General features: G+C 66.7%; 199 protein-coding genes, 2 tRNA genes, 1 pseudogene and 1 riboswitch. Of the genes and pseudogenes, 110 read left to right on the top strand and 92 right to left on the bottom strand.

Annotated features, from left to right (window positions below; genetic code table 11):
* Positions 1 to 953 (top strand): GntP family permease (locus tag HTS88_RS02875; protein ID WP_174175314.1); only part of this gene is annotated, 953 nt, incomplete at its 5' end.
* Between the two features lie 104 nt (positions 954 to 1,057).
* On the opposite strand, the gene HTS88_RS02880 is transcribed toward HTS88_RS02875, so the two are convergent.
* Positions 1,058 to 2,647, bottom strand: coding sequence for an alkaline phosphatase D family protein (locus HTS88_RS02880; protein WP_174175316.1), 1,590 nt, complete (start codon positions 2,645 to 2,647; stop codon positions 1,058 to 1,060).
* A 163-nt stretch (positions 2,648 to 2,810) separates the two neighbouring features.
* Here HTS88_RS02880 and HTS88_RS02885 point away from each other — a divergent pair, with 163 nt between their 5' ends.
* A complete protein-coding gene (locus HTS88_RS02885) occupies positions 2,811 to 4,049 on the top strand; it encodes a S8 family serine peptidase (protein WP_174175319.1) in 1,239 nt (412 codons plus the stop codon).
* Between the two features lie 21 nt (positions 4,050 to 4,070).
* On the opposite strand, the gene HTS88_RS02890 is transcribed toward HTS88_RS02885, so the two are convergent.
* Both HTS88_RS02890 and HTS88_RS02895 read right to left on the bottom strand, forming a co-directional pair.
* Positions 4,071 to 4,487: a hypothetical protein gene (locus tag HTS88_RS02890; RefSeq protein ID WP_343044870.1), complete on the bottom strand. Its 417-nt coding sequence runs from the start codon at positions 4,485 to 4,487 to the stop codon at positions 4,071 to 4,073.
* Positions 4,488 to 4,527: 40 nt separating this feature from the next.
* Positions 4,528 to 5,853 (bottom strand): GAF domain-containing protein, encoded by a 1,326-nt coding sequence (locus HTS88_RS02895; RefSeq protein ID WP_174175321.1) that lies wholly within the window; start codon positions 5,851 to 5,853, stop codon positions 4,528 to 4,530.
* Between the two features lie 172 nt (positions 5,854 to 6,025).
* Here HTS88_RS02895 and HTS88_RS02900 point away from each other — a divergent pair, with 172 nt between their 5' ends.
* The 3 genes from HTS88_RS02900 to HTS88_RS02910 all read left to right on the top strand — a co-directional run bounded on the left by HTS88_RS02900 (position 6,026) and on the right by HTS88_RS02910 (position 10,803).
* Positions 6,026 to 7,825 carry an NAD(P)/FAD-dependent oxidoreductase gene (locus tag HTS88_RS02900; protein ID WP_174175323.1) on the top strand — a complete coding sequence of 600 codons (1,800 nt, stop codon included), beginning with the start codon at positions 6,026 to 6,028 and terminating at the stop codon, positions 7,823 to 7,825.
* 15 nt (positions 7,826 to 7,840) lie between these two features.
* Complete coding sequence (locus HTS88_RS02905; protein ID WP_174175325.1) at positions 7,841 to 8,896, top strand: 2,3-butanediol dehydrogenase; 1,056 nt, start codon at positions 7,841 to 7,843, stop codon at positions 8,894 to 8,896.
* Between the two features lie 71 nt (positions 8,897 to 8,967).
* Complete coding sequence (locus tag HTS88_RS02910) at positions 8,968 to 10,803, top strand: gamma-glutamyltransferase family protein (protein ID WP_174175327.1); 1,836 nt, start codon at positions 8,968 to 8,970, stop codon at positions 10,801 to 10,803.
* Positions 10,804 to 10,842: 39 nt separating this feature from the next.
* On the opposite strand, the gene HTS88_RS02915 is transcribed toward HTS88_RS02910, so the two are convergent.
* The 9 genes from HTS88_RS02915 to HTS88_RS02955 form a co-directional block, all read right to left on the bottom strand.
* Complete coding sequence (locus HTS88_RS02915; protein WP_174175329.1) at positions 10,843 to 12,318, bottom strand: multicopper oxidase family protein; 1,476 nt, start codon at positions 12,316 to 12,318, stop codon at positions 10,843 to 10,845.
* Positions 12,318 to 12,587: an SHOCT domain-containing protein gene (locus HTS88_RS02920; protein WP_174175331.1), complete on the bottom strand. Its 270-nt coding sequence runs from the start codon at positions 12,585 to 12,587 to the stop codon at positions 12,318 to 12,320. Before HTS88_RS02920 ends, HTS88_RS02915 begins: the two co-directional genes overlap by 1 nt.
* Before the next feature lie 137 nt (positions 12,588 to 12,724).
* Entirely contained in the window at positions 12,725 to 14,011 is a 1,287-nt protein-coding gene (locus HTS88_RS22395) for a Wadjet anti-phage system protein JetD domain-containing protein (protein ID WP_174175333.1), read from the bottom strand.
* Positions 14,001 to 17,429 carry an ATP-binding protein gene (locus tag HTS88_RS02930; RefSeq protein WP_174175335.1) on the bottom strand — a complete coding sequence of 1,143 codons (3,429 nt, stop codon included), beginning with the start codon at positions 17,427 to 17,429 and terminating at the stop codon, positions 14,001 to 14,003. Before HTS88_RS02930 ends, HTS88_RS22395 begins: the two co-directional genes overlap by 11 nt.
* Positions 17,426 to 18,073 carry a DUF4194 domain-containing protein gene (locus tag HTS88_RS02935; protein WP_174175337.1) on the bottom strand — a complete coding sequence of 216 codons (648 nt, stop codon included), beginning with the start codon at positions 18,071 to 18,073 and terminating at the stop codon, positions 17,426 to 17,428. Before HTS88_RS02935 ends, HTS88_RS02930 begins: the two co-directional genes overlap by 4 nt.
* Positions 18,070 to 19,512, bottom strand: a complete 1,443-nt coding sequence (locus HTS88_RS02940; protein ID WP_174175339.1) for a DUF3375 domain-containing protein — start codon at positions 19,510 to 19,512, stop codon at positions 18,070 to 18,072. Before HTS88_RS02940 ends, HTS88_RS02935 begins: the two co-directional genes overlap by 4 nt.
* 99 nt (positions 19,513 to 19,611) lie before the next feature.
* Positions 19,612 to 20,013, bottom strand: coding sequence for a type II toxin-antitoxin system VapC family toxin (locus HTS88_RS02945; RefSeq protein WP_174175341.1), 402 nt, complete (start codon positions 20,011 to 20,013; stop codon positions 19,612 to 19,614).
* Entirely contained in the window at positions 20,010 to 20,273 is a 264-nt protein-coding gene (locus HTS88_RS02950) for a type II toxin-antitoxin system Phd/YefM family antitoxin (protein ID WP_174175343.1), read from the bottom strand. Before HTS88_RS02950 ends, HTS88_RS02945 begins: the two co-directional genes overlap by 4 nt.
* 49 nt (positions 20,274 to 20,322) lie before the next feature.
* Positions 20,323 to 21,090 (bottom strand): alpha/beta fold hydrolase, encoded by a 768-nt coding sequence (locus HTS88_RS02955; protein WP_174175345.1) that lies wholly within the window; start codon positions 21,088 to 21,090, stop codon positions 20,323 to 20,325.
* Positions 21,091 to 21,346: 256 nt separating this feature from the next.
* Between HTS88_RS02955 and HTS88_RS02960 the strand changes: the two genes are divergently transcribed.
* Positions 21,347 to 21,550, top strand: coding sequence for a cold-shock protein (locus tag HTS88_RS02960; RefSeq protein WP_066274236.1), 204 nt, complete (start codon positions 21,347 to 21,349; stop codon positions 21,548 to 21,550).
* A 398-nt stretch (positions 21,551 to 21,948) separates the two neighbouring features.
* On the top strand, positions 21,949 to 22,797 hold the full coding sequence (locus HTS88_RS02965; protein WP_174175347.1) for an esterase/lipase family protein: 849 nt from the start codon (positions 21,949 to 21,951) through the stop codon (positions 22,795 to 22,797).
* Positions 22,798 to 22,805: 8 nt separating this feature from the next.
* Here HTS88_RS02965 and ctaD read toward each other — a convergent pair whose 3' ends face one another.
* Entirely contained in the window at positions 22,806 to 24,560 is a 1,755-nt protein-coding gene (gene ctaD, locus HTS88_RS02970) for an aa3-type cytochrome oxidase subunit I (RefSeq protein ID WP_174175655.1), read from the bottom strand.
* 98 nt (positions 24,561 to 24,658) lie between these two features.
* Entirely contained in the window at positions 24,659 to 25,396 is a 738-nt protein-coding gene (locus HTS88_RS02975) for a FadR/GntR family transcriptional regulator (RefSeq protein ID WP_174175349.1), read from the bottom strand.
* Positions 25,397 to 25,583: 187 nt separating this feature from the next.
* Between HTS88_RS02975 and HTS88_RS02980 the strand changes: the two genes are divergently transcribed.
* Both HTS88_RS02980 and HTS88_RS02985 read left to right on the top strand, forming a co-directional pair.
* On the top strand, positions 25,584 to 26,129 hold the full coding sequence (locus tag HTS88_RS02980; protein WP_174175351.1) for a gluconokinase: 546 nt from the start codon (positions 25,584 to 25,586) through the stop codon (positions 26,127 to 26,129).
* 42 nt (positions 26,130 to 26,171) lie between these two features.
* Positions 26,172 to 27,575 carry a GntP family permease gene (locus tag HTS88_RS02985; RefSeq protein ID WP_174175353.1) on the top strand — a complete coding sequence of 468 codons (1,404 nt, stop codon included), beginning with the start codon at positions 26,172 to 26,174 and terminating at the stop codon, positions 27,573 to 27,575.
* A gap of 149 nt (positions 27,576 to 27,724) precedes the next feature.
* Here HTS88_RS02985 and HTS88_RS02990 read toward each other — a convergent pair whose 3' ends face one another.
* Positions 27,725 to 28,498, bottom strand: coding sequence for a GAF domain-containing protein (locus tag HTS88_RS02990; RefSeq protein ID WP_174175355.1), 774 nt, complete (start codon positions 28,496 to 28,498; stop codon positions 27,725 to 27,727).
* Between the two features lie 204 nt (positions 28,499 to 28,702).
* A complete protein-coding gene (locus HTS88_RS02995; RefSeq protein WP_174175357.1) occupies positions 28,703 to 29,080 on the bottom strand; it encodes a TfoX/Sxy family protein in 378 nt (125 codons plus the stop codon).
* Positions 29,081 to 29,226: 146 nt separating this feature from the next.
* On the opposite strand from HTS88_RS02995, the gene HTS88_RS03000 reads away from it, so the two are divergent.
* Positions 29,227 to 30,048 (top strand): SDR family NAD(P)-dependent oxidoreductase, encoded by an 822-nt coding sequence (locus tag HTS88_RS03000; RefSeq protein ID WP_174175359.1) that lies wholly within the window; start codon positions 29,227 to 29,229, stop codon positions 30,046 to 30,048.
* Between the two features lie 116 nt (positions 30,049 to 30,164).
* On the opposite strand, the gene HTS88_RS03005 is transcribed toward HTS88_RS03000, so the two are convergent.
* Both HTS88_RS03005 and HTS88_RS03010 read right to left on the bottom strand, forming a co-directional pair.
* The gene (locus tag HTS88_RS03005) at positions 30,165 to 30,782 is read right to left on the bottom strand and encodes an FMN-binding negative transcriptional regulator (protein WP_174175361.1); all 618 of its coding nucleotides are present in this window, start codon (positions 30,780 to 30,782) and stop codon (positions 30,165 to 30,167) included.
* Between the two features lie 4 nt (positions 30,783 to 30,786).
* Positions 30,787 to 31,761, bottom strand: a complete 975-nt coding sequence (locus HTS88_RS03010) for a DMT family transporter (protein ID WP_174175363.1) — start codon at positions 31,759 to 31,761, stop codon at positions 30,787 to 30,789.
* Between HTS88_RS03010 and HTS88_RS03015 the strand changes: the two genes are divergently transcribed.
* Complete coding sequence (locus HTS88_RS03015) at positions 31,760 to 33,175, top strand: aminotransferase-like domain-containing protein (RefSeq protein ID WP_174175365.1); 1,416 nt, start codon at positions 31,760 to 31,762, stop codon at positions 33,173 to 33,175. The genes HTS88_RS03010 and HTS88_RS03015 overlap by 2 nt on opposite strands.
* 9 nt (positions 33,176 to 33,184) lie before the next feature.
* Here HTS88_RS03015 and HTS88_RS03020 read toward each other — a convergent pair whose 3' ends face one another.
* Positions 33,185 to 33,688 (bottom strand): hypothetical protein, encoded by a 504-nt coding sequence (locus tag HTS88_RS03020; protein WP_174175367.1) that lies wholly within the window; start codon positions 33,686 to 33,688, stop codon positions 33,185 to 33,187.
* Positions 33,689 to 33,926: 238 nt separating this feature from the next.
* On the opposite strand from HTS88_RS03020, the gene HTS88_RS03025 reads away from it, so the two are divergent.
* The 3 genes from HTS88_RS03025 to HTS88_RS03035 all read left to right on the top strand — a co-directional run bounded on the left by HTS88_RS03025 (position 33,927) and on the right by HTS88_RS03035 (position 39,443).
* Positions 33,927 to 36,896: an AfsR/SARP family transcriptional regulator gene (locus tag HTS88_RS03025; protein ID WP_174175369.1), complete on the top strand. Its 2,970-nt coding sequence runs from the start codon at positions 33,927 to 33,929 to the stop codon at positions 36,894 to 36,896.
* Positions 36,897 to 37,080: 184 nt separating this feature from the next.
* Positions 37,081 to 38,511, top strand: coding sequence for an amino acid permease (locus HTS88_RS03030; RefSeq protein WP_174175371.1), 1,431 nt, complete (start codon positions 37,081 to 37,083; stop codon positions 38,509 to 38,511).
* Positions 38,512 to 38,675: 164 nt separating this feature from the next.
* Complete coding sequence (locus HTS88_RS03035; RefSeq protein ID WP_174175657.1) at positions 38,676 to 39,443, top strand: IclR family transcriptional regulator; 768 nt, start codon at positions 38,676 to 38,678, stop codon at positions 39,441 to 39,443.
* Here HTS88_RS03035 and HTS88_RS03040 read toward each other — a convergent pair.
* Genes HTS88_RS03040 through HTS88_RS03050 form a run of 3 tightly spaced genes read right to left on the bottom strand, consistent with a single transcriptional unit; the run spans position 39,440 to position 41,461 of the window.
* Positions 39,440 to 40,207, bottom strand: a complete 768-nt coding sequence (locus HTS88_RS03040; RefSeq protein WP_174175373.1) for an IclR family transcriptional regulator — start codon at positions 40,205 to 40,207, stop codon at positions 39,440 to 39,442. The genes HTS88_RS03035 and HTS88_RS03040 overlap by 4 nt on opposite strands.
* A 40-nt stretch (positions 40,208 to 40,247) precedes the next feature.
* Positions 40,248 to 40,982, bottom strand: a complete 735-nt coding sequence (locus HTS88_RS03045) for a cyclase family protein (protein ID WP_174175659.1) — start codon at positions 40,980 to 40,982, stop codon at positions 40,248 to 40,250.
* 14 nt (positions 40,983 to 40,996) lie between these two features.
* A complete protein-coding gene (locus HTS88_RS03050; RefSeq protein ID WP_174175375.1) occupies positions 40,997 to 41,461 on the bottom strand; it encodes a hypothetical protein in 465 nt (154 codons plus the stop codon).
* Positions 41,462 to 41,559: 98 nt separating this feature from the next.
* Between HTS88_RS03050 and mmuM the strand changes: the two genes are divergently transcribed.
* The gene (gene mmuM / locus HTS88_RS03055) at positions 41,560 to 42,525 is read left to right on the top strand and encodes a homocysteine S-methyltransferase (protein ID WP_174175661.1); all 966 of its coding nucleotides are present in this window, start codon (positions 41,560 to 41,562) and stop codon (positions 42,523 to 42,525) included.
* Between the two features lie 42 nt (positions 42,526 to 42,567).
* Here mmuM and HTS88_RS03060 read toward each other — a convergent pair whose 3' ends face one another.
* Positions 42,568 to 42,804: a hypothetical protein gene (locus tag HTS88_RS03060; RefSeq protein WP_174175377.1), complete on the bottom strand. Its 237-nt coding sequence runs from the start codon at positions 42,802 to 42,804 to the stop codon at positions 42,568 to 42,570.
* A 40-nt stretch (positions 42,805 to 42,844) separates the two neighbouring features.
* On the bottom strand, positions 42,845 to 43,396 hold the full coding sequence (locus HTS88_RS03065) for a dihydrofolate reductase family protein (protein WP_174175379.1): 552 nt from the start codon (positions 43,394 to 43,396) through the stop codon (positions 42,845 to 42,847).
* Between the two features lie 210 nt (positions 43,397 to 43,606).
* Here HTS88_RS03065 and HTS88_RS03070 point away from each other — a divergent pair, with 210 nt between their 5' ends.
* Entirely contained in the window at positions 43,607 to 44,077 is a 471-nt protein-coding gene (locus HTS88_RS03070; RefSeq protein ID WP_174175381.1) for a hypothetical protein, read from the top strand.
* 25 nt (positions 44,078 to 44,102) lie between these two features.
* Here HTS88_RS03070 and HTS88_RS03075 read toward each other — a convergent pair whose 3' ends face one another.
* Both HTS88_RS03075 and HTS88_RS03080 read right to left on the bottom strand, forming a co-directional pair.
* Positions 44,103 to 46,319, bottom strand: a complete 2,217-nt coding sequence (locus HTS88_RS03075; protein WP_246255924.1) for a sensor domain-containing protein — start codon at positions 46,317 to 46,319, stop codon at positions 44,103 to 44,105.
* A 173-nt stretch (positions 46,320 to 46,492) separates the two neighbouring features.
* Positions 46,493 to 46,762, bottom strand: coding sequence for a GlsB/YeaQ/YmgE family stress response membrane protein (locus tag HTS88_RS03080; protein WP_174175383.1), 270 nt, complete (start codon positions 46,760 to 46,762; stop codon positions 46,493 to 46,495).
* A gap of 221 nt (positions 46,763 to 46,983) precedes the next feature.
* Between HTS88_RS03080 and HTS88_RS03085 the strand changes: the two genes are divergently transcribed.
* Positions 46,984 to 47,850 (top strand): HAD hydrolase family protein, encoded by an 867-nt coding sequence (locus HTS88_RS03085; protein WP_174175385.1) that lies wholly within the window; start codon positions 46,984 to 46,986, stop codon positions 47,848 to 47,850.
* 22 nt (positions 47,851 to 47,872) lie between these two features.
* Here the strand turns inward: HTS88_RS03085 and HTS88_RS03090 are convergent, their stop codons facing one another.
* Complete coding sequence (locus tag HTS88_RS03090) at positions 47,873 to 49,258, bottom strand: nucleotide sugar dehydrogenase (RefSeq protein WP_174175387.1); 1,386 nt, start codon at positions 49,256 to 49,258, stop codon at positions 47,873 to 47,875.
* Positions 49,255 to 50,412 (bottom strand): glycosyltransferase family 4 protein, encoded by a 1,158-nt coding sequence (locus HTS88_RS03095; RefSeq protein ID WP_343044871.1) that lies wholly within the window; start codon positions 50,410 to 50,412, stop codon positions 49,255 to 49,257. Before HTS88_RS03095 ends, HTS88_RS03090 begins: the two co-directional genes overlap by 4 nt.
* A 259-nt stretch (positions 50,413 to 50,671) precedes the next feature.
* On the opposite strand from HTS88_RS03095, the gene HTS88_RS03100 reads away from it, so the two are divergent.
* A complete protein-coding gene (locus HTS88_RS03100; protein ID WP_174175389.1) occupies positions 50,672 to 51,544 on the top strand; it encodes a PRC and DUF2382 domain-containing protein in 873 nt (290 codons plus the stop codon).
* A gap of 251 nt (positions 51,545 to 51,795) precedes the next feature.
* Here the strand turns inward: HTS88_RS03100 and HTS88_RS03105 are convergent, their stop codons facing one another.
* Complete coding sequence (locus tag HTS88_RS03105) at positions 51,796 to 52,254, bottom strand: DUF4383 domain-containing protein (protein ID WP_174175391.1); 459 nt, start codon at positions 52,252 to 52,254, stop codon at positions 51,796 to 51,798.
* A 154-nt stretch (positions 52,255 to 52,408) separates the two neighbouring features.
* On the opposite strand from HTS88_RS03105, the gene HTS88_RS03110 reads away from it, so the two are divergent.
* Positions 52,409 to 53,728: a cell division protein PerM gene (locus HTS88_RS03110; protein WP_174175394.1), complete on the top strand. Its 1,320-nt coding sequence runs from the start codon at positions 52,409 to 52,411 to the stop codon at positions 53,726 to 53,728.
* A gap of 31 nt (positions 53,729 to 53,759) precedes the next feature.
* On the opposite strand, the gene HTS88_RS03115 is transcribed toward HTS88_RS03110, so the two are convergent.
* Positions 53,760 to 54,191 carry a hypothetical protein gene (locus tag HTS88_RS03115; protein ID WP_174175396.1) on the bottom strand — a complete coding sequence of 144 codons (432 nt, stop codon included), beginning with the start codon at positions 54,189 to 54,191 and terminating at the stop codon, positions 53,760 to 53,762.
* Positions 54,192 to 54,230: 39 nt separating this feature from the next.
* Here HTS88_RS03115 and purN point away from each other — a divergent pair, with 39 nt between their 5' ends.
* Together purN and HTS88_RS03125 are read left to right on the top strand one after the other, a co-directional pair.
* Positions 54,231 to 54,824, top strand: a complete 594-nt coding sequence (purN, locus tag HTS88_RS03120; protein ID WP_174175398.1) for a phosphoribosylglycinamide formyltransferase — start codon at positions 54,231 to 54,233, stop codon at positions 54,822 to 54,824.
* A 321-nt stretch (positions 54,825 to 55,145) separates the two neighbouring features.
* On the top strand, positions 55,146 to 55,901 hold the full coding sequence (locus HTS88_RS03125) for an endonuclease domain-containing protein (protein ID WP_246255925.1): 756 nt from the start codon (positions 55,146 to 55,148) through the stop codon (positions 55,899 to 55,901).
* A gap of 70 nt (positions 55,902 to 55,971) precedes the next feature.
* On the opposite strand, the gene HTS88_RS03130 is transcribed toward HTS88_RS03125, so the two are convergent.
* On the bottom strand, positions 55,972 to 57,324 hold the full coding sequence (locus HTS88_RS03130) for an MFS transporter (protein WP_104185440.1): 1,353 nt from the start codon (positions 57,322 to 57,324) through the stop codon (positions 55,972 to 55,974).
* Between the two features lie 142 nt (positions 57,325 to 57,466).
* Here HTS88_RS03130 and purH point away from each other — a divergent pair, with 142 nt between their 5' ends.
* On the top strand, positions 57,467 to 59,152 hold the full coding sequence (purH, locus tag HTS88_RS03135) for a bifunctional phosphoribosylaminoimidazolecarboxamide formyltransferase/IMP cyclohydrolase (protein WP_174175402.1): 1,686 nt from the start codon (positions 57,467 to 57,469) through the stop codon (positions 59,150 to 59,152).
* Positions 59,153 to 59,400: 248 nt separating this feature from the next.
* Here purH and HTS88_RS03140 read toward each other — a convergent pair whose 3' ends face one another.
* Both HTS88_RS03140 and HTS88_RS03145 read right to left on the bottom strand, forming a co-directional pair.
* The gene (locus HTS88_RS03140; protein WP_174175404.1) at positions 59,401 to 59,610 is read right to left on the bottom strand and encodes a hypothetical protein; all 210 of its coding nucleotides are present in this window, start codon (positions 59,608 to 59,610) and stop codon (positions 59,401 to 59,403) included.
* Positions 59,594 to 60,553 carry a trypsin-like serine peptidase gene (locus HTS88_RS03145; RefSeq protein ID WP_174175406.1) on the bottom strand — a complete coding sequence of 320 codons (960 nt, stop codon included), beginning with the start codon at positions 60,551 to 60,553 and terminating at the stop codon, positions 59,594 to 59,596. The genes HTS88_RS03140 and HTS88_RS03145 overlap by 17 nt, the downstream gene beginning before the upstream one ends.
* Positions 60,554 to 60,884: 331 nt before the next feature.
* Here HTS88_RS03145 and HTS88_RS03150 point away from each other — a divergent pair, with 331 nt between their 5' ends.
* Complete coding sequence (locus HTS88_RS03150; protein ID WP_174175408.1) at positions 60,885 to 63,104, top strand: NADP-dependent isocitrate dehydrogenase; 2,220 nt, start codon at positions 60,885 to 60,887, stop codon at positions 63,102 to 63,104.
* Between the two features lie 167 nt (positions 63,105 to 63,271).
* Entirely contained in the window at positions 63,272 to 65,494 is a 2,223-nt protein-coding gene (locus tag HTS88_RS03155; RefSeq protein ID WP_174175410.1) for a catalase, read from the top strand.
* A gap of 147 nt (positions 65,495 to 65,641) precedes the next feature.
* Here the strand turns inward: HTS88_RS03155 and HTS88_RS03160 are convergent, their stop codons facing one another.
* From HTS88_RS03160 to HTS88_RS03180, 5 genes are all read right to left on the bottom strand, one after another.
* On the bottom strand, positions 65,642 to 66,142 hold the full coding sequence (locus tag HTS88_RS03160) for a hypothetical protein (RefSeq protein WP_343044872.1): 501 nt from the start codon (positions 66,140 to 66,142) through the stop codon (positions 65,642 to 65,644).
* Positions 66,139 to 67,365 carry a serine/threonine-protein kinase gene (locus HTS88_RS03165; RefSeq protein ID WP_174175412.1) on the bottom strand — a complete coding sequence of 409 codons (1,227 nt, stop codon included), beginning with the start codon at positions 67,363 to 67,365 and terminating at the stop codon, positions 66,139 to 66,141. Before HTS88_RS03165 ends, HTS88_RS03160 begins: the two co-directional genes overlap by 4 nt.
* Positions 67,366 to 67,647: 282 nt before the next feature.
* Positions 67,648 to 68,913, bottom strand: a complete 1,266-nt coding sequence (locus HTS88_RS03170) for a hypothetical protein (RefSeq protein ID WP_174175414.1) — start codon at positions 68,911 to 68,913, stop codon at positions 67,648 to 67,650.
* A gap of 86 nt (positions 68,914 to 68,999) precedes the next feature.
* Positions 69,000 to 69,959, bottom strand: coding sequence for a hypothetical protein (locus HTS88_RS03175; RefSeq protein WP_174175416.1), 960 nt, complete (start codon positions 69,957 to 69,959; stop codon positions 69,000 to 69,002).
* A 178-nt stretch (positions 69,960 to 70,137) separates the two neighbouring features.
* Positions 70,138 to 71,208 (bottom strand): Gfo/Idh/MocA family protein, encoded by a 1,071-nt coding sequence (locus HTS88_RS03180; RefSeq protein WP_174175418.1) that lies wholly within the window; start codon positions 71,206 to 71,208, stop codon positions 70,138 to 70,140.
* Between the two features lie 243 nt (positions 71,209 to 71,451).
* On the opposite strand from HTS88_RS03180, the gene HTS88_RS03185 reads away from it, so the two are divergent.
* Entirely contained in the window at positions 71,452 to 72,966 is a 1,515-nt protein-coding gene (locus tag HTS88_RS03185) for a pectate lyase family protein (RefSeq protein WP_246255926.1), read from the top strand.
* Positions 72,967 to 73,036: 70 nt separating this feature from the next.
* Here the strand turns inward: HTS88_RS03185 and HTS88_RS03190 are convergent, their stop codons facing one another.
* From HTS88_RS03190 to HTS88_RS03205, 4 genes are all read right to left on the bottom strand, one after another.
* Complete coding sequence (locus tag HTS88_RS03190; protein WP_174175420.1) at positions 73,037 to 74,134, bottom strand: substrate-binding domain-containing protein; 1,098 nt, start codon at positions 74,132 to 74,134, stop codon at positions 73,037 to 73,039.
* A gap of 50 nt (positions 74,135 to 74,184) precedes the next feature.
* Positions 74,185 to 75,465 carry a multiple monosaccharide ABC transporter permease gene (mmsB, locus tag HTS88_RS03195; protein WP_174175422.1) on the bottom strand — a complete coding sequence of 427 codons (1,281 nt, stop codon included), beginning with the start codon at positions 75,463 to 75,465 and terminating at the stop codon, positions 74,185 to 74,187.
* 45 nt (positions 75,466 to 75,510) lie between these two features.
* Complete coding sequence (gene mmsA / locus HTS88_RS03200) at positions 75,511 to 77,073, bottom strand: multiple monosaccharide ABC transporter ATP-binding protein (protein WP_174175424.1); 1,563 nt, start codon at positions 77,071 to 77,073, stop codon at positions 75,511 to 75,513.
* A gap of 131 nt (positions 77,074 to 77,204) precedes the next feature.
* The gene (locus HTS88_RS03205) at positions 77,205 to 78,395 is read right to left on the bottom strand and encodes an ROK family transcriptional regulator (protein ID WP_174175426.1); all 1,191 of its coding nucleotides are present in this window, start codon (positions 78,393 to 78,395) and stop codon (positions 77,205 to 77,207) included.
* Between the two features lie 202 nt (positions 78,396 to 78,597).
* Between HTS88_RS03205 and HTS88_RS03210 the strand changes: the two genes are divergently transcribed.
* Positions 78,598 to 79,392, top strand: coding sequence for a carbon-nitrogen hydrolase family protein (locus HTS88_RS03210; protein ID WP_174175428.1), 795 nt, complete (start codon positions 78,598 to 78,600; stop codon positions 79,390 to 79,392).
* Here the strand turns inward: HTS88_RS03210 and HTS88_RS03215 are convergent.
* Positions 79,389 to 80,996: a PucR family transcriptional regulator gene (locus tag HTS88_RS03215; protein ID WP_174175430.1), complete on the bottom strand. Its 1,608-nt coding sequence runs from the start codon at positions 80,994 to 80,996 to the stop codon at positions 79,389 to 79,391. The genes HTS88_RS03210 and HTS88_RS03215 overlap by 4 nt on opposite strands.
* 109 nt (positions 80,997 to 81,105) lie before the next feature.
* Here HTS88_RS03215 and HTS88_RS03220 point away from each other — a divergent pair, with 109 nt between their 5' ends.
* A complete protein-coding gene (locus HTS88_RS03220) occupies positions 81,106 to 82,653 on the top strand; it encodes an amino acid permease (protein ID WP_174175432.1) in 1,548 nt (515 codons plus the stop codon).
* On the top strand, positions 82,650 to 84,383 hold the full coding sequence (locus HTS88_RS03225; protein ID WP_174175434.1) for a flavin monoamine oxidase family protein: 1,734 nt from the start codon (positions 82,650 to 82,652) through the stop codon (positions 84,381 to 84,383). The genes HTS88_RS03220 and HTS88_RS03225 overlap by 4 nt, the downstream gene beginning before the upstream one ends.
* A 7-nt stretch (positions 84,384 to 84,390) precedes the next feature.
* Here the strand turns inward: HTS88_RS03225 and HTS88_RS03230 are convergent, their stop codons facing one another.
* Entirely contained in the window at positions 84,391 to 84,912 is a 522-nt protein-coding gene (locus tag HTS88_RS03230; RefSeq protein WP_174175436.1) for a gamma carbonic anhydrase family protein, read from the bottom strand.
* A 103-nt stretch (positions 84,913 to 85,015) separates the two neighbouring features.
* On the opposite strand from HTS88_RS03230, the gene HTS88_RS03235 reads away from it, so the two are divergent.
* Positions 85,016 to 85,594, top strand: a complete 579-nt coding sequence (locus HTS88_RS03235; protein WP_174175438.1) for a DUF2231 domain-containing protein — start codon at positions 85,016 to 85,018, stop codon at positions 85,592 to 85,594.
* Between the two features lie 33 nt (positions 85,595 to 85,627).
* Here the strand turns inward: HTS88_RS03235 and purU are convergent, their stop codons facing one another.
* Positions 85,628 to 86,488, bottom strand: a complete 861-nt coding sequence (gene purU / locus HTS88_RS03240) for a formyltetrahydrofolate deformylase (RefSeq protein ID WP_174175440.1) — start codon at positions 86,486 to 86,488, stop codon at positions 85,628 to 85,630.
* Positions 86,489 to 86,531: 43 nt separating this feature from the next.
* Positions 86,532 to 86,617: riboswitch (ZMP/ZTP riboswitch) on the top strand.
* Positions 86,618 to 86,766: 149 nt separating this feature from the next.
* Between purU and glyA the strand changes: the two genes are divergently transcribed.
* From glyA to HTS88_RS03290, 10 genes are all read left to right on the top strand, one after another.
* Positions 86,767 to 88,062, top strand: coding sequence for a serine hydroxymethyltransferase (glyA, locus tag HTS88_RS03245; protein WP_174175442.1), 1,296 nt, complete (start codon positions 86,767 to 86,769; stop codon positions 88,060 to 88,062).
* A 4-nt stretch (positions 88,063 to 88,066) separates the two neighbouring features.
* Complete coding sequence (locus HTS88_RS03250) at positions 88,067 to 88,990, top strand: bifunctional methylenetetrahydrofolate dehydrogenase/methenyltetrahydrofolate cyclohydrolase (protein ID WP_174175444.1); 924 nt, start codon at positions 88,067 to 88,069, stop codon at positions 88,988 to 88,990.
* A 158-nt stretch (positions 88,991 to 89,148) separates the two neighbouring features.
* Complete coding sequence (locus HTS88_RS03255) at positions 89,149 to 90,129, top strand: ABC transporter ATP-binding protein (RefSeq protein ID WP_174175670.1); 981 nt, start codon at positions 89,149 to 89,151, stop codon at positions 90,127 to 90,129.
* Entirely contained in the window at positions 90,122 to 90,967 is an 846-nt protein-coding gene (locus HTS88_RS03260; protein WP_174175446.1) for an ABC transporter permease, read from the top strand. Before HTS88_RS03255 ends, HTS88_RS03260 begins: the two co-directional genes overlap by 8 nt.
* Positions 90,964 to 91,797: an ABC transporter permease gene (locus HTS88_RS03265; protein ID WP_174175448.1), complete on the top strand. Its 834-nt coding sequence runs from the start codon at positions 90,964 to 90,966 to the stop codon at positions 91,795 to 91,797. The genes HTS88_RS03260 and HTS88_RS03265 overlap by 4 nt, the downstream gene beginning before the upstream one ends.
* 126 nt (positions 91,798 to 91,923) lie before the next feature.
* The gene (locus HTS88_RS03270) at positions 91,924 to 92,484 is read left to right on the top strand and encodes a hypothetical protein (RefSeq protein ID WP_104185417.1); all 561 of its coding nucleotides are present in this window, start codon (positions 91,924 to 91,926) and stop codon (positions 92,482 to 92,484) included.
* A 10-nt stretch (positions 92,485 to 92,494) separates the two neighbouring features.
* Positions 92,495 to 93,328: an exodeoxyribonuclease III gene (locus HTS88_RS03275; protein ID WP_174175450.1), complete on the top strand. Its 834-nt coding sequence runs from the start codon at positions 92,495 to 92,497 to the stop codon at positions 93,326 to 93,328.
* Positions 93,329 to 93,349: 21 nt separating this feature from the next.
* Entirely contained in the window at positions 93,350 to 94,393 is a 1,044-nt protein-coding gene (gene trpS / locus HTS88_RS03280; protein WP_174175452.1) for a tryptophan--tRNA ligase, read from the top strand.
* Between the two features lie 4 nt (positions 94,394 to 94,397).
* Positions 94,398 to 95,117 carry a 2'-5' RNA ligase family protein gene (locus HTS88_RS03285; RefSeq protein WP_246255927.1) on the top strand — a complete coding sequence of 240 codons (720 nt, stop codon included), beginning with the start codon at positions 94,398 to 94,400 and terminating at the stop codon, positions 95,115 to 95,117.
* Positions 95,118 to 95,154: 37 nt separating this feature from the next.
* Positions 95,155 to 96,240, top strand: coding sequence for a YihY/virulence factor BrkB family protein (locus HTS88_RS03290; RefSeq protein WP_174175454.1), 1,086 nt, complete (start codon positions 95,155 to 95,157; stop codon positions 96,238 to 96,240).
* Between the two features lie 59 nt (positions 96,241 to 96,299).
* Here HTS88_RS03290 and HTS88_RS03295 read toward each other — a convergent pair whose 3' ends face one another.
* Complete coding sequence (locus HTS88_RS03295; RefSeq protein ID WP_425515549.1) at positions 96,300 to 98,576, bottom strand: hypothetical protein; 2,277 nt, start codon at positions 98,574 to 98,576, stop codon at positions 96,300 to 96,302.
* Between the two features lie 88 nt (positions 98,577 to 98,664).
* Between HTS88_RS03295 and HTS88_RS03300 the strand changes: the two genes are divergently transcribed.
* Complete coding sequence (locus HTS88_RS03300) at positions 98,665 to 99,966, top strand: ABC transporter substrate-binding protein (RefSeq protein ID WP_174175456.1); 1,302 nt, start codon at positions 98,665 to 98,667, stop codon at positions 99,964 to 99,966.
* Positions 99,967 to 100,014: 48 nt separating this feature from the next.
* On the opposite strand, the gene HTS88_RS03305 is transcribed toward HTS88_RS03300, so the two are convergent.
* The 5 genes from HTS88_RS03305 to sdhC form a co-directional block, all read right to left on the bottom strand.
* The gene (locus tag HTS88_RS03305; protein ID WP_174175458.1) at positions 100,015 to 100,785 is read right to left on the bottom strand and encodes an alpha/beta hydrolase family protein; all 771 of its coding nucleotides are present in this window, start codon (positions 100,783 to 100,785) and stop codon (positions 100,015 to 100,017) included.
* 155 nt (positions 100,786 to 100,940) lie between these two features.
* Entirely contained in the window at positions 100,941 to 101,723 is a 783-nt protein-coding gene (locus tag HTS88_RS03310) for a succinate dehydrogenase iron-sulfur subunit (RefSeq protein WP_066274343.1), read from the bottom strand.
* A gap of 1 nt (position 101,724) precedes the next feature.
* On the bottom strand, positions 101,725 to 103,524 hold the full coding sequence (gene sdhA, locus HTS88_RS03315; protein WP_174175460.1) for a succinate dehydrogenase flavoprotein subunit: 1,800 nt from the start codon (positions 103,522 to 103,524) through the stop codon (positions 101,725 to 101,727).
* Between the two features lie 108 nt (positions 103,525 to 103,632).
* Positions 103,633 to 104,094, bottom strand: coding sequence for a succinate dehydrogenase hydrophobic membrane anchor subunit (locus HTS88_RS03320; protein WP_174175462.1), 462 nt, complete (start codon positions 104,092 to 104,094; stop codon positions 103,633 to 103,635).
* A gap of 3 nt (positions 104,095 to 104,097) precedes the next feature.
* Positions 104,098 to 104,478 (bottom strand): succinate dehydrogenase, cytochrome b556 subunit, encoded by a 381-nt coding sequence (gene sdhC, locus HTS88_RS03325; RefSeq protein WP_074446982.1) that lies wholly within the window; start codon positions 104,476 to 104,478, stop codon positions 104,098 to 104,100.
* Between the two features lie 296 nt (positions 104,479 to 104,774).
* Between sdhC and HTS88_RS03330 the strand changes: the two genes are divergently transcribed.
* From HTS88_RS03330 to HTS88_RS03445, 24 genes are all read left to right on the top strand, one after another.
* Positions 104,775 to 105,908 carry a mannose-1-phosphate guanylyltransferase gene (locus HTS88_RS03330; protein ID WP_174175464.1) on the top strand — a complete coding sequence of 378 codons (1,134 nt, stop codon included), beginning with the start codon at positions 104,775 to 104,777 and terminating at the stop codon, positions 105,906 to 105,908.
* 56 nt (positions 105,909 to 105,964) lie between these two features.
* On the top strand, positions 105,965 to 107,164 hold the full coding sequence (locus tag HTS88_RS03335) for an amidohydrolase (protein ID WP_174175466.1): 1,200 nt from the start codon (positions 105,965 to 105,967) through the stop codon (positions 107,162 to 107,164).
* 101 nt (positions 107,165 to 107,265) lie between these two features.
* Positions 107,266 to 107,700 (top strand): MarR family winged helix-turn-helix transcriptional regulator, encoded by a 435-nt coding sequence (locus HTS88_RS03340; RefSeq protein ID WP_174175676.1) that lies wholly within the window; start codon positions 107,266 to 107,268, stop codon positions 107,698 to 107,700.
* Between the two features lie 50 nt (positions 107,701 to 107,750).
* On the top strand, positions 107,751 to 108,179 hold the full coding sequence (locus HTS88_RS03345) for an organic hydroperoxide resistance protein (protein ID WP_174175468.1): 429 nt from the start codon (positions 107,751 to 107,753) through the stop codon (positions 108,177 to 108,179).
* A complete protein-coding gene (locus tag HTS88_RS03350; RefSeq protein ID WP_174175470.1) occupies positions 108,176 to 109,186 on the top strand; it encodes an NADP-dependent oxidoreductase in 1,011 nt (336 codons plus the stop codon). Before HTS88_RS03345 ends, HTS88_RS03350 begins: the two co-directional genes overlap by 4 nt.
* Positions 109,187 to 109,441: 255 nt before the next feature.
* Positions 109,442 to 110,551 carry a BMP family lipoprotein gene (locus HTS88_RS03355; protein WP_425515550.1) on the top strand — a complete coding sequence of 370 codons (1,110 nt, stop codon included), beginning with the start codon at positions 109,442 to 109,444 and terminating at the stop codon, positions 110,549 to 110,551.
* Between the two features lie 177 nt (positions 110,552 to 110,728).
* Positions 110,729 to 112,312, top strand: coding sequence for an ABC transporter ATP-binding protein (locus HTS88_RS03360; RefSeq protein ID WP_174175472.1), 1,584 nt, complete (start codon positions 110,729 to 110,731; stop codon positions 112,310 to 112,312).
* A complete protein-coding gene (locus HTS88_RS03365; protein WP_174175474.1) occupies positions 112,305 to 113,678 on the top strand; it encodes an ABC transporter permease in 1,374 nt (457 codons plus the stop codon). Before HTS88_RS03360 ends, HTS88_RS03365 begins: the two co-directional genes overlap by 8 nt.
* Positions 113,675 to 115,000, top strand: a complete 1,326-nt coding sequence (locus HTS88_RS03370) for an ABC transporter permease (RefSeq protein WP_174175476.1) — start codon at positions 113,675 to 113,677, stop codon at positions 114,998 to 115,000. The genes HTS88_RS03365 and HTS88_RS03370 overlap by 4 nt, the downstream gene beginning before the upstream one ends.
* A complete protein-coding gene (locus HTS88_RS03375; RefSeq protein ID WP_281358977.1) occupies positions 114,987 to 115,448 on the top strand; it encodes a cytidine deaminase in 462 nt (153 codons plus the stop codon). Before HTS88_RS03370 ends, HTS88_RS03375 begins: the two co-directional genes overlap by 14 nt.
* Positions 115,445 to 116,788: a thymidine phosphorylase gene (locus HTS88_RS03380; protein WP_343044873.1), complete on the top strand. Its 1,344-nt coding sequence runs from the start codon at positions 115,445 to 115,447 to the stop codon at positions 116,786 to 116,788. The genes HTS88_RS03375 and HTS88_RS03380 overlap by 4 nt, the downstream gene beginning before the upstream one ends.
* Before the next feature lie 6 nt (positions 116,789 to 116,794).
* A complete protein-coding gene (locus HTS88_RS03385) occupies positions 116,795 to 117,424 on the top strand; it encodes a DedA family protein (protein ID WP_174175478.1) in 630 nt (209 codons plus the stop codon).
* A gap of 123 nt (positions 117,425 to 117,547) precedes the next feature.
* The gene (locus HTS88_RS03390) at positions 117,548 to 118,276 is read left to right on the top strand and encodes a DedA family protein (protein WP_174175480.1); all 729 of its coding nucleotides are present in this window, start codon (positions 117,548 to 117,550) and stop codon (positions 118,274 to 118,276) included.
* Positions 118,277 to 118,315: 39 nt separating this feature from the next.
* Positions 118,316 to 119,446, top strand: coding sequence for an adenosine deaminase (locus HTS88_RS03395; protein ID WP_174175482.1), 1,131 nt, complete (start codon positions 118,316 to 118,318; stop codon positions 119,444 to 119,446).
* Positions 119,439 to 120,164, top strand: coding sequence for a MazG nucleotide pyrophosphohydrolase domain-containing protein (locus tag HTS88_RS03400; protein ID WP_377086270.1), 726 nt, complete (start codon positions 119,439 to 119,441; stop codon positions 120,162 to 120,164). The genes HTS88_RS03395 and HTS88_RS03400 overlap by 8 nt, the downstream gene beginning before the upstream one ends.
* A 133-nt stretch (positions 120,165 to 120,297) precedes the next feature.
* The gene (eno, locus tag HTS88_RS03405; RefSeq protein ID WP_104185398.1) at positions 120,298 to 121,578 is read left to right on the top strand and encodes a phosphopyruvate hydratase; all 1,281 of its coding nucleotides are present in this window, start codon (positions 120,298 to 120,300) and stop codon (positions 121,576 to 121,578) included.
* A 139-nt stretch (positions 121,579 to 121,717) separates the two neighbouring features.
* The gene (locus HTS88_RS03410) at positions 121,718 to 122,404 is read left to right on the top strand and encodes an FtsB family cell division protein (RefSeq protein WP_174175484.1); all 687 of its coding nucleotides are present in this window, start codon (positions 121,718 to 121,720) and stop codon (positions 122,402 to 122,404) included.
* Positions 122,405 to 122,432: 28 nt separating this feature from the next.
* The gene (locus tag HTS88_RS03415) at positions 122,433 to 123,104 is read left to right on the top strand and encodes a DUF501 domain-containing protein (protein ID WP_174175487.1); all 672 of its coding nucleotides are present in this window, start codon (positions 122,433 to 122,435) and stop codon (positions 123,102 to 123,104) included.
* Positions 123,101 to 124,048, top strand: a complete 948-nt coding sequence (locus HTS88_RS03420; RefSeq protein WP_174175489.1) for a Ppx/GppA phosphatase family protein — start codon at positions 123,101 to 123,103, stop codon at positions 124,046 to 124,048. Before HTS88_RS03415 ends, HTS88_RS03420 begins: the two co-directional genes overlap by 4 nt.
* Positions 124,049 to 124,052: 4 nt before the next feature.
* Positions 124,053 to 125,450 (top strand): S8 family serine peptidase, encoded by a 1,398-nt coding sequence (locus tag HTS88_RS03425; protein WP_174175491.1) that lies wholly within the window; start codon positions 124,053 to 124,055, stop codon positions 125,448 to 125,450.
* A gap of 59 nt (positions 125,451 to 125,509) precedes the next feature.
* Positions 125,510 to 126,991, top strand: coding sequence for an NAD(P)/FAD-dependent oxidoreductase (locus tag HTS88_RS03430; protein WP_174175493.1), 1,482 nt, complete (start codon positions 125,510 to 125,512; stop codon positions 126,989 to 126,991).
* 156 nt (positions 126,992 to 127,147) lie between these two features.
* Positions 127,148 to 128,092, top strand: coding sequence for an N-acetyltransferase (locus HTS88_RS03435; RefSeq protein ID WP_174175495.1), 945 nt, complete (start codon positions 127,148 to 127,150; stop codon positions 128,090 to 128,092).
* Positions 128,093 to 128,112: 20 nt separating this feature from the next.
* Positions 128,113 to 128,186: transfer RNA gene (locus HTS88_RS03440), tRNA-Leu, on the top strand.
* A gap of 210 nt (positions 128,187 to 128,396) precedes the next feature.
* A complete protein-coding gene (locus HTS88_RS03445; RefSeq protein WP_174175497.1) occupies positions 128,397 to 129,752 on the top strand; it encodes an ABC transporter substrate-binding protein in 1,356 nt (451 codons plus the stop codon).
* 69 nt (positions 129,753 to 129,821) lie between these two features.
* On the opposite strand, the gene HTS88_RS03450 is transcribed toward HTS88_RS03445, so the two are convergent.
* The 4 genes from HTS88_RS03450 to HTS88_RS03465 are packed head-to-tail and all read right to left on the bottom strand — an operon-like array spanning position 129,822 to position 133,953.
* Positions 129,822 to 130,595 (bottom strand): ABC transporter ATP-binding protein, encoded by a 774-nt coding sequence (locus tag HTS88_RS03450; protein ID WP_174175500.1) that lies wholly within the window; start codon positions 130,593 to 130,595, stop codon positions 129,822 to 129,824.
* A complete protein-coding gene (locus HTS88_RS03455; RefSeq protein WP_174175502.1) occupies positions 130,592 to 131,683 on the bottom strand; it encodes an ABC transporter ATP-binding protein in 1,092 nt (363 codons plus the stop codon). The genes HTS88_RS03450 and HTS88_RS03455 overlap by 4 nt, the downstream gene beginning before the upstream one ends.
* Positions 131,680 to 132,648, bottom strand: coding sequence for a branched-chain amino acid ABC transporter permease (locus tag HTS88_RS03460; protein ID WP_174175504.1), 969 nt, complete (start codon positions 132,646 to 132,648; stop codon positions 131,680 to 131,682). Before HTS88_RS03460 ends, HTS88_RS03455 begins: the two co-directional genes overlap by 4 nt.
* A gap of 9 nt (positions 132,649 to 132,657) precedes the next feature.
* A complete protein-coding gene (locus tag HTS88_RS03465; RefSeq protein ID WP_397425506.1) occupies positions 132,658 to 133,953 on the bottom strand; it encodes a branched-chain amino acid ABC transporter permease in 1,296 nt (431 codons plus the stop codon).
* A 349-nt stretch (positions 133,954 to 134,302) separates the two neighbouring features.
* Here HTS88_RS03465 and HTS88_RS03470 point away from each other — a divergent pair, with 349 nt between their 5' ends.
* Complete coding sequence (locus tag HTS88_RS03470; protein ID WP_174175506.1) at positions 134,303 to 135,202, top strand: Bax inhibitor-1/YccA family protein; 900 nt, start codon at positions 134,303 to 134,305, stop codon at positions 135,200 to 135,202.
* Between the two features lie 97 nt (positions 135,203 to 135,299).
* Here the strand turns inward: HTS88_RS03470 and galK are convergent, their stop codons facing one another.
* On the bottom strand, positions 135,300 to 136,487 hold the full coding sequence (galK, locus tag HTS88_RS03475) for a galactokinase (protein ID WP_174175508.1): 1,188 nt from the start codon (positions 136,485 to 136,487) through the stop codon (positions 135,300 to 135,302).
* The gene (galT, locus tag HTS88_RS03480) at positions 136,484 to 137,641 is read right to left on the bottom strand and encodes a galactose-1-phosphate uridylyltransferase (protein ID WP_174175510.1); all 1,158 of its coding nucleotides are present in this window, start codon (positions 137,639 to 137,641) and stop codon (positions 136,484 to 136,486) included. Before galT ends, galK begins: the two co-directional genes overlap by 4 nt.
* 100 nt (positions 137,642 to 137,741) lie before the next feature.
* Between galT and HTS88_RS03485 the strand changes: the two genes are divergently transcribed.
* The 4 genes from HTS88_RS03485 to HTS88_RS03500 are packed head-to-tail and all read left to right on the top strand — an operon-like array spanning position 137,742 to position 141,937.
* Positions 137,742 to 138,695 (top strand): aldose 1-epimerase family protein, encoded by a 954-nt coding sequence (locus tag HTS88_RS03485; protein WP_174175512.1) that lies wholly within the window; start codon positions 137,742 to 137,744, stop codon positions 138,693 to 138,695.
* A 39-nt stretch (positions 138,696 to 138,734) separates the two neighbouring features.
* Positions 138,735 to 140,066, top strand: coding sequence for an AI-2E family transporter (locus HTS88_RS03490; RefSeq protein WP_174175514.1), 1,332 nt, complete (start codon positions 138,735 to 138,737; stop codon positions 140,064 to 140,066).
* A gap of 3 nt (positions 140,067 to 140,069) precedes the next feature.
* A complete protein-coding gene (gene ilvA, locus HTS88_RS03495) occupies positions 140,070 to 141,308 on the top strand; it encodes a threonine ammonia-lyase (protein WP_104185384.1) in 1,239 nt (412 codons plus the stop codon).
* A gap of 8 nt (positions 141,309 to 141,316) precedes the next feature.
* A complete protein-coding gene (locus HTS88_RS03500) occupies positions 141,317 to 141,937 on the top strand; it encodes a rhomboid family intramembrane serine protease (protein WP_174175516.1) in 621 nt (206 codons plus the stop codon).
* A gap of 84 nt (positions 141,938 to 142,021) precedes the next feature.
* Here HTS88_RS03500 and greA read toward each other — a convergent pair whose 3' ends face one another.
* Positions 142,022 to 142,516, bottom strand: coding sequence for a transcription elongation factor GreA (greA, locus tag HTS88_RS03505; protein WP_174175518.1), 495 nt, complete (start codon positions 142,514 to 142,516; stop codon positions 142,022 to 142,024).
* Positions 142,517 to 142,698: 182 nt separating this feature from the next.
* On the bottom strand, positions 142,699 to 143,151 hold the full coding sequence (locus HTS88_RS03510) for a DUF4307 domain-containing protein (RefSeq protein ID WP_174175520.1): 453 nt from the start codon (positions 143,149 to 143,151) through the stop codon (positions 142,699 to 142,701).
* A gap of 117 nt (positions 143,152 to 143,268) precedes the next feature.
* On the opposite strand from HTS88_RS03510, the gene mca reads away from it, so the two are divergent.
* Positions 143,269 to 144,174, top strand: a complete 906-nt coding sequence (gene mca / locus HTS88_RS03515; RefSeq protein WP_174175522.1) for a mycothiol conjugate amidase Mca — start codon at positions 143,269 to 143,271, stop codon at positions 144,172 to 144,174.
* 98 nt (positions 144,175 to 144,272) lie between these two features.
* Positions 144,273 to 144,623 (top strand): hypothetical protein, encoded by a 351-nt coding sequence (locus HTS88_RS03520; RefSeq protein WP_174175524.1) that lies wholly within the window; start codon positions 144,273 to 144,275, stop codon positions 144,621 to 144,623.
* Positions 144,624 to 144,717: 94 nt separating this feature from the next.
* Here the strand turns inward: HTS88_RS03520 and trhA are convergent, their stop codons facing one another.
* Entirely contained in the window at positions 144,718 to 145,380 is a 663-nt protein-coding gene (gene trhA, locus HTS88_RS03525) for a PAQR family membrane homeostasis protein TrhA (RefSeq protein ID WP_174175688.1), read from the bottom strand.
* Positions 145,381 to 145,614: 234 nt separating this feature from the next.
* On the opposite strand from trhA, the gene HTS88_RS03530 reads away from it, so the two are divergent.
* Together HTS88_RS03530 and phoH2 are read left to right on the top strand one after the other, a co-directional pair.
* Positions 145,615 to 146,376 (top strand): isoprenyl transferase, encoded by a 762-nt coding sequence (locus HTS88_RS03530; protein WP_310109943.1) that lies wholly within the window; start codon positions 145,615 to 145,617, stop codon positions 146,374 to 146,376.
* 239 nt (positions 146,377 to 146,615) lie between these two features.
* Positions 146,616 to 148,034, top strand: coding sequence for an RNA 5'-3' helicase PhoH2 (gene phoH2 / locus HTS88_RS03535; RefSeq protein WP_174175528.1), 1,419 nt, complete (start codon positions 146,616 to 146,618; stop codon positions 148,032 to 148,034).
* Between the two features lie 97 nt (positions 148,035 to 148,131).
* On the opposite strand, the gene HTS88_RS03540 is transcribed toward phoH2, so the two are convergent.
* Entirely contained in the window at positions 148,132 to 148,779 is a 648-nt protein-coding gene (locus HTS88_RS03540) for a GNAT family N-acetyltransferase (RefSeq protein WP_174175530.1), read from the bottom strand.
* A gap of 42 nt (positions 148,780 to 148,821) precedes the next feature.
* A complete protein-coding gene (locus HTS88_RS03545) occupies positions 148,822 to 149,616 on the bottom strand; it encodes a hypothetical protein (RefSeq protein WP_174175532.1) in 795 nt (264 codons plus the stop codon).
* Positions 149,617 to 149,674: 58 nt separating this feature from the next.
* On the opposite strand from HTS88_RS03545, the gene HTS88_RS03550 reads away from it, so the two are divergent.
* Entirely contained in the window at positions 149,675 to 150,223 is a 549-nt protein-coding gene (locus tag HTS88_RS03550; protein ID WP_174175534.1) for a prepilin peptidase, read from the top strand.
* 67 nt (positions 150,224 to 150,290) lie between these two features.
* A complete protein-coding gene (locus HTS88_RS03555) occupies positions 150,291 to 150,761 on the top strand; it encodes an NUDIX hydrolase (RefSeq protein WP_174175536.1) in 471 nt (156 codons plus the stop codon).
* Positions 150,762 to 150,910: 149 nt separating this feature from the next.
* On the opposite strand, the pseudogene HTS88_RS03560 reads toward HTS88_RS03555, so the two are convergent.
* The 5 genes and pseudogenes from HTS88_RS03560 to HTS88_RS03580 form a co-directional block, all read right to left on the bottom strand.
* Positions 150,911 to 151,099 (bottom strand): annotated as a pseudogene (locus tag HTS88_RS03560) (MFS transporter); the annotation flags it as partial.
* Positions 151,063 to 151,398, bottom strand: coding sequence for a hypothetical protein (locus HTS88_RS03565; RefSeq protein ID WP_309296836.1), 336 nt, complete (start codon positions 151,396 to 151,398; stop codon positions 151,063 to 151,065). The pseudogene HTS88_RS03560 and the gene HTS88_RS03565, both read right to left, overlap by 37 nt.
* Before the next feature lie 96 nt (positions 151,399 to 151,494).
* Positions 151,495 to 152,922, bottom strand: coding sequence for a class II fumarate hydratase (locus tag HTS88_RS03570; protein ID WP_174175538.1), 1,428 nt, complete (start codon positions 152,920 to 152,922; stop codon positions 151,495 to 151,497).
* Between the two features lie 87 nt (positions 152,923 to 153,009).
* The gene (locus tag HTS88_RS03575) at positions 153,010 to 153,624 is read right to left on the bottom strand and encodes a carbonic anhydrase (RefSeq protein WP_104185370.1); all 615 of its coding nucleotides are present in this window, start codon (positions 153,622 to 153,624) and stop codon (positions 153,010 to 153,012) included.
* A gap of 9 nt (positions 153,625 to 153,633) precedes the next feature.
* On the bottom strand, positions 153,634 to 154,314 hold the full coding sequence (locus HTS88_RS03580; RefSeq protein ID WP_246255947.1) for a DUF4245 domain-containing protein: 681 nt from the start codon (positions 154,312 to 154,314) through the stop codon (positions 153,634 to 153,636).
* Positions 154,315 to 154,538: 224 nt separating this feature from the next.
* Between HTS88_RS03580 and glpX the strand changes: the two genes are divergently transcribed.
* Both glpX and HTS88_RS03590 read left to right on the top strand, forming a co-directional pair.
* Complete coding sequence (glpX, locus tag HTS88_RS03585) at positions 154,539 to 155,561, top strand: class II fructose-bisphosphatase (RefSeq protein WP_174175542.1); 1,023 nt, start codon at positions 154,539 to 154,541, stop codon at positions 155,559 to 155,561.
* Positions 155,562 to 155,653: 92 nt separating this feature from the next.
* On the top strand, positions 155,654 to 156,709 hold the full coding sequence (locus tag HTS88_RS03590) for a lipid II:glycine glycyltransferase FemX (RefSeq protein WP_174175544.1): 1,056 nt from the start codon (positions 155,654 to 155,656) through the stop codon (positions 156,707 to 156,709).
* 99 nt (positions 156,710 to 156,808) lie between these two features.
* Here the strand turns inward: HTS88_RS03590 and manA are convergent, their stop codons facing one another.
* From manA to HTS88_RS03610, 4 genes are read right to left on the bottom strand one after another with little or no spacing between them, the layout of a single operon-like run.
* A complete protein-coding gene (manA, locus tag HTS88_RS03595; protein WP_174175546.1) occupies positions 156,809 to 158,059 on the bottom strand; it encodes a mannose-6-phosphate isomerase, class I in 1,251 nt (416 codons plus the stop codon).
* A gap of 42 nt (positions 158,060 to 158,101) precedes the next feature.
* Entirely contained in the window at positions 158,102 to 159,751 is a 1,650-nt protein-coding gene (locus tag HTS88_RS03600; protein WP_174175548.1) for an LCP family protein, read from the bottom strand.
* Between the two features lie 9 nt (positions 159,752 to 159,760).
* The gene (purE, locus tag HTS88_RS03605) at positions 159,761 to 160,345 is read right to left on the bottom strand and encodes a 5-(carboxyamino)imidazole ribonucleotide mutase (protein ID WP_174175550.1); all 585 of its coding nucleotides are present in this window, start codon (positions 160,343 to 160,345) and stop codon (positions 159,761 to 159,763) included.
* Entirely contained in the window at positions 160,342 to 161,538 is a 1,197-nt protein-coding gene (locus HTS88_RS03610) for a 5-(carboxyamino)imidazole ribonucleotide synthase (protein WP_174175552.1), read from the bottom strand. Before HTS88_RS03610 ends, purE begins: the two co-directional genes overlap by 4 nt.
* A gap of 173 nt (positions 161,539 to 161,711) precedes the next feature.
* Between HTS88_RS03610 and HTS88_RS03615 the strand changes: the two genes are divergently transcribed.
* Complete coding sequence (locus tag HTS88_RS03615; RefSeq protein WP_246255928.1) at positions 161,712 to 162,287, top strand: GtrA family protein; 576 nt, start codon at positions 161,712 to 161,714, stop codon at positions 162,285 to 162,287.
* A gap of 48 nt (positions 162,288 to 162,335) precedes the next feature.
* On the opposite strand, the gene HTS88_RS03620 is transcribed toward HTS88_RS03615, so the two are convergent.
* A complete protein-coding gene (locus HTS88_RS03620; protein WP_174175554.1) occupies positions 162,336 to 163,034 on the bottom strand; it encodes a TIGR03089 family protein in 699 nt (232 codons plus the stop codon).
* A gap of 402 nt (positions 163,035 to 163,436) precedes the next feature.
* Between HTS88_RS03620 and HTS88_RS03625 the strand changes: the two genes are divergently transcribed.
* The 3 genes from HTS88_RS03625 to HTS88_RS03635 are packed head-to-tail and all read left to right on the top strand — an operon-like array spanning position 163,437 to position 169,064.
* Positions 163,437 to 163,970, top strand: a complete 534-nt coding sequence (locus HTS88_RS03625; protein WP_174175556.1) for a WhiB family transcriptional regulator — start codon at positions 163,437 to 163,439, stop codon at positions 163,968 to 163,970.
* 29 nt (positions 163,971 to 163,999) lie between these two features.
* The gene (locus HTS88_RS03630; protein WP_174175558.1) at positions 164,000 to 167,377 is read left to right on the top strand and encodes a glycosyltransferase family 2 protein; all 3,378 of its coding nucleotides are present in this window, start codon (positions 164,000 to 164,002) and stop codon (positions 167,375 to 167,377) included.
* Positions 167,370 to 169,064 (top strand): DUF5719 family protein, encoded by a 1,695-nt coding sequence (locus tag HTS88_RS03635; protein ID WP_174175560.1) that lies wholly within the window; start codon positions 167,370 to 167,372, stop codon positions 169,062 to 169,064. The genes HTS88_RS03630 and HTS88_RS03635 overlap by 8 nt, the downstream gene beginning before the upstream one ends.
* Positions 169,065 to 169,109: 45 nt before the next feature.
* Here the strand turns inward: HTS88_RS03635 and HTS88_RS03640 are convergent, their stop codons facing one another.
* Positions 169,110 to 169,622, bottom strand: coding sequence for a metallopeptidase family protein (locus HTS88_RS03640; protein ID WP_174175561.1), 513 nt, complete (start codon positions 169,620 to 169,622; stop codon positions 169,110 to 169,112).
* Between the two features lie 118 nt (positions 169,623 to 169,740).
* Here HTS88_RS03640 and HTS88_RS03645 point away from each other — a divergent pair, with 118 nt between their 5' ends.
* The 4 genes from HTS88_RS03645 to HTS88_RS03660 all read left to right on the top strand — a co-directional run bounded on the left by HTS88_RS03645 (position 169,741) and on the right by HTS88_RS03660 (position 173,321).
* Positions 169,741 to 170,130: a DUF3499 domain-containing protein gene (locus HTS88_RS03645; RefSeq protein ID WP_174175564.1), complete on the top strand. Its 390-nt coding sequence runs from the start codon at positions 169,741 to 169,743 to the stop codon at positions 170,128 to 170,130.
* 76 nt (positions 170,131 to 170,206) lie between these two features.
* Entirely contained in the window at positions 170,207 to 170,443 is a 237-nt protein-coding gene (locus HTS88_RS03650; protein WP_174175566.1) for a Trm112 family protein, read from the top strand.
* 97 nt (positions 170,444 to 170,540) lie between these two features.
* Positions 170,541 to 172,019 (top strand): adenosylhomocysteinase, encoded by a 1,479-nt coding sequence (ahcY, locus tag HTS88_RS03655; RefSeq protein WP_174175568.1) that lies wholly within the window; start codon positions 170,541 to 170,543, stop codon positions 172,017 to 172,019.
* 63 nt (positions 172,020 to 172,082) lie between these two features.
* Entirely contained in the window at positions 172,083 to 173,321 is a 1,239-nt protein-coding gene (locus HTS88_RS03660; protein ID WP_174175570.1) for an Ig-like domain-containing protein, read from the top strand.
* Positions 173,322 to 173,323: 2 nt separating this feature from the next.
* Here the strand turns inward: HTS88_RS03660 and HTS88_RS03665 are convergent, their stop codons facing one another.
* The gene (locus HTS88_RS03665; RefSeq protein ID WP_174175572.1) at positions 173,324 to 174,124 is read right to left on the bottom strand and encodes an RDD family protein; all 801 of its coding nucleotides are present in this window, start codon (positions 174,122 to 174,124) and stop codon (positions 173,324 to 173,326) included.
* 72 nt (positions 174,125 to 174,196) lie between these two features.
* Here HTS88_RS03665 and HTS88_RS03670 point away from each other — a divergent pair, with 72 nt between their 5' ends.
* Together HTS88_RS03670 and HTS88_RS03675 are read left to right on the top strand one after the other, a co-directional pair.
* Entirely contained in the window at positions 174,197 to 175,189 is a 993-nt protein-coding gene (locus HTS88_RS03670) for a stage II sporulation protein M (RefSeq protein ID WP_310109779.1), read from the top strand.
* Between the two features lie 124 nt (positions 175,190 to 175,313).
* Positions 175,314 to 176,420, top strand: coding sequence for a TIGR01906 family membrane protein (locus HTS88_RS03675; RefSeq protein ID WP_174175574.1), 1,107 nt, complete (start codon positions 175,314 to 175,316; stop codon positions 176,418 to 176,420).
* Positions 176,421 to 176,458: 38 nt separating this feature from the next.
* On the opposite strand, the gene HTS88_RS03680 is transcribed toward HTS88_RS03675, so the two are convergent.
* Both HTS88_RS03680 and HTS88_RS03685 read right to left on the bottom strand, forming a co-directional pair.
* Entirely contained in the window at positions 176,459 to 178,288 is a 1,830-nt protein-coding gene (locus HTS88_RS03680) for an AMP-binding protein (protein WP_174175576.1), read from the bottom strand.
* 66 nt (positions 178,289 to 178,354) lie between these two features.
* Positions 178,355 to 180,073 carry a dolichyl-phosphate-mannose--protein mannosyltransferase gene (locus tag HTS88_RS03685; protein WP_343044874.1) on the bottom strand — a complete coding sequence of 573 codons (1,719 nt, stop codon included), beginning with the start codon at positions 180,071 to 180,073 and terminating at the stop codon, positions 178,355 to 178,357.
* Between the two features lie 54 nt (positions 180,074 to 180,127).
* Here HTS88_RS03685 and rsmI point away from each other — a divergent pair, with 54 nt between their 5' ends.
* Both rsmI and HTS88_RS03695 read left to right on the top strand, forming a co-directional pair.
* Entirely contained in the window at positions 180,128 to 181,003 is an 876-nt protein-coding gene (gene rsmI / locus HTS88_RS03690) for a 16S rRNA (cytidine(1402)-2'-O)-methyltransferase (protein ID WP_174175578.1), read from the top strand.
* 185 nt (positions 181,004 to 181,188) lie between these two features.
* On the top strand, positions 181,189 to 182,688 hold the full coding sequence (locus HTS88_RS03695) for an NAD-dependent succinate-semialdehyde dehydrogenase (RefSeq protein WP_174175580.1): 1,500 nt from the start codon (positions 181,189 to 181,191) through the stop codon (positions 182,686 to 182,688).
* 25 nt (positions 182,689 to 182,713) lie between these two features.
* Here HTS88_RS03695 and HTS88_RS03700 read toward each other — a convergent pair whose 3' ends face one another.
* The 3 genes from HTS88_RS03700 to HTS88_RS03710 are packed head-to-tail and all read right to left on the bottom strand — an operon-like array spanning position 182,714 to position 187,812.
* Positions 182,714 to 185,236 (bottom strand): transglutaminaseTgpA domain-containing protein, encoded by a 2,523-nt coding sequence (locus HTS88_RS03700; protein WP_174175582.1) that lies wholly within the window; start codon positions 185,234 to 185,236, stop codon positions 182,714 to 182,716.
* Positions 185,233 to 186,675: a DUF58 domain-containing protein gene (locus HTS88_RS03705; RefSeq protein WP_174175584.1), complete on the bottom strand. Its 1,443-nt coding sequence runs from the start codon at positions 186,673 to 186,675 to the stop codon at positions 185,233 to 185,235. The genes HTS88_RS03700 and HTS88_RS03705 overlap by 4 nt, the downstream gene beginning before the upstream one ends.
* Before the next feature lie 9 nt (positions 186,676 to 186,684).
* The gene (locus HTS88_RS03710; protein WP_174175586.1) at positions 186,685 to 187,812 is read right to left on the bottom strand and encodes an AAA family ATPase; all 1,128 of its coding nucleotides are present in this window, start codon (positions 187,810 to 187,812) and stop codon (positions 186,685 to 186,687) included.
* Between the two features lie 163 nt (positions 187,813 to 187,975).
* Between HTS88_RS03710 and HTS88_RS03715 the strand changes: the two genes are divergently transcribed.
* The 5 genes from HTS88_RS03715 to HTS88_RS03735 all read left to right on the top strand — a co-directional run bounded on the left by HTS88_RS03715 (position 187,976) and on the right by HTS88_RS03735 (position 194,259).
* Complete coding sequence (locus HTS88_RS03715) at positions 187,976 to 188,881, top strand: TatD family hydrolase (protein WP_174175588.1); 906 nt, start codon at positions 187,976 to 187,978, stop codon at positions 188,879 to 188,881.
* 280 nt (positions 188,882 to 189,161) lie between these two features.
* Positions 189,162 to 190,340 (top strand): resuscitation-promoting factor, encoded by a 1,179-nt coding sequence (locus HTS88_RS03720; protein WP_174175590.1) that lies wholly within the window; start codon positions 189,162 to 189,164, stop codon positions 190,338 to 190,340.
* A 220-nt stretch (positions 190,341 to 190,560) separates the two neighbouring features.
* Positions 190,561 to 191,430 (top strand): 16S rRNA (adenine(1518)-N(6)/adenine(1519)-N(6))-dimethyltransferase RsmA, encoded by an 870-nt coding sequence (rsmA, locus tag HTS88_RS03725; protein WP_174175592.1) that lies wholly within the window; start codon positions 190,561 to 190,563, stop codon positions 191,428 to 191,430.
* Positions 191,427 to 192,389 (top strand): 4-(cytidine 5'-diphospho)-2-C-methyl-D-erythritol kinase, encoded by a 963-nt coding sequence (locus HTS88_RS03730; RefSeq protein WP_174175594.1) that lies wholly within the window; start codon positions 191,427 to 191,429, stop codon positions 192,387 to 192,389. The genes rsmA and HTS88_RS03730 overlap by 4 nt, the downstream gene beginning before the upstream one ends.
* A gap of 40 nt (positions 192,390 to 192,429) precedes the next feature.
* Positions 192,430 to 194,259, top strand: coding sequence for an ABC-F family ATP-binding cassette domain-containing protein (locus HTS88_RS03735; RefSeq protein ID WP_174175596.1), 1,830 nt, complete (start codon positions 192,430 to 192,432; stop codon positions 194,257 to 194,259).
* Between the two features lie 483 nt (positions 194,260 to 194,742).
* Here the strand turns inward: HTS88_RS03735 and HTS88_RS03740 are convergent, their stop codons facing one another.
* Positions 194,743 to 195,369: a TetR family transcriptional regulator gene (locus HTS88_RS03740; protein WP_174175598.1), complete on the bottom strand. Its 627-nt coding sequence runs from the start codon at positions 195,367 to 195,369 to the stop codon at positions 194,743 to 194,745.
* A gap of 166 nt (positions 195,370 to 195,535) precedes the next feature.
* On the opposite strand from HTS88_RS03740, the gene HTS88_RS03745 reads away from it, so the two are divergent.
* The 9 genes from HTS88_RS03745 to sufU all read left to right on the top strand — a co-directional run bounded on the left by HTS88_RS03745 (position 195,536) and on the right by sufU (position 207,513).
* Positions 195,536 to 195,607, top strand: a tRNA-Gln gene (locus HTS88_RS03745).
* Positions 195,608 to 195,708: 101 nt separating this feature from the next.
* Complete coding sequence (gene glmU / locus HTS88_RS03750) at positions 195,709 to 197,193, top strand: bifunctional UDP-N-acetylglucosamine diphosphorylase/glucosamine-1-phosphate N-acetyltransferase GlmU (protein WP_174175600.1); 1,485 nt, start codon at positions 195,709 to 195,711, stop codon at positions 197,191 to 197,193.
* Positions 197,190 to 198,170, top strand: coding sequence for a ribose-phosphate diphosphokinase (locus tag HTS88_RS03755; RefSeq protein ID WP_104185336.1), 981 nt, complete (start codon positions 197,190 to 197,192; stop codon positions 198,168 to 198,170). Before glmU ends, HTS88_RS03755 begins: the two co-directional genes overlap by 4 nt.
* A 243-nt stretch (positions 198,171 to 198,413) precedes the next feature.
* A complete protein-coding gene (locus HTS88_RS03760; protein ID WP_174175602.1) occupies positions 198,414 to 199,034 on the top strand; it encodes a 50S ribosomal protein L25/general stress protein Ctc in 621 nt (206 codons plus the stop codon).
* 111 nt (positions 199,035 to 199,145) lie between these two features.
* Complete coding sequence (gene pth / locus HTS88_RS03765; RefSeq protein ID WP_174175604.1) at positions 199,146 to 199,736, top strand: aminoacyl-tRNA hydrolase; 591 nt, start codon at positions 199,146 to 199,148, stop codon at positions 199,734 to 199,736.
* A gap of 123 nt (positions 199,737 to 199,859) precedes the next feature.
* Complete coding sequence (locus HTS88_RS03770; RefSeq protein ID WP_174175606.1) at positions 199,860 to 202,595, top strand: LuxR family transcriptional regulator; 2,736 nt, start codon at positions 199,860 to 199,862, stop codon at positions 202,593 to 202,595.
* 106 nt (positions 202,596 to 202,701) lie between these two features.
* A complete protein-coding gene (locus tag HTS88_RS03775; RefSeq protein WP_174175608.1) occupies positions 202,702 to 205,242 on the top strand; it encodes a LuxR family transcriptional regulator in 2,541 nt (846 codons plus the stop codon).
* A 472-nt stretch (positions 205,243 to 205,714) separates the two neighbouring features.
* The gene (locus tag HTS88_RS03780; RefSeq protein WP_174175610.1) at positions 205,715 to 207,040 is read left to right on the top strand and encodes a SufS family cysteine desulfurase; all 1,326 of its coding nucleotides are present in this window, start codon (positions 205,715 to 205,717) and stop codon (positions 207,038 to 207,040) included.
* Positions 207,041 to 207,063: 23 nt separating this feature from the next.
* The gene (gene sufU / locus HTS88_RS03785; RefSeq protein WP_174175612.1) at positions 207,064 to 207,513 is read left to right on the top strand and encodes a Fe-S cluster assembly sulfur transfer protein SufU; all 450 of its coding nucleotides are present in this window, start codon (positions 207,064 to 207,066) and stop codon (positions 207,511 to 207,513) included.
* 100 nt (positions 207,514 to 207,613) lie between these two features.
* On the opposite strand, the gene HTS88_RS03790 is transcribed toward sufU, so the two are convergent.
* The 3 genes from HTS88_RS03790 to HTS88_RS03800 are packed head-to-tail and all read right to left on the bottom strand — an operon-like array spanning position 207,614 to position 209,888.
* Positions 207,614 to 207,835 (bottom strand): SCO4848 family membrane protein, encoded by a 222-nt coding sequence (locus HTS88_RS03790; RefSeq protein WP_174175614.1) that lies wholly within the window; start codon positions 207,833 to 207,835, stop codon positions 207,614 to 207,616.
* Between the two features lie 3 nt (positions 207,836 to 207,838).
* Positions 207,839 to 208,336 (bottom strand): DUF2505 domain-containing protein, encoded by a 498-nt coding sequence (locus HTS88_RS03795; RefSeq protein WP_174175616.1) that lies wholly within the window; start codon positions 208,334 to 208,336, stop codon positions 207,839 to 207,841.
* Positions 208,337 to 208,379: 43 nt separating this feature from the next.
* Positions 208,380 to 209,888: an SDR family oxidoreductase gene (locus HTS88_RS03800; RefSeq protein WP_174175618.1), complete on the bottom strand. Its 1,509-nt coding sequence runs from the start codon at positions 209,886 to 209,888 to the stop codon at positions 208,380 to 208,382.
* Between the two features lie 268 nt (positions 209,889 to 210,156).
* Here HTS88_RS03800 and mfd point away from each other — a divergent pair, with 268 nt between their 5' ends.
* Both mfd and HTS88_RS03810 read left to right on the top strand, forming a co-directional pair.
* Positions 210,157 to 213,834, top strand: coding sequence for a transcription-repair coupling factor (mfd, locus tag HTS88_RS03805; protein WP_174175620.1), 3,678 nt, complete (start codon positions 210,157 to 210,159; stop codon positions 213,832 to 213,834).
* A gap of 4 nt (positions 213,835 to 213,838) precedes the next feature.
* Positions 213,839 to 214,654 carry a metal-dependent hydrolase gene (locus tag HTS88_RS03810; protein WP_174175622.1) on the top strand — a complete coding sequence of 272 codons (816 nt, stop codon included), beginning with the start codon at positions 213,839 to 213,841 and terminating at the stop codon, positions 214,652 to 214,654.
* A gap of 62 nt (positions 214,655 to 214,716) precedes the next feature.
* Here HTS88_RS03810 and HTS88_RS03815 read toward each other — a convergent pair whose 3' ends face one another.
* From HTS88_RS03815 to nirB, 6 genes are all read right to left on the bottom strand, one after another.
* The gene (locus HTS88_RS03815; protein ID WP_174175624.1) at positions 214,717 to 214,980 is read right to left on the bottom strand and encodes a hypothetical protein; all 264 of its coding nucleotides are present in this window, start codon (positions 214,978 to 214,980) and stop codon (positions 214,717 to 214,719) included.
* A gap of 50 nt (positions 214,981 to 215,030) precedes the next feature.
* Positions 215,031 to 215,756 (bottom strand): deoxyribose-phosphate aldolase, encoded by a 726-nt coding sequence (gene deoC, locus HTS88_RS03820; protein WP_174175626.1) that lies wholly within the window; start codon positions 215,754 to 215,756, stop codon positions 215,031 to 215,033.
* A 121-nt stretch (positions 215,757 to 215,877) separates the two neighbouring features.
* The gene (locus tag HTS88_RS03825) at positions 215,878 to 216,747 is read right to left on the bottom strand and encodes an FAD-dependent oxidoreductase (protein WP_174175628.1); all 870 of its coding nucleotides are present in this window, start codon (positions 216,745 to 216,747) and stop codon (positions 215,878 to 215,880) included.
* Positions 216,748 to 216,974: 227 nt separating this feature from the next.
* Positions 216,975 to 218,135 carry a uroporphyrinogen-III synthase gene (locus HTS88_RS03830; protein ID WP_174175631.1) on the bottom strand — a complete coding sequence of 387 codons (1,161 nt, stop codon included), beginning with the start codon at positions 218,133 to 218,135 and terminating at the stop codon, positions 216,975 to 216,977.
* A gap of 14 nt (positions 218,136 to 218,149) precedes the next feature.
* A complete protein-coding gene (cobA, locus tag HTS88_RS03835; RefSeq protein ID WP_174175633.1) occupies positions 218,150 to 219,184 on the bottom strand; it encodes a uroporphyrinogen-III C-methyltransferase in 1,035 nt (344 codons plus the stop codon).
* Positions 219,185 to 219,186: 2 nt separating this feature from the next.
* Positions 219,187 to 221,832 (bottom strand): nitrite reductase large subunit NirB, encoded by a 2,646-nt coding sequence (nirB, locus tag HTS88_RS03840; RefSeq protein ID WP_174175635.1) that lies wholly within the window; start codon positions 221,830 to 221,832, stop codon positions 219,187 to 219,189.
* Positions 221,833 to 222,102: 270 nt separating this feature from the next.
* On the opposite strand from nirB, the gene nirD reads away from it, so the two are divergent.
* Positions 222,103 to 222,489, top strand: a complete 387-nt coding sequence (nirD, locus tag HTS88_RS03845; RefSeq protein WP_174175637.1) for a nitrite reductase small subunit NirD — start codon at positions 222,103 to 222,105, stop codon at positions 222,487 to 222,489.
* A gap of 3 nt (positions 222,490 to 222,492) precedes the next feature.
* On the opposite strand, the gene HTS88_RS03850 is transcribed toward nirD, so the two are convergent.
* Together HTS88_RS03850 and HTS88_RS03855 are read right to left on the bottom strand one after the other, a co-directional pair.
* Positions 222,493 to 224,253 (bottom strand): phospho-sugar mutase, encoded by a 1,761-nt coding sequence (locus tag HTS88_RS03850; RefSeq protein ID WP_174175639.1) that lies wholly within the window; start codon positions 224,251 to 224,253, stop codon positions 222,493 to 222,495.
* A 93-nt stretch (positions 224,254 to 224,346) separates the two neighbouring features.
* A complete protein-coding gene (locus HTS88_RS03855; RefSeq protein ID WP_174175641.1) occupies positions 224,347 to 225,165 on the bottom strand; it encodes a purine-nucleoside phosphorylase in 819 nt (272 codons plus the stop codon).
* A gap of 106 nt (positions 225,166 to 225,271) precedes the next feature.
* Between HTS88_RS03855 and HTS88_RS03860 the strand changes: the two genes are divergently transcribed.
* The 4 genes from HTS88_RS03860 (at position 225,272) to HTS88_RS03875 (ending at position 228,247) form a co-directional block, all read left to right on the top strand.
* Entirely contained in the window at positions 225,272 to 226,687 is a 1,416-nt protein-coding gene (locus HTS88_RS03860) for an NAD(P)H-quinone dehydrogenase (RefSeq protein ID WP_174175643.1), read from the top strand.
* 151 nt (positions 226,688 to 226,838) lie between these two features.
* A complete protein-coding gene (locus HTS88_RS03865; RefSeq protein WP_174175645.1) occupies positions 226,839 to 227,024 on the top strand; it encodes a PspC domain-containing protein in 186 nt (61 codons plus the stop codon).
* 63 nt (positions 227,025 to 227,087) lie between these two features.
* Complete coding sequence (locus HTS88_RS03870; protein ID WP_174175647.1) at positions 227,088 to 227,639, top strand: flavodoxin domain-containing protein; 552 nt, start codon at positions 227,088 to 227,090, stop codon at positions 227,637 to 227,639.
* A 176-nt stretch (positions 227,640 to 227,815) separates the two neighbouring features.
* Complete coding sequence (locus HTS88_RS03875) at positions 227,816 to 228,247, top strand: hypothetical protein (RefSeq protein WP_174175649.1); 432 nt, start codon at positions 227,816 to 227,818, stop codon at positions 228,245 to 228,247.
* Here HTS88_RS03875 and HTS88_RS03880 read toward each other — a convergent pair.
* Positions 228,248 to 229,370 (bottom strand): FAD-dependent oxidoreductase (locus HTS88_RS03880; RefSeq protein WP_174175651.1); only part of this gene is annotated, 1,123 nt, incomplete at its 5' end.

The following is a 229,370-nucleotide window of genomic DNA, read 5'->3' on the forward strand; positions in this document are numbered from 1 at the left end:
GCCTGGTGTTCACCGTCCTGCTCCTTCCCATTGCCGTGACCTACGCCAAGTGGATGGGACCCAAGCTCGAAAGTTCCGTCACCGAGGAGGTCCGCGAGGCTGTCTACGGCCGCGCCGCGCTGGTGGGTGCCTCCGAAGGATCCCACCACGGTGGCACGTCAACCATCACCGCCGACGACGACGCCGCACCTGCACAGGAGGACCTTCCGGACGATCCCGAGCTGGACCTGGGCACCCCGCCCGAGGGCGCCAAACCGCACCGCGTCGGCGCATTCCTTGCCTCCCTGCCCCTCCTGGTCCCGCTGCTGCTGATTGTGCTGAACACGGTCACGGGAGCCATGGACCAGAACGCCCAGGGCGTTGTGGGCGGCAAGTACGAGCCGTCCGCCTGGGTTGTTCCCTTCGCCTTCATCGGCAACCCGGTGATCGCGCTGATCATCGGCGTCCTGCTCGCCGTCTACGTGCTGCTGCCGCGGTGGACCCCGCGCAGCCGGGTCCAGGGCTGGTTTGCCGAGGCTGCGGCCTCCGCCGGCCTCATCCTGCTGATCACCGGTGCCGGTGGCGCACTGGGACAGGTGCTCCGCAGCTCTGGCGTGGGCGACGCCCTGGCTGAAGCCATTGCCGCCACCGCCCTGCCCGCCTTCCTGGTGCCGTTCCTGGTGGCCACGCTGGTCCGGCTGGCCCAGGGCTCGGGCACGGTGGCGATGATCACCGCCGCCTCCGTTACCGCCCCGCTGGTGGGCACGCTGGGCATCGATCCGCTGGTTGCAGCCATGGCCTGCACCGCCGGTTCCATGATCCTCAGCTACTTCAACGACTCCTACTTCTGGGTGGTCACCCGCTTCACCGGGCTCGAAGGCACCGCAGCGCTCCGCGGCTGGTCCGGCATCACCACCGCCGTGTGGGCCGGATCCATCCCGCTGCTGTTCATCCTGAACCTCATCCTGGGCTGAGCCGCTCCACTCCAGTGGACTGGCTGACCAAGAGCCGTAAGGGCCTGGGCCCGGTTGTCAACCGGGCCCAGGCCCTTACGCAATTCGGTACCAGGCAGGGTGGGCTACCCCCGTGCCTGCAGCCCCGGAACCCCGTCCTGGACGGTGAATGAAGCCTTCGTTGAAACCGGGGCGCCCGGCGTCGTGACGTAGTCCAGCGTCCGGAAGTCCGCGGTCAGCGCGTCCCGCGTGATCCTGGTGTTCACGTAGCCGCGGTTGTCATTGAAGAACTTCAGGTGCGGGTTCCAGGCCATCACGGGGTCCGTGGTGGAACCGGTGCCGTTGCCGGTGGAGGTGATGGACGTGCACACCAGCTCCGAACCCACCACCGGCGAGGCCGGATCCTTGTAGTCCACCTTGAGGTCGTTGGCCCAGTTGCGGTGCACATCGCCGGTGAGGACGACGGCGTTGCGCACCTTCGCGTCCAGCCAGCCCTGCGTGATGCGGCGGCGGGAGGCGGCGTACCCGTCCCAGCCGTCCATGGAGACGTCGTCAATCTCCACAGCCTGGGCCCGGTCCCGCTCGGCGAAGAACACCTGCTGGCCCAGGACGTCCCAGCGCTGGGTGGAGTTCCGGAACCCGTCCAGCAGCCACTTCTCCTGCTCCGCGCCGGTGATGGTCCGGTTCTCCGCGAGGCGTTCGGCCACATTCTTCTTCCAGCCGTCGCCGGCGAGCTGGTCGTCGCGGTACTGCCGGGTGTCCATCATGTGGAAGTTGGCCAGCTGGCCCCACTGGATGGTGCGGTAGATCTTCATGTCGAACCCGGCCGGCACGGAGGACCTCCGCAGCGGCATGTTCTCGTAGTACGCCTGGAACGCGGCGGCGCGGCGCTGGCGGAAACGTTCGGTGGTGTCGTTGAGCTGGCCGGCGTCCCTGTTCTCCGGAATCTCGTCCGCCCAGTTGTTGTCCACCTCGTGGTCATCCCACACCACCAGCCAGGGTGCCACCGCGTGCGCGGCCTGCAGGTCGGCGTCGGACTTGTACTGCGCGTGCCGCTGCCGGTACCCCTGCAGGGTGGTGGTTTCCGGGCCCTGGTGGTCGCGCGGGTTGCCGCCGCCGATCACGTAGCTGTCCTTCTTGTACTCGTAGAGGTAGTCGCCCAGGTGCAGCACCAGGTCCGGGTGGTCCTCGGCCAGGCGCGTGTAGGCGGTGAAGTAGCCGTGCTCGTACTGGGAGCAGCTGGCGAACGCCATGGCCAGGGCGGCCGGCGTCTCATGCGGCGCGGGGCTGGTGAGCGTGCGGCCCACCTGGCTGAGGTGGCGGCCGCTGCGGAAGCGGTAGAAATATTCGCGCCCGGGCTTGAGGCCCTGGAGCTCCACGTGGACGGAGTGGGCGGTTTCAGTCCGGGCGTGTTCGACGCCGCGGGCTACTACGGTGCGCATGCCCGCGTCCTCAGCCACTTCCCAAGCCACGGGGACCGGGCGTGCCGGCATGCCGCCGAGCCCGTCCTCGGCCAGGGGGTCCAGCGCCAGGCGCGTCCAGATCACGAAGCCGTCCGGCCACGGCTCGCCCGACGCTATGCCGAGCATGAAAGGGTCGGTGCGGAGGCCGGCGTCGTCAGCTGTGGACACGGCGACGGCGGCACCCGGCAGGGCGGCGACGAGCCCGGCGCCCAGGCCGGCGGAAATCAGGGATCTGCGGGAGATGTTGTCCATGAGTTCGAACCTAGGGACGCCGGTTGGACAGGTCCTGAGGGGAATGTGAATGAGCAGTTAACTGCGTGACAAGAGATGTCTTTTTGTCCGGAATCAGTCCGCCTTAGACAGCATCTCCCAAAGGGCCCTATCCAGCCAGGGCTGCGAGGAGCAAAATGACGGGATGAAAAGACTCCTTGCTGCCGGTTTCGCGGCGGCGGCGCTGGTGCTGGGCGGGATCACCCTGGCAGCCCCCGGTACCGCAGCCGAACCGTCCCACATCGCCGGGCAGATCATGGTCAAGTTCCGGGACCACGCCGCGGCGGCCGCCGTGCTGCGGGGATACGGACTCAGCGACGGACCCGAAATCGGCGGCACCGGCGCCCACCTGATCAAGGTCCTGGCCGGGAAGGAACTCCAGCTCATCGAAGCGCTGGACCGCAATCCTGCCGTGGACTATGCGGAGCCGGACGAGGTGGTCACGCCCGCGTCAAACGACCAGTACTTCGGCCGCCAGTACGCCCTGAGCAACACCGGCCAGTCGTTCACGAACACCGCCGGCACGCTGACTGTCGGCGCGGGCAAGGCGGACGCCGACGTGGATGCGGCCGAGGCGTGGGGCCGCACCACTGGCGGCGGCGTCATGGTTGCCGTCCTCGATTCGGGAGTCGCCAGCGACAACCCGGACATCGCACCGAAGGTGGTGGCACGGGCGAATTTCAGCGGGGCCAGCACCGGCGAGGACAACTACGGCCACGGCACGCATGTGTCCGGAACTGTTGCGGCCACCTCCGAAAACACCATCGGCGTGGCCGGGGTGTGCCCGGCGTGCAGCATCCTGGACGGCAAAGTCCTCAACGACAGCGGCGTCGGTTCGAGCTCAGGCCTCGCGAACGGGATCAACTGGGCGGTCAATAACGGGGCGAAGGTGATCAACATGAGCCTTGGGGTGCGGGCGTCACGCACTCTCGAAACAGCCGTCAACAACGCGTGGACCAAGGGAGCCGTGCTGGTGGCCGCTGCCGGAAACGGCGGGAACCAGACCAAGATCTACCCGGCCGGGTATGCCAACGTCATCGCCGTCGCCGCCACGGACAACTTCGACGCCAAGGCCTCCTTCTCCACCTACGGGGCAAGCTGGGTGGACATCGCCGCCCCCGGCGTCAACGTCTACTCCACCTTCCCGAACCACAAGTTTTACCTGGGAACACAAAACAACCGCTCGCTGGGCTACGACGTGGGCAACGGCACCTCGATGTCCTCCCCGATTGTGGCTGCCACAGTTGCCCTCGCCTGGAGCGTCAACCCGCAAGCGGGCAACACGGCCATCCGGGAGAAGGTCCAGTCAAGCGCCGACAAGATCTCCGGCACCGGCACCTACTGGGCCAACGGCCGCGTGAACGCGAACAACGCGGTCCGGTAACCGCAGCCCGCGGGTTGAAAGCTAGGACCCGGTTGCCTGTCCGCGGCGGAGGTTTTTCAGGTGGAGGTAGGCCATCAGCACCAGCAGGGGAGTGTGGATGGCCGGCAGGTTGTGGGCGAACCACCGGGGCAGGTAGATGTCCGTGACCGAGCCTGACTCGGCGCCGTACCGCCTGGCCAGGCCGGTGAGGGGGCAGCGGAACCCGTTTCCGGCGAACACCAGGGTTTCGGCGGTGACCACCGTCGCGGCCAGGCCAACCTTTTTATCGGTGCGTCCGGCCAGCCCGGTGATGAGCAGATAAACAACGCATGACTCGATCGACAGCCACGCCAGGGTGTGGACTGCCTTGATGGCGACCACGGCAGCGTGATTCTGTGTGGTCTCCGTCCCGTGGCGGGCAGCGTCATGGTGCCACAGCCAGGGGTGTCTCCTAATCACCTCTGCAACTTCCCATGCGGTCCCCGGGTGCAGAAGTGCCTTAAGTCCCGCCGATGGCGAGGTTTGCCTCCGCCGCTGCCGCTCCCGCGCTGAATGACAAATACCGCGCATCGCTCCTGCCCACGAGTTTCCCCAGCGCCTCCACCGCCTGCATGTCGGCCGAGCCCATGTCCGTGGACAGCCAGCGGATGATCAGCGCAGGGTCCGTGCTGGCACGAACAGCCGCTCCCAGGGCGAGGTCCAGCCGGTCCCGCAGGAGCTGTACCGCCATGTTTCCGGAACGGCTGAGCAGGGGAGCGCGGTAGGCCTCCAGCGCGGCAGCCACGTTGCCCCCGCGGAGCAGCCGCAGGACCCGGCCGGCATCCGACCGCCCGGCGAGCCGTTCCTCCAGCCGGTATGGGTTGGACGCTATGGCATCGCCCAGCAGGGACCGGACCCGGAACATTTCCGTCCGGATGGACGCTGCAATACCCGCATCGCCGTGGAGCTCATAGGCCAGTTCTTCAGCGCTCCAGCCCTGCATCCGCGAATCCAGCAGCGCCAGGATCTCCGCCCGCCGCAGGGTCAGCGGCACCCGGCTGCCGTTCCGGAACACCGCCGCCGGCTGGTCGCCGAGCAATTCAAGAGTCTTAACTGCCGCCGAAGGCCGCACTGCGGATCCGGCCCGGGATGGTGGCCGGGAAGCAGGCGCCAGGGAAGGGGCACCAAGGGAGGCGCCGCCGTCGGACGTCTTCAACAGCGCCTCCGCCATGCTCACGGCGCACCGCACCATCCGCAGCGTGTCCGCAGTAAGGGACTCCAGCGGGCCCGAAACGTCCAGCACGCCCAGCAGCCGGCCGGTGGAAGGATCGGTGATGGGCGCCGCGGTGCAGGCCCACTCGTGGTGCGTGCGGACCAGGTGCTCGGCGGAGAACAGCTGCACCGGACGGCCGGTGACCAGAGCCTCGCTGATGGCGTTGGTGCCGATTCCCGCCTCGGACCAGTCGGCCCCTTCGGAGAACTCCAGCCGGTCCGCCCGCCGGAGCACCTGGGCGCTGCCCACCCGCCACAGGATCTCGCCGGTGGCGTCCGTGAGCACCAGCAGGTGCCGTCCGTCGCTGGAGTCATCGGCCAGCAGCTCGCTGAGCGCCGGCATGACCTGCTGCAGCCGGTGCTCCCGCCGCAGTTCCAGGACCTCGGACACCTCGTGCAGGTGGCGGGGGCTGTGCTGGTCAGGGCTGATGCCCAGCGCCATGGACCGGCGCCAGGAGCTGGCAAGCAGTTCCGGGATTTCGGGCCGCGGAACGCCGGAGATCACCAGTTCATGGGCGCGGCGCAGCACGCGCGAGTACGCCGCCGGGTCCGAGAACTTCAGGCCGTGGTCCATGGCTCCCTTCCACCGCCGTCGCCTTCGCCCGGCGGTGCTGCGTGCAACGCTGCTGTAACCCCCACTGCGTTTCACTGGGGTGACGCAGCTCACGCCCGCCCAGCATATCGCAGGGTGCAGGACGGAAACGGAGCCGCCCCAACACCACGGACCATCACACAAAGGAGTGGACATGACCGAATCACCAACGGCAGCCGCGCAGGCCTGGCTTACGTCACTGGATGACGCCCTGCAGCGGCGCGACGTGGAGGCGGCGCTGGAGCTTTTCGGGGACGACAGCTACTGGCGGGACTTCGTGGCCTTCACCTGGAACCTCAAGACGCTCGAAGGCAAGGCCAGCATCCGGCGGATGCTGGAAGCCACGCTTGACCGTGTCCAGCCCGCCAACTGGGTGCTGGCCGAGGACGCCACCGGCAGCGCCGCCGCCGATGGAACGGTGGAAGCCTGGGTCACCTTCGAAACCGGCGCCGCCCGCGGCTACGGCCACCTGCGGCTGCGGGACGGCAAATGCTGGACGCTGCTCACCACCATGCAGGAACTCAAGGGCTTCGAGGAGAAGAAGGGCCCGCGCCGCGAGCAGGGCGTGGCGCACGAAATCACCCGCGGCCGCCGGTCCTGGCTTGAGCTCAAGGAAGAGCAGGAGGCGCGGCTCGGGTACGAGGAGCAGCCCTACTGCGTGATCATCGGCGGCGGGCAGGGCGGGATTGGCCTCGCGGCGCGGCTGCGGCGGCTGGGCGTGCCCACCATCATCATCGAAAAGAACCAGAAGCCCGGGGACTCCTGGCGCAACCGCTACAAGTCCCTGCACCTGCACGACCCCGTCTGGTACGACCACCTGCCCTACCTGCAGTTCCCGGATGACTGGCCAGTCTTCGCCGCCAAGGACAAGATCGGCGACTGGCTGGAGCACTACACCCGCATCATGGAGCTGAACTACTGGTCCGGCACCGAGTGCGTGGGTGCGGAGTACGACGACGGCACGCAGGAATGGGCGGTCAACGTCCTCCGCAACGGAGAACCGGTGACCCTCCGGCCCAAGCAGCTGGTCTTCGCCCTGGGCGTCTCCGGCTACCCCAGCATCCCCACGTTCGACGGCGCCGAGAGCTTCCTGGGGGAGCAGCGGCACTCCTCCCAGCACCCCGGCGGCGGGGACTGGACGGGCAAGAAAGCCGTGGTGATCGGCTCCAACAACTCCGCACACGATATCTGCGCGGACCTCTGGGAGCACGGCGCCGACGTGACCATGGTCCAGCGGTCCTCCACCCACATCGCCCGGAGTGAATCGCTGATGGACCTTGCGTTGGGCGGGCTGTACTCGGAGAAGGCTCTGGCTAACGGGGTGACCACCGAGAAGGCCGACCTCCTTTTCGCCTCGCTGCCCATGCGGATCCTGCCGGAAACCCAGGTACCCGTGTACCAGCAGATGGCCGAACGGGACGCGGACTTCTACTCCCAGCTGGAGGCCGCCGGGTTCGATCTGGACTTCGGCGTGGACGGCTCCGGGCTCTTCGTGAAGTACCTGCGGCGCGGCTCCGGCTACTACATTGACGTCGGCGCCTCCCAGCTGATCATCGACGGCCGGGTGAAACTGAAATCAGGGCAGGTTTCCAAGATCACCGGCAACGCCGTGGTGATGGCGGACGGCACGGAGCTGGAGGCCGACCTGATCGTCTACGCCACCGGCTACGGCTCCATGAACGGGTGGCTGGCAGACCTGGTCTCTCCCGAGATCGCAGACCGGGTGGGCAAGTGCTGGGGATACGGCTCAGACACGCCAAAAGACCCTGGTCCCTGGGAGGGGGAGCTGCGCAATATGTGGAAACCAACCAACGTCCCCAACCTCTGGATCCACGGCGGCAACCTGCACCAGAGCCGGCACTACTCGTCCTACCTGGCCCTGCAGCTCAAAGCCCGGATGGAGGGGCTGGAGACGCCGGTGTACGAACTGCAGCCCAGCCACCACACCCGCTAAAGGAAGAAACCCATCATGAAGGCAGCACGATTCCACGCCCGCAAGGACATCCGCATCGAGGACATCCCGGAGCCGGACCTCCGCGCCGGGGCGGTGGCCATCGACGTCGCGTGGTGCGGCATCTGCGGCACCGACCTGCACGAATACCTCGAGGGCCCCATCTTCTGCCCGGCACCTGGGCACCCGCACCCGCTCTCCCACGAGGAATCCCCGGTGACCCTGGGACACGAATTCTCCGGGACGGTCTCTGACGTGGGCGAAGGGGTGACAGGCCTGGCGAAGGGGGACAACGTCGTCGTCGAACCCTACTTTGTGGACGGGGACTGCGACATGTGCCAGGCAGGCAGCTACCACCTCTGCCGGCAGATGGGCTTCATTGGACTGTCCGGCGGCGGGGGAGGGCTGAGCGAGAAGATTGTGGTGGACGCACGGTGGGTGCACCCCATCGGCGACATCCCGCTGGATGAGGCGGCGCTGATCGAGCCGCTGTCCGTGGCCCATCACGCCGTGGCGCGCAGCGGCGTGAAGGCGGGAGATACGGCACTGGTGGGCGGGTCCGGTCCCATCGGGCTCCTGACCGCCGCCGTCCTCAAAGGGATGGGGGTAACTACGATCATCAGCGAGCTGACCGCGGCGCGGAAGGAGAAGGCCACCTCCAGCGGCGTGGCGGACCACGTGCTGGACCCGAGCAAGGAGGACGTTCCGGAGCGGGTGCGGGAGCTGACCGGCGGTGCCGGGGCCGACGTCGCCTTCGAGTGCGCCGGCGTGAACGCGGTGCTGGACACCATGCTCGACGCCGTCCGGCCGGGGGGAGTGGTGGTCAACGTGTCCATCTGGGGCGCGCCCGCCACCATCGACATGCAGAAGGTAGTACTCAAGGAGATCGACCTGCGCGGCACCATCGCCTACGTCCGCGACCACCCCGCCGTCATCAGGATGGTGCAGGAGGGCAAGGTGGACCTCAAGCCGTTCATCACCGGCCGGATCGCCCTGGAGGACCTGGTGGAGCAGGGGTTCGACACCCTGATCAACCACAAAGACACGGCCGTCAAAATCCTGGTGCATCCGTAGCGGACCCCGGCCGGGGAGGCGGGCGTGGCGGTCACGGCCGCCTCCCAGCCGGGTCCTTAGGATTGCACTCCATGGCGTACACACCGGCAGGCAGCTTCACCACCCGCCCCACCCTTCAGGGCACGTTCGGCATGACGGCCTCCACCCACTGGCTGGCCACGGCTTCGGCGCAGGCGGTGCTGGAGCGGGGCGGGAACGCGTTCGACGCCGCCGTGGCCGGCGCGTTCGTCCTGCACGTCGTCGAACCACACCTGAACGGCCCCGGCGGGGATATGACGGGCGTGTTCACCACCGCCGGCAATCCCTCGGAACCCGTTGTGCTCATGGGGCAGGGCCCCGCCCCGGCCGCGGCAACCCGGGAGCACTACCTTGCCGAGAGGCTGGAACTGGTGCCCGGCGCCGGTGCGCTCGCCGCTGCCGTGCCCGCCGCCGTCGACGCCTGGCTGCTGCTCCTCCGCGACCATGGCACGTGGGACCTGGCGGACGTGCTGTCCTTCGCCATCGGCTACGCCCGGAACGGGCACCCCGTCCTGGACCGCGTGGCCGGCACCATCGCCTCAGTTGCCGGGCTGTTCAGGGAGCACTGGCCGACGTCGGCCGCCCTCTGGATGCCGGACGGGAACGTTCCGGCAGGGGGAGACATCGTGAAGAACGTGGCCTACGCGGACGTCCTTGAGCGGCTCATTGCCGCCGGCCAGGATGCGGAGGCCGACGGCGGCACGCCAGCGCCGCGGCCAGCGCGGATCGACGCCGCGCGGCGGGAGTGGCGGGAGGGCTTGGTGGCCAAGGCGGCGGTTGAGTTCCTGGCCGAACCGCACCGCCACTCGTCCGGCACGGACCATGCCGGCGTGATCACGGAAGCGGACTTCGCGGGATTCTCGGCCGGCTACGAGGCCGCCGCCACGCTGGAGTTCCGCGGCCACACCATTGCCAAGACCGGTCCGTGGGGGCAGGGGCCGGCGCTGCTGCAGACGCTCGCGATCCTGGACGGGTTCGACGACGAGCACCTGGATCCCTCCACCGAGCTCGGCGCGCACACCATCCTGGAGGCGCAGAAGCTGGCCATCGCGGACCGCGAGGCGTACTACGGCGACGCCGCGGTGCCCCTGGACTGCCTGCTGGGCAGGGAGTATGCCGCGGAGCGGCGGCAGCTGATCGGGGAGAAGGCCTCGCACGCGTTCCGGCCCGGCGGGGTTCCCGGCCACACACCCTTCCTGCCGCCGCTGCGCACGGAGTACCTCCCGCCGTCGCTCGCTGCCCGCGGGGACGGTGCGTTCGCGGGCGTGGGCGAGCCGACGGTGCAGCCCACCGGGGAAACCCGCGGCGATACCTGCCACATCGACGTGGTGGACCAGTGGGGGAACATGGTCTCAGCCACCCCGTCCGGCGGCTGGCTGCAGTCCTCCCCGGCGGTCCCCGGGCTTGGCTTCTGCCTGGGAACCCGGCTGCAGATGACGTGGCTGGAGGACGGCGGCCCGTCCACGCTGACCCCCGGCAAGCGGCCGCGCACCACGCTGACGCCCACGCTGGTGCTCCGGAGCGGCCAGGCGGTGGCGGCGCTCGGGTCGCCGGGCGGCGACCAGCAGGACCAGTGGCAGTTGCTGTACCTGCTGCGGACGATTGTGGGCGGATATGAGCCCCAGCAGGCCATCGACGCGCCCGCCTTCCACACCACGTCCATCCCGGGGTCCTTCTGGCCCCGCACCTGGACGCCGGGCGGCGCGGTTGTCGAGGACAGGCTTGGGGACGGGGTGATCGCCGGACTTGAGGCGCGCGGCCACGTGGTGTCCCGGGCGGGGGACTGGTCCCTCGGCCGCCTGTCGGCCGTGGTGCGCTGTCCAAAGACCGGTGTGCTGAAGGCTGCCGCCAACCCCCGGGGCGGGCAGGGCTACGCGGCCGGGCGGTAGCTCGTTGCGGTACCCAACGCTGTGGGACTGGCGCCTGGCTCAGCGGACCTCAATGACTCCCATCATGCCCTGGTCCTCGTGGTCCAGGATGTGGCAGTGGTACACGGAGCGGCCGGTGAAACCCGTGAACCTGACCCGGACCTTCACCTGGCCGTTAGCGGGGATGTTCACCACATCCCGCAAGGTCACCGAGTCCGGGGCGGTCCCTGCCTGCTCCACAACCTGCATCGGCCAGACATGCAGGTGGAAGGGGTGGTCCATGGGGCTGGGGTTGAGCAGCGTCCACTCTTCCACCGACCCCGCCGCCGCAACGGTGTCCGTGCGGTCCGGATCGAAGGTCCGCCCGTTGAGGGTGAACGACATCATTCCCATGCCCATCCCCATGCCCGTCCCTGTGGCGAGGGTCAGTTGCCTGCGGGCTGCGACCACCGCGGTCCGCAGGTCCTCCGGTGCCGGCCGGGCGGGCACCGGCAGCAGCGGGGTTGGCTGCTCGGTGGCCGGGGTTCCGGACACCGAGAACGTTGCCAGCACCAGGTCCCCCGTGCCACCGGCGCCCTGGCCGCGGCCGCCCCGTCCCATCATGCCTGCCACGCTTCCCCGGTTGTAGTAGCCGGACCTGAGGGCGGACACACCGGCGGTGGCTGTTACCAAGACATCGGCACGGTTGCCCGGAGCAAGCAGCACCTCGTCCACCGCCTGCGGTGTGGGGAAACGGGACAGGTCAATACCCAGCAGCTCCCACTGCTGTCCGTCCAGCCGGAGCCGCAGGTAGCGGGCAACGCACGTGTTCACGATCCGCCACCGCTCGCGCTCGCCCGGGCGGGCGGAGAACTCCGGGCTGCTGTGGCCGTTCACCAGGACCAGCCGGCCTTCGCGCCCGAGCATCCGGTCCATTGGTGAGGCCTCCGCCAGGGCACCTGAGCCATCCAGGGTGAGGTCCGAAACCACGAGGGCGCGTTCCCGGCTGACAGCTGGCGCGTCCTCCTCCTCGACGATGATGGCGCCGAAAAGGCCGGCGGAAACCTGGTCTGCCACCATGCCGTGGTGGTGGGGGTGGTACCAGTACGTTCCGGGCGGGTGGTCCGCGGGGAGGCGGTGCTCATAGCTGAACGACTGGCCCGGCGGGACCATTACGAAGACGTTGTCACCATTGCCCTGGGGCGAGACTTGGAGGCCGTGGACGTGCAGGTTGGTGGGGACGCCCAGGTTGTTGACCAGTTCGATCTGGAGTGTGTCTCCGCCCCGCACCCGCAGGGTGGGGCCGGGGACGCTTCCGTTGTAGCCAAGGACGGATGCCCGCAGGCCACCGAGCGGCACCGATACGGGCGAAGCCTCGAGCCGGACCTTCAGTTGTCCCTCAGTGCTGCGCAGCTGCTCCGGCTCGGTGAGCCCACCGCCGGCTTCGGGGGAGAAGCGGGAGGTGGCCGTCCACAAGAGTCCGGCTCCGCCGGCCACCGTGGCCGCCGCTCCCAGGCCTCCCAGTAGCAGCGCCCTCCGCCGGCTGATGGCACGCATCAGCGGCCCTCGCCGAGGACCCTCAGCCGCTCGCGGTATTCCTCCTCGGAGAGTTCACCCCGGGCAAAGCGTTCATCGAGGATCTGCTGCGCCCGGGTCCGGCCGGCCTCAGGCCCCGGCAACTGCCGCGGTTCAGGATGGCGTTCTGACGTCCTCCCGGTGCCTGACAACCGCACGGCCACCAGCACCAGCAGGGCGATTCCCGCCAGCAGGAGGACGCCCCAGAGCCACATCATCCAGCCCATGTTCGAGCCGTAACCCCACATCATGACCGGCGCCCTTTCGCCCGCAAACCGCTGATAGGGCGATACTCCGCCGGTTCCCTCCCGGCCGCCAGAGTCCGAAGTCCTTTGAGGTCCGGCCAACCCACATCCGGCCAACCCAAACCCGGTCAACCCAAACCCGGTCAACCCAAAAGACGTGCCAACGCCCAGTCCCAGCGGATCAGTTCCTGCTCCAGCCGGACCGCGCGTCCATGTGCGTCGTTTTGCAGTTTTTCGTAGAGCGCCGCCTCGCCAGCGGTCAGCCGGTCCAACGCAGCTGTGGACGGTGCAGGCTCGCTGCCCCAAACGTCCCGGTGCGCAAGAAGCGTCGCTTCATCCATCAGCACGCTCACAACATGTGGGTGGACAGCCCTGAGCTGGTCAAGGATCTGGAACCCGTGGGTATCCAGGTCGCCCCAATACACGACTTCGCAGTCCCGCAGCCACGCTGCATCCCGTAGCGACGAGAAACCGTACCCTCCGCCGTAGATCGCCAAGGTTCCGGGCCGTTCCGGAAGGGCCAGGAAGTTCACCAGGTTCTCCGTGATCAGCACTTTCGTGACCGGCAGGCTCATTGTGCTGAACGCGTCAGCCGTCACCGTGACATCCCGCGCGTTGCCCAGCAGCTGAACAGCAGCATCCAGTGAACGGAACCGCACGAGCTCCGGAGGGTGCAGGAAACCATGCCTGGCGGCAAATCGGGCGGCGGGAGTCCGCGGGGAAGGCTGTCCCAGGAGGGAGCCGGCTTCAGTGGCCACGCCAGCCACCTGCTCCACACCAGCCACCTGCTCCACGGCAGCCTCCGGGGCATCGCCGCCCGCCGTTTTCGCGGACAGGGTTCCGAGTAGTTCGTCGATCACTGTCCGGTTGCCCTCGATGAACTTGGTGTGCACGCCGGGTAGGCTCAGTTGGCGGACGTAGACCCCGGGCTCCGGGTTGTCCCGCAGCCACAGTGCAATACGTGCTGCTGTGAGTGCGTCGGCGCCCAGGTCCAGCAGCTTCAGCGGCCGCCGCAGCGCCCAGGCCCGGAACATCGGATCCAGCCCGGCCAGTCCCTCGGCCAGTTCCACGAACCGGGCGGCATCTCCTGCCTTGCCCGCGAACGCAATCTCATCCTGTGCCGAAACGAAGACGACGGCGGACGGCAGATGATTGGCCCCGATGGTGTTGCGCCCCACCTGGGTAGTTTCCAGGGTGAAGGGACCCGCGGCGTCAAACAACCCGGCCGCCCACGCGCGCGCCTCCGCGTAGTCACGCAGGAGGGCCGCCGCCGTCGGCCGCTTCAAAGTACGACGGCGGGGGTAGGCCCCGCTTGGATCCAGCAGTTCGCGGAGGAGGGCGCCGTTGCTCCAGGCCTTCAGCGTCAGGGTGCGAAGGTCCGCAGGCGTGGTCCATCCCTGTGCCCGGCCCGCGGAGCTGTCAGCCGGCACGCCGGTCCCGCTCGTCCCGGTACTCCTGGATGGTCATGTTCCGCAGTTGTGAATCATTGCCATTCGTATTGGCCACGAAGCCCACGTGTGCCACAAACGGCTCAATCACGTGGATCTTCTGCAGGGGAGTGACAATCAGCAGCTGCAGCTTCATGCGCTGGAACAGCTCCAGGCCGTAGCGTGCAGACTCGTCGGAGCCGCGCCCAAACGCCTCGTCGATCACCACAAAACGGAAGCTGCGGCCCTTGCCCTCACTCCTCCCGGCACCGGCAGGAGACGGCTTGGCGCCCAGCCCGAACTGGAACGCCAGCGCTGCAGCCAGGATGGTGTAGGCCAGCTTCTCCTTCTGGCCGCCGGACTTGCCGCCGGAATCGGTGAAGTGCTCAAACTCCTCTCCGGTCTCGGTCCACTTCTCGGAGGCGGAGAACGTAAACCAGTTCCGCACGTCCGTTACTTTCGCGGTCCACCGCTCGTCCAGGGCGGTGAAGCCGTCCCGCCCGCGGAACCGTTCAATCAGGCGCTCCACCTGCAGATACTTCTGTTCGGAGTACTGGTCCTCGTCCCCGATGGTTCCCTCCGAACAGGCCCGCAGGTCCGTTCCGAACTGCCGCACGTCCAGGTCCGTGGTGTTTTGGTGCTCCAGCTGGATGTGCCGGCCGCGGTTGTATTCAATGGTGGCCAGGGACTCGTTGATCTTGTTGATCCGGCTGACGATGTCCTGCCGGCGGCTGTCCAGGAACGCATTGAACGCCACCACTTCGTGGATGGTGTTCTGGTTAAGGGACTCCTTGAAGTGCGCCTCGAACTTGGGCAGATCGTTCTTCTCCAGCTGCTCGAGCAGGCGGCTGTAGTCTCCGGCGGCATCGAGGGACGCGTCGATCTCCGTGGTTTCGTTTGGATACTTGTTCCGAAAATCGGCCATCAGGCGCACCGTGCCGGCCTCCGCCGTGGCCAGGCGCTTGGACAGCGCATCGATGGCCTTTGTCAGCTCCTGCCGCACCGCGCTCTCCACGGCAACGGTGTTCTTATAGGTGAGGATTCTTTCCCCGGGCGCCCCGGCGGCGAGGCCGGCCACGGATGCCAGCAGGCCGGCGTCGTCCGTCAGCGGGTCCTCCGCCAGCACGGCACGGCACTCGGCGATAGCCTCCGCCAGGTTCTCGGTGTCCTTCTCATTGGCTCCGAGCCGCTGCTGGATCTTGCCGGCCCGCTCTTCGAAACGCTGCAGGTCACCCTTCAGGGCAGCCTCCCGGTCCGCAAGTTCCTGGAGGATGTTGCTGGCCGACTCCAGCGCCCGCCGCTCCTCCTTGGACTCCTCGATCCGCCGGGCTGTGCGCTCCCAGCTGATCTCCCCGAAATCCGCCACCGAGCGCAGGGTGCCGAGTTGCTGGTTCTTCCGGCCGAGGTCGCCCAGCTGGCGGTCGACGTTGGCCAGCTGCGTCGCAGCCACTTGGAGCTGGCCCTTTGCCTCCTCCAGCTCGGCCAGGAACCTGTTGATCTTTTCCTGGTTGTCCCAGCCCAGCACGTAGTTCCGCCGGTCCGCGATGTCCTTGCGGTCATCCTTCTCATGCCGTCCCCTGCCGCCCTTGAGCTGCCCGTTGGCGGTGAGTGCTTTGGGAAAGCGCCGGAAGTCGGCCAGCGTGTCACAGCAGACGTAGTCGAACCGGCCGGCCAGTTCCTCCAGCAGGAAGTCGCGGAACGGCGTGCCCTGCTTGATGGCGATCTTGGCAGCCAGGGTTCCGGGTTCGGCGGTCCGGGCGGAGTACGAATCACCCACCTTCAGGTAAACGAGCTTGCCCTTGAGGTTGTTTGTGTCCACCCAGCTGCTGACCGCAGCGTAGTGCTCGGCCGGTACCAGCAGGGACAAGGCGAAGCCCCTGAGGGTCCGTTCGGCTGCGCCTTCCCAGGCGGCTTCGCCGTCGCGGAGGCGCAGCAGCTCGCCGACGAACGGCAGCGCCTTCTCCGGCACGCCGGTTCCCTCGCACAGCCGGCGGCGGATTCCCACCTGGTCCAGCGGCAGCAGGTTCCGCCGGGACTGGAGGCTGGTGAGTTCCGCTGTGAGGTCTGCAGCGCGTGCGGTCCGGACGGTGCGCGTCATGGTCAGCTCGGTGCGCTGCTCCTGGAGGTCCCTGTTCTGTTCCGCCAGCCCGGATTCCACGGCCGCCAGACCGTCCCTGTTGGCGTCGAACAGCACCCGGTCCTCCGGGGCCCGCAGGCCCAGCTCCGCGGCGGCGGCTGCATAGGCCTGGTGCCGGGTACGTTGGACGGCGGCTTCCCGCTCGAGCCGGGCGATCTCTGCGTCGATGGCCGCCAGCCGGCCGCCGCCGTTTGACCGGATGTCCTCGGCAACGGCGCTAAGACTGTGCCGGAGTTCGGTGATGCGGGCGGTGACGGACGCATTGTCCTCGCGGAGCCGCTGGCCGGCGCTGTCCAGCTCGGCGGCATGCTCAAGGCTGAGGATCAGCTTCTGGTTGGTGAACCACGGGTGCAGCTGGTCCCGCTGGTCCCTGGCCTCCTGGTCCTCGATGGTGAGTTTGGCATGCCTGGCAGCGCCCTCACGGATGGGGGCCAGCATGGCGATCTGGTCCTTGGCGCGCAGCACGGCACCGTGGGCCTTCTTGAGGTCGTCGAAGTGGTGGATCAGGTTCTTGATCCGGCTCTCGACGTCGTCTTCGTCCAGCATGTTGGTGCGCACGAAGGAGGTGATGTTCTCCACCTGCTTCATGGACACCGTCCGGTGGAAGAGCTCCATGGCCTGGTTCCCGCTGATCCCGAACTGGCGTTTGAATGCTGCAGCGTAGGGCTCGAAGGTGTCGTGCACCGTGGCGCCGGCTGCCTTGAGCTTCTTCTTCAGTTTGAAGGGGTCCTGGCCGAAGTTGGCGAAATCCGCCGCGATGGTCTGGTCCGTTTCCGCGAGTGAATAGAAACGGTAGGGCTGGCCCGCCTCCTGGACCGCCCACAGCGTGACGGCCAGCGTCACCGACTTGTCCATCACCGCATTGCGGAAGACGGCGAGCACCACCGTAAGCGTTCCCGTACCGCGCAGCGCCACAGGTTTGGAGTTCTCTCCGCCGGTGCTGCGGGTGCTCTTGTGGTATCCCCGCACGTAGGACATGAGGGTGCGTTCCCTCTTCTGGGCACCCGCAGCCTTGTTGTATTCGATCTTGTTTGCCGGCAGCAGGAGCGTGGTGATGGCATCCACCACCGTTGACTTACCCGAACCTATGTCGCCCGTCAGGAGGCTGTTCGCCCCGTCCAGGCGGAACGTCCGCACGCCCTGGTGGAACGTGCCCCAGTTGAGCAGCTCCAACCGGTGCAGCCGGAAGCCCGGGGGAGTGCCGGCGTCGTCCGCGCTGGACCCTTCCGGAGCCTTCGCCGGGTCCTCAAGGCTGAACAGGCTGTCCTGCAGATCGGCGGTCACGGCAGTTCCCCTTCAGTGGTGCTCTGAGAAGTTTCCGGTGGAGCGCCGGAGGGTTCCTCCAAGGACGCCCGGTAGTCAGCGAGCCGCGCGTCGAACTCCTCCAGCCACTGGGCGTCGACATAGGCCTTCAGGATCCTGGCCACCTCGTAGGTGGCGGCCTGGTCGCGGAGCCTGCGGAGGAAGCCGAGCTCAACCACTTTTTTTATGGTGACGCCCAGCTTGTCCAGGATCTTGGCCTGGTTGCTGGAGTCCGGCAGGAACACCGCCACCATATCCACGATTTCCTGCTCCGTCATGATGAGCCGGAGCTCGCTGCTGTTGGCGTCGAACTCAAGCATCCGGCCGCGCAGCAGGGCCAGCAGGAGGCTGACGTCAAAGGTAAGCCGGCGGCGCGGAATCAGCCGGGGCAGGTTGCCCTCAGGGTCCTCCCTTGACCGCAGGAACGCGTAGCCCTCCGACTCGTCCAGGATCAGGTCCAGCCCCAGCACCACCACATAGTCCCGGACCTGGGATTCCAGGGTAAGGAGGGACTGCCACACTTTCTCGTCCGACTCGGCGTAGAGCACGCCACGGAACAGACGGGTCACGACGCCGGGCAGTTCCTCGGGCGTGCGGGCGGTTTCCATCGTCTCACTGGGGTTCATGCCGGCCTCACAAAAATGATCTGGTCGATGGTTGCTTCGCGGATGCTGCCGTCGGCGAGCTTCCACTGCAGCTGCTGCGGAACGTCGTCACGGATGCTGGCCCATTCGGATTCGCTGGCCAGTTGGTAGTAGGCCACGATTTCGGCGAGTCCCTGCTGCAGGGGATGGGCCTGGGTCACTTCAACGAGTGTGGCCTGCTCGGCGCCGGCCAGGACGGCATCCACATTCGCCTGCAGCCGCTCCTTGTCCACGTGGAACTGGCTGAACAGGGCACCGGCGTCCACCTCCGAATCATCGGCGGCCAGCACGGCGTCGTCCACCATCGTCTTCCGGCTTGGCTCGTACAGCGGCCGTTCGAAGGGCAGGGCGACATCCACCGACTGCGCGGCGATCTCCATGAAGACGCCCGACGGCGGCGCCTCCCGGGTGCCCAGCGCACGGGATTCGATGCTTCGCACCAGCCGCATGATGCGCTTGTTTTCGAGGAAGACTTTGTCATCCAGGAGCCGGCGCATCTGTTCGGAGAGTTGGCGGACGGTGCCCTGTGTCTGGTCGACGGCGGGCAGCCAGTCCTGGTGCAGCCTTGTCACGGCGTGCAGGTCCTCCACGCCGGAGAGCGCTTCGATTTCCGTGGCACGCTGCAGCAGGTCCTGCAGTTCGATGCGCAGCTGGGGCGACATCAGATAGTCCCAAAAACCCTGGAACGTGCGGCCCTGGAGGGAACTGCTGATGCCCTGCTGGTTCGCGAAGATGGTCTCCAAAAGTTCGCCCTGGGTCCCGTCCCAGGTGGCGATCTGTTCGCGCACCTGCCGGTCCAGCTTCCGGAAGTTCTGCTCCACCTCCCGGAAATCGGAGAGCAGATCTTTGGCGAGGGTGGTCAGCTGCTGGAAGTGGTCCAGTGCCTCAGGAGCGGTCATCACCCTGATGTTGCCGTCCCTGATCCGCTGCATCTCGGCATCGATGCCGTCCCGCTGGCGCTGCAGCTCGGCGAGCCGGACTTCGGGGTCGGTCTCCGACTGCTGCACCAGGGCCTTCAGGACCGCGAAGATGCTGGTAAGCCTGGACTGGGTGGCCACGAAGTCCCGCCCGCGAAGGTTCTCCACCCACCGGACCACGTCCTCGGCGGCGGGGGTGAGGTCGTAGTGCGGTTCGTCCTGGCCGGGAACGTAATACTTCCGCAGCCAGGCCTTTTCCGGCGCTGCCCAGTCGTCCAGGTACTCCCCGGCGGGCCGGGGGAACTTGTCCTCGCCGTAGACGTCCCGGAGGCCGAACAGGACGTCATCGAGGTGGTCGATGAGCTGCTGCCGGCCGATATCCCGCTGGTTGGGCCCGGTGAAGGCCTTCATGAAGAAGGACAAGGCCAGCGGCGCGTTCTGCGCCCGGAGCAGGGACCATCCGGCGTGGTTCTCACGCAGGCTGTTGATGGCGTAGAAATCCAAGGCGTCCTCAGGGGGCTTCCGGCGGCCGAATGACTTATGTGCCCAAGCTACACGCAGCCGCCGACAATTGCGGAGGAGGAGGGGTGAGTCACGTCCTCGTTACGGCCCGGTCCGCATTCCCGGGGACAGGACGTTGATGCCGGCATCAACCGCTGCGGTGAGGAGTTCGACGTCGTACGAGACAAGAACGTCAACCTGCAGACGGATAGCAGTGGCCAGGTGAATGGCATCCGCGCTGCGCAGCCTGCCCGGCAGAGCCGCTGCGTACATGAGGTCCGAACGTACAAGATCGACCAGGTTGATGCCGCCGAGCGCTGCATTGACCAGTTCGCCGTGTATCGCACGGCGGCGCGCTGCGCAGTGGAGTTCTGTGTAGAGGAGCATGGACGCAACCAGGCTGTGGGTCTGGGAAGCTGCTGACAGGTACGCCGCCAAGGTGGGCGATTCCTGCTCCTCCACCACGAGTTTGAGGACTGCCGATGTATCCGCGTAAATGATCAACGGTCACCGCGAAGGTCGTCCAGAATCTCCTCCGTGCTGGATTCCAGAGTGACCCGGTGCAAGGCGGTGAAGTCGACGGGTCCAGTTGCGGGGCGTACCTGGCCTGCCAGCAGCAACCGTTCAAGGGGGGAAGCTGACGGCGGGATGAGTGTAGCGGCGATTTCGCCATTGTTGGTGACGTCGATTGTCTCCCCGTTCTTCACGCGTTCGAGGATCTTGCTGCTCTCGTTCCGCAGTTCACGGTGTGGAATTGTTGCCATAGCGCACCTCCGTAGCAAGTGTAGCAACCCAGGTGGCCCGGGGGAAGGTTCAGTCGCGTCCTTCCGCTTGCTCCCAGTGCCGCCGCAGCATCTCCGCCAGCCTGACGGGCTCCATCCGGTGGGGCGGGTCGAAGTGGTGGCGCTTGGCGAAGACTTCAAGATGGAAGTCCGGGAAGAAGACCCGCGCCAGCCGGCCGGCAATCTCGCCGTAGTCATCCGGGTTGCTCAGGCCGCCGAGGGCGCAGAACACGGGCGGGCGGAACGCCGCCAGGCGTTCCCGGTCCAGGTCGTAGCTCCGGAAGGTGCGCAGGAATGCCTTGATTCCGGCCGGCCGCCTGGCCATCCACGGCGGCGGGGGACCCGGCGGTGGCGGCGGAAGGACGACGTCGGGCTTGACTCCCAGCCTCATGAAGGCGGGTATGAGCTGCTCCGGAGGGAGGGCCTCCAGCTGTTCGTACTTTTTCCAGATCTCCGCGTGGGCGGGGCTCCAGTCCCAGGTCCCGGCCCAGGCGGGCTCCAGCAGGGCCAGGCTGAGCAGCCGCTCGGGGTGTTTCGCGGCGAAGGCCAGCGCCGCAGCCCCGCCGCCGGAATAGCCCACAAGGTGGAACGTTTCCCATCCCAGGGCATCAGCCTCGCGCAGCACGCCGCTGACCTCTGTGTCCAGGCTCCAGCCGGGCGGAGGCTCGTCCTCCGTGTAAAGCTCCAGGTCCTTGGCCACCGCCTGGACGTCCGGCCCCAGGGCTTCAATCAGAGCGCCGTACGCTTCCTGCGCGGGGAAAACGGCGCCCGGAAGCAGGATGGCCCGCATCGGTTCCATGGCAGAACCATACGCCTGGTGCCGCTGCTCCTGACAGGCCTGTGAAAGGGGACTGGGGTACCTCGGAGGCCGGTTGGTAAATGCTGCGCGCAATCTCCTGTAGTGTTGATCCTGTTGTTGTGTTTATGCAGTTGGTAGTTCAGGCAGTACGCGCGGTCGAAAGTCCGCGTTCTTCTGAAGTAGCGGTTTTGAACACCCCACACCGGAGGGCCCGAAAGTCGGGACTTTCCCTCCACCTTCACGAAGGACAAAAATAATGGCTACTGGTACCGTCAAATGGTTTAACGCTGAAAAGGGCTTCGGCTTCATTTCCCCCGATGACTCCTCACAGGACGTTTTCGCACACTACTCTGCGATCGCTTCCTCCGGCTTTCGCTCACTCGAAGAGAACCAGAAGGTCTCCTTCGAAACCGAGCAGGGCCCCAAGGGTCCCCAGGCCGTAAACATCCAGTCCCTCTAATTCCTTAGAGAAACTGGGGCCTTAGGGTTTCAAAGTTTGAAAGCATGGCCGGTCACTGACCGGCCATGCTTTTGTTTAACCCGCTTGTGCCAGGACAGCCCGCGATGCGGCGGCGCAGGTGCCGGGAGTGAACGTTTGTGCAGCCGCATGAACCGCCGGCCAGGCACGGGCTTTGGTCAGGCCCTCCGCGCACGGCCGCCCATTTAGCTACTGACCAGTAACAACGCCGGCTAAGCGGGCCAGGCGGTCCACATCCCGCTGCTTTGCGGTCTCCTCACACAGCCGCGCACGTCCGTTCACTTCTCGCCGCTGCCGCACCCGGCGTGCCTAGCATGGAAACCGGGCCCACAGCCTGGCTTCCGGCCCTGCACCCGCTGACACAAAACAAAGAGGTTTCCATGTCGCTGCTCACCAGAACCCTGTCCCTTGCCGCCTCCGCTGTCCTGGCCTCATCCCTGGCCGTGGCGCCCGCCCAGGCGGCCGTCGTCGAAATTTCCCCTCCCGGCGCGAATGACTGGTCCTGCACGCCAACTGCCGAACACCCCTATCCGGTGGTCCTGGTGCCCGGCACGTTCGAGAGCATGGTGAAGAACTGGTCCACCCTCTCGCCCTACCTCAAGAGCCAGGGCTACTGCGTGTTTGCCCTGAACTACGGCGAGACGAACGGCGTCTACGCCACGGCACCCGTCGCGGACTCCGCCCAGGAACTCGCCCCGTTCGTTGACGCGGTCCTGGCTTCCACCGGCGCCAGGAAGGTGAACCTGGTGGGCCACAGCCAGGGCGGCATGATGCCCCGCTACTACATGGGCTTCCTCGGTGGGGCCAAGAAGGTCAACCAGCTCATCGGCATTGCCCCCTCCAACCACGGCACCGAGGGCGTGATCATCCCGCCGCCGGAGGTCCTGGAAGACCCGGACTTCACCGCGCTCGGGTGTGCCGCGTGTGCCGACCAGCAGGCCGGCTCCCCGTTCATGCAGAAGCTCAATTCCATCGGTGACACCGTGGCCGGGCCGTCGTACACCGTGATCTCCACGGTCTATGACGAAGTGGTGATCCCGTACAACAGCCAGTTCCTCGCCGGCCCGGCGCGGCAGGTCACCAACATCACCATCCAGGACAAGTGCCCGTTGGACGTCTTCGAGCATGACCAGACACCCAACGACCCCGTGGTCCACCAGATCGTGGCCCACGCCCTGGGCAGGAGCTCAGGCCCGGCGGACCCGGCCTACCAGCCCCGCTGCGTGTAGCCTCTTCGCTACTCGTCCGGGCTCGGGCTGCGGACGTCCTTCTGGCCAATGTCGGCAGCGCCCAGTGCTGCCGCCGCCGGGCCGTGCGTGGTATCGTGCTCGCGGACCCGGAGCTCCGGGTGGTGCAGGTCCAGTGCCGGGCGCTCCGAGCGGATCCGCGGCAGCGACGTGAAGTTGTGCCGGGGCGGCGGGCAGGACGTGGCCCATTCCAGCGAGGCGCCGAAGCCCCAGGGATCATCCACGGTCACCTTCGTCCCGGTCCGCCAGGTGATGTAGACGTTCCAGAAGAACGGGAGCAGGGAAGCTCCCAGGAGGAAGGACGACATGGTGGAGAACTGGTTCATCCACGTGAAGTTGTCCTCCACCAGGTAGTCGGCGTACCGGCGGGGCATGCCCATGACGCCCAGCCAGTGCTGGATCAGGAAGGTGCCGTGGAAGCCCAGGAACAGCATCCAGAAATGGATCTTTCCAAGGCGCTCGTTGAGCATGGTGCCGGTGAACTTGGGCCACCAGAAGTAGAACCCGGCGAACATCGCGAACACCACGGTGCCGAAGACCACGTAGTGGAAGTGGGCCACCACGAAGTAGGTGTCGGAGACGTGGAAGTCCAGCGGCGGGGAGGCCAGAATGATGCCGGTGAGGCCGCCGAAGAGGAACGTGACCAGGAAGCCGATGCTCCACAGCATGGGCGTCTCGAAGGTCAGCGAGCCGCCCCACATGGTGCCGATCCAGTTGAAGAACTTCACGCCGGTGGGCACTGCGATCAGCATGGTCATGAACGCGAAGAACGGCAGCAGCACCGAGCCGGTCACGTACATGTGGTGCGCCCAGACGGTCATGGAGAGTGCGGCTATGGCAATGGTGGCGTAGACCAGGCCTTTGTAGCCGAAGATCGGCTTGCGGCTGAACACCGGGAAGATCTCGGAGACGATGCCGAAGAACGGCAGGGCGATGATGTACACCTCGGGGTGGCCGAAGAACCAGAACAGGTGCTGCCAGAGGACTGCTCCGCCGTTCTCCGGATCGTAGATGTGGGCACCGAAGCGCCGGTCCGCACCAAGCGCGAACAGGGCGGCTGCCAGCGGCGGGAAGGCCATGATCACCAGGATTGAGGTGACCAGGGTGTTCCAGGTGAAGATCGGCATCCGCCACATGGTCAGTCCCGGGGCGCGCATGCAGATGATGGTGGTGATGAAATTGACCGCACCCAGGATGGTCCCGAAGCCGGACAGCGCCAGGCCGAACACCCAGAGGTCACCGCCGATGCCCGGACTGAACGTGGTATCGGAGAGCGGAGCATAGGCAAACCAGCCGAAGGACGCGGCGCCCTGGGGCGTGATGAAGCCGGACATCGCAATCGTGGAGCCGAAGAGGAAGAACCAGAAGGCCAGCGCGTTGAGCCGCGGGAAGGCCACGTCCGGAGCGCCGATCTGCAGCGGCATGATGAAGTTGGCAAACCCGGCGAAAAGCGGGGTGGCGAACATGAGCAGCATCGCAATGCCGTGCATCGTGAACAGCTGGTTGTACTGCTCCTTGGTCTGCAGGATCTGCATGCCGGGCTCGAACAGCTCAGCGCGGATGAGCAGGGCCATCACCCCGGCCAGGCAGAAGAAGGCAAACGACGTGATCAGGTACATGTACCCGATGGTTTTGTGGTCGGTGGTGGTGATCCAGTTGACCACCATGCTGCCCTTGCTGCGCTTCGTGACAGCCGGCGCAGCGGTGGCAGCGAGCCCTTCAGTTGAATGTTCCGCAGTGGCCATCTTCCACCTCACCGAATCTTCCGTATGGCGCGGCAGGTCCTTCATGGGCCCTACTTTGAAGGCTACTCAGGATCATGGCCTCCGGGAAGGGGGTTCGTTCAGCCGCCCAGGCCCATCGCTTCCCGCACCTCGTCCAGGATGTGGTGCATCGCCGACTCCGCCACGGCAGTGTCGCCATTGGCCACAGCTGCCGCCACGTCCTCGTGCGCCTGAAGTGCCTCGTCCCGGGGCTTGAACGGCATGAGCCCCTGCTGGGTCCGGCTGGTCAGCACTTCCGCCACCATGCCTTCCAGCGCCTGGAACATCTCGTTCCCGCAGCTTCGCAGGAGCAGCTGGTGGAACTCGATGTCAGCGGCCAGGAACCCCTGGAGGTCGCCGGCTTCACCGAGCCGCCGCAGCTCAGCCCCGAGGGCAACGAGCTGGGCACGTTCCGCGGCACTGGCACGCCGGGCCGCACCGGCGGCGGCGATGGGTTCGACGGCGATGCGCAGCTCGGTGAGGCTGCTGTATTGGAGTTCGCGCCGGTCTGACGCCAGCCGCCAGCGCACCAGCTTCGGGTCAAAAACGTTCCAGAGCGACCGGTCCTGCACCACAATGCCCACGCGCCGCCGCGAGTAGACCAGGTTCATGGACTCCAGGACCTTCATGGTGTCCCTGGCCACGGTCCGCGATATGCCGTATTCCTGCTGCAGCCCCTCAAGGGTGAGCCGGCTGCCGGGGGCCAGGTTGCCGGAAGCGATGGCAACCCCTACCGCCTCCAGGACCCGCTCATGCATCGCGGGGGAGGCCCCGCCGTCGTGCGCTTCATCCGCGCCCTCATCTGTCGCCGTCGACATTTTGTCCGCCTCTCCTGCGCCGCAGCGCCCTCCAAGAATACCGGGAAAAAGAGCAAAGGTATGACCTGTAACACGAAAAGATAGTATCTTTTGGTCGAAAAGGTGATACCTTATGGCGTAGCCCACTTTTTGAGGGCACGCAGCGAGCTTCTTCGAAAGCCAAAGACGTCTTCTCCGGAGGTATGACATGCAGTATCCCCCCACGCACCTGGTGGTCATGGGCGTTGCCGGATCCGGCAAAACCACCCTTGCGGCGGCCCTTTCCTCGCGGCTGGGCTGGGCCTGCGCCGAGGCGGACGAGTTCCACCCCGAAGCCAACATCACCAAAATGACGCAGGGCATCCCGCTCCAGGACGAGGACCGCTGGCCCTGGCTGCAGGAAATCCGCACCTGGATGACCGCCCAGGCGAACGCCGGCTGCAGCACCGTCCTGACGTGTTCCGCCCTCAAGAAAAGCTACCGCCAGCTCCTGTCCGAAGCGGAGGGCCGCGTCGTCTTCCTCCATCTCGACGGCGGCGCGGACCTGATCAGCCAGCGCATGCTGGGCAGGGAAGGCCACTTCATGCCGCCCACCCTGCTGCCCAGCCAGCTGGCCACCCTCGAGCCGCTCAGCCAGGAAGAGCTCGACGCTGGCAGCCTCCGCCTGGACATCTCCCAGTCGCCTGACCAGCTGGTCGCCGCCGTCGTGCAGGCGTTGCAGCTTCCCGCCGGCCAGGCGCCCTGCGCGCCCTGACACCCCCTAGAACCCCAACAAATACTGTTTCAAAGGAGAACCATGACCATCGAAGGATGGACCCAAACGCTGGGCGCAGGACCCCTGCTGCTCATCGCCGGAGCAGCGATCCTCGTCCTGCTGTTCCTGATCATCAAGCTGCGCATGCACGCCCTGATCGCCCTGATCCTCATCAGCCTCGCCACCGCCTTCGCCACCGGCATTCCGGCCAACCAGGTGGTCCCTGTTCTGATCAACGGCTTCGGCACCACGCTCGGCACCGTGGCACTCCTGGTGGGCCTGGGCGCCATGCTCGGCCGCATCGTGGAAACCAGCGGCGGCGCCAAGGTGCTGGCCGACTACCTCATCGGTGTCTTCGGTGAAAAGCGTGCCCCGTTTGCACTGGGCCTGGCCTCCCTGATCTTCGGCTTCCCCATCTTCTTCGACGCCGGCCTGGTGGTCATGCTGCCCGTCGTGTTCGCCGTGGCCCACCGCCTGGGCGGGGGAGTGCTCCGCTACGGCCTGCCCGCCGCCGGCGCGTTCTCCGTGATGCACATCTTCCTGCCCCCGCACCCGGGCCCGGTCTCCGCATCTGCGTTCTTCGACGCCAACATCGGCCTGGTCACCATCGCCGGCCTTCTCGTCGCCATCCCCACCTGGTACGTCACCGCCTACCTCTTCGGCCTCTACACCGGCAAGAAGCTGGTCCTGCCCGTACCGGAAATCCTGGGCCACGCCTCCGCCGAGGCGGAATCACACCCGCCGCGCTTCCGCACCGTGGTGGGCCTGCTGCTCCTGCCGCTGCTACTGATCTTCATGAACACCGGGCTGAACACCCTGGCCTCATCCGGTGTGCTCGCCGAAGGCGTCAAGGACGAGCAGTGGTACCAGGTCCTCCGGACCCTGGGTGAGACCCCGGTGGCGCTGCTGATCTCGGTGCTGGTGGCCCTGTTCGTTCTGGGCACCAAGCGCGGCAAGGACGCCGGAGCCCTCGAGAAGCTCCTCGAATCCTCGCTCGGCCCGGTCTGCTCCGTCATCTTGATCACCGGCGCCGGCGGCATGTTCGGCGGCGTCCTGCGCACCTCCGGCATCGGCCAGGCACTCGCCGATGTCCTGGGCGACCTGGGCATTCCGCTGATCCTCGCAGGCTTCCTGATCTCCAGCATCCTGCGCATCGCCCAGGGATCAGCAACCGTTGCACTGACCACCACCGCAGGCCTGATCGCTCCGGCTGTGGCCCTGGCCGGACTGAACGGCATGCAGGTGGCCGCCATGGTAATCGCCGTGGCCGCCGGCTCCGTGGTGGTCTCCCACGTGAACGACTCCGGCTTCTGGCTGGTGGGCCGCTTCTTCGGCATGGACGTCAAGACCACGCTGAAGACCTGGACCGTTATGGAAACCCTCATCGGTGTGATGGGCTTCGCCATCGCGGCCGTGATCTTCCTGGTGGCCGGAGTGGCGGGCTAGCGCCCTCCCCAGCCACGGCTGAGTGGACAACAGCGGCGGGGCGGGCAGCAGGAATGCTGGCCGCCCCGCCGTCGTCGTACCCGGAGTCTCTTTGGGCCTGACCGCACGGCCGGGATGGAGCCGTGGGGCGGGCTGGATGGCGGCCGGTGCTACGTGCGGGCGTCGATGTCCTTCTGGACCACGGCGGCGAGCGTGCGCAGCACCTGCTGATCGGACGGGGAGAAGGACCTGGGCTGCTGGTCGATGACGCAGAGCGTCCCAATGTTCCAGCCCCGCGGCCCGTGCAGGGGGTAGCCGGCGTAGAAGCGGATATAGGGCTCGCCGGTGACCAGCGGATTCGAAGCAAACCTGTCATCGGACAGCGTGTCATTGATGACCAGCATCGCGTTCCGCTCCACCGTTTCCGTGCAGAGCGCGAAGATGCGGGGAGCCTCCTCGCGCAACGGCCCGACGGCCGACTTGAAGAACTGGGCATCCTCGGCGATCAGGGACAGCGACGCTGCACCCACGCCAAAGAACTTCCAGGCGGCAGCAACAACGCGGTCGTACACTTCCTCCGGACCGGTGTACAGAAGGTCCGTCTCGTGCAGCGACTTCAGGCGTTCGGCCTCGGCCCGTTCCGGGGAAAGCAGGGATTTGCCGGCGGCCCCCAGGGCGGCAAGCGCGTCTTCTTTGTCAGGCTGGCGGCGGGCCGGTTCCCGGCCCGCGGGCCGTGCCTGGGTCTGTTCTGCCGGGAGGTCCTTCGCCGCATCAGGCCCGCGTTCGATCGCGGGCAGGGCCAGTGCTTCATGCAGGTAGGCGTCCAGTTCGAACGCGGAACAGGGGGACCTGCCGAAGTAGGACGGCCAAAGCTTTTGTGGATCCAAGCCGATCGTGGCGGCGAGTTCGAGCCGCCGCTTCACTTCTTTGTCGATTGCGGCCACCTCCCATGAGACGCGTTTCCGGGGTCCGCGCACTCTGTAGTTGCAAAAGCCATGTTGATAAGCTTACTTAGTAATTGCGGCCCCGGCTACCTGGCATGGTTCCGGGGCTTTCCGGGCCTTCCGGGCGGCGGGGTGGCGGCGCAACTTCGCCGCTGGCGCACCGCAGCCAGGCCGGGGTTTGTGGTGTGGGGCTTTAGTGCAGGGCTACCTGCCTGCGGTACGGCTCTTGGGCGCTTTCGGGGGCAGTCCCGCCACATGTTCATACGCTTTGCGGATCCATGCCCTGGCGCGGGCATCATCGCCGTCGCCTTCCTCATTCCAGATCTCCGGCAGGCCGGTATACTCGCGCATCGGCCGGTCCGCCGGGCCGAACGGGACGGTCCGCTCGCCGCTTTCGAGCTGCTGCCTGTCCCCACTGGAGAGCCGGATGCCGATGGTGGGCCCGAAAAGCCCGGCGAACATGTTGCCGTTGACGAACGCGCCGAGGTTCCCGAACATCGGCTTCACCGACACCTCCGGGACGTCCGGAACCAGCGACCGGAAACGCTCCTTGTCAGCCTCCGTCGCTTTGGGCATCTCCATTGCTTCCCCCTGGGATCGGACGGCTGGTGTGTGCAGGATATGCCCTGCGGGGTGTGCCGGGGAACACCCGCCGGTCCGCCGTCGTTGTGCCGGTAGGCAGCGCGCCCACGCCGGGCGCCGGACGTTCCACAACCGAAGGACACCCCTTGACCCCTCGCACCATCGTGATCACCGGCGCCAGCGACGGCATCGGCGCAGCAGCCGCGCGTACCCTGGCCAGGGCAGGGGACCAGGTGGTCGTCGTCGGCCGCTCGGAGGAAAAGACGCGGGCCATTGCCAAGGAGATGGACGCCGACTACTTTGTCAGCGACTTCTCCGAGCTCGCGCAGGTCCGCACCCTGGCCGCCCAGCTGGAGTCCGACTACCCGCGCATCGACGTCCTGGCCAACAACGCCGGCGGCATCATGGGCAAGCGCACCCTCACCGTGGACGGCAACGAGGCAACGTTCCAGATCAACCACCTGGCCCCGTTCCTCCTCACCACGCTGCTGATGGAAACCCTCGCTGCCAGCAACGCCAAGGTGATCAACACGTCCAGCGGCGCCAACAGCTTCGGCAAGCTGGACCTGTTCGACCTCAACGCCGAGCACGGCTACTCCACCAACCGCGCCTACGGCACCGGCAAGCTCGCCAACATCCTCTTCACGTCCGAGCTGCACCGCCGCTTTGGTGGGCAGGGAATCACGACGGCGGCGTTCCACCCGGGCGTTGTGCGCACCAACTTCGCGGCGGACTCCACCAGCCCGTTCCGGCACGCCTACAAGACCCTGCTGAACCGCTTAATGCTGACCCCGGACCAGGGTGCCGACACCCTGCTGTGGCTGGTCAACGGCACTGCGGGCAAGGACTGGATTTCCGGGGCGTATTACTACAAGCGTGCCCTGGCCAAGGCCAACCGCCAGGCCTACGACGCCGAGCTGGCCCGCCGCTTGTGGGAGCAGAGCGAGGAGCTGGTCAAGGGCTCCTGAGGTCCGCTGCCGGCCGGATGCAACGGAAATGCGTGGCTTTTGGGGTTTGCCAGAGGCGGAGCCCGCGTGTTGTCGGGGCCTGGGCTCCTTGGGAAGCCAAAAGTCACGCATTTGCGTCAGCGGGCGCGCTCTACATCTGCCGCGGCCTCTGGCTGGCCCCGGGCTACCAGGCCGGCCACCACGCCGTCCACGTCCGCTTCCGGCCGGTTCTGGCTCAGCTTGGCCTTCGCCTCGATCCGGGTGATGACCAGTTCCACGCCGACAATTGCCCGCAACTGCCCGGAGATGAAGCGCTCCGGTGCGTCGTCCACGTCCCAGGGATGGTCGAAGCCGGACTCGTGCACTCCGGTGAGCCGCCGGACCTGCCGGTCCAGCCACGCCGGATCGTCATGGATCACCAGCCGCCCGTACACATGCGCCGTGGTGTAGTTCCACGTGGGGACTACGCGTCCGTGCTCGGCCTTGGCGGCGTACCAGGACGGGGAGATGTAGGCGTCCGCGCCCTGGATGATGGCAAGGGCCTCCCCGACGGCGGGCGCGGACCACTGCGTGTTGTTCCGCGCCAGGTGCCCCTGCAGCGCGCCGAACTCCCCGGCGTCGGGCTCGTAGACAAAGGGCAGGAGTGTAGCCACGAGGCCCTGCTGGGTCATGGTGACCAGGTTCGCCGCACCCGGCCCGGTGAGCAGGTGCTGGACGGTTTCTGGGACAGCGGCGAAGTGGGCTGGAATGTACATGGGGCTAGTCCTTTACTGGCTGGAGTGCTGCGGGATGAAGTTCGGAGGACGGGGCAGGCGCGGGCTTGAGCCGAACCCGGACGGCCGCCGCGGCGCACAGGATGACGGCCAGCCCGCCCATGACCGTGGACCAGGCCAGGGCCTCGCCCAGCAGGAGCGCCGCCCAGCAGATGGTGAGGACGGGCTGGATGAGCTGGATCTGGCTGACCCGGGCGATGGGGCCGATGGCCAGGCCGCGGTACCAGGCGAAGAATCCCAGGAACATGCTCACCACGGCGAGGTACCCGAACGCTGCCCACTGCACGGGAGTCGCGGACGGCGGCTGCTGGGAAGCGGACGCGGCTGCCAGGACCAGCATCAACGGCGAGGCGAGGACCAGTGCCCACGAAATGGTCTGCCAGGAGCCCAGTTCCCGGGCCAGCAGGCCACCTTCCGCATAGCCGATCGCCGCGGCGGCCACTGAACCGAGGAGCAGCAGGTCCGCCCAGTGGAGGACGCCAAGGCCGCCGGACTGGGCGGATGCGAAGACGGTCACCGCAAGGGCGCCCACACTGCTGACGAGCCAGAACGCCGCGGGCGGGCGTTCCCGCCCGCGAATGACCGCAGCGGTGGCCGTCGCGGCAGGCAGCAGGGCGATGACAACGGCGCCGTGGCTTGCGGCGGTGCTGGTCAGGGCGTAGGAGGTCAGTAGCGGAAAGCCGATGACGACGCCGGCAGCGACGACCGCCACACGGAGCCATTGCGTCCCGCGGGGGAGCGCCTGCCGGGTGAGTGCCAGTGCGGCACCGGCCAAAACAGCCGCCACTACTGCCCTGCCCGATCCGATAAACAGCGGTGTCAGGCCTGCGACCGCCACTTTGGTGAACGGGACGGTGAGCGAGAATGCCGCGACTCCAAGGAAGCCGAGCCACAATCCAGCTGAGTTGGAATGGGATAACGCGGTGCGCCTCAGAGGAGTAGCGCTACTATTGTCTCTCATGAACAACGATAGCAGTTCGCGGATTGTGGCGCACCTGAAATCCTGGATGGCCACTGCGGCGCCGGGAGCGAAACTGCCTTCCACGCGGTCCCTCGTGGCCGACTACCAGGCAAGTCCCGTCACGGTGCAGAAGGCCCTGCAGACCCTCGCAGCGCAGGGACTCATCGAGAGCCGGCCGGGCGTCGGGACCTTCGTACGGGCGGTCCGGACGGCACGCCCCTCCGATTACGGCTGGCAGACAGCGGCCCTCCGCTCCCCGCTGGCGGCACTGCCACCGGCCTCCTCCACCATGCGGGAGGTGCCGCAGGACGCGATTTCCTTCCATTCGGGCTATCCGGCCAGGGAGCTCCTGCCCGAGCGGCTGGTCCGGGCAGCGCTCACCCGGGCCGCCCGTGGAGACGCCGCGCTGTCCCGGCCTCCCGCCGCAGGGATGCCGGAGCTGCAATCGTGGTTCGCCCACGAGCTCGGCGCGTCGACGCCCGCCGGGATTACCCCGCCCAACCCGAGCGACGTCGTCGTACTCCCTGGCAGCCAGAGTGGACTGAGCTCCATCTTCAGTGCCCTGGTGGGCAGGGGGCAGCCGCTGCTGATGGAGTCACCCTCCTACTGGGGCGCCATCCTGGCGGCGGCGCAGGCTGGTGTCCGTGTTGTACCCGTGCCCAGCGGACCGGACGGACCGGAACCGGGGGAGCTGGCGCGCGCCTTCGACGAATCAGGCGCCAGGGTCTTCTACGCTCAGCCCAACTACGCCAACCCCACGGGCGCGCAGTGGCCAGCGGAGACGCGCGACCAGGTCCTTGACGTGATCCGTGCCAAGGGGGCGTTCCTTGTGGAGGACGACTGGGCGCACGACTTTGGCATCAGCTCCCACCCCGTACCGGTGGCCTCCCGCGACGATTCCGGGCATGTTGTGTACCTGCGCTCGCTGACCAAGAGCGTTTCCACGTCCATCCGGGTGGCCGCACTCATTGCACGCGGTCCGGCGAGGGACCGCATCCTGGCTGACAGGGCGGCGGAATCGATGTACGTCAGCGGGCTTCTGCAGGCGGCAGCGCTCGACGTCGTCACGCAGCCGGGGTGGCAGACGCACCTGCGCAGCCTGCGGCACCAGCTGGAGTCACGCCGGGACCTGCTGGTCACCAGCGTCCGGGAACATATTCCGCAGGCGCACATTGAACAGGTGCCGAAAGGGGGGCTTAACCTGTGGCTGCGCCTGCCCGACGGGACGGACCTGCTGCGGCTGGTCCGGGACTGCGAGACAGCCGGCGTCATCGTCGCCCGCGGGGACGAATGGTTTCCGGCGGAACCGGCGGGTCCGTTTATCCGGCTCAACTTTTCGGGCACGAATCCGGGCGCCTTCCCCGAAGGCGCCCGGATCATTGGGCAGATGCTGGAGCGGAACCTGGCTTATTGAGCCGCCTGGCTAGGGAGCAACAAGTGGGCAGATATTTGTCGCCTGTCCACTGCCCGTGAACATCCCGCCTCGTTCGGAGAAATCACTGTTGAGGGTCCAGCTGACTGTGCCGCTTGTAACGTACACGCCCGCATCATGTCCATTTGCTTCAGGCACCGTTATGACGTTCCTGCCTGTCGCCGTGATGAAGAGTCCATCATCTGATGCGCTCTCGATTCGGTTGGCACCGGTCGCTACATACGTCACCGATTTGCCGGTAGGACCGCTGACCGTGACTCTCAGGTTGGGTGACGTGGTAATGAACCTGCCACCAGGCAAACTAATGAATCCGCCCTTCCCGGTAGGTGTGAGGGTGACCTCAAAGTCGGGGGATCCTGAACAGACGGCCGTAATGGGATTGGGATCGACAGGTCCAGGGACTGCGGGAGCTGCAAATGCCGACTGTGCAGGTGCGACGAGCGCTGCTGCGGCCAGGGCAGCCGGGGCCAGTGTGCGCGCAATTGTGGTTTTCATTCGATCTTCCTTTCAGGTGTACTCAGTGTGAGTGGCTCAACGGTGGCCCCAAGGGCTTAACGGAGCCTTAATCCAACGGCTAACTCTGGATCCAGCACGGGCCTGGGAGCATGATGGGGGTGATGCCGCTCCTCGGGGCGCATTAGGACAGGGCGGGGGCTAGGGGTCGCTGGTCGATAAACGCCACGGGATAGGGCACAGCCCGCTTCCGAGGCCGGTCAGTGAGGGGTGCTCGCCGATGAGCGCACTGTGGATCAGGGCCCTGGGCCCATTACAGGTGATTGCTGACGGCGTCCCGGTTCCAGTCAGCAGCCTCAGCCTGCGTATTGTCCTGGAATGCCTGGCTCTGCGGGCGAACTCGGTTGTAGCAGCCGACTTCCTGGCTGAGGTCATCTGGGACGGCCACCCGCCCGCGCGTCCGGGCCCGCAGCTGCAGGTGTACGTCGCGAACCTGCGGAACCTGCTTGAACCCAACCGCCGCAAAGGGGTTGCCTCGCACCGCCTGGCCAGCAGGCCGGGCGGCTACCTCCTTGCAGTTGAAGACGACGAACTCGACCTGCTGCAGTTCCGCGCACACCTTGCCTCCGGCGAGCGCGCAGTGGAGGCGGGCGAACTCGCCGGCGGCGCGGTGAGCCTGCGCCAGGCCCTGGATTTGTTCGTGTGCCCTGCCTTTCCGGACCTGGCCGACGTCGAGGTTCTGGCGCCGGACCTCGAAGCGGTGGAGGAGGCCCGGCTGGACGCTTACCAGGACCTCCTCGATGTTGAACTGGCACTGGGCCGCCACGCCAACGTGGTGGGGGAGGTGCAGCGGCTGGTATCGCAGCATCCCTTCCGGGAACGCTTGTGGGCGTCCCTGGTGCTTGCGTTGTACCGCTCCGACCGGCAGGCAGACGCCCTTGCCGCTTGCCGTGCGGCCCGGAAAGCCTTTGCTGCGGAGCTGGGCATTGATCCCGGGACGCGCCTGCGGGAGCTGGAAGCACTGGTGCTGCGCCAGGATGCCTCCATTGGGCCGCCAGTCATCAATGACGACCGCCGTGCCAGGCAGCGCCTCGACAACGTGCCCGCCCCACTCACCCCTATGGTGGGCCGGGATACAGAACTGGGAGAGATATGTTCGCTCTACCGTTCGGAGGGATGCCGGCTGGTCACCGTCACGGGGGCGGGCGGGGCAGGGAAGACCCGCCTCGCGATGGCGGCGGCCGCACGTTTGGGCGAGCGCATGCCCGACGGCGCGGGCTGGGTCAATCTGTCCCCGCTTACCCACGTTGAGCAGGTGCCTGGTGCCATTACAGCGGCACTCGGACTGGAAGCGCCGGCAGGCCAGGACCCGCTGAAGATCGCCTCCCGATTTCTCCATGCCCGCCGCCTGCTGCTGGTCCTGGACAACTTCGAGCACCTGGTGGACGCGTGGCCTGTGGTGCTGGAGTTGCTCACTGCAGCCCCTGAACTCCGGATCCTCACCACCAGCCGGAGGCGGCTGGGGTTGCGTCCCGAGTATGAATTCGAACTTGCTCCACTGGAGCTGCCACCCCTCGACCCGCCCCTGCCTCTCCGTCGGCTTCAGGAGGTACCAGCAATGAAGCTGCTCTTGAACCGGGGCCGGACGGTCCGCCCCCGCCTTTCGGTAGACCACGGAAACGCCGCTGTACTAACACGCCTGTGCCATCGCTTGGACGGGTTGCCGTTGGCCATTGAATTGGCTGCGGCCCAGCTGCGGCACCTTACCGAGCACGATCTCCTCGCTGACTTGGAGGTCAGCCTTGCCCCGTTGCGGGGCACCTTCCCGGACCTTCCGGACCGGCAGCAAACCCTCACTGCCACGATCGAGTGGAGTTACCAGCTACTTGCTGACGCAGAACGCGAACTCTTCGGCCAACTGGGTGTTTTCGCCAACGATCCAACCATGGCAGCCATTGAGGCTGTGCGCGGCTCCCTTCCCTCTGGCGCGCCCCCCACGGAAGAACTGCTGTCCGCGCTCGCGGACCACAGCCTGCTGCGGCGCTACACCGACCAGGCCGGACGGCGCCGCGTGTCGCTGCTGCAATCCATCCGGGAGTTTGCCCGTGACCGGCTGGCACTACTTCCTGAGGAACACGAGGTACGCCGGCGGCATGCCGGGCACTATCGTGCCTTGGCCGAGGCCGTAGGCCCAGTTTTGTGGGGCCCGGACCAGGTGGACGCTTTCCGCTTACTGAAGGCTGACGAGCCGGATTTGCGCGCGGCACTGTTGTGGGCAGCCGGACCCGACGGCTCCAAGGACGTGGCGCTGGGCCTGGTGGGGCAACTCTGGCATTACTGGGAGCTGACGGGCGACGTGGCGGAACAGTGCGGGATCGCCCTGAAGCTGCTCGACGGCACCCCCAACGCTCCGCTGGCGCTGCAGGGTCCCGCCCTTAGCGGAACGGCCACGTTGTGCTGGATGCTCGGCCGCGGTGACCAGGCGTCGAGGCTTCATTCCCGAGCGCTTCAGGCGTTCCACGACGCCGGCAACGACCAAGGCGTTGCGTGGGCCAGGATGTGCCTGGCGGTCCAGGCGATGGAGCGTGACGACGCCGCCAGCGCCCAGCGGCTCGCCGCAGGAGTATTGTCGATGCCCCGTGCCACCCCGCGCACAAGGGTTGGTGCTTTGATTCTCCTGAGCATCCTGGCGTACTACGCTGGCGACCATGCCCGGGCCCTGGAACTGCGCCATGCGAGCGTCGAGCTTTCCCGCCCGCTTGGGGATCGATGGTTGCTCGGAATTGCCCTGACCAACCTGGCCGAAAGCACACAGCAGGCCGGCGACAATGGCGTCGCGGAGCGCTTGCTCGTCGAGGCAGTCACCGCGGCGCTTGAGCTCGATGCGCAGGGCCAGGTTGCAGGTATTTTGGAACAAATTGCCGACGTCTACGTCAGCCGGCACCGCGTCGAGCGGGCCATCCGCCTGCTGGCGGCCACTGACAGCTACCGCACTGACCGTGGACTACCGCTTTACCCCGCCGAACAGCATCACATTGCATCCGTCATTACCAGAGCGCGCAATGAAGCCGGCCCGATCCGCTTCGGCCTTGCGTGGGAAGGCGGAAAAGGCCTCAGCCTAAGGGAGGCGGCCTACGAGGTGCTCCAGGGCGCACACTTCACCGGATTGCCGCCTGGCCCTGCCCCGGCATCAACAGGACGGCATCCCTCCACTCCGGAGGGCGCTACCGACCCGGCTCCCTGGACGTGACGCTTACGCCACCGGCACCCGCGTAACAGCGTGCAATATAAACATGACTTCATGCATTTAATGACTAAAAATTCGGCTGCCGTGCTACTTTCAACACTGCCGCCGCGCACTTCTTCGTCGCTAAGGACCGGGACCTGGAGACTGCGCGCGCTCCCATTGCTGAGTCCGACCCTTGGAGACGCCCGTGGAACCCACAACAGACGTGAAGCTGGATGCCCAGCCGGCCAGGCCAGTGGCCGACTCCGGACTCCGCCGGTCCATGGGTCCGCGCCATCTGGTGATGATCGCCATGGGCGGCGTGATCGGCTCCGGCCTGTTCCTCAGCTCCGGCTACACCATCTCCCAGGCCGGACCGCTCGGCGCGGTCATCGCCTACCTCATCGGCGCCTTCGTGGTGTACCTGGTGATGGCGTGCCTCGGTGAACTCGCCATTGCCTACCCGGTCTCCGGTGCGTTCCATATCTACGCCGCCCGCTCCATCGGCCCCGCCACGGGATTCGCCACCGCCTGGCTGTACTGGCTGTGCTGGGCCGTGGCTATCGGCTCCGAGTTCACCGCCTCCGGCCTGCTCATGCAGCGCTGGTTCCCGGACGTGGAGGTCTGGGTCTGGTGCCTGGTCTTCGCGGCCGTCCTCTTCGGCTTCAACGCCGTGTCCTCCAAGTTCTTCGGCGAGTCCGAGTTCTGGTTCGCCATCGTCAAGGTCGCCGCGATCATCGGCCTCATTGTCCTGGGCGGTGCGGCCCTGTTCGGCTTCCGCCCGCTCGGCGGCGGAGGAGAGCACCCGTTCCTGTTCGAGAACTTCGCCACCGAGGGCGGGCTGTTCCCCAACGGCTTCACCGGCGTCCTGGTCACCGTACTCGCGGTCTTCTACGCCTTCTCCGGCTCGGAACTCATCGGCGTGGCCGCCGGTGAAACCAAGGACCCGGCCACCAGCATCCCCAAGGCTCTGCGCACCACGGTGATCCGCCTGCTGATCTTCTTCGTCGGAGCCATTGCGGTCATCGCCGCCACCATCCCGTACAGCGAGGCGGGCCTGGACGAAAGCCCGTTCGTGACGGTCTTCTCAGCGATCGGACTCCCGTTCGCCGCCGACATCATGAACTTCGTCATCATCACCGCACTCCTCTCGGCCGGCAACAGCGGACTGTTCTCCTGCGCCCGCATGCTCTACTCCCTGGCCGACGAAGGCCACGCGCCACGCGCCTTCAAGAAGCTGACCCGCCGCGGCATCCCGCTGGTCGCACTCTCCGTGAGCATGGTGGGCGGGGTGGCATCCCTGGTCAGCAGCGTGGTGGCCCCGGAGACCGTCTACCTGGTGCTCGTGTCCGTGGCCGGGTTCGCTGTGGTGGGCGTCTGGATGTCCATCACCGCCTCGCACTTCTTCCACCGCCGCGCGTTCGTCCGCAACGGCGGCGACGTCTCCACCCTCGCCTATAAGGCCCCGCTCTTCCCCCTGGTGCCCATCCTGGCGTTCTCGCTGTGCGTCGTTTCCCTGGTGGGCATCGCCCTGGACCCCACCCAGGCCGCCGCGCTCTACTTCGGCATTCCCTTTGTGGCTGCCTGCTACGCCTGGTTCCACTTCCGCTACGGCCGCAAGGCCGTGACTGCCAGGTAACCAGGAAGCACGGAGCGGACGACGGCGGCTGCCGGCAAGGTGCGTTGGGGCACCTTGCCGGGCGGGCGCCGTCGTCCTTTCCGGCATGATGCGTGCCCCGCCCAGGGAGGGCGCTGCCCATGGAACAATGGGGCGTGGTGACCGGCCGGGAGGGGCAGATAAGCGTGGATTCGTCCGCTGAGGCGTCGTCAATGGCGCAGGGGCTCCGGATTGTCCGGCTGGTAGCTGACAGGGAGAAGCTGGGCCGCCAGCTGCTGGGCGTTTCACAGCTGGCCGTCGAGCTGGACATGGAGCAGAGCCGCGTCTCCCGCCTGGCGCAGGAACTGTGCGATCTCGGACTGCTGGAGCGCGTGGACCGCGGGCCGTTCCGGACAGGTCCGCGCTTCTTCAGCCTGGCCGCGGCACTGAACACCGGCTGGGTCCGGGAGGCAAGAACCGAACTTGAGGCGCTGGTCGCGGCGCTGGGACTGCGCGCGCGGCTCTCCGTCCGGGACGGCTACCGCGTGACCCTGGTCCGGGCCTCCAGCAACGACGCCGTGCCCGGCAGCTTCGTCAAGCCGGGCATGGTGACTCCGGCCTGGTGCACCGGCGCGGGCCGGGCGCTGCTGTGGGACCTTGACCGGCCGGCACTGGATTCCCTGCTGCAGGACGTGAACTACATCGGCATCGGGGGACCGGGGGCCGCCCACTCTACCGATGGGGTCTGGGACCTCATGGTCCGCGACCGTGGCGCCGGGTTCATCACCGCAGCCGAGGAATTCGAACACGACGTGGTGGAACTCGCGGTTCCTGTCCGCGACGCCGGCGGTGCCATCCTCGCCTCGCTGAGTGTGCTGGGCAGCCGTGCCGGGATCGGTCCGGATGCGGCGGCTGCGGCGGCTGTGCTCACCAGCGCGGCGGAACGGCTCGGATCCCGCGCGGGCGCCCGCTAGTCCAGCGGCCGGTACCCGAGCCGCTGCTCAAGCCACGCTCCCTGGGCCACCAGTGCGTCCGCGCATGCCTTCCGGCGCGGTCCCAGGCGGTCCTTGATGCCAACGATCTGCAGCGCAGCCACCACGTCGCCCTTGAAATCCCGGACGGGGACGGCCAGGGAATAGAGGCCCGGTTCTGCCTCCTCATCCACGATCGAGTAACCCCGCTTCCGGGCAGCTTCACGCCGTGCCAGGAAATCGTCCACGTCGGCCGGTGTGTTGGGGCCGTGCCGCACAAAAGCCACGTCCGCGAAGACGGTACGCACTTCCGCTTCCGAGGCCTCCCACAGCACGGCCTGTCCGGCGTCGCTGCAGTATGCGGGATAGGGCCGGCCCAGCCAGGAGCCCACCAGGTTGCTGCTGGCCGGGACGCTTTCGCCGATGGTCACTGTGCTGTCCCCGTGAAGGACCCCCAGGAAGCAGGCTTCGTCCGATCCTGCGGCCAGCGTGTCCAGGGCGGTGGCGCCGTCCGACTGCAGGCGGCGTTCGGTCAGCAGCTGGGCGTCGGTGAGGACGGACCAGTCCAGGCTGTAGGTGCGCTGGCCGGCCTTCCGGAGGAAACCCTCCTTTTCGGCGCCGCGGAGGTTGCGTGAGACCTGGCTGCGGTCCTTGCCAAGATCGGCGGCGATGTCCGCCACCGTGCCGCCGGGATCTCCCGCTGCATGGCGGGCGCCCACAGCAAAGAGGGCCAGGATTCCGCGGCCCATGCTGGAGGTTTTTGGCATGGTGACGAGTCTAATGGAGGGGCAGGGCCTGGCCGCCCGCTCAGCAGATGGCAAACACCCGCGCCGGGAAGCCGCTGCCGCCCTGGGGTTTTGGCCAGGAAGCGACGACGGCGGCGCCGGATTCCGGGAGTCCGTCCAGGCTGGCCATCAGTTCGATCTGCCAGCGGCCCTGTTCCAGGACATACGTTTCCAGGCTGAAGTCCTGCCGGGAGGTGGCCAGGCCCGGGTCGGTGTCCGTCTGCTCGTGCCCGATGGCGGCCACGGCGCGCTGCTCAACCAGGAAGGAGAGCACCTCCCGGGACCAGCCGGGCGTGTGGCTCAGGCCTTCGCTGTCCCGGTTGGCCATTGCCTCCGGATCGGGCCAGCGGCGGCTCCAGCCCGTACGAAGGGCCACAAAGGAACCCGGTGGGACGGTGCCGTTCCGGATCTCCCAGTCCTGTACGTCCTGCAGGGTGGGTGTGGCGTCCGGGTTGCCCGCCACCCGCTGGCTGATGTCCAGGACCACCAGCGGAAGGATCATCTCCTCCACCGGAATCTGGTCCAGCGTCCTGCCGCCGCGGATGAAATGCGAGGGCGGGTCCACGTGGGTTCCCCACTGGCCCACGATCGTGTAGCGGTGGGCGGTGAAGCCGTCACCTTTGTCCAGGTCGAAGAGGGCTTCGCGCTGCTCATCGGGAAAAGCGGCGAAGTGGGGCTGGCCCGGGTGGAAGGCGTGCGTAAGGTCCACGAACCGCCGGCCCGCGATCACCGATTGGAGGCCCTCCCAGAGGGGCATGGTGCTGGTGTCCGTCACGATGCGGCTGCTCCTTCTGTCATGGGTGCTTCTGCCGTTGGGGCCAGTGCGGTACTGGAGACGCTGATGGGGCCGGTCACTTCGATGACCGGGACTTCCCAGGGATGGATGTCCACGAGGTGGCGCATGAAACGCTCGACGGCGGCGTCCTCCAGTGAGGCGTCGAAATAGGTGGTGAAAACGAAGGTTGGCGAGAGGGTCTGCTCACCCACGCGTCCCAGGGTGGGGTTGGCGCCCTCGGCAGTAGTGAAGCCCTCGAAACCCAGGCTGGACTCAAACACGTGCTTGTAGTTGCCGAAGTCGCCGAGTTCCCGGAATTCAGCCAGGGCCTGCAGCAGGTGCGCGATCCCCGGATCATCCCGGAAGGCGTCCGGCTCGCCCTTTGACAGTTGCCCGAAGGTGGTGCCGCTGATGGGCCAGTGCACGCGCAGCTTGCGTACCGGGTGAAGTTGAACGTCCAAGAACCTTGCCTCTTTCCTTTGCCGGGTGACGGCTGCCAGCCATCGTGACAGAAAGAAATAATCATTACAAGCATAAATAAATGCGTATTATGACTAGTATGCCTTCGACCGTGCAGCTCTCGTCCTTGCTGGAATCCGGGGAACACCTCGTGACCGACGGCGCCCTGGCCACGGAACTCGAGGCCCGCGGCTGCAACCTCGACGATCCCCTGTGGTCCGCCAAAGTGCTTGTCGAAAATCCGCACCTGATCAGGGACGTCCACCGCGACTACTTCTCCGCCGGTGCCCGGATTGCCACCACCGCCAGCTACCAGGCAACGCCGCAGGGCTTCGCGCGGCGGGGGATGAGCGGGCAGGATGCCCTGGAACTGGTGGCGTTGTCGGTCCGGCTGGCGGACGAGGCCCGCCGCGCCCACTTGGCTGCCACCCCGGGCGCGGGCGCACTGCTCATCGCCGGGTCTGTTGGTCCCTATGGCGCCTACCTGGCAGATGGCTCGGAATACCGCGGCGACTACACGCTGCGGAAAGAGGAGTTCATGGACTTCCACCGGCCAAGGGTCGCTGCGCTCGTCGCTGCCGGTGCGGACTTCCTGGCCTGCGAGACGCTCCCGTCGTTCGCCGAAGCCGAGGCGCTGGCGGCACTCATGGACGAGTTCGGCGCCGAATCCTGGTTCTCCTTCTCCCTGCGGGACGGCGCCCATATCAGCGACGGCACGCCGCTCACGGCAGTGGCAGGGCTCCTTGACGCTAACCCCCTGGTGGCAGCGATCGGTGTGAACTGCGTGCCGCTGCACCTGGTCACCCCCGCGCTCGCCGCCCTCCAGAGCGCGACGGCCAAACCGCTGGTTGCCTACCCCAACTCAGGCGAAACCTATGATCCCGTCACCAAAACCTGGGGCCCAACCACGGCACCCGGAGAGGGAAACTGGGACGCACACCCCGTGGACCCCGCCGCCGGCGTCGCCACGTGGCTGGACCACGACGCCCGCATCATCGGCGGATGCTGCCGCACGGCGCCTGCCGACATCGCCGCCGTCGGACAGGCCCTTGCCGCGCAGCGCTGAATCCTAAGGCGCTGAATCTGAAGGCGCTGGACCTGAAGGTCCTCAGCCGCCCTCTTCTTTGGTGTCCTTGTCCCGGGCGTCCTGTTCCTCCGCGTGTTCAGCCTTTTCCCGGGCCTCCTGCTGGTGCTGCTCAAGTTTTGCCTCGGCGTCCCTGCGGCGGTATCCGATCGATCGGGCCTGTTCGGGGGTGGGATGCCGGTGTTCCCGCTCCCAGGCATGGTCATTGACACCGGTGCCGGGCACGGCCTCGTCATCAGGATCAATAATGTCTTCACCCATATCCAAACCCTGTCACAGTCGCGGGACAGTGTGTAGGGCCCTACGCCCCAAGCCGCCCGTAGGTGGTGATCACGTTGCCCTTGCTGGTCCGGGACTGGTCCAGCAGGACCAGACGGGTGCAGGGGTCGCCGTCCTGGAAGAGGCGCCGGCCGCTCCCCGCCACCACCGGATGGGTCATGAGCGTCAGGGAATCCAGCAGGCCGGCGAACAGCAGCTGCCGCGTGACCGAGATGCTGCCGCACACGGCAATTTCGCCGCCCTCACGCTCCTTGAGCGCTGCCGTAAATTCCTCCAGCGGGGCGTCCATCAGGCGCGAGTTCTGCCATTCGAGAGGTTCCGCCAGGGTGCGCGATGCCACGAACTTCTCCACCGGGTTGATGAAGGCGGCAAAGTCCTCGTCCACGGATGCGGTGGGCCAGTACCCGGCCCACTCCTGATAGCTCACCCGGCCCAGCACCACCGTGTCCACGGTGTCCATCATGGTGGTCAGGCCGGCTCCCAGCTCGTCGTCAAAGCTGTCGAACTGGAACTTGTAGGGATCGGACACCACGCCGTCCACGGAGTGGAACAGGCCGGCGGTGACTTTGCGCATGGGGACCTCCTGGAGGGCTTTGTGAGCGGACACGCCTCACGCTAGTGGGCCCCTTGAGCCAGCGGAAGATCCCTGCAACAGCGGACGACGACGGCCGCCCCAGTTACGTTCATCACTCGCCGAGGCGTCTTGCACGGTTTGGCCGATCCTGAGCCCCATACTTGTGGTGAGCGGCTGTTGCCGTGCCCCGGCCAGGCAGGAGGAAAGTGCATGGAAACCCTGAAAAAGATCGTGAGCAACCAGTATTTTCCGGCCGCTGCAGTCCTTACCGCCGTGCTGCTGTTCTGGGCCGTGGGACTCCTGGGCGGGCTGTCCCTCCTGCACAACAACCAGCCCCCGCTGACCACCCTGACCTGGATGCTGTTTGTCTACACCGCTGCGGTCCTCACCCCGCTGGCGGGCATCGTGGCCGCCGCCGACCTGCTCCGCCGCTGGCGCCGCAACCGCGACGCCCGGATGGCCTACGCCGGGCACCCGGAAGACGAGTATTCAGTGGCCCGGCAGGTGGTGCCCGAGCATGCAGCAGAAGCAGGGCCGGCGGAAGCACAGACAGTGGCCCAGCAGGTGGTGCCCGAGCATGCAGGCGAAGAACCGGCAGTCCGGCACGCAGCGCCGCCCGCACCCGCAGCATCCCAGCCGAAGAAATCCGCGAAGCAGGCAGGCCGCAAGCAGGCCGCTTAGCCGGCTCGCGCCGTCGTCGTCCTCCCTACCGTTCCTTCAGCGCAGTAAGGGCTTCCTCCGCCTGCTGCAGCGCGTTTGCCAGCCGACGGCCCGGCTGCGGCAGCGAAAACAGGTATCCCTGCAGCGAATCGCACTCCAGGGCCGCCAGGTAGTCCGCCTGCGCCGCCGTTTCCACGCCTTCCGCGGTGACGGTCAATCCCAGGCTGTGGGCCATGTTGATCATGGAACTGAGGATGGGTAGCCGCTCCGTGCCGGTGCGCACCATGGAGATGAAGGTCTTGTCGATCTTCACCGTGTCCACCGGCAGGTCCTGCAGCCTGCCCAGTGAGGAGTAGCCGGTGCCGAAGTCGTCCAGGGCAACCCTGGCTCCCTCATCCCGCAGCGTGCTGAGCTGTTTGATGAGGCTGCAGTCGGCGTCGAAAAACACGCTCTCGGTAACCTCAAGGACCAGCTGGTAGGCGGCCACGCCGCTGGCCTCCGCCAGCCGGAGGACCGTGTGCGCAAACAGTGGGTCCTGCAGCTGTACTCCCGAGACGTTCACGGCCAGCGACCGCGAAGGATCCTCGCTCAGCCACGGTGCCAGCTGCACCATGCCCAGCGCCATCACTTCAGCACCGATCTCGTTGATCAGCCCCGTGCGTTCGGCCAGCGGAATGAAGACCGACGGCGGGACGCGCCCGCCGTCCCTGTCCCACCGGGCGAGCGCCTCGAACGTGACCACCTGCCCCATGCGGTGCGAAACGATCGGCTGGAAATCCACCGTGATTTCGCCCCGGGCCACGGCCAGCTGCAGGCCGGCTTCCATATGGGTCCGCTGCACCAGGGCCGTCATCATGTCCGGATGGAACCGCAGGAACCGGTTCTTGCCGGCGGCCTTTGCCGCGTACATCGAGATGTCCGCCTGCCGGAGCAGCTCTGAGGCGCCCACGCTGTCCCGGCCCAGGGATGCGAGTCCCAGGCTGAGGCTGGGCCGCAGGACCGTGCCCTGGATGGTGACGGGGACGTGGAGGCACCGGACGATGCACTCGGCGATCGCATCCGCGTCCGGGCAGGCGGTCAGGAGCACCACAAACTCGTCTCCGCCGAGGCGGGCCACAACATCGGCCGTGGGGGCGCAGCCACGAAGCCTCCGGGCCACCTCAACCAGCATGTCGTCGCCGGCCTGGTGGCCAAGGATGTCATTGACTTCCTTGAAGTCATCCAGGTCCAGGAGGAGCACGTCAACGGCCTTGAGCCGCGGTTCCCGCAAGGCACCAGCCAGAGCGTCGTTGAACACGGCGCGGTTGGCAAGCCCCGTCAGCGGGTCCTGGAACGCCATGGCCCGGAGCTTCTCGGCCTGCGCCGCCAGGTCCAACATGGCCTGGTGGGCCTGCTCCTGGGCCTGGCGCCGCGGCGTGACGTCCCGGAAACTCCATACCCGCCCAACAATTCTTTCGCCCACCCGCTGCGGCCGCGAATACCGTTCAAAGGTGCGCCCGTCCGCGAAGTCCAGGACATCATGGCTTTCCGCTGCCTGGTCTTCCTCCAGCGCGCTGATCCGCGCCAGGAAGCCCGCAGGATCCGCCACCTGTGAGATGACGAGCCGCAGGACGGGCTCTTCGCTGTCCCCCTCCATGAGTGCCGGCGGAATGCCCCACATGGTGAGGAACTGGTCATTGAAACCGGCCACCCTGCCCTCGGAGCTCATCACCAGGATGCCGTCCGCGGTGGATTCCAGCGTCGCGGTCAGCAGGGACATCGCTTCCCGCAGGTCGGCGTCCGCGGCCTGGCGGTGGGAAGTGCCCCGGACCGAGAGCAGGAGCAGCGGATGCGCGCGGCTGCCGTCGCCTGGCCCCTGCTTCACGTCCGGAGTCCGCGGAGGTGCCTCGTTCCCCGGAGACGCCGGAGGGAAAAGCGGTGCGGCATCCCACGGCAAGAGTGATCCCGTTGCTTCGGCGGGGAATTCCGTTCCGTCGCTGTGCAGCCCGTAAATTTCCCGGGGCGGCGGGTGGTCCCCGGGGAGGGCGCGAAGCCGGGCGAAAAGCTGGTCCGCTTCGCCGCGGAAGCCTTCAGCGAGGAGTGAGCGGTGGTCCCGTCCGGTGAGGTCACCGGGCCTATAGCCGAACTGCCTCCCGGCTGCGGCGTTGACCAGAACGATGCTGCCATCCGCGGCTATGGCCAGCAGCGCGTCCGGGCTGGCATCAAGAACGGCCCCGAAAGTCTGTGCTGGCGCACTCGTGCTGTGGTTCCAAGAATCAGCCAAGACACCACCCCCCTCGGACATCATAGAGCGCGGGAGCCGAAATGTGACCAGCTGCCGGGAACCGGTTCCGCGCAGACTTCTTCGGCCCGTTGGCGGTCCCTGTCCTGCAAACGCAAAAGCGCTGTCCCCGCATGGGGGACAGCGCTTTTCGGGTTGTCTGAATAAAGGAGCCGCTATGCCCGGCGGGAGCTGCGGTTAGTGACTGCGCCATAAACCAGCAGCACGATGATTGAACCGAGAATTGCCAGCAGCCAGGTGCGGATATCGAAGAATTCGGCCAGCCCGCCGCCGAAGATCAGCGAACCGATCCAGCCGCCCAGGATTGCACCGACAACGCCGAGGACCAGGGTGACCACCCAGCCTCCGCCTTGGCGGCCGGGCAGGATAGCCTTCGCAATGGCTCCGGCGATCAGGCCCAAAATGAGAAATCCGAGAATGCCCATGTTGTCACTCCTTGTCAGTAAGTTGTGCCGGGCCCCCATTTCCGGTTCCATAATTCAATCAGCGTGCTTACTGCTCTGCAAGAGTTTGATTATCACGGGATGACTGTCAGTTTTCCCGGCAGGAGTGCACCACTTTCTCCAGTGCCGGCAAACCCCGCCCGGGCAACGGGGAACGCTTCGATAGGATTGACTGTCCCCGCCACAAACCAAGGAGTCCCGGCATGCGCAGCCAGCAGACCGTCCGGCCGCGTGCCATCTTCCTCGACATCGACGGCACCTACGCCGACCACGGACTGGCGCCTGCCGCGCACGTCGACGCGGTCCGGACAGCACGCCGGCTGGGACACCTGGTTTTCGTCTGCACCGGGCGGCCGCTGTCCATGGTCCCAACGCACATCCTGGATGCCGGCTTCGACGGCAGCATCACCGGCGCCGGTGCCCGGGTGGAGCTTGGGGGAGAAGTCCTGAAGGACACCCGCTTCGCCCCGGACCTGGCAGCGCTCATCGTGGAAACGCTGGACGCGCACGGCGCCGCCTACATCCTGGAAGCACCCGAGGCACTGCACGGCCGGACGGGCGTGGACCGGAGGCTGCGGGAGGTGCTCGGCCCCATTTTCGCCGTGCGCCCGCAGCATGACGGGGTCCTCAGCACCGATGTTGATCCCCTGGAGGACATCCTGGGGCCCATGCAGTACAGCGACGACCTCCGCTCCACGTCCTACGCCAAAATATCCTGCTTTGATTCCCCGGTTCCGCTGACGCAGCTGGTGGCGGGGCTGGGGCCGCAGGTGGGCCTGATCCCCAGTTCCCTCTCCGCCCTGGGCGACCGGGCCGGCGAGATCTTCATGGCCGGGACGCACAAGGCCGTGGGCATCCAGGTGGTGGAGGAGCACCTGGGCCTGGACCGCGCGGACATCGTGGCCATTGGGGACAGCGCCAACGACATCGAGATGCTGGAGTACGCAGGTGTGGGCATCGCCGTGGAAGGCGGGCACCCTGCGGTGCTGGCCGTCGCGGACCGGACCACCGCCGGGCCGGCCGGCAACGGCGTGGCACTCGCTTTTGAAGAGCTGGGGCTGCTGGGCTGACCGGGTTTCCTGGCGCGCGCTGTCAGGAAAGGAGCGGAGCCGGTGCCTGCACGGGCGGGTGTGCCGCAGCCCTGCCGGTGCCCAGGCCGCGCACCGACCAGCCGTTGGCCTGCCAGGCCGCGGTGTCCAGTGCGTTGCGTGCGTCCAGCACCACCCGGCGTCGTACCCGGGCGCCGGCAGCGGCGGGGCAGAGGCGGCGGTATTCATCCCATTCGGTAAGCAGCAGCACCAGCTCGGCGCCCTCGAGCGCCCGTTCCGTTGACGCCTCGAACCGCAGGCGCGGGTAACGCCGCCAGGCGTGGTTTATCGCCTTGGGATCCGTGACGGTCACGTGCGCCCCGGCGGCGGCGAGCCGGTCGGCGACGTCCAGGGCGGGGGAGTCCCGGATGTCGTCGGTGTCGGGCTTGAAGGATGCACCCAGGACAGTGATGGAGCGGCCGGCAACGCTGCCGCCGGAAAGCTCCGCAGCCAGGGCAACGGTGCGTTCACGCTGGCCCTGGTTGACCGAATCCACCAGCTGCATCCACTCGTCCAGGGCCGTGGCCCCTGCATGGGCGGCCTGTATCCGGAAGCTGCGGATGTCCTTGGGGAGGCAGCCGCCGCCGAAGCCCAGGCCGGCGTGCAGGTACCGCCCGCCGATGCGCGGGTCCATGCCCATGGCCTCGGCCAGCTCCGCCACGTCCGCTCCCGACGCGTCGCACAGCCCGGCCACCGCGTTAATGAAACTCACTTTGGTGGCAAGGTAGGCGTTCGCCGCCGACTTGATGAGCTCCGCCGTGGCGAAGTTGCACACCAGGCGGGGTATGCCGGCCCTGAGGAGCGGTTCGTAGACGGCGTCCAGCGCCGCCGTGACCCCCACCGGGGCGCCGCTGCGGGGATGGAACGCGCTTTCGCGTCCGCCGTCCACGCCGTACACCAGCCGGTCCGGCACCAGCGAGTCCTTCACCGCCGTCCCCTGCCGGAGGAACTCCGGGTTCCAGCCCAGCATCACGTCCGGCCGCCGGGCCAGGACACCGCGCAGCATCTCCACCGTGCCCACGGGCACCGTGGATTTACCCACGACGACGGCGCCCGCGGCCAGGTGCGGCAGCAGGGTTTCGATGGCGGAGACTAGGAAGGTGAGATCGGCGGCGTCGGACGTTTTGTCCTGCGGGGTGCCCACGCACAGTAAGTGGACCTGCGCTTCCTGCGCACCGGCGGCGTCGGTGGAGAAGGTGAGCCGGCCGGTGCTCCGGCCGTTCCGCAGGAGTTCGTCCAGTCCAGGTTCGTGGAACGGGGCGGCACCCCGTGCCAGCTGGTCCACTTTGCCAGCGTCGACGTCGATCCCCACCACGGTATGGCCCATGGAAGCGAGGGTGGCCGCATGGACGGCTCCAAGGTAGCCGCAGCCGATCACCGAAATCCTCACTGCGCTGCCCCCGCCCGGAAGCCCGTTGATGCCTTTGCCGATTCGGCTGCAATGACTTGTTCGTAGTGCCGGACCAGCTCCCCGCACAGCACCGGCCACGTCCTGTCCTGCACGGAAGCATGGGCTGCGGCAGCGAACGCGCGGCGTTTGGCGTCGTCGCCCATCAGGTCGAGGACGTGGCTGCGGAGGCCTGACAGATCACCTGGTTCGTAGAGCCAGCCTGTCCGTGAGTTTTCCACGAGATCGAGCGGCCCGCCCCGGCCGGTGGCCACCACCGGAACCCCCGATGCCATGGCCTCCTGGATGGTCTGGCAGAAGGTCTCAAACTCACCCGGGTGCACAAAGAGATCAAAGGATGCGACGGCCCGTGCCAGCTCCTCACCGCCCAGGAAGCCGGTAAAAACCGCGTCGGGCAAGGCCACTTCGAGGGCAGCCCGCTGGGGTCCGTCGCCAACAACCACAAGCCTGGTGTTGGGAATCCCTGCCAGGGCAGCGAGGTCCTCCACCTGTTTCTCCACGGCCAGCCGTCCCACGTAGCCGATGATCCGCTGTCCGCCTGGAGCCACGGAAGCCCGCCAGCCGTCGTCGCGCTTTTCCGGCGAGAACCGTGCCGTATCCACTCCGCGGCGCCACATCTGCACCCTGGGGATGCCGCGGCCGCGCAACTGGTTCAGCGCGAACGTGGACGGCACCAGGGTGCGGGTGGCGAGCAGATGGATGTTGTCAACCCGGTTCCAGGCCCAGTTTTCCAGGAACGGCACGCCGTACCTCGCCGCGTAGCTGGGCACTTCGGTCTGGTAGATGGCCACACTGGGAATGCCCAGCTGGTGTGCCGCCTGTGCCGCCCGCCAGCCAAGGACGAAGGGCGAGGCGAGGTGGACAACGTCCGGTGCGTAGTCGGCAAGGATGCGCTTGACCCGGTACACACCGCCCATCGCCACCCGGACGTTTGCATAGCCTGCCAGCGGCACCGCCGGCAGCCGGAGGACCTCCGCGCCCCGGACACGGCCCGGCGCTTCCCCGTCCAACGTGGAAGGCGCGATCACCAGGACATCGTCGCCCCGGTTCTCGAGGTGCTCCAGCACGCGCAGGATGGAATGCGTCACGCCGTTCATCAGCGGCAGGAATGATTCAGCAACAATTGCGATCCTCACCCCTCCACGGTGGGCGGGCGGCGTTGCCGTGCGGGGGATTGGATGTGACGCCGGGGGAAAGGATGCGTGAACAGCAGGACCCCTGACTAAAAAAATTACTAAGTAGGCTTTGCATATGATGCTAAGCATGCTTAGTGTAGGAGTGCAGCCAACGCAGAGCCTCAAGCAACGGGGCGGAGGCCAGCGCCGGGAATTCCCCGTGCCGGGACATCCACACTGTTGGCAAAGCCCAGCGCAACGACACATCCAAGGAGACGTCATGCTCAACAGGGAAAACATCGAAAACCTGCTCACCAAGGGTGGCAACGTCATCGGTTCAGATGGCGAGAAGATCGGCTCCATCGGACAGCTTTACGCGGACGACGACACGGGCGAGCCCACCTGGGTCACCGTCAAGACGGGCCTCTTCGGCACCTCGCAGTCCTTCATTCCCGTCGAGGGAGCACACAGCCAGGGCGACGACCTGGTGGTTCCCTACACCAAGGAGCACGTCAAGGACGCCCCGCGCGTCGATGTGGACGGCCACCTCACGCCCGAGGAAGAGGACCGCCTGTACACCTACTACGAGCGTGGTGCCCGCACCTACTCGGACGCCCGCAATGACGACGTGGACACCCGGAAGGATGTCGACTTCCAGGGCGATGCAGACCTGAATGCCGGCACCCCCACCGCGGGTATTGGCCGCGGCCACGACCTTGACCGGGACGCCACCGACCGCCACGCGGTGGGCCACGACACGTCCGGTCCTACTACGGACGACGCCATGACCCGTTCGGAGGAACGGCTCCACGTCGGCACCGAGCGTGAAACCACCGGACGGGCACGGCTGCGGAAGTACGTCACCACGGAAAACGTCACCAAGACTGTTCCCGTGCAGCGTGAAGAGGTCCGCCTGGAGCGCGAGCCCATCACCGACGCGAACCGGGGCGACGCCCTGGGCGGCCCGGACATCAGCGAAGAGGAGCACGAGGTCATCCTCCATGAGGAGCGCCCCGTCGTGGAGAAGGAAACCGTTCCGGTGGAGCGGGTCCGGCTGGACAAGGACGTCGTACAGGACGACGTCACGGTCAGCGAGGAAGTCCGCAAGGAGCACATTGACGCGGACGGCGTGGACCGGGACGCGCGCCGCTAGGCTCCACCGCCAACGATTGGGTGCGCCGCCGAGGCGTCTTCGAACGGACAGCCGCTGAGTCAAGCGCACAGCACGCGACGCCGGGAGTCCTCTGACGGGCTCCCGGCGTCGTTGTGCATGCGGAACTTTCTTGAACGCTGGTGCAGTCCCCGCGTACGGCGGCAACTGCACCAGCCAGTAGGACGAATATCTTCAGAACTTAGGGTTCTTCTTCATTCGCGGCTCCTGTTTCCCGGTTTACGGATTCCGGGCTATGGCCTGCGGGCCGCCGTCCTGGAAAACAGCCAGCCGGCAACAATCATCACGACGCCCAGGACCAGGTGTGCCCAGTTGTCCATCATGTTCAGGGCCAGGAAGTTCGCCGCTGAATCGACTCCGACAATGAGCCCGAAAATGGCCAGGACGATGTAAAGTCCGCCTGCCCCCAGGAGGAAGTTCCGTGCCCCGTGTTCAGTCCGGGACATGGCCCAGCCGGTGGCACCGATGGCCAGCTGCACGACGTTAAGCAGCATGGACACCTGGAACAGCCCCAGGAACATGGCGTGCGACGCCGGTCCGAGGAACATCAGTTCGCTGTATTGGGTGGTGACACCCGGGATGAAGCCCAGGACACCGACCAGCATCAAAAGGATTCCCACTCCCATGCCGGCGTTTTGGACGTCTGCCCGGCCAAAATGGACGCCGTGTGCATGTGGGGATGCGGTAGTCATTTCTTCCCTCCAATCCACTCGTTGTGGACAGTTAAATTTTACGGCGGACCACTCCGAAAAGCGCCGGAACAGCGTGCTCCGGACTTCGGCCGATATAGCGGTTGAGCCTGTCGTTCCCCGCCAGGACGCCCCTGCCGTGACACCATGGGGCACGATGAAAATGCGTGCTGACCAGACCGGAGACCGTGGCCTTCCCATGCCCTTATGGCTGCAGGGTGCCCTCGAAACGGCGCAGGCAGCCATCATTTCCGCGCTGGCGGTGATCGCCCCGATCATCGCTGTGTGGGCCACTGCCGGCTTCCAGAACAGCTCCTTCGACGTCCTGGCCCGCCTGGCGGGGCAGTCCTGGCTGCTGGTTCACGGAGTTCCGCTGGAACTCAGCGCCGCAGGTTCGGACGCCGCAGGCAACGGGGAATCCGGCGTTCTGTCGCTGGTTCCGCTGGGCCTTACCTTGCTGCCTTTCCTCCTTGCGTGGCGCGCCGGCCGGCGCCTCGCCCGCGCTTCCTACACCGACCAGCTGTGGCAGGCATTGCTCGGCTCATGGGTTGTCTACGCCGCCTTCGGAACGGCCACCGGCTTCGTCTGCCGTACCCCGGACGTGGGCATCAATCCCTGGTTCGCCATGCTGATCCCGCTTATTCCCTACGCTCTCGGCATGGTGATTGGCGCCCGACGGGAGGCCGGTTCCTGGAGCCGGCTCATCGGCGTCGACGCCGTGGACTGGATTTCCCGCACCAGCCAGCATTCGCGGTGGGCAGGCTCCTACCTTGCTTCCGCCGGCAAGGCCGGCTTTGTGGCCACCGTTTCAGCGCTGGCCTTGGCTGCCGTGCTGCTGGCAGTGGACCTGTTCATCCACTGGAACCTGGTGGTTGCCGTCTATGAGGCGCTCGACGCCGGCGCAGCAGGGGGTGCCGCCCTGACCATTGCGCAACTCGGGTTCCTCCCCAACCTTGCGGTCTTCGCCCTGGCCTGGACGTCCGGGGCCGGCTTTGCCATGGGGATCGGTTCACAGGTGGGGCCCCTGGGGACGGCCGTCGGACCCCTGCCGTCCATTCCGGTGCTGGCCGCCATCCCCTCCGGGCCACTGGACTACGCCTTAGTGGCCCTGATTGTCCCGGTGCTGGCGGGCGTGCTGGCCGGCTGGTGGTTCCTGCGCGAAGGCGAAAACCACTTCGATGAGTGGCTTTCCATCAAGGTCCGTGCCCGCTGGTTCACGGCAACAGTGTCCACCCTGGTGCTGGGGATCCTCGCCGGCCTGGCAGCCGGGCTCCTGTCCTTCGGCCTGGCCTGGCTGGCCCGCGGCTCGGCGGGAATCGGCCGCCTGACGGACATTGGTCCGGACCCGTTCTGGACTGCGGTGTGGCTGGCTGCGGAAGTGGCTGTCGGCGTCGTGATCGGTTACGCGGCCGGGCCATGGCTGGAACGCGAGCAGGCGGCGTCGGTCGAGGACGCGGAACTGGTTTCCCGCGCTTAGGGGCAGCAGTGCCGCATCTGCGTGGGGGTGGCTAGGGGAGCTGCCGGGGCAGTGAGCTTTCCAGTTGCACCCGGCACGCCGACTGCGCCTGGTCCGTGAGCGCCCGTCCCATGCACGCCTGGTACTGGCGCACTTCGTCGAAGAATACGGCGGTGACCAGGATCAGCAGCACCATGATGGCGGACACCACCAGGCCGGAGATGGTGCCGATCAGGACCAGCCTGGATTCTTTCAGCTTCGCGGCCCGTACCAGGAGGACAATGCCCAGGGCCACACTGGCCGCCGTGAGGATCCCGGTCAGCCAGAGGTAGTTGACGTCCAGCTGGTAGACGAAGAAGCCGCCGAGCACCGAGATGACGAACATCCGGAACAGGGTATGGGTCTTGGACAGCGAGGCTTTGGCGGCCTCGCTGAGCGGCGGCCTGGTCCGCTGCTGCCCAGCCGGTTCGGGGGAGGTGTTCATGTTTTCCAGCCTACGCGAGCCTGCCCATAAGCTAGAGCCATGCGCATCGTAGTCCTCGTTTCCGGTACCGGGTCCAACCTCCAGGCTGTCATTGACGCGGTCAGGGCGGGGGAGCTGGACGTGGAAATCGCGGCTGTGGGTGCCGACCGTCCGGGCACCTTCGGGGTGGAACGGTCCGCGGCCGCAGGGATCCCGACGTTCGTGGTTGACTTCAAGGCCTACCCGGACCGGGCCGCCTGGAATGCCGCGTTGACCGACGCAGTGGCCCGGTTCCAGCCCGATGTGGTGGTCTCCTCCGGGTTCATGCGCATCGTCAGCCCGGAGTTCATCGATGCCTTCAACGGCAAGTACCTGAACACGCACCCGGCACTGCTTCCGGCCTTCCCGGGCGCCCACGGGGTGCGGGACGCCATGGCCTACGGCGTGAAGGTCAGCGGCTGCACCGTGCACTGGGCGGACGCCGGGGTGGACACCGGCCCCATCATCGCCCAGGAGGCCGTGGCCATCGAGGACTCCGACACCGAGGAAACCCTGCACGAGCGCATCAAAGTCGTGGAGCGCCGACTGCTGGTGTCCACCCTGGCCTCGCTCGCCGCCGGCCGCCGCGCCGGCGCCTCGAACCTCCCCGCCTGACCCCTCCACCCCACCCAACTAGGTAGCAGCAGATGTCGGAATAGGGGCCCAAACCGACATCTGCTGCTACCTACTTGGGGAGCGGGGGCGCTCCTGTGGATAACTTCGGCAGTCCCGGCCGGAAATTTGCCACGATGAGCCATGAGAACTCCGCGGCCTATGCCGGACCTGCTTCCATCCGGCGCCTTTACTTTCCGGGAAGCGGCCGACGCCGGAGTTACAGTAGGGCGGCTGCGGCACCATTCCCTGGACACACCGAGCCGGGGGATCAGGCAGACGTTTCACCCTCGGCTTCCTGAGCAGGAGTCAATTGTCCGGCCGTTGACACTGGTCACCGGATTCTCTGCAGCCTCCCATGCGACGGCCTTCACGCTGTGGTCCTTCCCAGGGTTCCTCCCTGGGAAGGACGACCCCATCACCCACATCTCCAGGCCGGACACTAAAGCCATTCCGCGCCGAAGCGGAGTCCGGGGACACCGCGGCCAGTTTTTTGCTGACGAGATCGTGACCCATAACGGCCTCCTGATCACCTCCCGGGTAAGGACCTGGTTGGACTGTTCCCGCAAGATGAGCATCGAAGAACTGACTGTTGTTGCCGATCACCTGCTGCGGATCCCGCGGCCGGACTTCGAAGGCAGGTCCGAGCCCCATGCAACCCGGGAGGATCTTGAGGAAATGCTCGACCGGCACAAGGGGACGCCCGGTATCAGGAAGGCCCGGGTTGCGGTTGACCGTTCCCGGATAGGAGCGGACTCCGCGCAGGAAACCAGGCTGCGGCTTGCGCTGGAGGACGCCGGATTGCCCGAACCCCTCCTGAACATGGTCAGGGAGTTTGGTTCCGGCGTCGTCCGCCAACCCGACCTGAGCTATCCGGAACAGAAAGTAGCGGTGGAGTACGACGGTGAAGGGCATTCCGAGGCTGCTCAGATCGTCCGCGATATTGCCCGTGAGGAGGACTTTGCCCGGGCAGGCTGGCTGCTTGTGAGGATCTCGAAGCGGCACATGGAGAACGAGGCGCGGCCCGCCGTCGCCAAAGTCCGTTCGGCGCTGCTGAACCGGGGCTGGTCGCCCAACTAGGTAGCAGCAGATGCCGGAATGCGGGCTCAAAGCGACATCTGCTGCTACCTAGTTGGGGTGGGGAAGGGGGTTACTCGAGGCGGCGCTGCTTGGTCTCCGGGGAGAAGAACGCCATCCACAGCACCGCGATCAGGACCAGCCCGCCGGCGAGGGCGAAGGACGTGGCCAGCCCCAGCTCGGGCCAGAAGTAGTTGGCGAAAATGAGCGGCCCGAAGCCGGCGCCCAGGCGGGAGAAGGTGGATGCCCAGCCGAAGCCGGTGCCGCGCAGCTCGGTGGGGTAGAGCTCGGACACGTAGGCGTACAGCACCGGGATGGCCACCTGCACCACGAACCCGAACACCAGCAGCCAGAACACCGCCGCCGTGGGGATGTCCACCACAAAAGCCACGATCACCAGGGTCAGCGCGGACAACGGGCCGGTGATGGCCAGGATCCATTTGCGCCCAACCCGTTCCACCAGCAGGGCGGCCACAACAACACCCAGAAGCCCCACGGCTGCCATGGACGCCGTGGTGACGAACGCCTTGTACTCTGCGAACCCGGCGCCGATCAGGATCCTGGGCATCCAGGTCAGTGACAGGTAATAGACCAGCAGGATGCTGAAGAACAGGGCCCAGGCCGTGGCAGTAATCTTCCAGTTGAACTGCCAGACCAGCCGCAGCTGGTGCCAGGCGCTGCCGGCCGAGAGCCGGGGCACTTCCTTGGCATCGGGCAGGCTGTAGGCGCGGGGTTCCGCACCGGTCGCGGCCACCAGCCCGTCGATCACCTTGGCCGCCTCCTCACGCCGGCCCTTGCGGATCAGGAACAGCGGGGACTCCGGGACGCTGCGCCGGACCCAGAACACCAGCAGGGCGGGCAGGACCATCACCAGCATGGTGAGCCGCCAGTCGCCGTACAGGGCCACGAGCCCGGCCGACACAAAGCCCGCCAGGGCTGCCCCCACCGGCCACCAGCCGTCCATCGCCGTGAGGACCTTGCCGCGCTGCTTGCGGGGGGTGAACTCACCCACCAGTGCGTAGTCCACCGGGATGCAGCCGCCCAGGCCGAACCCGGCCATGAAGCGGAACACGCAGAACCAGATGAAGTCGGGGGAGAAGGCGCCCAGGACGGTGAAGAGCGAGAAGATCAGCAGCGTGGCCGTGAAGGCCTTCTTGCGTCCGATGGTGTCGGCGATGGTGCCCCACACAAACGCGCCCACGGCCATGCCGATCAGGTTCGAGGTCCCCACCCAGGCCACCTCGCCCGGGGAAAGGGCCCAGTGGGTTGAGAGCAAAGGAATGAGGATGCCGTTGAGCGTCACGTCCCAGGCATCGAACATGAAGCCGAGGCCGCCGATCAGAAAGATCTTGCCCTGGACTTTCCATCGCCAGGGCAGTTCCTGGACCACCTGTTCGCCGCTCGGCACAGTGGTGTAAGTATTCATCGCAGCCTCCTGGGAAAACTTTAGCCGGGCGTACTGGGGTTCACACTCCGGCCGACTCGCGGGGCAACCTCCGCTTCGGGATAAACTGGGCCGTATCCCCACCAACCGCGGCACTGTTCCGCGAGATAAGACGGAGACATTTGTGAGCTTCACGCAGCATGAGCGCGTATCCATCGACCGTGTTCCCATCCGCCGGGCACTGATCTCGGTTTACGACAAGACCGGTCTGGAGGAGCTCGCGCAGGGCCTGCATGCCGCGGGGGTGAAGCTCGTGTCCACCGGCTCCACGGCCAAGAAGATTGCCGCCGCAGGCATCCCGGTCCAGGAAGTCGAGGAAGTCACGGGTTCCCCGGAGATGTTGGACGGCCGGGTCAAGACCCTGCACCCGCGCGTGCACGGCGGCATCCTGGCGGACCGCCGCGTGCCAGCCCACATGGACACGCTCACGCAGATGGAGATCGAACCCTTCGACCTCGTGGTGGTGAACCTCTACCCGTTCGTGGAGACCGTCAAGTCCGGTGCCGCCCAGGACGACGTCGTCGAGCAGATCGACATCGGAGGCCCCGCCATGGTGCGTTCCGCTGCGAAGAACCACGCCGCCGTCGCCATTGTGGTGGACCCGTCCTTCTACGGCCAGGTGGTCACCGCGGCCGCTGAGGGCGGCTTTGATTTGAAGACACGACGCCGGCTGGCCGCCAAGGCGTTCGCCCACACGGCCTCCTACGACAACGCCGTGGCCACCTGGACCGCGAGCCAGTTCCTCGACGAAGACGGCGACGGCGTCATCGACTGGCCCGCCTACGCCGGCCTGTCCCTGGAGCGGTCCGAGGTGCTGCGGTACGGCGAGAACCCGCACCAGCAGGCTGCCCTGTACGTGGACAAGGCTGCCCCGGTGGGCATTGCCCAGGCTGACCAGCTGCACGGCAAGGCCATGAGCTACAACAACTTCGTTGACGCGGACGCCGCCCTGCGCGCCGCCTACGACTTCAGCGAGCCCGCCGTGGCCATCATCAAGCACGCCAACCCCTGCGGCGTTGCCGTGGGTTCCGCAGATGCCGCGGACCCGATCGCCGATGCCCACGCCAAGGCCCACGCCTGCGACCCTGTCTCGGCTTTCGGCGGCGTCATCGCATCGAACCGCACCGTGACCGCGGGCATGGCCAATACCGTCAAGGACATCTTCACCGAGGTTGTCATCGCGCCGGGCTTCGAACCGGAGGCCGTGGAGATCCTGTCCAAGAAGAAGAACATCCGCCTGCTCGCCCTGCCGGAAGGCTACGGCCGCTACCCCACGGAGTTCCGCCAGGTCTCCGGCGGCATGCTGGTCCAAGTCAGCGACAAGGTGGACGCCGACGGCGACAACCCCGCCAACTGGACCCTGGCTGCGGGCGAAGCCGCGGACGAGAAGACGCTCGCGGACCTCGCCTTCGCCTGGACCGCCTGCCGCGCGGCGAAGTCCAACGCCATCCTCCTCGCCCAGGACGGCGCTGCCGTGGGCATCGGCATGGGCCAGGTCAACCGCCTGGACTCATGCCGCCTGGCCGTGGAGCGGGCCAACACCCTCGGCGTGACGGTGGAGTCCGACGTCGAAGGTGCGGGCGGTGCCTCGAACACCAGCGGTGCCTCCGCGCCTGCCCGCGCCCGCGGTGCCGTTGCTGCGTCTGACGCCTTCTTCCCGTTCGCCGACGGCCTGCAGATCCTGATCGACGCCGGCGTCCGCGCCGTGGTCCAGCCCGGCGGTTCCGTCCGGGACGAGGAAGTTATTGCCGCAGCCAACGCCGCCGGCGTCACCATGTACTTCACCGGGGCACGCCACTTCTTCCACTAATCCCCACCGGCACCCCCTGCCTCGCTGCGTCCGCACCGGCTCCCTGCCCTCGCAAGCTCGGGGCCGGGGCCCTCGCCGGGAGCGGCTCCACGGCCAGGAAACCCTGCCGGCGCGGGCCCATCATCGATTGCTCCGTACCTGCCGTTTTCGCATCCGAGAACGTCAGTTACGGAGCAATCGATGAGTTAACGACGACGGCGCCCGCCCCGCGAAGGGGACGGGCGCCGTCGTCGTTTCCAGGCTTTGTCCTACTCAGGGGTGCCGGACCCCTGGCCACCAGCGTCCGCGCCCCTCTGCTTGAGGCGCGGACCCTCCGCCGGAAGCCGCAGCTCCCGGGGCTTGGCCCCCGCCATCCGTTCCGCTGTCCAGTACTCGAGGATCTCCTCGTGCGTCTGGTCCAGTTCGGCGTGGCTGACGGGTTCCTGGCCGGACGGGGTGTCTCTAGGAGGTTGCTGCACTGGCGTAGGTCTGCTGGATGACGGATCCCCAGTACGGGCCGTACATCACAGCGGAGCGGTTGTAGCCATAGCTGTTGACGGAGTTCTGGACGCCCGAAGAGCTGGTGCCGATGAACCACGGGCCGCCTGAGGAGCCGCCGGTCATGTCGCAGGGGATGCCCTGGGTTCCAAACTGCGGGTTGTTGGGATCGTTCGTGGCCGTTCCGGTGCAGCTCTTGAGGGTCTGGCCGTTGAAGGGCGATGCCGCGGGGTAGCCGAAGGACTTGTAGGTGAGCCCGCGGGCCTCGTTGAACGCCACGCCGGATCCGCCGACAACATCGGTGAGGGTCTGGCCGTTCAGCGTGTTCATCACGGCAAAGCCGGTGTCGTAGGCCATGTCCCCGTTGGCGCTCCACTGGGTGGGGGCGTGGAGGGATTTGGCGGTCCACTTGCCATAGGGCTCGGCGCCGTTCTCGTAGGCCGGCACAAAGGCGAAGTTGGTGGCGAAGGCTCCCGGTCCCTCGTTGAGGCAGTGGCCCGCCGTGGACACGGTGCTTTCATTGGCGGAGGTTACGGCGTTGCCGGAGCAGACGTAGTTCGAGCCGGCCAGGGTGAAGAAGACCTTGCCGATGTGCTTGACCGGCGCCTCGCTCTGGGCGATGGTGGGCTTGCCCTTGGTGGCCTTGACCTCAGACTTCTTGCCCTTTTCCACGAGACCGGCGTTGGAGCGGTTGCCGCGTTCCAGGGCCTTGCCCGCGAGGACGTCACCGGGGATGGCGCTCTGCATCCGGTCGGCCGTCCAGTAGTCGGCCACGCCCGCGGCATCCACGACAGTGCTGGTGACGGAAGGGCTTGCCTTGTCCTCCGCCGGAGCAGCGGTGGCTCCGCCGGCGGAGGTGAGTGCCAGAACGGCAGCGGCTGAGAGGCTAAGGAAGCCGGTAGCCAGAGACCTGGTGCGAGTCATTATTGTCCTGTCGTAACGGGGAGATAGCCCCGGAAAGGGGCGGAGTGACCCTGCGAATTTATCGCCATATGACAAGTTTGTAAATAGTAGTGACGTATCATGTATGGCCGTCAGTGGCCTGCCGGGATGCCCAGGTGAGGAAAGCGCGACGGCGGATGGGCGCCCCAGGTGCGTGCCGGCGTCGTCCGTTCTCCATCGCTGTAATCCTGCCCGTGCCGGGGGTAACGCTGCAGTCCCGGTAGGGGTGAAATCCCTGCGCTCGGGTAAGTTGTACATGGTGAAATAGACCGAATTTTCACAACCAAGCCGACCCACAGGGAGACGCCCGCGCATGTCCAAGATTATCTACACCCACACCGACGAAGCGCCGATGCTGGCTACCTATTCGTTCCTGCCCATCATCGAGGCGTTCGCCTCGACAGCAGGTGTGGAGGTGGAGACCCGCGACATTTCGCTCGCCGGCCGCATCATCGCCGTCTTCGGTGACTACCTGACCCCCGAGCAGCAGATCGGTGACGCCCTTGCTGAACTCGGTGAGCTGGCAAAGACGCCGGAAGCGAACATCATCAAGCTGCCCAACATCAGCGCTTCCATCCCGCAGCTGAAGGCCGCCATTGCCGAGCTGCAGGAACAGGGTTACGCCCTTCCGGACTACCCGGACAACCCCTCCTCGGACGAGGAAACCGCCATCCGCTCGCGCTACGACAAGATCAAGGGCTCTGCCGTGAACCCGGTCCTGCGTGAAGGCAACTCGGACCGCCGCGCACCGCTGTCCGTCAAGAACTACGCCCGCCAGAACCCGCACTCCATGGGCGCCTGGACCGCTGACTCGAAGACCAACGTGGCCACCATGGGCCAGGACGACTTCCGTTCCAACGAGAAGTCCGTGGTTGTAGAGTCCGAGGGCACCATCGCCATCCAGCTGGTCCGCGAGGACGGCTCGGTCAAGGTCCTGAAGAAAGCCTTCCCGGTCCTGGCCGGCGAGGTCATCGACGGCACCGTGATGCGCGCCGCCGCCCTGGACGAATTCCTGAAGGCGCAGGTTGCCCGCGCCAAGGAAGAGGGCGTGCTGTTCTCCGCCCACCTCAAGGCCACCATGATGAAGGTTTCGGACCCCATCATCTTCGGCCACGTGGTCAAGGCCTACTTCTCCGAACTGTTTGAGACCTACGGCAAGCAGCTCTCCGCCGCCGGCATCAGCCCCAACAACGGCCTGGCCGCCATCCTGAGCAGCCTTGAGGACCTGCCCGGGGACGTTCGCGAAGGCGTGCAGAACCTCATCAAGAAGGGCCTCGAAGAAGGTCCCGCCCTGGCCATGGTGGACTCGGACAAGGGCATCACCACCCTGAACGTCCCCAGCGACGTCATCGTGGACGCCTCCATGCCCGCCATGATCCGCAGCTCCGGCCACATGTGGGGCCCGGACGGCAAGGAAGCCGACACCCTGGCCGTCCTGCCGGACAGCTCCTACGCCGGCATCTACCAGGTGGTCATCGATGACTGCCGTGCCAACGGCGCCTACGATCCCACCACCATGGGCACCGTGCCGAACGTCGGCCTCATGGCGCAGGCCGCCGAGGAGTACGGCAGCCACGACAAGACCTTCGAAATCCAGGAAGCCGGCACCGTCCAGATCGTGGACGGCTCCGGGAAGGTCCTGGTTGAGCACCAGGTTTCCGAGGGCGACATCTGGCGCGCCTGCCAAACCAAGGACCTGCCCATCCGCGACTGGGTCAAGCTGGCCGTGACCCGCGCCCGTGCCTCCCAGACTCCGGCCGTGTTCTGGCTGGACGAGGAACGCGCCCACGACGCCAACCTCATCGCCAAGGTCAACGAGTACCTGAAAGAGCACGACACCGAGGGCCTGGACATCCAGATCATGTCCCCGGTCAAGGCGATTGCCTTCACCCTGGACCGCATCCGCAAGGGTGAGGACACCATCTCGGTGTCCGGCAACGTGCTCCGCGACTACCTTACGGACCTGTTCCCCATCCTTGAGCTTGGCACCAGCGCCAAGATGCTTTCCGTTGTTCCGCTGATGAACGGCGGCGGGCTCTTCGAAACCGGCGCCGGCGGGTCTGCCCCCAAGCACGTCCAGCAGCTGCTCAAGGAAAACCACCTGCGCTGGGACAGCCTCGGTGAGTTCCTGGCCCTGGCCGTCAGCTTCGAGCACCTGGCCACCACCACCAACAACGCCCGCGCGCAGGTCCTGGCCGACACACTGGACCGCGCCACGGGAACGTTCCTGCTGGAGAACAAGTCGCCCAGCCGCCGTGCCGGCGAGCTGGACAACCGCGGCAGCCACTACTTCCTGGCCCGCTACTGGGCCGAGGAACTGGCCAAGCAGACGGACGACGCCGACCTGGCCGCCTCCTTCAGCTCCATCGCCGGAGAGCTTGCCTCCAAGGAAGAGGCGATCGTCGGCGAGCTGGCTGAGGTCCAGGGCTCGCCGGTGGACATCGGCGGCTACTACCACCCCAACGACGCCAAGGCCTCTGCCGTGATGCGTCCTTCGGCAACACTCAACAAGGTCATCGCAACCCTGAGCTAGGCCTGCAGCAAAGCGGCGTTCCGGATATCCCGGAACGCCGCTTTCGTGTTTTCAGGGTAGACGCAAAGCTTGTGACCGCAGGAATCGTTGCTAGGGTACTAAGTACGCTTAGTATCTCGGTTTGCGCCGATGACTGCTGAGGTTGCCGATCCTGAGGAGAAAAAATCGTGCCAGAAGACAGCAACATCCAGATTCCCGGCGTCCCCGCCAGCGAACCTGCCAGCCTCCAGGAACCTACCACCCCACGCGAACCGCTGCCGCCCAAGCCGGACCAGCAGGCACCGGAGGCTGTGTCGCCGACCGGAAGCCCTACCGGCGCGCCGGCCACTGCCCGTGCCCAGTCCGGACAGTACCTGACCACCGCGCAGGGGCTCCGCCTCGGCGATACGGACCACTCGCTGAAGGCCGGTTCCCGGGGCCCCATCCTGCTGCAGGACCACCACCTGCGCGAAAAGATCACCCACTTTGACCATGAACGCATCCCCGAGCGTGTGGTCCACGCCCGCGGGGCGGGAGCCCACGGTGTGTTCCGTTCCTACGGGACCGCGGCCAACATCACCCGGGCAGGCTTCCTGGCCAAGGACGTGGAGACGCCCGTCTTTGTCCGTTTCTCAACCGTGCTCGGCTCCCGCGGCTCCGCGGACACGGTCCGCGACACCCGCGGTTTCTCCACCAAGTTCTACACGGACGAGGGCACGTATGACCTCGTCGGCAACAACATCCCGGTATTCTTCATCCAGGACGGCATCAAGTTCCCGGACATCGTCCATGCGGCGAAGCCGCACCCGGACCGGGAGATCCCGCAGGCCCAAAGCGCCCACGACACCTTCTGGGACTTCGTCTCCCTGCACACCGAGGCGCAGGCCCACACCATGTGGAACATGTCCGACCGCGGCATCCCGCGTTCGTACCGGACCATGGAGGGCTTCGGCGTGCACACGTTCAGGTTCGTGAACGCCGAGGGCCGGACAACCCTGGTGAAGTTCCACTGGAAGCCCAAACAGGGCGTCCATTCGCTGGTGTGGGAGGAAGCGCAGATCATCAACGGCATGGACCCTGACTTCCACCGCCGCGACCTCGCCGACGCCATCGAAGCAGGCGCCTTCCCTGAGTGGGAGCTGGGTGTCCAGACCTTCCCGGACACCGAGGACCAGATGTTCGAAGGCATCGACCTGCTGGATCCCACCAAGTTCGTCCCCGAGGAACTGGCCCCGGTCCAGCCCATCGGCGTCATGACGCTCAACGCCAACCCCACCAACTACTTTGCCGAAACCGAACAGGTGGCCTTCCACCCGGGCCATCTGGTGCCCGGCATCGACGTCACGAACGATCCGCTGCTGCAGGTGCGGCTGTTCTCCTACCTGGACACCCAGATCTCCCGGCTGGGCGGGCCGAACTTCGCCCAGATCCCCATCAACCGGCCGCAGGCTCCGGTGAACGATATGCTGCGCGACGGCATGCACCAGCAGGCGGTCCACGGTGGAGCGGCCCCTTACCGGCCCAACTCGCTTGACGGCGGCTGCCCGTTCCTGGCCGGGCAGGATGTGGGGGCCTTCATCGACGTGCCGGAGGAACTGGCCGCATCCATCAAGGAGCGGAAGAACCCGGCGTCCTTTGACGACCACTTCAGCCAGGCACGGCTCTTCTTCCGCAGCCTCAGCCCGGTGGAGCGGGACCATGTCATCCAGGCCTACACGTTCGAACTGGGCAAGTGCTACGAGAAGTCCATCCGCGAACGCCAGCTCGCGGCACTGGCCAACGTGGACGCGGAACTGTGTGCCGCCGTCGCCAAGGGACTGGGCCTTCCCGCACCGGAGGCAACCGAACAGGTACCGGACTCGGACCCCAGCCCCGCGCTGTCCCAGATAGGCGGGACCTGGCCGGTTGCCGGCAGGGTTGTGGGCATCCTTGCGGACGCTGACAGCGACCTGGCAGCCGTGAACGCGGCACGGAAGGCGCTCGACGCGGAGGGCATTGTCCCGCTCGTCATCGCCCCGGCGGGCGGCTTCCTTGGACCAGAGAACGACGGCGGAGTCCCCGTCCAGCGGACCTACCTCACCGCACGTTCCACCGAGTTCGACGCCGTCATCGTCGCGGCGTCCGCCGCGCCGGCTCCCGACGCCGCGCCCGGACTCGATGCCAAGGCAGGCGCTCCCGGCGGCGGCACCGACCCGCGGGCAGTGCTGCTGCTCACGGAAGCGTACCGGCACGCAAAGGCAATCGGCACCTGGAATTCCGGCACCGAAGCCCTGGCCGCAGCGGGCATCCCGCAGGACACCCCGGGCATCGTGTCCGCGGACGACGCCGAGTCACTGGTCTCTGAGCTGACCGCGCTGCTGGCCGCCCACAGGGTGTGGGAGCGGTTCCCGGCCTCGGCGGCCCAATCCTGAGCGGGCTGGCCGCTGACGCAGCACCCGGGGCGACGCCGCATTGGCTGACTGGGCTCAGCGGCTGACCCAGGGCACCGCCCGGTAAAGCCATTTTCAGGAGGGGAGCGCCGCCGTCGTTATGACGGGCGCTCCCTTCCGCATGTGGCGTCAGTCGTTGCCTTTGCCCTTGCCCTCGTTGTCCTTCTTGTCGTCGTCCTTCCCGGCCTCCGGCGCCGGCGCAGGGGCAGGGGCCGGCGCCTCGACGGCTGGCGGGGGAGTGGCCGCAGCTGCCTGCTCCGCGGCGATCCGTGCCTCTTCGGCTGCCTTGTCCGCCGCAGCCTTCTCCGCTGCTGCGATGGCTTCGTTCAGGTCTGCACGGACGGCCGTGGCAATCGTGGTGATGCTCCGGCGGCGTTCCTCGGAAATCTGTCCTTCAGACTGGGCCGCTTCCAGTTCAGCCTCAAGTCCCTCCAGCGCCCGCAGGGCTGCGGCGGGATCGTTTTCCGACGACGCCTGGGTAACCTCGAGGACGCGTGCCTGCAGCTGCCGCGCCGCCTCCCGCTCGAGGCCGGCCTCCGTTGTGCCGCAGCCGGTCAGCAGTGCGGCCGCCACGATGGCACCGGACCACGCGAGAACAGACGCGCGCCCAGCGGGGGAGGCCAGCCTCACGGTTCCACGCTCTTCTGGAGTTCCTCGAGGTGCTCGCCCAGGACCCCGGTCACCGTGGGGTAGGGCACGACGTCGGCCGGCGACTGGGCCGACAGGGTCATCAGCGCTGCAGCAACCGCTGCAGCCACCACCACCAGGGCCAGGACTGCCGCCAGCCAGAACCGCTTTGTCCGTTTCTTGCTGTCCTTCGCCCGGTCCTGGTTCAGGGCTTCGTGCGCTGTTCCCGGAACCTGCCCGACAGCGAGGGAAGCATCAGGCCCTGCCGCCTCCCGCAGCTCATCCACAGATTCCTCGGCGGTAATGGACGGCGGATGGAAGGGCATTGCGGGCAGCACCCGGGTGGTCTCCGGCGCAAGTTCACCTGGCGTGGATGCCGGTGAAACCAACGCCTGGCGCAAGGCCGTTTCGATGTCAGCGGCGGCAGGCCGCTCGAGCGGCTCGATGGCGGTCATGGAGCGGATGAGGTCGGCCCATTCAGAGGGCAGGTCCTCGGGGATTTCCGGTGCGCGGTGCAGGCGCGCCACCGCCGATTCCACCGCGCTGCCCGGGTATTCCACGGTGCCCTTGATGCATTCAAGCAGCACCAGGCCGAGGGAGTAGATGTCGGTGGAGGGGCCGAGGGGTTTGCCCAGCGCCTGCTCGGGACTGAGATAAGCGGCTGTGCCCACCATTGTTCCCGTCGCGGTCAACCGGGTTGCGTCCACGATCCTGGCGATGCCAAAGTCGGTGAGCTTGGGCCGCAGCGGTTCACCGGGGCGTATCTGGACCAGCAGGATGTTGCCGGGTTTGATGTCCCGGTGGATGACGCCGAGGCCGTGGACGTAGGCCAGGGCGTCGGCGATGCCGGCACCGATGACTGCCAGTTCCTCCAGCGGCACGGTGCTGTGCCGGATCCGGGCACGCAGGTCCTGGCCTTCCACGAGTTCCATGGTCAGGAAAGGCCTTGGCTCGTCAGGGATCCGGGTATCGATCCCGGCGTCGAACAACGTCACCAGGCCGGGGTGGTTCAGGGTTGCCAGAAGCTGGATTTCCGCTTCCTGGCGCTTGAGTTCATCGGCGTCGGGGGCTTGGGGAGCGAAGAGCTTGAGGGCCACGTCGCGGCCCAGATTTTCGTCGCGGGCACAGTAGACCGACGACATACCGCCGCGGCCAATCACCTCACCCAACCGGTAACGTCCGCCGACCACTTCATTCTTGATGGAGCTAGGCGATTCCGCCACCATGACCCGTTCCTCCCGGTGCGCTGCGGCACTGTCGTACCTCAAATTATACGGGCGGTGGAGTAAAGGGACGATTCACCCGGTGCCTCCGTGCTGCCGCACATCGGTGGTCCGGCGGCAAAAGGTGGGCCTTTCGCCGCCGGACCACCGTTCGCAAGGACATGTGTGCTGAATACATGTTGTGCGTGGTCTTGGTTGGTGTTGTGCGGACCTCCTTTCCTTCAGCCCGCACCGTTGCCGCCGCTTCAGGCGCGTGGTGCAGGCACACTCAGCAGGTGGCCGGCGCTACGACATCCTCCGCTTACGAAGCATCAGGAGTCCTGCCACCAGAAGCAGGAGGGCGAGGGGCGCCAGGGAGGCATCCACACCCGTGTTTGCCAAAGCAGTGGCCCCCTGGGCCGGGGTGCTGCCGGTGCCTGCACGGGTGTCCACAGCAATGGCACCGCCCACTGCGGTGGAACCGGCGGCAGGTGCTGTGGAGTTTCCGTCGGTCAAGGTGCCAGTGCCACTTCCGTTGCCCGTGGTACCCGTAGTCCCCGCGGTTCCGTTGTCAGCGCCGGGATCCGAGGTTCCGGAATCAATGGTGCCGACGCCGTCCGTGGTGCCGTTGCCCGGGTCCGTGGTGCCGGGGTTGTCGGTTCCCGGTGTTGCCGTTCCCGGGTTTTCGGTGCCGGTGCCCGTGCCGCCGATGGAGAGGTCAACGGCGGCATCGATAACGGCGCCGCTGCCGCCGGTAGTGTCGCCGCCGATGGTGGCATCTACGTTGGCGTCGGCGAGTTCCCCGTTACCGGTGGTGGTGTCGCCGCCGATGGTGAGGTCGACGTTGGCGTCGGCGAGTTCGCCGGTGGTGCCCGTGCTGTTTCCGCCGATGGTGAGGTCGATGTTGGCGTCGACAAGTTCCCCGTTACCGGTGGTGGTGTCGCCGTCAATGGCGGCATCCACGTTGGCGTCGACGATCTGGCCGGTGCCGCTGGTTCCGCCGCTGGTGAGGTCGACGTTGGCGTTGGCGAGTTCGCCGGTGGTGCCCGTGCCGCCGATGGTGGCATCTACGTTGGCGTCGACAAGTTCCCCGTTACCGGAGGTGGTATCGCCGCCGATGGTGAGGTCGACGTTGGCGTTGGCGAGTTCGCCGGTGGTGCCCGTGCCGCCGATGGTGGCATCTACGTTGGCGTCGACAAGTTCCCCGTTACCGGTGGTGGTATCGCCGCCGATGGTGAGGTCGACGTTTGCGTCGGCAAGTTCACTGGTGGTGCCGAGCGCAAGGTCGACGACGGCCGCGGCTGCGAGGCCCGTGGGCTCCGTCGTCGCGCCGGTGGCGCCTCCAAGCGCAACGTCGGCCGCGACGGCAGCATCCGCTGAAACGGACGGCGTTGGGTCACCCAGCTGGCCCAACGACGTCGAGTCAACGGACGCCGCCGCCGAGATGAGGGCGGATGCGGAAAGGTCCGATCCACTGGTGGTGTCCGCGGCATGTGCCGCAGTGCAACTGAGGGCTAGGAGCCCGCCTGCAAAGAGGGTGCCGAGCATTCCCCGGCGAAGGTTCGAGTTCATGGTGATGTCTCCTGAAAAGTTGAGTACAGGCTGCTTATCGGCAACCCGGATGGCCGCTTTCTGCCGCAAGGGCAGGCGGACATCAACTAGTCAGGAGATGAACCGGGGTCGAAAGACACCGGTGCGGGGGCATGCTCGGAAAACTCACCGGCAAGGACAACGCCGGTGGTTGGAAGGTTGAGGTCGAGGGGGCTTAGCCACGCCGCGGCCCCGGAGGAAGGGGCAGCAGTTGTGCTGCTTCCTGTGCCGGAGCCAGGGGCGGGAGGAGCCTGGGCAGGGGCGGGCGATGGGTCTGCCGCGACCGGCAGCCCCTCGGCAGCATCCGGTACCAATACCGCAGTTTGAAGTGCCGCGTGAGTGGTGGCTACGTCCACCGGACCCGCTGCGGAGGTGCCGGTTCCCGTGACCTCAAAACTGCCGGTGGCAGCTAGTTCAGCCGACACCGCAGGTGCCGTCGCCATAGCCACATTGGTTGGAGCAAGGGCGTCTACCGCGCCAGGTATAGCTTCAGACGGCACCTCGACAGCCGGTACCGTTACGGGGAGTTCCGGAAGCACTGGCCTGGCGGATACCAGCTCTTCAACGGGCTGCAGGGCCGGCTCCAGGACCGGAAGTACTTCGGCCACAGGTGGAACTACCGCTTCCACGGCTTCCGCCACCGCCACGTCCACAGATTCGGCGATGGGAACGGCTATGACCGACACCGTTCCCGCAGGGATGACGTTGCTGACAACGGGTACCGACGAAACAATCTGGTCCGCGATTCCGGAAACCTCTCCCGCGAGGGGCTGCAGCAGCCCCTCCGACGAGTCCGGCGCCGGTAACGAGGAAGTGGCGCGTGCGGGATCGGCAAGACTGGCCGTGGAAAGGGGCAGCTCTTCCGCCACCGACGATACTGAAGTGGTGACGCCCCCCAACAGGGAAGTTGCATCCTGCAGCGTGTCTGCCGAAGCAGTTGATGCCGATAAGGTCAGCCAGGTGAGGGTGGCGGCGCCTGCAAGGAACACCGGCCGAAAGGCACGCCACGGCGAGCGACTACCAGCCATGCGTACCACCCCCAGTACTGATGCATTCGACGATGGCTACAGCCTAAGACCGAATGTTGCGGGAAGTCTAGGGTCTGCTCAAACAACTCGACAAATCTGAAAACTTCATAGCTCGGGAATTACAGAGCCGACGGAACTCGTCATAACCGACATTTGATCGAAGCTCCCGGGGTGAAGCTCAGTGCCGGTCGTTCGGATAGCTGACCCCCAGCTGCGCACGAACGCCGTCAAAGAGACGCATTGTATTCAGGGTGTCCTCGAGCGGCATCACCGGGCTTTCCGTAAGTCCCTGCTGGATGCAGCGGGTAACTTCGCGCAGCTCGTACACGTATCCGCGGCCCACTGGCTCAAAGGCTTCAGCCCTGCGGGAGTCCCAGCCTGTGGAAACCGTCAGTTCACTGGGATTATTGATGGAGCCCACGCTTTGCAGGAAACCAAGGCTGCCCGCCACTGTGGCGGTCCTGGGGCCATGCGCCAGGAGCGAGGACGTCAGCTGCACCTGCGCACCGTGGTTGTATCCCAATGTCAGCGCGTTCTGGGCGTCCACGCCGTCGTCATTGATGAACCCGCTGGCACTCACTGTCTGCGGGAAGCCCAGGGTGCCCAGCGCCCACAGGAGCGGGTACACCGAAAGGTCCAGCAGCGCGCCGCCGCCGTCCTTCCTGGCCCACAACCTGGCGGTAGGGGAGTACGGGGCCGGGAAACCAAGGTCTGCCGTGACCCAATGGATGTCGCCGAGCTCGCCGGACGCGGCAATCTCGAACGCCCGCTGCATGCTCGGCAGGAAACGGCTCCACACTGCTTCCATGAGGAACAGGTTGCGGGTCCTGGCAACGTCGATGAGCTCTGAGGCTTCCCGGGCGTTGATGGTAAAGGCCTTTTCGCACAGGACGTGTTTGCCGGCGTTGAGCGCTGCGAGGACGATCTCGTAGTGCTGGGCGTGGGGCGTCGCAACATAGACGACGTCCACCTGCTCGTCCGCGAGAAGCCGCTGGTAGCCGGGCACGCCGCCGTCGTCACCGTAGGCCTTTGCGAAGTCGTAGGCCACCGCAAAGGCATCAGCCGTGTCCTGGCCCCGTGAACTGACGGCATACAGCTCGGCATCTGCCAGCAGGGCCAGGTCCTGCGACACCGAGCGGGCGATCCCGCCCGTGGCGATGATCCCCCAGCGCAGGGGAGAACCGGTAGCGGATCGGGGGTCCTGGTCGGACTGGCTGGACAGCCATGGCTTGGCGATGGGGGCACTCATGGTGACCATCCTCTCATTGAGGTGAGCGAGGGTTCAGTTATGACCTGCAGTAAGTGCGAGAGCTTCGGGCAACTTGTGAGAATGCCGGACAGCTGGTTGTGACAAACCCTTGACAGCATTGTCGCGGGAGACATAAGAATAGAGAACCGCCGCTGGAAACCGTTTTCTTGCGCGGCGGCTACCCTCCCATGATCCGCACCCACCTAGGCATGTGGTCTGTTTGGCATGCCGGAAAAAGGGCCAATGACGTCCGCAACACACACCAGACCTACCACCCCAGCCGTCCGGAGCAGGTTCCGCATAGGAGCAGGAGTCGCTGCCTCCGCCTCCGCACTTGCGCTCGCAGCGGGGCTGGCAGTGGCCGCTCCTGCAACCGCGGGTATGGCACCCGCCAGTCCGGCACCGACCGGAGGAGGCGTTATCCGGGCGGACGACGCGGCACCCACGGGGTGGGCCGCCGTCGGCAGCGGTACCGACGGCGGTGCGGGGGCACCCGCTGCGAACCGCTACGAAGTCAGCACGCTCGCCGGACTCAAGGCTGCGCTGGCCAATAACGGCGAGCCCAAGGCGCCCAAGATCATCTACGTCAACGGGACCATTGACGGCAACCAGACGCGCGATGGCCGCGTCCTGGGGGAGCAGGACTACGCGCCGGGGTATGACATCGACAAGTACATATCCTGCTTCGGACCGGAAGGAAAGGTTTGGAGCGACCAGACCCATGAGTACTGCAAGAAGCAGAGGCAGCTCCGCCAGACCGGCAGCAACAACATGAAGCGGCAGATCGAAGTAAGCCTGCCCAGCAACACCACCCTGATTGGCCTGGGTGCCGATTCAGGTTTCGTTGGCGCCAACATCGTGATACTCAGCGCCACCAACGTGGTGATGCGCAACCTCAGCGTCGAGGCACCGGTGGACTTCTTCAGCACCTGGTCCCCCGACGACGGGGACGGTGCCTGGAACGCGAGGTTCGACGCCGTATCTTCCGTTACCTCTGACCATCTGTGGATAGACCACGTTCGGCTGACCGACGGGCGGTTCCCCGACAGCGAGGCGCCCCTCGGTCCCGACGGCAAGCCGGCCAACCGGCACGACGGCCTCCTGGACCTCAAGGACGGCACCGATTACGTGACCATCTCCAACAGTAAGCTTTCCAACCATGACAAGACCATGCTGCTCGGGTCAGGGGACGAACATGTGGACAAGGACGGCGGGAAACTGCGCGTCAGCTACATCGGCAACCACCTCGAAAACATCCAGCAGCGCGGTCCGCGGGTACGGTTCGGGCAGGTGCATGTGCTGAACAACTACTTTGTGGCCAGCACAGAGCACCCGCAATACCCCATGATCAGCGAGGGCCAGGGTGGTAACAGCTACTTCCTGGGTGCAGGCTACGAGTCGCGGATCTACTCCGAGCGCAACGCCTTCGACTACTCCGGACCCGGGGCTGACAAATCAATCATGGTGAGCAGCTACAACGGACACCGTTTCAAGGACATCGGCTCCTGGTTCAACGGTGAGGAGGCCGACCTCAACGCCGTGGCGCAGGCATCCTTCGAGCAGAACCGCGCGGAGGCCCTGGCGGAAGCGGAACTCAAGGGGGAGCCCGCCCCGGACTGGACGGGGTGGGACTTCAGCACCGACGTCGGCTGGGACCCTGCGGATGCATACAACTACAAAGCATTCACAACGCCTCAGGCGGTACGGAACCACGCGCTGCACTTCACCGGTCCGGGGGTCCTCACCGTTAAGCGGTAGAACCGGGACAGCCAGGCACAAGGAAACGCCCGGCCCCCAACAGGGGACCGGGCGTTCTGCTTGCTGACCGCTACTTGGTGATCGGTTCGAGAACCGGGTCGCCTTCGTAAGCGGTCTTGACGTTCGCAGCGGTGACGATGACCGGCTCCAGCAGGTAGGCCGGAACAGTCTTGACACCGTTGTTGTAGGAGTTCTCGTCGTTGATCTCGGGCGTCTTGCCGGCCTGGAGATCCTTCACCATGGTGATAGCGTGCTCAACGAGCTTGCGGGTGTCCTTGTTGATGGTGGAGTACTGCTCGCCCGCCATGATGGACTTGACGGACTCAACCTCGGAGTCCTGGCCGGTGACGACCGGAAGCTCCTTGCCTGCTGCCTTGACGGAGGTCAGGACCGCGCGGGCCAGGGTGTCGTTCGGGGACAGGACGCCGTCCAGGGACTCGCTGGAGTAGCTGCCGGTGAGCAGGGTGTCGGCGCGGCGCTGGGCGTTCTCAGCCTTCCAGCCCTGGGTCACAGCCTGCTCGAAGCTGGTTTGGCCGGAGAGGACCTTGAGCGTGCCGTCGTCGATCTTCGGCTTCAGGACACTCATGGCTCCGTCGAAGAAGACCTTGGCGTTGGCATCGTCCGGGGAGCCCGCGAAGAGTTCGATGTTGTAGGGACCCTCGCCCTTCTTCTCTTTGAGGCCTTCCAGCAGTGCCTGGCCCTGGAGTTCACCCACCTTGAAGTTGTCGTAGGCCACGTAGTAGTCCACGTTCTCGGTGTTCAGCAGCAGGCGGTCGTAGGCGATGATCGTGGCGCCGGAGTCTTTGGCCTGCTTGAGCTGCGTGCCCAGCTGGGAGCCGTCGATGGCACCCACGATGATGACCTTGGCACCCTTGGTGACCATGGCGCTGATCTGGTTCTGCTGCTCGGACACACCGCCGTTGGCGAACTGTACATCGGGCTTGAAGCCGGCCTCGGTGAGGCCCTCATTGAACAGCTTCTCAGCGAGAACCCAGTTCTCACTGGTCTTCTGCGGAAGGGCAACGCCGATGGCGGAGTCCTGCTCAAAGCCGCTGGCGCCCTCGGTGCCGCCGCCTGTGGAGGTCTCCGACCGTCCGCAGCCCGTCAGCGCCAGTGCTGCGATGGCAGCGACCGCTGCTGCCTTTCCTGCTTTACCAATCATTCGCATTGTTGGTTCTCTTTCTCTGTAGTGGTGTAACGCTATTCAGGCCGCAAGGCTCAGGCTTCCCTGGCGATCGCTTCCTTCGTGGAGGTGGTTTCGTCCGGCTGGTTGGGGTTGGAGGGCCCCTGCTTACGGTTGAAGTTCTGGGTGAGCAGGCCGATGATCGACTTCTTGCCCTGGCTCTTGTTGTAGACGTCGAAGGCGACGGCGATCAGGAGCACCAGGCCCTTGATGATCTGCGTGAGGTCGGCGCCGACGCCGAGGAGCTGGAGGCCGTTGTTCAGCACGGCCATGACCAGGCCGCCGATGATGGATCCGACGACGGTTCCCACGCCGCCGGTCACTGCGGCGCCGCCGATGAAGACTGCCGCGATGGCGTCCAGTTCCCAGCCGACCCCGTCAAAGGGTCCCGACGCGGTGGAGCGGCCTACGAAGATCATGCCTGCTAGGCCGGCAAGGATGGACATGTTCATCATGACCAGGAAGTTGACCTTCTTGGACTGGACGCCGGAGAGTTCGGCCGCGTGGCGGTTGCCGCCGACCGCGTAGACGTGGCGGCCCAGGACGGTGCGGGAGGAAATGAAGCCGTAGATCAGGACCAGGACGGCCAGGATCAGGCCGGGAATGGGGAACGAGGTGCCGGGGCGGCCGGTGGCGAACAGGTACGTGGCGTAGAGGATGGCACCGCAGATCAGGACCAGCTTCAGGGCGGTGACCCACATTTCCGGAACCTCGGCGCCCAATGCCTTGGCCCGGGCGCGGGACCGCAGTTCACCAACCACCACGAATGCCGCGGCGGCGATGCCCAGCAGCAGGGTCAGGTTGTTGAACCCTGTGTTGGGTCCCACTTCGGGGAGGTAGCCGGAACCGAGGTACTGGAAGTCGGCCGGAACGGGGATGGTGTTGGACTTGCCGACAAACTGGTTGAAGCCGCGGAACAGGAGCATGCCGGCGAGGGTCACGATGAAGGCGGGTATCCCCACATAGGCCACCCACCAGCCCTGCCAGGCCCCGATCAGCGCTCCGAGCGCCAGGCCCAGGAGCACTCCGGCATACCAGGGGATGCCCCAGTCCCGGATGGCCAGGGCAACCGTGACACCCACGAAGGCTGCAATGGAGCCCACGGACAGGTCAATGTGCCCCGCGATGATCACCAGGACCATGCCGATGGCGAGGATCAGGATGTAGGAGTTGCCGTTGAAGAGGTTGATGACGTTGCCGGGGGTGAGGGTCCGGCCGTCGGTGGCGATCTGGAAGAAGACGATCAGTGCAACCAGGGCGAAGATCATGCCGAATTGGCGGGTGTTTCCGCCAAACAGCTTTTTGAGGGCGTTCATGGTGTCAGTCCTTGTGTCCGGAAGGTTCTGGGATGATCCAGAGGGTCAGGCGGCTTCGGCTTTGCGGGCGGAGGTCATCAGTTTCATCAGGCTTTCCTGGCTGGCCTCGTCTTTGTTCAGGACACCTGTGATGGCGCCTTCGAAAATCGTGTAGATGCGGTCGGACAGGCCCAGGAGTTCGGGGAGTTCCGAGGAAATGACGATGACTCCCTTCCCCTGGTTGGCAAGCTGCTGGATGATTCCGTAAATCTCGTACTTGGCACCAACATCAATGCCGCGGGTCGGTTCGTCCAGGATCAGCAGGTCGGGGTCGGTGAACATCCACTTGGCGAGGACCACCTTCTGCTGGTTGCCGCCGGAGAGCTTGGCCACGCCTTCCTCCACGGACGGGGTTTTGGTGCGCAGCGACTTGCGGTACTGCTCCGCCACGGTGAATTCCTGGTTCAGGTCCACCACCGAGTTGTGGCTGATCTTCCGCAGGTTCGCTGCCACCGTGGTGGTCTTGATGTCATCGAGCAGGTTCAGTCCCAGGGACTTGCGGTCCTCGGTGACGTAACCCAACCCCGCGTCGATGGCCTGGCGCACGGTCTTGAGGGTGATCTCCTTGCCGTCCTTGTAAATGTGGCCGCTGATGAAGCGGCCGTAGGAGCGGCCGAAGACCGAGCGGGCCAGCTCGGTGCGGCCGGCGCCCATGAGCCCGGCGAAGCCGACGATCTCCCCGCGGCGGACGAAGAAGCTGGAGTTCTTGCATACCAGCCGGTCCGCCACGTTGGGATGGCCCACGGTCCAGTCCTTGACCTCAAAAAACACCTCGCCGATCTTGGGCGTGTGTTCCGGGAAGCGGGACTCCAGCGTGCGCCCCACCATGCCCTTGATGATCCGGTCTTCGTCCACGCCGTCGGCCTTGACGTTCAGCGTTTCGATGGACTTGCCGTCACGGATGATGGTGATGGAATCGGCGATCTGTTCGATCTCGTTCAGCTTGTGGGAAATGATGATGGACGTGATGCCCTTGGCCTTCAGGCCGAGCATCAGGTCAAGCAGGTGCTGGGAATCGGACTCGTTCAGCGCCGCGGTGGGCTCGTCCAGGATGAGGATCTTCACGGACTTGTTCAGAGCCTTGGCGATTTCCACCAGCTGCTGCTTGCCGACACCGATTTCCTTGATGGGGGTGTCCGGGTCCTCGCGCAGGCCCACCCTGGCCAGCAGGTCCAGGGAGCGCAGCCGGGCCTCCGCCCAGTTGATGACGCCGCGCTTGGTGGGCTCGTTGCCCAGGAAGATGTTTTCCATGATGGACAGCTCGGGGATCAGCGCCAGTTCCTGGTGGATGATCACGATGCCGGCGTGTTCGCTGGCCCTGATGTCCTTGAACTGCTGCACCTGGCCCTGGTAGACGATGTCGCCGTCGTAGCTGCCGTACGGGTAAACGCCCGAGAGGACCTTCATCAGGGTGGACTTGCCTGCACCGTTCTCGCCGCAGATTGCGTGGATTTCCGCGGCTTTGACCCTCAGGCTCACGTTATCCAACGCTTTAACGCCCGGGAATTCCTTGGTGATGGACCGCATCTCAAGGATGATCGGTTCCGTTTGCGTGGTCTGGGACGTCATGAACCCTAACCCTCCAATGCAATGACTTCTTTGTCCGGCCGGCAAAGCGCAGGGCCGTCTGATCCAAAAGTAAACTGGATCACGCCTATTGTCGTCAAGTCTTTAACGCAATCGGCGGGTAACGAAACGGTCTAGGTTTTGCGTATCCCGGCGTGCTGGAACACCAAAGCGGCCGCCCCGAGGGCCTCGGCGCGGTCGCCCAGGGAGGACATGGCCAAGGTGGTGGTTTCGCCGATCACCGGCACCGCGTGCCTCACCAGGCCGCGCCTGATGGGGTCCAGCAGGATGTCGCCAAGGCCCGCAAGCGGTCCCCCCACCACGATGACTTCGGGGTTGATCAGGTTGGCGACGTTGCCCAATGCCCGGCCGACCGAGAGCCCGGCGTCGTCCACCACGCGGAGCGTTGCGGGGTCCCGGTTGAGGGCTTTCCTGACGATGTCCGCGGGTGTCAGCGGCCTGTCCTCACCCCGGCTGAGGAGCTCGATCATGGTGGTGGTGGAGGCAATGGTTTCCAGGCATCCACGGTTGCCGCAGCGGCACACGAGGCCCTGCTCGTGGATCGTGGCATGGCCTATTTCGCCGGTGATGCCGACGTTTCCGTAGTAGGGGGCCCCGTTGAGGATCAGGCCCGCGCCGATGCCCGATCCGATCTTCAGGAACATGAGGTTGCTGACCCCTGAATGTTGTCCCCACGTGACCTCGGACCAGGCGCCCAGGTTGGCGTCGTTATCAACGAACACGGGGATCTTGAGGGTCTCCTCGAGGTGCTGGAGGATGTTGATCCCCACCCACTCCGGGAGGATGGCGCCTTGTGCCACGGTTCCGGTGCGCCGGTCTATGGGGCCGGGAATTCCGACGCCGGCACCCACCATGGCGCTGCGTTCGATGCCGCTCTCCCGCAGCAGTTTTTCCAGCAGAGCCACGGCGGCCCTGATGCCTTCTTCGGCCTGGTGGCCGAGGGGAAGCATCACGGATTCCTCGGCGATGACGTGGTAGCTCAGGGAGGCCAGTACCACGCGGAGGTGGCGCCGCCCGAAGTCGATTCCGACGGCGACGGCGCCGTTGCTGTTGAGCCTGACGTTCAGGGCCCGGCGGCCGGAACTGGTGATTGGCTCAGCCGAGGCGAGGCCGGAGTCCAGCATGATTTTGACGATGTTGGACACCGTGGCGGTGGAGAGGCCGGTCTGCCTGGCGAGTTCAGCCTGCGTGGCCGGTCCGCCCATCAGCGTTTCGATGATCCGTTGCTGGTTCAGCTGGCGCAGCGCGGACTGCGATCCCGGATTTTTTTGCTTGCTCCTCGTTGAGCGCGGGGTTGCGGACATGCTAAGAAGATTGCCCTATCCCGGCTCTTGTAGTCAAGAAGTTAACGCAAGAGGTGCTTTTGCTCGGGAATCTGGGAACCGGGACAATCTGACCCCGGTGGCGCCCGCAGCAGTGCAAACAGCCCCCAACCCGCCGCCGGAGCCTCGCTAGGCTGAAGGAAGGCCCGTCCCGCGGCCGCTCCAACGAAGGAAGGTGGTAGCAGTGCTGCTGGCACTCCTGCAGGAAAACTCTGTGGTCCTTGACGTGGAGGCCAACTGCCGCGCAATCGACGCTGCCGCCCGGACGGCCGCAGCCCGCGGGGCAGCCGTCCTGGTGACCCCTGAGCTTTTTCCCGTGGGCTATGCTCCCCGCCGGGTGCGTTCCGAACTGGATCCTTCCCTGCTGCCGGAACTCCAGCAGCGGCTGGCCGGCATCGCCCGCGGCAATGGCATCGGGCTGGTCTACAGTCTCCCGCGGGTTACCGGGCAGGGTGACTGGCAGATCAGCGCGACCCTCCTGGACGCCAGCGGCACCGCCCTGCTCAGATATGGCAAGGTGCACCTGTTCGGCGACGACGAGCGGTCGGCGTTCAGCCCCGCCCGGGAGGCCCCCGCCGTCGTGGACTTCAACGGCGTCCCCACCTCCCTGGTGATCTGTTACGACGTCGAGTTTCCCGAAACCGTCCGCGCCGCTGCCGTCAGGGGCGCGGAACTGCTGCTGGTCCCCACGGCCCTGGCGCACGGCTTCGACGACGTGCCGCAGGTCCTGCTGCGGGCGCGGGCACTGGAGAGCCAGCTGACCATTGCCTACGCGAACCACTCCGGGGAAGAGGACGGCTGCAGGTTCCTGGGCGGCAGCGTTGTTGCCGGGCCCGACGGCGGATTGCTGGCCGAGGCGGGCGGGGAGCCACAGCTTGTCTACGCGGAGGTGGACCCGGGCGCCGCCGCCCGTGAGCGGCAGAACGTGCCGTACCTGGCAGAACGCCGCCCTGACCTCTACCGGACCTGGGGTCTCTAGGCAGGTTCGGCCTGCGCGGCGTCGTCCACGTACTGCAGCGCAATCCAGAGCTCGGCCCGGGCCTGGGCCTGCCCCAGGTCAATGCCCAGCAGCTCTGCCACCCCGTTGATCTGGCGGCGGACGCTGTTCCGGTGCAGTCCCAGGTCCTTGGCGGTTGCATCCCAGCTCCCGTGCGCGCCCAGCCAGGACCGGAGCACCCGGAGCTGCGACGCCCTTCGCTCTGCGTCCAGCTCCAGCACCGGTCCCAGGAGGCGGGCCGCGAGGAGGGCGCCGGCATCACTTCCCAGCAGCCCGGTTACCGACCACGTCAGCTCCTCCTCCCGGAGGCTCTTGCGGGCGGTGGCCACGCGGGGGCGCAGCGCGCTGGCGCGCCGGTAGGCGGCGGCCAGCCCAGGCAGTCCCGTGGGTTCGCCCACCACCAAACGCCAGCCCAGCTGTTCCACCTCTGCCAACAGGGATTCATCCACTTTGAGCCGGGTCACGGCCGCGAATCCGTAGTCCGTCAGCTCCACCATCTTGGTGTCGAAGATCCTGCGCCATTGGAGCAGCTCCCGGACCGGACCGTCGGCCAGGGCGGTGGAGGGTTCCGCGCGCACGCCCTGCACCACCCGCACCGGCCCTGGCCTGGTTCCGGAAACGCTCTGGGCCAGCAGGTCCTGGAGGCTGTCCAGCTCGCGGCCGTTGCTCCCGGACAGGCTCTCCGGATGCAGCAGCAGGGCCGTGGCCAGCTGGCTGGGGGCCAGGGAGCCGCTGGTCCGCTGCCGGACCAGTAACTCAAGCAGTCCCACCACGGAGGAAACCACGTTGTTCTGCGCCGGGGTGAGGGGCCTTTCCGTCCCAAGCACCAGGCTTCCAAGGGTGGCGTCGCGCGTGCTTCGCAGCGGGTGGCCGAACACCAACGCCGGCCCTCCGGCTGTTTCCAGGGTTTCCGTTTCCACCCGCGGGCCGCTGCCGCCGAGGAGCTTCTTCAGCAGCGGCTGGAGCTGGGAAAGTCCGACGGCGGTCCCCGCCCGGGCGCGTACCCGCCCGTCCGAGCCCACCAGCACAGCCCACACGGGAACGCGCTGGACCAGCGCCGCCAGCAGTTCATGTTCCGGGCGGGCGGAGAGGACCGCCCGCATCAGGTGGCGGTTGGTCTCTGCCAGCTGCCGGAAGACCTGTGCGTTGCCGGATTCGAGGAGCTTGGAAAATTCGAGCCCCAGCGCAGCGAAGGGAACGCTGGCCGGAACTTCCACCAGCGTGAGCCCGTGCCGCCGGCAGGCCTGCACCAGGTGGTCCGGTACGGCGTCGTAATACGGCTCCAGGCCGAAGCCCAGGGCAGCGACCCCGGCCGCCACGAGCCGCCGGACGTACCCGTCAGCCTTCGCCGCGCTGCTGCCGCTGCCGCGGAAGGGCAGGCCGGCCGTCAGGACGAATTCGCCGTCCATCAGGTAGGGGGTGGGGTCCTCCAGCTCGCTGGGCTCCACCCAGCGCAGGGGGACCTCGGCGGTACCGGCATCGTTCACCACGGAAACTTCAGGAGGAAGCGCAGCGAGGAACTGCCCCAGCGTGACGGCGTCGAGCTGATCCGGGGCGCCGTCCTTGGCTGGTGCATTGCGTCTCATGGATGAACACTATAGGTCATTCTGCACACCGTGAGATGCCGCTCACACCCCTACGCTGGGTGAGGGGAAAACCAGACCAACCAGCCAACGACATGAACGGACGTCAACGATGACTGTGCCTAGACTTACCGGCCCGGCAACGGGCGCCCCAGGCGGAACCCCGTCCCGTCCCGCCCTGGGCGCGCAACTGCTGCGCCGCAAGCCGATCGCCCAGATGGTCAGCGAGGCCGAAAACAACGCCGGCGGCCCCCGCCTGGTCCGGAGTTTCGGTGTGCTGCAGCTGACCATGATCTCCGTGGGCGCCACACTGGGGACCGGCATCCTGGTGATCCTGGGGGAGTCCGTTCCACTGGCCGGCCCGGCCATCTGGATTTCCTTCGCCATCGCCGGCCTTGCCGCCCTGCTGTCCGCCGTTTCCTACGCCGAGATGGCCGGCATGGTCCCGGTGGCCGGCTCCAGTTATTCGTACACCTACGCCACCATGGGCGAGGGCATGGCCTGGATCTGCGGCTGGTGCCTGGTACTCGAGTACGCCGTCTCCGTTGCCGCCGTCGCCGTGGGCGCAGGGCAGTATGTCAACGAAACCCTGGCAGTGTTCGGGTCGGTCCTCCCGGACGCCGTGTCGCAGCCCCCAGGGGACGGCGGGCTGGTCAACATACCCGCCATGGTGATCGTGGTGCTGGCAACCATCCTGCTGGTGCGCGGCGCCAAGGAAAGCGCCTGGATCAACACGTCCATCGTGGTGGTCAAGGTGGGCATCCTGCTGTTCTTCTGCGCCGTGGCGTTCACCGCTTTCAACGCCGGCAACTTTGAGCCGCTGCTGCCCATGGGCGCCGCCGGGGTCTCCGCCGCCGCCTCCCGCGTGTTCTTCTCCTACATTGGATTCGATGCCGCCTCCACGGCAGGCGAGGAAGCCCGCAACCCCAAGCGCGACCTGCCGCGAGCCATCATGCTGTCCATGCTGATCGTCACCACCATCTACGTCCTGGTGGCGGTCGCCGCGATCGGCGCACGGCCGTGGGGCTGGTTCGACGGTACCGAGGCGGCCCTGGTGAAGATCCTCGAGGAAACCACCGGCCAGCCATGGATTGCGCTGGTCTTTGCGGTGGGCGCCGTCCTGGCCATCGCCAGCATCGTCCTCACCGTGCTGTACGGGCAGACGCGTATCCTGATGTCGATGTCCCGCGACGGCCTGATCCCCAGCATCTTCGGCCGCGTTTCCCGCCGCACCGGCACCCCCGTGGCCGGCACGCTCCTGGTGGGAACCGCCGTCGCGCTCACCGCCGGGCTGGTGCCCCTTGGCGCCCTCGCTGACGCCACCAGCATCGGCACCCTGTTCGCGTTCGCCCTGGTCAACGTGGCCGTCATCTACCTGCGCCGCACCCGGCCGGAGCTGGAGCGGACCTTCCGGGTGCCGCTCTTCCCGCTCACGCCCATCCTTGGGGCCGCCATGTGCGCGTACCTGATGGCCAACCTCGGCGCTGACACCTGGGTGGTGTTCGCCGTCTGGATGCTGGTAGGCGTGGCTGCCTACTTCGGCTACGGACGCCGGAACTCCCGGGTGGCTGCCATGAGCAACGAGGAATACCGTGAGCTGTCCGGCCCCCAACGTCCCACCCAGCAAACCCCCGAAACGACGAAGGCAGAAACACCATGACCATCGCCACCGAACTGCCGGCCTCGGACCCGTCCAGCACCTCCGCCGGCCCGGCTGCTCCTGCCACCGCAGGCGGCGCTGCAGCCGGTCCCATCACCATGCTGAACCCGGATTTCCCTTTCAGCTACGACCATTACCTGGCCCACCCGGACGGGCTGGGATCCGTGCCTGCCGAGCTGCTGGGAACGGAAGTCGCCGTCATCGGAGCAGGGCTCTCCGGCCTGGTCACGGCCTACGAACTCATGAAACTGGGCCTGCGTCCGGTTGTCTATGAAGCGGACCAGATCGGCGGACGCCTCCGCACGGCGGCGTTCCCCGCGGCGCCCGGAGTGGTGGCCGACCTCGGCGGCATGAGGTTCCCCGTGTCCGGCAAGGCGTTCTACCACTACATCGACCTGCTGGACCTGGACACCCAGGAGTTTCCCAACCCGCTGTCCCCGGCCACGTCCAGCACCGTGATCGAACTGGCGGGCAAGAAGCACTATGCGGAAAAGCCTGGCGACCTCCCGCCGTTCTTCCGGGAAGTGGCGGACGCCTGGAAGGCCGCAGTCAATGACGGTGCCAGGTTCGTCGAGATGCAGGATGCCATCCGGGCCAGGGATACCGCCCGGATCAAGGAACTGTGGAACGGACTGCTGCCCCTGATGGACGAGCAGACCTTCTACGGCTTCATCGCGGCCAGCGACTCATTTAAGAAGGCGGGGTTTGCGCACCGGGAAGCCTTCGGCCAGGTGGGCTTCGGCACCGGCGGCTGGGATACCGACTTCCCGAACTCGATCCTGGAGATCCTCCGGGTGGTGTACACCGACGCCGACGACCAGCACCGGCTCATCAGCGGGGGAGCGCAGCGGCTGCCCGAGGCACTCTGGCGGCACGCGCCGTCGGGCATGGTTCACTGGCCGGACGGAACGTCCCTGGCGTCACTGCACTCCGGTTCGCCCCGCGGCGCCGTGGGAAAGATCAGCCGCGACCCCGACGGCAACCTGCGCATCCGTGAACGCTGGGGCCGCGAGGCCAGCTACCCCGCGGTGGTAACCACCTGCCAGTCCTGGCTGCTCTCCACCCGGATCCACACCGAGGAGGCGCTGTTCCCCGCGGAGCTGTGGACCGCCATCGAGCGCTCGCACTACATGCAGTCGTCCAAGACCTTCGTGATGGTGGACCGGCCGTTCTGGAAGGACATCGATCCGGACACCGGCAACGAGGTGCTCTCCATGACGCTGACCGACCGGCTCAACCGTGCCACCTACCTGCTGGACAACGGACCGGACCAGCCCGCCGTCATCCTGCTCTCCTACACCTGGAACGATGACGCGCTCAAGTGGCTGGCGCTTGATGCCGACGAACGGGTGGAGCTGATGCTGCACTCGCTGGAACAGATCTACCCGGGAGTGGACATCGCCAGCCACATCGTGGGCCAGCCCATCACCGTGTCCTGGGAGGCCGACCCCAACTTCATGGGCGCCTTCAAGGCCAACCTGCCCGGGCACTACCGTTACCAGCAGCGGCTGTTCACGCACTTCAAGCAGGACGCCCTGCCCGAATCGCAGCGGGGTATCTTCCTGGCCGGCGACGACGTCTCCTTCACCGCCGGCTGGGCCGAGGGCGCCGTGACCACCGGGCTGAACGCGGTGTGGGGCGTGGTCAACCACCTGGGCGGTTCCTCCGCTCCGGGCAACCCGGGTCCGGGCGAACTGCTGGGAGAGTTTGGCCCTATCCCACTGGACTGACCCTGGGCTAGGAGGCGTGCAGGTCCCGGTGGGCGGCGGCCAGCTCGCGGTAGCGGGCGGCGTTGGCCCGGACACCGTCGTACTCCTCTTCGGTGAGTTCCCGGCGGACCTTGCCCGGAACTCCGGCCACCAGCGAGCGGGGCGGCACCACCGTGCCTTCCAGGACCACGGCGCCGGCCGCAACCAGCGAGCCGGCGCCGATCACCGCCCCGTTGAGGACGGTGGCGCCCATCCCAATCAGGCAGTCGTCCTCCACCGTGCAGCCATGCACGACGGCGGCGTGCCCCACGCTGACCCGTTCGCCCACCGTGCAGGGGAAGCCGGGATCCGCGTGCAGCACCACGTTGTCCTGCAGGTTGCTGCCTTCGCCCACAGTGATGGCAGCGGTATCGGCCCGGACGGAAACGCCGTAAAAGGCGCTCGAGTCCCGGGCGAGGGTGGCGTTGCCGATGATCGACGCCGTCGGGGCAACAAATACGGATTCGTGGACTGCCGGGGTGGTTCCGGCGAAAGGGTACAGAGGAGCCATGGGCCAAGCCTAGGACACCGCGAGCACCGGCGTCCGGATGTCCGCTCCCCGGGGGACCTTGGGCCTAATGACGGGGCAGGTCCCGATGGCTACGATGGGCCCCATGGAACTACGGCAAGCGGGAATTCCGGGCCTGCACCTGCGGACGGCCGGGCGTGGCAAAACCAGCCGGTTCCGCCAGCTCATGGGAAGCATCGAGCGGCTCAACGCCCTCGACATACCCGTTGACGCGGCCAGGCCGCTGGCCGGACGGCTCGTGCGGAACGAGCGCCTCCGGAACGTGCTGCACGGCCAGGCCACCGGCATACCGCTGCACCCTATCCTCACCGACGTCCCCTTCGGGGCCTGGTTCATGGCTGTCTTCCTCGATCTGTTCCCGGATGCCGGCACGCAGCGGGCGGCCACCCGCCTTGTTGGACTCGGCGTGATCTCCGCGGTGCCCACAGCGCTGAGCGGATGGGCGGAGTGGGCTCTTGCCGACAGGAAAACGCAGCGGGTTGGCGTGGTGCATGCCGGCTTGAACGCGTCAGCGGTGCTGATCTTCGCCGGGTCCTGGGCTGCCCGGCGGCGGGGCAGGCGCAGGCTGGGTGTCGGGCTCGCGCGGCTCGGGGCAGTGGTGCTGATTGCGGGAGGCTTCACCGGCGGCTACATGGGCAGGGACCGGCAGGAAGACCGGCCATAAGTCCGGCCCGCCTCCCCGCGGTGTACATACCCGTCAGTTAAAGACCACAGTCCGGTTTCCGTCCAGCAGCACCCGGTGCTCCGCGTGCCACTGGACGGCCTGGACCAATGTGCGGCCTTCCACGTCCCGGCCCATCTGGACGAACTGCTCCGGGGTGCGGGCGTGGTCCACACGGATGACTTCCTGCTCAATGATGGGGCCCTCGTCCAGTGCCGCCGTCACGTAGTGCGCTGTGGCACCGATCAGCTTAACGCCCCGCGCGTGGGCCTGGTGGTACGGCTTGGCGCCCTTGAAGGAGGGCAGGAACGAGTGGTGGATATTGATGGCCTTGCCGGTGAGTTCGGTGCACAGCTCGTCGGAAAGGATCTGCATGTAGCGGGCCAGGACGGTCAGCTCGATGTCGTGCTCGGCGATGAGGGCGCGGAGCTTGTCCTCAGCCTGGACCTTCGTGTCCCTGGTGACCGGGATGTGGTGGAACGGGATGCCGTAGAACTCGGCCAGCCCAGCCAGGTCCTGGTGGTTGGAGACGATGGCCGGTATCTCGATGGGGAGCGTCCCGGACCTCTGCTGGAAGAGCAGGTCGTTGAGGCAGTGGGCGGAGGTGCTGGCCATCACCAGGGTACGGACCTTCTGTCCCACCGCGTTCAGGCTCCACTGCATGCCAAAGGCTTCGGCGACCGGCTCCAAAGCTGCCCGGAGCTCTGATGCAGGGGCCGCCGTGGTCACCTCCACCCGCATGAAGAAGTTGCCGGTGGCGGGGCTGCCGTACTGCTGCGAATCCGTAATATTGCATCCCGCGACCAGCAGTGCGCCGGCCACCGCGTGGACGATTCCCGGGCGGTCGGGGCAGGACAGGGTTACTACGTACGCTTGCTTCAGCTGCTCTTCACTCACGCCCTATAGCCTACCCGCGCAGCAGCCCCCGGTTTTGGTACGCTGGGAGGGTCGCAACTGGCGTTGGGTGGCTAACCACCAGGGAGCGGCAATCACGAAGACCACGGATCGTACGCCTGGGCCGAGGGTCATGTCTTGCCGGATTTGGGGCTGCACCTGCGTCAGTACCGCAGCGCCATGCCCGCAGCTTCCACGCGCTGTCATCAGTGCGGCGTGAAGGTGCGCCAGCCGGTAGCCTGACCTTAGCAGTGCCCGTACGCCTAGCCAGGAGTTCTTTCGTGACTACAGCCACCTCCACCACCGCCGTCAGCAACCAGCCGCTGGCTGAGCTTGACCCCGAAATCGCAGCAGTCCTTGACCAGGAGCTCGGCCGCCAACGCGGCACCCTGGAAATGATCGCCTCCGAGAACTTCGCCCCCCGCGCCGTTATGGAAGCGCAGGGCTCCGTCCTCACCAACAAGTACGCCGAGGGCTACCCGGGCCGCCGCTACTACGGCGGCTGCGAATACGTTGACGTGGCGGAGCAGCTGGCCATCGACAGGGTCAAGGCCCTCTTCGGCGCCGAGTACGCCAACGTCCAGCCGCACTCCGGTGCCCAGGCCAACGCCGCTGCACTCTCCGCCATGATCACCCCCGGCGACAAGATCCTGGGCCTGTCCCTGGCCCACGGCGGCCACCTGACCCACGGCATGAAGCTGAACTTCTCCGGCAAGCTCTACAACGTGGCTGCCTACCAGGTGGAGGAAGACAACTTCCGCGTGGACATGGACAAGCTCCGCGAGCAGGCCATCGCCGAAAAGCCGCAGGTCATCATCGCCGGCTGGTCCGCCTACCCGCGCCACCTGGACTTCGCTGCCTTCCGCGCCATCGCGGACGAGGTTGGCGCGCTGCTCTGGACCGACATGGCGCACTTCGCCGGCCTCGTTGCCGCCGGCCTGCACCCCAGCCCGGTGCCGCACTCCGACGTCGTCACCTCCACCGTGCACAAGACCCTCGCCGGCCCGCGCTCCGGCGTGATCCTGGCCAAGCAGGAGTGGGCCAAGAAGCTGAACTCCAACGTATTCCCTGGCCAGCAGGGCGGCCCGCTCATGCATGTCATCGCCGCCAAGGCCGTGGCCTTCAAGATCGCCGGCACCGAAGAGTTCAAGGAGCGCCAGGAGCGCGTCCTGGAGGGTGCCAAGATCATCGCCGACCGCCTCAACCAGGCCGATGTTGCCGAAGCCGGCGTCTCCGTCCTCACCGGCGGAACGGACGTCCACCTGGTCCTCGTTGACCTGCGCAACTCGCAGCTGGACGGCCAGCAGGCCGAGGACCTCCTGCACTCGGTGGGTATCACCGTGAACCGCAACGCCGTTCCGTTCGACCCCCGCCCGCCGATGGTCACCTCCGGCCTGCGCATCGGCACCCCGGCGCTGGCCACCCGCGGCTTCGGCGCCGCCGAGTTCACCGAGGTGGCGGAGATCATCGCCACCGCGCTGAAGGCCGGCACCAGCGCCGACGTGGAGTCCCTGCAGGCCCGCGTGGACAAGCTCGCCGCCGACTTCCCGCTGTACCCGCAGCACGAGCAGTGGTGATCACATGACAGAAATGACCAAGACCGCACGGATCCTGGACGGCAAGGCAGCCGCTGCCGCCATCAAGTCCGAGCTGGCTGAACGCGTGGCCGCGCTTAAGGCCAAGGGTGTCACTCCCGGCATTGCCACCGTGCTCGTGGGTGCAGATCCGGCCTCGCAGCTGTACGTGTCCATGAAGCACAAGCAGTCCGAGGAAATCGGGATGAACTCGATCCAGCGGGAGCTGCCGGCGGACGCCACCCAGGCACAGGTTGAGGCCCTCATTGACGAGCTCAATGCGGACCCCGCCTGCCACGGGTACATCGTGCAGCTGCCCCTGCCGAAGCACCTGGACACCGACGCCATCCTGGAGCGCATCGACCCGGCCAAGGACGCGGACGGACTCCACCCCACCAACCTTGGCCGACTGGTGCTCAACGTCAACGGGGAGATCATTTCACCGCTTCCGTGCACGCCCCGCGGCGTCATCGAGCTCCTGGAGCGCAACGGCTTCAGCCTCGCCGGCAAGCACGTGGTGGTGGTGGGCCGCGGCGTCACGATCGGCCGCTCGATCGGACTGCTGCTCACCCGGCGCGCCGTAAACGCCACCGTGACCCTGACGCACACCGGCACCAAGAACCTGTCGGAGCTGCTGCGGCAGGCGGACGTGATCGTGGGCGCGGCGGGAGCCAAGCACATCGTCAAGGCTGCGGACGTGAAGCCGGGTGCCGCCGTGCTCGACGTCGGCGTCACCCGCGAAGCCGACCCCGAAACCGGCAAGAGCAAGGTCTTCGGCGACATCGATCCCGCCGCTGCCGAGGTTGCCGGGTGGATTTCGCCAAACCCCGGAGGCGTCGGTCCCATGACCGTGGCGCTGCTGATGACCAACGTGGTGGAAGCCGCCGAACGCCAGGCGGCGCAGGCAAGCGGCCCGGCCGCCGCCAGGTAGCCCCGTTTCATCGCCCGACGGCGGTACCGCACCTTGTTGGACAAAGGTGCAGTACCGCCGTCGTCCTTTAAGCGAAAAGCTTGAGCGCAGAAGTGGAAGTCCCCTTCCACCTGCCCGCCGGCTCTACTAGTCTGCGGAGGGTGCACAACAAAGCCACCATGTCCTCCGGCGCAACCGGCGCCGTCCAGCCAGCCGATGAGCCACCCACCGAAGCCCGCCCCACCGTCATCACGGCAGAAAACCTGACCAAGACCTACGGCGACGTTGCCGCCGTGGACGGCATTTCGTTCAGCGTCCCCGCGGGGGAGTCGTTCGGCCTGCTGGGGCCCAACGGCGCCGGCAAGTCCACCACCATGAAGATGATCGGCGGAGTCACCCGGCGCACCTCCGGCGCCCTCCACATCATGGGCCTCGACCCCGACTCGCACGGGCCCGAGGTGCGGGCGCACCTGGGCGTGGTGCCGCAGCAGGACAACCTGGACGAGGAACTTCGGGTCCGCGACAACCTCCTGGTCTACGGCCGGTACTTCGGCCTGCCCATGAGCTACCTGAAGCCGAAAGCCGATGAGCTGCTGGAATTCGCCCAGCTGACGGACAAGGCGAAGTCCAAAGTGGACGCGCTGTCCGGCGGCATGAAACGGCGGCTGACCATCGCCCGCTCGCTCATCAACGAACCACGGATCCTTTTGCTGGACGAACCCACCACCGGGCTGGATCCACAGGCCCGGCACATCCTCTGGGACCGCCTGTTCCGGCTGAAGGAACAGGGCGTCACCCTTATCCTGACGACCCACTACATGGACGAGGCCGAGCAGCTTTGCGACCGGCTGATCGTGGTGGACAAGGGCAGGATCATGGCTGAGGGATCGCCCGCGCAGCTGATCCGCGAGCACTCCACCCGCGAGGTGGTTGAGCTGCGGTTCGGATCCGAGCGGAACACCACCATCGCCTCGGAACTGCAGGGCATCGGGGAGCGGCTGGAAGTCCTCCCGGACCGGGTGCTGATCTATGCGCACGACGGCGAGTCCGCCCTTGAGCAGGTGGCGTCCCGCGGCCTGCGGCCGCTGACATCGCTGGTGCGGAGGTCCTCGCTGGAGGACGTGTTCCTGCGGTTGACGGGCAGAAGCCTTGTTGACTGACGGCACGGCAAGGGAGGCGTTGCGGGCCCACAGCCCGGACATTGCGGCTGCCAGGGCACGGCGGTGGGGCGCGTTCTACTACGCCGAGCAGGTCCTGCGGGTGATGAAGGGCTACGGCTGGTCCATCATCATGTACAGCGTGGGCCACCCGGTGGCGTACCTGTTTGCCATGGGCGTGGGCCTGGCCACCCTTGTAGACGCGCAAGGCGCGGAGGCCTTCGGGGGAGTGGGCTACGTGACCTTCGTGGGCCCGGCGCTGCTGGTGTCCGCGTCTGTCATGACGGCCACCAACGAGTTCACGTTCCCCGTGATGGACGGGTTCAAATGGCGCCGCACCTACTACGGGCCGCACGCCTCGCCGCTGACTCCCCAGCAGATCGCGGCGGGCCACATCATGGCGGTGACCCTGCGCCTCCTGCTGCAGTCCGCCGTCTACTTCGCCGCCGTTGTCCTTTTCGGTGCCGCGCCCGGCGGCTGGGGCTGGGCCACCATCCTGGTGGCAACGCTCGCGGGCCTTTCCTTTGGCCTGCCGCTGATGGCGTACTCGGCCTCCATCACCGAGGACAAGGGCCAGTTTGCGCTGGTGATGCGGTTTATCGTGATGCCGCTCTTCCTGTTCTCCGGGACCTTCTTTCCGCTGGACAGCCTTCCCCTGGCGGTGCGCTGGGTGGGCTGGATCTCGCCCATCTGGCATGGCACCGAACTGGGACGGGTGTTCAGCTACGGGTACCAGCAGCCGCCGCTGCTCACCGTCCTCCACGCGGTGGTGCTCGTGGCCCTGGCGGTGCTGGGCTGGTTCCTGACCCGGCGGCAGTTCGCGGCAAGGATGGGCAAGTGAGCGCCGGGCTGCCGGTGAAAAGCGCGCCGGACCAGGCCCGCAGCAGGACGTTCGGGCCGCTGTATTCGCGCAACGCCAGGGCCGTCATTTCGCGCGGCCTGCTGGCCACCCGGAGCACAAACTGGCTGGTGATGCTCTCCGGGTTCTTCGAGCCGGTCCTGTTCCTCATCTCCATGGGGGTGGGGCTCGGCGCAATCGTCGGCTCCGTCCAGGGCCCAGGCGGCGGGGAGATCAGCTACGCCGCATACATTGCCCCGGCCCTGCTGGCAGTCTCGGCGATGAACGGCGCGGTCTACGACTCCACCTGGAACGTGTTCTTCAAAATGAACTTCGCGAAGCTGTACCAGGGCATGCTGTACACCTCGCTGGGGCCGCTGGACGTTGCCCTCGGGGAGATCTTCCTGGCGCTCCTGCGCGGCCTGCTCTACGCCATGGGTTTCACGGCGGTGATGGGGGTCATGGGATTGATCACCACACCCTGGGCGCTCCTGATGGTGCCTGCCTCCGTGCTGATCGCCTTCGGGTTCGCGAGCATCGGGATGGGGATCACCAGTTTCCTGAAGACCTTCCAGCAGATGGACTGGGTCAACTTCGTGATGCTGCCCATGTTCCTGTTCAGCGCCACCTTCTACCCACTGAGCGTCTACCCGCAGCCCATCCAGTGGCTGATCCAGGCCATGCCGCTCTGGCACGGCGTCGAACTGCTGCGCCAGATCAGCGTGGGCGCCTTCACCGCTGCCACCCCCGTCCACATCGGCCACTACCTGGTGATGACCGCCGCCGGCATGCTGCTCACGACTCTCCGGCTGCGGCAGCTTTTCCTTAAGTAGCCCAACTAGGTAGCAGCAGATGTCGTTTAGAGGGATCTAAAGGACATCTGCTGCTACTCACTTGGGTCTGTTCGCCGCGGGTGGAAGGCGGCGGGAGCATACTCCGGCATTTGAGAGAATGGGTGCATGCAATCTCTGGGCAGTTCCAAGTCATCCTCCAAACCCGCCAGGGGCGGATTCTCCATGTTCCGCATCAGCGGGCCGGGACTGATGGTCCTCGTCACCGCCTTCGTTGTGGCCGTCATCTTCGCGGCCAACCAAAACGACGTCGTGGGCTGGGTTGTTGCCATCATCGCCGCCTTCTGGCTGGCGCTCGCCTGCTTTGTTGTCTTCAGCATCCAGAAGGCCGCCAAGAAGGCAGGAGCCAAGCTGACGGAAGCCCAGAACGCCTTCAGCACCGCTGCAGGGCGCGGCCCGTACGCCTCGGCCGACCAGGGCGGAACCCGGGTGGTTGCCGAGCGCAGCCAGGCGGACGAGGTCCGTGACCTGAAGCTGGACCACTCGTTCAAGATCGTCCAGGTGCAGATCCGCGTGGTGGAAGAGGAGCGCGCCAAGGGCGCCGCTGCCAACCAGGACACCATCAACCGGGCCCTGGAAACCATTGAGATCACGGCCACCAATGCACGCGACATGATCAAGTCCTCGGGCGGCAGTGGAGAGCCGGTCACCGGAACCATCATCGACTAGAGTGGAGCGGGTGATCTCGGCATTGAAGAAGGACCACCTTCGCATCGCGTCCGTTAATGTCAACGGCCTCCGGGCTGCCTACAAAAACGGAATGGCGGCGTGGCTGGAGCCGCGCGGAGTGGACATCCTCTGCCTGCAGGAAGTCCGCGCCCCTGACGCAATCGTCCGGCAGCTGCTGGGCGAAGGGTGGCACATCCTGCACGCCGAGGCTGAGGCCAAAGGCCGCGCCGGCGTCGCAATCGCTTCCCGGGACGAACCCCTGGCAACCCGTAACGGCATTGGCGACGATTACTTTGCCACGGCCGGACGCTGGGTGGAAGCGGATTTCCGTTTCGCCGATGCCGCCGGCCACCCCGTCCAGCTCACTGTTGCGAGTGCCTATGTCCACTCCGGTGAAGTGGGCACGCCCAAGCAGGATGACAAGTTCAGGTTCCTGGATGTCATGACCACGCGGCTGCCGGAGCTGGCCAAGCACAGCGACCACGCCCTGGTGGTGGGTGACCTCAACGTGGCCCACACCCCGCTGGACATCCGCAACTCGAAGGCCAACCTCAAGAAGGCGGGCCACCTGCCGGAGGAGCGCGCCTATTTTGACCGGTTCTTCGGCGAGGAGATCGGCTGGCAGGACGTCCACCGCAACCTGGCCGGCCACGTGGACGGTCCCTACACGTGGTGGTCCCAGCGCGGTAAGGCGTTCGACAACGACACCGGCTGGCGCATTGATTACCACCTGGCCACCCCGGCCCTGGCGGCGGCCGCCATCTCCGCCGTTGTTGACCGGGCACCCTCGTGGGACACCCGCTTCTCCGACCATGCCCCGCTGGTAGTGGACTACCAGCTCTGAGCCCCGAAGGTTTCCCCTCCCATGACTAGCCAGATCTCCCCGGCAACCAAGAAGCGCATCCTCTCCGGCGCCAAGCCCACGGCCGACTCCCTGCACCTGGGCAACTACATCGGCGCCGTCCGGAACTGGGTTGACATGCAGGCGGAGTATGACGCCGTCTTCTTCATTCCGGACCTGCACGCCATCACGGTGGATTTCGATCCCGCTGAGCTGGCCAAGCGCACCCGGATTGTGGCCGCCCAGTACATCGCCGCGGGCATCGACCCGGACAAGAGCATCTTCTTTGTCCAGTCCCATGTGCCGGAGCACGCGCAGCTCGCCTGGGCGCTGAACTGCATCACCGGATTCGGCGAAGCCTCGCGGATGACCCAGTTCAAGGACAAGACCCAGAAGTCCGGCGCCGACGCCGCCACCCTGGGCCTGTTCGCCTACCCCACCCTGATGGCCGCGGACATCCTGCTGTACCAGACCGACCTGGTGCCAGTGGGAGAGGACCAGCGCCAGCACCTGGAGCTAACCCGCAACCTGGCCCAGCGCTTCAACACCCGGTTTGGCCACACGTTCACTGTCCCCGAGGCGACCATCGTCAAGGAAAGCGCCAAGATCTACGACCTTCAGAACCCCAGCGCCAAGATGTCCAAGACGGGGGAGTCCCCCAACGGAGCCATCCAGCTTCTGGAGGACCCGAAGGTTGCGGCCAAGCGCATCAAGTCGGCAGTGACCGATGCCGGAACCGAGATCCGCTTCGACGCTGACGAAAAGCCGGGCATCTCCAACCTGCTGACCATCTACTCGTCCCTGACGGGCAAAACCATCCCTGAGCTCGAAGCCGAATACCAGGGCAAAATGTACGGCCACCTCAAAGTGGACCTCGCCGAGGTGATGGTTGAGTTCGTTACGCCGCTGCGGAACCGCACCCACGAGCTGATGTCCGATCCTGCGGAACTGGACAGGCTGCTCGCACACGGCGCCGAACGCGCCCGCGAGATCGCCTCGGTCACCCTCGCGCAGGTGTATGAGCGCATGGGCTTCCTCCCGTCCCTCAGCCTCGCCGGAGTCCGTTAGCGCCATGTCGTCCAGCAAAGTCGCGGCAAGGGAAGCTGCCCGTGCCACCCACCGGGTGGCGGGGACTCCCGGCGGTTCCCACGCGGGCCCTGCGGATCACCGTGCTGCGGCACCCAGCCCCGTGTCCCGTCCGGAAGACATCAGCGTTGGCGTCATCCTGGGGTTCCCGGCCGACATTGCCGAAGAGCTGCAGCGCTGGCGGGCGTCCTTCGGCGATCCCCTGGCGGACGTAGTGCCGGCCCACATCACGCTGGTCACCACCACCACTACGCGGGACTGGGAGGGCACGCTGGAGCATGTCCGCGAGGTGGCCCGCCAACAGAGCCCTTTCAAGGTCACCATCGCAGGCACGGGGACGTTCCGGCCCGTTTCCCCGGTGGTCTTCATCAACGTGGAGGACGGGTTCGAGGACTGCGTTGACCTCCACGAAAAACTCCAGCAGGGCCCCCTCCACCGTGAGCTGCCGTTTGCGTACCACCCGCACGTCACCATCGCACACGATGTGGCGCCGGAAAACCTCGATGAGGCCGAAACGGTGCTGAGGAACTACAGGGCCACCTTCCCCGTGGTTAGCATGGGACTTTACGAGCACGATGCCAACGGCATCTGGCAGCTACGGGAAGAGCTGGACTTTGGGACCCAAACTGACAACGACGGCACCAGACCCGCGGATTCCGCCCCGGGCACAGCCGAAGCAGGCGGGACAGCAGCCGCTTCCCACTGACCATGCCCACCTGAAGCTGGCCGTCATCCAGAAACGGATGGAATGGAACAGGGCCCGCAGGGCCGGCGGCGGACCCGTGGCCGGTTTAATGGCCATGTCCCAGTGGCTTCTTGCCCGCCTGAACGCGCTCCGCCCCATGCGTGCCTTCCGGCACTACAGCCTCCAGCACGGTCCGCTGATGAGTGCCGGCATCGGGTTCAATATGTTCTTCTCGATCACCGGCCTCCTCGCAACCGGCTTTTCCATCGCCGGGCTGGTCCTGAGGGGACAGCCCGTGCTGCTGGAGACCATTATCGGCAGCGTGGCGCAGAGCGCTCCGGGACTCCTGAAAGTCAACGGCAATGAGGGCTTGGTTGATCCCCAGGACCTGCTGAATCCGGACGGACTGGGCTGGACCGCGGCCATCGCGGCAGCCGTAACCGTCTATACGTCGCTGCGGTGGATTGCCAGCCTGAGGGACGGTCTCCGCGGCGTGATGGAACTGCCCCCGTCACTGGTCAACCCCATCCTCCTCAAACTGCGCGACGCCGGAACCCTGCTGCTGCTGGGCGTGGCACTGGTCATCAGTGCCGGCGCGTCCCTCGTCTTCGGCACGGCCGCGGGATGGGTCGCGGACTTCCTCCGGCTCGACGACGCACTGGCCGGCCCGCTGAGCACCTCCATCAAAATCGGCGTACCGCTTGTTTTGAACTGGGTTACCGCGCTCATCATGTTCCGGCTCGCAGCGAATTTGAAGATCTCGCGCCGCGCACTGCTGGAGGGCACCATCCTGGCTGCGCTGGGCACCACGGTCCTGCAGATCTTCAGTACCGAGCTTCTTGCCGGCGCCGGTCGCAACCCCCTCCTGGCACCCTTCGCCATCATCATCGGCCTGTTGATCTGGTTCAACCTGGTGAGCCAGGTGTACCTCGTTTCCGCGGGCTGGTCTGCGGTCCGCGAGGCTGACCACGGAACCTCATCCACCGGCCACGAGAAGGGAACCTGGGGCGCCCGGCAGGTGCAGCCGGGCAAAGTGCCGGTGCAGCCGGGCAAAGTGCCGGCACAGGCGGAGGCCGGCATGCAGAGCCCGGCCCGTGCCGCAGCTGCCCGGCGCAGGGGCAACGGGCGCACGCGGCAGCGCTGATTCCTGCCGCCCCGGTTGCCGCCCTGGCGCCCGGAATTGGTGCCGGAACGCTGGGGCTGCTAGGGCGCAGCCACCAGTCCTTCCCATGCCACAGTCCAGCCTGCGGGAAATCCGGGGGCATTCCGCTCCGGTCCGCCGTCCCAGCCGGCTGCCATCAGGGCGGCAGCGGCCAGCAGCCCGCCGTTGCCGGGGAGGTACACCGGCAGGGAATCTGTCTGGCGGTTGTGTCCGTTGGCCAGCACCGTGTTCTTCCCGGCGCCCAGCAGGAGGGCGTTAACGGCGGCCTCCGGGTCCTCAAGGCGCGCGGCGGTCATGGCCATCACCGGATAGTCCCAACCCCAGGTGCTGTCCCAATCCCAGTCGGCAAGGACGCTGGCGAGCGTTGCCCGCATGGTCTCCTTGTCGATCAGGTCTGTTTCGGGCAGGACGCCCAGTGCGCACAGCATGGAGGGATGGTCCGTCCGGATGGTGAAGGGCTCCACGTCAATGGCCGCGTAGGAGCCGTCCAGTACCCGTGGCTTCACCAGGTGGCCGGCAACCTCCTGCCACGCCTGAACGGGCTCGAGCCCCAGCCGGTCCCGCCAGGCCGCTGCAACCCGCAGGGCCCACTGCCAATACGCCAGTTCGAAGGTGGGATTGGTGACGGACGCCCGGATGGAGCCGTAACTCTCCTGAGCGGGAATCAGGGGCGGACCCAGCTCAAAGCCCCGCGGCGTCCGGTGCGCGAAACTTGCCATGAATGCGGCCGACTCGAACACGATCTCCGCAAACTCCTCGAGCACCTCCCGGCTGGGGTTGGCACGGTAGGCAAGTTCCGCCAGGTGGATGGGATGCGGCTGCTGCCAGACCAGGAAGGTGCCGATGGGGCTGGGGCTCTCCCTCCCGTCCGGGCCTACCTGCTTGGGCCAGCGGACGCCGTCGAAACCCTGCGCCCTGGCGGTCTGCCGCGCCCCCTCCAGCACGGTGGAGTACCAGCGCAGCGACGGGAGCAGGTGTTCCACCCGGTTCCAGTGGGCGAAGTGGGCGGCGTGCCACCAGTGCATTTCAAGGTGGAAGCGCCCGCGCCAGGAATTGCACACCAGTCCGGTTTCCTGGGGAGGCAGGGACCCGGAGCAGTTGATGGCCGTCAGGTACTGCGACAGGACGATCCTGCGTTCCAGCTCCTTCGCCCGGGGGTCGTCCGTCGCGGCAAGCTCGATGGCACCGCCGGACAGCCAAAAGCCGGGCCAGTACGCCTCCGAGGCAGCTGCCACGCTGCTGCCCGCTGCCGGGCGGGCCGTGCCGGAAAGCACGACGGCGGTCCCGGCTGCCGTGCCGGCGCCCGGCCTGGCGGCGGCCAAGGCGGCACCGGTTGCACCGCGGGGCACGCAGTCCCCCTCCCCGGCGGAGACGAAGGCAACAGCCACGTCCATCACTCCCTGGCTCCCACTGCTGCCCGGGTTGGGGCTTATCCGGAGACGGTGCTGTCCGGTCTGCAGCACGGTGAGGCCACGTCCGGTGATCACAACCTGGTAGCGGGAAGCATCCAGCTCACGGTGGGCGGTCCAGGCGGTGGATCCGGCATGCAGGCCGGAGGCGGCCGGGTCCCCGAGCGTGGTGGTATGGGAGTCCGGGCTGGTCCAGTCCGCGGCGTCGTGCCACGCCTCCGAGCCGTAGGGGAAGTCGATGGTGATGGCCAGGCGGCCTTGGAGGCCCGGGGACTCTACACGGATGCCGAGTTCGTCGCGTTCGGGGTGGCACGCCGTCATGACCGTCACCGGGTGGCCGGCCAGGGTGAAGCGGCTCGTGACTGTCCCCGTCCAGAGGTCGAGCGTCTGCTCGGCGTCGTCGACGTCCCCTTCGGAAAGGGCACGGTCTCCTCCCGCATCCACCAGCCTGAAGCCGATCCGTCCCAGATCCAGGCGGTGCGGGTTGGCCCGCAGCCACGTTTCGGCGGGGGACGTGCCGGTTTCGCGGTCATTGACGATGCCGCCCGCCATGTCCACGTAGGGCACCGGTCCACGCGGCGAGTCGTAGAGGACCGTGGAGCCCGAGAGTTCATAGGCCTGGGCGGGCGGTGTGGCGTGCCATCCCCACTGGGCCTGCGTGCCAAGGAGCGTTCCCGGCGGCAGTTCATCCCTGGCTCCCACCGGATAGGAATCCGGAAGCGACTGGAGGCCGGTGAGGTCCATCGTGAAGGCGAACTCACCGTTACCTACGGACACAGGGCTCCGCGGGTCGAGTGCCTGCTGGCGGACGTTGTGGCGCCGGACGAGTTCCTTCCTGTCAATGGGCCCGCGTGCGGACACCCCGGAGGTCGGGGACGCCGGCTGGTAGGTGCTGTTGGAAATACTCACGGTGCCTGTCTTCCTGGCGTTGACGCTTCGGCAGCATCTTGATACGTTTCACGAAACCGTTTTCTGATGCCAGAAGGAAGCATACCCAATGGAGCGTAGCCTTTTCCGGAAATTCCGTAGATCAGTTGCAGCCATTGCCGCGGTAAGCCTGGTGAGCCTCACGGCGGCCTGTTCCAGCACGCCGACCAACGAGGCGCAGGACGGGCCCGTTGAGATACGTTTCTCCTGGTGGGGCAATGAGGGGCGGGCGCAGCTGACCACCAAGGCCATCGCCGAATTCGAGGCCGCCAACCCGGACATCAAGGTGAAACCCGAGTATGGCGACATCAGCGGCTACTTTGACAAGCTGGCCACCCAGGTGGCCGCCAACGACGCCCCCGACGTCATCACGATGGGCGGCGCCTATCCCGCCGAGTACGCCAACCGCGGCGCACTCCTGGATCTGTCCAAGGTCAGTGGGGCATTGGACCTGTCCGCGATGGATCCGGGAGCGCTGGAAAACGGCCAGGTCCGGGGCACGCAATACGGGGTCTCCACCGGTGCCAACGCCCTCGCCATTGTGGTCAATCCTGCTGTTTTCGCCGCAGCCGGGGTCCCGCTTCCGGATGACAGCACGTGGGACTGGGACGACTTCGCGCAGACCGCCGCGGATATTACGGCCAAGAGCCCCAAGGGGACCTACGGAACAGCCACCGTCCTGACCCACGATTCGCTGGATGCCTTTGCCCGCCAGCGCGGCGAATCGCTCTACACCCAGGACGGCAAGCTGGGCCTGGGGGTGGACACCGTCCAGGACTACTTCGACTACTCCCTGAAACTGAGCGAATCCGGGGCGGCGCCAAATGCGTCCGAGACGGTAGAGAAGTTGAACGTCAGCACCGAACAGACCCTCATGGGCATGGGCCAGGCCGGCATGATGCTCACCTGGAGCAACTCGCTCTCCGCGCTCAGCAAGGCCTCCGGCGCCGACCTGAAGCTGCTCAAACTCCCCGGCGAAACACCCACCGCGGGCATCTGGCTCCAGTCATCGCAGTTCTACACCATCTCGGCCCGCAGCAAGCACACCGACGCCGCGGCCAAGCTGGTGGACTTCCTGGTCAACAACGAGTCCGCCGCCAAGATCATCCAGAGCGACCGTGGCGTTCCCAGCAATTCCGGAATGCGCACCGCCATCCAGGACCTGTTGACGCCGCAGGGGAAGGTGGAGGCTGAGTACATCGACCAGATCGGCAAGATGGACTTCGCCCCCACCTACATCGGGCCCACCGGTTCAACCGCAGTCTCCGAGATCACTGCCCGCATGAACACCGACGTCCTCTTCAAGCGGCTCTCGCCTGGTAAGGCTGCAGAGCAGTGGATCAGCGAAAGCAACGCCGCAATCGGCAAGTAGGCACCGGAACCGGGCAGGAGGCGGCAGCAACCAGCCGGGACAGGACAGCTACTGTCCTGCGTCGAGGTACTGGTCCGCCCAGGCGGCGATGATCCGGGCAGCCCGCGCCGCCTGGCCCTTACCTGTGAGGAGATGGTCGCTTCCCTCGAGGGAAACGAAGTTCCTGGGGTGGCGGGCTGTCTGGAAAATGGTGCTGGCATTCTCGATCCCAACGGTGTTGTCCGTGGGGGAGTGGAGCACCATCAGCGGCTTGTGCAGCTGCTTGATGCAATCCGTCAGGTCCGCGTTCTCCAGGTCTTCCACGAAGTGCTTGCGGATCTCCACCCGTTTCCCGCCAAGGTCCACTTCGGCGCTGCCCTCGCTCAGGATCTTGTCCAGGGCTGCGTCGAAGACGTGCGCCACGTGCTTGGGCGAGAAGGGGGCGCCGACGGTAGCGACGGCGTCGAGCTCCGGGATCTCCCGTGCCGCGGCCAGGACGGCCGCGCCGCCGAAGGAATGGCCCACGAGCAGGGAAATCCGCTTCCCCTCCGCGCGCATGAACTCAGCAGCCTTGACGGTGTCCGCCACCTTGTGGCTGAACGATCCCGCGGACCATTCACCGGCGGAGCCGCCCAGGCCCAGGTTGTCGAACCTCAGCATGCCCACGCCGCTGTCCGCCAGCGCCTTGCACATCCGCGAGGCGGACGGGCTGTCCTTGCCGAGCGTGAAGCCGTGCGAAAACACGCCCCAGCCCTTGACCGGCCCTTCCGGGACATCGATGATTCCGGACAGCGTTTCGCCGGTGGAGCCTTCGAAAGTGACTTTTTCGGAGCGGGACACGGCGTCCCCTTTCGTTTGGTACGAATGGCTGTGGGCCCACGCCCGCCGGGTTCCCTGGCCGAGCTTGCGAGGTCAGGGGGCGGGTGGGAAGAAACAACGACGGCGCCGCATCCCCGGAGTGGGGAGGGGCGCCGTCGTCCGCTGGATCCGTGTGGTCAGATCTTGCGGGAGAGGATTGCCTGCTTGACCTCGGCGATGGCCTGGGTCACCTGGATGCCGCGCGGGCATGCTTCGGAGCAGTTGAAGGTGGTGCGGCAGCGCCACACGCCTTCCTTGTCGTTGAGGATCTCAAGGCGCATGTCGCCGGCGTCATCGCGTGAATCGAAGATGAACCGGTGGGCGTTGACGATCGCGGCAGGACCGAAGTACTGGCCGTCGGTCCAGAACACCGGGCAGGACGACGTGCACGCGGCGCAGAGGATGCACTTGGTGGTGTCGTCGAAACGCTCACGGTCCTCGGCGGACTGCAGGCGCTCCCGGGTGGGCTCGTGGCCCTTGTTGACCAGGAAGGGCATGACCTCGCGGAACGACTGGAAGAACGGCTCCATGTCCACAATGAGGTCCTTCTCCACCGGCAGGCCCTTGATGGGCTCAACGGTGATGGGCTTGGACGTGTCCAGGTCCTTCAGCAGCGTCTTGCAGGCAAGGCGGTTGCGGCCGTTGATGCGCATGGCGTCCGAGCCGCACACGCCGTGGGCGCAGGAGCGGCGGAAGGAGAGGGTGCCGTCCGTTTCCCACTTGACCTTGTGCAGGGCATCCAGGACGCGGTCCGTGCCGTACATGGTCAGGTGGAAGTCGTCCCAGGTGGCTTCCTCGGAAACCTCCGGGTTGTACCGGCGGACGCGCAGGTGCACATCGAACGTGGGGATCTCGCCGCCACCGCCGACGCCGGCAGGCAGTTCGATCTTTGAGGCTGGCTCAGCAAGTTCAGCTGACATCTTAGTACTTCCTCACCATCGGCTCGTAGCGGGTAAAGACGACCGGTTTGGTGGCCAGGCGGATGCCGGCGATTGACTCGGCCGATCCGTCTGCCGGCGCGTGGTCATCCTTGTACGCCATGGAGTGCTTCATGAATTTTTCGTCGTTGCGGTCCGGGAAGTCCTCGCGGAAGTGTCCGCCGCGGGATTCCTCACGGTAGAGGGCTGCAACGGTCATCACCTTGGCCAGTTCCAGCAGGAAGCCGAGCTCAACGGCCTCGAGCAGGTCGAGGTTGAAGCGCTTGCCCTTGTCCTGGACGTTGATCCGCCTGTACCGCTCCTCGAAGGAGGCGATGTCGCGCAGGACCTGGTTCAGGGTTTCGGCCGTGCGGAACACCTGCATGTTGGCGTCCATGGTGTCCTGGAGTTCCTTGCGGATCACGGCCACCTTTTCGTCGCCGGTGCCGTTGCGGGCAATGTCCAGCAGCTCGGTGGTGTAGGCCAGCGGGTTCTCCGGCAGTTCCACGAAGTCGGCGGTCTTGGCGTACTCGGCCGCCGCGATGCCGGCGCGCTTGCCGAACACATTGATGTCCAGCAGTGAGTTGGTGCCCAGGCGGTTAGAGCCGTGCACCGAAACGCAGGCCACCTCGCCGGCGGCATACAGTCCGGGGACCACGGTGTCGTTGTCCTGCAGGACCTCGGTGGTGATGTTGGTGGGGATGCCGCCCATGGCGTAGTGGGCGGTCGGGAACACCGGAACCGGCTCGGTGTAGGGCTCGACGCCGAGATAGGTCCGGGCGAACTCGGTGATGTCCGGCAGCTTGGCGTCGATGTGCGCCGGCTCCAGGTGCGTCAGGTCCAGGAGCACGTAGTCCTTGTTCGGGCCGCAGCCGCGGCCTTCACGGACCTCGTTGGCCATGGAACGGGCAACGATGTCGCGGGGCGCAAGGTCCTTGATGGTGGGGGCATAGCGCTCCATGAAGCGCTCACCCTCCGAGTTGCGGAGGATGGCACCCTCGCCTCGGGCGGCTTCGGACAGCAGGATACCCAGGCCGGCGAGGCCTGTCGGGTGGAACTGGAAGAATTCCATGTCCTCCAGGGGGATGCCGCGGCGGAAGGCGATGCCCATGCCGTCACCGGTGAGGGTGTGGGCGTTGGAGGTGGTCTTGAAGACCTTGCCGGCGCCGCCGGAGGCGAAGACCACGGACTTGGCCTGGAAGACGTGCAGTTCACCGGAGGCGAGGTCGTAGGACACGACGCCCGCGACACGCTTCTGCTTGTAGGGCGTGCCGTCCTCGCGGACAGCATCCTCTTCAACCGTGAGCAGGTCCAGGACGTAGTACTCGTTGTAGAACTCGACGTTGTGCTTGACGCAGTTCTGGTACAGGGTCTGCAGGATCATGTGGCCGGTGCGGTCCGCTGCGTAGCAGGCACGGCGCACGGGGGCCTTGCCGTGGTCGCGGGTGTGCCCGCCGAAGCGGCGCTGGTCAATCCGGCCTTCGGGCGTGCGGTTGAACGGCAGGCCCATCTTTTCCAGGTCCAGGACGGCGTCGATGGCTTCCTTCGCCATGACCTCCGCGGCGTCCTGGTCAACCAGGTAGTCACCGCCCTTGACGGTGTCGAACGTGTGCCACTCCCAGTTGTCTTCCTCGACGTTGGCGAGTGCTGCACACATGCCACCCTGCGCGGCACCTGTGTGCGAGCGGGTGGGGTAGAGCTTGGTCAGTACTGCTGTGCGCGCGCGCTGACCGGATTCGATCGCTGCGCGCATGCCAGCGCCACCGGCACCGACGATGACGACGTCGTACTTATGGACCTGCATACCAGACGCTCTTTCTCTCAAAATTCGCTATAAAACAACGGGCGGGCGTTGCCTGCTCCGCAAAACAGGGCCCGCGGAGATTCCCGCGGGCCCGGGGTGGTGCCGGTGCTAGGCAGGGCAGAAGCCGCCAGGCAGGGGCACGCCGTCGACTACGGGGCAGGGATCGAAGGTGAAGATCACCAGGGTGCCCAGGACGATGATGACGACGGTGGCCGAGTAAAGGACCGTCTTCAGCCAGCGGCGGGTTGAGTCCTTTTCGGCGTAGTCGTTGATGATGGTGCGCACGCCGTTGGTTCCATGGAGCATGGCCAGCCACAGCATTGCAAGGTCCCAGAACTGCCAGAACGGGTCGGCCCACTTGCCGGCCACGAAGCCGAAGTCGATGGCGTGGATGCCTTCACCCACCATGAGGTTCACGAAGAGGTGCCCGAAGATGAGCACCACCAGGACCACGCCGGAGAGCCGCATGAAGAGCCATGCGATCATCTCGAAGTTGCCCTTGCTGCCACCGTGGCGGCGGTACTGGGGTGCGATCCGCCCACTGCGTGGGCTTTCGATGGTTGCACTCATGGCTTAGTGACCTCCCAGGGCGAGCGACAGGTGGCGGATGGAGAAGGCGACCATGGTGACCAGCCAGAGGCCCAGGACTGCCCAGAGCATCTGCCGCTGGTACTTGGCACCCTTCTTCCAGAAGTCAACCGCGATGATGCGCAGGCCGTTGAACGCGTGGAAAACAATGGCGGCAACAAGGCCGGTCTCGCCCAGGGCCATAAGGGGGTTCTTGTACGCACCGATCACGGCGGTGTAGGCCTCGGGAGACACACGCACCAAGGAGGTGTCCAAAACGTGGACCAACAAGAAGAAAAAGATCACTACACCGGTAATGCGGTGTCCTACCCAAGACCACATGCCTTCACGGCCGCGGTACAAGGTGCCAGCTGGTTTTGTCGGCACTGATAAACCTCCCTGCAACACAGCGGCGCTGGCATGAGATCCACGCGGGGGGAACGCCTGCTGCGAGAGCACTCGTAGCTCAGGCCTAAATCTAGGCTCCGCTAACAGCTTATTCAATTTAGGAGCTCCTTGGTGACCAGCAGTGGCGCGGATCTTCCAAAATCATGAGACAAAGGACACACTGCCCGCAGGCCGGTGCTCCGTGCGGGACTGCCGGCTGCCGGCATTCGCGCGATTGTGGCGGCGGAAACCGGCTCCGAAGGCGGCGCGCCGGGGTTCCGCTAAAGTAGGCGGTGATGAGTACAGACAAAGTGACAAGCCCGGCATCACCCCTTGACCGCTTCATTGCGGTGATCCCGGCCGGCGGCGTGGGGACCCGCCTCTGGCCCCTGTCACGCGCCGCAGCTCCCAAATTCCTTCACGACCTCACCGGCTCGGGCAGTACACTCCTGCGCGCCACCTATGACCGGTTGCAGCCGCTGGCCGGACGCAGGGTGCTGGTGGTAACCGGAAAGGCCCACAGGGACGCCGTGTGCCGGCAGCTTCCCGAAGTCCAGGATTCGGACCTGGTCCTCGAATCCGAGCCGAAGGACTCCGCGGCCGCGATCGGCCTTGCCGCGGCCATCCTGCACGAACGCGACCCGGACACGATCATGGGTTCGTTCGCTGCCGACCAGGTGATCAGTCCGGACAACCTCTTCCAGCAGGCCGTCCGCGAGGCCATCCACACGGCCGCCGCCGGCAAGATCGTGACCATCGGCATCAAGCCCACCCACCCCTCTACGGGGTTCGGCTACATCCGTTCCGGCCAGGAACTGCACATCGAGGGCGCGCCCAGCGCCCTTGACGTGGTGGAGTTCGTGGAAAAGCCGGACGAGGAAGTCGCCCAACAGTACGTGGACAGCGGCAACTACGTGTGGAACGCCGGGATGTTCGTGGCGCCGGTGGCGCTGCTGCTCAAGCACCTTGAAGCCAATCAGCCCGAACTGTTCCGGGGCCTGCAGGAAATCGCCCAGGCCTGGGACACCCCCGCCCGTGACGAGGTCACCGCCCGGGTGTGGCCCACCCTGCCCAAGATCGCCATCGACTACGCGGTTGCCGAGCCTGCCGCCGAAGCCGGGGACGTCGCCGTCGTGCCCGGATCCTTCCGCTGGGACGACGTCGGGGACTTCGCCTCCGTGGGCCGGCTCAACAGTGCCAAGGAAGTGGATGACGTCACGGTGCTGGGTGAAGGCGCACGCGTCTTCACGGAGAACTCCAGCGGTGTGGTGGTTACGGACACCAAGCGCGTCATTGCCCTGATCGGCATCCAGGACGTCGTCATCGTTGACACGCCGGACGCGCTCCTGGTGACCACCATGGCAAACTCCCAGCGGGTGAAGGCCGCCGTGGACGCCCTCAAGGCCAGCGGAGACACCGACGTCCTTTGATGTAATCCTGCGACCGTGATGGCCGGTAATCAGCTGACCCTCGCTAGAGTGAAACAGTGCGCAACTACACTACCGAAGCCGAGCCCACCGACCTGGTGGCTCCGTGGCTCGAGCCCCTCCTCCCGGAACTGATCGACTTCCGGCGGGACCTGCACGCGCATCCGGAACTGTCCTTCAAGGAGTTCCGCACCACGGACAAACTGGCCGAGCGGCTCGAAGCCGCGGGACTCACGCCCCGCCGCCTGGAGGGAACCGGCCTCACGGTCGACGTGGGGGAGGGGCCCATCGCCACGGCTCTTCGCGGTGACATTGACGCCCTGCCCATCATCGAGGAAACAGGCCTGCCGTTCGCCTCGAAGAACCATGGCGTCACGCACGCCTGCGGCCATGACGTCCACACCACCACCATGCTGGGCATCGCCCTGGTGCTGCACCGGATGCACCAGGAAGAGCCGTTGGGTGCCACCGTCCGCATCATCTTCCAGCCCGCCGAGGAAACCATGCCCGGCGGCGCGCACGCCTGCATCGAGCAGGGGGTGCTGGAGGGCGTTCCGCGGATCCTGGCACTGCACTGCGACCCGCGGATCGAAGTGGGCAAGATCGGTACCCGCATCGGCGCCATCACCTCAGCCTCCGACACCATCCGCATCGAACTGTCGGGGCGCGGCGGACACACCTCCCGCCCGCACCTGACCGAAGAACTGGTGTTCGCGCTGGCGCAGATTGCGGTCAACGTGCCCGCCGTTCTCTCGCGCCGGGTGGATGTCCGCAGCGGGGTCTCCGTGGTGTGGGGCCAGATCTCAGCGGGATCCGCACCCAACGCAATTCCCGGCACCGGCTACATGGCGGGAACCATGCGCTGCCTGGACCGCGACGCCTGGCACGAGGCCGGCGAACTCCTGGACGAGGTGGTCCACCAGGTTGCGGCACCCTACGGCGTGGACGTCCGGCTCGAGCACACCAGGGGAGTCCCCCCGGTGGTCAACTCCGAGCATGAAACAGCCATCATCGAAGCGGCCGCCCGTGCCGAAATCGGTGAAAGCGCCGTGGTCCTGACGCCGCAGTCCATGGGCGGGGAGGACTTCGCGTGGTTCCTCGCCGAACTTCCCGGCGCCATGATGCGGCTGGGCACCAAGACGCCCGGCGGCGAGGAGTACGACCTGCACCGCGGTGACTACATCGTGGACGAGCAGGCTCTAGGCCTGGGGATCCGGGTCCTGACCGCCGCGGCGCTGCGCACCATCCGCCACGGGTAGGCCCGCGCCGCCCGCCGTCGTCGGGCTTTCACCTCACACCAGACTGTTCGCGTCCTCCACCTAAGTTGTGCACAACTTACTTGTGTACTATCGTTTTCTTCATGACCGATGCACCCAGGCTGGACCACCAAGTCTGCTTCGCGCTCTACTCCGCTTCCCGGGCCGCCACCGCGGTGTACCGCCCGGTCCTCGAGGAGCTGGGCCTCACCTATCCCCAATACCTCGTCATGCTGGTGCTGTGGGAAAACGAACCCCGCGGCGTAAAGGAGATCGGCGAAGAGCTCGGCCTGGACTCCGGCACCCTGTCGCCGCTGCTGAAGCGGCTGGAGGCCCTGGGGCTCTGTGAACGCCGCCGGTCGGGCGAGGACGAGCGCCGCGTCGCCATCCACCTCACCCCCGCGGGGCGGGAGCTGAGCCGCAATGCCGGTGCCATACCGCAGCGGCTCGCCCAGGCCGCGGGGCTTACCGCGGAGGAGCTCGACCAGCTGCGCCACACGCTTGGGCGCCTGACCGCCGCGCTGCACGACGCGCACTGACGGCACCGGCTTCGGAACTTTTCATTCCATCAACAGGACGGATACAACCCGTGAAAACCCTCTACACTGCCGAGGCACTCGCCTCGGGCGAAGGACGCGACGGCACTGCGCGGACCAACGACGGCAAGCTGGATGTCACCCTGTCCAGCCCCGTCGAACTGGGCGGAAGCGGCCAGGGGACCAACCCTGAGCAGCTCTTCGCAGCCGGATACGCCGCCTGCTTCCACTCCGCCCTCCGGCTGGTGGGCCGCAAGGAACAGGCCGACCTGACCGACTCCGCCGTTGCCGCGAAGGTCCACCTGGGCCAGCTGGACGGCGCCGGCTTCGGGCTTGCCGCGGAGCTGGAGATTGCGCTGCCGGCCCTGGACCTGGCCACCGCGGAAGCGCTGGTCGCCAAAGCCCACCAGGTCTGCCCGTACTCCAACGCCACCCGGGGCAACATTTCCGTAGACATCAAAATCCTGGAGTTCGCCGCATGAGCCTCCCATCCGTAACCCGCGAAATCCAGCTGGCCTCCCGGCCCGTGGGCCGTCCCGTTCCGGAGAACTTCCGGCTGGCCGAGTCTCCGCTGCCGGAACTCGGGGACGGCCAGATCCTGGTCCGCAACCTGTTCATCTCGGTGGATCCCTACATGCGCGGCCGCATGAATGACGTGAAGTCCTATTCCGCCCCGTTCGCCCTGGACAAAGCGCTCGACGGCGGCGCGGTGGGCGAGGTGCTGGCGTCCCGTTCCGGACAGCACAAGGAGGGGGACGTCGTCGTGCATTCCCTCGGCTGGCGGGAGTACGCGGTGGTTGAGGGGAACGCGGCCACCAAGGCCGACACCGGGCTGGCACCGGCGCCCGCGTTCCTCGGGGCCCTGGGGATGACCGGACTCACGGCTTATACAGGGCTGCTGAAAGTTGCGGAGTTCGCTCCGGGAGATGCGGTATTCGTCTCCGGTGCGGCAGGAGCCGTGGGCTCGCTGGTGGGCCAGATTGCCAAGGCAATGGGTGCTTCACGCGTTATTGGCTCGGCGGGCTCGCCCGCCAAGGTGGCCCGACTGCTGGAGCTCGGCTTTGATGCCGCCTTCGATTACCACGACGGGCCGGTGCGGGAGCAGCTGGAAAAGGCTGCGGGCCCCGGCGGTATCGACGTGTACTTCGACAACGTGGGAGGGGAGCACCTTGAAGCCGCCCTGGCCGTCCTCAACGTGGGCGGACGCGTGGCCATGTGCGGCGCCATCGCCCAGTACAACTCCACCGAGCCGACCCCGGCGCCCCGCAACCTGATGCTCGCCATCGGCAAGCAGCTGACCCTCAGGGGTTTCCTGGTGGGCGGCCAGCGGCAGCACGCCGCGGAGTTCGCCGGGAAAATGGCGGGCTGGCTGGCCGACGGCACTGTCCGCTACGACGAGACCATCGTTGAGGGCTTGGACAACGCTCCGCAGGCCTTCATGGACCTCCTCGACGGCGCCAACACCGGAAAAATGCTGGTCCGGCTCTAAGGCGGACCGCCCCCGCCCAACCAGGAGGGGTGCCGCATCCCCGCGGCGCCCCTACTCGTTGGTAACAACTTGTAAACAATCTTCGGGATACCCTGCCGCCGTGCTACGGGCACGTGGCGCAGGCCACTAATGTTGGTGCCATCAGTGCGCTCCGGCGCAGTGCTGCGTGCCCTCAGTGAAAACAGAATTTCAGTGCAGAAACGGACACTCATTGAATTCGAGCCGTAGCGCCTCTCTCTTCATCCTGGAGGAAAATTGAAGAACTCACTGCGTGCAAGTTTCAAGCGGGGTTCAATGGCCGGCGTGGCTACCCTCGGTGCTTCGGCGCTTCTGTTGACCGCCTGCGGCGCAGCACCCGAAGCCGGAAGCTCCTCGACGGCCGAAGCCAGCGACTACACCGGCTGCATCGTCTCCGACTCCGGCGGGTTCGATGACCAGTCCTTCAACCAGTCCTCCTATGAGGGGCTGAAGAAGGCCGAGACCGACCTGGGGATCAAGGTCAACCAGGTCGAGTCCAAAACCAACAACGACTTCGAGCCGAACCTGCGCGCCATGGTCAGCGCCGGCTGCGACCTCACCGTCACGGTGGGGTTCCTGCTGGGCGACGCCACCAAAGCCCAGGCCGAGGCCAACCCGGACAGCCACTTCGCGATTGTGGACTTCGGTTACGAAACGCCTATCGCCAACGTCAAGCCGATCATCTACGACACCGCCCAGGCCGCGTTCCTCGCCGGGTACCTTGCAGCCGGCACCACCAAGACCGGCACGGTTGCCACCTTCGGCGGCATCAAGCTTCCCACCGTCACGATCTTCATGGACGGCTACGCGGACGGCGTCAAGTACTACAACGAGCAGAAGGGCAAGGACGTCAAGCTCCTTGGCTGGAACAAGGAAGCCCAGGACGGCAGCTTCACCGGCGACTTCGAGAAGCAGGACGTGGGCAAGCAGCTCACCCAGAACTTCCTGGACCAGGGCGCAGACATTGTCATGCCCGTAGCAGGTCCGGTAGGCAAGGGCGCAGGCTCCGCACTCAAGGAAGCCAAAGCTGCCGGCAAGGACGTCAAGCTGATCTGGGTTGACTCCGACGGCTACCTGACGGCCCCCGACTACAAGGACATCATGTTGTCCTCCGTCATGAAGACGATGGGCGACGCCGTGGAGGCCGTGGTCAAGGATGACAAGGAAGGCAACTTCGACAACACCCCGTACGTTGGCACGCTGGCCAACGACGGCGTCCAGCTGGCACCGTTCCACGACCTCGACTCCCAGGTCCCCGCGGAACTGAAGTCCGAGCTTGAGCAGATCAAGAAGGACATCATCGACGGGAAACTGAAGGTCGAATCCGAGGCAAGCCCGAAGGCCTGATCCCTGCCTGAGCGCCACCCCCGGCCGGTCACCGACTGGCCGGGCGGTGGCGCTTTTTGCTGGCTGCCCCGCACCGGACCGCAGCCCGCGTATACCAGGACTGCACCCACTAGGCTGGTTCTGCAGCCACATATCCCGTCCGGTCGATCACCGGACGCTTCGAGATTGGTCAGAGTTTTGAAACTTGAACTCAGAGGGATCACTAAACGCTTCGGCACCTTGCTTGCCAACGACCACATCGACGTGGTGGTTGAGCCCGGACAGATCCACTGTCTCCTGGGTGAAAACGGGGCTGGCAAATCCACCCTCATGAATGTGCTGTACGGCCTTTACGAACCGTCCGAGGGCGAAATCCTCGTTGACGGCAAGCCCGTCTCCTTCCGCGGCCCCGGTGACGCCATGGAGGCAGGCATCGGCATGGTCCACCAGCACTTCATGCTGGTCCCCGTCTTCACCGTCGCGGAGAACGTGGCGCTCGGCGCGGAGCCCACCAAGGCCGCCGGGTTCCTCAACCTCGACGAGACGCGCCGCCGGATCAAGGAGATCTCCGATCAATACGGCTTCGACGTCGACCCCGATGCCCTGGTGGAGGACCTGCCCGTGGGCGTCCAGCAGCGGGTGGAAATCATCAAGGCGCTGGTCCGCGACGCCCAGGTCCTCATCCTGGACGAACCCACCGCGGTCCTGACACCCCAGGAAACCGACGAACTGCTGGACATCATGCGGCAGCTCAAGTCCGGCGGGACGTCCATCGTGTTCATTTCGCACAAGCTGCGGGAAGTCAAGGCAGTCTCGGACACCATCACCGTGATCCGGCGCGGCAAGGTGGTAGGGACGGCTGAACCGGCTGCTTCCACCACCGAACTGGCGTCCATGATGGTTGGCCGCGCCGTCAGCCTCACCCTGGACAAGGCCCCGGCGCAGCCCAAGGAAAAGACGTTCGAGGTCCGGAACCTTACCGTCATCGCCCCCAATGGCCAGCACGTCGTGGACGGACTCAGCTTTGACATTGCCCGCGGAGAAATCCTTGCGGTAGCCGGCGTCCAGGGCAACGGCCAGACCGAACTGACCGAGGCGATCCTCGGCCTCCAGGAACGCGTCCACGGGTCCATCCTGCTGGACGGGCAGGAACTCCTGGGCCGCAGCGTCAAGGAGGTGCTGAACGCCGGCGTCGGCTTTGTCCCCGAAGACCGCTCCGTTGACGGCCTGATCGGCACCTTCTCCATCGCCGAGAACCTGATCCTGGACCGGTACGATCAGGCGCCCTTCGCCAGGGGCATCAGCATGAGCCCGGCCAGGGTGCTGGAGAATGCCAAGAGCCGGATCGAAGAGTTCGACGTCCGAACCCCGTCGGGTGCACTTGCCGCCGGAACACTGTCCGGCGGCAACCAGCAGAAAGTGGTGATGGCCCGCGAGCTGTCCCGCCCGCTGCGCCTCTTCATTGCCTCCCAGCCCACCCGCGGCGTGGACGTGGGGTCCATCGAATTCCTGCACAAGCGGATTGTTGCCGAACGGGACCAGGGCACGCCGGTGATGATCATCTCCACCGAACTGGACGAGGTCATGGAACTGGCTGACCGGATCGCCGTGCTTTACAAGGGCAAACTCGTGGGCGTGGTCCCGGCAGGCACCAGCCGCGACGTCCTGGGCCTCATGATGGCCGGCATCCCGCCGGAGGAACATGTCCACACCACCCAGGCGGCAGAGGCCGCGGACACCACCACCAGCACCTCCGACGCCGAAGGAGGCGACCATGTCTGAAAAGCAGCCACCCCAACACGCGGAGGGCGAGCCCGCCGGGCGGGCGCAGCAGCCAACCCCCGCGGCGGAGGAAACCGCCGCAATCGTATCCGTTGATACCGCCGGCGGCGCCATGGAACCGTCGGCCGTCCCTGCTACCGCCCAGAGCGGCCAGCTCCCGGGCGGTCCCGACACCCTGCTCCGGAAAATCTTCACCGGCAGCGGCATGGTCTCGGTTCTTGCGGTCCTGCTGGCCCTGATCATCGGCGGGCTGCTCATCGCCAGCACGGACAAGCAGGTGGCCACCACGGCCACGTACTTCTTTGCCCGGCCCACCGATTTCCTGGCGGCCGTCTGGAACGCGGCAACACGGTCCTACATTGCCCTGTTCCAGGGCTCGGTCTTCAACCCCCGGGGGAACGGGCTGGCAGCCCAGTTCGCGCCCTTCATGGAAACCCTCACCATCGCCACGCCACTCATCACGGCCGGCCTGGGCGTTGCCCTGGCATTCCGGGCAGGCCTTTTCAATATCGGCGCGCAGGGCCAGATCATCGTGGCCGGCATCCTGGCCGCCTGGGTTGGGTTCGCGCTCGACCTGCCGATGGGCCTGCACCTGCTCCTGGTCCTGGTGGCGGGGATCATCGGCGGTGCCTTCTGGGGCGGACTGGTGGGTGTTCTCAAGGCCCGGACCGGTGCCCATGAGGTCATCCTGACCATCATGTTCAATTACATCGCACTGTATTTCCTGCGGTACCTCCTGAACACTCCGGCCTTCCAGCGGCCGGGGGAGTCGAACCCCATCTCGCCCATCCTGGATCCCACTGCCGTTTATCCGCAGATCTTCGGCAGCCAGTACCGGCTCCACCTTGGCTTCCTCCTTGCCATAGCTGCCACCGTCCTGGTGTGGTGGCTCCTGAACCGCTCCACGGTGGGCTTCGAGTTCCGTGCCGTGGGGGCAAACCCCAAGGCAGCGCAGACTGCAGGTATCAACGTGTCCCGCTCCACCATCCTGGTCATGGCCCTTGCGGGGGGCCTGGCCGGCATGTCCGGCGTGGCGCAGGTGGCGGGTACGGAGAAGGTCCTTACCGACGGTGTGGCCGCCACCTACGGCTTTGACGCCATCACGGTTGCCCTGCTGGGGCGCTCGTCGCCGTGGGGCACTTTCGCGGCCGGCCTGCTGTTCGGCGCCTTCCGCGCCGGAGCTGTCCAGATGCAGATCCAGACCGGAACCCCCATCGACATTGTCCTGGTGGTCCAGTCCCTGATTGTCCTGTTTATTGCGGCGCCGCCGCTGGTCCGGGCCATCTTTGGCCTGAACCCCCGCCGCCGGAAGCCCGCCCGCCCGGCCAAGTCCCGCGAGGCAGCAACCACCGGAGGTGCAGCATGAGCACGACAGTATCCTCATCCAGGCCCGGCAACCCGCAGCCCGGAAACGCCGGCAAGGATGCTGCCGCCGCCACTGTCTCCGCCAAGCCCGTGGGCTGGAAGACGCCGGTGTTCTTGGCCGCCTTCGCGCTGATCTCACTTGTGTTCTTCGGGCTGCTCGCACCCAACCAGACTGCAAGCTTCGGGATCTCCACGGGCAGCGACTTCTTCCAGCTGCCGGCCATCCAGGTGAACGCCTTCGCCGGCGGCCTGATGCTGTCCATCCTCCTGCTGGGACTGGCGGCCTACGCCATCTACCTCAAGACCAGGGACAAGCCCGTCCCGGGCTGGCTCACCGTGGCGTTCATCGTCCTGTTCGTGGTCGCGTTCCTCATCTGGGTGGTGGGCGGCGCCCGGACGCCCAGCATCTCCCTGGCCGGGCTCATCGCCGGCTCCGTTACCCTGGCCGTTCCGCTGGTGTTCGGATCACTGTCCGGCGTCCTGTGCGAACGGGTGGGCGTGGTGAACATCGCCATCGAGGGCCAGCTGCTGGGCGGAGCGTTCACCGCCGCGATCGTGGCCAGCATGACGCAGAACCCCTTTATCGGGCTGCTGGCCGCAGCCGTGGCCGGTGCCGCGGTCTCCATGGTGCTGGCACTGTTCAGCATCAAGTACCTGGTCAACCAGATCATCGTCGGCGTGGTCCTGAACGTGCTGGTCTCCGGTGTGACAGGCTTCCTGTTCAGCACCGTGATGCAGGCCAACAAGGCCCAGTTCAACTCCCCGCCAGGGCTGGACATCATCGAGATTCCCGTCCTGTCCAGCATCCCGGTCATCGGTCCCATCCTGTTCCGCCAGTCCCTGGTGGGCTACCTGATGTACATCGCCGTCCTGGTGGTCTGGGTAGGCCTCTTCAAGACCCGGTGGGGACTCCGCGTGCGGGCTGTCGGCGAGCACCCGCAGGCCGCGGACACCCTGGGCATCAACGTGAACGCCACCAGGTTCTGGAACGTCACCCTGGGCGGGGCAGTGGCCGGCATCGGCGGGTCCTTCTTCACCCTGGTGGCCATCGACAGCTTCACCAAGGAGATCTCCGGCGGCCGCGGCTTTATTGCCCTGGCTGCCCTGATCTTCGGCCGGTGGAACCCGATCGGGGCCTTCTTCGCCGCGCTGCTGTTCGGATTCGCGGACAACCTGCAGAGCATCGTCACCATCATCGGCACACCGGTTCCCAGCCAGTTCATGGCCATGCTCCCGTACCTGGTAACGGTCCTGGCGGTGGCGGGGCTGGTGGGCAAGTCCAGGGGACCCGCGGCCAGCGGCATTCCGTATGTCAAGGGCTGACGGCGTGGACGTGCCCGCAGGCGTGGGCGGTGCCGCAGATGTCGGCGCGGCCCGGCCGGTTGACTGGGAGGCCCTGAAGGCGGCCGCCGTCGCGGCGATGCGCCACGCCTACGTCCCCTATTCGAAGTTCCCGGTGGGCGCCGCGGCCCTTACCGGCGACGGCCGCCTGGTCAGCGGCTGCAACGTGGAGAACGCCAGCTACGGCCTCACCCTGTGCGCCGAGTGCGCGCTGGTGGGCAACCTGCACATGACCGGCGGCGGACTGCTCCGGGCGTTCTACTGCGTGGACGGGGACGGCAACATCCTGATGCCCTGCGGACGCTGCCGCCAGTTGCTGTACGAGTTCCGCGCTCCGGACATGGAGCTCATGACCACCCAAGGCATCAAGACGATGGACCAGGTGTTGCCCGACGCCTTTGGTCCCCAACACCTGGAGGAAACACCGTGACTGACAAGGGGGCACAGACCCACGCAGTGGACAACCTTGCCGAACCGTTCGACGCCGTCGACATCATCCGCGTAAAGCGGGACAAAGGTGTCCTCAGCCCGGAACAGATCGACTGGACCATCGACGCCTATACCCGCGGTGCGATCGCCGACGAGCAGATGGCGGCCCTGAACATGGCCATCCTGCTCAACGGCATGAACCGCACGGAGATTGCCCGCTGGACGGCGGCGATGATCGCCTCCGGCGAGCGGATGGACTTCTCCAGCCTGCGCAGGCCCGACGGCGGCCTGAAGTACACGTCGGACAAGCACTCAACGGGCGGTGTGGGGGACAAGATCACCCTGCCGCTCGCGCCCCTGGTGGCGGTTTTCGGGGTGGCTGTTCCACAGCTCTCTGGCCGGGGGCTTGGCCACACCGGGGGCACGCTGGACAAGCTCGAGTCCATCCCGGGGTGGCGTGCTTCCCTCAGCAATGACGAGATCCTGGCGCAGCTCCAGGACGTGGGCGCCGTCATCTGCGCCGCCGGGGCCGGCCTGGCGCCCGCTGACAAGAAGCTCTACGCGCTGCGGGATGTCACCGGCACGGTGGAGGCCATCCCCCTGATCGCCTCGTCCATCATGAGCAAGAAAATCGCCGAAGGGACCGGCTCGCTGGTCCTGGACGTCAAGGTGGGCAGCGGCGCGTTCATGAAGGATGAAGCCAGGGCGCGCGAGCTTGCCGAGACCATGGTGGCCCTTGGCAAGGACGCGGGCGTGAACACCGTGGCGTTGCTCACCAACATGGACACCCCGCTGGGACTGACGGCGGGCAACGCCATCGAGGTTGAGGAATCCCTGGAGGTGCTGGCCGGCGGCGGTCCTGGCGACGTCGTGGAGCTGACCGTGCGGCTGGCTGAGGAGATGCTCGCCTGTGCGGGAGTTACCGACGCCGATCCCGCCGCCGCGCTCAAGGACGGCCGTGCCATGGACGTCTGGAACCGGATGATCGAAGCGCAGGGCGGGGACCCGAAGGCCAAGCTGCCCGCCGCCCGCGAGTCCGAAGTGGTGTACGCCCCGGCGGACGGGGTGCTCGTGGAACTGGACGCCCTCGCCGTCGGTGTCGCAGCCTGGCGCCTCGGAGCCGGGCGTGCCCGGAAGGAGGACGCAGTCCAGGCAGGCGCGGGAGTCCGGATGCACGCCAAGCCCGGGGCCCTGGTCCGGGCGGGGGAGCCGCTGATGACCCTGCTGACGGACACCCCGGACCGGTTTGCGCGGGCCAGGGAAGCGCTGGAACATGCAGTCGTCATTGCACCGGAGGGATCCAGGCCGGCACAGCGGTTGATCATCGACCGAATAGCATAGGGATCCATGCAGGCCATCAATGACTTCATCCTTGCCGCCGCCGGACAGCCGTGGGTGCTGTTCGTCGTCCTTGCGTGCTGCATCATTGACGGCTTCTTTCCACCCATTCCCAGCGAATCGGTGGTGGTGGGCCTGTCCGCAGTCGCCGCCACCGCCGACGTTCCAAACCCCTGGCTGCTGATGCTGGTGGCCGCCCTTGGTGCCTTCTCGGGTGACAACATCGCGTACCTGATTGGCCGCCGGGTGGGTACCCGGCGCTGGGCGTGGATGCGCGGGCCAAGGATGCAGAGCGCCTTCCGGTGGGCCGGCAGGGAACTGCGCAAGCGGCCGGCGTCGCTGATCCTGGTGGCGCGGTTTGTCCCGATCGGCAGGGTGGCGGTCAACCTCACCGCCGGCGTAACGCACTACCCGCACCTGCGCTTCGTGGGGCTGACCATCCTTTCGGCAACCCTCTGGGCCGGGTACTCGGTGGGAATCGGGCTGTTCTTCGGCCAATGGTTCGAGGACAACCACCTGCTGGGGGCGGTCATCGCCATTGTGTGCGCGGTGGCGCTGGGGATCGTCGTTGACCTGGTCATCAACCGCGTCCGGCGGCGGCCGCCAATGGTGGAGCGGATGAAGGAACCCGAAGCGTAGGTGAAGCGTTGTTCCAGCAGGCAGGGGCGTAGCGAAGGCGCCCTGGCCATGGGACACTAGAAACGATTTCCGCCTGGCTGGGCCACTGACGGCCACGCCAAATTGCATAGGAGCAAGACCCGCGTGGAGTTTATTAATGAGGCCGTGCTCCATGCAGCGGGTCAGTGGTGGATCTACCCGCTCCTGCTCATGTTCTTCTTCGTTGACGGCTTCGCCATGGTGGTTCCCAGCGAAACCCTGATCGTGGCCCTGGCGGCCTTTTCCCGGCACAGCGGTGAACCGAACCTCTGGATCCTGGGCTTCACCGCCCTGGTTGGAGCCATCGCCGGGGACAACATGGCCTTCATGCTCGGCAGGCGCATCGGCCTGAAACGGTGGAAATGGATGCGGCGCCCCAAAGTGCAGAAGGCCTTCAGCTGGGCCCGCTACGAGCTGGACAAGCGCGGCGCCGTGCTGATCTTCACCGCCCGTTACATTCCCTGGGGCCGGGTTGCCGTCAACTACGTGGCAGGCAGCACGGGATTCCCGCACCGCCGCTTCTTCCTGCTCGACGCTTTCGCCTGCGTCACCTGGGTGGGCTACTCCATCGGCATCGGGCTCCTGGCCAGTTCATTTCCATGGCTGCACCACAATCCGCTCCTCAGCGCCGGCATCGCGGTGGTTTTCGCCATCGTGCTGGGCGTCCTCCTGGACCATGTGCTCCGGCTCTGGCACAAGCACCTCGCCCGGAACGACGCGCAGGAGGTCGACGGGTGGCTCGACGGCGGCCCCGCCGGCGCCCGCAGCCCAGGGAACGGCGGCGCGGCGCACTTTGCTTCCGCGGCCGGGGACGGCGAACCGGCAGCCAAGTAGCGGCTGGCTTTGGGCTCCTGCCCACCCTAAGGTGGGAACGTGACTGAGCCCATTGTTGACGCTGCCCCTGCCATCGATTTCGACCTGAAGAACCTGCCCAAGGTCTCCCTCCACGACCACCTGGACGGAGGACTGCGCCCGGCCACCATCATCGAGCTGGCGGAAGCCGTGGGGCACACGCTGCCTTCCACCGATCCCGTTGCGCTGGGCGAGTGGTTCCGGGAATCCGCCAACTCCGGTTCACTGGTCCGCTACCTCGAAACCTTTGACCACACCGTCGCCGTCATGCAGACCCACGAGGGCCTGTACCGCGTGGCGAAGGAGTTCGTTGAGGACCTCGCTGACGACGGCGTGGTGTACGGCGAGGTGAGGTGGGCGCCCGAGCAGCACCTCCAGAAGGGCCTCTCACTGGATGAGGCCGTCGAGGCCGTGCAGGAAGGCCTGGAAGCCGGCGTCGAGGCCGTGGGGGAGAGCGGACGCGAAATCCAGGTGGGCCAGCTCATCACCGCCATGCGCCACGCGGACCGTGGCCAGGAGATCGCCGAACTTGCCGTCCGCCACCGCAACAAGGGTGCCGTAGGGTTCGACATCGCCGGAGCCGAGGACGGCTTCCTTCCCTCCCGCTTCCGCGACGCCTTCACCTACCTTGCACAGCACAACTTCCCCGCCACGGTCCACGCCGGCGAGGCCGCCGGGCTGGAGAGCATCCAGTCCGCGCTGGTAGACGGCCGCGCCCTCCGCCTGGGCCACGGCGTCCGGATCGCCGAGGACATCATGGTGGAGTTCGAGGACGACGCCGAGGACACCGTTGGCCTGGTCACCCTGGGCGACCTCTCCAGCTGGATCCGGGACCGCGGCATCGCCCTGGAAATCTGCCCGTCCTCCAACCTGCAGACCGGGGCGATTGCCGGCTTCGGCGAGGGCATCGAGAGCCACCCCCTGGACATGCTCTACCAGCTCGGCTTCAACGTCACCATCAACACCGACAACCGGCTGATGAGCGGGGTTACGTTGACGGACGAGTTCGACCTTCTGGTGGAAACCTTCGACTATGACCTCGACGACCTGCTGGAGCTGACCCTCAACGCCGCCGAGGCCTCCTTCCTTCCGCTTGAGGAAAAGGAAGCCCTGGTGGAGTACATCAACGACGCCTACGCCAACCTTGGCTAGCCAGCCGGACGCGGGCAGCATCCCGGCAGGGGAGGTGCAGGAGCTTCTCTATGTGATTGCTGCCCTGCGGGAGCACTGCCCCTGGATGGGGGCGCTCACCCACGCATCCCTCGTGGAGTACCTCCTCGAAGAGGCCTTTGAAGTGGCCGAAACGATCGAGGCCGCCGCGCCCGCCGGAGTGCGGGAAGCGGCCGGGCCGGTGGATGTACAGGGAATCGACGACGACGAGCTGCTGGGTGAGCTGGGCGACGTCCTGCTGCAGGTGGTGCTGCACGCACGGCTCGCCGAGGAACGTGGAGCTTTCACGTTCGACGACGTCGCACGCGGCCTGAGTGCCAAAATGGTCCGCCGGAACCCCCATGTCTTCCGCCGGGACGGCTCACTGCAGGACACCTTTCCCGCAACGGTCCAGGAGATCGTGCAGAAGTGGGACGCCGTGAAGCGGGCCGAACGGCCTGGACGGCGGGACCCTTTCGCGGGGATTCCCCAGGCGCTCCCGGCGCTCGCCCGGGCACAGAAATCCATCGACCGGGCAGCACGGGCCGGAGAAGCCCTGCCGCCTGAGGCTCCCATCCCCGGCACGGAAGAAGAACTCGGGGAGCTGCTGCTCGCCGTCGTGCATTCCGCCCGGACCAGCGGATTCGATGCGGAGCGTGCCCTGCGCGGCGCCGTCCGGCGCTACCAGCAGCGCGTCCCCCAGCAGCACCACCAGGGATAGCCGCGCCATCATGACGTCCGGGCGCTGGATAGGTTTCCGTAACCCGGACCACTCTCGACTACGCTGGTCTGTGACGAGTACGTCGAGTCTTTCTGTTAGATCCCCCCGTTAATCGCCCATAAGGAGCAAATTCATGGCGCTTATCGATGCCATCCACGCCCGCGAGATCCTCGATTCCCGTGGCAACCCGACCGTAGAAGTTGAGGTCCTGCTCTCCGACGGCCAGATCGGCCGCGCAGCAGTTCCCTCCGGTGCTTCCACCGGCGAGCACGAGGCCGTTGAACTGCGCGACGGCGACAAGGGCCGTTACCTCGGCAAGGGTGTCCAGAAGGCCGTTGACGCGATCATCGACCAGATCGCTCCGGCCCTGACCGGGTTCGACGCCACCGACCAGCGCAGCATCGACCAGGCCATGCTGGACCTGGACGGCACCCCGAACAAGGGCAAATTGGGCGCCAACGCCATCCTGGGCGTGTCCCTGGCCGTGGCCAACGCAGCCGCCGCCTCCGCCGACCTGCCGCTGTACAAGTACCTCGGCGGCCCGAACGCCCACGTCCTGCCCGTCCCGCTGATGAACATCCTCAACGGTGGCAGCCACGCCGATTCCGACGTCGACATCCAGGAATTCATGGTTGTCCCGCTGGGTGCCGAGACCTTCTCCGAGGGCCTCCGCTGGGGCGTTGAGGTCTACCACGCCCTCAAGTCCGTCCTCAAGGAAAAGGGCCTGGCCACCGGACTGGGCGACGAAGGCGGCTTCGCGCCGAACCTGCCGTCCAACCGTGCGGCACTGGACCTGATCCAGGAAGCCATCAAGAACGCCGGCTACACCCCGGGCAAGGACATTGCACTGGCCCTGGACGTTGCCTCCTCCGAGTTCTTCACCGACGGTGCCTACCAGTTCGAAGGCAAGTCCCTGACGTCGGCCGAGATGAGCGCCTACTACGCCGAGCTCGTGGCCGATTACCCGCTGGTGTCCATCGAGGACCCGCTGGACGAGAACGACTGGGATGGCTGGAAGACCCTCACCGATTCCATCGGTGACAAGGTCCAGCTCGTTGGCGATGACCTGTTCGTCACCAACCCCTCCATCCTGCAGCGCGGCATCGATACCAAGACCGCCAACTCGCTGCTGGTCAAGGTCAACCAGATCGGCTCGTTGACCGAGACGCTGGATGCCGTCAGCCTGGCCCAGCGTGCCGGCTACACCACCATCACCTCGCACCGCTCCGGCGAAACCGAGGACACCACCATCGCCGACATTTCGGTGGCCACCAACGCCGGCCAGATCAAGACCGGCGCTCCGGCCCGCTCCGAGCGCGTCGCCAAGTACAACCAGCTGCTGCGCATCGAAGAGGAACTCGACGACGCCGCACGCTACGCCGGCCGCGCTGCCTTCCCGCGTTTCAAGGGCTAGTAGCCGCGTAAAACAATCAGCGGTGGCTATGGTTGAAAGACCATAGCCACCGTTGCTGTTTCAGCAGCACGTGTCATAGCAGTACGTGTTCCAGCCCCGATAGTGGCGGCCCAGGCAGGCTGCGTGTTTCAGGAGTGTCATGGCTACCCGCCGTCCCAAAGTCCCCAAGGTTGCCCCAGCCCGTTCCGCACAGGAAGCTTCCGACGGCGCGGACGTCATCCGCGCAGACTTCGGCCCGGGCAAGGACTCCGGCTCTGCGGGGACACCACGGGAATCCGCCGGTGTGCCGTCAGCCGCATCACCGGCAGGACGCCGGGAGCCGCACGGCCGCAAGGACGCCGGGCAGGCAGCCCGCCGCAAGGGGAGCAGCGCCACCCCAGGCACGGCACCACGTGACGGCACCAAAGACGCAGACGAAGCACCGGAAGACCAGCAGCCCGTTCCGGCCAAGGCGTTCTCCGGACGGATGCTCGCACTGGCCGTGGTGATGGTTGCCATCACCATCATGCTCGCGCCCACAGTCAAGATTTTCTTCGACAAGAAGGCTGAGATCGACGCGCTGAACGCCGACATCGCCGCCCGCCAGGCCGAGGGCGACGCCCTCCGGCAGCAGGTTTCCCGCTGGCAGGACCCCAACTACGTGAAACAGCAGGCACGCGACCGCATTAACATGGTTATGCCGGGAGAAACCGGCTACTGGGTTTTCGGCAGCGACCTGCCGGCCGGAGAGACCAGCAGCCAGCCCGGTGCAGCAGCACAAGACCCCGCCGATCTGCCGTGGGTGGATTCCCTGTGGGAGTCCATCACGCGCGCGGCTACAGACTGAACCGCAACAGGAAGGACGGCCCGCCACAGTGGAACACAACACGGCAGCCGCCCGGGACGAATCCCGCCAGCCATCAGCACACGACCTTGAAGTACTGAGCCGCCAGCTGGGACGGCCGGTCCGTGACGTGGTGGAGATTCCTGCACGCTGCATCTGCGGCAATCCGCTGGTGGCCGCCACCGCTCCGCGCCTCAGTAATGGGACACCGTTCCCCACTACTTTCTACCTAACCCATCCGGTCATCACCTCAGCGGTTTCGCGGCTTGAGGCCGCGGGCGTCATGAACGAGATGAATGACCAGCTGGCGGCCGATGAGGACTTGTCTGCGGCCTACCGCTCGGCACACGACGCCTACCTGGCAGCCCGCAATGCCATCGGCGAACGGTCCGGGATCGGGGCGGTCCCCGAGATCGACGGCATATCTGCCGGGGGCATGCCCACCCGCGTCAAATGCCTGCATGTCCTGGTGGGCCATTCGCTGGCCGCCGGCCCGGGGGTAAACCCCCTGGGCGATGAAGGCCTGGACCGGATCAAGGAATGGTGGACCGCTGACAGGTGCTACTGCGAGGGAGCCTGGGACACCGCCGGTGAAGCCCCTTCGCGGGACCTCAGCCGCCATGGACCGCAGGGACTGCCGGACATCGTCGGCCGGCCCGCCCCCGTCCGGAAATCCGCAGCCACCGCGGAGGCCCCGGAATGACGCGCGTTGCAGCCATCGACTGCGGCACCAACTCCATCCGCCTCCTGATCGCAGACATCGAACGCAGCAATGGAGCCACCGCACTCCAGGATGTGGTGCGCGAGATGCGCGTGGTCCGGCTGGGCCAGGGAGTGGACGCCACGGGGGAGCTCGCGCCGGAGGCCCTCGAACGCACCTTCGCCGCCACCGCTGACTATGCGCAGCTGATCCGGGACCATGGAGCTGAGAAGGTGCGCTTCGTGGCAACGTCGGCCAGCCGGGATGCACGGAACCGGGACGATTTCGTGGACGGAATCCGGAACCTTCTCGGCGTGGAACCTGAAGTGATTTCAGGCGACGAGGAAGCAGCACTGTCCTTCGCCGGCGCCAGCAGCGTCCTCCCCATCCTGGATGGCCAGGAAGTGCTGGTGGTGGACCTGGGCGGCGGCAGCACCGAATTCGTGCTGGGCACGGCCAGCGGGGTCACGGCGGCTAAGTCCGTGGACATCGGATGCGTCCGGCTGACCGAACGGCACCTCCGGGACGATCCGCCCACCGCCCAGCAGATAGCAGCGGCGGAAGCCGACGTGGACGCAGCCATCGCCCGCGCCCGCCAGGACGTTCCGCTGGAACGCGCCACCGCCGTCGTCGGTGTTGCCGGTTCCATCACCACCATCACCGCGCATGCGCTCGGACTGGCCGAATACGTGCCCGAAGCGATCCATGGCGCCGAACTGCCCCTGGACACCGTTCGTGCCGCCTCCACCGGCCTCCTGGAAATGCCCAGGGACCGGCGCGCCGCCCTACCCTACATGCACCCCGGCCGGGTGGACGTCATCGGCGCCGGCGGGCTCGTGTGGCGGCGCATCCTTGAACAACTGGGCGAGCTCACCGGCGGCCGCATCACCACGGCCACCGCCAGCGAGCACGACATCCTCGACGGCATCGCCCTGAGCATCGGCTGACCGGATGCACCCCGCCATTTCACGCACCGCCCGCCTGCCCCGCGCCGCAGCCTCAGCTCTGCTGGTGCTGGTCCTTGCGGCGTCCTGTCTGGGCTTTGGCCTCTGCTCCGCCCCCGCCGCGCAGGCGGATGAGTGGCGGGACAAGCAGTACTGGCTTGCCGAGTCCGGCATCACCAAGGCCTGGGAGGTTTCCAAGGGCGCGGGCGTCAAGGTGGCCGTCATCGACAGCGGTGTGGACGCGGAGCACCCGGACCTGAAAGGCGCAGTGGCCGGGGGCTATGACGCGTCCGGTTCGGGCCGGCCGGACGGGCAACAGGGAGTGGGCATCAAGCCGGAACACGGCACCCTCGTGGCCACCATGCTGGCAGGACGCGGCCACCAGCCGGCCAGCCCCAGCCCGAGTCCCAGCGCCAGCCCCACGGCCGCCCCCGCCAACCCGGCGCCCGATGGCATCGTGGGTGTTGCCCCGGAAGCCCAGATCCTCTCCGTGTCCACCTGGCTGGGCTCAACCAACCCCTCGGGCAAGAGCGACCAGGACCAGATCCCCGAAGCCGTCCGCTGGGCCGTGGACAACGGCGCCAGGGTCATCAACATCTCCCTGGGCAGCACCACTCCGCAGTGGCCGCAGAGCTGGGATGCGGCGTTCCTGTACGCGGAGCAGAAGGATGTGGTCATCGTTGCTGCCGCCGGAAACCGGGTGGGCGGCAATATCCAGGTGGGGGCTCCGGCCACCATCCCCGGCGTCCTCACCGTTGCCGGGCTGGACCGCCAAGGTGCGGCAAGCGTCGACGCGTCCTCCCAGGGCATCAGCATCGGCGTGGCTGCGCCGGCAGAGAACCTGCTCGGCGGCCTTCCCGGCGGTGGCTACGCCGAATGGGCAGGCACCTCCGGCAGCACTCCGATTGTCGCGGGCGTGGCTGCGCTCATCCGCTCCAAGTGGCCGTCCATGAGCGCGGAGCAGGTCATCAACCGCATTGTCTCAACGGCCAAGGATGCCGGCGCCCCCGGCAAGGACCCGCTGTACGGCTTTGGCGTGCTGAACGCCGAGGCAGCCCTGAAAGACACGGTCCCGGAGGCTGCCGGCAACCCGCTGGGTTCCATCGCCGAATGGATCCGGGTGCACCGCAGGGGGAACCTCGCCACTCCCGCCCCGCTGCCCACCACGGACGTCCCCAGCGCTGTTCCCACGCTGCCGGAAGCAACGGTGCCGGCAGCGGAGCCGCCGTCCCAGCGCGACAGCGCCATTGGCGCCTCCGTGGTCATCGGTTTTGGTGTGCTCTTCGTCGCCATCGTCGGGGCGGCAGCAGTCCAGCTGCGGCGGGCCGCCAGGAACCCTGCGCTGCCCGGGGAGGACGCAGATACCGGTGCCACAGAGGCGGTGGAAACCGGCCCCAAAACCTAGGCTGCGGGCGTCCCAACCAGTTAGTGAAGATTTTCACAAACTGTTGTATCCTTAAACCCATGGCAACCACCCCAGAGCTCCAGGACCGTCCCAGGGTACTCGTCGTCGGCGGCGGGTACGTCGGCCTGTACGTAGCACTCAAACTGCAGAAGAAGATCGCGAACGCCGGTGGCATCGTCACCCTCGTGGATCCACTGCCCTACATGACGTACCAGCCCTTCCTCCCCGAGGTAGCAGGCGGCAACATCGAGGCCCGCCACGCCGTGGTATCCCACCGCCAGCACCTCAAGCAGACCGAACTGATCCAGGGCCGCGTCACCTCGATCGACCACGCCAACCGCACAGCCGTTGTGGCCCCCGCTGACGGCGGCGCACACTTCGAGGTTCCCTACTTTGACGTCGTGATGGCTGCAGGTGCCATCACCCGCACCTTCCCCATCAAGGGGCTTGCGGACAAGGGCATTGGCCTGAAGACCATCGAGGAAGCCGTTGCGCTGCGCAACAAGGTCCTCGAGCGCATCGAGGTCGCCTCCACCATGACCGACCCGGCTGCCCGTGCACGTGCCCTGACCTTCGTGGTGGTGGGCGGCGGCTTCGCCGGCATCGAGTGCATCACCGAAATGGAAGACCTTGCCCGGGCCGCCGTCCGGAACAACCCGCGCATCAAGCAGGAGGAAGTCCGCTTCGTCCTGGTCGAGGCCATGGGCCGGATCATGCCGGAAGTCACCGCAAAGCAGGCGGAATGGGTTGTGGAGCACCTCCGCAGCCGCGGCATTGAGGTCCTCCTCAATACGTCCCTGGACAACGCCGAGGGCAGCCTGAAGCTCATCAACCTTCCGGACAAGACCCCCGCGCAGGAGTTCGAAACGGACACCCTCGTGTGGACCGCCGGCGTGCAGGCCAACCCCATGGTCCGCTCCACCGACTTCCCGCTGGAGCCCCGCGGCCGCGTCCGCGTCCTGCCGGACCTCCGGGTTGCCGGCGACGAAGGCATCATCGACAACGCCTGGGCAGCCGGCGACGTCGCCGCGGTTCCCGACCTGACCGGCAAGGGCCTCCCGGACGGGACCTGCGTCCCCAACGCCCAGCACGCGCTCCGCCAGGCCAAGCGCCTCGCCAAGAACCTGTGGGCCTCCCGCTGGGACAAGCCGCTGAAGGATTACAAGCACAAGAACCTGGGCGCAGTGGCCGGCTTCGGCCAGTGGAAGGGCGTTGCCAACATCAACCTGGTGGGCAGCATCGGCCTCAAGGGTGCACTCGCCTGGCTGGCACACCGCGGCTACCACGGCATGGCGATGCCCACCTTCGAGCGCAAGTTCCGCGTGATCTTCAACTGGATCATCAGCTTCTTCACCGGCCGCGACACCACGCAGCTGATGGACCTGGACAACCCGCGCGGCGCGTTCGTCGCGGCAGCCACCCCGGCCCCCAAGCCGGCTGCCGCTCCGGCGCCGGCCCCCGCGGGCAGCGGTTCCGGTTCCTCGGCGGTCTCCCCGGCCGCTGCCGAGGCCAAGGAAACGGTCTCGGCGAAGGCCAAGTAAAGGGCTGTACGCCCCCTGCGCTGCAATTGACGACGGCGGCTGTCCCCTGTGCGGGGCAGCCGCCGTTGGCGTCCCCCGGACGCGTGCGTCTCCACCAAGTGCATCCCGCCGCGGCGCTGCCCGCCAACGCCGGTTGCGGCCTTCTAGACTGGCACCATGACTGGCGAAAAAGACCTTGAGGCGCTGCTGGCCGCGATGCATCCGGTGCAGCGGGGCGGCGAATATGTCTATGCCGTCTGGCCGGAGGGAAGGCCGCTGGTGCCGGGCGTCGAGGCAGCGGTCCGCGAGGCCGAGGGCCTGACGGTGGTGTTGCCCCGGGCGGTGGCTGACAGGGAAGGCCTTGGCTACGACTTCGTGGGCGCCTGGATCACCCTGGAGGTCCACTCCGCGCTGGAGGCGGTAGGCCTGACGGCCGCCGTCAGCAAGGCGCTTGCCGAGGCCAGGATCAGCTGCAACGTGCTCGCCGGCTTCCACCACGACCATCTGCTGGTTCCGGTCGCTGACGCGCCACGGGCCCTGGAGGTCCTGGCCGGGCTGTCCGCAGGCAGCAGGCAGGTGCCACGGCCCGAGTTGCTGGTGCGCAGCGAGGCGCCCGAGGACCGCGCGGCCATCCTGGCCCTGACGGCCGACGCCTTCGCGGTCTCCCCGGCCACCGGCCTGAAGGCGGAGGGCGAACCTGTGGAGGTGAGAGTGCTCCGAGGCCTCTTCGAGTCCAAGGAGTACCTGCCCGAATTCAGCCTGGTGGCCGTCCTGGACGGCGAAGTGGTGGGCCACGTCATCAGTACCCGTGGCTGGGTGGGCGACCATGGGCTGCTGGGCCTGGGTCCCCTCGCCGTCACGCCCAGGCACCAGCGGCACGGTGTCGGGTCGGCGCTTATGAAGGAGACCATCCATCGGGCGAACGCGGCGGGGGAGAGCGGCATTGCCCTTATGGGCAGCCCCGAGTATTACTCGCGTTTTGGTTTTGTGCCTGCCACTTCGCTGGGGGTTCTTCCGCCTGACGAGGCGTGCGGCGACTACTTCCAGCTGCTGCCCCTGGCGCTCTGGCCCGGCGGCGTCCACGGCACCTTCCGGTATGCCGAACCCTTCGCACTCACCTGACGGGATACCATTGACCGGGCGCCCCAGTAGCCCAATTGGCAGAGGCAGCGGACTTAAAATCCGCGTGTTGTGGGTTCGAGTCCCACCTGGGGTACGCAGCAGCTTAAAGCAAGGCCAGGAACGGAAGCCGTCCGCACAGCGGGCGGCTTCTTCCATTTAATTCCACATATGCAACTACTGTTATAAGGATGTGACCTCAGTCACTTATCTTCGGCTCCGATTTGCATTAGCTTGAAGCTAAATCAGGAACACCTGATTTTTCGTGTCAAAGGCCGTTCGCACCTTTAGATCGAGGAGCTCGTAAATGACTTTATTCCCCCAGGCGGGAACCCGTGTTGCCAAGCTGACAGCGCTTGGCATCGGCGTCGCCTTTATGGCAACGGCTTGCGGCGGTTCGTCCACACCCACGGCAACCGAATCCTCTGCCACCGCAGAAGCGGCAGGAATTGCCTGCCCCGCAACCGAGGGCAGTGGAGGCGCTGCCGCCAGCCAGCCTGCGGAGACCCCCTCGGTGCCGCCGTCAACCGGCTCTACTGAAACCCCGCTGCGGATTGGTTCGCTCCTTCCCACCACCGGTTCGCTGGCGTTCCTCGGCCCGCCCGAAATCGCCGGCGTCAACCTTGGCATCGACGAAGTCAACAAGGCAGGCGGCGTCCTGGGCAAGCCGGTCGAAGTGATCCACCGCGACTCCGGTGACACCAAGACGGACATCGCCACCCAGTCCACGTCCGCGTTGCTGGGCCAGGGCGTCAGCGCCATCATCGGTGCGGCGTCCTCAGGTGTATCCAAGACGGTCATCAACCAGATCACCGGCGCCGGCGTCATCCAGTTCTCGCCCGCCAACACCTCCCCGGACTTCACCACCTGGGATGACAAGGGCCTGTACTGGCGTACCGCACCCTCAGACGTCCTGCAGGGCAAGGTGCTCGGCAACTACATGGCCACCTGCGGCGCGCAGACCGTGGGCATGATCGTCCTGAATGACGCGTACGGCACGGGTCTGGCATCCAACATCAAGTCGGCTTTCGAGGCGGCAGGCGGCCAGGTTGTGGCGGAGGAACTCTTCAACGAGGGCGACACCCAGTTCAGCAGCCAGGTGGACAAGATCATTGCGGCCAAGCCGGATGCCATTGCCCTGATCACCTTTGACCAGGCCAAGAGCATTGTCCCGCTGATGACCGGCAAGGGCGTCAAGGCCACCCAGATGTTCCTGGTGGACGGCAACACCTCCGACTACAGCAAGGACTTCCAGCCGGGCACCCTGAAGGGCGCACGGGGCACCATCCCGGGCACGTTCGCCCAGGAGGACTTCAAGAAGAAGCTGCTGGCCATCGACCCGGCCCTCAAGGACTACAGCTACGCCGGCGAGTCCTACGACGCCGTGAACCTCATCGCGCTGGCCGCAGAGGCGGCACAGAGCACCAAGGGCGTGGACATCGCGGCCAAGCTCAAGGAAGTCTCTGAGGGCGGTGAGAAGTGCACGTCCTACGCTGCCTGCGTCACGCTGATCAGGGAAGGCAAGGATGCGGACTACGACGGCCAGTCCGGCCCCGTGACCTTCTCCGAGGCCGGTGACCCGACCGAGGCTTACATCGGCATCTACGAGTACCAGGATGACAACAAGTACACCGCTGTGAAGGAAGAGTTCGGCAAGCTGTAAGCGCCGTACCTGAAACACAAGGAAGCCCCCGTCCAGCCGGACGGGGGCTTCCTTGTGTTTGCCCTGGCCTTACTCGACGGTGTCCGCCAAGGTACCCAGGTAAAGCTGGATGACCTTGGGGTCCTTCATCAGCTCACGGCCCGTGCCGGTGTACGCGTCCCGTCCCTGGTCCAGGACGTAGGCGCGGTCACAGATTTGCAGGCAGCGCCGGGCGTTCTGCTCCACCATGATCACGGAGACGCCCGCACGGTTGATCTCGTGGACGCGCAGGAAGGTCTCATCCTGCTTGACGGGGGAGAGGCCTGCGGACGGCTCGTCGAGGAGCAGCACGGCAGGATCCATCATGAGAGCCCGGCCCATGGCCACCATCTGGCGCTCGCCGCCGGAGAGCGAGCCGGCGCGCTGCGCGCGCCGCTTGCCCAGCTCCGGGAACAGGCCGGCTACGAAGTCGAACCGTTCGGCAAAATCCTTGGGCCGCTGGAACATGCCCATCTGCAGGTTTTCCTCGATGGTCAGCGTGGCGAACACGTTGTTCGTCTGGGGTACAAACCCCACACCCCGGGACACCAGCTTGTTCGCTTTCAGTCCGGTGATGTCCTGGCCGCGGACCACCACCGTCCCGGAATGGACTTTGACCAAACCGAACATTGCCTTCAGGAGGGTCGACTTACCGGCACCGTTGGGGCCGATAATACCGATCAGCTCGCCCTTGCGGGCTTCGATGCTGCAGCCATTGAGGATGTTCACTCCCGGCAGGTAGCCCGCCACGAGATCGGTAACCTTGACCACCGAGTCACCGTCGGTGACTGGATGTGCGGCCGCTGCCGCGCTGGTGCTGCTCATTGCCCGTCCTTCTCTGTGCTGCCTGTGTCCGTACTCCCATGGCGGCCGTGCGGGCTCCCGGCCTGATGCCGCCCCGTGCCCCGGCGATCCGGTTCCGCCTCTCCCGCCACAACGTCCAGCGAGATGATTCCGGCGTTCTCGGTTCCCACAATCGATTCCTCGTCCGCCACGAGCTCGGCAGCGAGCTCCTTCAGGCCCTCGGAGTCTCCCAGGTCGACGTCGTGGTGGGCGCCGAGGTAGGCGTCGATGACCGCAGGGTTCTTCATGACCTCGCCCGGCGGGCCTTCCGCCACCACCTTGCCTTCAGCCATCACCACCACCCAGTCGGCGATATGCCGGACCATGTGCATGTCGTGCTCGACGAACAGCACCGTCATGCCCTCGGCCTTAAGGTTCTTGATGTGGTCCAGGAGGGACTGGGTCAACGCGGGGTTGACGCCTGCCATGGGTTCATCCAGCATGACCAGTTTGGGCCGGACCATCAGGGACCGGGCCATCTCCAGGAGCTTGCGCTGGCCTCCCGAGAGGGACGCCGCATAGTCGTCCTTTTTGGCGTCGAGCTTGAACTTTTCCAGCAGGACGTTGGCCTCGTCGGTGATCTGTTTTTCCCGGCCGCCCCACATGCCCTTGAAGAGCGCCTTGGACAGCCGCTCGCCAGGCTGGTTTGCAGCGCCGAGGCGCATGTTTTCCATGACGGTCAGCTTGCCCATGACCTTGGTGAGCTGGAAGGTGCGCACCATACCCATCCGCGCCACCTTGTAGGGGGACACGCCTGCGAGGCTCTTGCCTTCGAACTGCCACTTGCCCGTGTTGGGTGTGTCAAAACCGGTCAGCAGGTTGAAGAGGGTGGTCTTCCCCGCGCCGTTGGGACCGATCAGTGCCGTGATTTTGTGCCGGGGGATCTCGAGGTACTCCACGTCGACGGCGTTGATGCCGCCGAAGCTGCGCGTCACGTTCTCCGCCACGACGATAGGGTCGCGCTTCTTGCAGCCGGGTGCTGCCTCGCCGGCTGCTATGGGCCGGGTGTCGGTCATGTAGTCCACGCCGGCCTCGCCGGAGGTTGCAGGTTCTTCGCTGTGCATGCTCATGCGAACGCCAGCTCCTTCTTGTTTCCAAAGACGCCCTGGGGCCTGAAGATCATCAGCAGCATCAGGGCGACGCCAACCAGGATGTAGCGCAGCTGCCCGGCCTGGACCGTGTTCAGCCACGTGATGGCTCCTGACTCGATCAGGCCGTACAGGATGCCCTGTGTCAGGGACAGGACAACCCAGAAGATCATGGCGCCGATGACCGGACCAAGCACGGTGCCCAGGCCGCCCAGCAGGAGGCAGGTATACAGGAAGAACGTCAGTTCCGTTCCGTAGTTGGCCGGCTGCACCGCTCCACGCGGAAGCGTGAAGATCATCCCGGCGAGCGCTCCGAGGACGCCGCCGATAATAAGGGCCTGCATCTTGTAGGCGTAGACGTTCTTGCCCAGGGACCGGACGGCGTTCTCATCCTCGCGGATACCTTTGAGGACACGCCCCCAAGGGCTGCGCATCAGCAGCCATACCAGGGTGCAGCAGAGGGCGACCAGCGCCCACCCCACCACGCGGATGAAGAAATCGCGGTTGTTCATGCCGAAGTAGGAGCCTTCGGGGAACGGGTTCATGCTGTAGAACCCGCCCTCGAAGGCTGCCAGGCCGTTTGCCGAACCCGTCACGGCTGTGAGCTGGTTGGTGGTCACGATATAGCGGACAATCTCCGCGGCGGCGATGGTCACGATAGCCAGGTAGTCCGCGCGGAGCCGCAGGGTGGGTATGCCCAGCAGCAGGGCGAACACCGCAGAGGCGAGGATGGCGATCAGCAGCCCCACAAAGAAGGGGACCCCGAAGGTGAGGGTGGAGATGGCGAAGCCGTAGGCCCCCACCGCCATGAAGCCGGCCTGCCCGAAGTTCAGCAGGCCGGAATAGCCGAAGTGCACGGCGAGGCCGAGCGCGGCCAGGGCGTAGGCCGCCGTGGTCGGGCTGAAAATTTCACTGGCAGCGCTGGAAAGAATGAATCCAAAGTCCATGGCTGTCTCCTAACCCACGCGCTCGCGCCGGCCCAGGATTCCCTGGGGCCGAAACAGAAGGACAACGATCATGATGAAGAGGGCGCCCACGTACTTCAGGTCCGCGGCGAGGCCGAACACGGTGGTCAGCTCCACGAAGATGCCCACGATGATGGAACCGATCAGGGCGCCAAAGACTGTGCCGAGGCCGCCCAGGGTGACGCCGGCGAAGATGAGCAGCAGGATGGCGGAGCCCATGTCGAACGTTACGCCGGGCCGGTAGTAGGCCCACAGGATGCCGCCGAGGGAGGCCAGCATGCCGCCCGTGATCCACACGATCCGGATGACGGAGTCGACGTCGATGCCCGAGGCCGCCGCCAGGGCGGGGTTGTCGGCTACGGCGCGCGTGGCTTTGCCCAGCCTCGTCTTGAGCAGCACGATGCCGATCAGGGCGATCACCACGGCGCTGATGCCCAGGGACCAGAGGTTGTTGGGCGAGATGGAGACAGGTCCCAGCTGGATTTCGGGGCTCTGTGCGTAGGGAAGCTGCTGGGTGGCGCCGCCGAAGTAGAACTGGATGACGTAACGGACTGCCAGTGCCAGGCCGATGCTGACGATCATCATGGGTACCAGCCCCGTGCCGCGGCGCCGCAGCGGCCGCCACAGCCCTCTGTCCTGGGCGTAGCCGAAGAGGCCGCCGCCCAGCAGGGCCAGCAGGATTGCGAGCCAGAAGGGAAGGCCCAGGGCGTTGAAGGCGAACACCAGCACCGCGCCCAGCGTCACCATCTCGCCGTGGGCGAAGTTGGTGAGCCCGGTGGTGCCGAAGATCAGGGACAGACCCACCGAGGCCAACGCAAGGAGGAGGCCGAAGCTCAGGCCGGCGACGAGCCGGTTGAGCAGGTTTTGCCCGAAGTCCTGCTGCTGCACCACGATGCCCTTGCCGAATGCGAAGATGACCGAGAGGTTCGAGGTCTGGCTGAACGTGACGTCGCGGGGGTTTTCCTGGCCCTCAGCCAGGGCAATGCCCTCAGGCAGGGTGGACTCGTCCAGCTCCACGGTGTAGGTGCCCTGTTCGGGCACCCCGATGTTCCAGGCTCCGTTCGCGGAGGACGTGGCCGTGCCGGTGAAGTCATCCTTCGTGGCCGTGATTGTCACGCCCGCCAGGGGTGCCCGGGTGTCATCACGAAGGAATCCGCTGATGTTGTTTTGGAAGGTCTGATTCGACGGGGATGGTGTCGGAGACGGCGAAGTGGCCTGGGAAGCCGGTGCTGCCACGAGGAGGATTGCCAGGATGGAAGCGCTGATGGCTCCCAGTAATCTCAGCAACCCTCGCCGTGCGCCGGCCGGCGGGCCTTGGGGTGTACTTCTCAAAATGGTAAACCTCCACTTGGGGGCGGTCTCGGCTGCGCCATTGCAGCCGCTGCGAACGGATGCAGGGGTAGGGTGGTGCCATCAGGCCGGCACCCGCCACATATGTGAGTTCCGTCACCCTGCTTGGCTTATGCTACAGCGCGGAAGTACCGGTAAATGCCGAGGTCCAGGCGCCGATGGTAGCGATCGGATAACAACTCCGTGCTCCTGTTTCCGGCGGGGAACTATTGAGGGTGCATTTACGTGAGAATTGGTAGCGTAAACCTTAAGGTTCACAACACATCCCATATGGAGGAATCCCGCAATGGCACTTGGCGGCAACCCGATCTTCAACGGAAAGAGCTTCCGTGGAGCCACCCAGGCACCGCCTGTTCCGCAGGCTCCCTACGGACACCAGCCCTACGGCCAGCAGCCGTATGGCCAGGCACCCTACGGCCAGGCCCCGTATGGCCAGCAGGGCTACGGCCAGCCGCAGAACATGACCGACGAGCAGCTGCGGCAGATGTACAACCAGCCCGCTGCAGGCCCCGCTGACACCGGCCGGATGACGTACGACGACGTCATCATCAAGACCGCCGCCTGCCTGGGCGTGCTGCTCGTCGGCGCCGGCGTCACAATGTTTGTTGGCCTGGGCCTCGCCTCCATGCTGATGATCGTCGGGGCGCTGGGCGGCTTTGTCCTGGCGCTCGTGAACACCTTCAAGAAGCAGCCGTCGCCGGCGCTGATCCTTGCCTACGCAGGCCTCGAGGGTCTCTTCCTCGGTGGCCTCACACGCGTCCTGGACACCATGTATCCGGGTGTCGGGCTCCAGGCCGTCATTGGCACGCTGTCCGTCTTCACCGTGACGCTGCTCCTGTTCAAGAGCGGCAAGGTGCGCGCCACCCCCAAGGCCATGAAGTTCTTCATGATCGCTTTGGCCGGCTACGCGCTGTTCTCCGTCGTGAACCTCGTCATGATGCTGACCGGCCTGACCTCGGAACCGTTCGGGCTGCGCAGCGGCATCATCGGCGTTGTCATCGGCATCCTTGCAATCGGCCTGGCCGCATTCTCCCTGGTCATGGACTTCACCAGCATTGAAGCGGGCGTCCAGAGCGGCGCCCCGCAGCGCTTCTCCTGGACGGCAGCGTTCGGCCTGACGGTGACGCTGGTATGGCTCTACGTGGAAATCATCCGCCTGCTGGCCATCCTGCGCGGCGAAGACTGACACCCGAGCCGGCGCCCGACGTCGGACCTTTTTAACAGCTATGGGCCCCACCTCACGGTGGGGCCCATAGCTGTTAAAACCGCAGCCCGGGCGCGCGCTACGCGATCCGGCGGGCTCCCGCCGCCGGGGACACCGTGAAGATGTCCGGTGCCTTGTACCCGGCATCTGCGAATGACTTGGCGACGGCGTCACGCACCGCCTGCTCCAGTCCCACCGGCGTCAGCGCGATGGCCGCACCACCAAAACCGCCGCCTGTCATGCGGGCGCCGATGGCGCCGCCGGCGCGCGCAGTGTCGACCGCCAGGTCCAGCTCGGGGCAGGAAATCTCGAAGTCGTCGCGCATGGACACGTGGCTGGCGTCCAGAAGGGAACCAATGGCGGCCGGTCCCGCGGTTGCCAGGAGCTCCACGGTCTGGAGCACACGGTCGTTCTCAGTCACCACGTGCCGTACGCGCCGGAACGTGACTTCATCCAGCAGGCCGCTGGCTTCCTCCAGGTCACCCACCTGAACGTCCCGAAGCGCTTTGACCCCAAGCACCTCGGCGCCCAGCTCGCAGGACGCCCGCCGGGACGCGTAGCCGCCGTCGGCATGTGAATGCGAGACCTTGGTGTCAATCACCAGCATCACCAGATCCGCCGGCCGGGTCTCGAACGGAACCAGGCGGGCGTTCTGGTCCCGGCAGTCCAGGAAGACCGCGTGGCCTTCCGCGCCGCGGAGCGAAGCGGACTGGTCCATAATGCCCGTGGGGGCGCCAACAAACTCGTTCTCCGCCCGTTGCGTGGCCAGCACCATGTCCTCGGCGTCGAGCCCGGCGCCGGTCAGCTCGTTCAGTGCCGAGATGACCGCACACTCAATGGCGTGGGATGACGAGAGTCCGGCTCCGAGGGGTACGTTTGAGTCGAGCAGGAGGTCCACGCCCGGAACCTCGATACCGCGCTGTTTCAGCGCCCACATCACGCCGAGGGGGTATTTGGTCCAGCCTTTGGCGGAGCCCGGGCGGAGGGACTCCACCGTGGTGCCCACGACGCCCTGGTCCCCATAGGTGGAGAGCAGCCGTACCGAGGCATCGGGGCGGACCCGGACGGCCACCCGGGCGGTCCGGTCAATGGCGAAAGGCAGGACGAAACCCTCGTTGTAGTCCGTGTGCTCGCCAATGAGGTTGACCCGTCCCGGCGCCTGCCAGATGCCGTCCGGAGCGCCGCCGAACTCCTTCGCGAACCGGGCGGCCAGGTCCTCGGTACCTGCCGGCGCACGGGTGGCCAGGGGGTCGGGTGCGGCGTTCACGCGGGGGCTCCTTCGGGTGTGGCCGCCAGGGCGGCAGGGCGTGCGGCGGGGGACGGAAGGGTGACTTCCCGGAGGCGCTCCGCCACGCTCTCCGGGGTTGTGTCGTTGATGAAAGCGCCCATGGCTGCCTCCGATCCTGCCAGGTACTTGAGCTTATCTGCTGCCCGCCGCGGGGACGTCAGCTGGAGGTGAAGGTATCCGGAGGGACGCAGGACCGGGTCCAGGGGAGCCTGGTGCCAGGCCGAGATATAGGGCGTGGGCGTGGGGTAGAGGGCGTCAACCCGCTGGAGAAGGTTGAGGTAGACGGACGCAAGCTCATCCTTCTCCTCGCCGTTCAGCGCTGCCAGGTCCGGGACCTGGCGGTGAGGCACCAGGTGGATTTCCAGCGGCCAGCGGGCAGCAAAGGGAACATAGGCGCTGAAGTTTTCGCCTTCCAGGACCATCCTGCTGCCGTCTTCCCGTTCGGCGCGCAACAGGGAACCGGTCAGTGTTTCCCGGCCCTCGTGGGCGTCATGGAACTTGCGGGCCGCGGCCCCCAGGACTCCCGCGCGGGGCGTGACATAGGGGTAGGCGTAAATCTGACCGTGGGGGTGGTGGAGCGTCACGCCGATGTCGGCGCCGCGGTTCTCAAATGGGAAGACCTGCTTGATTCCGGGGAGGGCGCTCAAAGCCTCCGTGCGGTGCGCCCAGGCCTCGATGACCGTGCGCGCACGCTCTTCCCCCAGTTCGCTGAAGGAGCCGGTATGGGACGGGGTGAACGCCACTACCTCGCACCGGCCGTAGGCGGGTCCCTTCGTACCCCATGATGTTTCCTCCGGAATCGGGCCCAGCGCAGGCCCCAGCGACGGGAACCGGTTCTCGAACACCACCACGTCGTAGTCCGACGCAGGAATCTCGGATGGATTGCCGGCGGTGGTGGGGCATATCGGGCACTGGTCCGCCGGGGGAAGGTGGGTGCGGGTCTGGCGGTGCGCGGCCACGGCAACCCACTCGTCAGTCAGCGCATCGTAGCGGACCTCGCCGGGCTCACCCCTCGGGGGAAGGCCCCGCTGGTCAGTGGTGAGTTCGGCGGCGCGGGATTTGGGCGCTGCAGCGTCGTCGAAATAGATCAGCTCCCGGCCATCGGAAAGTCTGGTGCTCGTGATACCTGTCATAGAGAGAGTGTGGCATATTCGATCAAAAAAGAATAGTTAACAACAAAAACTCACAGAGTGATGCTGCGTGCCAGGGGCGCCGCGGGGTACGGTATTCCTCATGACTTCACGCTCACCCCAGGAATCCGCGCCGGCACTGCAGGGCTACGCCACCGGCAGGCAGTATGAACTCCGCCGCGGCGACGCCTCGGCCGTAGTGACGGAGCTCGCCGCGGGCCTCCGTTCCTTCAGCAGGGGAGGCACCCTCCTGACGGAGACCTACGGCGACGACGAGATTGCCCCCGGAGCCGCCGGCATCACGCTGGCGCCGTGGGCCAACCGCGTGGAGGACGGAATCTGGTTCCTGAACGGCAAAAAACAGCAGCTGGATATCACCGAGGTTGCCAGGAACAACGCCAGCCACGGACTGCTCCGCAATTCCGCCTACGCGCTGGTGGACGAGTCCGAGCACTCCGTGACGCTGGAGGCAACCATCTTCCCGCAGCACGGGTATCCCTTCCTGGCCCGGCACCGGGTGCAATACGGGATCGACGGCGACCTTGGGCTGGTGGTCCGCCAGACCCTGCTGAACGACGCCAAGGAGCCCGCACCATTCGTCCTGGGCGCCCATCCCTACCTGAGGCTGGGCGATGTTCCCATCGAAGAGCTGGTCCTGACGGTAGCGGCCGAGACACGCCTGGTGGCCGATGACCGCCTTATTCCGCGCAGCTCCGCCCCGGTGCAGGGAGATTCGGACTTCAGGACAGGGCTTAACATCGCTGCGCTGGACGTGGACGTCGCGTTGACGGACCTGCGGTGCGAGGAAGGCAAGGCCCGCCACACACTGGCGGCGCCGGACGGCAGGCAGGTAAGCCTGTGGCAGGACGAAACCTGTCGCTATGTCCACGTCTTTGTCAGCACCCAGTACCCGGGCCGCAGCCGGGCCGTGGCCGTGGAGCCCATGACCGGGCCGGCCAACGCCTTCAACTCCGGTGACGGCCTGCGCTGGCTAAGCCCCGGCGGTTCCTTCACCATCGAGTGGGGCATTGACTACACCCCGGGGGCGGCCGGGTAGCGGTTTCCGAATAAGACTCCGCTGGGGAAGTATTAGGCTATGACGCCAGCAGAGGATGCCGTTACCTCCACCAGCCCTACCCCAGGTCCGCACCGGCCTGACTCCAGCCAGCCTGTCCGGGTCCTCGCAGACCGTGAACTGGACCGGGACATACCCTACGGCGTGCGTATCGCAGCCTCGTGGGCCTGGCGCGTGGGGCTGATCCTCCTGGTGGGAGGTGCGCTCGTCTGGCTGCTGAGCCGGATCAGCTTCCTCATTATTCCCGTCATGGTGGCCGCCCTCCTGGCCGGACTCCTGAGCCCGGTGGTGCGGTGGCTCAAGCGATACCGGGTGCCTGCCGGAGCTGCTGTCGCCATCACCGTCGTGGGCTTCATCAGCCTGATCGGAGGGTCGCTGGCCCTGGTGGGACGGCAACTGGTTTCGGGCTTCGGCGAACTCTGGTCTGAGGCGCTGGCAGGAGTCAAGCAGATCCAGGACTGGCTTTCCGACGGGCCGCTGCACCTGACCGCCGCCCAGATGGACCAGTACCTGCAGGAGGCAACCACTGCGCTGCAGGACAACACCAGCAGTATCGTCAGCGGGGCGCTGTCCTTCGGCAGCACGGCCGGGCACTTTGCCGCCGGGCTCATCCTGGCGCTGTTTATCCTGATTTTCTTCCTGCTGGAAGGGGACCGGATCTGGACGTTCCTGGTCCGGCTGCTTCCCAGGAAGGCCAGGGCGGCAGCGTTCGGCGCCGGGCGCAAGGGCTGGACATCCATGGTCAGCTACGCGCGCATCCAGATGTTCGTGGCCTTCGTGGACGCGGTGGGAATCGGCGCGGGCGCCGCCATTATCGGGGTGCCCCTGGCGCTGCCGCTGAGCGTGCTCGTCTTCATCGGTTCGTTCATCCCGATCGTCGGCGCCCTGGTGACGGGGGCCATCGCGGTCCTGCTGGCACTGGTGGCGAACGGCCCCATCAACGCCCTGATCATGCTGGGCATCGTGCTCCTCGTCCAGCAGTTGGAGAGCCACATCCTGCAGCCGCTGATCATGGGCAAGGCCGTCGCCCTGCATCCGGTGGCAGTGATCCTTTCGGTAGCGGCAGGATCCTACCTGGCAGGCATCCCCGGTGCCCTGTTCTCGGTGCCCATCCTCGCCGTCGCAAATTCCTCCATTCGCTACATTGCCGCCAGAACGTGGGAACATGAACAGGTGCCGGCTTTAGCCGGAGGAGCCTTGGCGGGCGCCGGGCCGGACAACACCATCCGGGACGTCCGGCCGCCGGCGGCACTCAAACGCGGCAAGGGCGCCGCCGCCGGCACCACAGCAGAACTACCTGACGCCCCGCCCACTGCGGAACCGGGCGCAGGGGCCGAATCCAGAGGAGAATAGTCCGTGAACATCCTTGAAACCCTTCCCGTCACGCTGGACGATGTCCTGGAGGCGCAGAAGCTGCTCGACGGGATTATCGCGCGTACACCGGTGGAATCGTCCCGCGCCCTCGGAAAGATGGCCGGCGGGGATGTCTACTTCAAGTGCGAAAACCTCCAGCGGGCCGGATCCTTCAAGGTGCGCGGCGCCTACGTCCGCATGGCGAAGCTTTCCCCCGAGGAGAAAAAGCGCGGCGTGGTGGCAGCCTCCGCAGGCAACCACGCCCAGGGTGTGGCCGTGGCCGCCAAGAGCCTGGGCATCAAAGCCCGCATCTACATGCCGCTGGGCGTCGCGCTGCCCAAGCTGGCAGCCACCCGCAGCCACGGTGCGGAGGTCATCCTGCACGGCCACAACGTTGACGAGGCGCTCGCCGAAGCCCAGCGGTACAGCAACGAGACCGGAACCGTCTTTGTGCACCCCTTCGACAACGTGGACGTCGTGGCAGGCCAGGGAACCCTGGGGCTGGAGATCCTTGAACAGGTACCCACGGTGGACACCATCCTCATGGGCGTGGGAGGCGGCGGGCTCCTGGCAGGGGTCGCCGTCGCCATCAAAGCCCGGGCCAAGGAGCTGGGGCGGGAGATCCGCATCATCGGGGTCCAGGCGGAGAATGCTGCTGCCTACCCGCCGTCACTGGCGGCGGACGCGCTGGTGCCGCTGAAGAAGGTGTCCACCATGGCGGACGGCATCGCCGTCGGCCGGCCCGGGCAGCTCCCGTTCAGCATCATCCGCGAACTCGTGGATGACGTTGTGACGGTCAGCGAAGACTCGCTGGCACGTGCCCTGATCTTCCTGCTGGAGCGGGCCAAGATGGTGGTGGAACCGGCCGGCGCCGTTGGCGTGGCGGCACTGATGGACGGCAAGATCGAAAACCCGGGCACCACCGTGGTGGTCCTCTCCGGCGGCAACATCGACCCCATGCTGATGCTCAAGGTCATCCAGCGGGGCCTTTCCGCGGCCGGACGCTACATGACGGTCCGCATGATGCTCGATGACCGGCCCGGTTCACTGGCCACCATTGCCAGGATCATCGCCGAGAACGATGCCAACGTCACCGGCCTGGACCATACCCGGGTGGGCGGCTCCATCAGCATGGGCGACGTGTCCATCACCGTGAACCTGGAAACCAAGGGCCACCAGCACGGCGAACAGGTCCTCAGCGCCCTGCGAGCCGAAGGCTTCCAGCCCATCGTGGTGCACTAGGACAAGCCATGGCCGGACTGACGGGAAACGGGAGCGTCGGGCAGCGCAGGACCGTGGCCGCCCGGGCCAAGGGCGGCCTGCTGGTGCTGGGCACCTTCGTTGTTCTCCTCTTTGTCATCGAGCTGTTCAACATGGTGATGCTGCGCTCGCTCAACGCGACGTTCGGGCTCCGGCCCAGGAGCGCTGACGGGCTGCTGGACATCTTCACTTTCCCGCTCCTGCACGCGAACCTGAACCATCTGCTGTCCAACAGCCTGCCGCTGATCATCTTTGGGTTTCTGGTGTTCCTTTCGGGCCTCAGGGTGTTCCTGACCGCCCTGGCCTTCAGCTGGCTGGGGTCCGGGCTTACGGTCTGGCTGATCGGCGACGGCGGCGTCACGGTGGGTGCCTCGGGCCTGGTTTTCGGGCTGTTTTCGTTCCTGCTGGTCCGCGGTTTCATCAACCGGAGCTGGCGCCAGATCCTCCTGGCGGTGGTCCTCTTCATGGGCTACGGGAGCATCCTGCTGGGTGTCCTGCCCATCGCTGCCGGCTACATTTCCTGGCAGGCTCATCTGGGCGGCGCGGCCGGGGGAGTGGTGGCCGCCCTGCTGCTGCGGCGCCGCAGCCGCGCCCCCGGCCCTGCGCTGTAGGTATCCGGACCTTAACGTAAAGCGCTGGCCGCCCCTTTCCGGGGCGGCCAGCGCTTTTGGTGTGCTGCTGCGGGCTGGAAGCAATCAGGCGGCGTACGGCTTGGCGGAGAGGATCTCCACCTTGATGTCCTTGCCGTTGGGTGCAGCGTAGCTGAGCGTGTCGCCTTCCTTATGGCCAAGAATGGCCGCACCCAGCGGCGACTTCTCGCTGAAGACGTCCAGGTCCGAGTCGCCGGCAATTTCACGGGAACCGAGCAGGAAGGTCTCTTCGTCTCCGGCGATCCTGGCCACGACGATCATGCCGGGCTCCACGATTCCGTCGTCTGCCGGAGCCTCGCCCACGTGGGCGTCGCGGAGCAGTGCCGTGAGCTGGCGGATGCGGGCCTCGATCTTGCCCTGCTCCTCCTTGGCTGCGTGGTAGCCACCGTTCTCCTTGAGGTCGCCCTCCTGCCGGGCTGCTTCAATCTTCTGGACGATCTCTGCCCGGCCAGCGCCGGAAAGGTGGTCCAGCTCTGCCTTCAGGCGGTCAAAAGCTTCCTGGGTGAGCCAGGCTGCAGCTGCGCTGTTGGTGGTAGACACGGACTTCTCCTCTGGTGGTCCTACATGCAAAAGACCCCGCCACGGTGGCCACTTGTGGAACAGTAACCAGCTCAGCGGGGTAAAGGTATTGCTCCATTGTAGTCAATCCCTTGGACTTAACCCAACAGGGAAGCGGCGCACGTCACAGGGCCCGGCCTGTTTCCAGGCCCGCGCTTCCGGTACTACGTGCCAGCCGCCCAGCAGCTGTCCACCACGCCGGATACCGGCAGTGATTCCGTGCGCACGGCCACGCGCTGGGCAACCGTGCGGCCGCCGTCGGCTGTTTCCGTGGCCTCTGCTGGGGGAATGTCCACAACCTTCCATCCCACCACCGCAAACTTGGAATCCAGTGCCTTGACCGCGCACTTGACGGCGGTTCCGGGCTCGCGGGTGACCTGGAAGTCCACCTCCGCCAGCGTGGCGTCCGTGGTGCTGTAGCCAATGTCCTTGAACGTCACGTCGGACAGGGACTGGGACGTGGAAACCCACGCCAGGAATCCGATTCCTGCGGCCAGCGCCGCCCCGCCAATGACGCGTTTGGCTTTCGGCGTAAGCGTGCGCTTTTTAGCCCCATAGCGATTGGCTAGGCTAGTGTCTGCGGGCGCGGGTTGGGCCGGCTGGTCCGGGGAAGTCACCTCACCAGTTTAGTGCCCTTTCCGGGGGCAGATTGTCAGCAGCCCCGCCAGGCGTCCGCCCGTTCAAGCCATCCGATCAGCAGCCACAGGCAGCAGAGAATAAGGAGCCGTCCTTCGATGACAGCGTCCAGCACCACCCCGGCGCCGCTACGGCTGCTCGCAGTCCATGCCCATCCGGACGACGAGTCCAGCAAGGGCGCTGCGACGATGGCCAAGTATGCGGCCGCCGGCGTCGACGTCATGGTGGCCACGTGCACCGACGGCTCCAGGGGGGACATCCAGAACCCGGCTGTGGAGGGGGAACCGCACCCCAAACGGGATATGGCCGGCGCCAGGCGCCTGGAGATGGAGCGGGCGGCGGCCATCCTTGGCGTCAGCCAGCGGTGGCTGGGGTTCGTGGACTCCGGCCTGCCCGAAGGTGATCCGCTTCCTCCCCTTCCCGCGGGATCATTCGCCACCCTGCCCCTGCAACGCGCTGCGGCGCCGCTGGTGCGGCTGGTCCGGTCCTTCAAGCCGCACGTCATCCTCAGCTATGACGAAAACGGCGGATACCCCCACCCGGACCACATCATGGCGCACCGCGTTGCCGTGGAGGCCTTCGAATCCGCCGGTGACAGTTCGCGCTATCCGGACGCCGGCGAGCCGTGGGAACCCAGCAAGCTTTACTACGACAGGGCCTTCAGCCCGGAGCGCTTCAGGGCGCTCCATTTCGCCCTGGAGGAAGCCGGGCTCCAGTCCCCGTACGCCGAGCGGCTCGCCGCCTGGCTCGAAGCGGACGCGGAGGGCCACACGCCGCCGCCCGCCACGCATCCCACCACCACGCAGGTGGACTGCGGCGACTTCTTCGAAGTGCGCGACGACGCGCTGCGGGCCCACCGCACCCAGGTGGACCCCCTGGGGTTCTTTTTTGCCGTGTCCCCGGAGATGCAGCGCCGGGCCTGGCCGTGGGAAGACTACTCCCTCATCCGCTCCCGGGTTCCTTCCGAACTCCCGGAGCGGGATCTGTTCGCAGGGCTAAGATAGAAACAGCCGGCAATTTCTATGTCGCGTAGAAGTTAGGGCGGGGCTACCGCCGTCCCTTCCGCGATCCCTGCCATCCGCTCCACAGAAGGTATAAAACCGTGCATCACCTGCTCCTCAGCTTGGCCACCACCCCGACGCCCCTGCCGACGCCCACGCTGCGGGAGGGGATATCCGAGGACCAGGTGACGCCCGGCCTGCTGGGCTTCATCATGACGGCGTTCTTCGTGGTTGCCACCGCACTGCTGATCGTGGACATGGTGCGGCGCATCCGGCGCGTGCGTTACCGGGCGCAGGTGGAGGAGGACCGCATGGCTGCCGCTGCTGCGGCGGACGTTGAGGCGGCTGAGGCTGCTGATGCGGGGGCGCCTGGCCAGCAGGCCCGCGGCGGCGCCGTCCAGGGAACGGCCGACGGCGGAACGGACACCGCGCAGGGCGACCAGCGGCACTGACGCATTGACGACGTCCGAAAGGCGCGGCCGGGCCGGTTGCGCCGGCGCCAATTGCCGCCGCGCCGGCTGAGGACAGCCGGAGAGTGCGGTCCTGTCAGCTGAGGACGGCTGTGGCGATGGCTACGAAATGCGTGGCGAAAGCCACCACGGTCAGGGCATGGAACAGCTCGTGGAACCCGAAGTGGTGGTAGCTGAAATTCGGTTTTTTGAGGGCATAGAAGATTGCACCCGTGATGTACAGGATGCCGCCCACGCAGATCAGGACCGCTGCCAAAACGCTGGCCTGGAAGAATTGCGGCAGATAAAACAGCGCGCCGCAGCCCAGGGCGATGTAGATGGGTACGTAAAGCCATCGGGGGGCGTCCGTCCACAGCAGCCGGAACAGTACCCCGAGGATGGCCCCGGACCAGATAACCCACAACAGCAGGACCGCCTGGGGCCTTTCCAGGAGGGTCCAGGCCAGTGGGGTGTAGCTGCCGGCGATCACCAGCATGATGTTGGTGTGGTCCAGCCGTTTCAGGACGATCTTGACCCCGGGTGACCAGTTGCCACGGTGGTAGACGGCGCTGACGCCAAAAAGCAGGACGCCCGTGGCGGCGTAGATGGCGGACGTGATTTTGCGGTCCGCTGTCGGGGCAAGGACCACCAGGATGATCCCTGCCGCGAGGGCAAGCGGGGCTGTGACGGTGTGGATCCAGCCTCTCCACTTCGGCTTGATCATCAGGAGTTCGGCAAGCCGGACCGCGGCGTCGTCCATGGCGTTGGTTGCGGCGCCATTTTCCGGGCCGGCACTGTCCTTCGGCTGCGGCGTCCGGGGGGCCTCCGGGGTGTCGCTGTTCATGGTCCCAGAATAACTTACGGAGCGGTAAGTTACCGAAGAGTAGGTTCTTGGTGGTCTGTGTTCCGGGCAAGTGGAGCGGGCCCCCGGCCTTGTGGACGGTAGCCTAGGATGTGCAAGTACGTACAGCGAGGAAGTCAGGTGAGCGGACGCGTGGAGTTGGCTGGGTTCCTCTATGGCTTCTATGAGCGCAGGCTGCTGAAGGACCTGGCCCGCGACCGCATTCCCCGCCACATCGGAGTGATGGTGGACGGCAACCGCCGCTGGGCCAAGCAGTTCAACGCCCCCACCAGCCAGGGCCACCAGGCCGGCGCCGACAAGATCCACGAGTTCCTGGGCTGGTGCCAGGAACTGGGGGTCAAAGTGGTCACCCTGTACATGCTCTCCACGGACAACATGAACAGATCCAGTGAGGAACTGGACCTGCTGATGGGCATCATCGCCAACACCCTGGACCGGCTGGATGAGGACGCCAATATCTCCGTCCACGCGATGGGTGCTCCGGAACTTCTTCCTGACTACCTGGCCGAGCGCCTCAACAAGCTGACGGCGCGCACCCCGGTGCGGGAGAAGATCCATGTCAACGTGGCGGTGGGGTACGGCGGCCGCCGGGAAATCGTGGACGCGGTGCGCGAGCTCCTCCATGACGCCGTGGCCAAGGGCAAGGACATCGGCAGGCTCGCGGACGAGCTCTGCGTGGATGACATTTCCCGCTTCCTCTACACCCGCGGCCAGCCGGACCCGGACCTGGTGATCCGGACCTCGGGGGAGCAGCGCCTGTCCGGTTTCCTGATGTGGCAGAGCGCCTACAGCGAGTTCTACTTCTGCGAGGCACTGTGGCCCGCGTTCCGGAAAGTGGACTTCCTGCGGGCCCTCCGTGACTACGCGGGAAGGCAGCGCCGCTTCGGCTCCTGACAACTCCGGTTCATCACAAGTTCACACCACTGCAACAGGAATCGCCGCGTAATGGTTGCGGAAATTACCTGGGGTGGATTTACGTTATATCCATCAGCTGGCAAAACCGCCGGCTGATCGGGGAGGCCAGTACATGGAGCGAAACATCGCACCGGTTGTATGGGAGGCCGGACCCGGCCTCCTGGCCGAGCCGCCTCACCAATAACAATTCCGGGCTGGTGCCCGGGGCTGGAGTCGATGTGGCTACTTCTGAACAACTGCCCGAGGCCGTTATGGACCAGGGACAGAAAGCTACCTCTCGCGCCACGCGAGCCACCTCACAAACCGGTTCAGCAGCGGATGCTGCGGCCGGTTTTGCTGTCTCCGGAAGGGAAGCCGCGATTAACACCTTCGTCATCGACACCTCCGTCCTGCTGTCAGACCCCCGCGCCCTGCTGCGCTTTGCGGAACACGAGGTCATCGTTCCGGTCGTGGTGATCACCGAACTGGAATCCAAACGGCACGACCCCGAGCTTGGCTATTTCGCCCGGAAAGCGCTGCGGCTCCTCGACGACCTCCGGGTCAAACACGGCGGACTGAACCAGCCCATTCCCATCGGGGACGACGGCGGCTCCCTCATGGTGGAGCTCAACCACATCTCCTCCGAGGTGCTGCCGCTGGGCTTCCGGAGCGGGGACAACGACAGCCGCATCCTCGCCGTCGCCAAGAACCTCGCCAACGAGGGCAGGAACGTCACCGTGGTGTCCAAGGACCTGCCCATGCGGGTCAAGGCCTCGGCCATGGGGCTCACCGCCGACGAGTACCGCAACGAACTGGTGAAGGACTCCGGCTGGACCGGTGTGGCCGAAGTCGAAGCCAACGAGCAGGAGATCTCAACCCTCTACGGCCACGAGCCGGTGTTTATCCCGGCGGCAGCGGAGATGCCGGTCAACACCGGCCTGGTCCTGCTGTCCAACCGTGGGTCCGCCCTGGGCCGGGTGGGCCCGGACAAGCAGGTCCGCCTGGTCAAAGGCGACCGCGACGTGTTCGGCCTGCATGGGCGCTCCGCCGAGCAGCGGCTGGCCATCGACATGCTGATGGATCCCGCCGTCGGCATCGTGTCCATCGGAGGCCGGGCCGGCACCGGCAAGTCGGCCCTGGCACTGTGCGCCGGCCTGGAAGCCGTCCTGGAACGGCGCGAGCACCGCAAGGTCATCGTGTTCCGGCCCCTCTACGCCGTGGGCGGCCAGGAACTCGGCTACCTGCCCGGCTCCGAGTCCGAGAAAATGAATCCCTGGGCGCAGGCGGTCTTCGACACGCTCGGTGCCCTGGTCAGCCAGGAAGTGGTGGAGGAGGTGATGGACCGCGGCATGCTCGAGGTCATGCCCCTCACCCACATTCGCGGACGATCCCTCCATGATGCCTTCGTGATCGTTGACGAGGCCCAGTCGCTCGAAAAAAACGTCCTGCTGACCGTGATGAGCAGGATCGGACAAAACTCAAAGATCGTCCTCACCCATGACGTCGCCCAGCGTGACAACCTGCGCGTCGGCCGCCACGACGGGATCGCCGCCGTCGTCGAAACCCTGAAAGGACACCCGCTCTTCGGCCACATCACCCTCACCCGCTCCGAAAGGTCTCCGATCGCAGCGCTGGTGACCGAACTCCTCGAAGGCTAGGCGGGGGTGCCCGGGTGCCCCTTTCTGTGCGTGCTGGCTCCTCCGTCGCCTTTGACGCACGCTGCCGGAAGGCGCACCCGGGCACCAAGTCCCGGCACTAGCTGATGTTCAGGAAGTTCGCTGCAGCCTCGTGGCCCCCTACCTTGAGGGTCCAATCGGGGCGTTTGAAGGAGTCCGGCGTGAGGCGGACGTGCTGGACCGTTTCCACCTTGGTGCCCCAGGCCTTTCGGGTGGTTCCGTTCAGCTCGTAGCCGAGGGAGCGGGAGACGCCCAGGGAAGCCGCGTTCCAGTCCGCGGCTTCGGACTCGGCGACTTCTGCGCGCAGCCAGTCGAACGCGTAAAGCGCGACGGCGGCGCGCATCTCCTTGCCAAGGCCGCGGCCCTGCGCGGACTGCTTGAGCCAGGACCCCGTACCGACCGTTTTGAGGGTGGCGAAGTCCTTGGCTCCGACGTCCTGGCAGCCGATGAACTCACTGTTATGCCAAATGCCCAGGAGAAGCGTCCAGGATTCCGGCGTGCACTCGGCGCGGCAGCGCCAGTACCAGCGGGCCATGTTCGGTCCAAGGTCTTCGGCCGGAAGTTCAGTCCATGGAGTGCTGAACGGATTCCTGCCCGGCTCGTGGATACCCGTGCGCGCTGCTGCAACCGCCGCCGGAATCTCATGGTCCTGGATGGGGCGCAGCTCCAGCCGGGGCGTGGCCAGCGTGAGACCGAAGAGCGGCCACACAGCGTTCAGTGAAGTCATCCGCGAAGCCTAGCCGATGGGCGCCGGTTCGGCCTGTCACGGTCAGGCGGGAACGTCCCAGCTGATGTGGCGGCGGACGTCGGTCAGGTTCATGGACTCGGCCAGGAAAAGGTCGTCCAGCATGTATTCGTCCACGGCAATAATCCGCAGCCAGTGGCCGTACTGGTCTGTTTCAGGCTCCAGTGAGCGGCTGGACACACAGACGCCGGTGCCCAGGTCCACCCTGATCCTGGAGCGGCCCGGCATGCACAGGGGAGCGGCGGGGTCCGCCGGATGGTAGGCGGCGGTCGGGGCCACCACTCCCTCGAGCGCCGGCCGGCCTTCATGCTCAACTCGGCGGACATCCTGGACCTCCACCGGGTTGCTCCCGGGAAACTCGAGGGGCACGGGGGCGTTGCCGGCAAGCTCCACCGGATCCAGCGCCGCAGAGAAGCGTCCGTTTCCGAAGCCGGGCTCCCCGTAGGCCGCCTCCGGGCGCCGCCGCACCAGGCCGAGGTCGTCATAAACGGGCGTCACCAGGTGGGGCGGCAGGAGCCAGGATTTCCGGGTGGAGCTGATGTAGAGCCCGTCCCGGGAATCGTTGATCCCCGTGGTGCTGTGGAGGACCAGTCCCTCCGGGCTTTCCAGGCGCAGGGCTCCGGGGCGCCGCAGCCAGGCGCGGACCAGGGGAGCCGCAGGGCTGGGAGCTTCCGCGAAGGGTTCATTCCAGTATTCGAAGCGCAGCGACTGCCATTTCCAGGGAGAGGACCGGCACAGGTTGCGGAACATGGCTGCTAGGTCCGCGGGGGCAGCTCCACTGTCCGGATCCGGCCGGTGCCGGAAGTCCCACGTCGCCATATCCACAGTTTACGCGCGGGCTGTGCGTTGGCGGGTGGAAATCCAGTAGCATCCGAGGGTGATCCATCGACTGGGCGAACTATGGCAGCACACTCCGCCGGCCTTCTGGCTGGTGCTTGCCGCGTGCGCCTATTTCGCGGTGATGGCCGTCCGGCTCACGGTGATCGACGTTCGGCACCATCTGCTGCCGAACAGGATCGTTTTTCCGTCCTATGCCGTGGCCGGCGTCCTGCTCCTGGCGGCGGCAGCCTTCGCCGGGGCGGGCTCCGGCCAGGGTTCTGCTGGTCCTGTCGCAGGCCTTGGGTTCCAGCCGGTGCTCCGGGTGGTGGCCGGGGCGGCCATCCTGTGGCTCTTCTACTTCATCCTCCGGCTGGTGTACCCGCCGGGTATGGGCTTCGGGGACGTTAAACTCGCCGGGGTCCTGGGGATGTACCTCGGCTACCTCGGGTGGGGTCATCTGTTTGCGGGCACGTTCCTGGCCTTCCTCCTGGGTGGCCTCTGGTCCGTCGCACTCCTGGTGGCCCGCAGGGGAACCCTTAAATCGTCCATCCCCTTCGGTCCGTTCATGCTCGCCGGAGCCGCAGCGGCGATGCTGCTTCCGGCCTGACCTTCAGCAGCCAGGATGAGGGAGTCCAGGCAGCCGACGCGGAGAAACAGTTCGATAGGCTGGCTCAATGCCTGCGCCTGACTATGTCCTGAAGCTTCGCAAGAAAATCGGCAATGATCCCCTGTGGGTCCCGGGGGTGCGGGGCGTGGTGGTGGACGCCGCGGGCCGCGTGCTGCTGGCCCAACGGACGGATAACAGGCAGTGGGCCCTGGTGAGCGGCATGCTCGAGCCGGGTGAACAGCCTGCCCGCGGGCTGGTGCGGGAAATCTTTGAGGAAACGGCGGTGGTGGCCGAACCGGAGCGCGTGGTGTCTGTGGGCGCCGTGGGTCCCTTTACTTATCCCAACGGCGATGTGTGCGAGTTCCTGGACGTTGTGTTCCTCTGCCGCTACGTCTCCGGGACTGCCCGGGTGAACGATGACGAGTCAGTGGCCGTCGGCTGGTTTGGAATCGACGAACTGCCCGAACTCATGGCCGGACACCTCACGAGCATCCACCGTGCCCTTGCGCCGGCCGAGGCCGCGCACTTCGAGCCATGACCGAACCATCGCCGCCTTATCGTGAGGAAGCACAACAGGGGCGCCCCAACCCCCAGGATTGCGGCGCCCCTGCCCAGGTGCCTGGCAGCCCTGCTGCGTTATGGCCGGCAGGACGACGGCGGTCAGGTGCGCTGGGGATCAGGCCTGCATATCAGGCCCAGGCTGGCGCCGAAGACGAACAGCTGGACGCAAATGACCCAGATGGATGTGCCCATCAGGCCGGCCATCATGGGCAGCATCAGAAGGCCGGACTCAGCCGCGGAGGAGCCTGAGGACGTTTGCAGGAAGGTGGGCACGAACGCTAGCGCGGAGAACATGCCCAGCCCAGGGGTGAAGCCAGGGCGACATCCCGGGCGAACTGGGCTTCCCGCTGCTCGGCTACTCCGATGATCCGGAGGATCAGCTGCGGCTCCTTCCTGACGACGCCGATGAGCTGGCGGGTTTCCTCCTCCGAGGCGGCCATGTGCTCGGACAGTTTCAGGGAAAGCCGGACGAGGTCCTGGAACAGCGTGGGGGAGATTTCCCCGGCGGGCGATGCGTGCCCGCCCGCGATGAATTCCTCCAGGACGTCTGCGGGAATGTCATCGTCGATGTGGCCAAGGACCGCGTCTTCCTTGGTGGGGAAGCTAAACTCCACAGCACGACGTCGGCCGCCCGCCTTCGCTGGGAAGGTGGGCGGCCGACGTCGTGCTTTAGGTGGGGCCTTTTGCCGGCGGGCCGGCGGTGGAAAGGCTTAGGCCTTGTGGGCCGGAGCCGTCATGGTGGTGACATCCAGGGCCTTGTCCAGGTCCGCTTCCGAAACCTGGCCCTCGCCGTCGCCGACGAAGCCCAGCTTCTCGGTGGCCTGGCGGACGGTCAGGCCCTCCGCCACAGCCGTTTTGGCGATCTTGGCCGCGTTCTCGTAGCCGATGTACTTGTTCAGCGGGGTCACGATGGACGGGGATGCCTCGGCCAGGAAGCGGGCACGCTCCACGTTCGCGGTGATGCCGTCGATCATCTTGTCCGCCATGACCCGGCTGGTGTTGGCGAGCAGGCGGATGGATTCCAGCAGGTTGGACGCCATGACCGGGATGCCCACGTTCAGCTCGAACGCACCGTTCGTGCCGGACCAGGCGATGGCGGTGTCGTTGCCGATGACTTGGGCTGCCACCATGATCGAGGCTTCGCAGATGACCGGGTTGACCTTGCCGGGCATGATGGACGAGCCGGGCTGCAGGTCCGGGATGGCGATCTCGCCGAGGCCCGTGTTGGGGCCCGAGCCCATCCAGCGGAGGTCGTTGTTGATCTTCATGAAGGAGATCGCGATGTTGCGCAGCTGGCTGGACGCTTCGATGAGGCCGTCGCGGTTGGCCTGCGCCTCGAAGTGGTCGCGTGCCTCGGTCAGCGGCAGGCCCGTGTCCGTGGCCAGCAGTTCGATGACGCGCTCGGGGAACCCGGCGGGCGTGTTGATGCCGGTGCCCACCGCCGTGCCGCCCAGCGGAACCTCGGCCACGCGGGGGAGGGACGCGTTGATGCGCTCGATGCCGTAGCGGACCTGGGCTGCGTAGCCGCCGAACTCCTGGCCAAGGGTGACCGGCGTGGCATCCATCAGGTGGGTGCGGCCGGACTTGACCACGTTCTTGAATTCAACGGCCTTGCGCTCCAGCGATTCGGCCAGGTAGCCGAGTGCGGGGATCAGGTCGTTGATCAGGGCGGAGGTCGCAGCAACGTGCACGGACGTGGGGAAAACGTCGTTGGAGGACTGCGAGGCGTTGACGTGGTCGTTCGGGTGGACAACCTTGTCGCTGCCGGCCGCCTTGAGGGCGCGGGTGGCCAGCTCGGCGATCACCTCGTTGGTGTTCATGTTGGAGGACGTGCCGGAGCCGGTCTGGAAGACGTCGATGGGGAAGTCGCCGTCGTACTTGCCCGTTGCCACCTGGTCCGCGGCCTCTGCAATTGCTGTGGCCAGCTCGCCGTCGAGCACACCCAGTTCAGCGTTGGCCTGGGCGGCAGCCTTCTTGACCCGGGCCAGCGCCTCAATGTGCGCAGGCTCCAGGGTCTTGCCGGAAATCGGGAAGTTCTCCACTGCCCGCTGCGTCTGCGCGCGGTACAGTGCGTTCACGGGGACGCGGACTTCGCCCATCGTGTCATGTTCAATGCGGAACTCTTCAGTGGAAGTCATGGGGCTAGCTTAGGACGCCCGGGCGCCGCACCGAAAACCGTGAACTGCTTGCTACACGCCGCCGCCGAAGCCGTTCCGGAAGGCCCCTTAGAGCTCGCCGATTCCGGAAACAAGGTTCGCACGGCCCTCAGCCAGGCTGTACGAAAGGCCGATCACGGCAGCCTTGCCTGACCCGATTGCGTCGGAAATCACACGGGAGCTGTCCACGAGCCGTTCCGAGGTCTGCTTGACGTGCTCCACCACCATGTCGTTGACGTCGGTCTGCTCGTTGCGCAGCGACGTCAGGACGGACGGCGTGATCCGTTCCACGAGGTCCCGGATGAAGCCTGCCGGCATCTGGCCGGTCTCCACGGCCGACTTCGTGGCGCTCACGGCACCGCAGCTGTCGTGCCCGAGGATCACGATCAGCGGCACCCCCAGCACGCCGATGCTGTATTCGAGGGACCCCAGGACGGCGTCGTCGATCACCTGGCCTGCGGTCCTGACGACGAAGACATCGCCCAGGCCGACGTCGAAAATGATTTCAGCGGCGAGCCGGGAATCGGAGCAGCCGAAGATCACGGCGAACGGGTGCTGGTTCTCCACCAGCGAGGAGCGGCGGGACGCATCCTGGTTGGGGTGGGAGGTCTCACCGTTGACAAAACGTTCATTGCCTTCGCGCAGCCGGCGCCAGGCGAGTGCGGGAGTCAGGTAGGTAGTCACGCGCCTACCTTACGGCGCTGCGGCGGGGGAGGGTGAAACTGTGACAGCCGGGTTGCTTTCCAGGGATTTGACGACGGCGTCCGCGAGGGCGGCGAATTCGTCCAGCTGGGCCTCCCCGGACAGAACAACGGTAGTCCCGCGGTAGTCCAGCACCAGGGATTTCTCACCCTTGCCGGTGTCCCGAAGTTCCCATTCCTGCCCGCCGGCGTTCCGGGAGCCGGTGACGGGTGCGTTGCGCGTCTGCTGCAGCAGCCAGGTGGGGTTCGCGTTCCTGGTCTGGACCAGCCCGATGAAGGACTCCTTGGGCGTCAGGTATCCCGCTTCCCAGGTGGGGACGCCGTTGCCGGTGCCGGCTTCCCACCGGGCGTAGTTGGGGCGGAAGCTGTCGCCGGTGTCGGGCGCGACGGGTGTGAATCCTGCCACATCCGTGGCATTCCGCGAGACGGCTGCCACGTCGATGTTCGGCCGGTAGCCATCGCTCCTGGGCAGTGGATTCATGAGGATGATGGGCAGGAACGCGGCAATGCTCACCACCAGGGCGATGATCATTCCGATGACCGAGGCGTTGGCACGCTTGGCGGCAGCAGCCGGAATGACAGGCTTTACCGGCCCATTCCCTGCCGCAGCGCCGGACCCGCCGTTGCCCTCGGATCCGGCCGGCTCTGGGCTGGGACTGGTCTTTTCCTGCATGTCATTCACCCCTCTATAGTCGCCCATGCCGGCAGCCAACTTCCATTTGGGCGCTCCAGGCCCCTGGCCGCCGTCGCCGGTACATTGCGCGGGCGCGTCATCCGCCACCCCGTTGAGCGGCTCGCGACTATGATCGGTAGCAGAGGAATCACCGCGCTGCTGCACCGGCGGGGCGGGTTTTATGATCGCCACTCGAAGAAGAGGTTCACGTGTCACCAGCGTCCATGACCCAGAAGTACTCCACGATCTCCCCGTCGCTTGCCGTAGGCATTGACGAGCCGGACCGCAACCTTGCCCTCGAGCTTGTCCGCGTGACCGAAGCCGCAGCCATCGCCGGCGGCCACTGGGTGGGCTTCGGCGACAAGAACAAGGCCGACGGCGCAGCAGTCGACGCCATGCGCTCCTTCCTCCAGACCGTCCACTTCAACGGCGTTGTGGTCATCGGTGAGGGCGAGAAGGACGAGGCCCCGATGCTCTTCAACGGAGAACGCGTCGGTGACGGCACCGGCCCCGAGTGCGACGTCGCCGTCGACCCCATCGACGGAACCCGCCTGACTGCCCTGGGCATCAACAACGCCCTGGCCGTCCTCGCCGTGGCCGAGCGCGGCTCCATGTTCGATCCTTCCGCCGTGTTCTACATGGAGAAGCTGGTTACCGGTCCCGAAGCCGCGGACATGGTGGACCTCCGCCTGCCGGTCAAGCAGAACCTGCACCTCATCGCCAAGGCGAAGGGCGTCAAGGTCAACCAGCTCAACGTCATGATCCTTGACCGCGACCGCCACAAGCCGCTGGTGGAGGAAATCCGCGAAGCCGGTGCGCGCACCAAGTTCATCATGGACGGCGACGTCGCCGGTGCCATCGCCGCAGCGCGCACCGGCACGGGCGTTGACGCGCTGATGGGCATCGGCGGCACGCCCGAAGGCATCGTTGCGGCCTGTGCCATCAAGTCCCTGGGCGGTGTCATCCAGGGCCGCCTCTGGCCCACCAGCGACGAAGAGAAGCAGAAGGCCATCGACGCCGGCCACGACCTGGAGCGGGTCCTCTCCACCAACGACCTCGTCTCCAGCGACAACTGCTACTTCGCCGCCACGGGCATCACCGACGGCGACCTCCTGAAGGGCGTCCGCTACTCCAAGGACAAGGTCCTCACCCAGTCCATCGTCATGCGTTCCAAGTCCGGCACCATCCGCTTCGTTGACGGCGAGCACCGCGCCGACAAGTGGGAGGGCTACGCCCGCAAGAGCTGACGCCGGCGCGCTTGAACGCCAGGCCCCCGGGAAGTGCGCAAGGCACTTCCCGGGGGCCTGGCCTTTTAAGCCCTTGGTATAGGGTTGAAGCCATGATTCCTGCTGTTGTGCCCTGTACTGACCGCGCCCTCTGGGACGACCACGTTGACCGGTTCCAGGGACATCCGCAACAGTTGTGGGGCTGGGGCGAAACCAAGGCCATGCACGGCTGGACCGTCGACCGCGTGCTCATCAACGAGGCCGGCACCACCATCGGCTGCGCCCAGCTGCTGGTCCGCCGCCTTCCGCTTCCCTTCCGGGCCCTGGTCTACATTCCGCGGGGCCCCATGTGCGCCCCGGAGAAGGCGCAGGCAGTCCTGAACCGGCTCGCCGAGCATGCTTCAGTCCGGCACCGTGGAGTCGCCCTGAGCATCGAACCCGACTGGGACCAGGACTCGGTGTTTGCAGGTGCCGTGGCCGCCGCAGGCTTCCGTCCGTCCGCCAACACGGTGCTGATTCCGCGCACGCTCATCCTCGACCTCACCAGGTCGGACGACGAGCTCATGGCGGACATGTCCAAGTCCACGCGGGCGAACATCCGCAAGGCAATGCGCAGCGACGTGGAGTTCCGCAAGGTGAAGAACGACGCCGAGCTTGAGCAGGTGCTCTCGATCTACCACGAGACCGCTGAACGCGCCGGGTTCGGGATCCACGAGGACCAGTACTACCGGGACATTTTCCGGAACATGGGAGATGGCTCACCCATCATCGGGGCGTTCGACGGCGAGCAGCTGCTGGCGTTCGTCTGGCTCGCCAGGAGCGGCTCCACTGCCTTTGAGCTCTACGGCGGCGTGTCCGCGGAAGGCCAGAAACAGCGCGTCAACTACGGCGTGAAGTGGGCGGCCCTGCAGGCTATGCGGGAGGACGGCTGCCGCCGGTACGACTTCAACGGACTCCTCAACGACGGCATCTCCGACTTCAAGAAGCAGTTCGCCAAGCACGAAAACATGCTCATGGGAACCTGGGAGAAGCCGCTTTCGCCGCTGTACCCCGCCTACGCCCAGGCCATGCCCCTGGCGCGCCGGGGACTGCAGACGGGACGGCGCGTCCTGAAGGCCGCTGCCGGGCGTGTACGCCCCCTGCTCCAACGGCTGCGCCCCGGCAACTAGCGTCACCCACCAGCTGCGCTCAGCAAAAGGGCGACGGCGGCACCCCGCCCGGGTGCCGCCGTCGCCCTTTGCCGTTGCCGCCTGAAGCGCCGCCGACTGCTAGAGGCCGGTGGTCACGGCAAAGGCAAGCGCCTGCTCCGTGCTGCCGGCCACGGGGTGGACGTTGACCGGAGCCTCGGCGTCAGCCAGGAAGGCGCTGCCGCCCCTCGACAGCTGCAGGTCGCCCTTGGGCGAGTCCAGGTAGATATCTCCTGCCACCACGATGACCACGGCCGCCCCGGACTGCGCCAGCGGGACCGGGGCCGCGCCCGGCGCGAGCTCTATGCGCTGGAGCTGGAACTCCTCGAACGGCGGGCGGAACACTTCCTGGTCCAGGGCCGTCCGCTCAGCGGCCAGCATGGGCACCGCAACAGGCTGGAAATCAACGGTGCGGAGGAGCTCGGGCACATCCACGAACTTCGGGGTCAGGCCGCCGCGCAGGACGTTGTCCGAGGAAGCCATGACTTCCACGCCCAGGCCGTGCAGGTACGCATGGACATTTCCGGCCGGAAGATACACCGCTTCGCCCGGCGCCAGCGAGACACGGTTCAACAGCAGGGAAATCAGCACACCCGGATCCCCGGGATACTTCTCGTTGAGGCTGATCACGGTTTTCAGCTCGGCCTCATGCGGGGCCAGGGCGGCTTCGGACAGGAGTGCAGCCACCACCAGCGCCGTATCCTCGGCCACGGACCGGCCTCCGGTGATCAGGCGCTCGAAGGCGTTCCGGAGGGCCTGTCCCTCATCGCTTGCGGCGAGGTCCTCCTGCAGCTCTTCGACAAGGGCGGGGACGCCGGCTTCGCTGGAGCCACAGGCTGCCGCGACGTGCGCCAGGATCTCCCGCGTTTCCGCCACCGGGCGAAACCCGCACAGCGCCTCAAACGGGGTCAGGGCGAGGATCATCTCGGGTTTGTGGTTGTCGTCCCGGTAATTGCGGTTGGGGGCGCCCGCAGGCACCCCTTCCGCGTTCTCGCGGGCAAATCCGGCGCGCGCCTGCTCCAGGCTGGGGTGGACCTGCAGGGACAGGGGCTGGGCTGCGGCGAGGATCTTGGCCAGGAAGGGCAGCCGGGGGCCAAAACGGGCCACGGAGTCCGCGCCGAGGTAATGGTCGGGATCGCTGGAGATGAGGGCATCCAGCGCGGTCCCCGCCGGCCCGTCCCCGGGGACGCGGGCGGTGGACGGTGAATCGGGGTGCGCGCCGATCCACAGTTCGGCTTCCGGCCGGCCCGACTCGGGCCGGCCCAGGAGGGCCGCGATGGCCGTCGTCGAACCCCAGGCATAGTCGCGCAGGACGTTCTCAATCTCGTACAAAACCGGTTCCGTTTCCCTAGGTCTGCTGGATGAAGTGTGCGGCTACAGCGGCGTGCACTGGCCATTGGTTGCCACGAGCTCGGCGATGGCCTGTTCGTTGCCCTCGAGCTTGAGCTGGGTCAGCATCTCTTCCGTGATCAGCTCGCCGTCGGGCGTGGTGGTCACCGGAGTGAAGTCCGACGGCGCGGGTGACTGCTGCGCCCGGACGGCACCGGCGAGGGGGAAACTGCCAGCGGTTCGAGCGGCCGCGGCCTGGACGTGCCCCGGTGCGGCGCCCGCTTCCACCATGGCGTCGTCCTGCACGCCAGCCGCCTGGGCCGAAGACGCGGAAGCCAGCAGCTGGTCCACGCGGTCGTGGATCTGGTCGAAGTCAGGAACCGTGGAGAACGAGGCGTCGAAGTCGGGCGGGCCGATGGTCAGCCGTTTGATGTCCTGGCCCTTGGCCTTCATGGCAAGGTCCACGAAGCTGCCCAGCTGCGAGGAGGAGATGTTGGAGTCCACCACCTTGGTTCCCGCGTCGGCGATGTCCTCGAATTTTGCCAGCAGCGTGGCAGGGTCCAGCTGCTTGAGCATGGCCTGCTGCACGCACTGCTGGCGCTGGATGCGCGAGTAGTCGTCCACATACTCCCGCGACCGTCCGTACCAGAGTGCCTGGTTGCCGTCGAGGGTTTGTTCGCCGGCCGGGATCCAGCCCAGCGGCATGCCGTGGGTCTGTGTGAAGTCGTCAAAGTAACCGCTCATGGGAACCCATCCGCCGGCTTTGATCCTGATGCCGCCCATCGCGTCGATGAGCCTGGAGAAACCGTCCATGTCAACCAGGACGTAGGCCTGCACCGTGAGCCCAAGCGTCCCGGATACGGCTTCCAGGGTGGCCTGCGCGCCGGGGTCGGCCACGCCGGGGTACAGGTCGGCGTACTCGTTCGTCACCTCGGTGTTGATGGCATTGATCAGGCACTCGTCCCCGCAGTCGTAGCCGTCCGGGTAGATGGCCCGCATGGGGGAGTCCTCGCTGAACTGGGCGTTCTGCAGGTTCCGGGGCACGGAGATGATGGCAGTCTGCCCCGACTTGGCGTCCACGCTGAGGACGGAAAGGCTGTCCGGGCGCCTCCCGGTGCGGTCCTCGCCGGCGTCCCCGCCCATCATCAGGAAGTTGTAGCGGCCTTCAACGGGATCGATCGTAGGGCCGGAGGAGAAGATGCTCCCGATCGCATTACGCCCCACATTGAGCAGGTAGGCAGCATAGCCAAGGGACCCGCTGCCCAGGACCATGGCCAGCACCAGTGCTATCCCCACTGCGGGCCGAGCCCGGGGTGCCAGCAGTGTGGGGCGGATGAGCCGGAGGGTGTTGAGGAAGAGCAGTGCCCAGGCAGCGGCCAGGGCTGCCAGCAGGATGACGATCACCAGGGAAGTGACGGGATGGGTGATGATGTTGATCAGCAGGGTCCGGTTGAAGAGCAGCAGGAGCACGGCGGCGGCCAGGGCAGCCCAGACGCCGAGAGTTACGCGCAGCGCGGCGCGGCCGAGTTTGCGGCTGCCCGCCACCACCTGGGCGCTGCCCGGAACCAGGAGGGTCAACAGGATGAGGACAAAGGCCCGTTTCGTGCGCACCTGAGAGGATGCGCTGGCTGGGTAGCGCACCGGGTCGGTCATGGAGGAGCCTGGGGCGGCCTGCCGCAGTTTGCTGCTGGACATACGCGCCGCCTAGCGGCCGCTCCGCAGGGCGCCGTTGCCGTCCGCAAAGACCTCGCTGACTTTCTGCCGCAGGCTGGCACCCTTGCGGGCGGCAACCGCGTTGAGGTCTGCTGCGAAATCAAGGAGGTCCGCGCGAAGCGAAGCTGCGAGCTCGTCCGTGCCCGCAGCGAGCATCCGCACGGCCAGGAGCCCGGCGTTGCGGGCTCCTGCGATGGACACGGTGGCCACCGGAACACCGGCGGGCATCTGGACGATTGACAACAGGGAATCCATTCCGTCCAGGGTTTTGAGGGGGACGGGAACGCCGATGACCGGGAGCGGGGTGACGCTGGCCAGCATGCCCGGCAGGTGGGCCGCGCCGCCGGCCCCGGCGATGATGACCCTCAGACCGCGCTCGTGGGCTGTCTGCCCGTAGCGAATCATTTCGGTGGGCATCCGGTGGGCTGACACGACGTCGGCCTCGAAGGGGATGCCGAACTCCGCCAGCGCGTCAGCCGCAGCTTCCATAACGGGCCAGTCAGAGTCGGATCCCATGACCAGGCCCACCAGCGGGGCGGCCTCCGAAGCGGTGGCGGGGGTGGTTGGGGCGCTCATGACTTCTCCTCGAAAGTGCTTGGCGGTTCTTCTGCCGGGGCCCGGCCGTCGCGGATGATGCTGGCAACCATCGTGGCACGTCGGCGGACGGAATCAACGTCTGCAGTGGATGAACCCACCAGGTTCACATGGCCGATCTTGCGGCCCGGCCGGACGGACTTGCCGTAGCAGTGCACCTTTGCGGCAGGTTCGCTGGCAAGCGCCATCGGGAAGGCGGAGAACAGGTCCTGGTTGTCGCCGCCCAGGAAGTTCTTCATCACCACCACGGGGCCGAGGACATCGGTGGCGCCCAAGGGAAGGTTCAGAACCGCCCGCAAGTGCTGCTCGAACTGGCTTGTCACCGATCCGTCCTGCGTCCAGTGCCCTGTGTTGTGGGGGCGCATGGCGAGTTCGTTGATCAGGAAGCCGGCACCGACGCCGGGGGTCTCAAAGAGCTCAACGGCCAGCACTCCCGTGACGCCAAGTTCGGCGGCAATGCGCAGGGCGGCGTCCTCTGCGGCAGCAGCGACCTCCACCGGGATGTCCAGGGCGGGGGCTATAACTTCATCACACACACCATCCACCTGGATGGTGTGGACCACCGGCCAGGCGCGGGCTTCGCCGTCGGGTGTCCGTGCAACGAGTGCTGAAAGCTCCCGGGTGAATTCCACTTTGGCCTCGGCGAGGAGGGGGCTCATGGCGTCAAACCATTCGGATGTCCCGGCAGCTTCTTCTGCGGAGGCGACGATCCTGACACCCTTGCCGTCGTACCCGCCGCGCGGCATCTTCAGCACAACGGGCCAGCCTGTTTCCTCGCCGAAACTGACCAGGGCCGCCACGTCCGGCACGGAGGCCCAGGCCGGGTTGGGAAGCTCCAACCGGTCGATCGCGGCACGCATGACCAGTTTGTCCTGCGCGTTCACGAGTGCGTCAGGCCCGGGCTGGACGTTGACGCCGGCGTCCTGCAGCGCGCGCAGGTGGTCTGTGGGGACGTGTTCGTGGTCAAAGGTCATAACGTCCAGGCCTTGGGCAAAGTCCAACAGCGTCTGCAGGTCCTTGTAGTCGCCCACCGGCGAGGAGGACACTGCCGAGACGGCCGAGACGTCGTCCCCTTCGGCGAGGACACGGAGTTCGAAGCCGAGGGCAGTTGCGGCAGGGGCCATCATTCGGGCAAGCTGGCCGCCGCCAACTACGCCTATTACTGGAAAAGTCACATGGGCCAGCCTACCGAAGACCGTCCGGTATCCCGCGTTCCGGTCCGGCGGGCCGGGAGTATTTCGGGTGCCGGGCCACCCCTCTCCGCCGGTCGGGAAGGCTGCCTCACAGGTTTGGGGGCTAAAATGGCCTACGGCCCAATGGCCCACAGTTCACACAGCCATGGAGGGCCATGTTCACCACACTTGCAGACCGTATCCGGGGGCTCGCCTCGCTGTTTTGGCGCGAAGTGGCCAAGTTCGGAGCCGTGGGCGGTGTGGCCTTCGTGATCGACAACGGTCTCACGTACTACCTGATGCACGGCCCGATGACCGACAGCGAGGCCAAGGCGCGGTTCGTTGGCGCCTCCATAGCCACGGTCTTCTCCTGGATCGCCAACCGTCTCTGGACCTTCCGGCACCGCCGGCAGGCCAACGTTCTGCGCGAATTCCTGATGTTCGTCCTGATCAACGGGATAGGCATCGGCATCTCCACGGGCTTCACCGCCCTCGCAAAATACGGGCTGGGCATCACGGACAAGAACATGTTGTTCCTGGCCGGCGTGGCGGGCATTCTGGTGGCTACCGTGGTCCGCTTCTTTGCCTACCGGTTCCTGGTGTTCAACCAGGAACTGGACCAGGAACCGGAGTTCTCCCACGACCACGAGCTTATCGAGCGCCACCACCACCACCACCACAAGGGGCAGGGTTCCGGCGTGGAGCACGAAGCGGAGCGCGAGCCTTCGACGGACGGCCGCGCCAAGCCATAGCACTGGACGGCCCGGGGGCGGGGGCCAGGCTGGAAGGCTCCCGCTTCCCTAGCTGCCGTGAATGCGCTCCGCCGTGAGGAGCTTCCCGGTCAGCGCCACCTCCGGATGCGTCATGACCACCGATCCACCGTGCTGCCAGGCGCCCAAGGCATTGGACAGCGCGCCTTCCAGTCCGTTCCCGGCTGGAATATGAAGGCGTACGCCGTCGTCGTGGCGGGCGGCGAAACTGCTGAGCAGGTCCTGGTGCGAGTGCGCCCGGCCATCGCCCGCCACGACGGCGCACCCTGAAGGATCAGGCTCGGCGTGCGGCATGAAGACGTCTCCATGGGAGCGGACCTCGGCAGCGTAGTCCAGGTAGCCGGCGGCAAGCGCACCCGGCCACCGCATGGCCAGCGCGGGCAAGGCCACGGCGATGACGGCGTCGTATTTCCCTTCCACTGCCTCCGGATCCGCGGTGGCAAGGTAGTCCGCAGCACCCCCGTCAAGGACGGTTTGCAGGCCCACCTGCCAGGCGGCCAGTGCCCAGACCATGGACTTCCAGTGCGCGGGCAGGTCCATGCGCAGCCGCATGCCGGGCATGGCGTCCAATTCGTCCTGGAGCAGGTTGCTCGTCTTGGCAACCCAGTTGTCCAGCACCCTGCCGGAGAGCTCCACCCGCTCATCGTCAGGGCCGTACCACGTGAGACGGGGAGCCGTTGAATTGCCCGATCGGAGCGTTGACATGAGTTCAGATAGCGGGTTGCCCATGGCACCATCCTGCCACCGGCGGCGGGGCCAGTCACGGTCGACGTCGGCCCGGCCCGGCCGGTGGAGCCTGCCCGCGCAACGCCGAGTGATATTTATCACAGCTGATACTCAGCCTGCTTGCCATTTCGCGTCGTTGCAGGTATTTTCCGCGCCGTTGATGGCGATTTGGGCCGTTGCCCGGCGGGCTTCGGAGTTCGCTGCGGGCCGCGCCGTGTCCGCATAATAAATTCCCGGGCGTGGCGTACGCCGCGTTCGCCATCCGGAGTGATTATTATCCGGCGGCGGCTTGACTCGTCCTAGTTACACACGTGTAATTAGATAACTAAAGGCAACTGCGTAAATGCCGGCACACAACCGAGTGCCGCGTATCCAGGCAGTAGCTGCAAATCAGGAGGGTCGCCGATGGGGCAAGCAGAGCGTATCCAGGAAGATGCCGTCGTAGCCGGTCAGGCAACGGCAAAGTACCGTGCCCGGGGGGTGCCGAGCGATTGGTACGTGGACCCCGCCGATCCTGATGCTGCCGACCGGTACAACAGGAACGCGCGCGGCATCCTGGAGGACCAGGCCACTGCATTCCTCGCTGCCCACGAAGCGCTGCTTGACGGTGGCCCGGAGGCGGAGGACGACCTCGACCCGCCCATGGAACTGGCGGCCGGTGGCGCAAGCCAGCCGGTGTGGATTGGGCTTCCCTTCCAGCAGGACTTCGATGACGAAGGTGAACTGGGCTGGCAAACTGATGCCTTGTGCGCCCAGACGGACCCCGAGGCATTCTTCCCTGAAAAGGGCGGCTCCACGCGGGATGCGAAAAAGGTCTGCGGGGCCTGCAACGTGCGCTCGCAGTGCCTCGAATACGCGCTGGCAAACGACGAACGGTTCGGCATCTGGGGAGGCCTTTCCGAGCGTGAACGCCGGCGGCTTAGGAAGCGAGCAATCTAATTCACCAGGATGTTCATGTCACTGCCGTTGTGGTCGCCCACAACGGCAGTGCCTATCTGCCCAGGACACTTGCAGCCCTGGCGGGCCAGACCCGGCCCGCGGACTACGCAATCGGCGTTGACGCCGGATCACGGGACGACTCCAAAGTCCTCCTGCAGCGGGCCCTGGGCGAAGCCAACGTCCTCAGCCAGCAGCGCGCCAAGGGCGGCATGGGTGCGGCGGTTTCCGCCGGCCTGGCCGAACTGGCCCCTTGGCGGGGGAGCGCGGCCCCGGACAAAGCGGAGTGGGTCTGGCTGCTCCATGATGATGCTGCACCTGCGCCGCAGGCACTCGCCGAACTGCTCAGCGCTGTGGAGCGGGCGCCGTCTGTCACGGTCGCAGGGTGCAAACAATTGGACTGGCACGAGGAACGAAAGCTTATCGACGTCGGCCTGTCCACCAGCCGGTGGGCCGAACGGCTCACCCTGATCGATGCCGACGAACTCGACCAGGGGCAGTACGACGGCCGCAGTGACACCTTCGCCGTCAACTCCGCCGGCATGCTTGTCCGCCGTGACATCTGGGAGCAATTGGGCGGTTTCGATCCTGCCCTGCCCGGCAGCGGCGACGACGTTGACTTCTGCTGGCGCAACCGGCTGGCCGGGCACCGCGTCGTCGTGGTACCCGCGGCCCGCATGTTCCATGTTGCGCACCGGCCACACGCACTGGGCAACGCGGCGGCGGCCCGGAAGGCCCAGGTCCACCTGCGCCTAAAGCATTCGCCACCATGGATGGTGCCGGTCCACGGGGCCGGGGCGCTCCTGGGCAGCATTTTCAGGCTCGTGCTGAGCATCCTGGTCAAGGACCCTGCGCATGGCCTGTCACAGGTGGTTGCCACCTGCGCGGCCCTCGGACGGCCCCGCGCAGTGGCGAGGGCACGCAGCAGCGCCCGCCGGACCCGGCGCATCCGCCGGTCCGTGATCCGCAAGCTCCAAACCCCCAGGCGCGAGGTCTGGAGCCACCGGCGGTCCCTGATGGAGGCGCTCGGCTCGGACACTTCCCCGTCGGACGAGCTTGAACAGGATCCGTTGGCGCACCAACCCACCGGGGATGCCGCTGACGACTTCGCGGCCTTGGCCACGGCAAAGCGCGGATGGGTGGGCAACGGCGCCCTGGCTGCGGTCATCGTTGCGTCCGTGGCGTCGCTTCTGGCCCTGACCGGGCTCTTCCGCGCCGACGCCGTATCCGGCGGTGCGCTCATCCCTGTCGCTGCCAACCTCGCCGACATCTGGCACCATGCTTCCAGCTGGTGGATCACCCTGGGGGCAGGGCTACCCGGCAGGGGAGACCCCTTCGGCTATGTCCTGTGGATCCTCGGGGTCCTGGGCGGAGGCGACGCCAACCCGGCCATGGCGTGGCTGCTCCTGCTCGCCACGCCGCTTTCCGGGCTCACGGCATGGTTCGCCGCCGGCGGACTGACCGTCCGCCGCCGGCTCCGGCTGGCCGCCGCCCTCCTGTGGGCTGCAGCACCCGCACTCCAGGTCGCGCTCAACCAGGGCAGGGCCGGAGCTCTGATTGCCCACATCATGCTTCCGCTGGTGGTCCTGGCGCTGCTCCGCGCCACCGGCTCAGCAGTGGGCCACGGCCGCTTCACGCTGCCTTCCCCTTCCGAGGCCCGTCCTGGCGAGAGGCCCCCCGTCAGGCCCGGTATCAACGGCACGCCATCCTGGACCGCCGCCGCGGCAGCCGGCCTTGCGCTGGCAGTTGTTGTGGCGTCGGCCCCTTCACTGTTGGTTCCGGCCACCGTGGTAGTCGTGCTCTGTGGCCTCCTGCCCGGACGCCGCGGCCGGACGGCCTGGTGGGCCCTGCTGCCCGCCGCGGCCCTGTTCATTCCTTTCGGACTCTCCGTCCTCGACAGGCCCCGGGCCTTACTGGCAGACCCCGGCCTCCCGCTTGCCTTCGACGCAGCGCCGCTGTGGCAGCAGCTCCTGGGCCAGCCGCTGCGTTTTGACCCGCAGGGCGGCCTCACAGGGCTTCCGTCGTTTACCGGTGGGGCGGTACCCTGGGCCCTGGTGCTGGCACTCCTGGTCGCAGCCCCGGTGCTGGCGCTGGCCGTCGCCGGACTGGTGGTACCCGGGCACCGCGCCGCCATGGCGAGGGGTTTTTGGGTGGCCGGCATCCTTGCCCTTGCCGGCGGCTGGCTGGCCGGCCACGTGGCCACCGGCATCAACGCCCAGAACCTCGTGACCCCGTTTACCGGCCCGGCCGTGTCCGCTGCGGCCTTCGCCCTCCTGGCGGCAGGCATCCTGGGAGCGGAGCATCTCCTGTCCATGGCGCACAGGGGAGCGGCCAGCGGCAGCGCCAAGCGCCGGGCAGCCCTCCGGTCCGCCACCGCCGTCGGCATGGTCATCCTGCTTGCGGGACCCCTGGCCGGAATGGCTGCATGGTCAGCCCAGAACCTGTTGCGCCCCGCCACGGCCGCCGCCGCCCCCACGGGGACCGCCTCTCCGGGCGCCGATGCCGCAGGCAGGCAAACACCCGACGCCGCCGGCCAGCTCGGAACCCCCCGTCTGGTGGAACCCACCAACCCCCGCACCCTGCCTGCCACGGCCATTGACCGCGGAACAGGGCCGGAACAAACACGCACCCTGCTGATCAGTACGCGGGACAACGGGACATTCGACGCCTCACTGATGCGCGGCGCCGGAACCACCCTGGACAGCCTCTCCACGATTGCCGCCGCTCGGAACATCATCGGAAGCCCGGGTGCCGAGACCATTCGCGACGACGACGATGTCACCGCGGCCGTGCGTCGCGTCGTGGCAACGGTCGTCGCCGGCCAGGGCGTCGACCCCCGGAACGACCTCGAACAGCTGGGCGTCGGGTTTGTTGTCCTCCGCTCCGCTGACACAGCTGCCCAGCTGACGGCCAGCCGGATGGACGCGGTACCTGGCCTTGTTGCCGTGGGACAAACCGATGTGGGGTGGCTCTGGCGGATCACCCCCCTGAACCAGCCGGCCCTGCAGGCCGCAGACATTGCACACCGGGTACGCATTGTCGATGGCAGCGGTGCTGCCATCGGGCTGGTTCCCTCCGGCTACAGCGACGTGGACGCCCCCGTTCCGGCCGGTCCTGAAGGTCGCCTCGTGGTGCTAGCCGAACGGGCGGACGCCGGCTGGACCGCCTGGCTTGACGGACGCAAACTGACTGCGACTACGTCCGGCTGGTCGCAGGCCTTCACGCTTCCCCCAACAGGTGGCCAGCTCACCATCCGCTACGACAACCCCTGGGCCCCGTGGACGGCCATTGCACAGATCACGGTGATCGGCCTAACGGTCCTGCTCGCCATACCAATGCCGGCCAGGAGGCCACGGACCGGTATCTCCCGGGACGAGGGCTCCCTGCGTAAGGAACACCAGAATGCATGAGCACACGACGCCGCCGGCAGCTCCGGAGGCTTCGTCCTCCACTGCCGCCGGCAGGCCGCTGGAGGACGCAAGCACAGCAGGCCCGGAAACCCTGGCGGACACCGGGCAGCGGCCTGTAGCGCGGGGACGCAAAACGGCGTTCGTGGGGATGGCGTCCGCGGCAATGATCCTCGCCGGGGCCGGGGCGGTCGTGGCAGGCGGATCACTGCTGCCGCCGCCGGAATCGAGCCGCGCGGTAGCCGCCGCAGCGGCAGCCGTCCCCGCCGGGGCGAGTGTGGGCGTCTGTCCGGGACCGGCCCGGCTGCTGGCGGGGACAGAAGCAGGCACCGACCCCCAGTTCAGTCCGGTGTCAGCCACCGCTGCCAGCGCAGTGACGGGCGCGGTGCTCGGTGCGGCAGGGATCCTGCCTGCCAGCCGCCTGTCCCAGCTGGACGGGACAACCGCCGTGGACATCTCGGAAGGGCCAGGCCAAGGCGCTTCCGCCGGGGCGCCCCAGGAACTTCCGGCAGGCGTGGTGGCGGCCCATCCCGTGAACCAGGTCAGCGTGCTGAGCGCTGACGCACTGGAGAACCAAAAAGCCTCAGCTGCCGCGGCGGTGAAGTTCACCGCCACCGATGGCGACCTCCAGGGTGCTGCGGCCTCCAACTGCCACCAGCCGTCGAATGACCAGTGGATTGCGGGGGCAAGCACTACCGTGGGCCGGGCATCAGTGCTGGTGCTGACCAACGCCTCCACCACGCCCGCCACGGTGAGCCTGGAACTTTTCGGCGCAAAGGGCCAGATCCAGGCACCCGGCAGCAGGGGCCTGCTGGTTGCGCCGGGCAGCTCGCGGGCCCTGGTCCTTGCCGGCCTGGCCCCAGGTGAGGCGCAGCTGAGTGTCCGTGTCCGGAGTGCGGGCGGCCCCGTTGCCGCCGTCATCCAGCAGAGTGTCCTGCGGGGCCTCACGCCAGGGGGAGTTGACTTCATTGCCCCGGGAGCGGCGCCGGCCGTGCGCCAGGTCATGACAGGCGTGGATATCCAGGACCCTGCAGGGCTGGCCCAGTTGACCGGAAAGCCGGGCTACGAGGACGCAAAACCGGCGCTCCAGCTGACAGTCCCAGGACCCTCGGATGCCGTGGTGGAAGTCCGCCTGTACGGGCGTGGCGGACAAGAGGCCCTGCCCTCGGGCGGGGTTATCACCGCAAAGGCAGGCGCCGTCACCGAGGTCTCCCTCGCAGGTGTCCCGGCGGGGCAGTACACGGTGGCTGCATCCTCGGACGTTTCGTTTGTCGCCGCGGCGCGGGTGACCCGCGGGCTCCAGGAAGACCAGGCCCTGGATGTTGCCTGGGCGTCGGCCGGAGTGCGGCTTGGCAGCCAGCACGTCGTTCCCGTTCCGCGGGGCGGGATCCGCAGCCTGGTGTTCGGTGCCCTGGACGCCAGGGCGACCATCACGTACTCCGCCATTACGTCCGACGGAAAAGTCAGGGCTCCGGCCACCGCCGATATTGCCGGCGGAACGACGTCCTCCATCGCAGTACCGGAAAAGGAGGGAGACGCCGACGTCGTGGGATACGTGGTGTCAGCGTCAGGGGACGCCGCCTATGGCTCCGTGCTGGTCCAGCAGGACGGAAGGAACGACATCTCCACACTCGCGTTTCTGGCGGCGGCGGCCGGGCAGGAAACAGTGCCCGTCACCCTCAGTTACTAGCTGCCCTCCAGGCGCTCACGCAACTGCCGGCCGCCGCAACCCGGATCAGTACCGGCGGCGGTAGACCGGGTCCAGGGTTTCCGGCGCCACTCCCAGCATCTCTGCCGTGTGCTCCACCACAACGTCATGGACCAGGTCCTGCAGCTCTTCGGGGCCCGGGCAGCCCTGTTCCACCACGCGACGGTACACCGTGATCATGGGTCCTTCGCCGTCCGCGGCGGGTGTGTAGGAGCCCATGGGCGCCGACGCGGAGTTGGCGGCCAGCTTTTCGAGGTCGGGCGGGATCTCGTCGACGCCGAACCGCACGCCGTCGAGCGTCTTGCCCCAGATGTCATGCAGCCGCTGCGCGGAATCAAGCACCATGTCATCAAACCGGTCCGAGCGTGTCCGGTACCCGGGGTGTGTGGGGAGCATCACCTCGCCGCGGAGCCCGCGTCCGTGACGGTTCCGGCGGCGCATCATGAAGCTTTTGCCGGAGGAGCCGGTGCCCGGATTCCCGGGGGCATCCGGACCAGCCAACCGGACCGTGAAACCTGATTTCTGGTTCGATGACTGCATACATTGACTCTAAACCCGGGGAAACATTTATGCGATACATTCTCCGGGCGGCAGGGACGCGTCGGGTCGGGCGGGCAATGCACGGATTTGGCACGGACAGCGAGTAGTCTGTGATGTCGTGGGAGCTATCCGTCAGTGTTCAAGATCTGCCTGCCGCCAGTCAGCGGTGGCTACGCTGACGTACGTCTACGCCGACTCCACCGCTGTTCTTGGCCCCCTGGCCACCTTTGCGGAGCCGCATTGCTACGACCTGTGCGAGCAGCACGCTGACTCGCTGACCGTTCCGCGTGGCTGGGAAGTCCTCCGGCTTGCCATGCCGTCAACGCCACAGCAGCCGGGCCCCGACGACCTCCTGGCCCTTGCCAACGCGGTGCGGGATGCCGCGGCACTGCCGGCCCAGGGACAGCAGCCGCCGGCACAGCGCGCGCCCCATTCCGCGCTGGAAGCACCGGCCGGCGCAGAAGGCACCCGCAGGGGACACCTGCGCGTCCTGCGTGAACCCTCCTGACATCCTCTGGCGGTAGGCTGGTAGCTGCACACCAGTCCGCTACCGGCGCGAGCGCGCCCGCCAGGGAGCACCAAGAATGCCACATATCAGTCCTGACCTGCTGTCCGTCCTCCGCTGTCCCGTGACGGGGTCGGCCCTGGTGCAGGAAGGCGAGGAACTGGTGGCGGCCGTCGCCGGGGACTCCGGAGTGAAGCCCCGCTACGCCATCGAGGACGGCATTCCGCTCCTCCTGCCACCCGAGCTGCTGGCCGCGGCCACCGCGGCAGGATCGGACCAGCACGATTCAGCGCCCGGAACGGGCCAGGCCACGTAGCAGCGACCGGGCCGGAACGCAGGCACCACGGCCGCCGTCGAACCTTACACAGCAACACCGGAACCAACCGCACTCCGGACAGGACGAAGGATTACCCATGACGTTTGATTACAAGGTTGCCGATATCACCCTGGCGGAAGCCGGTCGGCACCAGATCCGCCTTGCCGAGCATGAGATGCCGGGCCTGATGTCGCTCCGCGCCGAATTCGGCCCCACCCAGCCGCTCAAGGGCGCCCGGATCGCCGGATCCCTGCACATGACCGTGCAGACCGCCGTGCTGATCGAGACGCTCACGGCTCTCGGCGCCGAGGTCCGCTGGGCCTCCTGCAACATCTTCTCCACCCAGGACGAGGCCGCCGCGGCCGTGGTGGTCGGAAACGGAACCGTCGAGGACCCCCAGGGTGTGCCCGTGTTCGCCTGGAAGGGCGAGACGCTGGAGGAGTACTGGTGGACCGCCGAGCAGATCCTTACCTGGCCCGGCGCGGACAGCAACCCGGACCTCGGCCCGAACATGATCCTCGACGACGGCGGCGACGCCACCATGCTGGTCCACAAGGGAGCCGAATTCGAGGCCCTTGGAGCCGTCCCGGCAGCCGCCGATGACGAGTCCGAGGAAGGCCGCGTCTTCCTCGAGGTGCTGCGCGCCTCCCTGCAGGCGGACCCGCAGAAGTGGACCCGGATCGGCTCCCGCCTGCTGGGCGTCACGGAGGAAACCACCACCGGCGTGCACCGCCTCTACCAGCTCGCGGAGCAGGGCAAGCTGCTGTTCCCGGCCATCAATGTCAACGACTCCGTCACCAAGAGCAAGTTCGACAACAAGTACGGCATCCGGCACTCCCTGCCGGATGGCATCAACCGCGCCACCGACGTCCTGATGGGCGGCAAGATCGCCGTCGTCTGCGGGTACGGCGACGTCGGCAAGGGCGCGGCGGAGGCTTTCCGCGGCCAGGGCTCCCGCGTCATCGTCACCGAAATCGATCCCATTTGCGCACTCCAGGCAGCCATGGACGGGTACCAGGTCGCAAAGCTCGAATCCGTCCTCAGCGAGGGCCACATCTTCATCACCACCACCGGCAACAAGGACGTTATCCTGGCCGAGCACATGGCCGGGATGCGGGACAAGGCCATCGTGGGCAACATCGGCCACTTCGACAACGAGATCGACATGGCGGGGCTGGCACGTATCCCGGGCATCCGGAAGGTGGAAATCAAGCCGCAGGTGCACGAATGGGTACTTGACGAGGGAACGGACCGGGAACGGTCCATCATCGTCCTCTCCGAGGGGCGCCTGCTGAACCTCGGCAACGCCACCGGCCACCCGTCGTTCGTGATGAGCAACTCTTTCGCCAACCAGACGATCGCGCAGATTGAGCTCTTCACCAAGAGCAGCCAGCCGGAAGGGGAGCGGGAGTACGGGAACCAGGTCTACGTGCTGCCGAAGATCCTTGACGAGAAGGTTGCCCGGCTGCACCTTGACGCCCTCGGCGTGGAACTGACCGAGCTGTCGAAGGAGCAGGCCGCCTACCTGGATCTCGACGTCGCAGGCCCCTACAAGCCCGAGCACTATCGTTACTAAGAAGTAAAGTGCCCGGGTGCCCAGTGCGCCCGGGCCGTTACTTTCTGCGCCTAGGATCAAAACATGGAGCCCGAAGTCCCGTCCCGCCGTCCCGGTCGAATGAAAAAGATTCTTGTGGTGGCAGCCGTCTGCCTCCTCGCTGCCGTCGGCGGCGTCTTCGCCGCTGTCGCGCCGGATATCGCCCGCGGGGCTATCGAGTCCGAGTCCAGCTCCTCCGTGAGGACGTCCCCGGGAACCGCGATGCCCGTCGTTGCCCCGGTCACGTCCGAGGCCGCACCCGCCAACGGCGCAAAGCAGGTCAATCCCGCAGCCCCGGTTTCCCTCAAGGTCACTAACGGAACCATCGAACGCGTCACCCTGACCAGCACCACAGGTGAGGCGGTCGAGGGGAGCATCGACCCTGCCGGTACCGGCTGGACGGCCGCAGGGCCCCTGAAATTCAACACCGACTACAGCTACACGTACGTGGTCAAGGACGGCGCGGGTCGGGAGACCAGCACCACCCAGGCCTTCAGCACAGTCTCCAGCTCCCATGAGGCGGACGCCGCCATCTATCCCCTGGACGGCATGAAAGTGGGGGTCGGCCAGCCGCTGCAGGTCATCTTCAGCGAGCCCGTGGTTAACCGTGAGGCCGTGGAGAAAGCCATCAGCATTACCAGCAGTGCCGGCCAGGCAGGTGCCTTCCACTGGCACAGCGACACCATGGTCCGGTACCGCCCGGAGAACTTCTGGGCCGCCAACTCCACTATTGCCATGGACATGAAACTTTTCGGCGTGGACCTCGGCAACGGGCAGATCGCCAACTTCAACAAGAAGGTGAACATCTCCATCGGCGACAAGAAGGTGGCGGTGGCCGACTCCGCCGCCCACACGTTCACGCTGAGCGTCAATGACCAGGTGGTCAAGACCCTGCCCGTCAGCATGGGGGACAAGCGCTTCCCGTCAGCGCGCGGTTACGGGGTGCTGATGGAGAAGAAGCGCTACGACCACTTCCGGGCCTCGAGCATTGGGCTCAAGCCCGACGATCCTGCCTACTACGGGGACGTGGACGTGGAGTACACCATCCGCCTCACCCTCAGCGGCGCCTATATCCACCAGGCCCTGGAGTCTGCCTATCCGTTCATCGGCAACGCGAACGTCTCGCATGGCTGCATTGGGTTCGCTCCCGACGGCGCCGCCTGGGTCTTCGACAACATGGGCACCGGCGACGTGGTCCAGATCGTAAACACCGAGGGGGACTACGCCGCCCACGATGACGGGTTTGGCGACTGGAACATCCCGTGGAGCGAGTACGACAACTAGCGTCAGCTGCCGAAGGGGAGCCGCTGCAGCCGTTCTCCGATTTCCGTGTTGCGCCGGCGTGCCTGGGTCAGCCGGGCCAACTCCCTGCTCCGGCGTTCAGCAACGACGGCGGCAAGGTAGTCGTCGGGGCTGGTCCCCGGAGGCGGGGGCGGGGCCACATGGGCGGACAGTTCGGTGGCGATGGAGGCAGCCATACCGGCCCGGGACAGGGGCGCCATCCTCCCGGCCTGCCGGATGAACTGGGAGGCCCTGCGCACCGTCGCATCGGGAATCCTGCCGATGTCGGCGGCCGCTGCCCACGCCCGGAGGCGAGGCGGCACAAACACCGGAACCGGCTGCTCCATCGGCACTCGGGTGCGGACGGCATAGGTTCCGGCCAGCAGGTCACCCAACCGCCGCGACCTGTCATTGAAAAGCGCAACCGTCAGCGCCACACCGCCGAACGTCAGGTAGATCTCCAGGAACCCGGTCAGCCCGCGGATGACGGCGTGCCGGAAGCGGATGGCACCACCGTCATCCCGGACCACCCGGAGGCCGGTGGCCAGTTTCCCCAGGGAGCGGCCGCGGCTCAGCGTTTCAACGGCCACCGGAATGATGACCAGGCAAAAGACGACGCTGGCCAGGGTCAGGGCACGTGCGGCAGCCTCGTCGAGGTCCTCGCCGGCTGCGGCAAGCCCGATCAGGAACGCCACGAGCAGGACGATGTTGAGGGCTGCATCCACGAGCAGCCCGAGCGCACGGGCGGCAAAGGACGCCGGCCTCAGCTCCAGGACTACGGCCTCGCCGGTGATAATCGAACTCACTGTACTTCCCCGTTCCGCCGCCCTCCCGGTGCGGTCGCTCAAAGTCTAGTGTGGTGGCGCTAGGCTGGTCGCGTGGATATGGACGCCTTTTCCGCAACCAACGCGGACAAGTGGGCACGGCTGCATGAGCTTGCCTCCAAGGGCAGGCTCAACGGGCGTGAGGCCGATGAGCTGCTGGCGCTGTACCAGTCCACGTCCGCCCACCTTTCCCTGATCAGGTCAGTCGCGCCCGAGAGCGGATTGTCCGCCTCGCTGTCCGCCACGCTGGCCCAGGCGCGGACGCGCTTTACGGGGGCCAGGTCCAACGTGCCGGCGGACCTGGCGCGCTTTTTTGTGGTGGCCCTTCCGGCCGCGCTGTACCGGTTGACCTGGCTCACGCTTGCCTGTGGTGCGGCCTTTATCCTTATTGGCGCGGCGTACGCGCTGTGGATCGGCACGTCGCCTGAGGCGCTGCGGGCAGTGGCCACCGAGGCGGCGGCCAGGCAATACGTCGAGGAAGACTTCATCAACTACTACTCGGAAAACCCGGCCGCCTCGTTTGCCGGTGCTGTCTGGACCAACAACGCCTGGATCAGCGCGCAGGCCGTAGCGCTGGGGATTACGGGTTTCTGGGTGCCGATGATCCTGTTCAGCAACGCCCAGGGGGTTGGCGTTGCGGCCGGAATTTTCGCCGCCGCCGGCAAGAGCGACGTCTTCTTCAGCTACATCCTGCCGCACGGACTGATGGAACTCACCGCCGTGTTCATCGCCTGCGCGGCCGGCCTTCGGATCTTTTGGGCCATGGTGTCACCGGGCCCGCGGACCAGGGGACGGGCTGTTGCCGAGGAAGGCAGGTCCCTGATCACCGTGGCCCTGGGCCTGGTCCTCGTGCTGTTTGCCTCCGGTCTGGTTGAAGGCTTCGTCACCCCCAGCCCGCTGCCGGTGTGGGCCAAGATCGGGATCGGAGCCGCTGTCCTGGCCGCGTACTGGTTCTATGTGCTGAGGTGGGGCAGGCCCGCCTATCTTGCGGGAGAACGCGGGGACCTGCGGCGCGAAGACGCGGGCTACACGGAAATCGCTGCCTGAATCGTTGTAATTCCGCCGGGGTGGTTCCTCGTCCAGCCCAATGCCCGGACGGTAGGCTCGACACCAGATAAGCGCGCCAGCTGAGCCCGGCCCGGCGCGGAATTTCGACGGAAGTGACGCTGCTGTGAAAGACGAAACACCGGCCCGCGCCAAGAGCGCCGAGCCGCAGCCGGAACCCCACCTGGACACGTCCGGGGACTCCGACGAGCCCGCGTTTTCCTGGCTGAACCCCGCCGGGAAGGGCTCCGGTCCAGCAGCGGGGTCTTCCGCGTCACCCGCTGCCCCTTCGCCTGCTGACAGCCCGGCCGCTGCATCATCCACCGCCGGCGGCGGCTCCACCGTGAACGGGCCCATCCAGCCGGAGAGCAGGGCGGACCGGAAAGCCGCCGAAGCCGCCGCTGAGGCGCCCGGGGAGGACAGTTCCCCGGTTTTCAAGGAACCGCTCCCTACCTCCGCGCTGCAGGTCCGCCCGCCGGAGGAAGAGGTGGAACGCCGCAATGCCCAGCGGGAGAGTGCCGCCAACGCCAAGCCTGTGGCGCCCCGGGTGATGCAGGTGCTGCTCGCCGTCTTCTTCCCGCTGGTCCTGCTCATCCTGGCTGTCAGGGCGGTGACCAGCCCGCTGTTCCTGTGGGTGGAGTACAACCGGCCCGGGTTCCCCGGCGACGGGTACGGGTTCAGCACGGACGACCGGATGACCTACGGCTCCTACGCCGTGGACTACCTGAGCAACTGGTCCGGCCCGCGCTACCTCGGGGACCTGGTGCACCGCAGTGGCGACAAGCTGTTCAAGGACGGCGAGGTGAGCCACATGGCGGACGTCAAACTGGTGATCCTGTCCACGTTCGGTGCCGGCGTCCTGCTGGTCCTGTTCAGCATTGTGGCCATCCTTTACCTCCGCAAGCGAAGCACGGGTGGAGTCCGGAGGGGCCTGTTCGCCGGCTCCATCGTCACCCTGGTCATCATCCTGGGCCTGGGCACCCTGGCAGTGCTGGGCTGGCAGCAGTTCTTTACCGAGTTCCACCGCATCTTCTTCGCCGACGGGTCCTGGACGTTCAGCCTGGACGACACCCTGATCCGGTTGTTCCCCGGCCAGTTCTGGATTGATGCCGGCATGGTCATAGCAGGCCTGGTGCTGCTGGCTTCACTCGTGACCCTGGTCCTCACCTGGCCCACCCGCCGGCGGCGTGGCCTGGCCAAGGACGTGGCAGCACCGGCGGCGGTTGAGGAGTAGGTCCCGCAGCGTTGCGGGCGCGGCCGGGGGACTGCGCCCTAGGAGTAGAGTTTGGCGATCTCACCGGCGTAGTCGCGCACGACGGCGGCCCGCTTCAGTTTGAGGGACGGCGTCAGGTGTCCTGACTCCACGGTGAACTGGACGTCAAGGAGCGAGAAGCTGCGGATGGACTCTGCCTTGGACACGAGCAGGTTGGCGTGGTCCACCGCCTCCTGGACTGCCGCAAGGATTTCCGGATCGCTGACCGCGTCACCCGCTGCAAGGGCGGGCAGGCCGCGTTCGGACCGCCAGTTGTCCACGCCCTCCGGGTCCAGCGTCACCAGGGCCGAGACAAAGGGTTTGCCGTCGCCCACCACCACGGCATGGCCTACCAGCTGGTGGGCACGGATCGTCTCCTCGAGCGGGCCCGGCGCCACGTTCTTGCCGCCTGCGGTGACCAGCAGGTCCTTCTTGCGGCCGGTGACGGTGAGGAACCCCTGTGCATCGAGTTCCCCGAGGTCACCGGTCCGGAAAAACCCGTCAACGAAGGCCTCAGCGTTCGCGGCCCGGTTGTTGTGGTACCCCTTGAAGACGCCAATCCCCTTGACCAGGATCTCGCCATCTCCCGCCACCCGGATGGTGGTGCCCGGGACCGGGATGCCCACTGAGCCCACGCGCGTCCTGGCCGGTGTGTTGGCCGTGCACGGTGCCGTGGTTTCGGTCAGTCCGTAGCCCTCCAGCACGGGGATCCCGGCGCCGCGGAAAAAGTGGGCGTCATCAAGGGACAGGGGACTGGCACCGGATACGGTGTACCCCACCTGCCCGCCCAGGGCCTGCCGAAGCCGGGGATACAGCAGCCGGTCGAAGAGTGCGTGCCGTACACGGCAGAGCAGCCCGGGCCCGTCGCCCTGGCCACGATTGCGCAGGTCTTCTTCCCGCGAGTACTCCATGGCGGTCTCTGATGCAGCCTTGAACAGCCGGGCCTTGCCCGCCAGCGCTGCCTTGTGGGCAGCGGTAGCCCGGACTTTCTCGAAGATCCGCGGCACCACCAGCAGGAACGTGGGGCGGAACGAGCCCAGGTCCTCCAGGAGCTGCGCCGCCCCCGGTGTGTGTCCCAGGGTGGCCCCGGCGGTGAGGCAGACCACCTGCACGGCGCGGGCCAGGACGTGTGCCAGCGGAAGGAACATCAGGGTGCGTGCCTGGTCCTGCAGCAGCAGCTCCGGAAGGAACGCCACGATGTTCTTTGCCACCAGGGCGAAGTTCCCGTGGGTAATCTCGCAGCCCTTGGGATTGCCTGTGGTGCCTGAGGTGTAAACGAGGGAGGCGACATCGTCCAGCCCGGCCTGGCTGCGGTGTCGTTCAAGCTCCGCGTCCGTGACTCCGGTGCCGGCAGCGGCGAGGCTGGCAAGGTCCGGCGCTTCGCCGTCGTAATCCATCCTCACCACGTTGACGAGCCGGTCCCGAAGGAGGTCGGAGCCGGCCAGGACATCGGAGACCAGGGCCACAAGGCTGCGGTCCCCGGCAAAGACGCGGCGCACCCCCGCGTCCTGGATGATCCACTCCACCTGGCGGGCGGAGGATGTTTCGTAAATGGGGACCGTCACCGCGCCGGCGAACCAGATGGCGAAATCGACCAGGGTCCACTCGTAGGATGTGGGTGACATGACCGCCACCTTGTCGCCGGGCTCGATGCCGCCGGCAATCAGGCCCTTGGCCAGGGCGCTGACGTCCTGCAGGAACTTCGCGGCCGTGACATCCACCCAGCCGTTCGGGCCCTTTCGCCGGTACAGGGCATGGGCAGGTTTGGCGGCATGCTGCTCCAGAAGCAGGTCGGTCACGTTGCTGGCGGCGTCAAGCTCAACCAGCAGTTCGGTGCTTGCTTCTCTCACAGCAGGTCTCCGTTCCGCTGCCACGCCGCGGCAGCGGCTCAGTTGGGGGTCTGATGCCATCCTGCCCTAGATCCAGGACGGCATCCACATCCGGACTTTCCAGGCGTCGTAGGGAATGGTTTCCGCGGCCCAGACAGGATAGAAGAATGCCGACAGCAGGATTGCCGCAGCGATGAACAGTGCCACCAGGTACAGCCCTGACCGGCGGCGCCAGGGCGGGTCGGAGGCCCTGCCCAGGACGAGGCCCAGGCAGTACACGAGCGCCAGAATGAGGAACGGCTCGAAGGACACCGCGTAGAAGTAGAACATGGTCCGTTCGGGGTACAGGAACCACGGCAGGTAGCCTGCGCCCACACCGGCCAGTATGGCGCCGGCACGCCAGTCCCGCCGCCCGGCCCACCAGAACAGCAGGACCACCAGGGAAATAACGGCGCCCCACCAGATCAGCGGATTTCCCACGGACAGGATGGCCGAGGTGCATTTTTCCACCGCGCAGCCGGGACTGCCCTGCGGCGGAGTCTCGTAAAAGAACGACGTCGGCCTGCCAAGTACCAGCCAGCTCCATGCGCTTGCCTCGTACGGGTGGTCCGATCCAAGGCCCTGGTGGAAGGTGTAGGCCTCCCGGTGGTAGTGCGCCAGCGAGCGGACGGCGTCCGGCAGCCAGTCCCATCCGGGGGAGGCGTTGCTTTGCGCCCACCGGCGGAAGTAAGCATTCTCGGACCGGAACCAGCCGGTCCACGATGCCGCGTACACCAGCCCGGCCACCGGCACCATGCTGATGAACGCCGGAATCCCGTCCTTGATGATGCCGCCGCTGATCCAGCCCCGGATACCGGCAACCCGCCGGGCGTTGAGGTCCCACAGGACCGTGAGGAGTCCGAACCCGGCAAGGAAGAACAAACCAGACCATTTGGTCCCGACGGCGAGCCCCAGGCAGATCCCCGCCGCCACGCGCCACCAGCGGATCCCCAGCCACGGACCGGACAGCAGCTGTCCCGTCGTCGGACGCCCTCCGTTGTCGGCGGCGGCGCGCGCCAGCCGGAGCGCCAGCCGGCGCCGGCCGCTGTCCCGGTCCAGCAGCAGGGCCCCGAAGGCGGCCAGGACCCAGAACATCAGGAAGATATCCAGCAGCGACGTCCGGGACATCACCAGGTGGTGGCCGTCCACCGCAAGGAGGAGCCCGGCCGCCCCCGCCAGGGGAAGCGACCGGAAGAGCTTCAGGGCAATCAGGGACAGGAGCAGGATGGACAGTGTGCCGGTCAGGGCTGCTGCGAAGCGCCAGCCAAAAGGGTTGTCCGGGCCGAAGATCCCCATGCCGGCGGCGATCATCCACTTGCCCACGGGCGGATGGACCACGTACTCGGGGGAGTCCAGCAGCACACCAGGGTTTCCGGCGTTGAACGCGTCATTGGCTTTGTCCGGCCAGCCGCGCTCGTAGCCGCTGACCAGGTAGGAGTATGCGTCTTTGACGTAGTACGTTTCGTCGAAGACCAGCTTGGGCGGGGCCTCAAGCCGGACGAACCTGAGGATCCCGCCGGCAAGGGCGGTCAGGACGGGGACCAGCAGGAACCACAGCCTCAGCGACGGCGGGTAGTCGCGCCATCCGCGGGCGCTGCCGAGGAGCCGTGCCAGCAGCGATTCGACCGTGAAGGCGTCGGCGGGGCGGCTGACCCAGGGCCGGCGGGGGGAACTGCCCGAACCGCCTGCTGTCCTCCCGGTTTCATCACCGGAGGCCGCGGGGGCGGCCTGTCCGGTCCCGCCCGGCCGCGTCGAGGTCTGCGTCACCAGCCCATGCTACCGTTTGCGGCCGGCGGTCCCCGGCAGCAGTAGGCTGATGGCGTGGACCCTAACCCCAGCACCCTTCCTGATTCCGGCCCGGCACCTGCGGGGCGCATCGTGCTCGCCGCCACCCCGATCGGGAACACCGGTGACGCTTCCGCGCGGCTGGTGGAACTGCTGGGAACCGCGGACATCGTGGCAGCCGAGGACACCCGCCGCCTCCACCGGCTGGTCCAGAGCCTGGGCGTCACCGTGGCCGGGCGGGTCATCAGCTACCACGAGCACAACGAGGCCACCAAGACGGCCGAGCTGCTGGCACAGGTGCAGGCAGGAAGCACCCTGGTCATGGTTACCGACGCCGGGATGCCCTCGGTTTCGGACCCGGGCTTCCGCCTGGTTGAAGGGGCGGTCGCGGCCGGCCTCACAGTGACGGCCGTCCCGGGGCCGTCAGCGGTACTCACCGCCCTGGCGTTGTCCGGCCTGCCCACGGACCGCTTCTGCTTTGAAGGGTTCCTTCCGCGGAAGGCCGGTGAGAGGGCGTCGCGGCTGGCCGAGCTTGCGGGGGAGCGCAGGACCATGGTGTTCTTCGAGGCACCGCACCGGCTGGAGGTGATGCTGCGGGCGCTGCGCGAACGGTTCGGACCGGACCGTCCCGTCGCCGTCTGCCGTGAACTGACCAAAACATATGAAGAGGTCATCCGCGGCACGCTCAGTGAACTATTGGTGTGGGCGGAAAGCACGGAGATCAGGGGCGAGATCGCCGTCGTCCTTGGCGGGGCGCCGGAAAAGGCGCCCGGGACGCCGGAGGACCATGTGGCCGCCGTGAACGAACTCGTGGCCCAGGGCATCCGGCTCAAGGAAGCGGTGGCAGCGGTGGCCGAGGACGTCCGGGTGAGCAAACGGGAACTGTACTCCGCTGTGCTGGCGGCCCGCTGACCGTCCCCGCAAACGATGCCCGATCCGCTGTGCAGCTGCACAGCAGCGCCATGATGCGGCAGTGCGCAACGGCGTAGACCAGCCGGAAGCCGCCGCAGTAGTCTGGCAGTAATTCAGCCTGTATGGGCCCGGTCACTCCGGCCGCCGCCAAGGGCTGCACCAACCCTACTGACGAGGGAGTCATCGTGACTGTCACTGCACAGCCGGCCGTTTCCGCAGACCGCGAAAGCGCCCTTCTGGCCTCTGTCCCCACTGGCCTGCTCATCAACGGTGAATGGCGGGACGCCATCTCCGGGAAGACCTTCGACGTCGAGGATCCCGCCACCGGGAAGGTGCTCTTGAGCCTTGCCGACGCCGGTGCCGAGGATGGCAAGGCCGCCCTGGACGCTGCCGCCGCGGCCCAGGATTCCTGGGCCAAGGTGCCCCCGCGCGAACGGGGCGAGATCCTCCGCCGCGCGTTCGAGCTCGTCACCGAACGCGCCGAGGACTTCGCGCTGCTGATGACCATGGAAATGGGCAAACCGCTGGCCGAAGCCCGCGGTGAGGTCACGTACGGTGCCGAGTTCCTGCGCTGGTTCTCCGAGGAAGCAGTGCGTGCGTTCGGCCGCTACTCGGTGTCCCCGGACGGCAAGTCCCGCCTGCTGGTGACCAAGAAGCCGGTGGGCCCCTGCCTGCTGATCACGCCGTGGAACTTCCCGCTGGCCATGGCAACCCGCAAGATCGCCCCGGCCGTCGCCGCAGGCTGCACCATGGTCCTGAAGTCCGCGAACCTCACCCCGCTGACCTCCCAGCTGTTCGCCGCCGTCATGATGGAGGCCGGCCTGCCCGCCGGTGTCCTGAACGTCATCCCCACCTCTACCGCTGGTGCCACCACCGGCCCGCTGATCAAGGATTCCCGGCTCCGGAAGCTCTCCTTCACCGGGTCCACCGAGGTGGGCCGCCGCCTGCTCTCCGACGCCTCCGAAACCGTCCTGCGCACCTCCATGGAACTGGGCGGCAACGCACCGTTCCTGGTCTTCGAGGACGCCGACATCGATGCCGCCGTCGCCGGTGCCATGCTCGCCAAGCTCCGCAACATGGGCGAGGCCTGCACGGCAGCGAACCGGTTCATCGTGCACGAATCCGTCGCGGCCGAGTTCGCGGAGAAGTTCGCCGCAAAGATGAAGGACATGACCACCGCCCGCGGCACCGAGCCGGAGTCCAAGGTGGGCCCGCTGATCGACGCGAAGAGCCGGGACAAGGTCCACGAACTCGTCTCCGACGCCGTGGCCTCCGGCGCCACAGCCGTCCTGGGCGGCGGGCCGGTGGAAGGCCCGGGCTACTTCTACCAGCCCACCATCCTCTCCGGCGTCACCGAAGGCACCCGCATCCTGTCCGAGGAAATCTTCGGACCGGTCGCGCCCATCATCACCTTCAGCTCAGAGGATGACGCGGTGCGCCTGGCCAACAACACCGAATACGGACTGGTGGCCTACGTCTTCACCAAGGACCTGAACCGGGGCATCCGGATGGGCGAACGCCTCGAAACCGGCATGCTCGGCCTGAACGCAGGCGTCATCTCCAACGCCGCGGCACCCTTCGGCGGCGTCAAGCAGTCCGGCCTGGGACGCGAGGGCGGCCTCGAAGGCATCGAGGAATACCTCTACACCCAGTACATCGGCATCGCAGACCCCTACGCCGGATAACGCCCGGATCAGGCAAAGCGGCCGGTCAGCCGCCGCTGTGCCGCCGAACGCCGTCGCCCGCTCCCTGCCTGGAATGACCAGGACGGGAGCGTGCGGCGGCTTTTGCCGTCCTGCGCAGGAAGTGCCCTGTGGCCAGGAAAGGTGCGGCAAGCAGCCGGCCCAGCCGTCCCATCACGGACGGTGGGATCCACGCCGCCTGAAGCCGCCTGGGCAAGCCAGCATTGGCCTGCAGGGACGATTCCACGGCCGCAATCTGCGCAGCCACGGCGCCGCCGGTTCCGCGGGCCGGACCGGGCTGTCCGCCGTCGGCCGCTGCCTCCGGGTCAGCGCCGGACGGGCGGCCATAGCTGTGGCGTTCGAAGCCTGCCGTGAGTGCGGCGACGGCCTGGTGCGCCGCCCGGTCCAGGCCATCGGGATCCCCCAGCAGCGCGCCGCGCAGCCGCGCTGAATACGCGCGGGGCGTTTCGCTGGATCCGGGGGGAAGGCCAAAGTCGGTGCCGAGGTCCAGCAGTTCACGCCAGCCCAGGGGCACCGCGTTAGCGGGGTCCTGGGGCCTCAGCCGCCTGGCCCTCATGCCTGCCCTGATGAGCCGGGGCGCGGCCATCAGGAGTGCCAGCCCCAGGACGCTGCATGCGACCAGGAGCCACGGCAGGAGCTGGACGCCCGGATCGGCACTTCCGCCGCCGCCGGGTGCGGGCAGCGCAGTGGCGCTCGGCGCGGGCGTGGGTGCGGGGGTGGCATCGGGAAGCAGGTCATCATTGTTGTCAAGCGCGTCAGGGGCGGCAGCGGTGGAGGATTCCGTGGCGTAGTCGGGAACCACGCCGCGGGACGGGGTGGGTTCGAAAGGCACCCAGCCCAGGCCCTGGAAGTAGAGCTCCGGCCAGGCGTGGGCATCGCGCGCATCCACCTCATACTCCGGCAGTGCTCCCTGGCCTGCCACCGAAACCGTGGCGCCGGTAAGCCTGCCCGGTGCGTAGCCCACCGCGATGCGGCTGGGGATACCCTCAAGCCTCGCCATCACAGCCATCGCGGACGCGTAGTGGATGCAGTATCCGCTCTTTTGCTCAAGGAAGTCGGCCAGGACCGACAGCCCGTTGCCGTCATAGCCGCCCTGCACCGGAGACTGCAGGGAATAGGTGAACTCTGCCGAACGGAGGTATTTCTGGATGGCCATGGCCTTCGCGTACGGGGTGCCTGTCCCCGCCACGGTATCGGCGGTGCTGCGGACAATGTCCGGAACGTTGCCGGGAATCCTGGTGAAATCCTCCGGGATGCCCTGGACGGCGGCCGAGGACTGTGCCAGGAGCCCTGCCGTCAGCCGGGGGGCGGTGGACGTGACCAGGTACTCCTGCCGCCGGGACGTGGTGGTGTCCGAACCTTTGATGCTGAGGGTGGCCGGGTCCCAGGTCCACCGCCCGCTGAGTCCGCGGACCGATTCCGGGGCATACGGGGCAGGGAGATAGGGGCTGGTGAAGCTGCCGGCGTCGATGGCTGTGACCAGCCGCTGCTGCTCGTCCGCCAGGACTGTGTAGCCGGGATCGATGCGCCCGCCCAGGGGCAGCCGGGAGGCGTCACGGTCGTCCGGCCCCCAGGAGTCGCCATCGAAATGGTCAACGGTGACGGAGCGCAGGTACAGCGGGGTGGAGGCGTTCGTGGCGTAGGTGATCCGGCCGCTGCCGTCAGGTGTCCGCAGGCTGTTGCCCAGCGTGATCATGGGGTTAAGGCCGGTGGAGGTGCCCCACGGGTTGAGCCGGGAACCTTGCGGAAACGTTCCCTGGTCAAAGCCGGGAATGGCCATGGGCACCACCAGTGTGGCGGCCAGGGCAACAGATCCCGTAAGCACGGCACGCTTCACCTGGCCCGGGCTGCGGGCGGAATCAGTCTGGAACCGGGCACTGGGGGCGAAATACTGGCTGCAGGCGAGGACCGCCAGGTATCCCGCCACCGTGAAGGCGAAGCCCCAGAAACCCACGCTTTGCGGCTTGATCATTGCCGGCACCACCAGGATGGCCAGCAGCCCCACCCCGGACGCAGCGGGAATGCCGAGCGGCACCGCGAGGGCGTCCACCAGGATCACCGCCAGGCCCAGCACAGCGCAAATGACCATGACGATGCCCACATTCGGCGCCACGGGAGCCGTCTCTGAAAGGACGGTTTCGCTGGCCCTCCGGATGAGGCGGTTCAGCTCAACGAGGGTTCCGGCGGTAGGGATGAACCCGGCCAGGCTGGAGCTGCGGAAGAACGTCAGTGTCAGGATGGCGCCCAGGGAGATGAATCCACCGGCCGTCACCAGGAGGGGCTGGGCGCGTACGGACCGCAGGGCAGCCAGCGTGAGGCTGACCACCACGACGGTGGTCAGGACGGGCCAGTACCAGCCCCAGCCGCGGAGCACCCCGTTCAGCGAAAGCGCGGCACCGGAGACGGCAACGGCGATGGCGCCGGCCATGGCCCAGGGGTAGGCGCCCACCCGGTGCCGTGCGGCGGCCTGCTCCGGCCTGCGTCCGGACTGCCTGCTGGCTCCCGGACTGCGCGTTGGGGCCGCGGTCACCGCGCGGCTCCGGTTCCGCGGCGGACCTCGGCCGAGGGAGCGGGCACTGCCACGTCTTGGTCGAACTGGCTCCAGGCCGATGCCACGGACACGGCGGGCGCAACGGCCACCGCCCGCCACCCTCCCTGCCGCAGCACTTCCAAAACCTCCGCTGACTCGCCGGGCTTTTCCGTCACGATGACGGCGAAGGCATTCGTGGCGTAGCCCGCGGCAGGGGCAAGGGCGAGGGCCTCCATCCGCGAGAGTGTTCCAAGGACCGCGATCACCGGACCCCTCATGCGGTGTGCGGAAAGTTTGTCCATGAGCAGGTCATCGAAGGCCTCAGGTCCCGCGTCGAGGGCAGTGCGCTCGCCGGCTGCACCGACCCGGCCCGCCCAGTGCTGGAGGGCGTTGTCACGGTGGGGGTGGTGGGACCCGGTCAGCTGGATGGCTGCCAGGCTTTCGGCGATGGACTGGAGCCCGGCTGCGCCGCTGTACTCCTCCACCTCAGGCTCGGGGGCCGACGGCGAACGCAGGAAGGCGGGTCCGCCGCCGGTGTCGAGCAGGCGCAGCGCGTAGTTCCGTTCCGCCAGGTGTGCGCTGATGGACATGACTGCCACGACCGACCATTCGAAGGTTCCGCTGGTGGCCAAGGGGTGCCCGTCCGGGCCTGCCTGCCCCGCCGGCCCGCCGGAACCTCCATTAAACGCACCGTACCGGTGGTCCATGATGACCGTGGCCTCAGGTGTGGTGACGGATTCCTCCTGGCGCACCATGAGGTCGCCGTGGCGTGCGGTGGCAGCCCAGTGCACCCGCCGCATCGGGTCGCCGTGGCGGTACTCGCGGGTCATCACGTCGTCATCGCTGGGGTTGGCTCGGATCCTGGTGGCGGTCACGCCGTCATTGCCGCGCGCGCCGGCCAGTCCGGTGAGGGGAAGGACGACGGCGGCGGGCGTCACGGTGAGGATGTCGCCGTCGTCTATTGCCTGCCTGTGCAGCGACAGGCCAAACGGATCCGTGAATTCGGCGGTCACCGGGCCGATGAGGAACTGGCCGCGCTGGGCCGAACGGAGGTGGTATTCATACCGGCTGGTGCCCCCGGTGGCTGAACGGGAGGGGAACCGGAAAGCCGGCGACTCGCCGAAACGGGCGGGCAGCCGCTCCTCCATGGTGGCGCTTCCGCTTCCGCTGCCCGTCCGTGCCACTGCGAGCCGCACGGTTGTGGGCGCCGACGTTTCCACGGGCGACGGAGTGAACTCGCGGTACACCCGGAACCGGGGCTTGACCAGCCGGATCCCGGCAAGGGAAACCAGGGGGAGGACAATCAGCAGTACTGCCAGCGTCAGCAGGTCCCTGCGGCCCATGACGTAGGCGGCGCCCACTGCAACCCCGCCGGCGGCGATCATTCCCCAACCGCGTTGGGTGAAGAGGTGCCGCGGCACCCTGTCCGACAGCGCCATGGGTTTCCCCTACTGGTTCCTGCTCAGCCCGGTGACCGGGGCCGCTGTCCTGCCGGCAGGTGCCGCATTCCTTGTGCCGGTTCCGGCGCCCTCCGAAGTGACCGGCAGGCGGGACAGGATGCCCCTCAGTACGCTGTGCGGGGTTTCCCCGGACCCGGCAGCCTTGCGGTCCAGGATGATGCGGTGCGCCAGGACAGCTTCGGCCACGTGGACGACGTCGTCCGGCAGGACGAAGTCCCGGGCGTCCAGGGCGGCGGTGGCTTTCGCCGCCCGGAGCAGCTGCAGCAGGGAGCGTGGGCTGGCGCCAAGCCGGAGCAGTGGACTTTCCCTGGTGGCCCTACCCAGCGACACGGTGTATTCCTTGACGGCCTTGGACACGTAAACCTGCTGCACCGTGGTGATCATGGCGGCCACCTCCGCCGAGGTGACCACCGCGGAGACCCTGGTCAGGGGCGAGGTGGCCTGATGCGTCTCGAGCATCTCAATCTCGGCGTCCTTGTCCGGGTACCCCATGGAGATCCGGGCCATGAACCGGTCCCGTTGCGCCTCCGGCAACGGATAGGTCCCTTCCATTTCGATGGGGTTCTGGGTGGCCACCACCATGAACGGCTCGTCGAGCCGGTACGAGGTGCCGTCAACCGTGACCTGGTGCTCTTCCATGCATTCGAGCAGCGCTGACTGTGTCTTGGCGGAGGCCCTGTTGATTTCGTCGCCAATGACAATGTTGGCAAAGACCGCCCCCGGCCGGAACTCGAACAGGCGGGAGGACTGGTTGTAGATGGACACACCCGTCACATCCGACGGCAGCAGGTCGGGGGTGAACTGGATCCGGTTGACGGTGCAGTCGATGGTGCGGGCCAGGGTCTTCGCGAGGAGTGTTTTCCCCACTCCGGGCACATCTTCGAGGAGCAGATGCCCCTGGGCCAGCAGGACGGTCAGTGCCAGCCTGGCGGCGTCGGATTTCCCATCGATGACGGTATTGACAGACGAGAGGATGCGCTGCGTTGCCGCGTGGAAACCTTCCGCGTCCATGGCGGCCGGGCGGTGCCCGTTCAGGTGGCTGACGGGATCAGCGAGCCCCGCCAGGGTGCGGTTCGCAGCGCTCACATCGTTGGCAGTGCGTCGGTGGGATTCCATCGGCAACCTTTCAGCCCGGGGTTCTACCTGGACGGGACAACAAGCCTGCCGTCGCCCGTCGGTGGGCGTTCGCATGTGTTCCTACCAGACTACTAACACAACTGCCGCAGCTGACAGAGAGTTCCGACAAAAATGGGGAAGGGTCCGCGGCTAGGCTGGATGGATGTGCACCTCGCTTCCTCCTGCCGCTTATCAGGACCCTGGCACCGATGACGCCCAGGAGCCGCGCAGTTCCCGGCCAAAGGCCTTCCCGCCCGCTCCCGAGCCCCTGCCCGTACCCGTGATGGATAACCACACACACCTGGACTTCCCGGATGGCAAGGCTCCCGTTGGGATATCGGCGGCGCTTGATGCCGCTGCCGCCGTGGGCGTCCAAGGTGCGGTGCAGGTGGGCTGCGACCTTGAGTCATCACGGTTCACCGTCCAAGCGGTTGACCTGGACCGCCGGCTGTTGGGGGCGGTGGCGTTGCACCCCAACGACGCTCCCCGCTACGCCGCCCGCGGCCAGTTGGAAGAGGCGCTGGCGGAAATTGAACAGCTGGCCGCCCACCCGCGGATCCGGGCCATCGGCGAGACCGGCCTGGACTACTACCGCACCGAAGGAGAAGGCCTGGCGCACCAGCGGCACTCCTTCCGCCGCCATATCGACATCGCCAAACGCCTCGACCTGACGCTCCAGATCCACGACCGGGACGCGCACGACGACGTCGTCCAGGTGCTCCGGGAAGAAGGCGCCCCTGCACGCGTGGTCTTCCACTGTTTCTCCGGCGATGAGGATCTGGCAAGAACCTGCAACCAGGAGGGCTGGTGGATGTCCTTTGCCGGAACCCTGACCTTCCGCAACGCCGCCAACCTGCGTGCTGCGCTCGCTGTTGCGGATCCCAACCTGGTCCTGGTGGAAACCGATGCGCCGTTCCTTACCCCGCACCCGCACCGGGGCCGGCCAAATGCCAGCTACATGGTCCCTTACACGGTCCGGGCCATGGCCGAATTGACAGGAACTGACCTGGCCGGGCTGTGCGCCGGAATCGCCGACAATACCGTGCGGGCATACGGAAGCTGGGACTGAGGGACCGATTTCCCGGCGTTACATTATGAATACCAGGTATGCATAATTCTTGGCGGCTTTATAACGCTACGGTTACAGTGGACATTTATTAGCCGGGGTCGGGGAAGGCCAACGGGTAATTTCACTTCTTTCCGCAGCAGGATTGCCGGGCTTTGTCCCGCGTGCCGGTTGTGCGGAGTGTGGCGGCGCAACGGTGCCCGGACTGCCATCTTCAGGCGGTGCCGGGCCTTTTATTGCGCGATTTCCCCGTGCCCGGAAGGACCTAAAGTTACGGGCAAACGTGAGCAAGTTCTTCACATCGGACGGCAAGTTCAGCTTCGTCAAGGTTGGTGCCCAGCTTCTGGTGCTCTGCGCGCTCGTGGTGGGCCTCGTAGCCTTCGTGGGCAATAACAAAACCATCACGCTCAACGTCGACGGCAAGGTCTCGTCCGTGCAGACGTTCGGCGGAACCGTGGGGCAGGTGGTCAAGAGCGCCAACCTGGAGCTGAACCCTGCCGACCGCGTGTCGCCGTCGGTTGATGCCTCGGTCCAGAACGGCACCGTGATCAACGTCAACAAGGCGAAGGAAGTCAAGGTCAGCCTCGACGGTTCCGAGAAGACGGTCAATACCACCGCCCAGGACGTCGCCGGACTGGTAACTGAACTCGGCGTCGCCAGCGCTTCGTCGGTTTCCGCCCCCAAGGACGCCCAGCTTTCCGTCGCCGGTTCCTACGTCTCGATCTCCACCCCCAAGACCGTCAGCCTTGTTGCGGACGGCAAGGTGGACACCGCAACCACCACGGCGGCCACGGTGGGCAAGGTCCTTGAAGACGCCGGCCTGGTGCTGGGTGCCAACGACCGCTCCTCGCAGCCGGTCAACGCCCATGTGGTCAACAACATGGTGATCAAGGTGTCGCGCGTTGACACCGGCCAGACCGCCGTCGCCACCGAGGACGTACCGTTCGAGACCGTCACGAGCGAAAGCGGCGAGCTGCTCAAGGGTGAGAAGGAAGTTACCCAGAAGGGTGCCGCCGGAAAGCTCGAGAAGACCTACAAGCTCGTGCTGGTGGATGGCCGGGAAGCCTCGCGCACCCTGGTGTCGGAAACAGTAGCTGTCCAGCCCGTGCCTGAGAAGGTCACCGTCGGCACCAAACCGAAGCCCGTTGCCCAGGCTGCCCCCGCAGCAAGTGCTCCCGCTGCAGGCGCCAACACCGGTGCCGCTGCTCCGGCCATGATGAATGAAGCCATGTGGGACAAGATCGCCCAGTGCGAGTCCACCGGAAACTGGAGCATCAACTCCGGCAACGGCTATTACGGCGGCCTCCAGTTCGACATCCGGACCTGGATCGGCGCCGGCGGCGGGGCCTACGCTCCCAACGCCAGCCTTGCCACCAAGGCCCAGCAGATCGACATTGCCAACCGCGTGTACGCGCAGCGCGGCCTTCAGCCATGGGGCTGCGGCTGGGCTGCCACCAGCTGACCTCCACGATTGCGTGCCCGTCAGGGCGCTGCGGCCGGGCACGGACCTCCGTGCCCGGCCGCAGCCTTTTAACCGGTCCTTGAGCCCGGCCGTCCGCCGCGGCTGGTTCCCTGGCCCCTGTTCCGCCCGCTTTCTCCACCTCTGCATCGCGGCTTCTTCCTGTTTCTCCCCTGCTCCTTCCGTGCGGGGCGGTGTGCACGGCGCGGGATAGGATACCTAGGTGACTGAACCAATCCCCGCGCCCGCACCGCTCTTTGGTGCATCCGACATACGCCGGCTCGCGGAGGAAATCGGAATCCGCCCCACCAAGACCCTCGGCCAGAACTTTGTGATTGACGGAAACACCATCCGCAGGATCGTGGCCGCCGCGGACATCGGACCGGACGAGACGGTGCTGGAAGTGGGCCCGGGGCTGGGATCCCTGACCTTGGGACTGCTCGATGCCGCCGCATCCGTGGTGGCAGTGGAAATCGACCCCGTGCTGGCCGCCAAGCTCCCGGCAACGGTCGACCAGTGGCGGCCGTCCGCTGCAGCCCGCTTCCACCTGGTGCACGCCGATGCCATGAAAGTCACGGAGCTCCCCGTACAGCCCACCGCGCTGGTGGCCAACCTGCCCTACAACGTCGCGGTCCCGGTGGTGCTCCACCTGCTGCAGCATTTCCCCAGCCTTCAGCACGGGCTGGTGATGGTCCAGGACGAGGTGGCTGACCGGCTCGCCGCAGGCCCCGGATCCAAAACCTACGGGGTGCCGTCCGTCAAAGCCGCCTGGTACAGCCAGATGCGCAAAGCCGGCGTCATTGGAATGAACGTCTTCTGGCCTGCGCCGAAGATCCACTCCGGGCTGGTGGCGTTTACCCGCCGCGAGCCTCCCGCCACCACCGCAACCCGTGAACAGGTCTTCGCCGTGGTGGACGCCGCCTTCGCCCAGCGCCGCAAGACCCTGAGGGCTGCCCTTGCCGGGTGGGCGGGCGGCGCACCGGAAGCGGAGCGCTGCCTGGTTGCTGCCGGCGTCGACCCCACTGCCAGGGGTGAGGTCATAGACATCCACGCCTTCGCCAGAATCGCAGAAGCCAAGCAGGCGTTGGCATGAACGCCCTGCCAGGCCGGTTCGCCGCCAGGACCGTCCGCGTCAAAGCCCCCGGCAAAGTCAACGTTTCCCTCGAGGTAGGACCGCTCCGCCCCGACGGCTACCACTCCGTCGCAAGCGTGTACCTCGCCGTGTCCCTCTACGAGGAGGTCGCGGCCACCAGCACCGAGGCGCCCGGGATCACCGTCAGCCTGAACCGGGCCAGCACCGTTGACCTTGATGCCGCCGACATTCCCCTGGACGGAAACAACCTTGCCTACAAGGCCGCAGCCATCATGGCGGACGTTTCCGAACGCCCTACCGGGGTCCACCTGGAGATCACCAAGCGGGTCCCCGTGGCCGGCGGCATGGGTGGCGGGTCGGCTGATGCTGCGGCAACCCTCCTGGCGTGCGACGCACTGTGGAACAGCGGCCTGTCGCGGGAAGAACTCGCGCACCTTGCCGCGGAACTGGGCGCCGATGTCCCGTTTTCCCTCCTGGGCGGGACGGCGGTAGGGCTGGGGGTGGGCGACGAACTCTCACCGGCGTTGGCGAAGGCGCAGACCCACTGGGTCCTTGTCACGGCAGATTACGGACTTCCCACTCCCGAGGTTTACAGGACCCTGGACCGCATGAGGGAAGCCGGCGGCATCCAGGCGGCCGAACCCACCGGGGTTGATCCCAAGATCCTCACCGCCCTTCGCGGCGGAGACGCCGAAGCGCTGGGCCGGGTCCTGGTCAACGACCTCCAGCGGGCATCCATTGAACTGGCGCCCGCCCTGCGCGATACGCTGGGTATCGGGGAATCGCACGGAGCCATCGCGGGGATTGTCTCGGGATCGGGGCCCACCGTGGCCCTCCTGGCCGATGACTCAGTGGCGGCGGAAGGCCTGGCCGCCGACCTGCGGCATTACGGACTGACAGCCCTCGCCGTCCACGGCCCGGTGCCGGGCGCGCGCATCATCTCCGACACCCACCTCTAAGTCTTACAGTCCCTCCCTCAGCAGCAGAAAGCAGTTCCTTGTGGCACACCTTCTTGGCGGCGAGAACCTGACGGTCTCCTACGCAACACGCACCGTCCTGGACGGCATCACCCTGGGACTCGAGGAGGGTGACAGGATCGGCATGGTGGGCCGCAACGGTGACGGCAAGTCCACCTTGATGCGCCTGCTGGCCCTGCGTGCCACCCCGGATTCCGGCCGCGTCACCAAGCGGGGCGACGTCAACGTGGGTTACCTGGACCAAAGCGACGTGCTCGACGGCGACCTGACGGTGGGTGCGGCGATCGTGGGGGACCAGGCGGACTACGAATGGGCCCGCAATCCCCAGATCCGCGAAGTCATGGGCGGGCTCGTGTCCGACGTCGACTGGCACGCAAACGTCCACGCGCTCTCCGGCGGGCAGAAGCGGCGCGTGGCCCTGGCCAAACTCCTGATCGAGGACCACGACGTCATCATGCTCGATGAGCCCACCAACCACCTCGACGTCGAGGGTGTGGCGTGGCTGTCCCGGCACCTGAAGACCCGGTGGCGCGCCAACCAGGGCGCATTCCTGGTGGTCACCCACGACCGGTGGTTCCTCGATGAAGTCTGTAACAAAACCTGGGAAGTCCACGACGGGATCGTCGACCCCTTCGAAGGCGGCTACGCCGCCTACGTGCTCGCGCGCGCCGAGCGCGACCGTTCCGCATCGGTCATGGAAGGCAAGCGGCAGCAGCTGGTCAAGAAGGAGCTGGCCTGGCTCCGCCGCGGTGCTCCTGCCCGGACGGCAAAGCCGAAGTTCCGCATCGAGGCCGCCAACGCCCTCATCGCCGACGTGCCCGCCCCGCGCGACTCGATGGCCCTCAGCAAGATGGCCACCGCACGCCAGGGCAAGGACGTGCTGGACCTGGAGAACGTCTCCCTTGACTTCCAGGGCGCCGAGGACGGGCGGAAGCTCTTTGACAACATCACCCTCCGGCTGGCTCCAGGTGAACGCCTGGGACTGGTGGGCGTCAACGGCGCCGGCAAAACCACCCTGCTGAAACTCCTCAACGGAGAGATCACCCCCGACGCCGGGAAGGTCAAGCGGGGCAAAACCGTGGTCACCGCAGTCCTCAGCCAGGAGGTCAAGGAGCTCGACGACGTCGCGGACCTGCGCGTCATCGAGGTCATCGAGCGCGAAAAGCGTTCCTTCAATGTTGGCGGCAAGGAGTTCAGCGCCGGCCAGCTGGTGGAACAGCTTGGCTTCACCAATGAGAAGCAGTGGACCCCCGTCAAGGACCTCTCCGGCGGAGAGCGGCGCCGCCTGCAGCTCCTGCGGCTGCTGGTGGGGGAGCCCAACGTCCTGATGCTGGACGAACCCACCAACGACCTGGACACGGACACCCTCGCTGCCGTCGAGGACGTGCTGGACGGCTGGCCGGGAACGCTGGTAGTGGTCAGCCACGACCGCTACCTCCTGGAGCGCGTCACCGACCACCAGATGGCGCTCCTCGGCGACGGAAAGCTCCGCGGACTGCCGGGCGGCGTGGACCAGTACCTCGAGCTGCGTGAGTCCGCCCTGGCAGGGTCCACTGTGACCGGCGGCGGCAACCCCGTCACCAGCGCCGGTTCCGCGCCGGCAGCCGCAGCTCCCTCCGGCGCCTCCGAGGCCGAAAAGCGCGACGCCCGCAAAGCGAAGAACCGCATCGAGCGGCAGCTGGGCAAGCTCGAACAGCAGGAAAAGAAAGTCCACGACCAGATGGTCAAGAGCACCGAGCAGTCGGACTTCGATGCCCTGGCCGAACAGAACAAGAAACTTAAGGACCTCGCAGGAGAACGCGAAGCCCTCGAACTCGAATGGCTTGAGGCTTTGGAAGTCCTCGGCGAGTAGCCACCTGTTGGGCGACGGCAAGGTGCCCTTTGGTTGGGTGCCGGAGCCGGCCCTTCGACGTCGCTTAGACACGTCGCAAAGGGGCTGCTTGCTCGCTGAGCGAGCTTCCCATCCCGATGCGCCGCGATGCGCTCCTTTCCGAAGGGACCGCCCCCGGCGAGGGTGTGTCACCTGGGTGCCGGGAAGAGCAGGCAACCCGCCCGGAACCTTCGGCAGGTGGTTGAGCCGGCGTGTGCGTGGAGACGTGCCGAACGGAACGCTAGGCACTAGCGGTGCAGGGGGCCTTCGTGTAGTTGCGCATCGCGGCGCATCGTGGCGCGAAGGTCGCCCAGCGACCGTAGCGTCACCTATGCGTCGTAAGCGTCGTCCCGAGGGCCCCGACGCGAGCTTGCGAGCGTTGGGAAGGGACCTACGCGCTAAGCGACGGCGAAGGTCTCCTGCACCGCGAACATGACCACGGGAGCTTGCGAAGGTGATCGGAAACTAACCCTCGGACATGAGTTCCGGGTCCCTTTTGAGGCCGGTCAGGCCGTTCCAGGCGAGGTTGACCAGGTGCGCGGCGACGGTGTGCTTGTCCGGCTGGCGGCTGTCCTGCCACCATTGGCCGGTCATGGCCACCATTCCCACAAGCATCTGGGCGTACATGGCGCCGTCCTCGCCGCTGAGGCCGCGGCGCGAGAATTCGTCGGAGAGGATGTGCTCTACGCGGGCGGTGACGTGGGAGAGCAGCGTGGAAAAGGCACCCTCAGGCTGCGACGGCGGTGCGTCCCGCATCAGGATCCGGAACCCTTCCGTGCGGTCCTCGATGTAGGTCAGCAGTGCGAGGGCTGCCCGTTCCACCAGGACCCTGGGTTTTGCCTCCTCGGTCAGCGCGGCATTAATGGCGTCGAGGAGGAGCCGGAACTCGTGGTCCACCACCTGGGTGTACAGGCCTTCCTTGGAACCGAAGTGCTCATAGATCACCGGCTTGGACACCCCGGCGCACGCCGCGATTTCCTCGATGGTGGTCCCGTCAAGGCCCCTGGCGGCGAAAAGTCCGCGTCCGACGTCGATCAGCTGGCTCCGCCGCTGCAGGCCGGTCATGCGTATCCGCGGAGGGTTGTTGCTCACATTTCCATCATGCACCACCTGTCACGGGCAAGCCTGCAGCGCGACGGCGGGCGGACCGCGGGACGCGAAACCGGAGGGCCGGGCCGGCGGGACCGCCCCGTGTCGCGCAGCGCCCCGAACCCGTGGCAAAATAACTACTTGTGCCCGGCCGCGCGCCACGGCACGGTCCGCTCTGGTGTAATGGCAGCACCCCGGCCTTTGGAGCCGTGGAGTATAGGTTCGAATCCTATGGGCGGAACTGCTGCGCGTGGAGCGTTCAGTAGGATGACATTCGGTGCCGCCCGCATTGCGGCCGGACACCGTCAGCGCCAGCGTAACCCGAGCAAGGAGAGCCCGTACGTGATCCCCGAGAACACCGGCCCGGCCGCAGTAATCGTCCTGGCGGCAGGCGCCGGTACCCGGATGAAGTCGCGTACCCCCAAGATCCTGCATGAGATCGGCGGCAGGTCCATGGTGGGCCATGCACTGCTGGCGGCCCGCAGCATCAACCCCCGCCGGCTTGCCATCGTGGTCCGCCATGAACGCGACCTCGTGGCCCGCCACCTCGAGGATGTTGATCCGGCGGCCGTGATCGTGGACCAGGACGACATTCCGGGAACCGGCCGTGCCGTGGAAGTCGCCCTCCAGGCCCTCGACGCTGGCCAGCACCTGACGGGCACCGTGGTGGTGACCTACGGCGACGTGCCGCTGCTCTCCGGTGAGCTGCTTGCTGAACTCGTGGCCACCCACGAGCGCGAGGCCAACGCCGTGACCGTGCTGACGGCCGTCCTGGACGACGCCACGGGCTATGGCAGGATCCTCCGCGGGGAGGATGGAACGGTCACCGGCATCCGTGAGCACAAGGACTCCTCAGAGGCGGAGCGGCTCATCCGCGAGGTCAATTCCGGCATTTACGCCTTCGACGCAGCAGTCCTCCGCGACGCCCTGGCCCACGTGACCACGGATAATTCACAGGGCGAGAAGTACCTGACAGACGTCCTGAGCCTGGCCCGCGAGTCGGGCGGCCGGGTGGCCGCCGTCGTCACTGCCGACCGCTGGCAGGTGGAAGGCGCCAACGACCGCGTCCAGCTCTCTGCCCTTGGCGCCGAGCTGAACCGCCGCACCGTCGAGGCCTGGATGCGTGCCGGCGTCACGGTCGTGGATCCCGCCACCACCTGGATCGACTCATCGGTGACGCTGGACGAGGATGTCCGCATCCTCCCCAATACGCAGCTTCACGGTGCCACCACCGTGGCGAGGGACGCCGTCGTCGGACCTGATACCACCCTGACGGACGTCACCATCGGCGAGGGCGCCACGGTGACCCGCACCCATGGCTCCGGGGCCGTGATCGGCGCCCGGGCCGCCGTCGGGCCCTTCACCTTTCTACGCCCCGGAACGGTGCTCGGTGAGACCGGCAAGATCGGCGCCTTCTACGAAACCAAGAACGTTACCATCGGCCGCGGCTCCAAGCTGTCGCACCTCGGATACGCCGGTGACGCCGAAATCGGCGAGGACACCAACATCGGCTGCGGAAACATCACGGCAAATTACGACGGCGAGAAGAAGCACCGCACGATCATCGGCTCGGGCGTCCGCACGGGCTCCAACACGGTCTTTGTTGCCCCGGTCACCGTGGGGGACGGCGCCTACAGCGGCGCCGGCGCGGTGATCCGCAAGGACGTGCCCGCGGGAGCGCTCGTGCTGACCGTCGCAGCGCAGCGCAACACCGAGGGGTGGGTGGCGGCGAACCGCCCCGGAACCCGCTCCGCTGAACTGGCCCAGGCAGCCACCAAAGATTCCTCAAGTACCCCGGCATCTACAGAAGAGGGCAACCAACCATGAGCGAAATTACGGCGCGCGGCGAAAAGAAGCTGGTGCTCGCCACCGGGCGGGCCCACCCCGAGCTGGCCCGGGAAATCGCCAAGGAACTGGGAACCGAGCTGCTGCCGGTGGACGCGTATGACTTCGCCAACGGCGAGATCTACGTCCGGGCCGGCGAGAGCGTCCGCGGCACCGATGCCTTTGTCATCCAGGCCCACCCGGCACCCCTGAACAACTGGCTGATGGAACAGCTGATCATGATCGACTCGCTGAAGCGCGCCTCCGCCAAGCGCATCACGGTGGTCTCGCCGTTCTATCCCTACGCCCGCCAGGACAAGAAGGGACGCGGCCGCGAACCCATTTCGGCCCGGCTGGTTGCGGACCTGTACAAGACTGCAGGCGCGGACCGCATCATGAGCGTGGACCTGCACACCTCGCAGATCCAGGGTTTCTTCGACGGCCCGGTGGACCACCTCATGGCTATCCCGCTCCTCGCCGACTACATCCGCACCCGGGTGGACGCCGAGAACGTCACCGTCGTCTCCCCGGACACCGGACGCGTCCGGGTGGCGGAGCAGTGGGCAGAGCGGCTGGGCGGCGCGCCGCTCGCGTTCGTACACAAGATGCGTGACCTCACCGTGCCCAACCAGGCTGTTTCCAAGACGGTGGTGGGCCAGATCGAGGGCCGTACCTGCGTCCTGATCGACGACATGATCGACACCGGCGGAACCATTTCCGGTGCCGTCCAGGTGCTGAAGAACGCCGGGGCAAAGGACGTCATCATCGCGGCCACCCACGCGGTCTTCTCCGATCCCGCCGCCAAGCGCCTCTCGGAGTCCGGCGCCCGCGAGGTAGTGGTCACCAACACCCTTCCGCTCACCGGATCCCAGCGGTTCCCACAGCTGACGGTGCTCTCCATCGCGCCCTTGATCGCCCGCGCCGTTCGTGAAGTCTTCGACGACGGTTCGGTCACCAGCCTCTTCGACGGCAACGCCTAAGGCACGCCCACCAGCGCCGGTCCCGTTTTCCGTAAACGCGACCGGCGCTGGTAGGCTTGTCAGCGATACCTTGGCGAGGGAGAGCGCCGGTCACCGTTTACGCGGTCACCGGAGTGCAGGTCTCCGTTATCGACTGGGTCTGAATCTCCCTTCAAGATGGGCATGGCTCCGGCCGCCTGGCGTTGAAGGTCGCGACAGACCTCCGCCCTTGCTGAACACCGTTTAGTTTTCAAGGAGATTTCCATGTCTGAGCAGAAGCTCGCAGCAGAAGTACGCACCGAATTCGGCAAGGGCTACGCCCGCCGCGCCCGGATGGCCAACCTGATCCCCGCCGTCATCTACGGCCACGGCGCAGAGCCCATCCACATCACCCTGCCGGCAAAGGCAACCACCCTGGCAGTCCGCACCGCCAACGCCCTGCTGTCCCTGGACATCAACGGTGAAGGCCACCTGGCCCTGGTGAAGGACGTCCAGCGCGATCCCATCAAGCAGATCATCGAGCACATCGACCTCCTGACCGTCCGCCAGGGCGAAAAGGTCACGGTTGACGTTCCCGTCCACGTTTCCGGTGAAACCGCGCCCGGCACCGTGCACAACCTGGAGCTCACCGTCGTGTCCCTCGAAGCTGAGGCCACCCACCTGCCTGAGGCCGTTGAGGTCAGCATCGAAGGCCGCGCAGCCGGCGAGCACATCCACGCTTCCGACCTGGTGCTGCCGAAGGGCTCCGTTCTGCTCACCGACGCCGAGGCACTCGTGGTGAACATCTCGGAAGCTGTCGAGATCGCCGAGGAAGAAGCCGGCGAGGGCACCGAAGCCGCCTCCGAAGAGGCTCCTGCAGCCTCCGAGGAAGCAGCAGCCGAGTAATCAGCAGCATTCCCCGCCAGTGGCCGGACTCCTGTGGGGGTCCGGCCACTCGCATGTCCGCTGCCCTTCACCGGCACCGGACGCGGCAAACCCCCACCCTAGGATTGATTCATGACTGATACCTGGCTCATCATTGGCCTCGGAAACCCGGGAGCGCAGTACCAAGGCAACAGGCACAATGTCGGCCAGATGGTGCTCGACGAACTCGCGGCCCGGATGGGTGCCGGTTTCAAGAGCCACAAGTCACGAGCCCAGGTGCTCGAAGGACGCCTGGGTATTGGCGGACCCCGCGTAGTGCTGGCAAAACCGATGACCTACATGAATGTTTCCGGCGGCCCCGCCGCCGCGCTGGCGAACTTCTACGGCATCGCCCCTGACCATGTGGTGGCAGTCCATGACGAAATCGACATCCCGTTCAATACGGTAAAGCTCAAGATCGGCGGGGGAGAGGGCGGCCACAACGGATTGCGGGACATCTCCAAGGCCCTGGCCACCAAGGACTACCTCCGCGTCCGGGTAGGCGTGGGACGGCCGCCCGGGCGCATGGAAACGGCCGACTATGTCCTGCGCGACTTCGGCACTGCCGAGCTCAAGGAACTCCCCTTCCTGCTGGACGAAGCAGCGGACGCAGTGGAGATCCTCGTGCGCGATGGCCTGACCGCGGCGCAGCAGAAGTTCCACCCCGCAAAGTCCGAACGCTAGCAACATGAAAACTTAAAGGCCCTTTGCCCTGTCTCGTTGTCTGTGCCCCGGGGTAGTCTTCTTCCTATGCGGGGGAGCAATGGGGCTACATCCCGCTATCGCGGGGATGTAGGGGAAAAGTTCATGTCAATCGAGCCACTCAGCTGGGGACGTGGGTCAACACCTCACGACGTTGGGCTGACCAGGGATGCCTCCGGCAAGCGGGAGGGCCAGCTGTGGTCTGCCCCTGCCCGCGGCGCAAACCTCGAAGCTGTCCGCACCGCCCTCACCAGCGCCGATTCCCTCGGCGTGGTCATCACCGGTGGCCGCGGCGTGGGGAAGTCCTCGCTTGCGCGGGCGGCGGTCATGGACCTGGGCCCGGACGTGTGGTCACTGCAGCTCCGCAGCGGTCCGGCCGGTTCCACCACGCCTTACGGCTGCCTTTCCTTCCTCCTGGCCCGGCTGCCGCAGGCCTACATGGGCTCTCCCACGGCAATACTCCGCGGCATCACCTCCCTGATCCGCAGCGATGCGGCCGGCCGGCCCTGCGTGATCACCCTGGACACTTCCGGAAGCATTGACGAGATGAGCGCGGGGGTACTGCTGAACGTACTCCTGACCGGCACGGCGAAGATCATTGCCGTGGCGCCCAAGATCAGCGACCTGCCGGCGGATTTCCACTGGCTGTTGACGGACCGGCGCCTCGCCGAAGTCCGGCTCAGCAACCTCAACGAGCTGCAGACCCGCCAGGTCCTGTTGTCCCTCCTGGGCCACCGGGTCTCGGCTTCCCTGGTCAGCACCTACCACCACATGGTGGGCGGCAACCCGCTGCTGCTGAAGGCGCTCGTCACCGAACAGCAACTGTCCGGGAACCTCGTCCTGTCCGACTCCGTCTGGACGCTGCGGGACAAAGTGGTGCTCGATGGCGCGGCCAGCCTCGATGACATCGTCCGGTCCCGTTGGTCCAGGGAGACGCCCGAAACGCGGGAAGTCATCGAGATGCTGTCCTGCGCGCGCCGGGTTGAACTCTCAAGGCTTACCGCCATCTACAGGGCCGACGTGGTGGCGGACATGGAAGACGGCGGATTGCTGGAGATTGACGCCTCGGACCACCGCTGGGTGTCGCTGCGCGAAAAGTACATTGGGGATGTGGTTCGCACCTGGTTGAGCATTGCCCGGCGCAGGGAGCTGCGGAGCATGCTCCTGGGCGGCACGGAACCCGATCCTGCCGGGATGACGGTTGAGGAACTGATGGCTTTCGCCGCCTGGACCCACGAGTGCGAGGCGGACCTGAGTCCCGCCCTGGCACTCGCGGCTGCCGACGCCGCGGTCCAGCTGTTTGATCCACGGTTCGCCCTGACCTACGCGGAGATGCTTCGCCGGACCGATGGGGAATGGGTGGCCGGCCAGCGCCAGAAAGCCGCCGCCTACCTCCAGCTGGACATGCCCGTCCAGGCCATGGCCGCACTTGAAGACATCTCGCAGCCGGAGCTGGACGGGCTCGATGTCGAGGAGTACGCCCACGTCATAGCTGCCAAGTCACACGTGATGATGTGGCTTCCGGACGCAGCTGCCAGGGTGCCGGACCTGCTGGCGGAAGCCCGGCAGCGGCTCGAGCAGGCACCGAACCGCACGGGGTGGCCCGGGCCTGCTGCTGCGGCGGCGAACCGGGTGGAGCTGACCGAGTTCGAGTACGGTGCCTTCGTGGGCGACTACGCCGCCATCATCCCCGCCCTTGAAAAAGCTTCCGATCCGGCGCTGAACCCGGATACCGGGCACCGCATGAATGCTGCCATCCTGCTGATGACCGCGCTGGCCATGACGGGGCGGGAAATGGATGCGCTCAGCGTCATGCGGCAGCTGGGGGGCCAGATCAGTGATGCCTCCCATATCGTTGGCCTGCGCGAGCGGTACACCAAGGAGGCCTACCTGGTGCTGCTGATCGCGGGGCAGTGGCGTCGGTGCATCGACCTCCTGGGTCCACAGGCCACGGACGAGCCGCACAGCCTTCCCTTCCGGAGCGCCGCAACGGAGCTGGCGGCCGGCATCGCCTATGTCTACTCGGGCCGTGGCGCCGCTGCCCTGGACCCCCTGATCTCCGCGGCAGCACAGTTGGAGCTCCAACCCGTCCAGGCGGCCCTGCGCTGCGCGTACGCAGCCATTGCGCTGGCCCATGCCCAGACCGGCAACGCTGCGCAGGCACGCAAATACCTGGGCAAGCTGCAGAGGACGTCCGGAAAGTCCAGCTTCATTGCCGAGAGCATGGCGGAATTCTGCGCCCTCGTGGCCGGCCGCTGGCTCGGCGATCCCGACGCCGTTGCCGGGCTCAAGCAGTCTGCCCGCAGGGACATGGACGCAGGGCGCTTCACGCTGGCGGGGATCAACCTTCTCGCGGCCACCGTGAACGGCAGTGACGCGGACTTCCGCCTGTTGGAGGAGATTGCGGGCCACCGCCAGGGGCCGCTGGCAGAAATCTCACGGCTGATCGCCGTCGGGACCAGGACCAAGGACGCCAAGACCCTCCTCGCGGGCGGCGAGCTTGCCGCCACCCTGGAGCTGGATGCCGTGGAAGCACGCTGCATGGCCCTTGCGGTGGATTTCGCACGCCAGGACGGCGATTCGCTCACGGCACGGACAGCCCAGGCCCGGCTCGATATCCTGGCCGCCACCGTGGCCAACCTTCCCATCGTGCCCAGCAGCGGAAGCCCGCTGCTGACCAGCAGGGAACGCCAGATCGCCCGGCTGGCAGGGCGCGGCGCCTCCAACCGTGACATCGCCCTGGAGATGGGCGTCTCAGTCCGTACCGTGGAAGGCCACCTCTACCAGGTCTTCACCAAACTCGGCGTAACTTCCAGGGGTGATCTGACTGGACTCGTCTAACGGGCACAAGCCCAACACCGCGCAGCGTTTCCTCACAGGGCGGAAAGAGCCGCTGGACCGGATCTGCAACATTGTCCGGAACCGCACCAGCCAGGCGGTTTTTATCATGGCGGGCCCCGGCATTGGAAAGTCGTCCCTCACCGAGGCCATTTCCGAGCGCCTTACGGGGGAAATGAACGTGCTGCAGATGCATGGCAGTTCCGCCCTCGCCGCGGTCCCGTTCGGTGTCCTGACCCCCTATACCGGTGACCTGTCTGCCGAGGATTCGGTCTCTCCTGTCGCCGTCCTGCGGTCCATGTGGAGCTATTTCGAGGAAGTGAAGGCCGGCAACGGGGCGCCCGTCCTGCTCATCGTTGATGATGCGCATTACCTGGACGAGGATTCCGCCGGGGTGGTGGCGGAGCTGATTTCAGCCGGCTGGGCAACGGTGGTGGCGGCGGCAAGGCCGCGGCCAGGCCTGCCGCAGCCACTGGACCAGCTCTGGTATGACGGCCTGGCCGAACGCGTGGACCTGCGGCCACTGAACCGGGAGCAGATCGAGGATGTCCTTGCCCACGTCCTGGACGGCACCGTCCCTGACGCCACCGTGGACGCCGTCTGGAGCGCCTCGGGAGGGAACCCGCGCGTCCTGGATGCCCTGCTTCATGATGCCGCGGAGTCCGGGATACTGGCCAAACGGAACGGAATCTGGGTCCTGCTGGGCTCCTTGCCAACGGACGGGGCCCGCCTCACGGCCGTGGTCACCAAGGATCACCTCCGGCGGCGGGCGGAGGAACAGGAAGCCCTGAAATTCATCGCGCTCGCCGGACCTGTGGGCCGGAAAGTGATCGAGGACATTTGCGGGGCGGCAGTTGTCCGCTCCCTGCTGGACCAGCAGATGGTTGTGGAAAACTCCGGTGTCCCCTCTGAACTCACCATCTGGAACGGGCTGTTTGCAAAGGCCATCAGGAACACCATCTCCGTGTCCCGGAGCCTGCAGCTGCTGGAGAAAATCCGGGAGCAGCAGGACCCCGCCAGCCTCCGAGGGGAAGGCCGGCTGCGGTTTGTGGAATGGTCCCTTGAATGCGGCCTGCGGGTATCCGACGCCGACATGCTGGATGCCGCGCGTGAGGCATTGGCCCGCTTCCGGAACCACAGCGCCCGGTCCATCGCTGCCAAGGTGCAGGACCCTGGCCTGGTCCACCTTGCGCACGCCGTTCAGGCGCGCGCCCTGTACAACGAGGGCGCCTACGCAGAGGCTGCAGCGCTGCTTGACGACAGCTGGCTGCAGCTGGCCGGGGACCCCCACGGTACGTCGGTCCTGCTGCTGTGGACGTCCGCCCACCAGGCAACGGGCCGCCCCCTGGCTGACCTGGCAGAGGACGTGCGGGAGCGCCACCAGGAATTGCCGGAGGCAACACGGGCGGGGCAGGAGGAGCTGTTGCAGCTTTTGCAGTCCGGCGCGGACGTCAATGTGCAGGCGCTGTGCAGCCGTGTTGTGGACATCCGGAACCGCAGCTCGCCGGGAAACGCCGGCGAGCCTTTGACGGCCATCGGCGAGGCGCTGCTGGCGCATGCCCTTGCCGCGGCGGGTCGGGCCTCGGAAGGTCTCGACTCCGCGCTCCTTGCCGCGTCCGAGCTGCCAACGCTGGAAGGCGACCTGTTCTTCTATTCCGAGTTCGTCCTGGGGCGGCTGGTCATCGACTACCTTGCCATGGGCGAGTGGGAATCCGCGGAGCGTGAACTCGAGAGCTACGCTTCAGGACATGCTGCCGGGACCGGGACGTTCAACGGCAGCCTGCAGGTGCTGCGCGGCTATTCCATGCTGCGGCAAGGCCGGATGGAACGGGCCTACCAGCTGCTGCTGCCCGCGGTTGAAGCGCTCAGGCTGAGCGATCCACTCCAGCTGTTCCGATTCGGTTCGGCCCTCGGTTTCTACGTCGCCGCACGGCTGGGTGACACCGCCCAGGCAAAGCGGCTGGAGCAGGACTGCAAGGATGCGGTGGCAGGAGGCCCCGCCCATGAGTTCCTGGCAGACGCCTACGGTGCCGCCGCGTCAGAGTACCTGGCCCGCGACGGCAAGGGCCTCGCCGCGCTGCACACCCTGGTGACCACCACGGAGGCCTCGTCAAGGGCCGGCACTTTGCTGGAGCTCCTGTCGCTGTGCTGGGACCTGGGAGACGCCTCGGTGATCCCCATGGTGCAGAACGCGGCCCGCGCCGTGGAGGGCCGCTGGGCTGCGGCACTGCTGAAACTGGCCACTGACTGGGAAGCCGCTGACGGGGATGCCCTGATGGAAACGGCCGCCACGCTGGAGGAATCCGGCTTCGTCAACCTTGCCCGTGAGGCCTATGCCCGTGCCAGCACGGTACTGGAGCAGGCTGGGGAGCGGCGGCGGTCCAGGCAGGCAGTGGCCCAGCGTGAAAAGTGTGACCACGAACTGGGCGAGCGGTTCCGGGAGGGCCGGTTCATTGCGGCGGCGCCCGCTGTCCATCTCACCCGGCGTGAACAGGACATCGTTGAGCTCGCCGTGCAGGGCCTCACGGACCGCGAGATCGCCCAGCGCCTGATGGTTTCCGTCAGGACTGTGGAGGGCCACCTGTACCGCACTTACGTGAAACTCGGCGTGCGCAGCCGGGACGAGCTGGACTCGGCGCTTCCCAAGTAGCCGGCACAGGAGAATACCCCCTCCAGGCTGCTCCAGTAGGCGCGGCCGTGGGTCCCTGTGCCCTTTGGGGGTTGCTCATGGCGCCCTGCCGCGATTCGACGCATGCCCTGCCGGGTATCCACCCCGGGTCCCGGTAGTACCCGGTCCCGGAATTCGAGTACTGCCTACTCGTGTACGTCCGGTCCCCGCAGGCTTTACTTAAAGAGGTGAAGGAAGCGGCCGGTACGCAGGCCGCAAACCCCGCCTGAGAAGTTCAAGGTCTCGCAAGCTTCCGGTCACGGTGACCGGGCCAGACGGGGCCGGCGACGTCAGAGTCTTCTGAGACCGAGACTCTCCCCCCAGCCGTCGCCGGCCCTCCAATCCGCGGGGCTGAAGCCCGGAGCGGACGTGGCGGCTGCCCCTTCCGGGCGGCCGCCACAGCCGTGCTGTGGGACAATTGAGTGTCATTGGTTGGCATCTCAAGGAGTACGTCTTGGCCGTAGTATCAACGCCGCCCACGCTGGAGCGCGCCCTGCCGGTCATGGATGACGCCGAGGTACTCCGCATCCGCAACGACTTCCCGGTCCTGAACCAGCTGGTCAATGGCCAGCCCCTGGTCTATCTCGATTCCGGGGCCACCTCCCAGAACCCCCTAAGCGTCATTGAAGCTGAGCAGGAATTCTACGAGCAGCGCAATGCCGCGGTACACCGTGGCGCGCACCATCTCGCCGTGGAGGCCACCGAGGTGTTCGAGGATGCCCGGCAGACGATTGCCGACTTCATCGGCGCTGACTACGCGGAGACCATCTGGACATCGAACGCCACCGAGGGCCTGAACCTGATCAGCTATGCATTGTCCAATGCAGGACTGTGGGCTGCCCAGGGCCGCGGTGACGCGGGCCTTAAACAGCTTGCCCTGAACCCGGGCGATGAAATTGTGGTGACGGAAATGGAGCACCACGCCAACCTGATCCCCTGGCAGGAGCTGGCGTTCCGCACCGGGGCCACCCTTCGCTACATCCCCATCGACGACGCCGGATCCCTCCGCATGGACCTGGCCGGGGACATCATCGGCAACCGGACCCGGGTGCTGGCGTTCACCCACGCCTCGAACGTCCTGGGGACCATCAACCCCGTTGCAGAGCTTGTGGGACTGGCCCGGAAAGCCGGCGCGCTGGTGGTGCTGGACGCCTGCCAGTCAGCCCCGCACCTGCCCCTGGACGTCAAGGGACTCGACGTCGACTTTGCCGTCTTTTCCGGCCATAAGATGCTTGCCCCCACGGGAATCGGGGTGCTGTACGGCAAACAGGAGCTGCTGGACATCCTGCCGCCCTTCCTCACCGGCGGCTCCATGATCACCACCGTCACCATGGAACGCGCTGAATACCTTCCTGCACCGCAGCGTTTCGAGGCCGGTACCCAGAGGATTTCCCAGGCCGTGGCGCTCGCGGCAGCGGCGAACTACCTGACCGAAACGGGCCTGAACCGGATCCACCAGTGGGAAACCGGGCTCGGCCAGCGCATGGTTTCCGGGCTGGAGTCCATCCCGGGAATCCGCGTCCTGGGTCCGTCCGCCGGCAAGGAACGGATCGGGCTTGCCGCGTTCGATGTCGAGGGTGTCCATGCCCATGACGTGGGGCAGTTCCTGGACTCGAGGGGAATCGCCGTGCGCGTGGGCCACCACTGCGCCCAGCCGCTGCACCGCAGGCTGGGGCTGACCGCCACCACCAGGGCAAGCGCCTACCTGTACAACACAACGCACGACGTCGACCAGTTCCTGGATGCCGTCGCCGGCGTGCGGGCCTATTTCCGCGCCTAGCAGGGAAGACCGAAGGTAACACCATGAGCCTTGACCAGCTGTACCAGCAGATCATCCTGGACCATTCCAAGGCCCGGCACGGCAGCGGCCTTGCGGGGACAGCGGCGCCCGAGGGCGCCCACACCGGCCAGTCGCACCAGCTCAACCCGGTATGCGGGGATGAAGTTACCCTGCGGGTCGCCGTCGAGGACGGAAAAGTGGCCCAGGTTTCGTGGGACGGGGCGGGATGCTCCATCTCCATGGCGTCCGCGTCCGTGCTCAGTGAACTGGCCGAGGGCATGACAGTGGCCGAGCTGCACAACGCGATCGACAGCTTCCGGGAAGTCCTGCGCTCACGCGGGAAGGTCTCCGCGGATCCTGACCTGCTGGGGGATGCGGCGGCGTTTGAAGGCGTGGCCCGCTATGCGGCACGGGTCAAGTGCGCCATGATTTCCTGGGTTGCTGCGGAGGACGCGCTCAACCAGGCCGCCTGACCCCGGCGCGCTCCTCCGGGTTCCCTGGAACAACAGAAGGCCCTCCTCCCGACGGGAAGAGGGCCTTCATCAGTACACTGCTGTTCCTGGGGCAGGCCCGTCAGCCGGCCATCGCCATGATGCCGATGGCGGCAGTGGCGGCGCCCAACACCATGGAGATGCTGACAAGCACCACATGGACGGTAAGGAACCTGGTGGCTTTCCCGGCGGAGTCACGGGCCCGCGGATCCTTCATGACCCGGCGCAGGAACTGCGGCCAGACCACCAGGGACCAGACTCCCGCAACGACCAGCACCAGCGAGGCGAAAACGGGCAGTTCCACGGGTTAGTGGCTTTCCAGCCAGGCCTGCGCCTGCTTGGCCTGGAGGTTCAGGGCCTTGGCCACCATCGGCTCCGCGGCATCGGCGATCTTCCCGCCAAGGAACGGCACCGAGGACTTTACTGCCCCTTCAAGCTCAACGCGGGTGCCGCCGTCGGCAGCCACCAGCCGCTGCACGGCGGTGACGTCAACGGGTGCGCCGGCAATCTTCAGCGAGATGTTGCTCTGGCGGGAGCCGTCCGCAGCCGGGGCGTCCCAGTTCTCCACCTGGGTGACCTTCAGGTGCTCACCCACAAACTTCCGGGCAATCTCGGGCAGGCGCGTGGTGGGCAGGGTCCGCACGGAGGTGGCGCTGAAGGCTCCGGCAACGTCACCGTCCACGGTGAACGACTCCAGCGAGCCGCCCACGAGCTGGCTGACGTGGCGCTGGAAATCCTCGTTCACCAGGACTGCTGCCACGTTGTCGACGGAGTGCGGAAGGGTGGTGGTTGCGCTCAGGGCCATGTGTCCTCCTGGGACGTGCGGAACGGTTTTAACTCCACACATCCTACGGGGTTTGCTCTGCGTGCTCCGCATCCGCGATCTTTTGGGCGGCGGTGGTGATGTTCCGCGCCATGGCCGGAAAGATCAGGCTGTGGAAGGGCAGCACGGCCAGCCAGTACAGCCGCCCGCTAAGCCCCTTGGGGAAGAAGATGGCCCGCTGGCGGTAGCGGCTTCCGGTCCCGTCGGGCTCCACGGAGAGCTCCAGCCAGGCACGTCCCGGCGCCCGCATCTCCGCCCGCAGCCGCAGCAGCTTTCCTCGGTCGATGCGTTCCACACGCCACCAGTCAACAACCTCTCCGGTGGCCAGGGTATGGGGATGGCGGCGTCCGCGAAGCAGCCCGGCGCCGCCGGTCAGCTTGTCCAGCAAGCCGCGGACCTGCCACGCCAGGGGGAGGGAGTACCAGCCGTTCCGCCCGCCGATACCCTCGATCACTGTCCACACGTGCGCGGGGTCCACGTCGCCGTGGAAGGTCCGCTCGTCGATGTAGACCTTGTGTCCGGCCCAGTCGGGGTCGCTGGGCAGGGGATCGGCCGCCGCCCCCGCATTGGCCCACGTTGTTTGGACCTGGCCGTCGCGTTCCTTGCCAAGGGCCAGGGCGACGGCGCTGCGGTAGGTGGTCAGCCCGCCCTCGGGCTGCGGGATGAACTCGTCGATGTCGTGCTCGTCGGACACGGCATCATGCTGGAGGGACTGGACCAGGGGAACAGCCATGGATAACGGGATGGGGGTGGTCAGGGCAACCCACATGCCGGCGAGCTTGGGCGCCGGGACGGGCAGTGCCAGCACCACCCGGTAGGGGAGTCCGGCTTCGGCCGCGTATTCCTTCATCATTCCGGCGTAGGTGAGGACCTGCCGGCAGCCGATGTCGAACGTGCGGTTGATCGGCCCCTCGAGCGATGCCGCCGAGACAAGGTAGTACAGGACATCCCGCACCGCGATGGCTTCGATCCGGTTGCGGACCCAGCTGGGTGCCGGCATCAGCGGCAGCGTCTCGGAAAGGTGGCGGATCATTTCGAAGGACGCCGAGCCTGACCCGATCACCACGCCGGCCTGGAACACGATGGCGTCCACCGGACTGTCCAGGAAGACTTTCCCCACCGCTTCCCGGGAACGCATGTGGGTGGACAGTTCGACCCCCGTGGGGTGCAGCCCGCCGAGGTAGACAATCCTGCCAACGCCCGCGGCCGCAGCGGCTTCCGCTGCCGTCCGGGCCATGGCCTGCTCCTTGGCCTCGAACCCGGACCCGGCCGCCATGGAATGCACCAGGTAGTAAAAGACGTCGACGCCGTCCAGCGCCTTCCGCAGCGCTCCGCCGTCGTCAAGGCTGCTTTCCACCACCTCCACCTGGTCCCGCCACGGCACTCCGGCAATCTTGTCCGGCGAGCGCACCAGGACCTTGACCGTGTGGCCGGCCTCCAGGAGCTTGGGCACAAGCCGGCCCCCGATGTAGCCGGTGGCTCCGGTGACCAGGACAGTCCTGGAAGAAGGAGGGGTGCTGCTGGTTTCAGTCATGGTGGCTCCTTATCGTCCACAGGCCATTCGGAGCGGCCCGCGGTCTGGACGGTTGCTTTCGTAGACTGCCGCCGGCATCAGCTGCCGGACTCGTCCGTCCCTGCCCAGCCTAGCCCCGCGCCAGAGTGCCAGCCCCGCGCCAGCGCACTGGTCCTTTGCCAGCGCGCATTGTCGGAGCTGCGCGGTAGGCTGGGTTTACCCGGGATTCGCAGCGAATTTCGGGTTTTCGCGCTGCCTGCTTTCCCGCAACACCACAGGAGCTTCTGCCATGAGCCTTCCCGGCCCGTCCACTCACGGTCCGTCCCTGGACGGACTCCGCCGCGCACTCGCCGCGGACCAGACCTTCGCGCGCGTCCGTGCCGAGGCTGCCCGCGGGTTCGCGGTCCGTGGCCAGGACTACCAGATCAGTGCACCCGCCGGGCTGCGGGCGGTGCTGCTGGCCGAAATGGCGGACGGCATAGCCGCCGCAGGGAACGACGACGGCGGGTCCGGCGTCGTGCTGGCCGTCACCGCGACGGGCCGGGAGGCCGAGGACCTGACGGCGGCGCTGCGGGCCTACCTTCCGGCGGACTGCGTGGCCGAGTTTCCCAGCTGGGAGACCCTGCCCCACGAGCGGCTCTCGCCCCGTTCGGACACCGTCGGCCGGCGGCTCTCCGTGCTGCGCCGCCTGGCACACCCGGAAACGTCGACGGCGGGCCCGCTCCGGATTGTGGTGGCTCCCGTCCGCGCCGTGGTCCAGCCGGTGGTTGCGGGCCTTGGCGAGCTCGTCCCGGTCACCTTGAAGGTAGGCCAGGAACGGCCCTTCACCGAGGTGGTGCGGAGCCTCTCCGACGCCGCCTACGCCCGGGTGGACATGGTGACGCACCGCGGTGAGTTTGCTGTCCGCGGTGGGATCATCGACGTCTTTCCGCCCACTGAGGACCACCCCATCCGTGTGGAGTTCTTTGGCGACGAAGTGGACCAGATGCGCTGGTTCGCCGTGGCAGACCAGCGCTCGCTGTCCTCGCCCGGGCTGCACCACCCCACCGAGCTGCACGCCCCGCCCTGCCGCGAAATCCTCATCACCCCGTCCGTGATGTCCCGGGCAGCCACCCTCAAGGCGCAGCTCCCGGCAGCGGCAGACATGCTTGAGAAGATCGCCGGCGGAATCGCCGTGGAGGGCATGGAATCCCTGGCTCCCGTGCTGGTGGACGCCATGGTCCCGTTCGTGGAACAGCTGCCCGCAGGCTCGATCTCGGTGGTCATCGAACCCGAGAAAGTCCGCACCCGTGCCCACGACCTCGCCGCCACCAATGAGGAGTTCCTCGAGGCCGCCTGGTCCACGGCTTCGGACGGCGGGACGGCGCCGCTGGACCTCAGCTCGCAGGCAAGCGCCGCGCTCCATTCCGCCAGCTTCCGCTCCCTCACGGAAACGCGCAGCTCCTCCCTGGACCACGGGGTCTCCTGGTGGTCCATCACGTCGCTGGCGCAGGACGAGGAACTGCTCCCGGATATCGACGTCCTGAACCTGCATGCCCGGGAACCGCGGGGCTACCAGGGCGATGTGGCCGAGATGATGGAGTTCATCGGTTCCCACGTCCGGGACCAGTGGCGGATCGTCGTCGCCACTGAAGGCCCCGGACCTGCCCAGCGCCTGGCCGAGCTGTTCCACGAGAACGACATCCCCTGCGCCAGGGTGGACAGCCTGGACCACGAGCCCCAGGCGGGCATCATCGAGGTGACCACTGCCGCCGTCGGACGCGGTTTCGTCCTGGACGGGCTCAAACTGGGCCTGCTCACCGAAGCCGACCTGCTGGGCCGTACCTCCGCCGGGTCAACCAAGGACATGCGCCGCATGCCCTCCAAACGCCGCAACGCCGTGGACCCGCTGCAGCTCGTGGCGGGCGATCACGTGGTTCACGAGCAGCACGGCATCGGCAAGTTCGTGGAACTGATCCAGCGCAAGATCACCGTCGGCGGCTCGAAAGATACAGCCGGGGTGCGGGAGTACCTGGTGCTGGAGTATGCCCCGTCCAAGCGCGGCGCGCCGGGGGACAGGCTGTTCGTTCCCACGGACCAGCTGGACCAGGTGACCCGCTACGTGGGCGGCGATACCCCTGTCCTGAGCAAGATGGGCGGCGCGGACTGGGCCAGCACCAAGTCCAAGGCGCGCAAGGCCGTCAAGGAGATCGCCGGGGAGCTCATCCGGCTGTACTCCGCCCGGATGGCGTCCCGCGGGCACGCGTTCGGCCCGGACACCCCCTGGCAGCGGGAACTGGAGGAAGCCTTCCCCTACGTGGAGACGCCGGATCAGCTGACCACCATCAACGAGGTCAAGGCGGACATGGAGCGCGAGATCCCCATGGACCGGCTGGTCTCCGGTGACGTGGGCTACGGCAAGACGGAGATCGCCGTGCGGGCCGCGTTCAAGGCGGTCCAGGACGGCAAGCAGGTGGCCGTGCTGGTGCCCACCACGCTGCTGGCCCAGCAGCACTACGAAACGTTTACCGAACGGTTCTCCGGCTTCCCCCTGCGCGTGAAGCCGCTGTCCCGTTTCCAGGCGTCCAAGGAGGCCAAGGAGACGGCGGAGGGCGTCAAGAACGGCACCGTGGACGTGGTGATCGGCACGCACCGGCTCCTGTCCAAGGACTTCGAGTTCAAGGACCTTGGCCTGGTGATCGTGGACGAGGAACAGCGCTTCGGGGTGGAGCACAAGGAAGCGCTCAAGAAGATGCGGACCAACGTGGACGTGCTCGCCATGAGCGCGACCCCCATCCCGCGCACGCTGGAGATGTCCCTCACCGGCATCCGCGAAACCTCCACCCTGGCCACGCCGCCGGAGGAACGGCACCCGGTCCTGACGTACGTGGGCCCGTACACGGACAAACAGACCTCAGCCGCCATCCGCCGCGAGCTGATGCGCGAAGGCCAGGTGTTCTTCGTCCACAACCGGGTGTCCACCATCGAACGGACGGCCGCAAAGATCCGTGAGCTGGTGCCCGAGGCCCGGGTCGAGGTGGCGCACGGCAAGATGTCCGAAAGCCGCCTGGAACAGATCATCGTGGACTTCTGGGAGAAGCGCTTTGATGTCCTGGTGTGCACCACCATCATCGAAACCGGGCTGGACATCTCCAACGCCAACACCCTGATCGTGGACGGCGCGGACAAGTACGGCCTGTCCCAGCTGCACCAGCTGCGCGGACGCGTGGGCCGCGGCCGGGAACGCGCCTACGCCTACTTCCTCTACCCGTCGGAGAAGCCGCTGGGCGAGGTGGCCCTGGAGCGGCTCAAGGCCGTGGCCACGCACAACGAGCTCGGCGCGGGCATGCAGCTGGCCATGAAGGACCTGGAGATCCGTGGTGCCGGCAACCTGCTCGGTGGTGAACAGTCCGGCCACATCCAGGGCGTCGGATTCGATCTGTACATCCGCCTGGTGGGCGAGGCCGTGGCAGACTTCCGCGGCGAGGCCGAGGAAAAGGCAGCAGAGATGAAGATCGAACTGCCGGTGAACGCCCACCTTCCGCACGACTACGTGCCGGGGGAGCGGCTGCGCCTGGAGGCGTACCGCAAGCTCGCGGCTGCCCTCACCAACGAGGCCATCGACGAGGTCCTGGCAGAACTGGTGGACCGGTACGGAGAGCCGCCGCTGCCGGCCCAAAACCTTGTGTCCGTGGCCCGCTTCCGCGTGGGCGCCCGTGAAGCCGGCCTGTCCGATGTTGCCCTGCAGGGCAACTTCATCAAATTCTCGCCGGCCACTCTTCCGGAATCCAAGGTCATGCGGCTGAACCGGATGTATCCGGGGTCCCAGTCCAAGCCTGCTCTTGATGCCGTGCTGGTCCCCAAGCCGAAGACGGCAAGGATCGGCGGTCGTGACCTGCAGGATGCGGAGATCCTGGACTGGGCCAACGGAGTCATCCGCAACATCTTCTCCGACGCGCCGCTCACCGCTCCGGCAGTCAGCGGATAGCCGCATGATGGGAGGACACCACGCCGCGTCGGGAGCCGCGGCGTGGGTGGCTATTGCCTCGACGGGCCCGTACACGCTGGGCTGGTATCCGCTGGACGCCACCGGGATCCTGATCGGTGGAATGGCGACGGCGGGAACAGCCCTGGTGTGCGACTGGGACCACCGGCACAGCACAGTTGCAAATTCCCTGCCGCCGCTGTCCAACGTGATTGCCGTCGGGATTGAAAACGCCAGCGGCGGGCACCGCCAGGGGACGCACTCCGTCCTGGGTGCGGCTTTCTTCGTCCTGCTGGCCACGCTGGCGGGGCAGGTCCAGCTGCAGACGGACTGGGGCCTGCTTTCCGTGGGCGCAGGGCTGCTGTGCATGTTCATGATCAACATTGCGGCCAAGGCCTTGAAGCTGTTCCCGAAGGCGGGGTTCATCAGCAACTGGATCTTCGCGCTGACCATGGCGGGCCTGGTCACCTGGTTCGCGCCGGACCAGTGGACCTGGCTTCCGGTATCCATGCTGACCGGCGTTGTGGTCCACATCGTGGGGGACCTGGTGACCGCCGGCGGTGTCCCTTTGCTGTGGCCGCTCGTGGTCAGGCCGCCCAAACCCCTGCGCCGGGTGCCGCTGCTGCGCCAGGTGTGGCGGCCCAACGGGGCACTGTCCCTCCCGCTGCTGGGACGGGCCGGGTCAAAACGCGAGTGGCTTGTCCTGATTCCCGTGAGCGCCTACGCCATGGTGGGCCTGTCCGTGGCCGCCTGGTCCCTGGCCCACGCCCACTGGGGCCGCGCGGCCGACGCCGCGGTGGCGTGGGCGCGCATCTGGTTCTGAACCTTAAGCAAAAAAGAACCCTTGGACCGTCCGGTCCAAGGGTTCTTTGTGGTTTCGTGCGCCTAGTGTTCGCCGGCGGAGTCTGAGCGTCCCAGGATGCTCTGCGGAATCCAGAAGGCCAGGGCAAACAGCGCAAGGCAGACTGCCATGGGCCAGGGGTTATCCAGCGTGAGGAAGGAAAGCGAGTACACGGCTCCCAGGAACAGCGCGATCATGGCGACAAAGAGGAGGATGCTCGTGCCGAGCTTGTTCTCGTTCTGCGGGGTCTGGATGGTCCCTTCGTGGGACGACGAGCCCTGGCTGGACGCCGTGATCTTGCTGGACATAATTCCTCCTCGGCCCCGCGGGGCTCAATCTGTGGCGGCTTCCGGTGCCTTCAGTACGACGACGAACCCTGTTCACCGTTCACAATGGCAATCCCGGAGCTGGCACCAATACGTGTTGCACCAGCTGCAATCATAGCCTGCGCATCCGCAAGGGAGCGTACCCCGCCGGAGGCCTTGACGCCCAGGCCGGGTCCCACCGTTGCGCGCATCAGGGCGATGTCCTCCGCTGTTGCACCGCCCCCGTTGAAGCCGGTGGAGGTCTTCACGAAGTCCGCGCCGGCTTCCACAGCCGCCTGGCAGGCCGTGACCTTCTGGCTGTCGGTGAGCAGCGCCGTTTCGATAATGACCTTCAGAATCGCGCCGCTGGCGTGCACTGCCTCGGCCACGGAGGAGATGTCCTCAACGAGCGCGCCCTTGTCCCCTGCCCTTGCAGCGGCGATGTTGATGACCATGTCCACTTCATCGGCCCCGTCCAGCACCGCGCCGCGGGCTTCGAAGGTCTTGACGTCGGTGGGTGTGGCACCCAGCGGGAACCCCACCACCGAGCAGGTGAGGACCCCGGTGCCCCTGAGCGCGGTCTTGACGGTCTTGACCCAGATGGGGTTGACGCAGACTGACTTGAAACCGTATTCGGCCGCTTCCGCGCATACCTTGAGGACGTCGGCTTCCCCAGCCTCAGGCTTCAGCAGCGTGTGGTCGATGTAGGACGCTATGCTGCCGGAACCTGCGGCGCCGGTGGCTGTGGTCTGAACGGAAGGGGTGGCTTCGTTGCTCATGATGGTCCTCTCCAGGGGCCTGTGGGCCGGGCGTTGTAACGCCCATGACTCGTTTCGGAACCATCTTGCCACAGCCCGGATCGCCGCCCGCTCCGGGGGCGGGAGGCGTCCCTTCGAGCCGTCAGGCCGCGGCCTGCAGCGGAACGGCGCCCGAGCCAGCCGAGGCCGCGGTCAGCAGCTGGGTGGCGCAGGCGCCCGCAGCGGAAGCCGCCGCAACCAGCAGGCCCAGCCGGACGCCGTCGAACGCTGCGGCGTCACCGAGGGCCCAGATGCCGGGAACCGACGTCCGGAAGTCCTGGCTGATGACAATCCCTCCGCTGGGCGCGGTCCGCAGGCCGGCGCTGGCGGCCAGTCCGTCCCGTGAGACCCGCTCCTCCGCCAGAACCACCAGGTCACCGTTCATGCTGCTGCCGTCCTCGAAGATCACCGCGGACGCAGCCAGGCCGGACGCGGACGTGCCGGGAACGACGGCGGCCGGGCGGGCTGTGGTGCGGACCGGGCGGACGCCCTGGGCGCGGAGCACGGCCTCAGCCTGGCCGGCCGCCGTGCCGTTGCCCACCAGGATGCCCAGTGGGCGGCGGCCGAGCTCCCTGGCTACCTCGCTGACGGCCTCCCCGATGCGGGCGGCATCGTCAATGGTGGAGTAGCTCAGGCAGGCGCCCGCTCCTTCCACCGGGCTGGCCACGGGTGCCGATCCGGTGGCGATGACCAGCTGGTCGTAGGCGAATTCCATGCCGTCCGCGGTGGCCACGGTGCGGTTGACGGCGTCGATGTGGCTTGCCGGCTGGCCGAACCGGACCGAGACCTGCGGCAGCAGCGCCAGCTCCAGCAGTTCCTCCGGGGTGTCGTCCCGGTTGCTCAGCACGGTGATGGTGCCGGTGAAACGGGCCCGGTCCAGCTGGCTGACAAGCGCCTGGGCAGCAGGACCTGCCCCCGCGATGACAATGCGGGTGGCGGCGGAGGTGGATGTGGAGGGTGCCGGAGCGGACATGTGCTGGCCCTTTCGCTGGCGGCCGGAAGCGGCCGGAACTTCGTGATGGAACCCAGCGTAGGCCCGTGCCTTTTCCGGCGTGTTTCCCGGCAGTTGCTGTTTAAAGGCCCGGTGTTCGCCAGTGTTTACCGGCCGGTAACAGAACCCGTGACCTGCCTCTCATCCGCCAGCTGGCCGACACAATTGCCTTGTGCTGCTGCCCGTCGGTGCTGTCCGTCCCGGGATTCCTAGACGCGGATACGGTAGCCGCGCTTCACCACAGTTTCCACCAGGCGGCCGTCAGGCAGCGAGGAGCGGAGACGGCTGACGGTCATGTCCAAGGCGTGGACGGAACCGCGGAGTTCCAGCAGGTCGGACAGCGATTCCCGGGACAGGACCGCGCCGCCGGCACCGAGCAGGGCGCGCAGGAGCAGCAGCGGTGCGGGGGCGAGCTCCACCGGTTGCCCGTTGATGCGCAGGCTGCGGCCGCGCAGCTCGATGTTGCCGGACCGGGTATCCAGCCGGCGCACGTGGTTGAGCGCGAGGTGCTCGCACACCAGCCGGATCAGTGCACCCATCCGGAACCGTTCCGGGATCAGCGGTGTCACGCCGGCATCCAGCAGGGGCTGCGCCGTGACCGGACCCACCACTGCCGTGGTGACGTTGGTCTTCAGGCTCTCGATCAGCTGCTTGTAGACGCCCATTTCGTGGGCGGTGCTCCACATGGCATCCACCGCGGGTGCGCTGGTGAAGGTGAGGACGTCCAGGTTCCCGCTGCAGGCAGCCTCGATGAGCCGGGGGAGCCGGTCCTCGCCGTCGGGCTTCACCCAGCGGTACGGCGTGACTGTCAGGACGGTGGCGCCGGACATGCGCAGGCGTTCCAGCTGCCGCACATCGGTGTAGCCGTGCAGCTGCACGGCAACGGTTTTCCCGCGCACGCCCTCGGCCAGCAGCATGTCCACCAGCGTTGCGGTGGTTTCGTCGCTGCTTATTCCGACGTCGGCGAGGCCGGCGGCGCGCACCGCACCGCGGGCTTTGGGTCCGCGGACGAACATCCGGCAGGCGCCCAGGGTCTCGAGCAGTTGCTCGCCAATACCGAAGGAATCCGCGGCCTCGCACCAGCGCCGCATCCCGTAGGCGGTGGTGGCGATGCAGAGGTCCGGCCGCGCCGCGATGATGGCACGGGTGTCCTCGATGAGCCGCATGTCCTCCTGCACGGGTGCGATTTTCAGGGCGGGGGCGTGCAGCACTTCCGCCCCGCGGCGTTCCAGCGCCTCGATCAGGTCCTGGGACCGCCGGTGCGAGGTGACACCGATGCGGAAACCCTCCAGTGGAGCCTCTGCGGCGTCGGGTGCTTCTTCAGGCGTTCGTTTGACCTGCGGTGGTTCGGCCGGTGCAAGTGCAGTCATGGGGGTCAATCCTTTCACGAACCCAGCAGCGAGGCCGCCAGCCTGTCCAGGTCGGCTGCGGCCTCGGCATGCCCGCGGTTGGCTTCAGCCACGCGAACCACCTCGCCGATGACCAGCACGGCGGGGTTGCTGCAGCCGGCGGCGGTGGAGGCGATGGTGCCCAGGTCCGCGATGGTGGTGCGCTGGCCGGGGCGGTAGCCGCGCTCCACCACGGCCATGGGCATGTCAGCCCGCATCCCGGCCCGGCGGAGTCCGGCAGCGAGCTGGTGGAGCGTTCCGATGCCCATCAGCACCACGATGGTCCCGCCGAGGCCGGCAAGGTGCTGGTGCTCCTTCTCGGTCAGCGGGGCGTGGCCGGACACCACGGTGAACATGTGGCTGACTTCGCGGTGGGTGACGGGGATGCCCGCGGCAGCCGGGACGGAAATGGCGCTGGTGACGCCGGAGATCACGCGGACCTTGACGCCGGCGGCCACGCAGGCGGCAACTTCCTCTCCGCCACGGCCGAAGACATACGGGTCCCCGCCCTTGAGGCGGACAACATTGTTGCCGGCCAGGGCGCTCTCCACCATGAGCTTCTCAATGTCGCCCTGGCTTACCTTGTGGTGGCCGGGCTTCTTGCCCACGTCCACCAGTTCGGCCGAGGTGAGGGAGGGGAGCTCCTGGTACGGGGCCAGCCGGTCGTAGAACACCACGTCGGCGTCACGGAGGGCCTTGACGGCGGCGACGGTGAGGAGCTCGGTGGTGCCGGGGCCGCCGCCCACCAGGGTGACGTGGCCCGGGGTGCCGGCAGCCGGCTCCACAGCGACCGGAATCCCCGTGTCGCGGCAGCGGCCAAGGAGGGATTCCCAGCCGGGCTGTCCGTCCTCCACGGCCGCCACCAGGAAGGGGCGTTCGGGCAGCGGGCCGTCGTGCGCCGAGCCCTGCGGAGTGCTGAGGCGGTAGACGACGGCGCCGGCGGCTTCGTAGCGGCGGACCGCCTGGCGGGCAGCGTGGTCCGAGCCCGTCACCAGTACTTCACGGCCGGTGAGATCAATGCTGAGCTGCATGCCTATACCTCGTTCTCGTCGCGGGACCTCAGGGGGATGGAAGCGCCAATCAGGACTGGCTGCTGGGCGGCTGCCGCCTTCTCCTCGGCGGTGGCGGGGCGCATCTGGCCGCGCTCGTCCGGGACGAAGGTGATGGAGTCGTCCTTCTGGTCGGGTGCATTGACGAAGGAGCGGAAGCGGCGCAGCCGCTCGGGGTCCTTCAGGGTGTCAGCCCATTCGTCGATGTAGGTATCCACGTGCTTGGCCATGGCGGCCTCGAGGTCAGCGGCGATGCCCAGGGTGTCCTTGACCACGACGTCCTCAACGTGCTTGATGCCGCCGTCGAGCTCTTCCTGCCACCGCGCGGTGCGCTGCAGCCGGTCGGCGGTGCGGATGTAATACATGAAGTAGCGGTCGATGTACTTGATCAGCGTTTCGTCGTCGAGGTCCTTGGCGAGCAGCTGGGCGTGGGCGGGTGTTGCGCCGCCGTTGCCGCCGACGTACAGGTTCCAGCCGTCTGCGGTGGCAATGACGCCCACGTCCTTGCCGCGGGCCTCGGCGCATTCGCGGGCGCAGCCGGAGACGCCCATCTTGAGCTTGTGCGGGCTCCGCAGGCCGCGGTAGCGCAGTTCCAGCTGGATGGCCATGGCCACCGAGTCCTGGACGCCGAAGCGGCACCAGGTGGAACCGACGCAGGACTTCACCGTACGCAGGCTCTTGCCGTAGGCCTGGCCGGATTCGAAACCGGCGTCCACCAGTTCCTTCCAGATTTCCGGCAGCTGCTCCAGGCGGGCACCGAACATGTCGATCCGCTGGCCGCCGGTGATCTTGGTGTACAGGTTGTACTTTTCGGCGACGGCGGCGATCACGCCGAGTTTCTTGGGGGTGATTTCGCCGCCGGCGATGCGGGGGACCACCGAGTAGGTGCCGTCCTTCTGCATGTTGGCCAGGGCGCGGTCGTTGGTGTCCTGCAGGGTGCCGCGGCCGGCGTCCAGCACGTAGGCGCTGTTCTGGCTGGCCAGGATGTTGGCGATGGTGGGCTTGCAGATGTCGCAGCCTGCGCCGGTGCCGTACTTGGCCATGATCTCTTCGAAGGAGGTGAGTTCCAGGACGCGGATGGCGTCGAACAGTTCCTGGCGGGACAGTTCGATGTGCTCGCAGAGGGCTTTGGAGACCTCGACACCTGACTTGGTGAGTTCGGTTTCCAGCAGCTTCTTGAGCATCGGCACGCAGGAACCGCACTGGGTGCCGGCGCGGGTGCAGCCCTTCAGCTCGCCCAGTTCCTGGACGGGGGCGTTGCCCTCGCAGGCGCCGCAGCCGTTGATGGCGTCGCGGATGCTGCCGGCGGTGACGTTGTTGCAGGAGCAGAGGGTGGCGTCGTCCGGAAGTTCCGTTTCGGGGGCTTCGCCGCCGCCTGCCGCGGTGAGGAACGCGCCGGGTTCGGCGGGAAGCTCGCGGCCGAGGAGCGGGCGGAGGCTCATGTACGGTGAGGCGTCGCCCACGAAGATACCGCCCAGGAGGGTCTTGGCATCGTCTGTAGTGACGATCTTCTGGTACACGCCGCGGGCGGGGTCGGCGTACACGATTTCGAGGGCGTGTTCGGTCTTGGCGAACGCATCGCCGAAGCTGGCCACGTCAACGCCGGAGAGCTTGAGCTTGGTGGCGGTGTCGAAGCCGGGGAACGTTGCGTCGCCGCCGTGCAGCCGGTCGGCCACAATCTCCGCCATGGTGTTGGCGGGGGCAACCAGGCCCAGGCACATGCCGCCGAAGTTGGCCACCTCGCCGATGGCCCAGATGCCGGGCACTTCGGTTTCGCAGTAGTCGTTGATGACCACGCCGCCGCGGGGACCCAGGCTGAATACCTGTTCCTCGCCCTCGGCGGCGCGGAAGAGTTCGTCACGGGGCCGGACGCCGATGGCCACAATGACCATGTCTGCTTCGATGATGCGGCCGTCCGCCATGAGGACGCCGGTGACCTGGCCGTCGTCGTCGGACAGGACTTCTGAAGGGAACACGCCGCCGTGGACTTCGAAGCCCTTCGCCGTGATGAGCCGTCCCATGGCCTGGCCGGCGCCTTCGTCCAGCTGCGTGGCCATCAGCCACTGCGATCCGTCAATGACGATCGGGTTGGCGCCCAGCTGCTCCGTGCCGGCGGCGGATTCGAGGCCAAGGAGGCCGCCGCCGATAGTGACTGCGTTGACCTTGCGGCCCAGCTTCTCCTTCAGCCCGGCGATGGCCTCGTTGATGGCCCATACGTCTTCGAGGGTGCGGTAGACGTGCGTATGTTCGGCGCCCGGGATGGGCAGGCGTGCGGCGTTCGAGCCGGTGGCCACCACCAGCTCGTCGTATTCGAAGGTGTTGCCGGCAGCCGTCTCCACGGTCTTGGCCCCGGCATTGATCTTGATGACCCGCTCGCCGGTCTTGAGCTCCAGGGACGGGTGGTCCCACATGGCTGCGGTTCCCAGCGTAAGGTCCACGTCCTTGTCCGTGAGGGCCTTGGAGAGGGCAACACGGTCGTAGGGCAGGTGGGCTTCCTCAGTGAGGACCGTGACATGCCAGCCATCGAGGCCACGGGCATGCATTGCGTCCGCAAAACGGTGGGCCGCGGGGCCGCCGCCGGCGACGACGATGCGGCGCGGAGTCTCTGTGCTTGAAGTCTGTTCGGTCACTGATGGCCTTTCGCATGGGCCGCAGTGGAACTGCAGCCTTCTCTGTCGAGCTGTCCATCCAGACTAGGGAGACGCAGTTTCGCTTCAGTTTCCCAATTGTTTCGTCAACTTAACTTCTGCATCACGAACGCATTTCCGGCCGTGTGAGGTGTCTTTTACGCGCCGGACACATTCACTGCACGCCTCTGAAACACCCGGAGCCTAGCGTGGTTCACGGCTGCAAAGGCGGCCCACTGAGAAGGATTACCCGCACAGGGAGAGGAGCCGGACATGACGGCAACACTGGAACTTGGGGCACTCGAAGCCGGCCTTGACGAGGCGGTATCCGGGATCACGGGCGGCTGGCACAGCGTGTGCCCGGTGGAGGACCTGGAGATTGCCTGGGGCGAGGCAGCCCTGGTTGCGGGACGCCAGATTGCCCTCTTCCGCACGGGCGCCACCGACGTTTTCGCGGTTGCGCACGAGGACCCGGCCACGGGAGCACACGTCATGGCGCGCGGGATCCTGGGCTCACGCGGGGAGCGCCCCACCATCGCCTCGCCGCTGCACAAAGAGGTCTACGACCTCGAAACCGGTGAATGCTTCAGCACGCCCGGCCTGGCCATCGCCACCTTCCGCACCCGCATCAGCGACGGCATGGTCGAGGTTGAGCTGTAGCGGCTAGAGCCCCAGCGCTTCACTGACGTCGCGGAGCACGTCATCCAGCGCCGCCCGTACTGCCTGGCGGGCGGCCGGCAGTTCCGCGGCGGAACCCACATGCTGGATTACTTCGAGGTAGCACTTGAGCTTGGGCTCGGTGCCGCTCGGACGGATGATCACGCGCGTCAGGTCCCTGGTGACGTACAACAGCCCGTCCGTGGGCGGCAGCTCGTCGCTGCCCTCGGCCAGGTCCGTGTACACCTCAACAGCGGATGATCCGAACGTTTCCGGCGGGGAGACCCTGAGCCGGTTCATCATCGCGTCCAGGAGCCCCAGGTCCGCAACCCTGATGCTGAGCTGGTCGCTGGCGTGCAGGCCGTGCTGCAGGTAGAGCTCGTCCAGGGTGTCGAAGACGGTCTTGCCGTCAGCCTTGGCGGCCGCCGCGAGCTCCGCGATCAGCAGGGCAGCCGAGATCCCGTCCTTGTCCCGCACCAGATCCGGCGCCACACAGTAGCCCAAGGCTTCCTCGTAGCCGTACACAAGCCCGGGAACCCGGGAAATCCACTTGAACCCTGTCAGCGTCTCCTGGTGGGCATAACCGGCCGCTGTGGCGATGCGGGCCAGCAGCCGGGAGGACACGATCGAATTCGCGAACACTCCCTGGGCACCTTCCTCCGTGCCGCCGTCGTCCGTTGCCCTGCCCGCGGCGATCCTGGCGGCCACGTGGGCTCCCAGGAGCGCGCCAACCTCGTCCCCGCGGAGCATCCGCCAAGCGCCGGTATCAGGGTCTTTCGCCGCAACGGCCGCCCTGTCGGCGTCGGGATCGTTGGCAATCACAATGTCTGCCCCCAGCCGTTCAGCCGACTCCAGCGCCAGGTCCAGGGCGCCGGGTTCTTCCGGGTTGGGAAAGCTGACGGTGGGAAAATCCGGGTCCGGCTCGGCCTGCTCCGCCACCAAGGTGATGTCCTTGAAACCTGCGGCGTTCAACACCGACAGCGCGGTCCCGCCGCCCACACCGTGCAGGGGAGTCAGGACGATGCCCAGGTCGCGGGCCGGGAACTCACCGGGCATGGCCAGCGCGGCCGTGGAGCGTTCGTAGTCGGCTGCAAGGGTTCCGTCCAGGACAGTCCAGCCGGAAGGGGCAAGGGTGATCGAATCCAGAGGCCCCACCGCGTTGATCCGGGCGGCGATGGCGGCATCGTACGGGGTGACGATCTGTGCACCGTTGCCGTTCTCCGGCACGGCATGGCGGCCCAGGTACACCTTGTACCCGTTGTCCTGCGGCGGGTTGTGGCTGGCAGTCACCATGACCCCGCCGTCGCATTCCAGCGCCCTGACGGCGAAGGCCAGCAGGGGAGTGGGCAGCGCCGCAGGCATCAGGAACGTCTCGATCCCTGCTGCCGTGAAAATCGCTGCGGTTTCCTCGGCAAAGATGTCCGAGTTGTGCCGGGCGTCGTAGCCGACGACGGCGCGCGGCCGGGTTCCCGGGGAGGACTCGCCGACCGCCGAGAGCAGGAAGTCCGCCAGGCCGGCGGCGGCCCGGCGCACCACCACCCGGTTCATCCGGTTCGGACCAGGACCCAGGGCCGCCCGCAGTCCCGCCGTGCCGAACTGCAGGGTCCCGCGGAAGCTGTCCTCGAGTTCCTGGCGGGCTGCCGGGACACCGTTCTCCACCTGCCGGATGAGCTCGAGGAGGGAGGCCGACGTCACCGGATCCGGGTCTTGGGCAGCCCACGCGCGGGCATCATTGAGCAGGCGGATTTCGGCATCGGAAGACGTCATGGGCCTAACGCTATCGTTATTGGCCCGCCACTTCTTCCAACCCCGGCCACGAAATGCCCGTGGCAGGGGCGCCGCGGGTGACCGCGCCGCCGGTCAGAGCCGGGCGATGATCTCTGCCAGCAGCTTCGAAATCCGCGGGCCGGCAGCCTGACCGGACTCGATGACCTCCTGGTGGCTCAACGGCTGGGGGCTGATGCCGGCGGCAAGGTTGGTGACCAGCGAAATGCCGAACACCTCCATGCCGGCGTGCCGCCCCGCGATGGCCTCCAGCGCCGTCGACATGCCCACGAGGTCGGCGCCGATGCGCTTGGCGTACTGCACCTCGGCGGGCGTCTCGTAGTGGGGGCCGGGGAACTGGGCGTAGACGCCTTCTTCCAGGGTGGCGTCGACGTCACGGGCCAGTCCACGGATCCGGGCAGAGTAGAGATCCGTCAGGTCCACGAACGTGGCACCCTCCAGCGGCGAGGCGGCGGTGAGGTTGATGTGGTCGCTGATCAGCACCGGGGTGCCCGGGGTCCAGTTTTCCTGCAGCCCGCCGCAGCCGTTGGTCAGCACCAGGGTCTTGCAGCCGGCGGCAGCCGCTGTGCGGATGCCGTGCACCACCGCGCGCACGCCCTTGCCTTCGTAATAGTGCGTCCTTGCACCCAGCACCAGTGCCCGCTTGCCGCCCGAGGTCAGGACCGAGCGGATGGTGCCCACGTGTCCTTCCACCGCCGGGGCGTGGAAACCGGGGACCTCGTCGGCGGACAGGGTGGCGGTGGTTTCGCCAATCAGGTCGGCTGCCTCGCCCCAGCCGGAGCCGAGGACCAGGGCGACGTCGTGGCTGTCCACGCCCGTTTCCTCGGCGATGTAGTCGGCAGCGGCACGCGCGGCGGCAAAGGGATCGGTGTTCAGGAAGTCAGTTGTACTCACTGGTACAAGCTATCCTGCCGTCCGTCGCGCCGCCCACCCTGGGCCGGTTTTCCTGAGAGACCGTTTTCTTTGGCCGTGCGGGGGAGTTGCAGGAGAATGATTGTTTGTGACTACGCATCCAGATTTCAGTTCCCCCCGGATCGCAATCCTGGGAGGTGGTCCGGGCGGGTACGAAGCCGCCATGGTGGCCGCCTCGCTGGGGGCGCAGGTCACCATCATCGAGCGTGCAGGACTGGGCGGATCGGCCGTGCTGACGGACGTCGTTCCGTCCAAGACCCTGATCGCCACCGCGGACCTGATGACCCGCGTGGGGGAGGCGGGCGAGCTGGGAGTGAAGTTCGACGTCGACGGCGGCGACTTCGTGCCCGTGATGCGCGCCGACCTCAAGCACATCAACGACCGTTTGCTGAACCTGGCCCGCAGCCAGTCCAAGGACATCCATGACGGCCTGGAGAACCTGGGCGTGCGGATCATCACCGGGTCCGGCCGGCTGCTGGATGACCGGACCATTGAAGTCCTCACCGCGGATGGCACCGAGACCGTCGAGGCGGACACCATCCTGCTCGCCGTGGGCGCCCATCCGCGCGAGCTTCCCACGGCACGGCCGGACGGCGAACGGATCCTCAACTGGACGCAGATCTATGACCTCGATGAGCTGCCCGAGGAACTGATTGTGGTGGGTTCCGGTGTTACCGGGGCCGAATTCGCCTCCGCTTACAACGGACTGGGATCCAAGGTCACGCTTATTTCCAGCCGTGACAGGGTGCTTCCCGGATCCGATGTGGACGCGGCAGTAGTACTGGAGGAAGTCTTCGAACGCCGCGGCGTCCGGGTCCTCTCGCGCTCCCGTGCCGAGACCGTGGAGCGGACGGACGACGGCGTGGTGGTCACCCTCAGCGACGGGTCCAAGGTCACCGGCAGCCACTGCCTGCTGTGCCTGGGCTCCATCCCCAACACCGCAGGGATCGGCCTTGAAGAGGCCGGCGTGGCGGTCAGCGAAAGCGGCCACATCAAGGTGGACGGCGTGTCCCGCACCTCGGCCCCCAACATCTATGCCGCCGGTGACTGCACCGGCGTGCTGCCGCTGGCCTCCGTGGCGGCCATGCAGGGCCGCATCGCGGTGGCGCACTTCATGGGTGACACCGTCACCCCGCTCAAGCTGCACCAGGTGGCCTCAAACATCTTCACGTCCCCGGAAATCGCGAACGTGGGCGTCTCGGAAGCTGAGATCGACTCGGGCAAGTACCAGGGCGACATCATCAAGCTCTCGCTGCGCAGCAACGCCCGCGCCAAGATGCGGAACCACCGCGACGGCTTCGTGAAGATCTTTGCCCGCAAGGGCTCCGGCACGGTGATCGGCGGGGTGGTCGTAGGACCGAACGCCTCGGAGCTGATCTTCCCCATCTCCATCGCGGTGAAGCAAAAACTGCACGTGGACGACGTCGCCAGCACCTTTACCGTCTACCCGTCCCTCAGCGGCTCCATTTCGGAGGCGGCCCGCCGCCTGCACGTCCACCTGTAGGGGCGCGTCGGAATCCACCGGGTTCCAGGAGCCCGTGAGTCTGGACCACTCCGCGCAGCCTGCATAGACTCCTCAAAGGGACGGCCGGGAATTCCATCAGCGGATTTCCCGGCCGTCCCTGCACCAGCCATCAGAAGGGTAGGCGGAAGAAATGTCAGCAGCACTCGTGAGGCCGCGCAGCGGCAAAATCATCGGTGGGGTGTGCGCGGCCTTGGCAGCCCGTTTTGGGCTTCCAAAATTCCTGGTCCGGTTGGGCTTCGTCATTTTTGGCCTGGTGGGGGTCGGCGAACTGGCCTACATCGTGCTCTGGATCCTTATTCCCAAGGCCCCGGCCTAAGTATGCGCGCACCGGGGACGTTGTGCCCTACTGCTCCACCGCACCCTGCAAGCACAGTGGAGCATGGCTTCCATATACATTGCCTACGGCAGCGTTGAAGGGCAGACGGCCCACATAGCGGAGTACATCGCCGATGTGATCCGGGCGCACGGGCACCACGCTGAAACCGCGGACCTCAAGCATGCTCCGGACAGCATTCCGGACGGGCAGGACGCCGTCATCGTGGCGGCGTCGGTGCATATTGGCAAGCACGAGGGTTATGTTGCGGACTTTGTCCGCAAGAACCGCAGCGAACTTGATCGTTTGCCGTCCGCCCTGGTCTCGGTCAGCCTTGCCGCCCAAGGGGATGAAGCCAGTGCGGAGGGCTACGTGGAAAAGTTCGAGGAGGAGACCGGCTGGCACCCCCGCCATGTAGCGATGTTCTCCGGTGCGCTGATGTACACCCACTACAACTTCCTGAAACGCCAGATGATGAAGAAGATCGCCAAGGACAGGGGCTCCCAGGACCTGGACACGTCCCGGGACTACATCTACACCGAGTGGGACGGCGTGAAGCGCTTCGCCGAGGACTTCCTGGCCGGGGTCCCGGGTTCTCCTCCTGGCGTCAACAAGTGAGAACGCCGGCAGCCACACCCGTCATGTTCCTTGCTGCGTCCGCTTTGCTTGGCGGGTGTTCGCAGCCCGGGAACCAAAACACTCCGGCGCCGGCACCCCGCCCCTCCACCGGTGGGACCAGCCCTGCCTGCGACCTCATCACTCCTGAAATTGCCGCGAAAGTCGTACCCGGGATCATGCCTGCAGGCCAGAACAGCAGTGACAGGCCACCCGGAAGCAAGGCCTACCTCTGCACGTATTCGAGCAAGTCCATGGACGGAGGCATCACGGCCCTGTCGGTGGCACTCACCTCGCCCGCCTCGTCGCAGGACATCTCCACAGCGAAGTCGGCGCCCGGCTGCTCACCCGTCACCGGAATCGGTGACTTCGCCTGCCTGCAGTGGACCGGCTACTTCCGGGGCGAGGCCGGGGGCGCCTCCGCGAACGTTGTCCTCACGGCTGTCCGGGGCGACGAAACGCTCGAAATGCCATACGTCACCTCTGCGCCCATGAACGGCGCTCCCGCTCCCGACGGCGATGCGATGGCCCGTGCGCTCGCACAGGCAGCAGTGGACGCCGGCTGGGGCAACGGCACCCCGCTCGGCGTTCCCGCGGCCCCCGCTTCCTAGTCAGGCGGCCTGGACCGCCCGGAAGTGTTTTTCGATAAGCCCCTTGATGTCCTCATGGCAGCCGCCGCAGCCGGTTCCGGCACGCGTTGCCTTGGACACCTCGGCTACCGTGGAGCAGCCCTCCTCAACGGCGCCCTGGATGGCGGCTCCGCTGACTCCGGCGCACCGGCAGACGGTGCCGGCGGGATCGGCGGCACCCGTGCCCGGCAGCTGGTCCGGCCCGTCGAGGCGCAGCAGCAGGGACCGGTCAGCGGGAAGTTCCGCGCCGCGTTCGAACAGCCCCACCAGCTCGGCGGCCGTGCGGGGCATGCCAACGGCCACCAGGGCCTCCAGGACGCCGCCGCGGGTGGTCATTTTGACATAGCGGCCGTGCTCCGGGTCCGCCCACTGGGAAACCTGGAGCCGCGGGCGCCCGTTCACGGCACCGGCAGCAAGGGCGTCCTCGTCCCAGGGCTCTGCGGAATTGTCGCCGGCCACGGCCATGTTCATGCCGCGCGCCTTCAGGACGATCACGCCCGGCTGCTCCGCCGGCAGCGCCGGCAGCAGGGCGGCGTCCTCCCCGCCGTCTGCCAGCAGGGTCAGGTACCCGGCCAGCCACTCGGCCTGCCGCCAGCCCGGCCCCACCAGGCCGGAGGGCCCCTTGGCGTTGCGGCAGGGTGCGCAGTCCGGATCCGGGCAGCGCACCTCGGCGCAGTCACCAATGGCAAAGATGTGCGGCTCGTGGTGCGCGCGGAGTTTGTGGTCCACCAGGATGCCCGCGGACGTGGAGAGCCCGCAGCCCTCGGCGAGTTCAGTGCGGGGGCGGACGCCGCAGGAGAGCACCAGGAGGTCGCCGTCGATCGCGGACCCGTCGTCGAGCAGCAGCGCCGAGAAACCGCCGTCGGGCGCGTTGTGCTCCACGCCCGTGGAGCGCGCGTTGCCGGCCATCCGCACGCCGCAGCGGCGCAGGCTCGCCGCCAGCACGGAGCCGCCGCCGCGGTCGATGTTGCGGCCCAGCGGATGCGGGCCGTTGTGGACCACCGTGACGGTGGCTCCTTCTTCCGCCGCGGCCAGGGCGGTCTCCAGGCCCAGGACGCCGCCGCCCAGGACCACCACCCGCTTGCCGCCGGTCACGGCCCGCCGC

It is taken from the genome of Pseudarthrobacter oxydans, from assembly GCF_013314975.1.
In the GTDB taxonomy this organism is placed as follows: Bacteria; Actinomycetota; Actinomycetes; order Actinomycetales; family Micrococcaceae; genus Arthrobacter; species Arthrobacter oxydans.

Bases quoted from the DNA above. Each gene is read 5' to 3' on its own strand.
- HTS88_RS02880 (WP_174175316.1), bottom strand. From the start codon at position 2,647: ATGGACAACATCTCCCGCAGATCCCTGATTTCCGCCGGCCTGGGCGCC.
- HTS88_RS02885 (WP_174175319.1), top strand. From the start codon at position 2,811: ATGAAAAGACTCCTTGCTGCCGGTTTCGCGGCGGCGGCGCTGGTGCTG.
- HTS88_RS02895 (WP_174175321.1), bottom strand. From the start codon at position 5,853: ATGGACCACGGCCTGAAGTTCTCGGACCCGGCGGCGTACTCGCGCGTG.
- HTS88_RS02900 (WP_174175323.1), top strand. From the start codon at position 6,026: ATGACCGAATCACCAACGGCAGCCGCGCAGGCCTGGCTTACGTCACTG.
- HTS88_RS02905 (WP_174175325.1), top strand. From the start codon at position 7,841: ATGAAGGCAGCACGATTCCACGCCCGCAAGGACATCCGCATCGAGGAC.
- HTS88_RS02910 (WP_174175327.1), top strand. From the start codon at position 8,968: ATGGCGTACACACCGGCAGGCAGCTTCACCACCCGCCCCACCCTTCAG.
- HTS88_RS02915 (WP_174175329.1), bottom strand. From the start codon at position 12,318: ATGCGTGCCATCAGCCGGCGGAGGGCGCTGCTACTGGGAGGCCTGGGA.
- HTS88_RS02920 (WP_174175331.1), bottom strand. From the start codon at position 12,587: ATGATGTGGGGTTACGGCTCGAACATGGGCTGGATGATGTGGCTCTGG.
- HTS88_RS02935 (WP_174175337.1), bottom strand. From the start codon at position 18,073: ATGAACCCCAGTGAGACGATGGAAACCGCCCGCACGCCCGAGGAACTG.
- HTS88_RS02950 (WP_174175343.1), bottom strand. From the start codon at position 20,273: ATGGCAACAATTCCACACCGTGAACTGCGGAACGAGAGCAGCAAGATC.
- HTS88_RS02955 (WP_174175345.1), bottom strand. From the start codon at position 21,090: ATGGAACCGATGCGGGCCATCCTGCTTCCGGGCGCCGTTTTCCCCGCG.
- HTS88_RS02960 (WP_066274236.1), top strand. From the start codon at position 21,347: ATGGCTACTGGTACCGTCAAATGGTTTAACGCTGAAAAGGGCTTCGGC.
- HTS88_RS02965 (WP_174175347.1), top strand. From the start codon at position 21,949: ATGTCGCTGCTCACCAGAACCCTGTCCCTTGCCGCCTCCGCTGTCCTG.
- ctaD (WP_174175655.1), bottom strand. From the start codon at position 24,560: ATGGCCACTGCGGAACATTCAACTGAAGGGCTCGCTGCCACCGCTGCG.
- HTS88_RS02975 (WP_174175349.1), bottom strand. From the start codon at position 25,396: ATGTCGACGGCGACAGATGAGGGCGCGGATGAAGCGCACGACGGCGGG.
- HTS88_RS02980 (WP_174175351.1), top strand. From the start codon at position 25,584: ATGCAGTATCCCCCCACGCACCTGGTGGTCATGGGCGTTGCCGGATCC.
- HTS88_RS02985 (WP_174175353.1), top strand. From the start codon at position 26,172: ATGACCATCGAAGGATGGACCCAAACGCTGGGCGCAGGACCCCTGCTG.
- HTS88_RS02995 (WP_174175357.1), bottom strand. From the start codon at position 29,080: ATGGAGATGCCCAAAGCGACGGAGGCTGACAAGGAGCGTTTCCGGTCG.
- HTS88_RS03005 (WP_174175361.1), bottom strand. From the start codon at position 30,782: ATGTACATTCCAGCCCACTTCGCCGCTGTCCCAGAAACCGTCCAGCAC.
- HTS88_RS03015 (WP_174175365.1), top strand. From the start codon at position 31,760: ATGAACAACGATAGCAGTTCGCGGATTGTGGCGCACCTGAAATCCTGG.
- HTS88_RS03010 (WP_174175363.1), bottom strand. From the start codon at position 31,761: ATGAGAGACAATAGTAGCGCTACTCCTCTGAGGCGCACCGCGTTATCC.
- HTS88_RS03020 (WP_174175367.1), bottom strand. From the start codon at position 33,688: ATGAAAACCACAATTGCGCGCACACTGGCCCCGGCTGCCCTGGCCGCA.
- HTS88_RS03025 (WP_174175369.1), top strand. From the start codon at position 33,927: ATGAGCGCACTGTGGATCAGGGCCCTGGGCCCATTACAGGTGATTGCT.
- HTS88_RS03040 (WP_174175373.1), bottom strand. From the start codon at position 40,207: ATGCCAAAAACCTCCAGCATGGGCCGCGGAATCCTGGCCCTCTTTGCT.
- HTS88_RS03045 (WP_174175659.1), bottom strand. From the start codon at position 40,982: ATGCCCCTCTGGGAGGGCCTCCAATCGGTGATCGCGGGCCGGCGGTTC.
- mmuM (WP_174175661.1), top strand. From the start codon at position 41,560: ATGCCTTCGACCGTGCAGCTCTCGTCCTTGCTGGAATCCGGGGAACAC.
- HTS88_RS03060 (WP_174175377.1), bottom strand. From the start codon at position 42,804: ATGGGTGAAGACATTATTGATCCTGATGACGAGGCCGTGCCCGGCACC.
- HTS88_RS03065 (WP_174175379.1), bottom strand. From the start codon at position 43,396: ATGCGCAAAGTCACCGCCGGCCTGTTCCACTCCGTGGACGGCGTGGTG.
- HTS88_RS03070 (WP_174175381.1), top strand. From the start codon at position 43,607: ATGGAAACCCTGAAAAAGATCGTGAGCAACCAGTATTTTCCGGCCGCT.
- HTS88_RS03080 (WP_174175383.1), bottom strand. From the start codon at position 46,762: ATGGGCATTCTCGGATTTCTCATTTTGGGCCTGATCGCCGGAGCCATT.
- HTS88_RS03085 (WP_174175385.1), top strand. From the start codon at position 46,984: ATGCGCAGCCAGCAGACCGTCCGGCCGCGTGCCATCTTCCTCGACATC.
- HTS88_RS03100 (WP_174175389.1), top strand. From the start codon at position 50,672: ATGCTCAACAGGGAAAACATCGAAAACCTGCTCACCAAGGGTGGCAAC.
- HTS88_RS03105 (WP_174175391.1), bottom strand. From the start codon at position 52,254: ATGACTACCGCATCCCCACATGCACACGGCGTCCATTTTGGCCGGGCA.
- HTS88_RS03110 (WP_174175394.1), top strand. From the start codon at position 52,409: ATGAAAATGCGTGCTGACCAGACCGGAGACCGTGGCCTTCCCATGCCC.
- HTS88_RS03115 (WP_174175396.1), bottom strand. From the start codon at position 54,191: ATGAACACCTCCCCCGAACCGGCTGGGCAGCAGCGGACCAGGCCGCCG.
- purN (WP_174175398.1), top strand. From the start codon at position 54,231: ATGCGCATCGTAGTCCTCGTTTCCGGTACCGGGTCCAACCTCCAGGCT.
- HTS88_RS03130 (WP_104185440.1), bottom strand. From the start codon at position 57,324: ATGAATACTTACACCACTGTGCCGAGCGGCGAACAGGTGGTCCAGGAA.
- HTS88_RS03145 (WP_174175406.1), bottom strand. From the start codon at position 60,553: ATGACTCGCACCAGGTCTCTGGCTACCGGCTTCCTTAGCCTCTCAGCC.
- HTS88_RS03150 (WP_174175408.1), top strand. From the start codon at position 60,885: ATGTCCAAGATTATCTACACCCACACCGACGAAGCGCCGATGCTGGCT.
- HTS88_RS03165 (WP_174175412.1), bottom strand. From the start codon at position 67,365: ATGGTGGCGGAATCGCCTAGCTCCATCAAGAATGAAGTGGTCGGCGGA.
- HTS88_RS03170 (WP_174175414.1), bottom strand. From the start codon at position 68,913: ATGAACTCGAACCTTCGCCGGGGAATGCTCGGCACCCTCTTTGCAGGC.
- HTS88_RS03175 (WP_174175416.1), bottom strand. From the start codon at position 69,959: ATGGCTGGTAGTCGCTCGCCGTGGCGTGCCTTTCGGCCGGTGTTCCTT.
- HTS88_RS03180 (WP_174175418.1), bottom strand. From the start codon at position 71,208: ATGAGTGCCCCCATCGCCAAGCCATGGCTGTCCAGCCAGTCCGACCAG.
- HTS88_RS03185 (WP_246255926.1), top strand. From the start codon at position 71,452: ATGACGTCCGCAACACACACCAGACCTACCACCCCAGCCGTCCGGAGC.
- HTS88_RS03190 (WP_174175420.1), bottom strand. From the start codon at position 74,134: ATGCGAATGATTGGTAAAGCAGGAAAGGCAGCAGCGGTCGCTGCCATC.
- mmsB (WP_174175422.1), bottom strand. From the start codon at position 75,465: ATGAACGCCCTCAAAAAGCTGTTTGGCGGAAACACCCGCCAATTCGGC.
- mmsA (WP_174175424.1), bottom strand. From the start codon at position 77,073: ATGACGTCCCAGACCACGCAAACGGAACCGATCATCCTTGAGATGCGG.
- HTS88_RS03205 (WP_174175426.1), bottom strand. From the start codon at position 78,395: ATGTCCGCAACCCCGCGCTCAACGAGGAGCAAGCAAAAAAATCCGGGA.
- HTS88_RS03215 (WP_174175430.1), bottom strand. From the start codon at position 80,996: ATGAGACGCAATGCACCAGCCAAGGACGGCGCCCCGGATCAGCTCGAC.
- HTS88_RS03220 (WP_174175432.1), top strand. From the start codon at position 81,106: ATGACTGTGCCTAGACTTACCGGCCCGGCAACGGGCGCCCCAGGCGGA.
- HTS88_RS03225 (WP_174175434.1), top strand. From the start codon at position 82,650: ATGACCATCGCCACCGAACTGCCGGCCTCGGACCCGTCCAGCACCTCC.
- HTS88_RS03230 (WP_174175436.1), bottom strand. From the start codon at position 84,912: ATGGCTCCTCTGTACCCTTTCGCCGGAACCACCCCGGCAGTCCACGAA.
- HTS88_RS03235 (WP_174175438.1), top strand. From the start codon at position 85,016: ATGGAACTACGGCAAGCGGGAATTCCGGGCCTGCACCTGCGGACGGCC.
- HTS88_RS03250 (WP_174175444.1), top strand. From the start codon at position 88,067: ATGACAGAAATGACCAAGACCGCACGGATCCTGGACGGCAAGGCAGCC.
- HTS88_RS03255 (WP_174175670.1), top strand. From the start codon at position 89,149: ATGTCCTCCGGCGCAACCGGCGCCGTCCAGCCAGCCGATGAGCCACCC.
- HTS88_RS03270 (WP_104185417.1), top strand. From the start codon at position 91,924: ATGCAATCTCTGGGCAGTTCCAAGTCATCCTCCAAACCCGCCAGGGGC.
- trpS (WP_174175452.1), top strand. From the start codon at position 93,350: ATGACTAGCCAGATCTCCCCGGCAACCAAGAAGCGCATCCTCTCCGGC.
- HTS88_RS03285 (WP_246255927.1), top strand. From the start codon at position 94,398: ATGTCGTCCAGCAAAGTCGCGGCAAGGGAAGCTGCCCGTGCCACCCAC.
- HTS88_RS03290 (WP_174175454.1), top strand. From the start codon at position 95,155: ATGGAATGGAACAGGGCCCGCAGGGCCGGCGGCGGACCCGTGGCCGGT.
- HTS88_RS03300 (WP_174175456.1), top strand. From the start codon at position 98,665: ATGGAGCGTAGCCTTTTCCGGAAATTCCGTAGATCAGTTGCAGCCATT.
- HTS88_RS03310 (WP_066274343.1), bottom strand. From the start codon at position 101,723: ATGTCAGCTGAACTTGCTGAGCCAGCCTCAAAGATCGAACTGCCTGCC.
- sdhA (WP_174175460.1), bottom strand. From the start codon at position 103,524: ATGCAGGTCCATAAGTACGACGTCGTCATCGTCGGTGCCGGTGGCGCT.
- HTS88_RS03320 (WP_174175462.1), bottom strand. From the start codon at position 104,094: ATGAGTGCAACCATCGAAAGCCCACGCAGTGGGCGGATCGCACCCCAG.
- HTS88_RS03330 (WP_174175464.1), top strand. From the start codon at position 104,775: ATGAGTACAGACAAAGTGACAAGCCCGGCATCACCCCTTGACCGCTTC.
- HTS88_RS03340 (WP_174175676.1), top strand. From the start codon at position 107,266: ATGACCGATGCACCCAGGCTGGACCACCAAGTCTGCTTCGCGCTCTAC.
- HTS88_RS03350 (WP_174175470.1), top strand. From the start codon at position 108,176: ATGAGCCTCCCATCCGTAACCCGCGAAATCCAGCTGGCCTCCCGGCCC.
- HTS88_RS03365 (WP_174175474.1), top strand. From the start codon at position 112,305: ATGTCTGAAAAGCAGCCACCCCAACACGCGGAGGGCGAGCCCGCCGGG.
- HTS88_RS03370 (WP_174175476.1), top strand. From the start codon at position 113,675: ATGAGCACGACAGTATCCTCATCCAGGCCCGGCAACCCGCAGCCCGGA.
- HTS88_RS03375 (WP_281358977.1), top strand. From the start codon at position 114,987: ATGTCAAGGGCTGACGGCGTGGACGTGCCCGCAGGCGTGGGCGGTGCC.
- HTS88_RS03385 (WP_174175478.1), top strand. From the start codon at position 116,795: ATGCAGGCCATCAATGACTTCATCCTTGCCGCCGCCGGACAGCCGTGG.
- eno (WP_104185398.1), top strand. From the start codon at position 120,298: ATGGCGCTTATCGATGCCATCCACGCCCGCGAGATCCTCGATTCCCGT.
- HTS88_RS03410 (WP_174175484.1), top strand. From the start codon at position 121,718: ATGGCTACCCGCCGTCCCAAAGTCCCCAAGGTTGCCCCAGCCCGTTCC.
- HTS88_RS03420 (WP_174175489.1), top strand. From the start codon at position 123,101: ATGACGCGCGTTGCAGCCATCGACTGCGGCACCAACTCCATCCGCCTC.
- HTS88_RS03425 (WP_174175491.1), top strand. From the start codon at position 124,053: ATGCACCCCGCCATTTCACGCACCGCCCGCCTGCCCCGCGCCGCAGCC.
- HTS88_RS03430 (WP_174175493.1), top strand. From the start codon at position 125,510: ATGGCAACCACCCCAGAGCTCCAGGACCGTCCCAGGGTACTCGTCGTC.
- HTS88_RS03435 (WP_174175495.1), top strand. From the start codon at position 127,148: ATGACTGGCGAAAAAGACCTTGAGGCGCTGCTGGCCGCGATGCATCCG.
- HTS88_RS03445 (WP_174175497.1), top strand. From the start codon at position 128,397: ATGACTTTATTCCCCCAGGCGGGAACCCGTGTTGCCAAGCTGACAGCG.
- HTS88_RS03450 (WP_174175500.1), bottom strand. From the start codon at position 130,595: ATGAGCAGCACCAGCGCGGCAGCGGCCGCACATCCAGTCACCGACGGT.
- HTS88_RS03455 (WP_174175502.1), bottom strand. From the start codon at position 131,683: ATGAGCATGCACAGCGAAGAACCTGCAACCTCCGGCGAGGCCGGCGTG.
- HTS88_RS03460 (WP_174175504.1), bottom strand. From the start codon at position 132,648: ATGGACTTTGGATTCATTCTTTCCAGCGCTGCCAGTGAAATTTTCAGC.
- HTS88_RS03470 (WP_174175506.1), top strand. From the start codon at position 134,303: ATGGCACTTGGCGGCAACCCGATCTTCAACGGAAAGAGCTTCCGTGGA.
- galT (WP_174175510.1), bottom strand. From the start codon at position 137,641: ATGACAGGTATCACGAGCACCAGACTTTCCGATGGCCGGGAGCTGATC.
- HTS88_RS03485 (WP_174175512.1), top strand. From the start codon at position 137,742: ATGACTTCACGCTCACCCCAGGAATCCGCGCCGGCACTGCAGGGCTAC.
- HTS88_RS03490 (WP_174175514.1), top strand. From the start codon at position 138,735: ATGACGCCAGCAGAGGATGCCGTTACCTCCACCAGCCCTACCCCAGGT.
- HTS88_RS03500 (WP_174175516.1), top strand. From the start codon at position 141,317: ATGGCCGGACTGACGGGAAACGGGAGCGTCGGGCAGCGCAGGACCGTG.
- mca (WP_174175522.1), top strand. From the start codon at position 143,269: ATGACAGCGTCCAGCACCACCCCGGCGCCGCTACGGCTGCTCGCAGTC.
- trhA (WP_174175688.1), bottom strand. From the start codon at position 145,380: ATGGACGACGCCGCGGTCCGGCTTGCCGAACTCCTGATGATCAAGCCG.
- HTS88_RS03540 (WP_174175530.1), bottom strand. From the start codon at position 148,779: ATGACTTCACTGAACGCTGTGTGGCCGCTCTTCGGTCTCACGCTGGCC.
- HTS88_RS03545 (WP_174175532.1), bottom strand. From the start codon at position 149,616: ATGGCGACGTGGGACTTCCGGCACCGGCCGGATCCGGACAGTGGAGCT.
- HTS88_RS03555 (WP_174175536.1), top strand. From the start codon at position 150,291: ATGCCTGCGCCTGACTATGTCCTGAAGCTTCGCAAGAAAATCGGCAAT.
- HTS88_RS03570 (WP_174175538.1), bottom strand. From the start codon at position 152,922: ATGACTTCCACTGAAGAGTTCCGCATTGAACATGACACGATGGGCGAA.
- HTS88_RS03580 (WP_246255947.1), bottom strand. From the start codon at position 154,314: ATGCAGGAAAAGACCAGTCCCAGCCCAGAGCCGGCCGGATCCGAGGGC.
- glpX (WP_174175542.1), top strand. From the start codon at position 154,539: ATGACCCAGAAGTACTCCACGATCTCCCCGTCGCTTGCCGTAGGCATT.
- HTS88_RS03590 (WP_174175544.1), top strand. From the start codon at position 155,654: ATGATTCCTGCTGTTGTGCCCTGTACTGACCGCGCCCTCTGGGACGAC.
- HTS88_RS03600 (WP_174175548.1), bottom strand. From the start codon at position 159,751: ATGTCCAGCAGCAAACTGCGGCAGGCCGCCCCAGGCTCCTCCATGACC.
- purE (WP_174175550.1), bottom strand. From the start codon at position 160,345: ATGAGCGCCCCAACCACCCCCGCCACCGCTTCGGAGGCCGCCCCGCTG.
- HTS88_RS03615 (WP_246255928.1), top strand. From the start codon at position 161,712: ATGTTCACCACACTTGCAGACCGTATCCGGGGGCTCGCCTCGCTGTTT.
- HTS88_RS03620 (WP_174175554.1), bottom strand. From the start codon at position 163,034: ATGGGCAACCCGCTATCTGAACTCATGTCAACGCTCCGATCGGGCAAT.
- HTS88_RS03625 (WP_174175556.1), top strand. From the start codon at position 163,437: ATGGGGCAAGCAGAGCGTATCCAGGAAGATGCCGTCGTAGCCGGTCAG.
- HTS88_RS03635 (WP_174175560.1), top strand. From the start codon at position 167,370: ATGCATGAGCACACGACGCCGCCGGCAGCTCCGGAGGCTTCGTCCTCC.
- HTS88_RS03640 (WP_174175561.1), bottom strand. From the start codon at position 169,622: ATGCAGTCATCGAACCAGAAATCAGGTTTCACGGTCCGGTTGGCTGGT.
- HTS88_RS03650 (WP_174175566.1), top strand. From the start codon at position 170,207: ATGCCACATATCAGTCCTGACCTGCTGTCCGTCCTCCGCTGTCCCGTG.
- ahcY (WP_174175568.1), top strand. From the start codon at position 170,541: ATGACGTTTGATTACAAGGTTGCCGATATCACCCTGGCGGAAGCCGGT.
- HTS88_RS03660 (WP_174175570.1), top strand. From the start codon at position 172,083: ATGGAGCCCGAAGTCCCGTCCCGCCGTCCCGGTCGAATGAAAAAGATT.
- HTS88_RS03705 (WP_174175584.1), bottom strand. From the start codon at position 186,675: ATGGCGCTGTCGGACAGGGTGCCGCGGCACCTCTTCACCCAACGCGGT.
- HTS88_RS03710 (WP_174175586.1), bottom strand. From the start codon at position 187,812: ATGGAATCCCACCGACGCACTGCCAACGATGTGAGCGCTGCGAACCGC.
- HTS88_RS03715 (WP_174175588.1), top strand. From the start codon at position 187,976: ATGTGCACCTCGCTTCCTCCTGCCGCTTATCAGGACCCTGGCACCGAT.
- HTS88_RS03730 (WP_174175594.1), top strand. From the start codon at position 191,427: ATGAACGCCCTGCCAGGCCGGTTCGCCGCCAGGACCGTCCGCGTCAAA.
- HTS88_RS03755 (WP_104185336.1), top strand. From the start codon at position 197,190: ATGAGCGAAATTACGGCGCGCGGCGAAAAGAAGCTGGTGCTCGCCACC.
- HTS88_RS03760 (WP_174175602.1), top strand. From the start codon at position 198,414: ATGTCTGAGCAGAAGCTCGCAGCAGAAGTACGCACCGAATTCGGCAAG.
- pth (WP_174175604.1), top strand. From the start codon at position 199,146: ATGACTGATACCTGGCTCATCATTGGCCTCGGAAACCCGGGAGCGCAG.
- HTS88_RS03770 (WP_174175606.1), top strand. From the start codon at position 199,860: ATGTCAATCGAGCCACTCAGCTGGGGACGTGGGTCAACACCTCACGAC.
- HTS88_RS03775 (WP_174175608.1), top strand. From the start codon at position 202,702: ATGGCGGGCCCCGGCATTGGAAAGTCGTCCCTCACCGAGGCCATTTCC.
- sufU (WP_174175612.1), top strand. From the start codon at position 207,064: ATGAGCCTTGACCAGCTGTACCAGCAGATCATCCTGGACCATTCCAAG.
- HTS88_RS03795 (WP_174175616.1), bottom strand. From the start codon at position 208,336: ATGGCCCTGAGCGCAACCACCACCCTTCCGCACTCCGTCGACAACGTG.
- HTS88_RS03800 (WP_174175618.1), bottom strand. From the start codon at position 209,888: ATGACTGAAACCAGCAGCACCCCTCCTTCTTCCAGGACTGTCCTGGTC.
- mfd (WP_174175620.1), top strand. From the start codon at position 210,157: ATGAGCCTTCCCGGCCCGTCCACTCACGGTCCGTCCCTGGACGGACTC.
- HTS88_RS03810 (WP_174175622.1), top strand. From the start codon at position 213,839: ATGATGGGAGGACACCACGCCGCGTCGGGAGCCGCGGCGTGGGTGGCT.
- HTS88_RS03815 (WP_174175624.1), bottom strand. From the start codon at position 214,980: ATGTCCAGCAAGATCACGGCGTCCAGCCAGGGCTCGTCGTCCCACGAA.
- deoC (WP_174175626.1), bottom strand. From the start codon at position 215,756: ATGAGCAACGAAGCCACCCCTTCCGTTCAGACCACAGCCACCGGCGCC.
- HTS88_RS03825 (WP_174175628.1), bottom strand. From the start codon at position 216,747: ATGTCCGCTCCGGCACCCTCCACATCCACCTCCGCCGCCACCCGCATT.
- HTS88_RS03830 (WP_174175631.1), bottom strand. From the start codon at position 218,135: ATGACTGCACTTGCACCGGCCGAACCACCGCAGGTCAAACGAACGCCT.
- cobA (WP_174175633.1), bottom strand. From the start codon at position 219,184: ATGCAGCTCAGCATTGATCTCACCGGCCGTGAAGTACTGGTGACGGGC.
- nirD (WP_174175637.1), top strand. From the start codon at position 222,103: ATGACGGCAACACTGGAACTTGGGGCACTCGAAGCCGGCCTTGACGAG.
- HTS88_RS03850 (WP_174175639.1), bottom strand. From the start codon at position 224,253: ATGACGTCTTCCGATGCCGAAATCCGCCTGCTCAATGATGCCCGCGCG.
- HTS88_RS03865 (WP_174175645.1), top strand. From the start codon at position 226,839: ATGTCAGCAGCACTCGTGAGGCCGCGCAGCGGCAAAATCATCGGTGGG.
- HTS88_RS03870 (WP_174175647.1), top strand. From the start codon at position 227,088: ATGGCTTCCATATACATTGCCTACGGCAGCGTTGAAGGGCAGACGGCC.
- HTS88_RS03875 (WP_174175649.1), top strand. From the start codon at position 227,816: ATGCCTGCAGGCCAGAACAGCAGTGACAGGCCACCCGGAAGCAAGGCC.